This is a genomic window from Hymenobacter canadensis, from assembly GCF_027359925.1.
GTDB lineage: Bacteria > Bacteroidota > Bacteroidia > Cytophagales > Hymenobacteraceae > Hymenobacter > Hymenobacter canadensis.
This window is the reverse complement of record NZ_CP114767.1, coordinates 1550201-1780886: the sequence shown is the minus strand read 5'-3', so window position 1 is coordinate 1780886 and position 230686 is coordinate 1550201. Positions and strand designations below refer to the sequence as shown.

Below are 230686 nucleotides of genomic sequence, written 5' to 3'. Positions count from 1 at the left end.
ACCAGCCCCACCGCCGAGCCCCCGCCCAGCACCAGCCCCGAAGCCACACAGCACGCCCCCGACAGCGCCAGCGCCGTGGTGGCTACCCGGCTGGGCCCCAGCCGCCGGGCCAGCAGCCCCGCGCCCACGCAGGCCAGGCTGCCCCCGCCAATAATGCCGAACGAGAGCAGCGGCACCGGCAGCGCCGCCGCCGGGTGCCGCGCCTGAAACGCCGCCAGCACCACCGGCACAAACGCCCAGAACGCGTACAGCTCCCACATGTGCCCGAAGTAGCCCAGCGCCGCCGCCCGAAACTGCGGCTGCCGGAACCCCGCCAGAAATGCCGTGAGCCGGGGCCGCTGCCCGGGGCGGCGGAAAGGGCCATCGGGCACCAGCAGCAGCAGCGCCACCCCGCCCAGCACCGCCAGCGCCGAGGTAGCGCCCGTGACATAGTACCACGGCAAGTGCCCCGTAACGCTACGTAGCAAGTGCGGAAACGCCGTGCCCAGCACCAGCGCCCCCACCAGCCACCCCAGGGAGCGGCCCAGGCCTTCCTGGTAGTAGTCGGCGGCTATTTTCATGCCCACCGGGTAGATGCCGGCCAGGAAAAAGCCCGTCAGGAAGCGGCAGGCCAGCAGCCCTTCGGCCCCGAGGCCGCTCAGGTGCACGCCCAGGTTGGCGGTGGCCGCCGCCAGCGCACTCACAAAGAACACCCGCGAGGGTGAAAACCGGTCGGCGAGGGCCAGCAGCGCAAACAGCAGCGTGCCGCTGATAAAGCCCAACTGCACGGCGCTGGTGAGCGAGGCCACGAAGCCGGCCGGCAGCTGAAACCGCGCCGCCAGCTCGGGCGCCACGGCATTGCCGGCAAACCACAGCGAGGTGCAGCAGAACTGCGCCCCCACAATGGTGGGAAGAGTACGGGACATGGGAGCGAGAGAGTAGGTGGGAGAGCCGCGAAAGTACCCAAATCGGCCGGTTGGCCCCGCCGCCGCGTTTCTTATCCTACATCAAGGCCCCGTCGTTTCGGGCCGGGTACCTTTGGTGTGTAGAAGCAGTTCAGCATGAAGGGCTAAATAACCGCCCAAACGGTGTAGAGACGCGTATTCGCGTCTTGTCGTTGAACAACTGGAACCGCTCATCATTGAACGACCGGAACCGCTCGGTATGATACGGCTGGTATCGGCCAGCTCCGGAACGACTGAAACCGACCAGAACTAACAACATCAGCAACGACTAGACGCGAATACGCGTCTCTACATCGTGCATCAACTCTCGGTATGAACTCCCTGCAAGACCTTCACAACACCGCCCGCGGATTCCAGACCACCGCCAAAATGCCCGTGCTGTTCGTGGGCCACGGCTCGCCGATGAACGCGCTGGCCGATAACGCCTTCACCCGCACGCTGCACCAGCTGGGGCTTGATATCCGGAACCGGCAGCCGCCGCGGGCGGTGCTGGTGGTGTCGGCGCACTGGCTCACGCGCGGCACCTTCGTGGCCGTGAACGAGCGGCCCGAAACCATCCACGACTTCGGCGGCTTTCCGCAGGAGTTGTTTGCTATGCAGTACCCCGCGCCCGGCGCCCCCGACGTGGCCCAGGAGGTGCTGGCCGCCCTGCCCGATGCCCACCCCACCGACGAGTGGGGCCTCGACCACGGCACCTGGACGGTGCTGCACCACATGTTTCCGGAGGCCCACATTCCGGTGTTCCAGCTCAGCATCGACTATCACCAGCCCCTGACTTACCACGCCGAGCTGGCCCGGCAACTGCAGTTTCTGCGCCGCCGTGGCGTGCTGATTCTGGGCAGCGGTAACATCGTGCACAACCTGCGCCAGAGCATGCCCAAGCTCATGGCCGACGACCCCACGCCCTACGCCTGGGCCTCGGAGTTCGACGAGTGGGCCAAACGCAAAATCGACCAGCGCGACCTGCTGGCCCTGGCCCACTACCAGCAGGCCGGCGCCAGCGGCCCCCTCGCCGTGCCCACCCCCGACCACTACATCCCGCTGCTCTACAGCCTGGCCCTGGCCGAACCCGACGACGACATCCGCCACGCCTACGAAGCCGTGGAATACGGCGGCCTAAGCATGCGCACGTTTGTGGTGGGAGGGTAGTAGCGCGAACTTTGGGCTGAAAACAGAACGTCATGCCTCATCTGGCGTCCGCTTGCCGAAGCATCTCGCGTGCTGACGTTGCTTCACTAGCCCAGGGTTTAAACCCTGGGCTACGGAGCGGTTGACGTTGCAATGCTATTCACGCGTCAGCACGCGAGATGCTTCGGCAAGCGGACACCAGATGAGGCATGACGTTCTTTCGTTGGCGTTCTTCAGGCCCCAGGCAACGCCCGGGCTGCGGGCGGCGTCTGTCGGAGCACAGGTTTTCTACCTTGTCCTCCCTATGCGCCAACTCCTCCCGCTGCTGCTCAGCCTGACCGCCGCCACGGCCGCTACCGCCCAGACGCCCGCCGCCCCCTACCGCGCCGCCGAGCTCAAAGTCAACGACCTGGTGCATACCCGGCTGGATCTGCGCTTCGACTACGCCAAGCGTTACGCCTACGGGCAGGCCTGGGTGACGCTGAAGCCCCACGGCTACGCCACCGACTCTTTGCGACTCGATGCCAAGGGGATGGATATTAAGCAGGTGAGTTTGTTGCAGAACGGTGCCCCGCAGCCGCTGAAGTACGCCTACAACAAGCAGCAGCTCCTGATCTGGCTGGGGCGGGTGGTGCCGGCGGGGGAGGCCTATACCATCTACATTGAGTACACGGCTAAGCCCGACGAGCTGGGGGCCAAGGGCAGTGAGGCCATCGGCGACGCCAAGGGCCTGTACTTCATCAATCCCGACAGCGCCGTGGCGGGCAAGCCGGTGCAGATCTGGACCCAGGGCGAGACGGAATCCAACTCGGCCTGGTTTCCCACCATCGACAAGCCCAACCAGAAATCCACCTCCGAAATCAGCCTGACGGTACCCGCCAAGTACGTCACGCTCAGCAACGGCGCGCTCGTCAGCCAGCAGCCGGCCGGCGCGGGCTTGCGCCGCGACACCTGGAAGATGGACCAGCCGCACGCGCCCTACCTGTTCATGCTGGCCGTCGGCGACTTCCGCAAAACCACCGATACCTGGCGCGGCAAGGAAGTCAGCTACTACCTGGAGCCGCAGTACGCCGGGCAGGCCCGGGCCATTTTCGGCAAGACGCCGCGCATGCTGGAGTTCTTTTCCGAGCGGCTCGGGGTGGAGTATCCGTGGAACAAGTACGCCCAGGTGGTGGTGCGTGACTACGTGGCCGGGGCCATGGAAAACACCTCGGCCTCGCTGTTCGGCCCCCAGGCCCAGGGGTCGGCCCGCGAGCTGCTCGATTGGGAATATGCCGGTGTGGAGCGGGAAGTGGCCCACGAGCTGTTCCACCACTGGTTCGGCGACTACGTGACGGCCGAAAGCTGGAGCAACCTGACCGTTAATGAGAGCTTCGCCAACTTCTCGGAGGTGCTCTGGGCCGAGCACGAGTACGGCCCCGACGCCGGCGCGGCCCAGGCCTACCGCAGTCTGCGCACCTACCTCAGTGACCCCACCAACCATACCAAGTCCCTGGCCCGATACCAGTACGCCGACAAGGAGGACCTGTTCGATAACGTAAGCTACCAGAAGGGCGGCAGCATCCTGAACATGCTGCGCACCTACCTGGGCGAGGCGGTTTTCCTCAACGGCCTGAAAACCTACCTGACCCAGAACGCCTTCGGGACTGGGGAGCCGCACCAGCTGCGGCTGGCCCTGGAGCAGGCGTCGGGGCAGGATCTGAACTGGTTTTTCGACCAGTGGTACTACCGCGCCGGCCACCCCGTCGTCAGTATCGACTACGCCTACGACGCCGCCCGCCGGGAGCAAACCGTGACCATCAAGCAAACCCAGTCCGGCCCAACGTATCAGCTGCCGATGGCGGTGGATGTGTACGTGAATGGCAAACCCCTGCGTCATCAAGTAAGGATGACTCAGGCCACCGAAACCTTCCGCTTCCCGGCCGCCAGCAAGCCGGAGTTGGTGAATGTGGACGCCGACAAGGTGCTGCTCTGGCAGAAAACCGACAACAAGCCCCTTTCCGAGTACGCCGCCCAGCTCCGGCTCGCCCCGCGCTACCTCGACCGGCGCGAAGCCCTGGCTGCCGCCCAGATCCAGTTCAAAGCCCAGCCCACCGACGCGCTGGCCCGCCAGCTGCTGACGGCCGGCCTCACCGACAAGTCGCCGGTGCTGCGCCAGTTCGCCATCGAAGCCCTCGACCTGCAGAACGCCGCCCAGCGCAAAGCCGCCGCACCGGCCCTGGCCCGGCTGGCCGCCACCGATACTGTGGTGGTGGTGCGGGCCGCCGCCCTCACGGCCCTGGGCGCATTGAAGGACAAGGAGTACCTGCCGCTGTTCACGAAAGCCCTTGAAAACCCTTCGTACCGGGTGCAGGGCGCGGCCCTGGTGGGGCTGCTGCCATTGCGGCCGGAGCTGGCTTTGGCCCGCGCTGCCGCCTTCGAGGCCGACAACAAAGGCGCCCTTACCGTGGCGATGGTGCAGGTGTACGGCCAAGCCGGCAGCCCTGCCCAATGGTCCCTGATGCGCACCAAATACGACGCTGCCAACCCACCCAGCCGCTTCAGTCTGCTGGCCAGCGTCGGCAGCATGATGGGCCGCACCGATGATGCCACGGCCCTCACCGAAGGCATCACCCGCATCAAAGACCTGACGGTGCGCTACAAACCCTACGTCGATTCCGCCCGCCTCATCGGCCTGCTCCGCCAGATTCAGCAGCAGCAGGCCACGCGCCCCAACGCCGCCCTGGCCGCGCAGCAGGTAACCGCCGCCGTAGCCGAAATCGAAGCCGCGAAGTAGAGACGCGTATTCGCGTCTCGTCGTTGAACGACCGGCCCCGCGCCGCCACCCAAGCAGCGGCAAGCCGTAAATCGACCGATGTAGAGACGAGACATTTCGCGTCTCGTCGTTGCTGACGTTGTTAGGCTGCATACTTCCGGACCGTTCAACGGTGAGACGCGAAGTGTCGCGTCTCTACATCGTTTCGGAACCCTGAATATGCTTTACTGCTTCGGCGCCTTCCCACGGATATGTTTGTGCTCCGAAAAAGGGAAGATGTATTTTTTCTCCCGTTGGTTTCAAGCAGTAGAAATTATCGGCGCTGATGGATTATGCGTCCCAGCTTGGTTGGGCAAACAACCGATTGATACGAGGCTGTATTACCCAGATGCCCACGGGGAAAAACCACAATAGAAAGAACTCGCCTACGAATTCGCTGAAGCTGGCCGGACGCTGCAACTCCACACTTTTCAGGGTCTTTGCCACAAAGTAAAGGCCGTAGAAAATACCGGCCATGGAAAGCAAATGCAGTGGTAGCAGCACGAACGCAAAAGCCGGATTCATAGAGCCTTGGTTGGATACCCAGGCCAATACGGCTAGTATGGCGGCTATATACAGCGCCGGAGCCAGTAAACTAACCTTTAGAAGTTTGCTGGATACAGAAACATGGCTTGGCAGCAGCGACGGGAGTTTAGTGCCCAGAGCCCATAGCCAGCTAAAGATTCCCAAAGCAAACATGCCTGTCGATACAATAAAGCAGCCCAGAAAAAAGGGCAGCGAGACAGGTTTCAACAGCAGTCCTACATTACCGGCAAGAGCCACCAGCATGGGCAAGCCAAACGTAATAGTAAATAGCAGCCAGGGCTTCAGGCGGAGTAAAAATGACATACGGACACAGTGGAGATGGTGAGCCGAAGGTACTAGTTAGTGGTAGCTGCTGTACAACCCTACCCTCAAAAAAGCAGTACGCCTGACCTTCACCCAGCCGGTATACGGGCCCTGCCAACAGAAATGGCCCGACCTTTGGGAAACCGCCACCCGGCGCGCCTCCAACCGGTGGCTACCTGAAGTTGCGCTGCTGCGTATACTCAGCCAGGCCTGAGCTTGAAGTTTATGACGCAGGAACAATTACGCCTAGCCGCGGCCAACGCCGGGCGGGCCCCATGGAAGAAGTTCGGACCCTACCTCACCGAGCGCCAGTGGGGCACGGTGCGCGAAGACTACTCGGCCGAAGGCAACGCCTGGGACTACATCACCCACGACATGGCCCGCAGCAAGGCCTACCGCTGGGGCGAGGAAGGCATCGGCGGCATCTCCGACGACCGGCAGCTGCTGTGCTTTGCGGTGGCCCTCTGGAACGGCAAGGATGAGATGCTCAAGGAGCGCCTGTTCGGCCTCACCAACGGCCAGGGCAACCACGGCGAGGACGTGAAGGAGCAGTATTACTACCTCGACAGCACGCCCACGCACTCCTACATGCGGATGCTCTATAAGTATCCGCAGCGCAAGTTTCCGTATGGCAAGCTGATCCGTGAAAACGGCCGCCGCACTCGTCTGGAGCCCGAATATGAGCTGCTCGACACCGGTATCTTCGACCAGAGCCGCTACTTCGACGTGTACGTGGAGTACGCCAAGGCCGGCCCCGAAGACGTGCTCATCAAGCTCACGGTGCATAACCGCGGCCCCAAAAAGGCCAGCGTGCAGCTGCTGCCGCAGCTCTGGTTCCGCAACACCTGGAGCTGGGACGGCAAGTCCACCCGGCCCAGTATGCGCGAGTCGCAGCCCGGCGCGGTGCACGCCCAGCACCCCGAGCTGGGCCACTACCACCTCTACTGCGACCACCACGAAGGCGAGCTGCCGCCGTTGCTGTTCTGCGAAAACGACACCAACGGCGCCCGCCTCTACAATCTGCCCGCCGAAGGTCGCCACTTCAAGGATGGCATCAACGACTACGTGGTAGATGGCCGCGCCGAGGCCATCAACGACGAGCAGGCTGGCACCAAAGTGGCCGCTCAGTATCAGCTGACCGTGCCGGCCGGCGAGGCCCGCACCGTGCGCCTGCGCCTCAGCCAGCCTTGGCAGGACGCGCCTTTCCAGGACTTCGACCACCAGTTCTACCTGCGCCAGACCGAGGCCAACGAGTTCTACGACTGCCTCCAGGAAAACCTGCCCGCCGACCCCGATGTGCGCAACGTGCAGCGGCAGGCCTTTGCGGGCATGCTCTGGAGCAAGCAGTTCTACTACTACGACGTGAACCAGTGGCTGAAGGGCGACCCGGCCATGAGCAAGGCCCCGGCCAGCCGCCGCGCCGGCCGCAACAGCACCTGGCATCACCTCTACAACGCCGACATCATTTCGATGCCCGACAAGTGGGAGTATCCGTGGTACGCGGCCTGGGATTTGGCCTTCCACTGCATCCCGCTGGCCATGGTGGACGCCGAGTTTGCCAAGCAGCAGCTGCGCCTGTTCACCAAAGACCGGTACATGCACCCCAACGGCCAGCTGCCGGCCTACGAGTGGAACTTCTCCGACGTGAACCCGCCCGTGCACGCCTGGGCCACCTGGCGCGTGTACCAGATGGACAAAAAGCTCCACCATGGCCTCGGCGACACCGTGTTTCTGGAGGTGATGTTTCATAAGCTGGCCCTGAATTTCGCGTGGTGGGTGAACCGCAAGGACAAGAGCGAGCGGAACATCTTCGAGGGCGGCTTCCTGGGCCTCGACAACATCGGCGTGTTTGATAGGAGCGCGCCGCTGCCCACTGGCGGATTCATCGAGCAGAGCGACGGCACCAGTTGGATGGCCATGTTTGCCCTGAACATGATGCGCATGGCCATGGAGCTGGCCAAGTCCAACCGCGTGTACCAGGAAATGGCCGGCAAGTTCTTCGAGCACTTCCTCTACATCGCCGATGCCATGACCCGCGGCGGCGACGGCCAGTTCAACCTCTGGGACGAGGAGGACGGCTTCTACTACGACGTGCTGCACACCCCCGACGGCGTGCGCACCAAGCTGAAGGTGCGCTCCATTGTGGGGCTGATTCCGCTGTTTGCGGTGGAAGTGGTGGAGCAGGATATTCTGGATGCGCTGCCCGAGTTTACGGCCCGCGCCACCTGGCTGATCCGGCACCGGCCGCACCTGGCGCAGCTCGTCACGCGCTGGCAGGAGCCCGGCAAGGGCGCCCGCCACCTGCTGGGCCTGCTGCGCCGTCCGCGCCTCAAGAAGCTGCTCACCCGCATGCTCGACGAAACCGAGTTTCTGTCGGACTACGGCATCCGGGCCATGTCCAGGCACCACCTGGAGCACCCCTACGTCTACAGCACCCCCGAAACCGACTTCACGGTGCAGTACGTGCCCGGCGAGGCCGAAAGCAGCATGTTCGGAGGCAACAGCAACTGGCGCGGCCCCATCTGGCTGCCCATCAACTTCCTCATCATCGAGTCGTTGCAGCGCTACCACCACTACTACGGCGACAATTTCAGGATTGAGTACCCCACCGGCTCCGGCAAGCTGCTCAACCTGCAGCAGGTATCGGAGGCTCTGGCCGGCCGCCTCACCCGGCTGCTGCTCAAAGACGAAACCGGCCGCCGCCCCGCCTTCGGCGACAACGAGCTGCTGCAAACCGACCCGCACTTCAAGGACAACCTGCTCTTCCACGAGTACTTCCACGGCGACGCCGGCCACGGCCTCGGCGCCAGCCACCAAACCGGCTGGACCGGCCTGGTTGTGCGCCTGCTGCAGCTCAGCGGCCAGTAGGCTGCCGCTATTCCTGCCATAACATAGCGGCCCGGTTTCCGCTAAGCATCCCGGCACAAGTGCCGACTGCTTAGCGGAAACCGGGCCGCTGCATTCCTGGGGGATGAGGGCAGTACGCGCTGGCCGGCGCCGGGTGGCGGCTAGTTGCTGCGGTCGGTGAGGAGCGTGAGCTGGGCCGCCATTTCGGCCGGGCCCTGGTACACGAGGCGCCCACTGCGAAGGGAGCCGGTGTATACCTCTACGTCGGTGGAATTGTGGGGCAGAAATACCCGTACCGACTCGCGCCGGCCGGGCCGGATGAGTGTGATGCCGGTAGGCGCGTTGTTGGGGGAGGCTATTTCGTAGAAGCCGGCGTTAGTAAGTTGTTTATCAAGCATTTTGGGCGGGTGGGTTTCATGGCCCCAAATGCGTGGAATTGTTAGATAGTTTCATTCGGGTAAAAGAATTTTTATATAAATGGCGGTGCAGAATGTCCTGCCAGGGGGAAGCAATGTAGCCGTCGGGCGTTGCTGGCAGCAGAGAAATAGGCGGCTTGGCAGCTTACGTCGGGGGCAGCCGGCCGCGCTTCTACAAAGCATAACGGCCAGGCAATGTGCCCGGCCGTTATGCTTTGTGGGCCTGAATTGCCCGCTATTTTGCTTTATGGATCAGTTTCACTACGTCGGAGCTGCCGCTTTCTTTGGCATGAGCCAGCACGTCTTTGCCATCGTTGTCCCTGGCAGTGGGGTTGGCCCCGCTGGCAAGCAGAAAGGCTGTTACCTCCGCACTACCCTGATCTGCAGCAGCCATCAGGGCAGTTGCATTGAAAGAGTCTGGTTTGTCGATCTGGGCTTTATACTTCACCAGAATCTTAACCAGTTCCAGCTGGCCTTTGCCGGCGGCCAGAATCAGAAAGGTGGTTGGAAAGCCCGACACCATTACCACGGGCGCGTTGGCATCAGCCCCCGCGGCCAGCAGCGCCTGCAGGGCCTCCGGCTGGTTGTTGACGATGGTGGCGTATACCTTCTGAGTGGTCGTCTGGGCCTGAGCGAAAAATGTCAGGGACTGAAATAAGACAAAAAGCAGTACGAGTTTTTTCATGATGGAAGTACGTTTGAGTGGAGTGGGATCCGCCAAATGTAAGACTTCATTATCGGAATATCTCTATTTTTTGCGTGGAATTATCGTGCCCCGTTGCCGGAGGTTAGCGCCTCGGAAAACGGCAGGTTGTGGCGGAATCAGGCTTTGAGCCTGTAATAACGCTTTCAGAGTGACGTGTGGGCCCGGGCGTGAGTCAGGCGGAGTAGGATGGCAACTGGACGCAGGATAGTACAGTTTTTACTGAATTACTGAATTGGTCTGCTTGTTTCGGGCTATAGTGCAATTGTTTTTATTGGTCAGACTGCCGCCGGGGTGGAGTCGGGCTGGCGGCTCATCTGCCGGGCCATTGTGCTGGCCAGCACGATCTGCAGGGCGTGGTAGAGCATGAGCGGCAGCAGCAGCAGCCCCGTGGCGGCCAGGCCCGGAAACAGCAGGCTGGCCATCACGCTGCCATGCACCAATGACTTCTTGGAGCCGCAGAACAAAGCCGTAATCCGGTCTTCGCGTGAGAAGCCCAGCAGCCGGCTCAGCCCCCACACCAGCCCGAAGATGGCCCCGTACAGCCCCACCATGCCCAACGCCAGCAGCGCCACATCGGCGGGGGCGTAGCTGCGGAAGATGCCCTCGGCAAACGACTCGCAGAAGGCCGTAAACACGATCAGCAGAATCACAATCTGGTCGGAGACGCGCAATGCGCCTTTGTGGCGCTCGGCAAAGGCTCCGTAGCGGCGGTTGAGCAGCACCCCGGCCACCACCGGCAGTATCACCTGCCACACCAGAATCAGGGCCAGGTGCCAGAGGTGGCCGCCGTCGGCGCTGGTGTTCAGAAACAGGCTGGTCCAGAGCGGCGTGAGCACAATGCCCAGCAGACTGCTGATGCTGGCGTTGAAGATGGCCGCCGGCAGGTTGCCCCGCGCAATGCTCACCATCACGACGGACGTGGACACCGTGCTGGGCAGCGTGCACAGAAAAAAGATGCTTTGCCAGAGCTGCTCGCCCTTCAGACCTTCAAACAGCGGACGGGCCAGCAGCGCCAGCAGCGGAAACGCCAGAAACGTAATGCCCTGCACCACCACGTGCAGCCGCCAGTTGCGCAAGCCAGCTGTGAGCTTTTCGGCGCTCAGGCGCAGCCCATAGAAAAAGAAAATCAGGGCCACGCCGGCCGTAGTGATGATTTTCCAAGGAATGGGGCTGCTTTTGCTCCCGACTCCGGGCACCAGATACGCCAGCGCCACGGCCCCCATCAGCCCCAGCAGAAACCAGTCGAGCAGGCCGGCGCGGCGGAGCAGAGCCAGCAGGCGGTTTTCGGGGGGCGCGGTCAGCGCGGGAGAGAGAGGCGGAGGGGTGGGCTGAATCATGGGCAGAGCAAAAGAAAAGCGTCAGACTATTGTAGTCTGACGCTTGCCGGCAATACGCAGGGGCCGGGCCGGGGGTTAAGCCGCCACCGGTGCATCAGGCCGCCGTGGCCAGCTTGCGCTGCTTCTTACGGCCCTTTTTCAGCCGGTTCAGCCACATGATAGTACCCGTAATGGGGAATGTAACGCCCAGCAGACACACCACCAGACTCACGATTTTGGATGGCCAGCCGAAGATGGAGCCGGTATGCACCGGCTTGAACAAACCCCGCACGCGCTGGCCCAGGTTGCGCTGCTCGTAGGTCTGGCTTTTGAGTACGCGGCCGGAATACTGGTCGAGGTAGACCTCGTCGGTGGCGTTGTCATACAACGCATTCGGCCGCAGCGTGGCCACTTTGATGCTGCCGGTAGGGTCTTTCGGCAGCTGCAGCGAGTAGTATACGGCCATCGGGGCCAGCTTCTGCGCCTGGGCCAGCGCCGCATCAGCAGAGAAGCTCGGCGCGGTGGCCGACGTAGCCGGCTGCGCTGGCGTAGCAGTATCTGAAGCGGCGGGCGTCAGCGCGGCCAAGCCGGCCGGCACCACCGAGACGGGCGGCTCGGGGCGTTCCAGAGGCGAGTTCGTGACGGCGTAGATGCCTTTGTTGAACCACTCAAACGACCACGCCAGCCCCGTGAAAGCAAACACGAACAGCACCAGCGCCGAGTAGAAGCCCAGCACCACATGCAGGTCGTGGTTGAGGCGCTTCCAGCCGCCGCTCCACTTCACCTGCAGCCGCTGCTGCATGGCCTTGCGCGAAGCCGGCCACCACAGCACCAGCCCGGTCCCGATAATGACCAGAAACAGCAGCGTGCTCACGCCCACCACCAGCTTGCCGACGACCCCGCCCACCATGCCGCGGTGCAGCGCCATCATCGAGAAGAAAAAGGTTTCGCGGTAGTTCAACTCGCCCGTTACGGCGGCCGTGTAGGGATTCACGAACACCACCGGGCCCCGGCCGCCTTCGCCGCCGCCTTTGCCGGCGTTCGGGCCTTGGCCTTCCTTGCCGTTCTGGCCCTTGTCGGCTGCGCCTGTGCCGGGCTGGCCGCTCCGCTCAGCGCGGGCGGCCTCTGGCTTGCGTCCGTCGCCGGGGCCGCCGGGCGCTCCGGCAAGGCTGATTTCCACGGTGCGGGTGGGGTCGGCGTAGACTTTCAGGCCGGCAATCCTGGCGTCGGGCTTGTAGGCCCGCACGGCGGCCGTGAGTTGGGTTAGCGGCTGGCGCGGCGTGGCGGCGGGCACCACAAAGTAGCGCTCCGGGTGCCAGGCCTGCTCCAGTTCTTTCTCGAATACCAGCACGCCGCCCGTGAAGCACACCACAGCAATAATCAGCCCCGACGCGAGGCTGAGGTAAAGGTGAATGTTGCGGAAGAAGATTTTCATAAGACAAAAGTTGCGGCCGCCCACAGCGGCCAGATCGGGCAGAATTTCAGCAGGGAAAGCCCCGGGCAGAGGAAAACCCGGGCCGGCGCCAGTTGCTGCTGGTTCCGGCCGGGCTTTCGGCTTCACTCACCTTTTTTTAGATCGGAAGAATGACTTACAGCTGGTAGGCCAAAGTGGCGGCGAAGTTGCGCGGCGCAATGGGGTTCACGCTGTTGTCGTCGTGCAGGTTGTAGCTCAGCTCGTTGAGCAGGTTGGCGGCTTTCACGCGCACCGAAAACCGGTTGTAGGTATAGCCCAGCGAGGCATCAAACAGCAGATAGTCAGGCGAGCTGATGAGGCGGAAGGCATCGGCGGTGGCAAACGGCTTGCCGGTGGCGGGGTCGTAAAGGCGGGTGTTGCGGCCCGCCAGCCGGCCACCGACGTAGTAGGAAGTGACGCCCGCCGTGAGGCCGCGCAGGAAGCTGTTTTCGGCGAAGCTGCTGCCGAAGTTGTAGTACAAACTCAGGTTGGCAGTGTGGGCCGGGTTGTAGCGCAGGCGGCTGCCGTTTTCGTAAATGTTGCTTCTGGTGTAGGCCGTGTGGTTGTAGCTGTAGCCCGTGATGAACGTCCAGCCCATCAGCGGCTTGCTTTGCATGTCCACTTCCACGCCCTTGCTGGTCACTTCGCCCGCCAGCTCCCTGATGCTGGTGTTGAGGTTCGGCACCAGGGTGCCATTCGCCGCCGGCACCAAACCCAGGTAGGTTTGCGCCAGGTTGCTATTCACGATGCGGTAGGCCGTGACGTTGGCCGACAGCAGCCCGTGGAACAGGTCGTTTTTGATGCCCACTTCATACTGGTCGAAGGTGGAAGGCGCGAGGGCCGCGCCGCTAACATCCTGGCCGGTATTCGGCTGAAACGAGTTGGCGTAAGACGCGAATACCGAGGTGGTTTTGAGCGGCTGGTACACCACGCCCAGGCGCGGCGAGAAGGCGTCATCGAAGCGGCGGTTCTGCTGCGTCACCTTCAGCGTCTGGTCGGCGGCGGTTGGCGCGGCGTAGGTGTACACGTCGCTCGGCGTTTCCTGGTAGCTCCAGCGCACCCCGGCCAGCAGCTTTACCTTCTCGGAAATGCTGATCAGGTCCTGCACGTAGAAGCCGGCGCGGCGCGTGTTGGTGAGCGTGCGGGTGTTGCGGGCCAGCGCGTCGAAGCTATTCACGGCGTTGGCCGCCCGTGCCAGCGTCCGGCTGCGGTCCACTACGTTGATGGAGTCGTAGGCCTGCGCGGTGTAAGTCAGCGCGTTGGTGTTGTACTGGTCGGCATCGGCGCCGAGCAGCACGTTGTGCTCCAGGAAGCCGGTGCGCACCTCGCCCGTGAGGTCAAGCTGCGCGAGGTAGTAGTTTTCCGACGTTTCGCTGCGGCCCAAAGTGCGGCCCCAGTTGCCGTAGAGGCTGGGCTTGGGAGCGGCCGGCACGTAAGTGGGGCTGCCCACCGTGCCCCGGGCCGGGCGCGTGCCGTTGTTGATGTTGGTGGGGCGGTTGCCGGTGCGCTGCTCGCTGTCGTAGCGCTGGAATCCGCCTACGGCGCGCAGCTGCCACTTGTCGTTGAGGCGCGTGCTCAGCGTGGCCGTCGTGCTGGTTTGGGTGGTGGCATTCTCGGCCCCCGGCACGTTCAGAAACCGGGTCCGCGACTCCAGAATGTTGTAGTCGATGGCACCCACCCCAAAATCGGGCGTGCGGTTATCGCGCAGGTAGTCGCCTTCCAGCACCAGCGTGGTTTTCGGTGTCAGCTCAAACAGCAGCGACGGGTTCACATACACCCGTTCCGATTTCACTTCGTCGCGGAAGCTGTCGGCGTTTTCGTAGCTGCCATTCAGCCGGAAAGCGGCCTTCTGGCTGTTGCCGATGGCGCCGTACACGTCCACCATCGGCTTCCAGAACCCGAAGCTGCCCACCCGCAGCCCCACCGAGCCGCCGCGCTCAAACTGCGGCTTCTTGGTGACGAGGTTGAGCACGCCGCCCGCCGCCACGTTGCCGTACAGGATGGCCGCGCTGCCTTTCAGCACTTCCATCCGTTCCAGCGAGCTGGCTTCCGGCATCACGCCGTTATTGAACCGGACGCCGTTCTTGAAGGTGTTGTTGGAGCCGTAGGCGAAGCCCCGGCTGCCCAGCTCTTCCTGCGTGCCGCCGGTGGTGCTGGTCACGTACAGGCCGCTCACGTTCACCAGCGCGTCGCTCAGGCGCAGCACCTGCTGCTGATCCAGCACCTCGCGCTCCACCGTCACGGCGCTCTGCGGCAGGTCGAGGGCGGCCACGGGCAGCTTGCCCACGCGTAGCGCCCGTTGGTTCATCGACTTGGTGCCGGTCACGGTCACCTCCGACAGGTTCTGGTTGCTCACGGCCAGCGTGAAAGCCGGTAGCGTTACGGTTTCGCCGCTCGCCACGCTCACCACCACTTCCTGCGTAGCATATCCGATGCTGCTCACCACCAACTGGTAGGAGCCCGCCTGCGCGGCCAGCCGGAAGTGGCCGTCGGCGGTGGTGCTGGCGCCGTACGAAGTGCCTTTCAGCGCCACCGTCACGCCTTCCACGCCCTTCCCGTCGGCATCCGTCACGCGGCCCGCCACCCAGCCGCGCCGCGCCGGCTCGTCGGCGCCCGAGTTGGCAACCGGCCCCCCGGGAGGCGCAACAAACGCAGAAACAGGGAGGGCCGCCGTGAGGGGCAGGGCGGTCAGCAGCAAGGGTAGGAGTCGGGACATGAGAGGAGATGCTTTGCTTATTTAGATTGATTAAAAACAATGCAAAGCACGCCGCTATTTAGATAGATTCAAAATAGTTGTTTAGAAAAATTATAAATAGACAGATAAGCGCCTGACCGACACCCGCAACCTGCCACATGCAAAAGCGCCAGACCTGGACAGATTTGGCGCTTTTGCGTGTGGTGAAGTGGAGGTGCCGGAGCTAGATAGCCGCCGCCAACTGCTCCGGAACGGGCGTATCCAGCGCGAAGGCGTCGGCCAGCAGCTCGTAGGAGCGGAGCCGGTCGTCGTAGTCGTGGGTGATGGTCAAGGCCGACACCTCATCTACGCCGTAGCTGGCGGCCAGCGCCGTCAGGTCGGCCTTCACCTTGTCGGGCGTGCCGCTGATGATGCGCTGGTGGTGGTATGCCAGGCGCGCCCGCAGGTCGGCCGACAGGCTGGCTACATTCACTTTCTCCACGGCTTCGATTGGCGTGAACTGGCCGGTTTCCAGCTTCAGCATCTGCAGCGCCAGGTTGTCGGCCAGGGCCTGGGCGTGGCCGGCGGTGTCGGCGCAGGCCACAAACACGGCCACGTTGGCCTGTGGCTCCGCCAGCTCCGGCGACGGCCGGAACCGCTCACGGTACATCTGCACCATCTTCGGCCCGCCATTGGGGTTGATGAAGTGGGCGAAGGAAAACGCGGCCCCCACGTGCGCCGCAAACAGGCCACTTTGCCCGCTGCTGCTTAGCAGCCACAGCTCCGGCACCGTATCCACAAACGGCGCGGCTTTCACGCGGGCATGGATGGTGTCGGGCACGGTTTCGTCGCGCAGGTAGGCCCGCAGGTCCATGAGCTGCTCGGCGAAGTCTTCGTCGCGGAACTGGTTGTGGGGGTTGAGGGCGTGGGCCGTTATGCGGTCGGTGCCGGGCGCCCGCCCAATGCCCAGGTCGATGCGGCCGGGGTAGAGGGCCTCCAGCATGCGGAAGTTTTCGGCCACTTTCAGGGCCGAGTAGTGGGGCAGCATCACGCCGCCCGAGCCCAGCCGGATGCGGCTGGTTTCGGCGCCCAGGCGGGCCAGCAGCACCTCCGGCGATGATCCGGCCAAGGTGTTAGTGTTATGATGTTCGCTCACCCAGAAGCGGGTGAAGCCCAGCCGGTCGGTGAGGCGCGCCAGCTCTATGGAATGCTGCAGCGCCTCGCGCGGGGTGCGGCCCAGCGGCACCGGCGACTGGTCGAGCACGCTCAGACGAAGGGGTTGCGAAGCAGAGGAAGTCAGGTTCAAGGAATTCATAGCTGGTATAACACCAATCGGGGGCGGTTAGTTTACTGCCGCACCATTACCGTGTGGTACACGCCGCGCGCTATTCGGCGGCTTCCAGCGCGTCGAGGTCGGCGGCATTGAGCAGCGACAGATGGCGCGTGATTTTATCGGCAGGCCAGTGCCACCACGCCAGCGCCTGTAGCCGCGCTATGGTGGTTTCGTCGAAACGGTAACGCACCACCTGGGCCGGGTTGCCAGCCACCACAGCGTAGGCCGGCACGTCGCGCGTTACCACGGATTTGGCGGCCACTACGGCGCCGTTGCCGATTTGCACGCCGGGCATGATGGTGGCTTCGTAACCAATCCAGACGTCATGCCCCACCACGGTGTCGCCCTTGGAGGGGTATTTTTCCTGCACCGACTGGTCGGCCATCAGCGCTTCCCAGCCACCCCCGAAAATGGCAAACGGAAACGTGGAAACCGGCGTAGTTTCGTGGTTGCCGCCATTCATAATGAACTTCACGCCGGACGCCAGGGCGCAGAACCGGCCAATAATCAGCTGGTCGCCCAGAAAGTCAAAATGGTAGAGCACGTTGCGCTCAAAGTTGGCCGGGTCTTCTAGGTCATCATAATAGGTGTAGTCGCCGACGATGATGTTGGGGCGGGTAACCAGGTTTTTGAGGAACACCAGCTTGCGATGGTGCGGCAGCGGGTACAGCGTAGCGGGGTCGGGGCCGTGCATGGTGATTCAGTAAAGTAAGGTGCGCCGCAAAATAAGGCTTGCCGGCCGCCAACAGCATGCCTGATGCGGAACCAGGGGCGTTGGGTGCTACTTTCGCGGCATGGTAACTCCCGTGGCGCTCGGCCTGCTGTGTTTTTTTGCCTTTCTGGCCGGTTTCATTGATTCCATAGTGGGCGGTGGCGGCCTGATTCAGCTGCCGGCCATGTTGCTGCTGCTGAAGGGCACGCCGGTGCCCACTATTCTGGGCACGGGCAAAGTCTCATCGTTGATGGGCACGGCGGCGGCGCTGCGCAGCTATGCCGGCAAGGTGCCCATCCGGTGGCGGGCCGTGGGCACGGCGGCGGCCGTGGCGGGCGTGTTTTCGTTTCTGGGGGCGCGTGTGGTGAGCCAGCTGCCGCAGGAGCTGCTGCCGCCGCTGGTGCTGGGGCTGCTGGTGGCCATTGCCGTCTACACGTTTTGGCGCAAGGATTTCGGGAGCCTGCACGCCCCGCGGCTATCGGCGCAGCGCGAGCCGCTGTACGGGGCGCTGGTGGGCCTGATCATCGGCTTCTACGACGGCTTCTTCGGGCCGGGTACGGGCTCGTTCCTGCTGTTTGCCTTCGTGGGCCTGTTCGGCTACGATTTCATCACCTCCTCGGCGTCTGCCAAGCTGGTGAACGTGGCCACCAACCTGGCGGCGCTGCTGTACTTCGCCTACACCGGGCAGATCCTGTGGGCCGTAGCCCTCCCGATGGCGCTCTGCAATATGGTGGGTTCCACGCTGGGGGCGCACCTGGCGTTGCGCCACGGCACCGGCTTCGTGCGCGTCCTGTTTCTGGTGGTGGTGGGTAGCTTCATCGTGAAGCTGAGCCTGCAGGTGTTTGGGTGATTTTGGGTGATGGGGTGATGAGGTGACAGGTCGTCATTCCGAGCCTGCGAGGAATCTCGCGTGCTGACGTGGGCCTCACCCCCCGGCCCCCTCTCCCGTGGAGAGGGGGAGCCAGACGAGTTTTTTGATAATGTGGTTTTTGGGGATTACTACGCTGGCGAGATTCCTCGCGCTGCTCGGAATGACGTTCTTTCTTTACCTGTCACCTGTCACCTGTCACCTGTCACCTGTCACCTGTCACCTGTCACCAAAAATCACTCATTACCCGGCAGGCCGGGGGCGGGGGTGCCTTGGGCGCCCTGGGCATTCGGAACGCCCATTTTCTCTTCGCGCTTGCGTTGATACCGGTCGAACTGGGCGGGCGTCAGCACGTCCTTCAGGGCGCCCATCCGGGCCTGCCCGATGTCGTCGATGACGGTGGCCATCTTGCGCACGTTCTGGCGGTAAGTGAGGCGGGCGGTTTCCACGCCCCGCACGCTCACCAGGTTTATCTGGCGCACTTTCTCCACCTGCTGCGGATTCAGGCCCAGGGCTTTCTGCATGTTGGCCGTGAGCGAGGCAGCGCGGGCATCTACCTTGGTGGCATCGGGCTCGGCGGCGGGCAGCGGAGCGGCGGATGTGGCAGCGGAAGTGCGGGTCTTGGTCTTGGTGTCAGCGCCTGCCGTTTCCGACTTGGTTTTGACTTTGGTGGTGGTCTGGGCCAGTAGCAGACCGGGCGCGCTGAGCGCCAGCAGCGTGGCTAAAACAGATTTTTTCATGGAATGGCAAAGAAAATGGGAGCCGGCGGCCGTTGGCGGATGTGGTCATAAGGGCCGCCGCCCCAATTGATATGTAAAGATGATGCCAATTCAGAAAAGGCAGGGCTATAACGCCGGCTTTTCCCTTTTTGGTCGGCCCGGCTCCAGAATTTCGGCAAAGGTGCCTGGCCGGCAAACTTCCCACGGCTTCCGGTAGTATGTAAGCGGCAGGCTCACCTTCCGCAACCCTCTCTAGCCATGACCCCAACTACCCGAAACAACTGGCTGGCCGCCGCTGGCGCCGGTCTGGCGCTGGCCGCCGCCACGCTCTGGAGCAACCGCCGCGGCACCTACGACCTGCGGGGCCGTGTGGTGCTGGTAACCGGCGGCTCGCGCGGCCTGGGCCTTATTCTGGCCCGCCAGGCCGTGGCCGAAGGCGCCAAAGTAGCCATCTGCGCCCGCGACGCCGAGGAGCTGGAGCGGGCCCGCCAGGAGCTGGCCGCCGACGGTGCGCAGGTAATGGCCCTGGTGCGCGACCTGACCAACGCCGTGGAAGTCCGGACGCTGGTAGCCGAGGTGCAGCAGCAACTGGGGCCTATCGAAGTGCTGGTCAACAACGCTGGCATCATCACGGCCGGCCCCCTCGACCACATGGAGCTGCGCGAGTACGAGGAGTCGATGGACACCCACTTCTGGGCCCCGCTGCACGCCATGCAGGCCGTACTGCCCGATATGCGCCTCCGCGGCGAAGGCCGCATCGTGAACATTGCCTCGGTGGGCGGCAAGGTGGCCGTGCCGCACCTGGCGCCCTATAGTGCCAGCAAGTTTGCCCTGGTGGGCTTGTCAGAAGGCTTCCGGGCCGAGCTGCGCCAATATGGTATTCAGGTGACCACCGTCTGCCCCGGCCTGCTGCGTACGGGCAGTCCGCGCAATGCCATTGTGAAAGGGCAGCACCGCAAGGAATACGCCTGGTTCACCATTGCCGACTCGCTGCCGGCTCTCACCGTCGCGGCCGACTCGGCGGCCCGCCAGATCTGGAACGCCTGCCGCCGCGGCGACGCCGAAATCATCATCGGCCTGCCCGCCAAGCTGCTTTCGGCCTTCCACGGCCTGGCCCCCGGCACCACCGCCGACCTGCTGAGCTGGGTGAACCGGACGCTCCCGGCCCCTACCGGCGAGCAGGGCGATGCCCGCCGTTTCGGCCACGAAAGCGAGTCGGAACTGTCGCAGTCGTGGCTGACGGCCCTCACCCGCAAAGCCGAGAAGGACAACAACGAACTGCCCCACGCCTAAGGCAACGGCAGCAGAACGCTGGCCCATCATGACAAAAAAAGCGCCCGGCTGAACAGCCGGGCGCTTTTTTGCTTGAACGGTGGTACATATTGGGGTACGCGGCGGGCGAAAATTCTAGCGGCCGTACACCGACGTTATCGTGGTAGTCTTGCCCCCGGCGCCGGCTTCGGTCTGAACCAGCCGCAGAGTGGTAGCCGTCAACTCGGCAATGGAGTATGTGGTAGTAACTCCGGCGTGGGCCATTGCCAGCGATTGGCCGTTATCGGTGAAAGCCCAGGTGCCTTCCGTTTGCTGGGTGGTTTCGGCGTCGCGCTTCAGAGTGCCTTCATCCAGGATCAACTTGCCGGCGTCGCGGAACTGCGTGAGGTTGTCGAGCTTATCGGCCTTCAGCATCACCCGAAGGTCGGTGGTCAGCTCATTGGCGGTGCCCACCTGGCTGGTCAGTTTCCAGTCGCCGGTAGTAAGCAGGCTGGTTTTCTCTTCCACTGTTTGAGCGGCAGTGGCGGCAGATGCTGTAACAGCCTGGTTCGGCGTATTTACATTATCCAATTCTTTCTCACAGGAAGCCAGGCTTAGAACGGTGGCAGCGAGGCTCAGGAACAAGGTTACTTTCTTCATGAAATGGGTTTTGGGTGATTTTTGAGTTACTTCAACAACACGTCTTACTTCGGCATGGCCACTCCGGGCCGGTACTTCTTCACTAGGCGTCCAACTTCTCTTCTCAACGAATCACCCAGGTGGGTTTCGTTAGTGCAAATCTAACTAACTGTTTATCAAGTTAGTTCGTCATGTATAGGAAAAGGTCAATTTTTACCACTTTATATCAGAAGAGTACACTAGATGGCTGATTATCTTGATTTTGTGATTAATTATTCCCTGAAAAGTAAAAAAGGCCCCTAAATCTGATTCAGAGGCCTTTTAAATATACTGTATAGCACTATTCAGAAGCCGGTGGTGGTGGCTGGCACTTAGGGCAGTAGTAGGTAGCCCGCCCACCTACGTAGCTTTTTGCTATTTCAATTTTTGGATGACGCGGGCAGAAAATATGGTTATTCGTGCCTGGAGTGGCTGAGTCGTCCCATTCGCGGGCATGAATCAGGAACGAAGCCGGGAAATACCGGTACGTGGCTTCGTGCCGGATAGCCGTGCTGAGCACCAGCTGGATAGCCGCGTGTAGGGCCTCAAACTCGGTGGTGCTGAGCGTGTGTGCTCGACGCTCCGGATGTACACGCGCCTGGAACAGCACTTCGTCTACAATCCAATTTCCGAGGCCAGCCGTGATGCTCTGGTCCAGCAGCAGCGGCTTGATCATGGGCTTACGCGCGCCCAGGGCCTGCTGCAGCTGGGCAGCCGTAATATCCAGGGCATCGGGGCCCAGCTTCTTGGCTTTCTGGTACTGCGCCACGCCCTCTACCAGCCGGATACGGCCAAACTTACGCGCATCCACAAACGCAATGCGCAGGCCGTCGGCTAAGTGCAGGGCCAAGCGGGTAAAACGCGGGGCGTCCGGCTCGTCGCGGTAGGCGCCCACGTCGCCGGTCATGCCGAAGTGCAGTACCAGCACCCGGTCGTCATCGAGGTGTAGAAAGCAGTTTTTGCCCAGGCGGCTGGTATGCGTGATGGTGCGGCCGGTGAGGGCGCGGCGCAGGGTGTCTTCGTCGGTGGCCAGCACTTTGGCGTCTTTCACTTCCAGCGCCGTGATGGTCTGGGCCACCACCAGGTCGTCGAGGAAGCGGCGGTAGGTTTCTACCTCGGGTAATTCGGGCATAAGCAGCGCAAAAAAGGGAATGCAGCGCCCTGCCGGACGTGCCCGGGTATAACTGCCAAATGGCGGCCGTGGTTGCGGTGCCTGTGCCAGCACGGGTAAAACCGCTGCGCTACAGCGTGAGGCGTCCTTCCAGCACCACCACGCCCGTCCCGCTGATGCGTACTGCTTCAATATCAGTTGGGGGGCCCTGCACCAGCACCTGCACCGTGCCGGGGCGGCCCAGCCAGTGGCCCTGTTCGGCCAGAAACGCCGGCGAATCCAGCAGGCCGTAGTGCCAGAGGTAGGCCGCCATGCCGCCGGTAGCCGAGCCCGTAACGGGGTCTTCCAGCACATCGGGCGGGGTGCAGATATGGCGCGCAAACGTGCGGCCCGCCGGCGTGGCGCCTTCCAGGCAAAACAGGTGGGAGCTAAAAAAGCCGGTGGTCTGCCGGTAGGCCAGCAGCGCCTCGGGCTGGGCCAGGTGCGCCCGGCGCAGGGTGGCGGCGTCGCGCAGGGGCACCATCAGCTGCGGGGTGCCGGTGCTCACGGTTTGCACCACAGTTCCGGGCAGCAGGTCGGCGGGCGTGAGGCCGAACATGGGCAGCACCTCGGCGGCATCGTGCACCTGCCCGAAGACGGGGCGGCGCTGCGTCATGTGTACCAGGTGGGGGCGGCCGGGCTCGGCGGGCTCTACGGCCACCGCAATGGGCCCGTGCAGCAGCTCCAGCGTGAGGGGCGTGGCGTGCGTGGGGCGGGGCAGGCGGCCGGTGTGCAGCAGGGCCGTGAGCGTGGCAATGGTGGGGTGGCCGGCCAGCGGAATCTCCTCGGCCGGCGTGAAGTAGCGCACGGCAAAGTCGGCTGTGGCGGAGTGGCGCACGAAGGCGGTTTCGGGCTGGTTGAACTCCTGGGCCAGGCGCTGCATCTGGTCGGCGGTCAGGTTGTCGGCGTCGAGCACCACGGCGCAGGAGTTGCCGCCCAGCGCGGTTTCAGTGAAGGCATCCACCAGCAGAAAAGGATAAACGGGCATCGAAAGCGAAGAGAAGGAGAAAAGAAGCAGCCGGCACCGGCGGCCCTAAAGATAACGGCCGGCACCTGCACGCAGGAGCCGGCCGTTGCCGAAGAGAAACCAGAACGAAAATCTATGCTGACTACGACGGGTCGGAGAGCAGGGCTACCTGGCGGCCATTGGCGTCGAACACTCCCCCGGCGGCACTCACGAACAGGCGGCGCTGCTGCCCATCGACGATGATATAAGGATACGACACCGAATCGGAGCGGGTGAGGCGGCCCACCACCTGCGTGGTGCGGGCCTCCTGGTTGAGGCGTACGATGTTGAGGTGGCTGGTGAGGTAGTACAGCTCGGCAGGGTTGCTGCGGAACGTGATTCTGCCGATGGTGTTGCTGGGCTGGCTGATGCGGCTGGCCACCGTAGCTACTGGCGCCGGCGCCGGCCGGCTCATCACCATTGCAGGCGAGGCAGATGGCGCGGTGCTGCGGCTGCTGGCCACAATCTGCCGGCTGGCACGCTGCCAGCCCTCGTTGATGGACTGCAGGCGGGTGCTGCGGCCGGGGTGCGTGGGCGAGGCCTGCTCGTCGGACACCACGGCCATGCCGGCCTGCGCCTGCGCCAGGCTGGCGCCCATCTTGCGCAGCACAAACCCCGAAAACTCGTCGGCTTCCAGCTCATCGGCGGGGTTGGAGCCGCCGGCGCGCAGGGTGTGGCCGTTGAGGTGGTGGCCCATCTCGTGGGCCAAAATGCTGATGCCGGCCCAGTCGGTGCGGCCGGCCTGGTTCACGGCCGCCACAAACTGCGGGTTGTAGAGCAGGTAGCGCTGCCCGCCGTACACCACGGCCGCGGCGTTCTGCACCTGCGTGGTGGAGCGCAGCTGAAACCGGGGTTTGAGGCCCACGACGTCGGTGATTTCGCGCAGCACGTCGCGCTGGGCGGTGGCGGCCGACTGGGCCTCAGCCGGGCCGGCCAGAATAAGCCACCCGGCAAGCACCAGACCTGAGAAGCGGCGGAAAAAGCGTAGGTGATTCATGGAAAAGTTATTCTTGAGGTGAGTAGTGACTGGCAATTACCTTGCCGGAATCAGAAACGGGTATTTCAATGAATTTCGCTCACTGGTAGCAGGTTAGCTGACACAATTGTTATATTGGTTGTATGAAATATAGGGTATGGGTGCGGGAGGGATATTGCAAGCAGATACGAAAGACGGCTGATCGGCATGAAAAAAACACAATTAAACCAGAAGGGGTTCCTGCGAGCAGGATTGGGCGTACTGGGCGTGATGCTGGCCCTGGCGGGCCCCGCCCACGCCCAGGAGATGTGCCTGCTACAGCCGCTGTCGTGGGCGGAGCGGCTGCAGGAGGCGCCGCTGGTGGTGGAGGCGCGGGTGCAGGCCACGCGCAGCCTCGATACCGGCCCGCACATCATCACCCTCAACGAGCTGGAGGTATTTAAAGTATTCCGGGGCACGCTGCCGGCCGGTGCCCTCACGCTGCTGACTGAAGGCGGCACCGTGGGCCTACGCCGCGAAGAAGTTTCCAACGCACCCACGCTGGCCGTCGGCGAGCAGGCCATCTTCCTGCTGCAGCCCGACCCCACCCAGCTCGGCCGCTACCGCCTGGCGGCCGGCCCCCAGGGCCTGATCCGGCTGGACCTGGCCACGGCCACCGCCGCCGACCCGTTCCGGCGCTACACGTCCATCCCGGGGGAGCTGTACCCCACGCTCCAGGCCCAGACCGGGCAGGCCTACCGCGAAATCCAGCCCAACGAGGTGCTGCTGGCCCGGCTGCGGCGGGTGGCCCGGCCTGCGGCGCCCCCCGTCATTACCAGCTTCAGCCCCGCCACCGTCACGGCCGGCACCCGGGCGGTGCTGACCATCACCGGCTCGGGGTTTGGGGCCACGCAGGGCACCGGGACGGTGGGCTTCAGCAATGCCAACAACGGCGGGACGTCGTTTGTGTCGCCGCTGGCGGGGGAGTACCTGAGCTGGTCGGACACGGAAATACGGGTGCGGGTACCGGCCGCGACGGTGGGCGGCGCGGGCCCGGCCGGCACGGGCCGGCTGCTGATTACCAATGGCACCTCGGAAAGCAGCCTGAGCGGCACCAATCTGACGGTGGACTACTCCCTGGCCAATGTGGAATTCAGCGGCGCACCGGCTCCGGTGGCGCTGGTGAGCCGGGATGGCGCCGGCGGCTACACGCTCACCTACAACCAGAATTTCGCGGCCAATACCGCCGCCACGGCCTCCTTTGAGCGGGCCCTCATCACCTGGCGCAACGGTGTGGGCGCCAACCGCAAAATAGCGGCCGTCACCACCCCCATCAACTCCAACGTGGCCAACGACAATGTGAACGTGGTCAGCTTCGATGATGCCACCGAGCTGCCGGCCGGGGTGCTGGGCGTGGCCTACTCGTACTTTTCCGGCTGCTCCAACGGCGCAGGCGGCTTCAACTGGGTGCTAGCGGGCACCGACTTCATCTTCGACGGGGAGCGGAGCTGGCAGTACGGCCCGGCCGCGCCCACCGGCGGGCAGATTGATTTCGAAACCGTGTCGTTACACGAGCTGGGCCACGGCATTCAGCTGGGCCACATCATCCGGCCCGGCGCGGTGATGCACTTTGCCATTGCGGCCAACACCCAGAACCGGGTGCTCAACGCCACCAACGACGTGGCCGGCGGCAATGCCATCATCGACTTCAGCCTGAGCGCCCCGCGCTGCGGCAACCCCAGCTACGTGCGCCTGGCGGCCGTGCCTCTGCCCGTCACGCTGGTCAGCTTTGGGGCCGGGCGGGTGAGCGGGGGCGTGCAGCTACGCTGGCAGACGGCCACGGAAGTAAACAGCGCCTTCTTCGCGGTGGAAACCACCTTGGACCCGGCCGGCGAGTGGCAGGAGCTTACGCGGCAGCCCGCCGCCGGCAACTCCACCACTGCACGCCGCTACGAGTATCTGGACGGCCGGGCCGGGGCCGGGCTGCGCTACTACCGCCTGCGCCAGCAGGATGAGGACGGCACCGATCATTTCTCCTCCGTGGCAACGGTGGCCCCAGCTGCCGGCCGCGAGCTGGTGGCGTATCCGAACCCGTTCGGCGCGGAGTTGCAGGTGGCGCTGCCGGCCGCCGAAGCTGCCACCCTGCGCCTCTACGACCTGGCGGGCCACCTCGTGCTCACCCAGGCTGTGCCGGCCGGGCAAACCGCCGTGGAACTGTCGGCGCCGGCTGTGCGCCCGGGCGTGTATGTGCTGGAATGGAGCACGGCCGGCGGCCCGCCGGTCCGCACCCGGGTGGTGAAGCAGTAGCCCCCGTTCGTTTTTACAGCATAAAGCCGCCGGCCTGAAGTTCTTCGGGCCGGCGGCTTTGTGCTGTTTAAGGGGATGGTGCAGTAGCGCGAACTACACAGTTCGCGCTACTGCCTTACGCTGGCTGGCGCTGCGGCCGGATAGAGGCCTGGGGCCGCTCGCCGATCTGCTGGCGCCACATGGCGTAGTAGAGGCCGCGCTGCGTCAGTAGCTCCTCGTGGCGGCCGGCTTCGGCCACGTGGCCGCGCTCCAGCACGAAAATGCGGTCGGCGTGCAGGATGGTGCTCAGGCGGTGGGCAATGAGGATGGTGATATGCCGGCGCGAGCCCGACAGCTCACGCACCGTCTGGCTGATTTCCTCTTCGGTCAGGGAATCCAGAGCCGAAGTGGCCTCATCGAACACCAGCAGGGTGGGGCGGCGCAACAGGGCCCGGGCGATGCTGAGGCGCTGCTTTTCGCCGCCCGATACCTTCACGCCACCTTCGCCGATTACCGTATCCAGGCCCAGCGGGGCGCGGGCCAGCAGCGTGTCGGCGGCGGCCTGGTGCATGGCGTGCAGGCACTGCTCGTCGGTGGCATTGGGGGCCACGAAGCGCAGGTTTTCGCGGATGGTGCCCGCGAACAGCTGGGTGTCCTGGGTCACGAAGCCGATCTGCTCGCGCAGGGTATCCAAGTCCAGCTCGGGGCCGGGGATGCCGTTGTAGAGAATCCGGCCCTGTGCGGGCGGGTAGAGGCCCACCAGTAGCTTCACGAGCGTGGTTTTGCCCGAGCCCGAGGGCCCTACGAAGGCAATGGTTTCGCCCAGCTTGGTCTGGAAGCTGATGCCGTCGAGGGCGGGGGCGCTGGCCGTGAGGTGCTGGAAGTGCACGTCGTCGAAGGCCAGGGTTTCGATCTGCTCGATGGTTTTGGGGTGAGCCGGCTTGACTTCCTTGGGCGTGTCGAGAATCTGCTGGTAGTTGGCCAGCGAGGCCTCGGTTTCGCGGTAGATGTTGATGAGGGTGCCCATCTCCTGCAGCGGCCCGAAAATGGCGAAGGAGTAGAAGAAGAAGGTAATGAACTTGCCCGGCTGAATGACGCCCTGCACCACCAGAAACACCAGCATGAGCAGAATCACGTTGCGCATCAGGTTCACGAACGTGCCCTGCACAAACGACAGGGAACGGAGGTAGCGCACCTTTTTCAGCTCCAGCTTCAGGATTTTCTCGGTGGTGGCGTTCAGGCGCTGGGTTTCCTGCTGGGCCAGCCCCAGGCTCTTGATCAGCTCAATATTGCGCAAGCTTTCGGTGGTGGAACCGGCCAAAGCCGTGGTTTCGGCCACGATGGTTTTCTGAATCACCTTGATGCGCCGGCTCAGGAAAAAGCTCAGCGTCGCCAGCAGCGGAATGGTGAGAAAATACACCAGCGCGATGGGCCAGTACACGCTCAGGGCATACCACGTCACGAAAATGATACCCACCAACGAGATGAACAGGATGTTGATGAAGCTCTGAATGAGCTTTTCCACGTCGGTGCGCACCTTCTGGAGCTTGCCCAGCGTCTCGCCCGAGCGTTGGTCCTCGAACACCTGGTAGGGCAGCTCCAGCGAGTGGCGCAGGCCGTCGGAGTACAGCTCGGCGCCCAGCCGCTGGGTGATGACGTTGGTGTAGTAGTCCTGGAAGTTCTTGGCGATGCGCGACACCATGGCCACGCCCAGCGCCTTCAGAATGAGCAGGCCGGCGCCGCCCGTGACAAACACCCAAAACGTGGGTTTCTGGGCGGTTTTCAGGGCCGGCGACACGTAACGATCAATAATCTGCCCCAGAATGAAGGGGTCGAGCAGGGAGAATATCTGGTTGATGGCGGCCAGCAGCAAAGCCAGCGCCAGCAGGCCCCAATAGTGGCGCAGGTAGCGGTAGAGAAGATTCATGCGGATTGAGAGAGGGGAGAAAGGCTACAAGCGCCGCAACCGGCTAAATGTTCAGCCCGGGCAAAGGTCGCACAGATTCGCGTGGGGTTCCAGGGCTGAAGCCCTGGGCTAGGCAGCGGCCGGTTACGGCGGCCGGCCGCTCTGGTCCGGCGGCTCTTTCCGCCGTCGGGCCGGTCGTTGCGTGCTGATGTTGTTACGGCCTCGTTCAGCAGTCGTACCGGAGCAATTGGCTACGTGGCCTCGCCGGCGGTGCTGGCCACCAGGCGGGTGCTGCCGGGCACCATCACGGGCGGCGGCGAAGTATCGTGGTAGGACTGGGCCAGCAGGTGCGCCACTGCCGGGGCGCCCGGGCCCTGGTGCAGCGCCCGCAGCTGGGTTTTGAGCGCCGCCTCGTCGCGGCTGACGCCCCGCTCGTGCTGCTGCGCGTGCTCCTCCCACGATTCGGTCATGAAGTACTCCACCAGGCGGGTGGGCTCGGCCAGATCCACGTAGAGGCCCCAGCCGATGGCTCCCTCGCGCCGCCGGATATCGGCCAGCTGGTCCATGAGGTAGGTGAAGGTGGGGCGGTTTTCGGGCGCGACCTGGTAGGTGGTGGTGATGATGACCGGGCCGGCCGTGGGCGCGGGGGCCTCGGCCAGCAGCGGCTCGGGGCGGGGGCGGGCCGGCGTGTGGTCGAGGGTTTCGGGAGCGTTGTAGAGCGAGAAGCGCAGCCCCAGCAGGGTGCTGAGCGTGAGCCAGGTGGCCGCGCCGGCCAACGCCGCCGGCAGCCCCCAACGGCTGGCCACCGCCCCCCACACTACGCTGCCCAGCGCCATACCACCCTGAATGGTAAGCAAATACAGGCTGATGGTGCGGGCCTGCACCCAGCGCGGCACTACGGTTTGCACGCCCACGCTGAACGAGTTGAGCACCAGCATCCAGGCCAGCCCCACCAGCACCAGCAGTGCCATCAGCAGTGGCTTGCTGCCCGAGTAGGCCAGCCCCAACAGCCCCAGCGCAAAGGCGGCGGTGGCCAGCGTCACGCGCCAGTCGATGCTGAGGCGGCGGTTGAGGCGCGGCAGCAGCAGCGCCCCCAGCACTGCCCCAGCGCCCATGCACGAGAGCAGGATGGAGTAGAACGAAGTGGGCAGCTGCAGCTGCCGGATTACCACGGCCGGCATCAGGGCCAGCAGGGCGCTGGCCCCAAACGTGAAGCTCACGCCCCGCACCAAGATGTGCTGCACCGGCGGCGAAAAGCGGGCGTAGCGTACCCCGCCCCGGATGGCCGCCACCACCCGCTCGGTAGCCAGCGAAGAAGTAGTCTGCGGGGCCCGCTTCCAGCTGTACACCATATAGATGGTGGCCAGAAACGACAGCCCGTTCAGTAGAAACGCCGCCCCCGCCGAGAAATACCCAATCACCAGCCCGCCCAGCGCCGGCCCGAAGGCCCGGGCCAGATTGAAGCTGACGCTGTTGAGGGCAATGGCCTGGGGCAGCTCGGCGCGGGGCACCAGCTCGGGCGTCACGGTTTGCCAGACGGGGTTGTTGAGGGCGCCGCCCAGCCCCAGCAGAAACGTGAGCGTGAGCAGCAGCCACGGGTTGTTGAAGCCCAGCAGCGTGATGGCCGCCAGCAGCAGCGCCACCGTGGCCATCCAGGTCTGGGTGGTGAGCAGCATCTTGCGCCGGTCCACAAGGTCGGCGAGGGCGCCGGCGGGCAGACTCAGCAGGAACACGGGCAGCGCGGCGGCCGTCTGGAGCAGGGCCACCAGCACCGGCGAGGGCGTCAGCTCCGTCATCAAACCCACGGCGCCCACGTTCTGCATCCAGGTGCCGATGTTGGACACGAACGACGCAATCCAGAGCATCCGGAAAATAGGGATGCGCAGCGGCGTAAACGGCGAGGAGGCCGCAGGTAGAAGCGGTGGGGCAGAGGCAGGCATACGAACGTGAGCAGTAAACCAGCCTACTACGTAGTTGCCTCCGCCACGACTGTCGGCCCGGCGCCGGTGCCGCGCACGGTGCCCCCGGATTGCGGGTCCGTTCCGGGGCCGGCACCGCAGTCTGCCACAGCACTGGCGGGAAGCTGACCGGTGAAAAACATGATCTGAGGGCTTATTAAGCTTGTTTTTTTCGGGGCCGGCGGCTGGCTGGCCGGTGGTAGGAAGGCGGTGCTTTCTGGTTACTTTTGGATGTCTTTTCCGCAGCGGGCCTGTTCTTTTCCTGGCTGCTGCTCCGTGCGTATGCAAACTCCCAAAGCGCCAGTTATCGGCCAAACAGCTACTTCCGCCGCCGCTGTTACCCCCGTAGCGGGCGGGCGGCTGCAGGTGCAGCCGGGGCCTCTGGCGGTGGGCCTGGCCGGGAGCAGCAGCAGCTTCCCTATCGTGTGCCTGGGGGGCTCGGCGGGCTCGCTGGTGGCGCTGGAGCATTTTCTGCGGGCCGTGCAGCCCACCAGTGGCCTGGCCTACATCGTCGTCACGCACCAGATGCCCACGCAGGATAGCGAGCTGGCCCATGTGCTGCAGCACTTCACCTCGCTGCCCGTGCACGAGGTAACCGACGGGCTGAAAGTGCGCCCCAACCACGTGTACGTGATTCCGCCCGGCCGCGACATGTCGCTGCTGCACGGGTCGCTGCACCTGTTCGAGTTCACCCAGGCCCGCGGTCATCGGCTGCCCATCGACTACTTCCTGCAAAGCTTGGCCAAAGATGCCCGCGACCGGGCCGTGTGCATCATCCTCTCGGGCATGGGCGCCGATGGCAGCATCGGCCTGAAGATGGTGATGGAAAACTTTGGGATGGTGATGGTGCAGGACCCCCAGGAAGCCGAATTCGACAGCATGCCCCGCGCCGCCATTGCCACCGAATTCGTGGATTTTGTGCTGCCCGCCGCCGACATGCCGGCCCGGCTGCTGGAGTACGTGCGCCAGCCGCCACTGCGGCGGCCGCTACGCAGCTCCTCGTTTGAGACGCTGGGCGGCATGCCCGCCCACGCGCTGCAGAAGATCTTCATTCTGATTCGCAACCAGACCGGCCACGACTTCTCGTTCTACAAGCGCAATACGGTATTCCGCCGTATTGAGCGCCGCATGAACGGCCACCAGATCCGCGAGTTCACGCACTACGTGCGCTACCTGCAGCACAACCCCGAGGAAGTGGAACACCTGTTCAAGGAGCTGCTGATTGGCGTCACGAAGTTCTTCCGCGACCCGGAGGCCTTTGCCTCGCTCAAGCGCCAGCTGCTGCTCATGCTGCGGCAGCTGGCGCCGGGCACCACGGTGCGGGTGTGGGCCCCGGGCTGCTCTACCGGCGAAGAAGCCTACTCGCTGGCCATGACGCTGCTCGAGTGCTTCGAGGAAATCCCCGGCCACAGCCTGCGCCTGCAGCTCTTCGCCACCGATATCAGCACCGAAGGCGTTGAAACGGCCCGGGCCGGCGTCTATACCAGCAACATTGAGGCCGACGTAAGCCCGGAGCGGCTGCGGCGCTTCTTTATCCGGCTCGACGGCGCCTACCAAATCTGCAAGGAAGTGCGCGACTCGGTGGTGTTTGCCCTGCACAACCTCAACAAAGACGCCCCGTTCACCAAGCTGGACCTGCTCTGCTGCCGCAATCTGCTCATCTACCTGAGCGCGGAGCTGCAGAAAAACCTGCTTCCCATCTTCCATTACGCCCTCAACCCCAACGGGCTGCTGTTTCTGGGGCCCAGTGAAAACCTCACCGGCTTTCAGGACCTGTTTGCGCCGCTGGATGTGAAATGGAAGATTTCGCGCCGTTCCGAAGGCTCCGCCTCGCTGGTGCGGCTGGCCAATTTCCCGTTTACTTCCGGGCCGCAGGCCCCGGCGGCGCTGCCCGCTAATTCCCTTGCCATGATTCCTGCTACTCCCCGCCGCGACGGCATGTTTGCCAGCTTGGTGCAGCGCGCCATGCTCGGGGCCTTTGCGCCGCCGTCCGTGGTCGTCAATACCAAAGGCGACATTCTGTTTGTGCACGGGCGTACCGGCAAGTACCTGGAGCCGGCGCCCGGCCTGAGCGGCATGAACATCCTGGATATGGCCCGCGACGAGCTGCGTTTCGAAATCAGCGACGCCATGCACCGGGCCAGCCACGAGCAGCAGCCCGTGGTGAGCGAGGGCCTGCGGTTGCAGACCGAGGCCGGCTACCAGCTGCTGCGCCTGCGGGTGCAGTATCTGGCTGAGCCGGAGCTGCTGGCGGGCCTGCTGCTGGTATCGTTTGAGGATATGCCTACCCCGCGCCGGGTGCGCCACGGCAAGCCCACGACCGACGAAGCCACCCGCACCGACCTGGTGGCCGCTCTGGATAAAGAACTGCAGTACACCCGCCACCGCCTCCAGACCACCATCGAAGAAATGGAAAGCAGCCTGGAGGAGCTCAAAAGCACCAACGAGGAGCTGCAGAGCGCCAACGAGGAGCTGCAAAGCACCAACGAGGAGGCCATGACCAACAAGGAGGAAATGCAGAGCCTTAACGAGGAGCTCATGACCCTCAATATGCAGTATCTGAGCAAAACGGAGGAGCTGTCGTTGGCCGCCAACGACATGAAAAACCTGCTCGATGCCACGGAAATTGCCACCATTTTCCTCGACAACGACATGCTCATCAAGCGGTTTACGCCGCCGGTCAGCCGGATCATTGCCCTGATGCCGGCCGACGTGGGCCGCCCCATCACGCACTTTGCCAGCACCCTGCGCTCCGAAAACCTGGCCGCCACCGTGCAGCAGGTCCTCGACCGGCTGATCAGCACCGAGGCCACCATCCAGACCACCTCCGGCGACTGGTACGCTATGCGCATTCTGCCCTACCGCACCTTCGAAAACTACATCAGCGGCGCCGTCATCACCTTCACCGACGTGACGGCCATGAAGCAGCTGGAAGAGCGGGTGCAGGTCAGCCGCCGCCTGGCCGAAAGCATCGTGGAAACGGTGCGTGAGCCGCTGGTGGTGCTCGACGAGCAGCTCCGGATCCTGACCGTCAGCCAGGCGTTTGCCACCACGTTCGGGGTGGATGCCGCGGCCGCGAAGGGGCAGGAGCTGCGCCTGCTCAGCAATGGCGCGTGGCAGCAGCCCGCCCTGCACCAGCAGCTGGCCCGCCTCCTGGACGGCACGGCGGAGGGCTTCGATGACTTTGGCCTGGACGTGTCCTTTCCGGGGGCCGGCCGGCAATCGGTGCTGCTCTATGGCCGGCGTATTCTCAGCGAAGGGCAGCCCACCGGCCACGTGCTGCTGGGGCTGCAGTCGCGCCCCTAGCTCCGGCCCGGCAGCCGCGCCAGGGCCAGCCGATTACGGCTATCTTCGAACTGCCTTGCCTTGCGCGGGCAACCTGGCCTGCTGCCATGAACACCAACGACGACCACGACCTTCCGCCTCCCCAGACCGCGCAGCAGGCACTGCTGGCTCTGCGCGAGCGGGCCGAAAAGCGCCGCTACCTCGTTACGCAGGCCGTCACCGACAAAAGCCCCGACGACATGCAGCGACTGGTGCAGGAGCTGCAAACCCACCAGATAGAGCTGGAAATGCAGTACGAGGAGCTGCTGCTGGCCCAGGCCGAAGCAGAAAGCGCCCGCGCCGAGTTCGTCAACCTCTACGACTTTGCCCCCGTCGGCTACCTCACGCTGGATGCGCTCGGCTGCATCCGGCAGCTCAACCTGCGGGCGGCCCAGCAGCTGGGCAGCATCCGGCAGCGGCTGCTGGGGCGGCGGCTGGCGCTGTTTGTGGCCGAATCCGACCGGGCCGCCTGCGCCGATTTTCTGCAGCAGCTGGGCCAGTCGTCGGACCAGCGCCATACCTGCGAGCTGGACATGCGCCGGCAAGACGGCAGCCCGTGGTTTGGACTGCTCGAAGGCAGTCAGGTTTCCTTCACGGACCACGAGCCGCGCTACCATGTGGCCCTGCTCGACGTGACGGAGCGCCGCGCCACCCGCGACGCGCTGGCCGCGAGTGAGACCCGGTTCCGGCGCCTGTTCGAGCAGAGCGCCGACGCCGTGCTGCTCGTGCGCAACCTGCACATCGTCGACTGTAACCAGGCCGCCCTGCACATGGTGGGCGCCAGCACCAAGGAGCAGCTGCTGCGCCAACCCGTGACGTACCTGGTGCCCGAACTTCAGCCCGACGGCCAGCTGTCGGCCGACGTGCTGGAGCGCCACCACCAGACGCTGCGCCGCCAGGGAATAAGCCGTTTTGAGTGGTACCGCTACAGCCTGCAGGGGGAGGGCATGTGGCTGGAAACCACCCTCACCAATATCAACGTGAGCGGCGAACAGCTGATGCAGGTAGTCTGGCGCAACATCACGGAGCAGCGGGCGGCACGTGAGCAGCTGCGGGCCGAAAAGGAATACACCAAAAGCCTGCTCGACAACAGCCTGGACGCCGTGGTGGCCCTGGACTGCGAAGGCACCATCACGGCCTGGAACCGCGAAGCCGAGCGCTACTCCGGCCAGGCAGAGGCCCAGGTGCTGGGCTGCAACCTCTTCGTTTTGTTCCCGCAGTTTGGCGAAAGGGGGCGCGCTATGCTGCGGCAGGTGCTGGAAACCGGGGAGCGGGCGATGCAGGCCAACCTTCCGTACGCCCACCGCCCCGGCCACTACGATGCCTACATGGTGCCGCTGCGCGGGCCGGAGCACAGCACCATAACGGGGCTGCTGCTGGTAATCCGCGACATCACTGAGCGCAACCGCCTGCAGGAAGAAACCACGCGCCTGCAGCTCACCCGCCAGCAGGAGGTACTGTCGGCGATTCTGGCCACCCAGGAAGCCGAGCGCAAGCGCATTGCCGAGGCCCTGCACAACGGCGTGGGGCAGCTGCTCTACGCCACCAAGCTGCACCTGCTGCGCTCCACCGATGCCACCCGCGACAAAAGCCTGACCCTGCTCGAAGACGCCATCCGGATGACGCGCACCATCTCCTTCGAGCTGACGCCCGGGATTCTGGAAGACTTTGGGCTGGCCTATGCCCTGGGCGAGCTGGTGCGGCGCATCCCGGAGGCCAGTCTCAAGGCCTCGCTGCACGTTTCGGGGCTGGAGGTGCCGCTGCCCAAGCTGCTGGAAGTGGCCGTGTACCGCATGGTGCAGGAGCTGTTCAACAACATCATCCGGCACGCCGGCGCCCAGGAGGCCTTCATCCATGTGGTGCGCGAAGGCGACCAGCTGTCCATTTCGGTGGAAGACAACGGCCACGGCTTCAACCCCGAACCCCGGCCCGACGCGCTGCCCGGAATCGGGCTGCCCGGCATCCGGAGCCGGGTGGGGCTGCTCGGTGGCACCCTCCACATTGCCTCCCGCCCCGGCCAGGGCACCATCATCACCATCGAGCTGCCCGTGCGGTAGAAATGTGGTAGAACGTCATTCCGAGCGAAGGCGGAGCCGCAGCCGAGGAATCTCGCGTGCTGACATTGTAATGGTAATTACTACACTAGCGAGATTCCTCGACTACGCTCCGCTTCGCTCGGAATGACGTTCCTAAAGCCTCACGCCGATGCCGGGGCCGAAGAGGAAGAACAGGCGGCCGGTGCTTACGAGGTAGCCGCCGCCCAGGTAGAGCGGGAACGTGAGCTTGGCGTCGGAGCGGGTGGGGTAGACGGAGCCCAGCACCACGATGCCCAGGTCGCGGCCGGCGGTGCTGTTGGGGTTGAGGTTGAAGGCGTTCAGGGCCACGAAGCCGGCGCCCACCTTATAGGGCCGCAGCTTATTGATTTTGGTGGGGTGGTAGAAGCTGAACTGCGCCAGCGTAGCCAGGCTGATGCCGCTGAAGGCTGTATAGTTGTTGCTTTCGCCGCTTTTGGCGTTGAGCTGCTTGGTGAGCAGGCCGGCCGGAAAGCTGATGTCGATATCGAACTTCACGCGGCGCTGCAACACCAGCTCCAGCTTCTGCGAGAAGCCCGCCTCCTGGTACTGGGCCGGGTTGTGGCGCACCGTCACGATAATGGTGCTCCAGTCCTCGAGGGCGTAGGTTTTGCGCGCGCCCAGCAAACTGTTGAGGCTGATGTTGCCCACCTGGCACTGCTTGTCCTGGTAGAACGCAGCCCGCACCGAGTTGTCGTCGGGGCACACCACCACGTTCTCGACGGTGCGCAGCTCAATCAGCTCGCCCTTGGCGTTCTGGGTCCGGATGTCGAAAATCAGGTACTGCTTGCCAAACAGCTGCTTGTCGGAGTCGATGCCGCCGCTGTTGAAGCCAAACACCACGTCGCTCACGGTGCGGTCGTAGAGCACCGGCCCGTTGAGGCGCGTGACGGGCCGCGGCGCTTCGCCGAACGTCACGCTCACGAAGTCCAGCGGGTGGGGCCGCTGAAACTCGCGCACGGCCAGGCTCTGGCCCGTAGGCGTGCCGGCGTTGAAGATGGTGATGCGCTTTTTGTCGATGGTGACGGGCACCTGCACGCGGTACACCACGGCCGCGTCGGAGCGCACGCTGGAGTCGGAGGGAATCACCTGCACGTCCTCGAAGTGGAAGCGGGCCCGCGCCAATGACTCGCCCTCCAGGCGTACATCCACCGTTTCGCCGGGGTTCACGTTCAGGCTGCTGGTCCAGTCGCCGCCGCGGTGCCGCACGCTCACGGCCGTAATGTTGGTTTTGGGCGAGATATTGAGGTTGGTGATGTACTTGGCCTGGTCGTTTTCCTTGATGTAGAGGTAGCTGTCGGTCTGGCGGTGGGTGTTGTACACGCGCAGCCAGCACAGCACCCGGTCGTTGGTGAGGTACTGGCGCGTAAACAGCTCAGCCACCAGCGAGCCGCCGGCTTCCTCCTGCTCCTCAATGCGGTAGGTGCGCTTCAGATCAAAGGTGCGGCCGTTGTCGAGAATCAGCTCCACGCCCTTGCGCCTGGACACTTCGTCCAGGGTAATTTCCTTTTTATCGACGCTCAGAAAGCGCAGCCGTGAGGCCTTCACCGTGAATTCCTGCCGGATGGGCGGCAGCGCGTAGCTCACGCGGCGGTTGTTGTCGGTGAGGAAGGGCCGCTCGGTCTGGGGCTGCACCGTGAGCAGGCGCGTGCCGGTGGCGTTGGGCAGCACGTGCAGCCGCAGCCCGCCCTTTTCCTGCGTGATGCGGTAGTCGATGTCGCGGCCCTTGGTCCAGTCGGCGGTGGTGCGGATGTTCTTGAGGTTGTTGGAGCTCAGCTCGAACACCTTTTCCTCGCCCACAAACAGCTCCGGGTCGGCGGCCCGCAGTTCCAGCGTAGTGCGCGTCACGGGCAGCAAGTTCACGGTCTGGGTGAGCGCCGGGGCCCCCGCCGAGTCAGGGGCCTGCGAGAAGGTGAGGCGCAGAAACCGCGCCGCCGTCAGCTCCCGGAACCGCACCTTGGCGCGGTAGAACGGGCCGGCCGGCCCGGTGGCGGCCGTCAGTGAGTCGAGCAGCAGGAAATCGGCGGAGCGCACCAGCCGCAGCGGGCGGCGGCTTTGCGTGGCGGCGGGGTACACTTCCAGTTCGGCGGTTTCGTCTTCCTGGCGGTAGTAGAAATACAGGCTGGGCTCGTTCTGCACCAGCACCGTGTGGCGGCTGAGTAGGTAGCGGCTGGTGTCGGTGCGCAGGGCCAGGTCGCGCAGGAGCAGGCCGGGCTCATCGGCGCCGCTTTGCGCCACGGCCGCTACGAATGGGGTGAACAGCAGCAGCAACAGCAGCGCACAGCAGCGCAAGAGGCGAAATCCCGGAGAAAGGCGCACGGGTAGTCGGCGTAAAAAAGATGAGCAATCAGCGGGGCAGTTGGCAATGGCCGCCTGCCCGTAAGCCCGCAAAGGTAAGCCCCTGCGCCACGAACCGAACAGGAAAATTTGCCTGATTTCGGGGCGTAGCAGCTGGCGAGGCTGCTGCATCGGCAGGCCCTGATGTATGCGGAGCGCGGTGCTGACGTTGGCTGGCGCCGCCCTGCCCGAACAAATAGCGGCATCTGCAGTAAACCTAAAGCAGGCCCGGCGGCCCGGCCATTTTCTGCGCCGGCTGCTTTGGTCAATCATCTGTTTTTGTTTTTTCTATGGATCTGAACTACATCCGGCGCGGAGCCGGCCGGCCGCTGCTGCTGGTACACGGTATCGGGGGGAGCTGGCGCTCCTGGAACACCGTCATCGACGCCCTGGCCGCCGAGCGCGACGTTGTGGCCGTCGACCTGCCCGGCCACGGCGAAACGCCCGCGCTTGTCGGCGAAAACTCCATCCGCACCTTCGCCGACGCCCTCACGTCCTTCCTGACCCGCCACGGCCTGCTCGGGATTGATGCGGTGGGCAGTTCCATGGGGGCCCGCCTCGTGCTGGAACTGGCCCGGCGCGGCGGCGTAGTAGGGGCGGTGGTGTCGCTGGATCCCGGCGGCTTCTGGCAGGGCTGGGAAGTTCCGTTTTTCTATCACTCCGTGTCGGCTTCGGTGAAGCTGGTGAAGGCGCTGCAGCCCGTAATGCCGATGCTGGCCGGCTCGGCTGTGGGCCGCACCGTGCTGCTGCCCCAGTTTTCGGCCCGGCCCTGGGCCGTGGATGCCCGGCAGGCTCAGGAGGAGATGCGCACCTTCGCCAACACGCCCGTCTTCGAGGAGCTGCTCGATCAGCTGGCCCATGGCGAAAAGCAGCAGGCCGCCCCCAAAGGCAGTATTTCGGAGCCGCTGGTGATTGGCTGGGGCCGGCAGGACCGGGTGTGCTTGCCCAGCCAGGCCAAGCTGGCGCTGGCCAAGTTCCCGGATGCCCGCCTGTACTGGTTCGACAACTGCGGCCACTTTCCGCAGTGGGACCAGCCCGCCGAAACCATCAAACTCATTCTGGCCGCCACCAGCGGCCACGGCCTGCCCGAGGCTTTTGCTGCCGACCAGCGGCAGCTGCAGACCTCGCAGCCGAAAGTGCCTACCGCCGCCGTGGTAGGCAGTACTCTGGCGCTGCTGGCCGGCGGTGTATGGTTGCTGGCTTCGCGGCGCAAGTAGCCGCTTTGGGTGTTCATTGCTTCCGAAACAAATCAGGGCCGGCTTTCCGATGGGAGGCCGGCCCTGATTTGTTTCGGTTAATAGCACAGCCCGAAAAAGCAAAACACCCGCTCCGACGTGAGTCAGAGCGGGTGTTTTTGTAGTCCGTAGGGGAATCGAACCCCTGTTGGTAGAATGAAAATCTACTGTCCTAACCCCTAGACGAACGGACCATTTCAAACGGCGTTTTCCGTTTTGGTGATGCAAAGATAAGGCACTAAAAATGTATCCTGCAAGTCGCAGGCAATGATTTAGTGGGATTTTTGTTGGCGGCGGTCCCACCATACGTACCCGCCGAACAGCAGCAGGCTCACTGCGGAAACCCATAGCAGGCCGGTTTTCAGGCGGTTGCTTTCTTCGCCGAGGTAGGCCAGCAGCGCAATCAGGGGTACTACGCCGGCCACGGTGGCGGCCATAAATTTCCAGTAACCCATGCGCGCCACCCCCGCCACAAAGCTGATGGCGTCGTCGGAGAGGGCCGGGGAGAGGCGAGCAATGATGATGGCCCACACCCCGTAGCCGTGCACGATGCCGATGACCTTCTTCTCGGTGGAGCGGCCCAACAGGCGGCTCACAAACGACTCGCCGAGGGCGCGGCCCAGCCCGTAGCCCACCGTGGAGGCGGCCACAATGCCGGCCAGCGCCAGCAGCGAGCCCCACCACGGCCCGTACGCCAGGATGGCCACCAAAATCAGGGCTACCACGTTCACCACAAACAAAAACATCTGCACCACCATCAGCCCCACCAGCACCACCGGGCCCCAGTTGCCGAACTGGGCCATCCAATCGGCAATCTGCCGTTGCTCGCCGCTTTTCAGCACCCGAAAACCTTCCTGGGCGGCTTGCTGAAAGGCCGGCCAGAAAAAATAGGCGGCCACCAGGGCCACCATGAAACTCAACGAAAGATAGAGGGGCCAGTGGGTGCCGCGGCGCGGCGCAGAAGACTCGGGCATATGCAGGTAAGAGGCAGGTGGTCAGGCAGCTGAAGGCGGGTGGGCTGCGGGGTGCAGGCAGGAATAGTGGGGCAGAACAGGCGAGCCGGCACCCGGCCGCCGGATGCCTGTACGCAACTCAGGCGGCTATGGCCAGGACAACCCCGACCGCCCATGTGGGGTACTACAACGAGCAGGCCGCAGCAAAGGGTAGCGCCTGCCGGCCCGCAGCAGGGCTCTAAAACCGACAACCAGCAACTGACAACCAGCATGATCAAACATACCTACGACATGGGCCTAATCGGCAACTGTGCCTTTCTAGCCCTCATTCGCAAGGATACCTCGGTGGCCTGGATGTGCTGGCCCCGTTTCGACAGCAGCTTTGTATTCGGCGACCTGCTCGACGGCCAGAAAGGCGGCGAGTTCAGCGTGCGGCCCGCCGCGCCTGGCCAGTTCGAGTCGCACCAGTACTACGAGCAGAACACCAACGTGCTGTGCACCGAAATCGAGAGTGAAGACGGGCGCTACCGCGTCACGGACTTCGCGCCGCGCTTTCCGCAATATGAGCGCTACTACAAGCCCCTGATGCTGATCCGGAAGCTGGAGCCGCTGGCCGGCACGCCCCGCATCCGCGTGACCTGCAACCCGGTGGGCAACTACGGCGAAACCCGCCTCACCCGCCGCCGCAGCTCTAACCACATTGCCTACCTAGGCTTGGAAGAGGAAATCCGTCTCACTACCGACATCCCGCTCACCTACATCACCGACGGCGAGGACTTCGTGCTCAGCGAAACCCGCTACCTGGTGCTCACCTACGGCGCCCCGCTGGAAGCCGCCCTGGGGAGCACCGCCGAGCGGTTTCTGCGCGCCACCACCGACTACTGGCGCCAGTGGGTGAAAAGCACCACCATCAGCAACTTCCACCAGCAGGCCGTGATTCGGTCGGCGCTGGCCCTGAAGGTGCACCAGTACGAAGACACCGGCGCCATCATTGCGGCCAGCACCACCAGCCTGCCCGAGGCCCCCGGCAGCACCCGCAACTGGGACTACCGCTACTGCTGGATGCGCGACACGTTCTACACGCTCACGGCCTTCAATAACATCGGGCATTTCGAGGAGATGGAGCGGTACTTCCACTACATCGCCAATATCACCAGCAAGGCCACTGGCGACAAGTACCAGCCGCTCTACGGCATCAGTGGCGCTTCGGAGCTAACCGAGCACGAACTGCCACTGGCCGGCTACCTCGGCAACCAGCCCGTGCGCATCGGCAACGACGCCTTCACGCACATCCAGAACGACGTGTACGGCCAGATTCTGGTGGCGCTGCTGCCGCTCTACGTGGATGCCCGCTTCCTGAACCCCGAGCGCAACAGCCCCGAAAAACTGGTGTTTGACACGCTGCGCATGATCGAGAAGACCATGGACCAGCCCGACGCCGGCCTGTGGGAGTTTCGCCACATTGCGCAGTATCACTGCTACACTTACCTGTTCCATTGGGCCGGCAGCCACGCCGCCCGCAAGGTGGCCCAGGCGCTCCAGAACCCCGAAATGGAGGCCCTAGCCACGCGCCTCATGCACGCCGCTGAAGAGCGGATTGAGCAGTGCTTCAGCGAAGAGCACCAGGCCTACGCCAACGCCATCGGCTCGCCCCACCTCGATGCCAGCACCCTGCAGCTGATCATGATGGGCTACCTCGACCCCACCACCGAGCGCGCCCACCGCCATCTGCAGGCCCTGGAAAAGGAGCTGATGACGCCCGAGGGCCTGTTTTACCGCTACCGCCACCCCGACGACTTTGGCACGCCCGAAACCACGTTCCTAATCTGCTCCTTCTGGTACGTCGAGACGCTGGCCTGCGTCGGCCGCCTCGACGATGCCGTGCGCGAGTTCGAGAAGCTCATCACCTACACCAACCACCTGGGCCTGCTCTCGGAGGATGTAGATGCCAAAACCGGCTCGCAGTGGGGCAATTTCCCGCAGGCCTACAGCCACGTGGGCCTCGTGAATGCCGCCTACCGCATCTCCAAGAAGCTGGACCGCCCGACTTTCGTGTAGTTTCAGTTGTAACAAAAAGATAGAACGGCCAGCTTCTCGCTCAGAGAAGCTGGCCGTTCTATCTTTATTTCTACGTCTTCTAATCCGCGTCGGCGGCGCGCAGGTGCACGCGGTTGAGCTCGGCTTTGTGCTGGCGCCAGTCGGGCATGAACTGGTCCATAAAACCCCAGAAGCGGGCGTTGTGGTACCGCTCGTGCAGGTGGGTCAGCTCGTGCACCACCACGTATTCCAGGCAGGGTAGGGGGCGCTTGATCAGCTCCAAATTCAGCCAGACGCGGCGCGCCTGAATGTTGCAGGTGCCCCAGCGGGTTTTCATCTGCTTGATGCCCCAGCTGCTAGCCTGCGCCCCCACCACGGGTTGCCAGGTGGCCAGCAACGCCGGCAGCTGCTCGCGCAGGCGCTGCCTGTACCAGCCATCCAGGGCCTTGCGGCGCTGCTCCACGGTGCTGTCGGCCCGGATGTGCAACGTCAGGGTAGGGGGCTCGGCGTTGGGCAGCAGCACTACTTTCGGCGTGCCCTCCGCCTCGTGCACCTGCAGCACACACGCTTGTCCCTGGTATGGATGCAGCTCGCCCGAAACGTAGGTTAGGGCCGGCGCCACCTCGCGCGCTGCAAAACGCGCTTGGTGCTTCTCAATCCAGGCACGGCGGGCCACTACCAGCTCCCGGATAGTGGCCTCAGGCGTGCGTAGGGGCACGGCTACCCGCACCCGGCCATCGGGCATGTGCACGCTCAGGCGCAGCGTCCGGATATTCTTGCGCACGACTTCCACGGGCAAGTCGTCAATCAAGAGCTGGGGCATGAGGTGGAGTAGTGGTGGGGTGGCAAAGGTAGCTGTCATCCTGGGGAACTGTCATCCTGAGCGGAGCGAAGGATCCTATCACGTTGGAACGGTCGTCGTTCAGTGGTAATCCAGACGTGATAGGATCCTTCGCTCCGCTCAGGATGACAGTTCCCCAGGATGACAGGGCTTTCCCCCACCTACTTACAGTAGCTGCCGCAGTAGGTGGCGCACGTCGGGGGTGCCGGCTACGTGGTAGCGGGCCAGCGAGCGGGAGGCAGTGCCCACCTTCACGGTGTAGGCTTCGGGCGGCATGGCACGGAACGTGTCCTCGTCGGTGCGGTCGTCGCCGATGGCTAGCGCAAAATCGGGCTGGTAGGTGGCCAGCCAGCGGGCCGCTGCCGAGCCTTTGTGAATCCCGGCCGTCTTGATTTCGATGACTTTGTTGCCTTCCATCACCTGCAAATCCCCATTCGAAGTCATAAAGGTGAGGTGGTTGAGCAGGTCGCGGGCGCGCACGGCTCCCAGGTCGGCGTCGGCACGGCGGTAGTGCCATACCAGAGAGTACTCCTTATCCTCAATGAAGGAGCCGGCCGTGCGGGCCACGTAGAGCTCCAGAATCGAGCGGATTTCCGGTTTCCAAGCGTTGCTGAGCGTCTGGAACAGCTGCCACTCCTCACCGGCCGGCCGCAGCCATACGCCGTGCTCGGCAATGAAATCGATGGGCAGATGGCCCAGCCAGGCCTGCAGCGTGGCCCGGTCGCGGCCACTGATGACCACCACCCGGTTCTGCGGCACGTCGGCCAGGGCCTTGAGCAGCAGCAGCAGCTCCTGGTCGGGGCGGGCGCGCTGCGGGTCGGGGTGGAAGGGGGCCAGCGTGCCGTCGTAGTCGAGCAGCAGCAGGCGCGACGGGGCGGCGTGGTACTCGCTGAGCAGCCGGGCCGTGGCCGTGGGCGTGAGGGTTTCGGTGGCCAGCGTGTGCTGCTTGATTTTGGTGTAGGCCAGCCGGTCCATGAACAGCTGGGTCCAGGCAAACACGTTGTACTGGCGCACCAGGGCCTGCATGGCGCTCATGCGCTGGATCTGTTCTTCCTCCGGCATCACCAGCGCGTCGTGCATGGCCTCAGCCAGCTGGCCGGTGTCGGTGGGGTTGATGATGAGGGCATCGGACAGCTCCCGGGCCGCCCCGGCCCGCTCGCTCAGGATCAGCACACCGCGCTGGTTGGCTTTGCTGGCCACAAATTCCTTCGCCACCAGGTTCATGCCGTCGCGCATGGGCGTCACCAGCGCCACCTCGGCCAAGCGGTAGAAGGCAGCCAGCTCTTCCAGCGGGAAGGAGCGGTAGAAGTAGTGAATCGGGGTCCAAGAGATGGTGCGATACTGCGAGTTGATGCGTCCCACCAGCTCGTCGATTTCCTCTTTCAGGCTGGCGTATTGGGCCACCTGGTCGCGGGAGGGTACCACCACCATCAGCAGGCTGGCCTGCTCGCGCCACTCGGGGTAGCGCTGCAGCAGCAGCTCGAAGGCCCGCAGCCGCTGGGCAATGCCCTTGGAGTAGTCGAGGCGGTCGATGCTCAGAATCACGCGCACGTCGCGCAGGGCCTCGCGGTAGTTGGCCTCGTGCCGAACGGCCGTTTCCGAAGCCGCCGCCGTCACAAACCGCTCGTAGTCGATGCCCATCGGAAAGGCATCGACCAGTACGGTGCGGGTGCCGGTTTCAATCTGCCCGTTCTGCGACGACATGCCCAGCAGCTGCGATACGGCGCTCAGGAAGTGGCGCATATACCCAAAGGTGTGGAAGCCAATCAGGTCGGCGCCCAGCATGCCCTGCAGCAACTCCCGGCGCCACGGCAGCACCCGGATCAGCTCATACGACGGAAACGGAATGTGCAGGAAGAAGCCGATGGTGCAGTCGGGGCGAGCCTGGCGCAGCATGGCCGGCAGCAGCAGCAGCTGGTAGTCGTGGATCCAGATGGTATCGTCGGGGCCAGCCAGCTCCAGCACGGCGCGGCAGAATTTCTCGTTCACGGCCACGTAGGCTTCCCAGTGGCTTTGCTCGTAGGTGGCGTACTGCGTGAAGTAGTGGAAAGTAGGCCAGAGGGTGGAGTTGCTGAAGCCCTCGTAAAAGTCGCGGATTTCGGTTTCGGTGAGAAACACCGGCACCATACTGTTCTGGGCCAGCTGCTCGCACACGTAGGCTTCCTCGGCGGCGTCCTCCACATAAAGTCCCGGCCAACCCACCCACACGTTGTCATCCTGCTGATAAATGGAGCCGAGGCCGGTAGCCAGCCCGCCTTCGCTGGGCTGAAACGTAAGGCTTTCTGCAGTCCGCAGGATTTTCGTGGGCAGGCGGTTCGAGACAATAAGGGTACGGGACATGGGCCGTGTGGAATGGTGAACCCCTTAGCTTACGGCAGAAACCGGCGCTTAGCCATTAGTATTTCTGCGCAGTTTTCTTACCGCGCCGGGCATTACCGCGCATTCGGACCGGAGCCTACACGGTTTGCCAAACTGCTATAACATGCGGGCCACTTTCCGCGAAAGGCTGCCCGCCATCCAGCCCGAAAAAGCAAAACACCCGCTCCGACGTGAGTCAGAGCGGGTGTTTTTGTAGTCCGTAGGGGAATCGAACCCCTGTTGGTAGAATGAAAATCTACTGTCCTAACCCCTAGACGAACGGACCATTTCAAACGGCGTTTTCCGTTTTGGTGGTGCAAAGATAGGAACCGTCTGGCAGCAGACAAGACCAGCCTAATAAAATTTTTGTCTCAACAGGGAAAACAACTTGATTGTCAGAGGTAAATTTTTTCAAAATGCCGGCTTCGGCCCGCAGAAGGCGCCCGATTTGGCGAAGTACCCGTAGCCCGTTACCTTCGCTGCGCGTTTTCACCGGCCCCTCCCGGGCCGATACACTCCCCAATTCCCCATACAACTATGGCTAAAATCAAAGTTGCCATCAACGGTTTCGGCCGGATTGGCCGCCTGACGTTCAAAGCGCTGCTCGAGCGTGAGGATGTTGAAGTCGTGGCCATCAACGACCTCACCGATAACAAGACGCTGGCGCACCTGCTCAAATTTGACTCCGTACACGGCCGCTTCAACGGTACCGTGGCCTACGACGAGAATAGCCTGACCGTAAACGGCAAGCACATTGCTGCTCTGGCCGAGCGCGACCCCAAGCTGCTCCCGTGGGGCAAGATGGGCGTGGACGTGGTACTGGAAAGCACGGGCCGCTTCGTAGACGAAGCCGGCGCTGGCCAGCACCTCACCGCAGGTGCCAAGAAGGTGGTTATTTCGGCTCCCGCTACCGGCAACATCCCGACGGTGGTGCTGGGCGTGAACGAAGACATCCTGACCGGCGAGGAAACCATCCTCTCCAACGCTTCGTGCACCACCAACTGCCTGGCCCCGATGGCCAAGGTGCTGGATGATGCCTTCGGCATCGAGAAAGGCTACATCACTACGGTGCACGCCTACACCTCCGACCAGAACCTGCAGGACGCGCCGCACAAAGACCTGCGCCGCGCCCGCGCTGCTGCCTACAGCATCATCCCAACCAGCACCGGTGCTGCTAAGGCCGTGGGGCTGGTTCTGCCCCAGCTGAAGGGTAAGCTCGACGGAATTGCCATGCGCGTGCCTATTCCGGACGGTTCGACCACGGACCTGACCGTGATTCTGAAGCGCGAGGTGACCAAAGAGGAAATCAACGCGGCCATGAAGGCGGCGGCTGAAGGCCCGATGAAAGGCATCCTGGAGTACAGCACCGACCCGCTGGTGAGCATCGACATCGTGGGCAACCCGCACTCGTGCATCTTCGATTCGGAGCTGACCTCGGCCAATGGCTCGCTGGTGAAAGTGGTAGGCTGGTACGACAACGAAACCGGCTACTCCACCCGCACCGCCGACCTCATTCAGAAGCTGGGCGCGAAAATGAACAGCTAAACCTTCGGGTTCCTGCTGAGTAAGAAGGCAGCCGCCTGTCCGGGAAACCGGGCAGGCGGCTGTTTTTTGTGCTGTTCATCACTCTTCGATGTGCTCAGGACGTCAGATAATTGGACCGACTCGTAAAACGAGGCTCACGGCGTAAAATGGTCCGGCGCAAGCTCCGGATGACCGTATATTTGCTTCCCTGGTTCACTATTTCCTTCCGTTTGTGCGCATTTGTTTTATCCTGAACCCGACTTCCGGCACTAACCGCACCCAGGATGTGCCGGCCCTGCTCACGCGCTATGCCACGGCCGCGGGAGCTGAGTTCGAGATTCAGCCCACGGCCTATGCTGGCCACGCCGAGCAGCTGGCCCGGCAGGCGGCCGCGGCGGGGTGCCGGGTGGTGGTGGCCGTGGGCGGCGACGGCACCGTGAACGAAGTGGCCCGCGGCCTGCTGGGCACTTCGGCGGCGCTGGGCATTGTGCCGCGCGGCTCCGGCAACGGGCTGGCGCGCCACCTGCACATTCCGCTGGACTTGCCGGGGGCCGTGCGCCGCGCCTGCCAGCCCACCTTCCAGCGCATCGATGCCGGCGAAATCAACGGCCGACCCTTTTTCTGCACGGCCGGGCTGGGGTTTGATGCGCACGTGAGCAAGATGTTTGCGCGGGCCGGCACCCGGGGCCTGAGCACCTACGTGAAAGTGGCCCTGCGCGAGTACCGGCGCTACCGCCCCGTGCCGGTGCAGGTGACGCTGCAGGGCCAGAAGCTATTCGACACCCACTGCTACGTGCTGGCCTTCGCCAACGCGGCCCAGTACGGCAACAACGCCTACATCGCGCCCCGCGCCAACATTCAGGACGGCTTACTGGACGTGTGTTTGATCGACGGGCTGTCGTTGCCGCGGGCGGTGCGTGTGGGGCTGGGTTTGGCGCTGGGCACGCTGGCTACCTCGGGCGGGGCGGTGTACCATACCACGCAGCAGGTGCGGGTGCGGTCGGCCGCGCCGCTGGGCTTCCACGTGGATGGCGACTACGTGGAGGACGCCACCGACTTTGAGGTGGTGCTGCATCCGCTGGCGCTGGAAGTAGCCGTGTAGCGCCTCAGGCGGGGCCTGGCAGCGTCACCACAAACTCGGTGCCCTGGCCTTGCTCGGTTTCAAAGGTGAGGGTGCCGTTGTGGCCGTTGGTGATGATGTCGTAGCTGAGCGAGAGGCCCAGGCCGGTGCCTTCGCCGGTGGGCTTGGTGGTGAAAAACGGCTGGAACACCTTCTGGCGCACCGCTTCCGGAATTCCGTCGCCGTTGTCGTGCACGCAGATTTGCACGGCGCCGGTGGGCAGGCGCCGGGTGCACACGCGCACGGTAGGCTCGAAGCCCACGGGCTGGCGCTGCTGCCGCTTCTGCACGGCATAGAAGGCGTTGGTGAACAGGTTGAGCAGCACCCGGCCCAGATCCTGCCCCACGGCCTCTACCTGCCCGATGGCGGGGGCCAGCTCGGTCAGTAGCGAGGCGTTGAAGGTGCTGTCTTTGGCGCGCAGGCCGTGGTAGGCCAGGCGCAGATATTCATCGGCCAGGGTGTTGAGGTCGACGGGCTGGCGCTCGGTGCTTTGGGCGCGGGAGTGCTCCAGCATGCCCCGCACGATGCTGGCGGCCCGGTGGCCGTGGTGGTTGATTTTCTCCAGATTCTGGCGCAGATCCTGCAGCAGTAGCGGCTCCAGCGCGGAGTTGCGGGTGGGGCTGCGCTGCTCGGCCTCCAGCTCCTGCACCAGCTCGGCACTGACGTCGGCGAAGTTGGTGACGAAGTTGAGCGGGTTCTGAATTTCGTGGGCAATGCCGGCCGTCAGCTCGCCCAGCGAGGCCATTTTCTCGCTCTGAATCAGCTGGGCCTGGGCGTTTTTGAGCTCGGTGAGGGCCTGCTGCAGCTCCTCGGTCTGCTGCTGCAGCGTGGCGGTGCGCTCGGCTACCAGCCGCTCCAGCTCGGCGTTCTGGGCTTCCATCTGGCGGCGGACTTTCTCCTCTTCCTCGTGCTGCAGCCGCTCGGCTTCCAGGCGCTTTTTCTGGTTTTTGGCAATCACAACGAAGGTGATAAACCAGATAAGCGCGAAGCCCTGCGCCGATTCCAGCACATTGTTGTAAGTTTTGAACAGGCCCCCGTTGAGCAAGGTCAGCAGCTCGGCAATTGCTTGCAGCACCAACGGCGCCAGGGCCAATAGCAGGGTGCGAGCGGGACGGTAGTCGCGGACCCGAATCAGCACGGCTACCACCACCGCATACGCGAAGAGGAAATACAGCTCATCGCCCAGGTTGGCCTTCCAGCCCACCAGGTAGCTCAGCGCAAAAAATGCCACTCCCGGCACCCAGATCCAGCCCAGCAGGCGGTTCAGGTGCGGTACGCGCGTGGGCAGGTCGAGGAAGCGCCGCAACGCCCGCACAGCCAGCAGAGCCATCAATACGGTAACGATAAGGCTGGCATTCACGGCGTCAGACTGAATAGCAATGTTCACTAAACCAAGTAGAGTCGCCGCCATGGGCAGGAGTGCTAAATCGACAACGTTGCTCTCTTGTTTTTAGCTACATACCAGCCGGGGAGCGGCCGATGGCCAGCAGGCAGGTACGAAAGCCCACAGAAGAAATGCACTACATAAAGATGCAACTATAAATGGTTTTTACTATGATTGGTTTCGCGCTACCAAAACCAGCTCCCCCATGTCGGCCACAGGCTGGCGGGTGATGGTGCGGGCACATTCTGCTACATTTCGGCCATGAAAGCCGACAAGAACCGCCGGGAAGGCGTGGTGTACTCCACCAACCCCGATTTCGAATACCAGGACAACACCGAGCCCGCCGCCGCCACGCTGCCCCCGCAGCAGCAGAATCTGCGCGTGCAGCTCGATAAAAAAGCGCGCGGCGGCAAGCAGGTCACGCTCATCACCGGCTTCGTGGGGCAGGATGCCGACCTGCAGACGCTGGGCAAGCTGCTGAAAACCAAATGCGCCGTGGGCGGCAACGCCAAAGACGGCGAAATCATCATCCAGGGCGACTTCCGCGACAAGGTGATGGCCGTGCTGCTGGAGAAAGGCTATAAGGCCAAGAAGGCCGGCGGGTAGAAAGGAGCCGCGCGGTTCCCGCCTGCTTTAACCTAGAACGTCATGTTGAGCTTGTCGAAGCATTTCTACCGCTGGCTAACTTTTTTGATTAGTACTGCGGTAGAGATGCTTCGGCAAGCTCAGCATGACGTTCTGTTTTATAGGCTACTTGACCTCCCGGCTTACTGTTTCCAGCCGCCGCCCAGGGCGCGATACACGTTTACGGAGGCGTTGAGCTGCTGCATCTTGGTTTCGATCAGGTCGAACTTGGATTCCAGGGCGTCGCGCTGGGTGAAGAGGACTTCGGTGTAGTCGGCGCGGGCGGAGCGGAACAGGCTGTTGGAAATGCTGCTCGACTGGTCGAGGGCCTGCACGGCCTTAGCCTTTTCGTTGTAGCTCAGCTGCAGGTTATTGATGCTGGACAGCTGGTTGGCCACTTCCACGTAGGCGTTCAGGATGGTGCGCTCGTAGTGGTAGGCGGCCTGAATCTGCACCGCGTTGGCGTTGCCGTACACGGCTTTGATGCCGTTGCGGTTCACCAGCGGGGCCACCAAATCACCGGCCAACGAGTACAGCATACTCTCGGGCGTGGTGAACAGCAGACCGGACTTGAAGGCTCCGAAACCGGCCCCGCCGGTGATGCGCAGCGCCGGGTAGAAGTTGGCGCGCGCAATCTGAATGTCCAGCTTGGCGGCGGCCAGCTGCTGCTCGGCCTGCCGGATATCGGGGCGGTTTTGCAGCAGCTGGGCCGGCACGCCGGCCTGCACCGGGGCGGGCAGCAGCTCATTGAACGCCGCCGAGTTGCGGGCAATGGGCTGCGGGTAGCGGCCGGCCAGAAAGTTGAGGCGGTTCTCGGTTTCGGTGATGCGCTGCTGAATACCGTACTGCAGGCTGCGGGTGTTGTGCAGCTGGGCCTCGAAGCGCTGCACGGCCAGCTCGGTGGTGCGGGCCGACTCCTTCTGCAGCTTCACCAGCTCCAGGGCGTTGGTCTGCAGCCCGATGTTCTGGCGCACGATAGCCAGCTGGTTGTCCAGGGCCAGCAGCTCGTAGTAGGAGGTAGCAATTTCGCCGATCAGGTTCGTGACCGTGAAGTTGCGGCCTTCCACCGTGGCCAGGTAGCGCAGCGCGGCCGACTTGCGGGCGTTGCGCAGCTTGTGCCAGATGTCCACTTCCCAGCTGGCAAACGCCCCGATCTGGTAGTTAGGCAGCGGATTGGGGTTGCGGTGCTCGGGCCGGATGTTGATGGCTTCCTCGGTAGCCCCCTGCAGCGTGTTGCTACTGGCCCGCGCCGTTTCGGCCTTGGCGCCCAAACCCACGAAGGGCAGGTACTCGCCCTTGCGGATCTGGACCTCGTTGCGGGCAATCTGGATTTCCTGCAGCGAAATGTTCAGCTCCTGGTTGCGCTGCAGGGCCGTATCGATGAGGCCGATGAGGTTGGGGTCGGTGAAGAATTGCCGCCACTGGTTGCGGGCCGTGTTGATGCTGTCGGCGGTGGGGGTGGTGGCGTAACTGGTGGGTACCGGCCGGCCGGCGGCCTTGGTGGCCAGCTCGGGCGTTTTGCACGCGCCCACCGCCAGGGTCAGCAGGGCTGCGCCCAGGCCTTGATAGATGCGTTTCTTAAGCATGACTGTGGCTCGGAATTTCTTCATCAACTAAAATGTGCGGCTCAAACTCCGACAGCGGGTTTTCATTCTCATCCTGAATCAGCTTGCGGCCGGCGGACAGCGTACCAAAAATGTAGTACAGGCCGGGCACGAGAATCACCCCGAACACGGTGCCGAACAGCATGCCGCCCAGCGCCGCCGTACCAATGGTACGGTTGCCGATGGCGCCCGCGCCGTGGGCAATAACCAGCGGAATCAGGCCGGCAATGAAGGCGAAAGAGGTCATCAGAATCGGCCGGAAACGCACTTTGGCGCCTTCAATGGCCGCTTCGCGCACCGTCATGCCTTCCTCGTGCTTCTGCACCGCAAACTCCACAATCAGCACGGCGTTTTTGCCCAGCAGGCCCACCAGCATCACGAGGCCCACCTGGGCGTAGATGTTGTTGGCCAGGCCCATGGTTTTGATGAGCAGGAAGGAGCCGAAAATACCGGCCGGTAAGCTCAGAATCACGGACAGCGGCAGCAGGAAGCTCTCGTACTGCGCGGCCAGCACCAGGTACACGAACAGCAGCACGATCAGGAAGATGTAGATGGCCTCGTTGCCGCGGCCCACTTCGTCCTTCGACAGCCCGCCCCAGTCGATGTCGTAGCCGCGGGGCAGAGTTTTGGCGGCCACTTCCTGCACCGCCTTGATGGCCTCGCCCGAGCTGTAGCCCTGGGCCGCGTCGCCGCGGATGGAGGCCGTGGGGTACATGTTGTAGCGGTTGATTTCGTTGGCGCCCTGGCCCTTCACAATCTTCATGAAGGCCGACATTGGCACCATTTCGCCCTTGTCGTTCTTCACCCACATGTCCAGGATGTCCTTGGGCAGGCGGCGGTACTCCGGCGAGGCCTGCACGAATACCTTGAAGAAGCGCTGGTACTTAATGAAGCCCAGCTCGTAGGTCGAGCCCACCATAATGCTGAGCGTATTCATGGCGTTGCCGATGCTCACGCCCTTCTGCATGGCCAGCTGGTTGTCAATCTGCAGCTCGTACTGCGGGTAGTTGGCCGAGAAAAAGGTGAACAAGCCGGCCAGCTCCTTGCGCTTCTTGAGCTCGGTCATGAACTCCTCGTTCACTTTTTCCAAGGCCTTGTAGTCGCCGGTGGCGGTTTTATCGAGCAGCTGCAGCTGGAAGCCGCCCGCCGCGCCGTAGCCCGGTACGGCTGGCGGCTCGAAGAACTCGATGGTCGCGCCGGGAATTTCCTTGGCTTTCTCCTCGAGGGCCATAATCACGTCGTGCACCGATTCCTTGCGCTCGTTCCAGGGCTTGAGGCTGATGATGCAGGTACCGGCGTTGGAGCCGCGGCCTTCGGTCAGAATCTCGTAGCCGGCCAGCGTGGAAATGCTTTCGATGCCGGGTACTTTTTCGGCCAGCTGCTGCAGGCGCTGCGAGAGGTCGTTGGTGCGCTCCAGGGTGGAGCCGGGCGGCGTCTGGAGCACGGCGTAAATCATGCCCTGGTCTTCGGCCGGAATAAAGCCCGAGGGCAGGGTAGTGGAGATGCCGAAGATGCCCGCCCCGAACGCAATCAGAATCAGGAAGGTGAGCAAGCGGCGGTCCACCACCTTTTCCAGCAGGTTGGTGTAATGGCCGGTCAGGCGCTCGAAGCCGCGGTTAAACCAATCGATAAACCGATTGATGGGCGTTTTCTTGCGGGGCTGGCCGTGGTTGTTCTTCAGAATCATGGCGCAGAGCACCGGCGTCAGCGTCAGGGCCACCACGCCCGAAATGACGATGCTGGCGGCCATCGTAATCGAGAACTGGCGGTAGAAAATGCCCACCGGCCCGCTCATGAAGGCCACCGGTACGAACACGGCCGTCATCAGGATGGTAATGGCAATAATAGCCCCGCTGATTTCGCCGATTACCTCGCGCACCGCGCCGTAGGGCGAGAGGTGCTTCTCCTCCATCTTGGCGTGCACGGCTTCCACCACCACAATGGCGTCGTCCACCACAATCCCGATGGCCAGCACCAGCGCAAACAGGGTAATCATGTTGATGGTGAGCCCAAAGGCCTGCATGGCCATGAACGCGCCCACCAGCGACACCGGCACGGCAATAATCGGAATCAGCGTGCTGCGCCAGTCGCCCAGGAACAGGAACACCACCAGGGCCACCAGAATAAAGGCGTCGCGCAGGGTGTGAATCACGTTTTCGGTGGAGGCGTCGAGGAAGTTCGACACGTCGTAGCTGATCTTGTAGTCCATGCCGGGGGGCATGGTTTTCTTGAGCTCCTCCAGCTTGGTTTTCACGCTTTTAATCACGTCGATGGCGTTGGAACCATAGGTCTGCTTGAGCATGATGGCCGCCGAGGGGTAGCCGTCGAGGTTGGAGTAGATGTCGTAGAATTCCGAGCCCAGCTCCACGTTGGCCACGTCCTTGAGGCGCAGCGTTTCGCCGTTGGCGTTGGCCTTGATGATGACGTTCTTGTACTCCTCCACGTCGTTGAAGCGGCCCTTGTAGGTCAGCACGTACTCCAGCGCCGAGGCCTCCTTGCCGTCGGAGCGGCCAATGCGGCCCGGCGAGCCAATCACGCTCTGGTCGTTGAGGGCCTCCATCACGTCGTCCACCGACAGGTTGTAGGCCCGCATGCGGTCCGGCTTCAGCCACACGCGCATGGCGTACTGGCGGGAGCCCAGAATGCTGGCCCGGCCCACGCCATCAATGCGCTGGATTTCGGGCAGCATGTTCACCCCGGCAAAGTTGAAGAGGTACCGCATGTCGGTATTCTTGTCTTTGCTGTAGAGGTTGACGTACATGAGCATGTTGGGCACCACACGGTTTACCACCACACCTTCGCGCTGCACCAGCACCGGTAGGCGGTTGAGCACCTGCGCAATGCGGGTGTTCACGTTCACCACGGCCTGCTCGGGGTCAGTGCCCAGGTTGAACACAATCTGGATGTTGGCCTCCCCGGCCGATACGGCGTCGGAGGTCATGTACTTCATGCCGGGCACGCCGTTGATGGCCTGCTCCAGCGGAATCAGTACCGATTCGGTGAGCACCTTGGCGCTGGCGCCGGGGTAGGCCGTGCTCACCATCACCATCGGCGGCGAAATCTCGGGGAATTGGGACGTCGGCAACGTCTTGATTGCCAGAACACCCAGGAACATGATGACCACCGATATGACGATGGCAAACACGGGTCGGCGAATGAATTTACTGAACATGATAGTTACTGTTCGTTGCTGTTAGAAGGCCGTCATGCTGAGCTTGTCGAAGCATCTCTACCGCTTCGTTGCACGGTTCACCAGCCCAGGGTTTAAACCCTGGGCTATGGAGCGGAAATCGTACGATAAGAAGGAGTTAGTTTGGCGGTGGAAATGCTTCGACTGCGGCTGCGCACACTGGCTTTATGCGCCACATGCTCAGCATGACGTTCTTTTTCCGGGAAATGCCCGCCTTACTCCGAATACACTTTCAGGTGCGAAATCACCGTTTTCGGCTGCTCGTAAGTGAAGCGGATCTTGTCGCCTTCCTTCACCTTTCGGATGCCTTCGAGCATGATTTTGTCGGTGGCTTTCAGGCCGGCCGAGATGATGTAGAGGTCGGGCATTTCAGAGGCCACGGTTACCTCGGTCTGGTGCACTTTGTTCTGGGCATCCACCACGTACACGAACTTCTTTTCGAGCACCTCGAAGGTGGCTTTCTGCGGGATGATGACGGCGTTTTTGAGCGGCACGGTCATCAGCACCGAGCCGGTTTCGCCGTTGCGCAGCAGGCCGTCGGGGTTGGGGAAAGTGGCCCGGAAGGCAATGTTGCCGGTTTCGTTGTTGAAGTCGGCCTCAATGGTCTGCACCACGCCGGGGTACTTGAACACCTCGTTGTTGGCCATCATCAGCTTCACCTTCGTCTCGGCTTCGGTGCGGGTGTGGGCTTTGTAGGCCAGGTACTCGGCCTCGGGCACGTTGAAGTACACCCACATCTTGCTGTTGTCGGAGAGAGTGGTTAGCAGGTCGCCCTCATCTACGAGGCTGCCCAGCCGGGCCTGGAAGTGGTCCATCATGCCGCTGAACGGGGCCTTGATGGTGGTGAAATCGAGGTGGGTTTTGGCCAGCCCGACTTCGGCGTTGGCCTTGTCCAGCTTGGCCTGGGCCAGGGCCAGCTCGTTTTTCGACACCACGTTCTTGTCGGCCAGCAGCTTGGTATTCTGGTACTCGATGCCCACGTAGTTGGCCTCGGCCTTCGACTTCTGCAGCTCGGCCTTGTACACCATCGGCATGATCTGGAACATCAGCTGCCCTTCGCGCACGGCCTGGCCCTCATCCACGTAAATCTTCTGGAGGTAGCCCTTCTCCAGCGCCCGCACCTCAATGTGCTGGTAGGCGTGAATCTGCGACACGTACTCCTTGGTGATGGTCGTGTCTTTCTGGAGCGGGCTGGTGACCAGGAATTTCACCTGCTCCTCTTTTTCCTCGTGTTTCTCGGCGCAGCTCGTGCTGCCCACCGCTACGCCCACGCTCATGAGCGCCAGCAAAAAACTTCTTTTCATATGCGTATCACGTGCCATCCTGATTTGAATGGGACAAAGCAACCGCTGACTTCATGAAGGCCGTGTGAAGCCGAAAAAACGTTTAGCGCAGTTGTCGGACATGGCCGTGCACGCCAGTTGGGGCACAGACTAAAAATCAATACCGCAGGTAAACCGGGCAACAGAACGGTAGTAAAACCCCCGGCAGCAACGCAACTTGCAGCCGGCATTCCCGACCCTTGGCCCGGTGGGCCAACCCCATTCGTATTATCCCCTCCTCTGCATGAACCTACTCCGTATTTCCTTTCTGCCCGCCGCCCGCCGGGGCCTGCTGCTGGCGCTGCTGGCGTGGGGCGCCACGGCCCAGGCCGAAGACCTCCAGTCGCCGAACAAGCAGCTGACGCTGAGCGTGAACGTGCAGGCCGATGGCGTGCCCACCTACAGCCTCAGCTACAAAGGCCGGCCGGTGCTCAACACCAGTAAGCTGGGCCTGGAGCTGCAAAACGCGCCCGCCCTCACCAGCGGCTTCACCCAGACGGCCGCCACCCGCCGCACCGTGGATGAAAGCTGGAATCCGGTGTGGGGCGAGGTGAAAACCATCCGCAACCACTACAATGAGCTGGCCGTGACGCTCACTCAGCCCGCCACCAAGCGCGAAATGCGGGTGCGGTTCCGGCTGTTCGACGATGGCCTGGGCTTCCGCTACGAGTTTCCGCGCCAGCCCGAGCTGGCTTACTTCGTGGTAAAGGAAGAGAAAACCAAGTTTGCCCTCAACGGCGACCATAAAGCCTTCTGGCTGCCCGGCGACTACGACACCCAGGAGTACAGCACCGTCACCTCGAACCTGTCGCAGGTGCGCGGGCTGATGAAGGCTTCGACCACGCCCAATGCCTCCCAGACGCCGTTTTCGGCCACTGGTCTGCAGACGCCGCTCATGCTCAAGCGCCCCGACGGGCTCTACGTGAACATCCATGAGGCGGGCCTGATTGACTACTCGGCCATGCACTTGGAGCTGGACGATAAGACGTTTGTGCTGGAGTCGCACCTGACGCCCGACGCGCTGGGCAACAAGGGCTACCTGCAGACGCCCTGCCAGTCGCCGTGGCGCACGGTGCTCGTAAGCGACAAAGCGGCCGACATTTTGCAGTCCAAGCTGGTGCTCAACCTCAACGAGCCCACCAAGTTCAAGGACGTGTCCTGGATCAAGCCCGTGAAATACGTGGGCGTGTGGTGGGAGATGATTACGGGCAAAAGCTCGTGGTCGTACACCAACCAGGAAAACATCAAGCTCGACTCCATCGACTATAAAACCGTGAAGCCCAACGGCACCCACGGCGCCAACACCGCCCACGTGAAGGAGTACATCGACTTCGCCGCCCTGCACGGGTTTGATGCCGTGCTGGTGGAAGGATGGAACACCGGATGGGAAGACTGGTTCGGCAAGCACAAGGATTACGTGTTCGACTTCGTGACGCCGTATCCGGACTTCGATGTGAAAGAGCTGCACCGCTACGCCGAAAGCAAGGGCGTGAAGATGATGATGCACCACGAAACCTCGGGCTCGGTGCGCAACTACGAGCGGCACCTGGAGCAGGCCTTCCAGTTCATGAACGACAACGGCTACAACGCCGTGAAAACCGGCTACGTCGGCGACGTGCTGCCTTTGGGCGAGCACCACTACAGCCAGTGGCTGATCAACCACTACAACTACGTGCTGGAGCAGGCCGCCAAGCACAAAATCATGGTGAACGGCCACGAGGCTGTGCGCCCCACCGGCCTGAGCCGCACTTTCCCAAACCTCATCGGCAACGAGGCCGCGCGCGGCACCGAGTACGAGTCGTTCGGGGGTAACAACGCCGACCACACCACTATTCTACCCTTCACCCGCCTCATTGGCGGCCCGATGGACTACACGCCGGGCATCTTCGAAACGAAGGTCAGCAAGCTCAACCCCAGCAACACGTCGTTTGTGCACAGCACCCTGGCCCGGCAGCTGGCCCTCTACGTGACCATGTACAGCCCGCTGCAGATGGCCGCCGACCTGCCCGAGCACTACAACCAGCACCTCGACGCCTTCCAGTTCATCAAGGACGTGGCCGTGGACTGGGACGATACCAAAGTGCTGGAGGCCGAGCCCGGCGACTACATCACCTACGCCCGCAAAGCCAAAGGCAAAAGCAGCTGGTTTATCGGCAGTACCTGCGACGAACAGGGCCGCACCTCCAAAATCGACCTGAGCTTCCTGGATTCCGGCAAGAAGTACGTAGCCACCATCTACGCCGACGCCAAGGACGCGCACTACGAGAAAAACCCGCAAGCGTATACCATCCGTAAAGTCAACGTGACACGTAAGTCCAAGCTGGCGCAATACTGCGCGCCGGGCGGCGGCTACGCCATCAGCGTGGTGGAAGCCGGCAAGTAAGCGTAACTGCCAGAAAAAGCCCCGGCGGGGCGGCCTACCACGCAAGCGGGGAGGCTGCTCCGCCGGGGCTTTTGGTGTCTGGGGCGGCCGGTTTGCCGGCCAAGGAGCTACTTGGCAAAGCAGCACTTTCCCGTTGCCGTGTGAAGGTAGAAAGCGTAGCTTTACCGCAATTCCGGGAGCCCGGCCTTACTACTATTCATTGACTATTATGAACGCCAGGCGCGTTGCAGCGGCCCTTTTGTGGGTGGCGCTGCTCATGTGCGGCAGCTGCCGCTTCAGCCCCGAAGAAATTCCAGCTACTATCACTACCAAGGCTACGCCGCAGCACCGGCGTATACCTGGCACGCACATGCTGCTGGCTGCCCCCACGGGGTATGAGCTCGAGGCGCAGCAGCATCTGCTACGCCTCAATCCGCTGCAGTTTGTGCAGGTGCTTGAGATGCCTGGGGTAAAGTTTGCTGCGTATCTGGAGCAGCTGCAGAAAGAGCTGGCCGGCCAGCCTGATATTCCCACCACGGCCCTGCGCCGCCTCACTTACAACGGCCACCCGGCCGTGTTCCTGACTCAGCCCTACCGCCGCGGGCCCGGTCTGACGGCGGCTTTGCTGGCTTTCGGCGATAGTAGCCGCGTTACACTGCTTGTCGGCGTGTACCCTAAAATTCTGCCCGGTGCGGCTGCAGATTGTCAGCAAATGTTGCTCACCGCCCACTACGACCCGGCGGTGAAAGTGAAGGAGCAGGAGGTTTTGGGCTTTCGGGCCGACATGCTGGATACTGATTTTCGGCAACTAAGCCCCCAACTTGGGCGCTGGGCAGTATATGCCCCGCAGGGCCGCATAGGGGCCGATGGCGACACGGCGCACGCCACGCTGTTTCGGGTTACAACGCTGCCGCCTATTGCCGAGCGCACAACGGTCCAGGACATAGCCCTGTCCATCATCCGGGAATACCGCACCGTCGCCAGCGTGGATAACGTGCAAGAAATCAACGGCACCATCAACGGCCACTACGCCTACGAAAACGTGATAACCTTCAACTACGCGGGCAAGCAAGGCCGGGCCCTGGTGCTTCTGTTGAGCACACCCACCGGGATACTGGTATTCGACGGCCGGGCCTACGAACAGCCCGAAGTACGGCTGGAGCAGTTTATGCGCCTTGCAAAGGCCATTGAGCTGGCTCCCCCGTCGTCTTAGCAGCCTGAATAAGCAGTTTTAGCAACCAAGCTGGCTAAGTCGAGGCAATCAATTCTTGATTCCCAACTGCCGTAACGCCCGCTCCACGTCTTCCGGCGTATCGATGCCGATGGTTTCCAGGGTGGTTTCGGCGGTTTGGATACGGTAGCCGGCTTCCAGCCACCGCAACTGCTCCAGGCTCTCGGCCAGCTCCAGCGGCGAGGGCGGCAGCTGCGTGATTTCGCGCAGCACGTCGGGGCGGTAGGCGTAGAGGCCGATGTGGCGTAGGTAGCGGTGGTGCTGCAGCCACTGCTCGGGTGCGTGCTGGCGCTGGTAGGGCAGGGGGTGGCGGCTGAAATACAGCGCTTCGCCCTGGGCGTTGAGCACCACTTTGGGCAGGTGTGGGCTGAACAGCTCCTCGTCGCTCACCACGGGCTTCACCAGCGTGGCCAGCTGAGGCGGCGCGGGCACGGCAAACAGCTGCACCAGCGCGTCGATCTGGCTGGGGTGGATGAAGGGCTCGTCGCCTTGGATGTTGATGATGCAGTCGGCCTGCACGCCCAGCTGCTCGTAGGCGTCGCGTACCCGGTCGGTGCCGCTGGGATGGTCGGGATGGGTCAGCACGGCCTCGCCGCCGAAGCCCAGCACGTGCTCCAGAATGCGCTGGTCGTCGGTGGCCACCACCACCCGGCTCAGGCTGGATTGTTGGGCCTGGCGCACCACCCGCTCAATCATGGTCTGGCCGCCGAGGTCGACGAGGGGCTTGCCGGGCAGGCGGGTGGAGGCGAAGCGGGCGGGAATGATACCGATGGCAAGCATAAAAATGGGTTGTAACACCAGGCTTCTGTCTGGTGAATCGTGGAACAGGCCTCGTTGCGGAAGTCGGCAACAGCGCGCCCAGCAAAAACTGCGCGCTTCAATCTTCAAAACAAACAATAAAATGCGGCACTGATACCGCGAGGCTCGGCTACTGCGCCCGAATGCCTAACTTTCGGCAGAATTTATGCACAGCCCCGGTTTTTCGCCGTTTCCTGGCCGTAGCTGTTCTTGCCTGTTGTTTCTATGTTCCGATTCTCGTTGCTGTCCGCCGCGCTGGTTTTCTCTGGTTTCACTGCTTCCGCCGCCGGCTTTGTGGCGCCGCCCGACTCCATCGGGGTGGAATACCGGAGCGGCAAAATGCTCATCCGGCACCGCGTAGCGCCCGGCGAAACGCTCTATGGCCTGGCCCGCCGCTACCGCGTGCCTGTCGAGCAAATCGTGGAAGCCAATGACGGGCAGAAAGGCGCCCTCACCACCGGCCAGATTGTGCTGGTGCCACGCCAGCGCGTGGTGATGAATGCCTCCGACAACCCGCGCCCCGCCGCAGCTGGCACCGCCGCCCGCAGCCTGCCCACCGATGCCCGCGGCAACCGCGTATATAAGGTAGAAGCCGGCCAGACGCTGTTTGCCATTGCCCGCAAGTTCAACACCACGCCGCAGGCGCTGGCGGAGCTGAACGACTTCGCGCCCAACTACAACGTGCGCCAGGGCCAGACGCTTATTGTGGCGGCTGGCCCTGGCGCGCCCGCCCGCCGCGAAACGCCCGCCGCGCCTGCCACCCGCGAGTCGGCCGTAGCTACCGCACCCGCCCGCGAAACGCCGGCGCCAGTTGCTACGGCCCCTCGCCCGGAAACCGCCGCGCCCCGTCCCGCCGACTCAGCTAACTCAACTCCTAATCCTGTCAGCACTCCGAAGGAGAAGCCCGAGGAGCGCGCCCCTACTCGGGCCAGCGAAATCGTGCGCCGCGTGACGGAAAGCGGCTTGGCCACCAGCATCCCCAACAGCACCACCGACAAGTACCTGGCGCTGCATAAAACCGCCGCCGTGGGCACCATCATGCAGGTGCGCAATATCATGAACGGGCAGTCGGTGTATGTGCGCGTTATCGGCCCGCTGCCGGATACCGGCGAAAACAGCAACATCCTGGTGCGTCTCTCGCCCCGCGCCGTGCAGCGCCTAGCCACCCCCGACGCCCGCTTCCGCGTGGAAACCAGCTACGTGCCGTAGGCAGCACAAGCAGTAAATACTAACAGAACGTCATGCTGAGCTTGCTGAAGCATCTCTCCCGAGGGTAACTCAATGGTTACAACGAAGCGGGAGAGATGCTTCGGCAAGCTCAGCATGACGTTCTTCTTTGGTGCCCTACCTTCCAAACCATGAACCAAGCCCAGGTCCGCACGATCCTCGAAGAAAGCTACGCCCGCTACAACCAGCCGGCGTTTATCCAACACGACCCCATCCAGATTCCGCACCGCTTCACGCAGCGGCCGGACGTGGAAATCAGCGGGCTGTTTGCGGCGCTGCTGGCCTGGGGGCGGCGGCCCACCATCATCAGCAAAGTCACCGAGCTGCTGCAGCGCATGGACAACGCGCCCCACCAGTTCATCCTGCAGCATCAGGATGAGGACCTGAAGCGCCTGCTCGGCTTCTGCCACCGCACCTTCTGCGACACCGACCTGCTCTACTTCGTGCACTGGCTGCGCTGGTACTACGGCCAGCACGCGTCCTTGGAAGATGCCTTCCTGCACGGCAATACCCAGAAAGAACGGCTGGAGAACTTCCACAATCTGTTCTTCAGCCTCGACGACGCGCCACAGCGCACCCGCAAGCACGTGGCCACGCCGGCCCGCGGCTCGGCCTGCAAGCGCGTGAACATGTACCTGCGCTGGATGGTGCGCCAGGACAGTTACGGCGTGGACTTCGGCCTCTGGACCCGCCTGCCCATGGCCGACCTCGTCTGCCCCTGCGACGTGCACGTGGAGCGCGTGGCGCGCCGCCTGGGCCTACTGGAGCGCAAGCAAGTCGACTGGCTGGCCGCCGAAGACCTCACCGCCCACCTGCGCACCTTCGACCCGCTGGACCCCGTGAAGTACGATTTCGCCCTGTTCGGGCTGGGCGTGGAAGGGGAGATGTAAAACAGGGGCCAGTCTGTTACCGGGGGGCCTGCTCTGAACGCACAACGGCGGGCAACTCACCAAGGAGCCGCCCGCCGTTATGCGTTGGAGTTGTCTGCTAACCGCAGCGGAACTAGTTCGTGAACTTGAGATTCAGCGCTTCGGCTACCTGCTCGGCCGGAATGGCAAAGCCGATGCCCTCAATGCCGCGGCCGACCAGCTTGGCATTCACGATGCCCAGCAGCTGGCCGCTGCGGGCCACCAGAGCGCCGCCGCTGTTGCCACCGTTGATGCTGACGTCGGTTTGCAGGAAGGAACGGCCATCCACTTTGCGGCGGCCGCTGATGATGCCTTTCGTAACGGTCTGGCCAAGTTCCTTATCGGCAGGAGTGCCAATAGCAAACACATCCGACCCGATTTCGGCCAGGCTGCTGGTGGGGAGCTGGAAAGCAAGCAGGCCTTCGGCATCTACCTTCAGCAGCGCCAGATCCATTTCGGCATTCAGCCGCACGACCTTTGCCTTGGTGCTCATCCCGTCAGCCAACTGAATCTTCACTTCTTCCTGATCTTCCACCACATGCGCGTTGGTCACGATGTAGCCATCCGGCGACACAATGCAGCCGCTGCCGTGGCCATTGCTGGTTTCCACGATAACAACGCCGCGTGCCGCTTGGCTCAAGCCTTTGTCGGCAGCCATAGGAGCACCACGCCGCATGCTGATGGGGGCCAGCGAGGTGGCAGTTTCGGTCTTGCTATCAGCTGGTTTAGCCAGGGCCTGCGCAACCTTTGGGTTGGAGAAAAACGCGTAAAACGAGTTTTCAAACGCATCCTCGAAAGCCGCGCTGCCGCCCTGCTCAAACTTAACGCTGGAGCCAGTCGTTTTTTGCTCTACCACGGTCTGGCGGGTTTGATTGAGTAGTTTCCAAGTTACCTCAACCGTGCAATCTGTTTCGTAGCGTGCTGATTGGTAGGGCGACGAAGCGTTTACGTTGTACTTTATGTCGCGCATTTCGCCCTGTAGGGTGTAGCGGGAGTTGGCGCCGGTAGAAAAAATGCTCTTCGATTCACCATCGGGTACGGTGTAGCCAATATCCTTGAGGGCACCATTAACCGATGATTTCAGGTGCTCAGCATCGACATCAAGCGACTTGCCGAAGTAGAGGATTTCGGTGGGCTCTTTCCGCACGAAGTAATTGCCCATTTTGTCGCCGCCTTTCGTACGCACGTTCATCAGCGTGCACTGAACAGACTGGCTGCCGGCCACGGCCTTAGGCAGTTTCGTCATGGAAGTCTGTATTTCCTTCTTGTTGAGGCGGTTGTTGGCGCCAGTGGTGCGGTCAGTCAGCAGGCCCCCCAGGCCGCCTACCATAATTACCAGCCCCGGCAGGCCCGTGTACTTCATATCACCGTTGTCATCAGTCGACATTGACAAGCTGGTGGCAGCGCCATAGAAGAAGGGCAGGTAGTTCAAATACGCCAGGCCGGTGGATTTTTCCGGATAAAGCACCTCGGAATAGTCCTTATAGCCCTCGTGCTTCACCTTCACTTCTGAGCTGCGCTTGCGCGGCACCCGTACACTTACGGTATTCGACTGGCCCTCTACGGGCTTAGCCTCCACGGGCTTGTCGTTGATGTAGTACGTGCTGCCGCTTGGCGTGCCTGACAGGAGCACCGACTGCCGGGAGCCGGAGATGATGGTAGCGCAGCTGGGCAGCAGCAGCGAGCTGAGCAGTAAACCGCTGATAATCTGAGTAGACTTTTGTTTCATAAAGGCACCTATGTGAGAAAGAAGAGAAAACAGCAACAGGAATAGACACCTGCACGCACAAGCATTTCAGCAGCTGGCGTAAAGGCAGACGGCATTACAGAGAAAGGGGGTGGCGGCGAAGTATCGGCGGGCCAGGGATACGGGATACAGCTGAAGTCATGTAGCGGGGCTCATGCTTCCGAGTAGTATAGGCTAGCAGGATGGTCAGTGACACTGGTAGTAAATGGAAATAGAATAACGCGTCAAATTGACTTGTATAGGAAGGCGCTGCGTACAAAACGTGCAGCTTTCAAAAGTAGTGGGTTCAGAAGCTGGAAAAAAAGGTAGTCGCTTATTTTAATTCAATATTCGCTATTATAAAGATAATGTGGGAACCCAGGTGCTGAGGAGTATGCTGAAAACCTGAATCTTTCCGCCAGCAAATGCTGTTTACCTTTACATTCCATCCCGATTTCCAAGACTACCCGATTTGATTCTTCCTCAGAACTTCGAGCAGAAAATAGGCTTCGCGCAGCTGCGTGAAATGCTGGAAAGTATGTGCCTGAGTGCGCTCGGCCGCCAGTTTGTGGCCAAAATGGTGTTCCAGACCAAGCACGACCAGCTGCACAAGCTGCTGCTGCAGACCGACGAGTTCCGCTTCCTGCTCCATAGCGGCGCCGACTTCCCCAGCCAGCACTACCACGACGTGAACCCGCAGCTGGTGCGCGCCAGCCTGCCCGGCGCCTACCTCGACGTGGCCGCCTTCTTCGCCGTGAAGATGAGCCTGCGCACCATCCGGCAGGCGCTTACCTTCTTCACCCAGGCCGCCGAAGACCTGTACCCCACGCTGCGCCTGCTCGGCATTGGCGTGCAGGTCGACCGCAACCTGCTGGCCGCCCTCGACAAAGTGGTGGACGACGAAGGCCTTGTGCGCGACGACGCCTCGCCGCTGCTGCGCCAGCTGCGCCAGGAGCTGATTACGCGCCAGGGGTTGCTGCGCAAGCAGATTGCGGGCATCCTGCGCCACGCCAAAAACGAAGGCTGGATTCCCGGCGACGCCGAGCCCACCATCCGGGGCGGGCGGCTGGTGCTGCCCGTGGTGGCCGAGCACAAGCGCCGCGTGAAAGGCCTGATCCACGACGAGTCGGCCTCGGGCCAGACGGTGTACATCGAGCCGGAAGCCGTGTTCGAGCTCAACAACGACATCAAGGACCTCGAAAACGCCTACCAGCGCGAGCTGATCCGCATCCTGACGGCCCTCACCGACCAGCTCCGGCCCCACATTCCGGATCTGCGCAAGGCCTACCAATACCTGGGTTTGATCGACTTTATCCGGGCCAAGGCGCGCCTGGCGCTGCGCCTGGAGGCCACGCTGCCCATCCTGCACCCGCGCCCCCAGATGCTCTGGAAGCAGGTGCGCCATCCGCTGCTCTACCTCACCTTCCTAGGCCACGCCAAAGACGACCCGCGCGAGGTGGTGCCGCTGGATATCGAGCTGACGCCGGAACAGCGCATTCTGCTGATTTCGGGGCCGAATGCCGGTGGTAAGTCGGTGAGCATGAAGACGGTGGGATTGGTGCAGTACATGCTGCAGTGCGGCCTGCTGATTCCGGCCGGCGAAGGTTCGGAAGCCGGCATGTTCGATGATATATTCCTCGATATCGGCGACGAGCAGAGCCTGGAAAACGACCTTAGCACGTACTCGTCGCACCTGCTGAGTATGAAGCAGTTTGTGACGCTGGCCGGCAAGCGCAGTCTGGTGCTGATTGACGAATTTGGTACCGGCACCGAGCCGGCGCTGGGCGGCGCCATTGCCGAGGCCGTGCTGGAGCAGCTGAATCGGGCGCGCAGTTTCGGTGTCATCACCACCCACTACACCAACCTCAAGAACTACGCCGAGCGCACGCCCGGCATCGTGAACGGGGCCATGCGCTATGACCCCGAGCAGCTGCAACCGCTCTACCGCCTGGAAATCGGGAAGCCGGGCTCGTCGTTTGCCATCGAAATTGCCCGCAAAATCGGCCTGCCCAAGCAGCTGGTAGAGCGCGCCACCCAGCTCGTCGGCAAAGACAAGATCCGCTACGATCGGCTGCTGGAAGGCCTCGAAAAGGAAAAGTCGGACCTGGAGGCCCGCACCGCCGAAGCAGCCAAAGCCGAGCGCCGCCTGAAAAAAGCCGCCCAGGAATACCAGGACCTCAAGAAGTACCTCGACGACACCACGCTGGAGGTGTTGCGCAAAGCCAAGCAGGATGCCAAGCTGCTGCTCAAGGACACCAACCAGCAGATTGAGGCCACCATTCAGGAAATACGCCTCGGCCAGGCCGACAAGGACCGCACCAAGGAGGCCCGCGGCAAGCTTGACACGTTTGTGCGCGAGAAGCTGCAGATTGAGCCGCCCAAGCCCAAAGCCACCCGCGAGCTGGCCGAAGCCGGCACGCTGAAAGTCGGCGACAAAGTGGCGCTGATTGGGCAGGAAGGCTACGGCGAGCTGATGAGCGTAAAGGGTAAAACCGCCGAAGTGAGCTTCGGGGGCATGAAAACCATCGTCAAGATCACCCAGCTTGAAAAGCTGACGCGCTCCGAAATCCGGGAGCGGGAAAAGGAGGCCGTGCGCCGGGCCCCAGCCCAGTACGCCGGCTTCAGCACCACCGACAAGATGTCGAGCTTCAGCCCCACGCTGGATTTGCGCGGCGAGCGGGCCGAGGATGCCCTCACCAAAATCACGACCTATGTGGATGATGCCGTGATGCTGGGCGTGCCCGAAATCAAGATCCTGCACGGCCGCGGCAACGGCGTGTTGCGCCAGGTGGTGCGCGACTACCTGCACCGCACCCGCCAGGTGGCCAGCGTGGCCGACGAGCACGCCGACCGCGGCGGCGACGGCGCCACGGTGGCCGTGCTGAAGTAGGATCACGGATTAGCACGGATTGTCCACGGATTGCACGGATTTTGTGGACGGCTGAAATACAAAGGGTCTGGCGAAACGCGCGAGCGGCTTTGCCAGACCCTTTTTCGTGTGGGAGCCGCGGCCCGGGCAGGACGCGCGGGCCGCTCACCGGCTCTGAAACGATTGTGCTATATTCGGCAGGATTGATTTTTCGGCTACCGTCGCACCTGCTTTCTGTGCTGAGCACTATGCAAGATTCCCGTCGAATTTTCTGGCCGGCAATAGCCGGGGCGTTGCTGGCGCTAACGGGGCTGCTGGCGCAGTTCTACGTCACGTTCAGTAGCCGGCAGCTGCCGCCGCTGGAAACCGTCGTGCGCTTCTTCAGCTACTTCACCATCCTGACCAACACGCTCGTAGCCGGCTATTTTCTGGTGCGCAGCCTAGCACCGGGCTCCCGCTGGGGGCGCTGGGCGGCCCGGGCGGAGGTGGGTACGGCCCTCACGGTGTACATTCTGGTGGTGGGCGTGGTGTACCAGGCGGTGCTGCGCGGGCTGGTGCCGCTGGCCGGCTGGGGCATCCTCGTCGACAACATCCTCCACGGCCTCGTACCTTTGTACATGCTGGGCTTCTGGCTGCTGCTGATTGCCGGGCAGCCGGTGCGCTGGCGCACGTTGCCGTGCTGGCTGCTTTATCCGGCCGCTTACCTGGCGTACACGCTGCTGCGTGGGCCGTCCGCCGGCTTCTACCCGTATCCGTTCGTGGATGTGGCGGCGCTGGGCTACAGGCCGGTGCTGCGCAACTGCCTGCTGGTGCTGGTGGTCATGCTGGCTATTTCGGTGCTGCTGGCCGCGTTTTCCAACTGGCGGCACCGCCGCTCGTTGGCCTGATCATTAAAGCCGTTGGGCTTTTACCTTTTTACCCCTTTCTCATTTTGCATCCTCGCAACCCCCACGCCGACCGCTACGATTTCCCGCAGCTCATTGCCGCCAGCCCGGCGCTGGCCCCCTTTGTAGCGCGCAACCAGTACGGCGACGAAACCATCGACTTCGCCAATCCGGCTGCGGTGAAAGCTCTCAACCAGGCCCTGCTGAAGCAGTTCTATGGCGTTCAGCTCTGGGACATTCCGGCCGGCTACCTGTGCCCGCCCATCCCGGGCCGCGCCGACTACCTGCACCACGCCGCCGACCTGCTGGCGGCCCTGCACGGCGGCACCGTGCCGCGCGGCAAGCAGGTGCACGTGCTCGACATTGGCATCGGGGCTAACTGCGTGTACCCCATCGTCGGCACCCACGACTACGGCTGGCGCTTCGTTGGCTCCGACATTGATACGGTGGCCCTGAAATCGGCCAAGATGCTGGTGGCGGCTAATCAGTCCTTGTCCGGCCGGGTGGAAGTGCGCCAGCAGACCCACGCCAACTACATCTTCGACGGCATCGTGAAGATCCGGGAGGAGTTTGACCTGACAGTGTGCAATCCGCCGTTCCACGCTTCGGAAGAAGAGGCGCTGGCGGCCAATCAGCGCAAAACCCGCAACTTGGGCCAGCCGCGCACGGCCGAGCCGGTGCTCAACTTCGGCGGCCGCAACACGGAGCTCTGGTACACGGGCGGCGAAGAAGCCTTCGTGCGCAACCTGGTGGAGCAGAGCGTGCCGCTGGGGCCGCGGGTGCTGTGGTTCAGCACGCTCATCTCCAAAAAGGAAACCCTGCCCAGCATCTACCACTTCCTCAAAAAAGTGGGGGCTTTGGAAGTGAAAACCATCGACATGACCCACGGCCAAAAGGCCACCCGCTTCGTAGCCTGGACCTTCCAAACGCCCGAGCAGCAGCAGGCCTGGGCCGCGCGGCGCTGGAAATAAGGTGTTTCAGGACGCTGTAGAGACGCGTACTCGCGTCTCACCGTTGAACGACTGACACTGCGCTATCCGCTCCGGTAGATAAACAACATCAGCAACGACAAGACGCGAATACGCGTCTCTACACCCAAGATTCCACAACGAAAAAGGCCGTTCCCAGATGGAAACGGCCTTTTTCGTTGTATCGATTCTATCTGATTATTCCACAACCACGCGGCTCATCTGCGTGGCTTCGGGCGTCACGATCTGCACCATGTAGAGGCCGGCGGGCAGTTGCGAGGCGTCCACTGCAACATCCTGGCCGGAGAGGGCGCTGGTTTGGTTGAGCACCACGCGGCCGGTGGCATCACGCAGGGTGATGGTGGCGGTGCGGGCTTTGCCGGTGGCGAGGCGCACGGCAAACTGGCCGCGCGTCGGGTTGGGGTACACCTGCACGCTGCTTTGCTGCACGGTGGCGTTCTTGTTGCTCAGCACCAGGTTGCAGACCTGCACGCCACGGTTTTGCTCGGCAATGCGGGCCGCAAACTCCTGGTAGTACTGGTTCACGATGCGCGGCTCGTGCACGATGAGCGTGTTTTCGTCGTTCTCGGTGTTGGCCGAGAGGCTCCAGTTGTGCGAGCCCACAAATACCTGCGGGTCCGACTGCGAAGCGCCGGCATCAATGATGGCGTATTTGTGGTGCATGATGCCGCTGGTGTTCTTCACCATGCCGCGGGCCCCGATGGCCTGGCGGATGGTACGCAGCACGGCGCCCGAGCCCACGGAGCTGGTGTCGTTGTTGAGCACCTCGGTGCAGGCCGCAATGTTGCGAAGCTGCACCTGGTCGCGGATGGCGCGCCCGATGTCGATCTGCGTGTTGAGCATGGTGGCAATGTGCAGGTCGAAGTCGGCCGTGCGGATGGCGTCGATCAGGCGGCCGTTCACGTTGTCGGTCGGCGAGAACCACGATTCCACCAGCTTACCGCCGATGTTGAGGTAGTGCGGGGTGTTATCGGTTTTGCGCGAGCCGAACTTCACGGCACCCGCAGCGGCGCCGCTGCCGCCCCACATTTCCTCGAACTCCATCTTATACACCCGGGCCAGGGCTTGGTCCTGAATGACGATGGCGTTGTTGCGGTCGGTGGAAAGCTGCGCCTGGGTCCAGTTGGTAGAGCCGGTCCATACCCACGGCACGTTTGGGTTAGTATTTTCGGCATCAATAATCACAAACTTGTTGTGCATGATGCCTTGGATGGTGCCGGTGCCAGTCTGGGTACGGCCGATGCGGGCCACGCCGGTGTTCAGGCCCGGTACGCTCACGTTGGCATTGTCGTCTTCGTAAATCACGCGCACCCGTACGCCGCGGGCCTGGGCGGCATTCACCGCAGCCAGAATGGTGGGGCTGTTCCAGTTATAGATGGAAATATCAAGCGTGGCGGTAGCGCGGCCGATGTAGCGGGCCAGCGTATCGGCAATGGCGCCGCTGGGCAGGAACAGGGCGTTGTTGCCGGGCAGCGCCAGCGTGTTGTTCACCGTGCCGGTGAAGTAGCTGCGCATCTTGCCCGACGAGAGGGAAGCCGTAATCATGGGCACCACGCGCGACTCCGACAGGCCGGTGGCGTTTGTGGAGCTGGCTTTCACGAAGTATACCGTGGCCGGCTGCAGGCCCGCAATGGCCAGGCTGTGGCTGGTGGTGCTGGCGGCGCTGGTCACGGCCGTGAACGGGCCGGTGGCGCTGGTGGCGTACTCCAGCTTGGTGTTGCCGGCGTTCTGGGTGACAAAGTTCACCGTGAAGCTTGAAGTCGTGATGTTGGTTGGGAAGGGCGTATTCAACACGTTGGGCGTGTTGCCCTGGCGGAAATCCTCGTAGAGGCGCGGCAGCAGCTGGTAGCCAGCAGCCGTTGGGGTTGGCGCCGTGGTTGTGAACTGGCTCATGATGCCCACGGCATCAAACGTGCCGCTCGGTGAGGGCTTGCCGATGAGGCCGGCCGGGCCGGTGGAGGCGGCATTTACATACAGCACCGTGGCGGCGTTGTTGTTGATGCGGAACGTGGTGCTGCTGAACGACGTGATAGGAGAGCCGGTTGCGGTGTTGATGGACGTGGCCCCCGTGAGCTGTACCAGGCGGCCTTCGTACTGCTCGGCATAGGCGGCAGTGAAGCCACCGGCCGGAAACTGTACCGGCGCCGGCAGCGGCCGGTTGCCAGCCAGCACCGTCAGCGACGACACCGGGTCCAGTTCCAGCAAGCCGCGGAAGTCCTTGAGCGTGCCCGTCACGATGATGGAGTCGCCGGGCACGATGCCCGTGGTAAGCGTAGTCGAGTACACCCCGATGCCGGCCGTGCCGTCCTGGATGTAGCGAATAGCACCCAGCTCAGGCCCGTTCGTGACGATGCCACGCACTGTGACGGTAGCGCCCGATGTATTGAAGGCCGGTGCCTGGGCCCGGGCCGCGGCAATCGTAACGGCCGTCTGGGCCTGGGCAGGCCGGAAAGCAGCCATGCCACAGAGCAAGGCCAGCAGAGTAAATTTCTTCATGCAGGAAAAAAGAAAAGGAAACGCAGAATACTGAAACCAAAAGCGGCTGCAAATATCCTGATTTTCAGGCATAATACCACTTGCCGGGCCAGCCGCAACCTGCAAAATAAACGGCGGCCTTACTGCCGGCTGCTGCGCTTTTTGGTGTCCGTAATCATGGGCACGGCCGGGGCGGCCGAGGTGCCCACGGTGTTGGTGGCTGATACCCGCACGTAGTACACGGTGCCGGGCTCCAAGCCGGTAAGGTCGACGGTGTGCGAAGTGCCGGGGGTAGTAAGCTGCACTTTCTGGCCCAGGGCGTTGGTTTTGCCGTATTCCACGGTGGCAGTGCCGGCGTTGCGGGTGGAGAATTGAACCGTGAAGCCGGTGCGGCTGATGGCCGTTGGCACCGGTTCGCCCACGATAACCGGCAGGCCGCCGCCCACTACAAAATCGGTGGCGCGGCGCGGCAGCAGCTGGTAGCCGCCAGTGCCGGTGTTGGTGAACTGGCTGAGCATGCCCAGTAATTCGTATTCGCCGGCGGGTATGGTTTTGCCGACCAGCCCGGTTTCGCCGGTGGAGGCAATGTTGATGCGAATGGGGGTGGTTTTCTGGCCGTCGAGCAGGTAGTTGGTGTTGCCCTTCAGCGCTTCAGCGGGCGTGCCATCGGGGGCCGTGAGGCTGCTCAGGCCTTTGATGCGAATCAGGCGGCCTTCGTTGGCCTCCGTGAAGAGGGCCTCGGCTCCGGCGGCCGTGGTTTCGAGCATGGGCACGCGGCGGCCGCCGGCCAGCTTCTGCACCGTGGCCACGGGGTCCATTTCCAGCAGGCCGCTGTAGTTTTTGAGCGTGCCGGTGAGCAGGACACTGTCGCCGAGCTGCAGGGCGGCAAAGTTGGGGTTGTTCAGCGAAAAGGTGGCCAGGCCGGCCTGCTTGTCCTGCACAAAGCGCAGCTGCCCCAGCTCGGAGCCGTTGCTGACAATGCCGCGCACGGTGACTGTGGCACCCGGCCCCGCCAAACGCGCCGCCTGAATGGTGCTGAGCGCCCCCCCCGCCGATGGTGTACGGCTGGTTTGGGCTTGCAATGGCGGCAACGCACTGACCAAGAGAGCGGGAAGTAGCAGAATCTTCATGAGGGAGCGTAAGCGGTTGGTTGGCAGGAAGGAGAGCAGGAAGGGCAGGACCGCCAATCGGGATATCCGTACATGGAGGCTGCGGTAAAAATACAATGCCATTGGCAAAAGCTAGTGCCCGTTTTGCGCCTTTTTTACCGTTAATGAAACCTGGCTGGCCGGGGCTGTAATGGCCTAAATCATTTATTAGAAAGCGCTAATACAGCTGTCCTTCTAATAATGCCACGGCCCGAAGACTCCGAATGGTTACACAATGATAACCTTAGGATGCAATTTGGACTGGCCCCGCAGCACACGGGCGTGGCTTGGTTGCCTGATGTATGGCAACGTGTGAACAGGCAGGGAGCGGCATCCCGGAAAGCTAGTCTTTGGGCGCCTGCGCCGGATCAGTCGGCTCGCCGGCGCTGGCGGCACTGCGGCGGCGCGAGTCGGTGGCAATGAGCACCACCGGGCTCAGCGAGTTGCCGGCCATATTAGTAGACGACGCCCGGACGTGGTACGTGGTGCCTGGCCGCAGGCCCGTGAGCGTGATGACGTGCGTGGTGCTGATGGCCGCGTTGGTCACCACCGACTCCAGCTCGCCGGTGCGGCCGAAATCGATGCGGGTATCGCCGGGGTTGAGGGTGGTAAACTGCAGCTTCACGGTCTGGGGGCTGGTTTCGAGCGCCACCGGCACGCCCACTACTACGGGCTTGCCAAAGCCCACTTCCAGGTCGGCGTAGGAGCGGGGCAGCAGCTGGTAGAAGCCGCGGCCCCCGCCGGGCGCGTACTGGCCCATCAGGCCCATCACCGAAAACTCGCCGCTGGGCGCCGGGGCCCCTACCAGGCCCTGCACCCCGCCGGCGGTGGCCTGTACCCGCAGCACGGCGCCGTGCTGGCCACCCAGCAGGTAGCTGGTGCTGGCTGCCAGGGTGCGCGCGGCCACCCCGGCCATGGTAGTCAGAAACGGAATGCCGGTGATGCGCACCAGCCGGCCCTCAAAGGCTTCGTCGTAGACGCTGGCTAGGTCCTCGAAGGCCACCTCGTGCAGCGGCAGCGGGCGGTGCTGGGCCAGCCGCCGGGTCCGGGTGATGGTGGTCAGCTCCAGCAGGCCGTTGTAGTTGCGGAGCGTACCCTGCAGCTCCACACTGTCGCCGGGCTGCAGCGCCACAAAGGCCGGCGCGGTAGAGTAAGCGGCCAGCCCGGCGTTCTGATCGAGCAGGTAGCGCACGCCGCCCAGCTCAGGGCCGTTGGCTACCACGCCGCGCACAAGCAGTACCGTGCCCAGCGCAGCCCGCCGGGCCTGCCCCAGCCGCAGGAGCTGCGAGGTCTGGGCCTGGCTCGGCGCGAGATTCAGCAGGAAAAGAAAGAAGCAAAGAAACGGAGCGGGCAGGCGCGGGGACATGCAGGGAAGCAGGGGAGATGTCAAAATGGGATGCAAGGTGCGTCGCCGCCCGCAAAGCTGCAAATTCCTGAGTAGCTCGCCAATAGATTATATCAGTCTTACATAATATTTACCTCCGGGTGCAGCTCGATGCCGAACTTTTCCCGGACTGAGGCAATGATTTCGTAGGCTAGGTCGCGGATGTCCTGGCCCTGCGCGCCGCCGTGGTTGACGAGCACCAGCGCCTGCCGGTCGTGCACGCCGTGGGGGCCGCGGCGCAGGCCTTTCCAGCCGCACTGCTCGATCAGCCAGCCGGCCGGCACTTTCACGCCGCCGGGCACGGGGTAGCCGGGCAGCCCGTCGTAGCGGGCTTTCAGGTCGTCGAAGCGGGCCTGCGAGATTTCCGGGTTCTTGAAGAACGAGCCGGCGTTGCCGATCTGAGCCGGGTCGGGCAGCTTGCTGCGCCGGATGCTGCTCACGGCCTCGCTCACTTGGCGCGGGGTGGGCTCATCGGCCACGCCCATGTCCTGCAGCGTGGTCCGGATGTCGCCGTAGCGCACGTTGGGCTGGGCGCGGCGATGCAGGCGCAGCAGCACCCCCGTCACGATAAACTGGTTTTTGAGCGGGCCCTTGAACACACTCTCGCGGTAGCCGAAGCCGCACTCCTGGGCCGAAAACGTGCGTAGCTGGCCGGTAGCCGTTTCCAGCGCTTCCAGCTGCTCAAACGTGTCCTTCAGCTCGGCCCCATAGGCCCCGATGTTCTGCAGCGGCGCGGCTCCCACCGTGCCCGGAATTAACGACAGGTTTTCGAGGCCGCTCAAATCCTGGTCGAGGGCGTACTGCACGAGGCCGTGCCAGCTTTCGCCGGCCCCGGACCGCACCAGGGCGCTGTCGTCATTCTGCTGCACGATTTCCAGGCCGCGGATTTCGTTTTTGAGCACCACGCCGTCGAAATCCTGGGTGAAGAGCAGGTTGGAGCCGCCGCCCAGTACCAGCTTCTCGGCAGCCTGCACCTCGGGCATTGCCAGCAAAGCGCGCAACTCGTCCACCGTGCTAAAGCGGGCAAAAAGGCGCGCTTTTACGTCGAGGCCAAACGTGTTGTAGGGGCGAAGCGAAACCTGGTGTTCGAGGACGGGAGCTGAGTTCATGGCAATGCGAAGCGGGTGGTATCCAGGCAAAGGTAATGGGTTGTCTCTGGCTGATTCCTGCGCATACAAATGCCGCCCGGCTGCCCGTTGCTCCGGCGGAGTCATCGGGTAGCCGGGCGGCATGTCGTCGGGGCGGGTTGCTGATCAGGCGGAGGAGTGGGCGGTTGCGCGAAGCCGCTGAGGCGCATCCATTACCAGCGTCACGAGCAGGGCGTGGGGCAGCGTAACGATGGACGCTACCACCAGCGCCAGGCTAAACCAGGCCGGCGCATCGGGCAGGTGGCTGGCCAGCAGGCGGCCCAGGACCAGCAGCGCGGCGCAGCTGATTAGCAGCAGAGGCGCAGCGCGGCGCAGGAAAAACATGAGCTGCGGCAGCAGGGCCCGGCGGGCAACCGGTGGGCCACTCCCATAGCCTAACCATCCGGTCAGGCGCAGCACGTGCTGCAGGCTGTGCCAGAACACAAAGTACACCACCACCGACCAGCGTGGCGGCAGCAGCAGTAGTAGCAGCGCTAGTACCAGCAGCTCAGTCAGCTCGCGCCACAGCAGATCCCGGCGCCCGCCCACGGCATACCAGAGCCAGAGCAGTACGTGGCCGGCTGCCACCAGTATCCCCAAAGTGTTGGCTACCGCCCCAAATGTGGGCAGCGGCACAGGGGCCGCCCCGGTAAAGCGGAGCAAATCGTTGATGATGCTGGCCGTTTCGGTGGGCCACCAGACGGCAGGCACCGCAAAGAGCAGCATTCCGCGCAGCAGGCTGTGGCTCAGCCAACCCACTACGGGCACCTGAGTAGGCGCCGGCGCGTCGGCCGACCCCCAGTGCCACATGGTCAGCAGGAAAAACAACGCCACCGTGGCAGCGGGCCATTGCCACCAGAACAGGCCTGCCACGGCCGCCAGCCCCAGATAGCCAGCCAGAAACTGCACCCAGTAGCGCCAGGTGCGCAGGCTGTTGGCCGCCGGAGTGGTGGCGGGTACTACCAGCTGGTCGCAGGCGCCGTGGGCCACGCCCAGGCCTACCATGCCCACCGCCAGCGGCAGGCCCAGCACCAGCCCAACTTGGGCCGGAAACAGCCGCCCCAGCCCAATAAGAACCAGAACAGCAGCGTAGGAATAATAGCGCGGGGGCCAGCTGGTCGCCGCTGCACTGAAGGAGGCCATAAGGAGCGGGTAGAAAGGCAAACAGGCTGAGTTGTCCGGGTTCGGGCAACTCAGCCTGCCGGCCGGTGAATTCCAAAAAGCGGGATTTGCCGGAAAGGCCTGCCGGAGCTACACTACGGAAGCTGTGTTGGCCGGGGCCACCTTCACCGCCGACTCACTGCGGGCAATGCCGTATACCACCAGGCCGAAGCCGATTTTATTGATGGCATCGGCAATGTTATAGAGCAGGTCGAGGTCGTGAGGGCGGAGCAAGCCGGCACCATCGGGGCCGAGCCAGCCGCCGGGCATGGCCATGTAGCCGATGGGGTAGATGGCCCAGCCCACCAGCACGAACCAGGCCAGGGCCCGGACGCCTTTCTGCACGGCCACCGAGTTGGAGGCCGCCGCCAGCTGCGCCACTTCGCCCATCCAGGCCGAGTACAGGATGTACACGTAGCCCAGCGTAGAAAGGGAGCCCCACAGCACCGAGTGGCCCATGGAGCCATCGGTGAAGGCCTCGCCGATATAGCCGAAGACCAGCATAATGACGGCCGCCAGAATCAGCTTCCAGAGCAAGGACGCTTTGGCCCCGGCCGCCCGCACCAGCAGGTAGAACTCCACTACCATGAGCGGGACAGTGAGCGTCCAGTCGATGTAGCGTAGGGCAATGGGTGTTTCATTGGTCGAGACGTAGTAGTCGCGCATGTAGTAGTAATGCACGGCCGCAATGCCCGTAATCAGGCCTGAAATCAGCAGCGAGGTCTTCCATTTGTCGGCTACGGTACTCCGCTCAAACAGGAAAAAGACCGCCGCCGCCGCCATGGCCATGTACCCCGTGAAGAAGGTGAAAGCCACCGGGTCATCAACCGGGATACGCATGACGTCAAGTAACATGGTTCTCATGATGTGGGGGGTTAGGGTGAGTAAGAATTGTTCTATAATAATAACGATATATAGAGTAATGTTTAACTATTTGATTAATAAAGTTAAACAACTTCATTAATCTCATTTGTAAAGCTGAGTTGGAATGATGACGTAGGGGCTAAGCGGCGACGAATAGGATTAAAAAGAAGGCGGCGGGTTGTGGCACGAAAATTTTTCGCACCACAACCCGCCGCCCTTGGTTTGTCCCAATCTGTCTACCGCACCCGGTAGCCGTTGAGGGCATAGAACAACAAGTAGGCGTAGCAGAGGGCCGGCAACACAAACGCCACCCGGATGCCGCCGCCGTGCGTGGCCAGCAAGCCCATCAGCGGCGGAATGATGGCCCCGCCCACAATGGCCATAATCAGGTACGACGAGCCCTGCTTGGTGAACCTACCGAGGCCCGTAATGGCCAGCGGAAACACCACGGGCCAGATAATGGCGTTGCAGAGGCCGCACAGCACCACCAGCCACAGCGCGGTTTCGCCGGTGCTGAGGATGGAGAGCAGCACGAACAGCGTGCCAGCGGCGCACACGCCCGCCAGCAGCTTGCGGGCATCGAAGCGGGTGAGCAGCGGAATCCCGATGATGCGGCCCACCATCACCCCAAACCAATAAGACGACACCAGCACCGCACCCACGGCCTTGGTGAAGCCACTGCTGGTATCAATCGGGTCGGGGGTGTTGCCGAACAGGGCGGCGGCCCAGCCGGTGGCCACGCTCAGGCCGCGCACCAGCTCCTGCGTGAAGCCGCTAAGCTGGCTGATGTTCTGGCTTTCGCCGTAGCGGATGATAAACGAGCCAATGCCAACTTCCACGCCCACGTAGGTGAAAATGGCCACCACGCCCAGAGCCAGGTGGCGGAAATCGAGGGCGGAGCGGCGGCCGGTTTCGGCGGCGGCCTGCGCGGCGGCGGCTTCCTCATCGGCGGGCAGGCTCTCTACCTCGGGCAGGCGCACCAGGAAAAACAGCGCCGCCAGCACCGCCAGAAACACGGCCAGCCCCAGATACAGGGGCTTTACCAACGTGGCTTCCTGGGTGAGGCGCTGCTCCAGCGGCAGCTGCGCCAGCTGGGCCTTCAGCACGGCCGAGCCACCGAACAGAATCAACCCGCCAATGAGCGGCGAGATGGTGCCGCCCAGTCCGTTGGCCACGCCCACGATGCTTACCCGGCTGGCCGCCGTGCGCGCCGGCCCCAGCACCGATACGTAGGGGTTGGCCGCCACCTGCAGCAGCGTGATGCCGGCGCCCAGGAAGCTCAAGGCCAGCAGAAACAGGCCGAACGTGCGCGAATTGGCAGCCGGCACAAACAGCAGCGCTCCGCAGGCCATAATCAGCAGCCCCAGCACAATGCCGCGCTTGAAACCCATCCGCTCCAGCAGCTTGCCCGCCGGCAACGACATCAGGAAATACGCCCCAAAAAAGGCCGACTGCACGGCCGTGGACTGGAAGTCGGTGAGCTGGCACACGTCCTTAAGGTAGGGCATGAGCACGTCGTTGAAGTTGGTGACGGCCCCGAACAGGAAGAATAGGGTGGTCATCAGCACCATCGGGCCTGCGTAGGAGCGGGTGGTGCCGGTGGTGGCAAGCGGGGTGGAGGACGTAACGGGAGCAGCCATGCAGGGGCGGGGTAGAAGGAAAAAAAGCCGGCCCGGGGCCGGCTAAGCAATGCTACGGAGTTTTTGGCAGAAGTGCAGCGGGCGGAATCTACGCCAGCTTACTCGCACTCCTCCGCCGGCACCACCGGCCGCGTCAGGAACTGCCAGGTGAAGACGGCCCCGATGGCGCCCACGGTAGGCGCCACCAGGTACAGCCACAGATGCTCCAGATGCCCCGACACGAGCGCCGGCGCCAAGGAGCGGGCCGGGTTCATGGAGGCCCCGCAGATGGGGCCGGCAAACATGGCTTCCAGCAGCACCACCGCCCCAATGGCCAGCCCCGCAAACATGCCCTGTTCCTTGGAGCCGCAGGCCACGTTCAGAACCACGAGCATCAGGAAATAGGTGAGAATAAATTCCAGCACAAACGACTGCCCTTCGGAGCCGGCCGGCAGCGTGGCACCCAGCAGCGCATTGGCCGGAAACAGGTAGCGCAGCACCGCGCTGGCCAGCACGGCCCCGGTTAGCTGGCTGACTATGTAGGGCAGCACCTGCCGCCCCGAAAACCGGCCCGCAATGGTAAACGCCATCGTCACGGCCGGGTTGAAATGTGCGCCCGACACGTTGCCCAGTGCGTAAATCATGGCACTCACGATGAGCCCGAACGTCATGGCCACGCCCACGTGCGTGATGGCGCCGTGCGTTTCCTGGTTGATGATGATGGCGCCGGTGCCGCAGAATACAATGGCGAAGGTGCCCAGAACCTCAGAAACGTAGCGCTGCATATACCAGAATAAATAGGATAGCCCGGCATACGGCCGGCCCGTGCGCGCCCGATTGAGGCAGCCGCAGCAAACAAACGGATTTTCCGGCTTACAGCGGAAACTGCCGGCGCAGCTGCTGGTAGCCGGGGTGGTCGTCGAGGCTGGTGAGGCTCTCAAACATGCTGATAAAGGTGCGCACCAGCTCGGGGTCGGTGGTTTGCAGGGCCCGGGCCTCGGCCACTCTGTCCAGGTTGTACTGGCCCAGAAACACCACCAGCGCCCGAAACGGCTCCTTAGCCTCAGCATCGAAGCGCAGCAGCAGCTGCAAAGGCAGCACCGGCACCAAGTGATGGATGCCCAGGCCGGCCGCCCGCTGCTCGGGATGCTCCGACAGCGTCTGGAAGGCATCGTCGAGCTGGCGCAGGGTGGCTTGGTGCTGGTCGCGGTGCTCCTGCCAGTGCTCGGGGGCTACGGCTTCGGCTTCCGGATGAAACTGCTGCCACACGCCCTGCACGTAGTGGTGCAGGCGGCCGTGCTGGTCGGCGGTGGGCGGCAGGGCGTCGGGCGTTTCGTCGGCGGCGAGGGTGGCCAGGTAAAATTCGCGGGCGTCGCGGGCGCGGTCCAGCAGCAGGTCGTGAATCCGGTCGGTGAGGGCGCGCATTTCGCGCTGGTTGAGCTCAGGGCGGTGGTGGCGGGAGTAGAAGGTGCCAATGGCGGCCGAGTCGGTCATAATAGCCAGGTATTCGCTGCCGGCCGACTCTTCCAGAAACTCCGCCATACGCAGCATAATCGGCTGAAAGCCCTTGTACAGCTCCCGGGTGGCGTCGCTGATGGTCACGACGGCACTCTTGATCTGCTCTTCCACGGCGCTGCTGCGCTCTACCAGCTGCCGGGTTTCCTGAGCCAGCTGCTGCATTTGGGTAAGAGCCTGGTCGGTGTTGCGGGAGGCATCATCGGCCGCTTTCCAGCTCTGAAACGCCACAAACAACCCCAGAAACGATGCCACGCTGCCGATGATGGAATAATGCCCGTTCACGGCCTCGTAGGTGGTCAGCCCCAGCACGATCAAGGCCAGAAACAGCACCATGTAAAACAGGGAGCTTTTGTTGGGGTCGAAAAGAAAGGTAGAGCGGGACATAGGTATGAGAGTAATGCCAAGCTCCAGCTTGGCGCATCGTTGAACGGCTGTCGGGCGTCCAACGATACGCAATGTGGAAGCTTCGCGCTGCATCATGCTAGGTTGCCGGCCAACAATGCCGACCTTTGCACCTTCAACCCTCACGCAACACCCCGCATATGGCCCAGGCCCGCCGCTCCGCCCCGTTCTACATGACTGCCACCACCCAGTTCGGGCTGGAAGAGATTCTGGCCGAAGAGCTGTATCAACTCGGCGCCAAAATTGAAAAGGTGGGCCAGCGGGCCGTGGAGTTCGTCGGCGATATGCAGCTGTGCTACGAGGCCAACCTGTGGTGCCGCACGGCCGTGCGAATCCTGCGGCCCTTCGCCGGCTTCTACGCCCCCCACGAAAAGGGCCTCTACCGCGAAGTAGGCCGCATCGACTGGGCCGAATACATCCGGCTCGACCAGACCTTCGCCATCACGGCCGTCGTCAACAAGTCCACCTTCGAGCACTCGCTTTTCGTGGCCCAGCTCACCAAGGACGCCATCGTGGACCAGTTCCGCGACCGGACCGGTGAGCGCCCGAGTGTGGACGTGAAGAACCCCGACGTGCGCCTGCACCTGCACATGCTCGACAACGAGGTGGTGCTCAGCCTCGATTCCTCGGGCGAGTCCTTGCACAAGCGCGGCTACCGCCAGCAAACCAACGTGGCCCCGCTCAACGAGGCCCTGGCTGCCGGCATCCTGCTGCTGGCCGACTGGGACGGCAAAAAGACCCTCGTGGACCCCATGTGCGGTTCCGGCACGCTGCTTACCGAGGCGGCCCTCATCAGCCAGCGCATCGCGCCTGGCCTCTATCACCAGGGCAAGTTCGGGTTCGAAAACTGGGCTGATTTCGACAAGGTGCTCTGGGAATCGGTGCGCCTCGATGCCGAGCAGGCCCGCCTCGACGAGCCCCAGGCTATGCTCTACGGCTCCGACCTCTCGCCCGAGTTCATTGAGCTGGCCCGCGAAAACGTGGAAGCCGCCGGCCTCGAAGACTTCATTCGTTTCGCGGTGCGCGACGTGAAGGACGCCACCGCCCCCAAAGGTGAGCCCGGCCTCGTGGTGATGAACCCGCCTTACGGCGAGCGGATCGGGGAGGAAGCCGAGATGGACGCCCTCTACAAAACCATCGGCGACACGCTCAAAACTGGTTTCCAGGGCTACGACGCCTACATCTTCACCGGCAACCTGGAAGCCGCCAAGCGCGTGGGCCTGAAAACCTCGCGCCGCATTCCTTTATATAATGGTCCGATTGATTGCCGCCTGCTGAAGTACGAGTTGTACCAGGGCAGCCGCCGGACCCCCAATGTAGCATAGGCTTCAGCCTGTGCCGGATAGCGCCTGGTAGAATTTGCATTTTGTGTTTGTTCATCACTGCAGAGCCGGCTCATCAACGGCACAGGCTAAAGCCTATGCTACACATAGCAGCGCGGCCCCGGAACTGCGTACCTTTGCAGGCTAATTCCAAGTTTATGACCTCCTTCGCCGACCTCGGCCTCGCGCCCTACCTGTTGCAAGCCCTCGAAGAGCTGCAGTTCACCCAGCCTACGCCCGTGCAGGAGCAGGTGCTGCCCCTCACCCTCGACGGCCAGGATGTGGCCGGGCAGGCGCCCACCGGCTCCGGCAAAACTGCCGCCTACGGCCTCGGGCTGCTGCAGCAGGTTGACGTGAAAAACGACGCCGTGCAGATGCTGGTGCTGGTGCCCGCCCGCGAGCTGGCTCTGCAGGTGCGCGACGCCCTCAAGAAAATGGGTAAATACCTGCCCAACCTGCGCGTAGCGGCCTTCTACGGCGGCCACGCCTTCGGCGAGGAAAAAGCCTCCCTCACGCAGGCTCCGCACATTGTGGTGGCCACGCCCGGCCGTTTCCTCGACCACCTGGAGCGCCGTACCATCATCCCGAATCAGCTCAAAAGCCTCGTGCTCGATGAAGCCGATAAGCTACTGGAGCTGGGCTTCCAGGACGAGTTGGTGGAGATTGTGAAGCGCCTGCCGCGCCGCCGCCAGACGCTGCTGTTCTCGGCTACCATGTCGGACAAGGTGCTGGAGCTGATCCGCAAAAACCTCACCCGGCCCCGCGTCGTGAACCTGGGCGAGGATGATGACCAGCTACCCGAAAACCTCACCCTGATTGGCCACGTTGGCCCGATTGAGCTGAAGCCGGCGGCTTTGCTGCACATCCTGCGCCAGCCCGAAACCGGCCGCGCCCTTATCTTCTGCAACACCCGCGACCGTTGCATGGAGCTGGCCCGCTTCCTGCAGGGCCGCGAAGTGGCGGCCGAGGTGCTGCACGGCAAAATGCCCCAGCCCGAGCGCGACAAAGCCCTGCTGAAACTACGCAACGGCTCCAGCCAGGTGCTGGTAGCCACCGACGTAGCCGCCCGCGGCCTCGACGTAACCCTGCTCGACACCGTGGTGCAGTACGACGCCCCCGATAAGGCCGATGGCTTTCAGCACCGCGCCGGCCGCACGGCCCGCGCCGGGGCCGCTGGTACGGCCCACATCCTGGCCACGCCCAAGGAGCAGGACCACGTGAAAAAGTGGCCCATTGCGGAAACCATCAAGTGGAGCCAGATGGTAGCGCCCAAGCTGCCTGCCGCCGCCCCCAAAGCGCCTAAGCCCGAAAACGTGACCCTGCACGTCACGGCCGGTAAGAAAGACAAAGTCAGTGCCCACGACCTGGTTGGGGCCTTCGTGAACGTGGGTGGCGTGACCCGCGAGCAGGTCGGCCACATTGAGGTGTTCGACTACTACAGCTACGTGGCCGTGCCGCGCAGCCAGGCACAGGACGTGGTGCAGCGCCTGCTGGGTGCCAAAGTGAAAGGCAAGAAAGTCCGCGTAACCGAGGTGCGGTAGCATTTGAAGGTCTACCTGAACGTCATTCCGAGCGGAGCGAGGAATCTCGCGTGCTGACGTCTGAATAGCATTTCAACGTCAGCACGCGAGATTCCTCGCTCCGCTCGGAATGACGTTCTGTTTATCCTTAATACTGCCTCACCTTGCCCCGCCAGCTCCTTTTCATTTGCAGCCAGAACCGTTGGCGTAGCCTCACGGCGGAGCGGCTGTTTGACGGGCACCCAACCTACGACGCCCGCTCGGCCGGTACCGAGCCGGGGGCAAGGATGCGCGTCACGGCGGGGCACCTGGGCTGGGCTGATGCGGTGTTTGTGATGGAACGCAAGCATGCCGATATCCTGCGCCAGAAGTTTGGGCCAGAGTTGGCCGGTAAGCCGCTGGTGTTGCTGCGCATCCCCGACAAGTTTCAGTTCATGGACCACATCCTGCAGGACCTGCTGCGCGAGCGGCTGAAAGAGCACCTGCCAGAGCTGTAGCAGCATCCACAAGCGGTGTGTAGCCACTGGACAGTGTAGAGACGCGTATTCGCGTCTCGTCGTTGAACGACCGTAACCGCGCCAACTAACTAACGACGCGACGCGAATACGCGTCTCTACATCATACAACCAAACGACCTTCTGGTCGTTTATCCAGCCATGCCTTACCTGATTTTCGCGGCCATCGTGGCCGTTGTGTTCTTTCTGTTCTACCGCTACCTCACCGCCGACTCGCGCCGCAATAAGGCCGCGCTGGCCGCGGATTTTCCTGTCGAATGGGCCCGGATTCTTACCGAGCGAGTCGCCTTCTACGGCTCACTCACCCCGGTGGAAAAAGCCCGCTTTGAGAAGCGGATACAGGTTTTTCTGGCCCAGACACTCATCACCGGCATCCAGACCGACATCGATGATACCACCCGGGTGCTGGTGGCAGCCTCGGCCATTATTCCGGTGTTTGGCTTTCCCGACTGGGAGTATGGCAACCTGAGCGAGGTGCTGGTGGTGCCCGATGCCTGGCAGGAGCAGCAGGACCCGAACAAAGAAACCGCGCCGCTGGCCGGCACGCTGCTGGGCTCGGTGCGCAACTTCCAGACCTCGCACTACATGCACCTGTCCAAGGCCTCGCTGGAGCGCGGCTTCCAGGATTCGCTCGACAAGCAGAATGTGGGCATCCACGAGTTTGCCCACCTGCTGGATGAGGCCGACGGCGTGATTGACGGGGTGCCCGCCACAGTGTTTCCGGCGGCCCTGCGCCCGGAGTGGGAGGCGGTAATGGCGCGCGAAATTGCGGCCATCCGGGCCGGCAACTCCGAAATCAACGACTACGCCGGCACCAACGAAGCCGAGTTTTTTGCCGTCGTGACGGAGTACTTCTTTGAGAAGCCGGAGAAGTTGCAGGAGCACCATCCGGAGCTGTACGGCCTGCTGCTGCTGGCTTTCCGCCAGAACCCCAAGAGCCGGTTCCAGCGCTGGGCCACCGACCCGCGCGAGTGGCTCAAGCGCCTGCGCAGCCGCCGCAAGTTCGGCCGCAACGACCCGTGCCCGTGCGGCAGCGGTAAGAAGTACAAGGACTGCCATTTGGTACAGCACGAAGCGCAGGCCGCGTAACGGCGCTGGCCGTGGCGGAGTCGGCCCGCTGAGGCAGCGGCCCCAGCCTGAACGGGAGCGTTGTTCTATCTTCGTTCGTTTTCCTGCCTTTCCAGCTCCGATGAAACGCTACTTCCTGCCCACCCTCACGGCGGCGGCCCTGCTGACAGCCTGCGCGCCCATCGCCAAAACGCCCACGGCTACCACAACGCCCACCGTCGCGCCCGAACCGGCCACCCAGCCCGCCGTACCCCGCTGGGATGAGCGCGCCGAAACCTTCCTCACGGCCTATTCCACCGAGTATCAGCGCCTCTACACCCAGGCCACCGAGGCCGAGTGGCGCTCCAACACCCGCATCGTGCCCGGCGACACCAGCAACGCCGGCGCCACGGCCCGCGCCAACGAGCGGATGGCCGCTTTCACGGGCTCGGCGGCCAACATCAAGGAGCTGCGTGAGCTGCTCGACCACAAAGATCAGCTCACGGAGCTGCAGGTGAAGCAGCTGCAAACGGCCCTCTACAACGCCGCCAACTCGCCCCAGACTATTGCCGAGGTGGTAAAGCGTCGCATCCAGGCCGAAGCCGCCCAGACCGAGAAGCTCTACGGCTTCGACTACAAGTACGCCGGCAAGTCGGTGACGACCAACGACCTCGACGAGCTGCTGCGCAAGGAAAAGAACCCGCTCAAGCGCCAGCAGATCTGGGAAGCCAGCAAGGAAATCGGCCCCACGCTCAAGGACGGCCTGCTCAACCTGCGCGACCTGCGCAACCAGACAGTGCAGGCCCTCGGCTACCCCGACTACTTCACCTACCAGGCCTCCGACTATGGCCTGAGCCGCGAGGAAATGCTGACGCTGGTGCGCAAGCTCAACGACGAGCTGCGGCCGCTCTACCGCGAGCTGCACACCTACGCCCGCTACGAGCTGGCCAAAAAGTACGGCCAGAAACAGGTGCCCGACTACCTACCGGCCTCCTGGCTGCCCAACCGCTGGGGCCAGGACTGGAGCGCCATGGTCGACGTGAAAGGCCTCGACCTTGACCCGGTATTGGCTAAAAAAGGGGCGGAGTGGCAGGTGAAGCAGGCCGAGCGGTTCTACCAGAGTCTGGGCTTCCCGGCCCTGCCGCCGGTGTTCTACGAGAAATCCAGCCTCTATCCGCTGCCTAAAGGAGCCACCTACAAGAAGAACAACCACGCCTCGGCCTGGCACATGGACCTCAACCAGGACGTGCGCAGCCTGATGAGCGTGGAGGGCAACACCGAGTGGTACGAAACCACCCACCACGAGCTGGGCCACATCTACTACTACCTCACCTACACCAACCCCGACGTGCCGCCTCTGCTGCGCGGCGGCGCCAACCGCGCCTACCACGAGGCCATGGGCAGCCTGATGGGCCTTGCCGCCACCCAGAAGCCCTTCCTGGCCGGCCTGGGTTTGGTAGATGCCAAGTCGAAAACCGACCAGACCCAGACGCTGCTCAAGGAAGCCCTCAACTACGCCACCTTCATCCCGTTTGCCTCGGGCGTGATGAGCGAGTGGGAAAACAGCTTCTACGCCGACAAGCTGCCCGCCGACCAGCTCAACGCCAAGTGGTGGGAGCTGGCCAAAAAGTACCAGGGCATTGTCCCGCCCACCACGCGCGGCGAGCAGTACCTCGACCCGGCCACCAAAACCCACATCAACGACGACCCCGCGCAGTACTACGACTACGCCCTGAGCTACGTCATCCTGTTCCAGCTCCACGACCACATTGCCAAGAACATCCTCAAGCAGGACCCGCACGCCACCAACTACTACGGCAGCAAGGAAGTGGGCGCGTTCCTGGCCGACATCATGCGGCCCGGTGCCAGCAAAGACTGGCGCACCGTGCTGAAAGAGAAAACCGGCGAGGACCTTTCGGCCCGCGCCATGGTCGAATACTTTCAGCCCCTGATGGCCTACCTCAAGCAGCAGAACAAAGGCCGTAAATACACGATGTAGAGCCTGCCGCCGCAGTTTCCGCACAAAAAAGCAGCCCTGGGAAGGGCTGCTTTTTTGTGTAATCAGTGTAGTGCTAAGCTGCTAGCCGACAGCTACCTCTGCTATTCGCCGGTCCAGTACTTTGGTCACGCTTTTCAGGCGGCGCTGCACCAGGGCCAGCACTTCGTCGTCATCGAGGTCGATGCGGCCGTTGCGGGAAGTGATGTAACGGGCCAGAGCAGCGTTTTCGTCGAGGTTTTCGGCCAGTTCCTGCTGAGCAGCTTCCCAGGTATCAGGCTTCTGTGAGTCGAGGTACGCCAGCCGCAGCTCAATAGTGCGGCTCACCAGTCCAGCCAGCTCACTGAGCATGCTGGTTTCCACCGGCGACAAGCCGCGGGCCTCGCGCCCAATCACGGCCAGCATTCCGATACGGGAGCCGTCGGGCATGCGCAGGGCCGAGCCGGCGTAGAAATTCAGCCCCAGCGACTGGGCCACATTGGTACTGATCAGGTTGCAACTCTGGGCCGAATAGTCGCCCGTAACCACGGGCGCATCCAGCAGAATGGCCGCCGAGCACATGCTGTCGCCGCGTACCAGGCCCGGAACTCCCTCGGCGCCGGTCAGGGCCTTGAAGTGCACATAGTCGTCATCGACCAGCGAAATCAGCGAAATCGGGGTGTTGAACAGCTGCGCCGACCACGCCACATAGTCGTCAAAAACCGGCTCAGCTGTGGTATTAACAATCCGATAGTGATGCAGCGTGCGTATGCGTGCCGCCTCGTTCTCAGGAATCAGGGACTTAGGAAATTCTAGCGACATGCTGTGGATTAGTAATTGGCTTCACTGCCGGGCAGGTCAATCAGGATAAACTGCGCATCCTTGGAAGCGCGAATTTCCAGCACGTGCTCGTCGGTGGACCGCACCTGGTCGTTGGGGCCCAGGTCAACCCCGTTGATGTAAACCATCCCCTCCTTTACGTAAATAAACGTGTTGCGGATCGGGAAAGTCTTGAACGTAACAGTTTTGTCTTCGCGCAGGTTGCACCAATAAACTGTCGTGTTGGAATTCATAAACACTACATCCTCCAGCACCTTCTGGCCTGACACCAGCGGCACCAGCTCGTTTTTCGAGTCCAGGAAGTCTACATCCTTCTGCTCATAGCTGGGGGCGAGGCCTTTTTGGTTGGGCAGAAACCAGAGCTGGTAGATGTGGGCCTGATCAGCTTCGCCGTTTTTTTCGGAGTGGGCCAGGCCGGTGCCGGCCGTCATGCGCTGCACCTCGCCCTTCTTGATGGTGGCCTTGTTGCCCATCGTGTCCTCGTGGCACAGCTCGCCTTCCAGCACCAGCGTCACGATTTCCATCTCGGAGTGCGGGTGCTGCGGAAAGCCGGAGTTGCCCTGGATGGTATCATCATTAAAGACCCGCAGCGGGCCGAAATGCACGTTCTGCGGATCGTAGTAGTCGGCGAAGCTGAAGAGGAAGTAGCTGCTGAGCCACTGTACCGGGGCAGCGTGGTGGCGGTCGGTGGCGGGAATAACCTGAAGCATAGCGAGGCGGAAGTGAGTTGGAGTCTGCACTTACGCAGTGAAACCCTGCGAAGTTGATGTGGCCAGCTATAGCGCAGTCTTCCGCCCGTGCTGCCTGCCATCAGCGCGCGAAGGGAAAAGGGTTGTCCGTACTACCCTGACGGTGGCCCAGCCCGGAAATCAGCGGCCGACGATTATCACAGAAAAGCCCGTCCGGCGCTGGAGCCAGACGGGCTTTTCTGTGATAATGGCACGCGCTAGCGTTGGCGCTATACTTTTTTCATCGTGGATACCTGCTGCTGCAGATCCAGCACAATGCTGGCCAAACGGTTCAGCGACAGGTCGGCGATAGGGAAAGTGCTGCTGATATAGGCTTTGGCCTCCCAGATTTCCACCACGTCTTCCACATCGATTTCGTAGGGCGAGTACACTGGGTTGTCGGAGTGCAGGGCTAGCATGGCGCCTTCCTTGAGGCGGTTGAAGACGCGCTTAAACACGATGCCTTCCTTGCTGCTTACCACGATGCAGGGTGTGCCGTCCTTGAGGCTCATCCAGTCGTCGATGTAGCGGCCCACGATGACGGTGCCGCTGGCAATGGGCAGCATCGAGTCGCCGGCAATTTCGAAGGCCCGGTAGGTGCCGGTGCTGCCCAGCATGGGCAGGCGGAACTTGGGCAGCTCCTCCAGGTACTCCGGGTCGGCGTAGCCGTTGAGGTAGCCGGCGGCCGCTTTTTGCGGCACCAACTCGATATTTTCGTTCTGGTCTTTGTCGACAGTAAGGGCCAGGATGCGCAGGCTGCCGCCGGGACGGGTGGGCGTAGTGCCGGGCGTGCCCGCCGCTTCCAGCTGACGGACAGCCGCTTTGGCGTTCTTCTTCTTGCTAAAGTCGGTAGTGACCAGCTGATCGAGCGAGATGCCGAACAGCCGGGCCATGTTCACGAGCGTCGCCAGCTTGGGCTCGGCGCGGCCTTCCTCGTAAGCGCCCACCAAAGAGCGTTTGATACCCAGTTTTTCGGCCATCTGGGCCTGCGTCAGGGCCAGTTCGCGCCGCCAGAATTTGAGGTTCGTGTTAATCATGTCGCAGGGGAGCCGGGGGAAAGGCTTCAACGGTAAAAAATTACCGGCTCACGAAGATACGAACCCGTCTACGCGAATACTAATTCAATTAGCTGAAAGTTTTTAGTAATTTTTTAGGCCTGTCGTTGCGAGGACGAAGGACGAAGCAAGCCGTCCTTCGTCCTCGCAATGACAATATTGCTACTCGCCCTTCAGCTTCTTGAAATACATCAACGCCAGGCGCAGCCGGAAGTAGTCGTACTTCTCGCGCAGATGGTCGAACAGGTCGCGGAGCATGGGGCTGCCACCCAGCTGCGCCTGCGCCGTCTGGATTTCGGCCAGCGCCTCGGGCGTGAGGAAGTCGCTGACGCACAAATCCTGGCCGCTGGCGTAGCAGGTGGTCAGGTGGGTCTGGACGGTGGACACGGCCAGGCCGCGGCGCTCGGCAATGGCTTCTACGCTCAGGCCCATGCGGTGCAGCTGGAAGGAGGTTTCGGCGGTGCTGCCGGCTTCGGTGTTGGCTTCGCGCTTGCGGGCGGGGCGGGGTGCCCCCGGGTCGTCGGGGTCGAGGGCGGCCAGTGGCAGCGCGTCCTCATCCAGCTCAGCCAGGGCGGCGGGGTTGCCGCCGTTGGCCAGCACCTCCCGGATAAACGCCTCGCCGTAGGTGTCGAACTTCTTCATGCCGACGCCCGAAATGCCCAGCATGGCCACCCGGTTGATGGGGCGTTCCTGGGCCATTTCCTGCAGCGTGGCATCCGTGAAAATGACGTACGGCGGCACGCCCTGCTCGTCGGCGATGCGCTTGCGCAGGCCCCGCAGGGCCTCGAACAGCTGGGCTTCGCGGCTGGCCGGCGCGGCGGCGGCGGCAGCTTTGCGGCCCCGGGTGGGCTTCTCGGCTTTCTCGGAGGGCTGGAATTTCTTGAGCGCCAACGGCCGCTGGCCCTGCAGCACCTCGCGGCCCAGGTCCGTGATTTTCAGGGCGTAGCCTTCCTCGTAGGCAATGTAGAGCAGGCCGTCGTTCAGCATCTGGTGGATGTAGCTGTACCAGTCGAGGTAGGGTAGGTCGGAGCCGGCGCCGTAGGTCTTGATCTGGTCATAGCCGCCCGACAGCACGGCCTGGTTGCGCATGCCGCGCAGCACGTCAATCAGCAGGCCTATACCGGCCCGCTCGCGCATGCGCACCACCGCCGATAGCGCCTTCTGGGCAATGAGGCTGCCGTCGAAAGTGGTGGGCGGGTTGCGGCAGATGTCGCAGTTGCCGCAGTCGGTCGCCAGGGTTTCGCCGAAGTAGTTGAGCAGGATTTTGCGGCGGCAGCTGGCAGCCTCGGCAAACTGCTGCATGCGCTCCAGCTTGGTGAGGTTGAGCTGGGTGAGCTGCGGATTGTCCTTGGAGAGCATCTCGCGCAGCTGCATCACGTCGGCGAAGCTGTAGAACAGCACGGCCGTGGCCGGGGTGCCGTCGCGGCCGCTACGCCCGATTTCCTGGTAGTAGCCCTCGATGTTTTTGGGGATGTTGTAGTGAATCACCCAGCGCACGTTGCTCTTGTCGATGCCCATGCCGAAGGCAATGGTGGCCACAATCACCTGCAGATCGTCTTTCAGGAAGCCTTCCTGCACCGCGCTGCGCTGATTGGGTGTGAGGCCGGCGTGGTAGTAGCCGGCCTTGATGCCCTTGGCCTGAATCTTGGCCGTGAGGGTTTCGCACTGCTTGCGCGAGAGGCAATAGATGATGCCCGCCTCGCCGGGGTGGCGGCCCAGAAAGTCGAGGATGCCGCCCACGCGGTCCTGGCCGGGGCGCACAATGAGGTTGAGGTTGGGCCTATCGAAGCTGGAGAGGAACACCTGCGGGTCCTGCATGCGCAGCTGCAGCTGGATGTCGCGCTGGGTGAGGCGGTCGGCGGTGGCGGTGAGGGCAATGATGGGTACCTGCGGAAACTGCTCGCGCAGCACCCGCAACTGGGTGTACTCGGGCCGGAAGTCGTGGCCCCAGGAGCTGATGCAGTGGGCTTCGTCGATAGCGAACATGCTGATGCGCATGCGCTTGAGAAACTGCAGGAAGCCCTCAGAAAGCAGCTTCTCGGGCGAAACGTAGAGCAGCTTCATGTAGCCGTTGAGGCAGTCGCCGCAGATGGCGTTCTGCTCACTCTGGCCCACGCTGCTGTTGATGTAGGCCGCTGAAATACCGTTGGCTTTCAGGGCTTCCACCTGGTCTTTCATCAGCGCAATCAGCGGCGATACCACCACACAGACGCCTTCGCTGACCACGGCCGGAATCTGGAAACACACCGACTTGCCGCCGCCGGTGGGCATGAGCACCACCGTGTCGCGGCCGCCCAGAATGCTTTCGATAATGTCTTCCTGCATGGGCCGGAAGGTATCGTAGCCATAGTATTGCTTGAGGACCTTACGGGCAGATTCGAGCGTGGGGGCGAGGGGTTCGGCGGCAAATAACATGGGGTAAAGATAGGGCGAAACCGGGCGGGGTGAAAGCAGGAACGTAACCATAACCAGGCCGGCAAGGTGCCGGGTTCCGGCCAAATCCTGCACGGCCATCCGGGGCAACTGTGCGTACACCCTGGTACAGTTACCCGTGCAACTCTTCCTATTCCCACTTACTATGAGCCAGCCCACCATTTCCGCCATCGACAAACAACTGCTGCTGGATGCCCTCAACCGCTGCGTGGCGGCCTGCGAGCATTGCGCTACTTCCTGCCTGGGCGAAGAGCACGTGCAGCACATGGTCGGCTGCATCCGCCTCGACCGGGACTGCGCCGATATCTGTGCCCTCACGGCCCGCCTGGTGGCCCGCGGCTCGGAGCACGCCCGCCACATCATGAAGGAATGCATTGAGGTGTGCCAGCTCTGCCAGAACGAGTGCGGCAAGCACAACGACGACCATTGCCAGCAGTGCGCCGCCGCCTGCAAAGCCTGCGCCGACGCCTGCCGGGCGTATCTGGGGTAGCGTAACTGAACCGCCTGTCATCCTGAGCAAAGCGAAGGACCTTACCACGCCAGAACGACAATCGTAGTAACGACTCGTTCTCGCGTGGTAAGGTCCTTCGCTTTGCTCAGGATGACAGGCGGCTTACTCCTCCACGTCTACCAGCCGGTAGCGCACGGCGGATTTCTTGGGCTTGATGTCTATGTCGGCGTAGTGGGCATAGGCTTTGGTGAAGCAGGCGCCAAAGTAGAAAATCATGGCCGAGTAGAACACGAACAGCAGCACCAGCACAATGCTGGAGGCCGGACCGTAGATGGGGCCGAGATTGCGCGGCACCAGTAGGTAGCCCAGCACAAACTCGCCCAGGTCAATGAGGATGGCGGTGAGGGCCGCACCGCGCAGCACGGCACGCCAGGGTACCCGGGCGGCGCTTAGGTTGCGGAACGTAACGGCAAACCAGGCCGCCAGAATCAGCAGCGAGGTGAGCTGATTGAAGAATTGAAACAGGTAGTAGCCGAAGCTGGCGTCGAAGCCGCGGGCGTAGTCGCCGAGGAAGGCCAGCACCGCATCGGTCAGAAACGCCAGCAACGACAGGCCGCCGGTAGCCACCAGCACGCCCAGCGAGCGGCTGCGCTCCTTCAGGACCTTGCCCAGCCGGCCGCCGCTGCGGCGCGGCCGGATCTGCCAAAGCTGGTTGAGCGAGTTCTGGATGACGACAAACAGCGTGGTGGAGATGAACAGCAGGAAGCCGAAGCCCAGCCACGTCACGAGGCGGCTGCGCTCCACGTTGGTTACGTTCTGCAGAATCTGCTCGACCAGGCCGGCGGCGGCGGCGCCCAGCAGGTTGGAAAGCTTACCCAGCAGCATCACGCGCACCGCCGAGGCCGGATACAGGGAACTGAGGCCCTGAATCAGAATGATGAAGATGGGTGGCAGGGCAAACGTGGTGAAGAACGCCGTGGCGGCGCCCAGCCGCAGCGGGTCGTTGGCGGCCAGCTCGCGGGCCGCGCGGCGCAGCAGAATCAGGATATCGAGGAAGAGGCGGCGGCGGTTTGGGGCCGGCGCGTGTACTTTTGTCATCTGGCCTGCGTGCTGGTTCTGTGGCCGAAGGCCGATGGGCAACGTACGAAGGTAGCGCCCCATCCTGATTCCTATCCGTCTGATTTTTGTTTGCCTGTGCCTCTTTCCAAGCCGTCCGAATTGCCTGAGCCCATGGGCCGCCAGCCGGCAGAACCTGCCAGCTGGTGGCGCCGCCGCATCGTGGGGCCCGTGCTGAACGTGCTGCGGCAGGGACTCACGCCCGCCCAACTCTCGCTGACGGTGGCGCTGGGCGTGATTTTCGGGTTGGTGCCTACGCTGGGTGTCACCACGCTGATGTGCAGCGTGGCCGCCGTGCGCCTGCGCCTGAACGTGGCGGCGCTGCTGCTGGTGAGCCATTTGCTGAGCCCGCTGCAGCTGCTGCTCATCATTCCGGCTATGCACGCCGGGGCGGAGCTGCTGGGCGGCAGCACCGGCCCCGCGCTGACGCTGGCGCAGCTGCAGTACCTGTTCGGGCACGACTGGCTGGCGGCGCTGCGCCTGCTCTGGCACGCCATGCTGGGGGCCTTGATACTCTGGGCGCTGGCCTCAGTACCGGTGGGCCTGGTGCTGAACTTTGCCCTGCGCCCGGTGTTCCGCCGTCTGCTGGCGAAGCAGCAGGGGAATGCGTAGGTGATTCGGTAAGAAAACGTGTCATCCTGAGTGCAGCGAAGGACCTTATTACGCTGGAACGAGCTGTTGTTAGAAGCATCGTTCCAGCGTAACAAGGTCCTTCGCTGCACTCAGGATGACACGTTTTCTCTTAGTAACCTAGCCGCGCTTGTAGAACGGCTCCTGCAGGGCGAAATACTGGTTGAGGGGCTCGTCGCTGGCGGGGTTGAGCAGCATCATATCCACGAACTCGAAGCCCTGGAGGCGGCCTTCAATCACGGGGCCCAGCTCCTGCAGGAACTCGGGGTCCTGCTCGGGGCTGTCGGCTTGGAAGGCCAGCAGCAAGCGCGGCGGTACGTCGCTGCTTTCGATGCGCATTTCGGCCAGATAGGCCTGCTGCAGAAACTCCCGGTCGGCGCAGAACTCGCGCAGGGCGGCCAGCAACTCGGTGGGCTCCACGGTAGGCGGGCCCAGCTGCACGGGCACCTGGTCGCCTTCGGGGCCGGTGGGCGGGTTCACGAGGTCAGAAGCCAGCAGATCCTGGATTTCCTGGCTGGAAAGCAGCTTGCCGGCCGGCGAGAAGGGGTTGAGCACGCAGTTGGTGGCCTGCACCATCTGCAGCAGGTCGAGGCCGCGCACGTGGATGTACGACACCGACTCGGGCGTTACGCCACCCTCAAAAATGCGCTCAGCCGACGAAAACAGCGGAATGTTGCCGTCGTGCAGTACCTGCAGCTGAATTTCCATGCCGGGCTCAATCTGCACTTCGCCGCCGGGCTGGCCCTCCTGGGGCAGCGTCACGGCGTAGAGCTGCTCGTGCAGCAGGGCCTGGTAGAAGGCGGGCCGTAGGTTGGGCTCCTGCACGGCACGCATCAGCAGCTCTTCCAGAATGTTGGTCGGCTGGTACGGGAATTCCATCATCTGCTCGTCGCCAGCTTCCTCGGCGGGCAGCATGGGCATCATCGGCATCATGGGGGCCGCGGGGGCTTCTTCTACGGGCAGCGTGTAGTTGGAGCCTTTGTAGCGCGGGCCAGCCGGCGCGGCGGCAGAATTGGAGGAGGCGGGGGCAGCCGGCGAAGCAGACGGAGTGGAGGGGCTTTCCGGGGTTTCCGGCTTCTTTTTCAGAAAGTCAAACAGGGCCATATCAATACGGGAAATGAAAGTGCAATCTACTCAGAAGTGGTGAGGTGGGGAAATAGTGCGGCCCGGAGTTTTGGCTTTCCAGCCCGAAAATACCACCTCCAACGCGTAAAAGCCACTATATCACCGCTTCAGGGCCAGCTGCCTACTGACCGTCGGAGCCGTGGCAGGGCTGCAGCAGCTCCGATACTTCCCGCACCGTGTAGGGCTCGTTCTGGTTGCCCCAGCTGCGCTGCACGAAGTTGAGCAGGTTGGTGATCTGCGAGTCGGTCAGGTCTTCGTGGCCGGGCATCACTTGGTTGTAGTGGATGCCGTTCACCACCACGTCGCCCTTCATGCCGCGTCGGATCAGGCAGGGCAGGGCGGCGCGGTTGCGGGCCACGTAGTCGGAGGCGGCCACGGGCGGAATCAGGCGGCGCAGGCCCTCACCCTGCTCGCCGTGGCAGCTGGAGCAGTGGTTCTGGTAGAGCGTAGCGCCTTCGTTCTGGCGGTTGGAAAAGCAGCCGGCGGTGGCCGTCGCCAGCACCGTGCCGACAGCCACCACCGCACTCAGGCGCAGTAAAGGCAGCAGCGGCCTCATTTGGCGGCCGTCTGGCGGGTTTCGGCTTCCTCTTTCAGCAGAATAGGCAGGTCCTTGATCAGCTGATCCACCTGGCTTTTCTCCATGCCGTCGTACACGCCCCGGATGCGGCGTTTGGAGTCGATGAGGGCAAAGGTACCGCTGTGCGCGTAGCCGCCCTGCACGGTGGAGTCCTTCTGGGCGCCGGTCATGTAGGCCTTGGCCAGCGCAAATACGGTGTCGTGAGGAGCCGTGGCGAAGTGCCAGCGCGAGGCGTCCTTGATGCCCAGCCGCTCGGCATAGTCGCGCAGCACCGGAATGGAGTCGTGGGCCGGGTCGATGGTGTGGCTCAGGAACAGCACGTCGGGGTTGCCTTTAAACTGCTCGTACACGCGCAGCAGCTCGCTTTGCATTTTGGGGCAGATGCTGGGGCAGGTGGCAAAGAAGAAATCGGTGACGTAGACCTTGCCGGCAAACGTCTGGTTGGTGATGATCTGGCCCTCCTGGTTGGTCAGCCGGAACGCCGGCACCGGGTCGGGCAGCGTGTCGGAGGGCGAAGTTGGCTCGGAGTATTTGAGGCCTTGGATGGGCAGGCGCTCGGGTTGGGTGGCCGCCGTATCGGGCGAGGAGCAGGCGAGGGGCAGCAGGGCACCGGCCGCCAGCAGGCTGGCAGCGGCGGCGCGGCCAAGGGAAAGGCGCAGGTTCGAAAACAGCATTATCAATGCGAAAAGAAGTGCTTGTGGAGTATTCAGTAGTGGGTAGTTAGTAATGAGCTTAGGTTGTCTGGCGCGAGCTGCGCCAGCCGTTTCCTGGCAGAAAACTCCTGCTTGCTCGTTGTTTAACTACTCCCAGCTACTTACCCAGTACTAACCGGGCCGAGTCGAGGCTGGTTCGAAACAAACCGGCCACGGAATCCATGCGCTGCTGCTGGGCGGCGAAATAGGCCAGGCGCTGGGCCACGGCCACGGTATCGGCAGGCTTTTGGTAGCGGTGCATCCAGTCCATCATGGCGGCATCGGCGGCGAGCAGGGCGCGGCGGTGGCGGCCGGCGGCTACGGTATCAGGGCCGGGCGTTTTCTGGAGCTGCTGGCGCAGGGTGGTGAGCTGGTCCATCTGGGCCATCAGCTCGTCGTGTTTGGCCAGCACGGCCTTTTCGGCGGCTTCGGCCTGCTGCTCGTCGCTGTTCAGCGACAGGCAGGAAGAAAGGCAGGCCACCACGGGTAGTAGCCAGAATAAGCGGAGAGTTTTCACGCCGGCAAAGGTAGCGTGTAAGCCGCTGTCATTGCGAGTGAAACGAAGCACCCGCAGGACAGCGAAGCTAATCCTTCCTCTCCTTGCTCTAAACCCTCCTAAGCAGCAAGCCCTCCGGCACCAGGTTAGCAACCTACTGCCGGAGGGCTTATCTAGTAAGAAAGTGTCTGCCACGAGAGGAAGGATTGCTTCGTCCTGCGTCCTCGCAATGACAGCTGGGCTACACCCATTGCTGGCTTTCGCCGAAGTGCCAGAGCCAGACGCCCGCGGCCCACAAGCCCCAGATGATGAGGCCGAAAATGGCCAGCAGCCCCAGCAGCGCCACCAGCAGCAGGCCTTTGCCGCTGCCCTGGTGCTTGCCCTCTTGGTAGTGCGCGCGCAGCAGGCGCACATTTCGGTCGTTGGCTTTATAGGCGAAGTCGAAGATGGTGCCTAGGATGGGAATGGCGCCTACCAGCGTGTCGAGCAGCACGTTGAGCACCATCCGCACCACTACTGCGCCGCTGGCGCCGTGGCGCATCATGGTGAGGATGAGCACGCCCGATACGGCCAGCGACGGAATGCCGCCCACAATCGGGATAAAGCTCATGAGTGGGTCGAGGCCGAAACGCCACTTGGTGCCGGGCACGCTGAACTGGCTGTCGAGCAGATGCGAAATGCGTTCCACCCAGCGCAGGCGCTCATCCTGGTCGAAAGGGGTGGTGGCCGCAGGGCGGGCGGGAGAGTAGCGGGAGGAAGTCATAGGGAGAGGGAGTTTGGCGGTTAAACGCAACATGGGGCCGCGCGGGTTGTGCGGCCGCCGCCCAACCCTGCCGCCGGGTGGCCGTTGTGGTAGCAGGCACTGATTGCTCTACTTCACCTTACCTACGCTATGCAACACCGCACGCTGGGCCGCTCCGGCCTCACTGTTTCTGCCCTGGGCCTCGGCTGCATGGGCATGTCGGATTTCTACGGCCCGCTCAATGACGAGGAAAGCATCCGTACTCTGCACCGCGCCACCGAGCTGGGCGTCACGTTCTTCGACACGGCCGACATGTACGGGCCCTACAAAAACGAGGAGCTGGTAGGAAAAGCCCTCAAGGACCGCCGCCAGCAGGTGGTGATTGCCACCAAATTCGGCATCCTGCGCGACCCCGCAGACCCCAGCAAGCGCGGCATCAGCGGCCGGCCCGAGTATGTACGCCAGGCCTGCGACGACTCGCTGCGCCGCCTCGGCACCGACTACATCGACCTGTACTACCAGCACCGCGTAGATCCGGCAACGCCGATTGAGGAAACCATCGGGGCCATGGCTGAGCTGGTGAAGGCTGGCAAAGTGCGCCATCTGGGCATGAGCGAAGCCGCCCCCGACACGTTGCGCCGGGCCTGCGCCGTGCACCCCATTGCAGCCCTGCAGACCGAATACTCGCTCTGGAGCCGCGACCCCGAGGATGGCGTGCTGCAGGCCTGCCGCGAGCTGGGAATTGGGTTCGTGCCCTACTCGCCGCTGGGCCGTGGCTTCCTCACCGGCCAGATTCAGAAGTTTGAAGACCTAGCGGCCGACGACTACCGCCGCTTCACGCCGCGCTTTCAGGGCGAAAACTTCCAGAAAAACCTGGACCTCGTGGCGCGTATCAACGAAATGGCCACCCAGAAAGGCTGCACGCCCGGCCAGCTGGCCCTGGCTTGGGTGCTGGCGCAGGGCGATGATGTGGTGCCCATCCCCGGTACCAAGCGCGTATCGTACCTCGAAGAAAACCTGGGTGCGCTGGAGGTGCAGCTCAGCCCCGACGAGCTGACGCAGCTGGATACCATTGCCCCCCGCGGTGCCGCCGCCGGCCCCCGCTACCCCGAGCAGATGATGAAATCGGTGAATGGGTAACGGGCTGGTAAAATCAGAAGAACGTCATGCAGAGGCGCAGCCGAAGCATCTCGCCAGTGTGGTAGACTCGTTTACTACACTGGCGAGATGCTTCGGCTGCGCCTCTGCATGACGTTCTTGTTCTGCGTGTCAGCGCCGCATGGGCGGCAGCAGGTCAATCAGGCCGTCCTCGCTGACCACCACGGCCAGGCAGGCGTAGCGGCTGCTTTCCACGTAGCGCAGGGCCGAGTTATAGCGCGAACCGCGGGAGGAGTCGCCTTTTTCGGTGGCGAGGCCGTCGAGGATGGCCCCGATGGCGTGGCAGGTGCCATCGGGCGCCACGAACACGGCCCCATCGATGTTGGTGACCAGGCGCAGCACGGAGGGCGTCATCAGGCGCGGGGCCACCCGGAAGCACTGCCGCGTGAGGCGCACGGCCTCCTGGGCCGCGCCTTCCGAAATCACCAGAATAGTGCCGTTGGTTTGCTCGGTGGCGCGCTGCGTCAGCTCCCAGAGGTAGGCTACGGCATCGGTGTCGAGGTACGGGAAAATGCGGACGATAGCACGGGCGAAGTTCTCGGCATCAACGCGGCCCTGCGGCAGGCGCGGGGTGTTGGATACCACTTTCATCATCACCTGCTCGTTGTGGCTCAGCTCCCAGCTGTAGTGGCGCGTGAAATGCACCGTAAACAGGGGCTCGTAGGCTGGGTCTTCCGGCGACACCAGATAGCCCAAGCCGAACACGTCGGTGGCATCGGAAACCAGCGCCGTGTGGTCTTCGCTGAGCTCCAGGAGCTTGCGGATGCGGCGGTGGTCGCGCAGCGGGATGGGGCTTTCCAGCGTGAGCACGGGCACAATGGCCGGATGGTGGCGGCGGGCCACCAGCATAAGTCCCACGCCCTCGTCGCCCTCGTGGCGCAGGGCGGCCACGCCGTTGCAGGCGTCGTAGAGGCCGTGGGTGCCGGCGGCGGCGCGCAGCATAAAGCTGCGGCCGGCGGCGCGCAGCACCTCGTTGTAGTCGCGGTCCAGCACGGGCCGGTCGTCGTCGGTGTCCGACTCGCGGAGGGCGCGGCTGCAGTCGAGCAGGAATTCCTGCACGGCAGCGTGCACCAGCGAGGTAGGCCGGTTGCCGGGGCCCGGCACGGGCAGCATGTAGTAGGCCTGGTAGGCTTCGGCGGAAAGCTGCAGAATCACAACCACCTGGTAGCCGTAGAGGCTCACGGGCGGCGAGCAAAAGCTCAGGCGCTCCTCGCCGCGGCTGGCCGTCAGATCTTCCAGGGTTTGTACGGTGGCGCGGCGCAGCAGCTCATACCAGCGCAGCTTTTCGTACCGGTCATGGTCGGCGGGGTGCAGGTGGTAGACCACTTCGCGCGGGCCATCGGGCTCAAGGGCGACGGCGCGGGCCTTCACGCCGGCAAAGTCGGCGGGGGTGTAGCGCAGGGTGGCGGGTTCCACTACCACGGCCTGAGGCTCGTCGGTTTCCCGGGCCGAGGCCAGCCCCAGCAGGAATACTTCCGGTTTCAGCGTGCGGTCGAGCAGGTTGAAGATGCCTTCAGCAAACAGCTGGGCCGACACGCGGAAAAGACTTTGGTGGTCCCACATGGATGGGAGAGGAAGGCTGGGCGAGGGTGGCAAAGAGACGGGGGCAGGATAAGCAGATCGGGTAGATACGGGAAAAAGAGTTCCGAAGATAGCCTCCTGATCCGCAACTTGCCGCCAGCAGGGCAACTTCCGGGCCTACGCTTGGTTGTTGGAGCAGGATGCCCGCATTTTGCCTTGCAAAGCATGGTCGGAACGTGTATCTTGAAGAGTAGTTGCCACCGCCATGCTTGCCTACTTTATCTTATCCGGAATAGGGTTTCTCTGCGCCTTCTCGGTGCTGCCGCTGGTTACGGGCTACTGCGCCGTCAGCTACGGGCGCCCTTTCTGGCGGTGGTTTGCGCTGGGCTGGGTGCTGCCGATTGTATCCTTTTTTATCCTGGTGGCCCTGATTGCCCGCCGTCAGCTCAACCCCGGCGAGCGGCTGCTGGCCGAGGCCAAAACCATCCTGGCCGAAGCCGAAGCGAAAGCAGTTATCAATGAGTAAGCAGCACAGTATGCAATAGCGCGAACTGCAAAGTTCGCGCTACTATGCTGGCGGTACCGCGGCCAACGTCAGTTAGCCGATACGCATAGCAATGCTGCGGGCCACCCAGGCGCCGGTGCTGAAGCAGCCCTGCAGCAGATAGCCGCCAGTAGGCGCTTCCCAGTCCAGCATTTCGCCGGCCACGTAGGTGCCGGGGCGGCGGCGCAGCATCAGGCGCTCATCCACGTCGTCCCAGGCCACGCCGCCGGCCGTGCTGATGGCTTCATCGAGCGGGCGCAACGCGTGCACGGGCAACGGCACGGCGCGCAGCAATTGGGCCAGCGCCTCGGGCGTGGCAGTGGCCTCGGGTGGGGCGGTTTCGCGCAGCAGCGTCGGGATGGGGGTGTTGAGGCGCAGGGTCTGGCGCAGGAAGTCGGCGAGGGAGCGGCCGGCGCGGGGTTTTTGGAGCTTCTGCAGTAGCTGAGCGTCGGAGAGGTCGGGCTTGAGGTCGAGCAGCAGCGTAGCCGGGCTGCCCAGGGTTAGCGCCTCGCGGATGGCGGGCGTGAGGGCATACACGGGCGTGCCTTCCACGCCGTATTCGGTCAGCAGCAGCTCGCCCCGCGCCAGTTGGCCGCCGCAGCGCAGCGCAATGTTTTTGAGAGGCGTGCGGCCCACTTTCGCCCGGAAAAACTCCGACCACGCCACCTCGGCGCCGCAATTGGCCGGCGCAAACGGCACGCACTGCACCCCGGCGGCCTGCAGCGCAGGCACCCACTGGCCGTCGGAGCCGGTTTTCTGCCAGCTGGCGCCGCCCAGGGCCAGCACGGTGGCGTCGGGGCTGAGGGTGAAGGTTTCGTTGGTGGCCTCGTTGCGCAACTGCAGCCCGGTTTCGCCCGCGAAGCCCAGCCACCGGTGGCGCAAATGAAACGCTACGCCCAGCGCGCGCAACCGCGCCACCCAGGCCCGCAGCAGGTCAGCGGGTTTGTGCTGCTCCTGCGGAAACACCCTCCCGCTGCTACCTACAAACGTGGCAATGCCCAGGTCGGCGGCCCAGTGGCGCAGGTCGGTGGGGGAGAAATGGGCCAGCATCTGCTGGAAAACCGGGTGGCTGGCGCCGTAGCGCGCCCCGAAGCCAGCGGGCTCCTCCGAGTTAGTGAGGTTGAAGCCGCCGTGGCCGGCCACCAGAAACTTGCGCCCCACCGTGGCTTGTGCCTCATATACAGCCACCCGGCAGCCCGCCTCCGCCAGCCGCTGGGCCGCCAGCAGCCCCGCCGGGCCGCCTCCGATGATGGCAACGTGTTTCATTTTTTTGGTGGTGAGGGGATGGGGTGATGAGATGATGGGGAGAGAACGTCATTCCGAGCGGAGCGAGGAGTCTCGCGGGCTGATGTTGAAATGCTATTCAGACGTCAGCACGCGAGATTCCTCGCTGCACTCGGAATGACAGTTAGCCTCGGGCGAGATTCCTCGCTCTGCTCGGAATGACGGCCTGACATTTCACCTCATCACTTCACAACCCCATCACTTTAAAAACCAAAGGTAAGGCTGATTCGGCGCTGAGGGCTGTTTTGCCGTATAGAGCCGCATTGCCGGGCCGGGAACGGGTGTTCTGCGGGGGCCTGGCTTGCGTGTATGGGTTCCTATTCTATCCTCATCGGCCTCAGTGCGGCCGTCATCCTGTCCTACCTCTTCGACCTAATTGCGCGGGCCACCAAGGTGCCGTCGGTGCTGATGCTGCTGCTCACGGGTATTGCCCTGCGCCAGGCCGCCGACTACTTCGACTTCACGTTGAGCATTCCGCAGGTGGTGCTGGAAATATTTGGCATCATCGGCCTGATTATGATTGTGCTGGAGGGCGCCCTCGACCTGGAGCTGACCCGCGAAAAGGCGCCCCTGATCCGGCGCTCGTTTCTGGCGGCGGTGCTGATGCTGGTAGTGCAGTCGGTGGCTATTGCGCTGCTGCTGCAATGGTATCTGGGGGCGTCGTTTCAGACCTGCCTCATAAATGCCGTGCCGCTGGCCGTCATCAGCTCGGCCATTGCCATCCCCAGCGTGGCCAATCTGATGGGCGAAAAGCAGGAGTTCATCGTGTACGAAAGCACGTTTTCGGACATTCTGGGCATCATGCTGTTCAACTTCGCGCTGCAGGATAATTTCGCCCAGGGGATTTCCCTCGTCACGTTCTCGCGCGACGTGGTGGCGGTGCTCGTGGTAGCGGTGCTGAGCACGGCGGCCCTGGCGTTTCTGCTGGGCCGCATCCGGCTGCACGTCAAGTTTTTCCTGATTCTGGCGTTCCTGGTGCTGCTCTACAGCTTGGCCAAAAAGCTGCACCTGTCGTCGCTGGTGCTGGTGCTGGTGTTTGGGCTGGCCGTAAACAACGCCGGCCTGATTTTGCGCGGGCCGCGCCTGCAGCGCTGGCTGCACCCCGAGCAGCTGGCCGCCGAGCTGCATCCGCTCAAAAGCATCACCGCCGAATCGGCTTTCCTGATCCGGACGTTCTTTTTCCTGCTGTTCGGCTTCAGCATCACGCTCAGCACGCTCATCAGCGGCACGCTGCTGCTGCAGGGCCTGCTGATTGTGGCCGTGCTCACCGTTATCCGCTACCTGTACCTGCGCTTCGTCGCCAAATCCGACCTGATTCCGGAGCTGTTTATCGCGCCCAAAGGCCTCATCACGGTGCTGCTCTTCTACAGCATTCCGGCCCGCCACCACCTCGGCGAAGTGGGCGAAAGCCTGCTGTTTGTGGTGATTCTGCTGACCGGCGTGCTAATGATGATCGGGCTGCAGCTCACCAAAAAAGACCCGGAGATAGGCGAGTATTAGGAGGGTTAGTGGAGTGGTGGGTTGCTGGAGTGTAGAACGGAATGAAATATCTAGCGTGCTGACGTTGCTCCGTAGCCCAGGGTTTAAACCCTGGGCTACGGAGCGGTTACCGTTCAATTGTGTGGCAACGTCAGCATGCGAGATGCTTCGGCTGCGCCTCTGCATGACGTTCTGCCAACCCACCAACTCGCCGCCCTGGCTACTCCGTTTCCTTGAGCAGCTGGCGGCGGTAGCCGGCCAGAATGCTGGATTTCAGCAGGAAGCCCACGTAGTGCCCCTTATCCACGACGGGCAGGGCGGGCACGCCCAGCTGCTCCATGCAGCGCAGCGAATCCAGCAGCGAATCGTCGGAATTTACGACGGCGGCGGGGTCAGTCATCAGGTCGCGCACGCGGGTGGTGGTGTAGTGCACGTCGTCGAAGAGGGCGTCGCGCACAGTATCAAGCGTGACGACGCCCACCAGCACGCCCGCCTCATCAACCACTGGAAACAGGTTGCGGGTGGCGTGCCGGAACGTGTCTACCAGGGTGCCCAGCGTATCGTCGGGGTGCACGGGCACGAAGTCGGTCTGCACCAGATTGTGCAGATCGAGCTGCGAGAGCAAGCTTCTGTCGCGGTCCTGGTGCATATACACGCCCTTCTGCACCAGCTTGCGGGTGTACACGGAGTAGGGCTCGAAGTAGCGCGTAATCAGGTAGGAGGAGCTGGTGACCACCATCAGGGGCACAAACAGGGCGTAGCCGCCGGTGATTTCGGCAATCAGGAAGATGGCCGTGAGCGGGGCGTGCACCACGCCGGCCAGCACGCCGGCCATGCCCAGCACGATGAAATGCACTTCCGTGACGCTGGTCAGGCCGCTCAGGTTGATGAGGCGGGCAAACACAAAGCCCAGCAGCGCCCCCGCAAACAGCGACGAGCCGAACATGCCGCCATTGCCGCCGGCGCCCACCGTAATGGTTGTGGCAAACACCTTCAGCAGCATACTGGCCGCCGCCACGCCCAGCAGAATCCACACGTTTTCGTCGCGGTAAACGGCAAAGATGGAGCCGCCCACCAGGTCCTCGCCCTTGCCGGCCAGCAGCAGCTGCACGATGTTGTAGCCCTCGCCATAGAGCGGCGGAAACAGAAACACCAGCACGCCCAGCGCCAAACCGCCCACCGCCACCTTGCGGAACGTGCCCGGCCAGCGCTCAAAAAACTTGTCGGCCGCGAAGTACACCCGGATCATGTACACCGACAGCAGCGCCGTGCACAAGCCCAGCATCAGGTAAAACGGCACCGCATCCACGGGCCAGCTGGTGGTGATGAGCACGAAAGGCTGGCCTTCGAACAGGGCCTTGGATACCACCGTAGCAGTGGCCGTGGAAATCAGAAGCGGAATAAAGTAGGGTGCGGCCAACTCGCTGAGCACCACTTCTACGGCAAACAGCACACCCGCAATGGGCGAGTTGAAGATGGCCGCCACGCCCGCCGCCGCGCCGCAGCCCACCAACAGGCGCCGCTCGCGCCGGCCCACGCGCAACAGCCGCCCCAGGTTGGAGCCCTGCGCCGCGCCCGTCACCGAAATCGGGGCCTCCAGACCCGCCGACCCGCCAAACGAAACCGTGATAAAGGACGTGACGAACTGCGAATACAGCTTGCTGCGCGGCACAATGCTGCCCTGCCGGGCAATGTTGTAGATGATGGGCCCCAAACCGCGGCTCAGGTTGCCATCCAGGAAATAGCGCGTAAACAGCACCGACAGCGCAATGCCGATGATGGGGTAGAGGAACAGGGCAAACACCCGCTTCTCTTCCGGCACCCAGGCGTACAGCAATTCCTGCGAGCGGTGCACCGAGTTTTTGAGCAGCACCGCCGTGAGGCCGGCCATCAGGCCCACCAGTACGCTCACCAGGATCAGGTACACCCGGTCGTTGATATGACGCAACCGCCACAGCAACAAGGGGCTAAGAATCCGGTGAACAATATTCTTGGGCATTGCTACGCAGCAAAAGGAAACGCCTGCCCGCTACACAGCAGGCCCGACTAGTATCACAACGCAGGATAGCAAAAAAGCGGCGTCAGTGCCCCATAAAAAGGGAAAAAATACCGCCGCCAGTAGTTTTACGCCGCCGCTGGCCGGCACCGCTGCCCGAGTTCTTTTGCCTGGCTGCCGCCTACTGCGCCAAGTTGGGGGCCGGGTAGCCCGCCTGCTGCAGCATGTCCTTCACCTTTTGCATCAGTTGGCTTTTCTGCTGCAGGGTGCCGCTGCGGTATTCCTCGGCCGAGGTCCAGAAATACACGCGCAGGTCGGCGGTGGTGCCGGCCGCTTTTTCCAGGATGATGTAGGGCAGGCGCGGGGCCTCGGGTTGAATTTCGGGTTGCTGGCGCAGGAAGGCCAGTAGCTGCTCCTGCACCCGGGCGGGGCTGCTGGCGGCGCCGTAGTCAACGCTCACCAGGAAATCCTGGCGCAGGTTGCCGTCGCGGGTGAAGTTGATGAGCGGCTCCTTGAGCACCAGGGAGTTGGGCAGAAACACGTGCTTGCCGTCGAAGGAGCGGATGAGGGTGGTGCGCAGGTTGAGGGCCTCCACGTGGCCCACCTGGTCTTTGATCTGCACGGTGTCGTTGATGTGGAAGGGGCGGTTGAAGGCCAGAATCACGCCCGCCAGGAAGTTCTCTGCAATGTCCTTGAAGGCAAAGCCCACGATGAACGCCGACAGCCCAGCCCCAGCCAGCAGCCCGCTCACAATGCCCGAAAGTCCTACCACTTCCATGGCCAGCAGCAGGCCCAGCAGCATAAACACCCATTTGCTGATGCGGGTGAGGAAGTCGGCCAGCAGCGGGTCGTGGGAGCGGCGGCGCAGGCGGCTGCCCAGCAGGCTGCTCAGGCGGTTGGCAATGAAAATGGCCACCACCAGCAGCACCAGCGCCAGGGCCAGCTTGGGCAGCACGTACAAAAACTGCTGCCAATACGTGGACAGCACCCGGTTCAGATCATTCAGCATATACAGTCAGTCAGTAACTAAGTACCAAGGCACAAGTACTGAGTAATGAGACCATAATCAACACCTGATGATCAGGTGGCTGAAGTAAATCTTACTACTCTATACTTCTGACTCGGTACTTAAAATCAAGCGCCCCGCGGCACGGGCCGGCGGGGCGTTTGGGTGGTTCTACGCAAAAGAGGGCGGGGCAGGTTCGGCTAGCGGCTTGCCGGGCGGTTGAGCCAGCGCCAGAAAACCAGCCCGCCCAAGCCGTAGGCCACCACATCGAGCCAGTCGGCGGTGTAGGTGCGCGGGCGCAGTAGCGGCAGCAGCAGCTCAAAAAGGAAGGACGTAGCCAGCCAGGTGCTCACTACCCAGCTGCCGGGCAGCACGAAAGCCGGCTGCCGGAAGTACAGGCGCCGCATGATACTGAGCGCCACGGTGAGCAGCAGCGGCAGGGCCAGCATGTCGGCCAGGTGCGAGTTGAGGGCGGCGGGCAGCACCCGGATATGCCAGTGGCGGGCGAGCCGCGCAACCAGGTAGAGGGCGGCCAGCGCCAGAAACAGCGGGTGGCGCAGCTCCGGCGGCCACCACCTTAGCCCGCGAGCATTGCCACCAGCCATAGCAGAAACGAAACGATAGCGCCGAAAACCAGCTGCCCGCCCCGGACAATATGCTTGAAAAAGCGCAGCACCGGGCTGTCATCGGGCTTGAGCTCCAGGCGCATAAACGACGGCAGCGGCGTATCGGCCAGCTCCTGCCGCTTCTGCTCGCTGCGCATGCGGGGCGCGTCGAGGTGGAGGCCGCACCGCTCGCAGCGGTCGGTAGCCTGCTGCTGCCACGGGCTCCAGAACCCGCAATGCGGGCATTTCTTGGAGGCCATCAGCGGAGGTTGGTTCATGCCGGCAAAGGTAAGAATAGCGGCCGGGCCGGCAGTCGGAAACCCTCCGAAAGCCAGCCCGGCCGCTATACAACCGCCAATGGCGCGTTCAGTTGCAAAGCAACCGGCGTCTTACAGCTCCATAATGTCCTCGTTCCAGAGCGTGGGCTCGGCCTCGATGAACTCGCGCATCATCTCCACGCACTCTTCCGAGTCCAGAATCACAACTTCCACGCCGTGGCTTTCCAGAAAGGCCTTGGACTCGCCGAAGGTGCGGGCTTCGCCCACCACCACTTTCGGGATTTTGAACTGCACGATGGTGCCGGCGCACATGTAGCAGGGCATGAGCGTGGTATAAAGCACTGTGTCGCGGTAGGTGCGCTGGCGGCCGGCGTTGCGCAGGGCGTCCATTTCGCCGTGGGCAATGGGGTCCAGCTCCTGCACGCGCTTGTTGTGGCCGCGGCTCACGATGTCGTTGCCGCGGCGCAGCACCGAGCCAATCGGAATACCGCCTTCCTTGCGGCCCTGGCGCGCTTCGTCGATGGCGGCCTGCATGAATTCGTCTATTTCTGGCATGTAGCGTAAGCTTTAGCTTGCGCCGAAAGTAGGCGGCGCAGGCTGGGTGGAAAAATTACTTCTAGGAAACGGGCAGCGCCTTTTTCGGCGCTTGACGGCACAAGCTAAAGCTTATGCTACATTTTTATCGGGCGCAAATGCCTTTGTAGGGGCAATACTGGCACTTGTCGAGGTCGTCGGTTTTGCGGATGGGCTCCTGCGGGTCGAGGATGCGGCGGATGATGCGGCCGAGCAGCTCCTCACTACGGGGCAGGAAGTCCTGGCCGTCGGCGGTGATAAAGCCCATGTCGGCGGGCATGGGGCCGGCGGGCAGATTGCGCAAGGAGATGATGGCGGCGTCGGCGGCAGGGCGGCCGTTCTGGGCCAGCATGAAGCGGTAGAGCCACAGCTGCCGCACCTTATCGGCGGAGTAGGTGGCGTCGAGCACGAGGCGCTCGGCGGCCTCGGCGGCGGTTTGGTTGCGCTTCTGCAGCTTCAGCTCGTGGGCCAGCACGAGGCCGGTTTTATAGTCCACCACCCGCAGGCGGCCGTCGGGCAGCTGGTCTACCCGGTCGGCAAAGCCGACGAGGCGCACGGGCAGCTTCTCGCCATCAGGCAGCGGCACAAACACGGTGGCGTGCAGCTCTTCTTCCAGGCCCTGAATCTGCAGCGGCAGGCCATCTTTTTCGGTGAGCAAGCCTTCGAGGTAGCGGCGCACCAGCTGCGAAGCCACCTGGCCCAGCACGTGGTTGAGGCCTTCGTCGGCGCGGGCGTGGCGGTCTTTTTCCTCTTTGCGCAGCGCCTTCTGCACCATCATGGGGGCCAGCTGCATCAGGCCCGGAATGTCGGCGGCCGTGAGGGGCTGGCCGCTTTTCTGGAACGGTGTGAGCAGGTCTTCCAGTGCCTCGTGCACCACCGTGCCGAAGCCGTCGGCGCCGAGGGCTTCCTCCACTTCGTCGGCCTCGCGGAATCGGGCCACGCGGTTGAAGTAGAACTTCAGCGAGCAGGCTAAGTATTCGTTGAGGGCCGTGGGGGAGAGGCCTTTGTCGAGGAGCAGGCGCAGGGCCTGGAGCATGCCGGCGTCTTTGTCGAGGGTCAGGTCGCCGAGGGGCGGCGCGGGTGGGGCCTCACCCCCCCGGCCCCCCTCTCCTAGGGGAGAGGGGGGAGCCACGGCGGCGTGGGTGGTGGGTGTAGTTAGGCGGGTGAGCGGTGCAGTAGTAGCCGTTGCGGGCAGGCCATTGATTTGGCTAATCGTGTCTTCAATCTTGTGCAGCACAGCAGGAAGCTGGCTAAGTACCTGAGTGTTCGAGAATCTTAATAGGTGAAAGCCTCGCTCCCCCAACTCGTGGGTGCGCCCATGGTCATATTCGGCCTGTGCGGGCTGATCGTGGATTTCGCCATCTACTTCAACAGCCAACCAGTTTTCCAGACTGGCAAAATCCACAATGAACTGACCGATATGATGCTGGCGCCGAAACTTTGCACCATTAGCTAGTTTACGGCCGCGTAAGGCCTGCCAGAGAATATTCTCCGCCTCTGTCGGCGCTTTGCGCATATTTCGTCCGTACTCGCGAGTCTTCTGATATGCTTTCGGATCCGCGGTATTCCAATGCAGCGTGCCGTCATCATACTTCTCTGCCGACGACATCTGGAGCTCGTCAGGCTCCCCCTCTCCCTTAGGAGAGGGGGCCGGGGGGTGAGGCCCTTCGTTGGCGCCGGTCACCACCGCCACCACATCCTCCAGCACCATCTGGGGGCTTTGCGGCAGCAGGTCGTTCTGGAGCTGGAGCAGGAAGCGGCTTCGCTCGCCGGTGCGGGTGCCTTCGGCGCCGGGCAGTACGTGCACCAGGTCTACGCGGCGGGCGCGCTGCAGCAGGCGCCAGAAGTGGTAGGCGGTGGCGGCTTCCTGGTCGGCGTAGGTGGGCAGGCGGAACTCGGTCAGCACGTCGTACGGAAACAGCGACGTGTGGCGCTTGGGGGCCGGCAGCACGTTTTCGTTGCAGCTGAGCAGGATGATGTGGTCGAAGTCGAGGGCACGGGTTTCCAGCAGACCCATCACCTGCACGTCGGCAATCGGCTCGCCCGAGAACGGCAGGCGGGTGCGCGTCATCTGCTCGTAGAGAAAGCGCCGGAACGAGCGCACCGACAGCCGCTGCTCCCGGCAGTCGAACACCGAATCCAGGCGCTTCACCAGCGTGTAGAACAGGTACAGGTACTCGGCCTCAATGGCCGAATGCTGCTCCTGGTACACCTGTTTCAGCAGGTCAATGAGGGTGTAGCAGGCCGCAATGATGTCGTCGCAGGTGTCCCAGGTTTTGAACAGGGCCGCAATCAGCGCGTGCTCTTTGCCCAGCTCCAGAAGCTCGGTGGCGGGCAGCAGCACGGCGTTGCGCTTCACAATGGCCCGGCAGATGTGGTCGAGCAGGCCGTGGTACTCGGGGTTGGGCTGCTTGTCCAGCCACTGCTGGTAGCGGCGCAGAAACGGGTGGCCCAGCAGCTTGGTCACGGCCAGGTGATGGTAGCGCGGCACGCCATAGCCAGTTTCGCTGGAGCCCTCCCGAATGCCGGTCAGGTGTACCTCAAACAGCAGATCCACGAGGTTGAACAGGGGCGTGCTCTGGAAGCTGAGGCCCATGGTCACGTTGTAGTCGGGCACGGCGTCGGGCGGGAGGCCGTGCAGCACGGGCAGCAACAGGGTTTCGTCGGGCAGCACCACGGCCACCGTGCCGGTGGGGTGGGCCAGGCGGCCAGCGGCCAGCAGCTGTCCGGCCACCTTGCCCTGCATGCTGGCGTTGGCCACGCCCACAAAGCGCACGTGGCGCGGCAGCCCGCGCAGCAGCTCAGCCGGCCCGCCGAAATCGTCCAGCGGCAGCTCCCAGTTTTTGAGGTAGCGGCGCAGATGCTGGCCGGCGCGGTTGGGCGTGTCGGCGTCCATGTAGAAGGCGTCGCCGTCGAAGCGCACCTCCGCCAGGCCGGCTTTCAGCAGCTGCAGAATCAGGCGCTCCTCGGCCTTGGAGAGGAAGCCCAGCCCCAGAAACACGTGCCGCGGCAAAGCCTGGCCCGCGGCCAGCTGCTCGGCCACCCGCTCGGCGGCACGCCGATAGGCCAGGCCGGGGTAGGCCACGTGCTGGGACAGCATGCGCTGGCGCAGGCGGTAGTACACCTTGCTCAGGTCGTCCCAGAATCGGAAGTAGCCCGCCGTCATCGACTCCGGCTTGGGGGCCTCGCCCAAATCCCAGCGCTCCAGCGCCTTGGCCTGCGATAGGTACTCGAACACCTTATCAGCGGGGGCCAGGTTCTGGTCGAGGCTGGAGAAGTCTTCGAGCAGCAGCCCCGCCCAGCTCACAAACCGGTCGAAGTCCAGCTTGGGGTCAATGTCGCGCAGGATGTCGTAGAGCAGCAGCTGCAGCGTGATGGGCTCTTCCACCTGCACGCCGGCCAGCTCCACCATGTAGTCTTCCATGGCCGCCACGCGCGGGCTCCAGAGGGCCTCGCCGGCGTCGGTGGCCATAGCCAGCTCGTTTTTGAGGTACACCACGGCCCGCCGCGTAGGCACCACCACCACCAGATCCGACAGCTCCTCGGGGGCGTAGCGCGCGGTCAGGTCGCGGGCCATCTGACTCAGAAACGACTCAGTGGAAACGGAAGCAGGCGAAACGACAGGCGGCAGGAGCGAATTCATTGATAGTAAAGATACCTTGCAGGCGGCCAGCAAGGGCACATGCAAGCATGGAATTAATTGATTAACCTGCGGCAGCAACGATAATTATCCTCCAAGTGCCCTCATTTTCAGATGATCGTGAGGGTAACTAAAATGCTCCGGGCGGATGCTGCAGGAGTCGCAAACCTCATCAACTACTCAAGTATGAAAATCAAATACTTTCTCGTCTTACTCTTCCTTGGTTTCTGCGTCGACTTTGTGGGCGCGCTGTTCAAGATTCAGCATTGGGCCGGGGCCGACTTGCTGCTGATAAGCGGCATGGCCCTGAAAGCCTTGGGCGTGGTAGGCTTGCTGCTGAAGCTGCTCACGCACCCTAAACTTCGGGAGTTTCTGAACTGGTAGCGGGCGCGGGCCGTGCCCAAGGCGCTGATGAGCCTACGGAAGCTGCCAGGTAGGTAGTTGCTGTTTTAGAACTGTCATTCCGACGCAGGAGGAATCTGGGTAAACCGATAGTTGGTTCACCCAGATTCCTCCTGCGTCGGAATGACAGTTGCTAGTGGCCGGCCGCAGCTTCCGAAACCGGCGCAGGCGTAACCGGGGCCACGTAGTGGCGCAAAGAGCGGATTACCAGCAGCAAACTGATGAGCGTGAGCACCGAGCCCGTCAGGAAGGCCACGCCGGGGAAATGCACGGGCGCTTTGGGGCCGGTGAAATACGAAAACAGGTTGGTCATCAGCGGCGGGCCGACGATGGAGGTGAGGCTGACGAGGCTGGTGAGGGCACCCTGCAGCTCGCCCTGCTCGGAGGGCGGCACCTGCCCGGCCATGATGCTCTGCAGCGCCGGCATGGCAATACCGCCCAGGCAGTAGGGCACCAGGAAAGCAAACATCATCCAGGGCTGCCCGGCAAACGCAAACAGCGCAAAGCCCAGCGTGTACAGCCCCAGCCCAATAAGCACCGAGCGTTTGTTGCCGAGCCAGGGGTTGATGTAGCGAATCAGCACGCCCTGCACCAAACCCGTAAGCAGCCCGACGGCGCCCAGCGAGTTGCCTACCTGGTCTTCGTTCCAGTGAAACTGATACATCGTGAAGTACGACCAGGTGCTTTGGGTGGCATGCGCGGCAATGTAGATGGGCACCATGGCCACCACCAACCCCAGAATCACGGGGTACTTGCGCAGCTGCCGGAGCGAGCCGATGGGGTTGGCCCGCTTCCAGTCGAAGGGCCGGCGGTTTTCCTTGGCCAGCGACTCAGGCAGCACGAAGTAGCCATACAGCCAGTTGATGAGTGACAGCGCCGCGGCCGCCAGAAACGGCGCCTGGTGGCCGAACTGCGCCAGCTTGCCGCCCAACACCGGCCCGATGATGAAGCCCAGCCCAAACGCCGCCCCAATCATGCCGAAGTTCTGGGCCCGGTTTTCGGGCGTGCTGATATCGGCAATGTAGGCCGAGGCCGTGGAGAAGCTGGCCCCCGTGATGCCCGCAATAATGCGCCCCACAAACAGCCACGCCACCGACGGCGCAAAGGCCAGAAACAGGTAGTCGAGGCCGAAGCCGAACAGCGCAAACAGCAGCACCGGCCGCCGCCCGTACTGGTCGGAGAGGTTGCCGAGGATGGGCGAAAACAGGAACTGCATGCTGGCAAATGCAAACAGCAGCCACCCGCCGTACTGCGCCGCCTCCGACAAGGTGCCGCCCGTGAGGTGCGTAATCAGCTTGGGCAGCACCGGAATGATGATGCCAAACCCGATGACATCGAGCAGCAGCGTAAGGAAAATAAAGGCCAGGGCAGGCTTGCGGGCAGCAGACATAAGCAGAGAACAATAAGGCTGCGAAGGTAACCACGTGTAGCATAGGCTTCAGCCTGTGCCGCCACGGAGCTATCGATACAGAATCAGCCAGCCGATGGCGTTGCACTCCCGGCGGCTGGCTTGCCGCTTCCATCCGGCACAGGCTGAAGCCTATGCTACAATCAAAACACCACCACTTCCTCCGATCCGAAATAGTACAGCACGCACACCACTTCGCGGTAGCCCAGCTGCCGGAACAGCTGCGCGTACTGCTGCAGCGGCAGGCGGTGGGTAGGGCTGGGCGGCGGCACCTTGAAATCGAGCAGCGTCACGCGCACCTCGCCGCGGCCGGTGGCGCCGGGCAGGGTTTCAAACACCACCCGGTCGGGCTTGTAGTCGCGCCGCTTCACGCCGCCCACCAGGATTTCACGCTCCGTTTCCACGCTCACGTCGGCGCTGAAGTAGCGGGCCAGCTCGGGATGCTTAACCACCTGCTGCAGACGCTGCTCCAGCGCCGGCCGTTCGCGGGTACTGATGAAGCCTTCAGCCGCCAGCTGCCGGCCTACGCGCTCCACATCCTCGGCCAGCAACAGGCGGCGCAGGCCGTAGTGCAGCTTGCGGTTCCACTCACCCAGCTGCTCCTGCCGGTCGAAATCGAACACGGTGGTGGCGTGGCGGCGCAGACGCAGCCGCTCTTCCCAGGGCGCGGTTTCCAGGTTGGTGAGTGCGAAGTTGCGGGTAGTCGGCTGGTCGTTTTTCAGGTCAGCTTTGGCGGCAGAGCCCTGCGAAACCACGAACGACACCTGCTCCTCGGCCCATAGCTGCTGCTGCTTCAGGTAGCTGTGCAGCAGCTCAGCTACGTTTTTGGCGGGGCCTTCCGGGGCGGTGTCGTCGGTGGTTTTCTTGGGCGCCTCGGGGCGTTTGCTGAGGATGTAGAGCCGGTGCCGGGGCCGGGTGAGAGCCACGTAGAGCATGTTAAGGCCTTCGAGGAAGGTCTTTTCGCGCTCCTGCAGAAACTGCCCGGCCAGCGCCGTGCGGCTCAGGTTTTTGGTGAGCGGCACCACCGCCACGGCCGGCATGTCGGCCACCGGCTTGTCGTCCTCGTTGAGGCGGCCCCAGAGCAGCGTGCCCCGGTGCGGCTCCAGGCTCCAGTCGGCGAAGGGCACAATCACCACCCCGTAGGCCAAGCCCTTGGCCTTGTGCACCGTGGTGATGGTAATGGCGTCGCGGCCGGCGGGGGCGTTGATGCTGAGGTTGCTCTTGCGCTGCTCCCAATAGGTGAGGAAGTTGTTGAGGTTGTTGCCGTAGCGCAGGCTGTATTCCAGCGTGAGGTCCAGGAACCGGAACAGGTACTCGCTTTCCCCATTGCGGCCCAGCAGCCCAAATAGCCCAATCAGGCGCTCGGTCAGCTCATACAGGCCCAGGTTGCCGGTTTCCTGCTCCTGCAGGTCGTAGCCCAGCGTCCGGAATTCCTCGAAGAAATCCGCGGCCGATTCGGCATTCGCCAGCTTGGCCAAGTGGCGCACACGGGCCGGGGTGGGGGCCACGCGCCGCACCACCTTGTCTAGCAGCAGCAGCGCCTCGGCCCGCGCCAGCGTGTCGGCGGGCTGGTTGAGCACCCGGTAGATGGCCACCAGCAAATTCACCACTTCCGCAAACTCCAACGACAGCGAATCGGCCGAAATAATGTCGTAGCCACGCTCCTTCAGAAACTTGGCCACCAGCCGGCTGCCCCGCCGCGTGCGGCTCAGTACGGCCACGTCGCGCGGCCGGAATCCGTCGCGCAAGGCCTGCTGCACCAGCGCCAGGGTCAGGTAGAGCGTGCTTTCGTCGTAGTCGAGGGTGGCCTCCGGCAGATAGCCCGGCAGCGGCTCCACGCCGTAGGTGCCGTCGTGCGCGTGGTAGGGCCTGGCCGGCGCGTCGTTGCCGGTGAACAGAATTTCCACGTGGCCGGCCGCTGGGGCCTCACCCCCTAGCCCCCTCTCCCGTGGAGAGGGGGAACTAGCTTTAGACCTAGATTCTTCAGTTGATAAACTAGAATCTAGTCCCCCCTCTCCACGGGAGAGGGGGCTAGGGGGTGAGGCAATCGTTGGGCGGCCCGGCACCGTCTGCCGGAACCCCGGCTCGAACAAGTCCTGCACCAGCGCGAAATCGGGGTGCTGGGTGCGCAGGTGGCTGAAGAACTCGTTGTTGAAGGCCACAATTTCCGCGGCCGAGCGGTAGTTCACGTTCAGCGACTTCGGCTCCAGGCGGCCCTGCAGGCCCTGGTAGCGCTCCTGCAGCAGCCGCTGGGTTTCGGGCTCGGTGGCGCGGGCGGCCAGAGCAGCGGTGTCGCCCTGGTGCAGGCGCAGAATTTGCTCCATTTCGCCGCCCCGCCACCGGTAGATGGCCTGCTTGGCGTCGCCCACGGCCAGGTTCAGGTTGTCCTTGCCTACCGAGTTTTCCACCAGCGGCAGCAGGTTGTTCCACTGCAGCACCGACGTATCCTGAAACTCGTCGATCAGCAGGTGCGCGTACCGCTCGCCCAGCCGCTCGTACAGAAACGGCACCGGCTCCTTCAGCACAATGGCCGCAATACGGCGGTTGAATTCGCTGATGAGCACCACGTTCCGCTCGCGGCTCACCTGCTCCACTATCTTGTTCAGCTCGCTCAGCAGCGAGGCATGGAACAGGTAGGGCTGCATAGCCGTGAGCAGCAGATACTGCGGCAGCAGCACGTCGCGCAGCTTCTCAAACTGGTCGTAAGCGGTTTGCAGCACGGGCTTGGCGGCGTCCACGCGCTGGCGGTCGGCGGCGGTTTTTACCTTGCCGCTGTACCATTTGTCCTGGTCGAGGGTGGTACGCACGTAGGAGTTGGCTTCCTTGTCGGGCAGCAGGCGCTCCTCCCACTTGGTGGCGTACCCGAAGATGCCGCTACGGCCCTGGTACAGGTCGGCGTCCGTCACGCCGGCTTCGGCCAGCGCCTCGGTGGCCAGCGTGCCCACTTCCCGGAACAGGTTTTCGATGGTTTCGCGGCGCTGGCGCATGGTGTCGTGCAGGCGGCGGAAGTCCTGGAGCGTGAGCGTCTGGAGTTGCGCCACAGCCTCGTGCACGGTCTCGTTGAACAGAAACTGCCCGAAGCCGGCCAGCTCGTCGGGCAGGTTGTTCCAGCTCTTGCCTTCGTCGGCGCGGCTCAGGGCGTACTCGGTGAGAGTGCGGGCCAGCAGCTGCGAGTTCGGGTCGCGGTTCACCTTGTCGAGCAGGGCGGCCACGGCGGTTTGCAGCACGGCGTCGGTGTCCAGTTCCACCTCAAACGTGGCCGGCAGCTCCAGCTCCCGCGTGAAGGCCGTCACGATACGCTGCACAAACGAGTCGATGGTGCTCACCGCAAAATCGGCGTAGTGGTAGAGCACCAGCCGGAAGGTTTCGCGGGCCCGGCGGCGCACTTCCTCTTGGCGTTCCTCGGCGGTTTCGGTGCGGCGCGGCAGCAGCCCTTCGGCGGCCAGCTCCTCGGCTACTTCAGCCAATAGCGCATCCGTTTCGCCGGCTTTGGGGTAGGCAAACTTGCGCAGCGCCCCAATGATGCGCTGCTTCATCTCGCCGGCCGCGTCGTTGGTGAACGTAATGGCCAGCACCTGCTTGAAATAGGCCGGGTCCTCGCTGCCCAGCGCCAGCTTCAGGTACTCCTTGGTAAGCTGATACGTTTTGCCGGAGCCGGCAGAAGAAGAGTAGATGCGAAAGGTGGCGGGCATTGGGGGAAGGGGGGAAATACGAACTATCTATAAGTTTACTTGATAGTAGGGTGGAAAAGGAACCTATGCTTAGCTTGTGTGACAATGACCTACAGGACAAGAATTACGAACTAATTATGACAAGTGCGAAGTCTTGGAAATCGATTGAAAGTCATTACACAGATGGTGTGCGCTCTGGCAGAAAGCTTGAGCCGCTTCTAGAGCTCGTGCAGTTGATAAACGCATCCTCACTCTCTACAAGGCTCTATGCATTTACATCCGTGGATAAATTGATTATCAGTATTTATCCTGACATCAAGTTAGATAGAGAAGCATTGCACATAGTATTCGATTATTATAAGCAGAAATGGGAGTTTAAATACTTTGCCAAGTCCTACCAAAAACCGGAATTTGTGCGGTATTACCCTGCTGAGGCTGTCCTTGAAAAATTCGAACAATTTATCAGCATGATTCGCTGGTAATTTACCCCTACACCGCTCCCCAAAGCCGCTCCACCATCTCCGGCGTCACGCGCACCGGGCGCTTGGTTTGCGGGTCCAGCAGCACCCACTGCGTCTCGGCTTCGCAGAGTAGTTTGCCATCCTCGGCCCGCTCGATGCGCACGAAGCGCTGGCTCTGGGCGCCGCGCACCTCGCCAATCCAAGTGGTGCAGCGCAGCTGCTCGCCCAGCAGGGCCGGGTGGTGGTAGCGGATGCGGTGCTCCCGCACCACCCAGATAAAGGTGTGGCCGTCGGCGGGCGGGTAGGCCGTGTGCCAGTGCGCGGCGGCCGTGTCCTGCACCCAGCGCACATACTGCACGTTGTTGGCGTGGTCCAGGTCGTCGATGTCCTCGGGCTGGACGGTGAGCAGGTGCGAAAAGCGGAAAGCGGGCGTGGTCATGGCAGGCAGCGGGTTGGCCGCTGTAAAGGAACGCCGAAACCGGCGCTTCTGAAACTGCACCTGCCGGCAGCTATATACAAGTTCTTGGCTTGGGGTAAGCGAAACTCAAAACTTCCGCTATCTTTGACACAGTTTAAGAACGGTGGCTACCACAGGCCTGTTGAGTACTTTCGATGAGAAAGGGAAAGCAGCGTTTCGTACTGCTTTTCTTAAAGAACCATCCATCATCACAAGTACCATGCAGACAGGAACTGTAAAATTCTTCAACGAAACCAAAGGTTTCGGCTTCATCAAAGTTGACGGCACCGGCGAAGACATCTTCGTACACGTTACGGAGTGCATCGACGAGATTCGCGACAACGACAAAGTTCAATTCGAAATTGCTCAGGGCCGCAAAGGCCTGAATGCTGTAAAAGTGAAGCTGGCTTAGTCCGTTTCCTTTTCGGATACTTAGAAAAGCAGGTTCCCTCGGGGAGCCTGCTTTTTTTATGCGCTCGAGGCAGCGGGAGGGTCTATAAGAACGTCATGCAGAGGCCGGAGGCCGAAGCATCTCGCCAGTGTAGTAACTGTCATGCAGAGCGAAGCAAAGCATCTCGCGTGCTGACGCAGGAGTAGTACCACAACGTCAGCACGCGAGATGCTTCGCTCCGCTCTGCATGACGTTCTTGTTGGCATACCGTGCAATTGCTGATTATTATCCGTACCTTTGCAGCCGCATTTGAGAACGGCCACGTTCCGCGCAGCTTGAGAGCTGCCTTTAAAGAAACTTGTTGGGCCGGCTTTGTCTTCCGTCCGTTGCTTCCGTCACTTGTCGTTGTGTTGAGTGGGAGAAGAGCGTCGCTGAATCCGCTGTTTTCAGAGCTATTCACTCCACTCCATCAACACTGACATGGAAAACGAAACCGTTAAGACCAAGTTCAGCGAGCTGACCCTCTCTGAAGAAATGCAGCGTGCCATCACCGAAGTTGGCTACGAAGAAGCATCCCCCATCCAGGCCGCCGGTATTCCGGTCCTGCTCGCCGGCCGCGACGTAATCGGCCAGGCCCAGACCGGCACCGGTAAAACTGCCGCCTTCTCTATCCCCGCCATTGAGCGTGTCGATACCGACTCGCGCGAAGTGCAGTGCCTCGTGCTCTGCCCCACCCGCGAGCTGGCGGTGCAGGTTTCAGGCGAAATCCAGAAACTGGGCAAATACAAGCGTGGTCTGGCCGTTGTGCCCATCTACGGTGGCTCTTCCTACGACCGTCAGTTCCGCGCTCTGGAGCGTGGCGTGCAGATCGTAATCGGTACTCCCGGCCGCGTAATGGACCACATCGAGCGTGGCACGCTCAAGCTGGAGCATTGCAAAATGATCATCCTCGATGAGGCCGACGAAATGCTCGACATGGGCTTCCGCGACGACATCGAGACGGTGCTCAAGAAAATGCCTGAAGACCGCCAGACGGTGTTCTTCTCGGCTACCATGAGCAAGCCGATCATGGAGATGACCAAGCGCTACCAGAAGGATCCGCAGATCGTGAAGGTAAACCATCAGGAAATGACGGTTACCAACATCGAGCAGAGCTACTTTGAGGTGCGCGGTCCGCAGAAAAAAGACGTGCTGACCCGTCTGATCGACATGTACAACATCAAGTCGGGCATCGTCTTCGCCAACACGAAGCGCATGGTGGACGAGATTGTAGGCGACCTGCAGGCTAAAGGCTACTTCGCCGAAGGTCTGCACGGCGACATGGGCCAGCAGCAGCGCCAGAACACGCTCGATAAATTCCGCAAAGGCACCCTCGAAATCCTGGTAGCTACCGACGTAGCCGCCCGTGGCATCGACGTGGATAACGTGGAAGTAGTAGTCAACTACGACCTGCCTGCCGACGAGGAATACTACGTGCACCGCATCGGCCGCACCGGCCGCGCCGGCAAGCAGGGCAAAGCCTTCACCTTCGTGAGCGGCCGCGACATCTACAAGCTGCGCGACATCATGCGCTTCACCAAAGCCAACATCAAGCAGGAGCGCGTGCCGTCCTTCGAAGATGTGTCGGAGGTGAAAACCACCCTCATGCTCAACTCCATTAAGGAGGTGATTGTGAAGGGTAACCTCGACAAGTACATTGCCCGCGTGCAACGCCTCATCGATCAGGAGCAGGAAGAAGCCGTTACGTCGCTTGACGTAGCTGCCGCTTTGCTGAAGATGACGATGAAGGAAGACAAGCGCGCCCAGGAAAGCCTCGATGCCAGCCGTACGCAGGGCGCCGCCCGTGCCGGCTTCACCCGTCTGTTCGTGACGATGGGCAAGAAGGACCGTCTGCATCCCCGCGACATCGTGGACCTGATTGCCGAAAACACCAGCCTCACGGCCAGCAAAGTCGGTGACATTGCCCTCTACGACAAGTTCAGCTTCGTGGAAATCCCGAATGAGTTCGTGGAAGAAGTGGTGAGCCAGCTCGGCCGCAGCTCCATCCAGGGTCGTCCGGTGGCCTTCAACATTGCTACGCCGCGCCAGGAAGGTGATGCGCAGCAGGAAGGCGGTAACCGCGGTGGCTTCGGCGGCGGCAGCGAGCGTCCTCGTCGGGCCCCAGGTGGGTTCGGTGGTGGTGAGCGTCGCGAAGGTGGCAGCAGCTACGGCGGCGGCAATCGTCGCGAAGGTGGCAGCTCCTACGGCGGCAACCGCGGTGGCGGTAGCTACGGTGGTGGCGAGCGTCGGGAAGGCGGCAGCAGCTACGGCGGCAACCGCGGCGGCGGCTCCTACGGCGGTGGCAACCGCCGCGAGGGTGGCAGCAGCTACGGCGGCGGCTACAAAGGCAAGCGTGACGACAGCTAAATCGCTGATTTGCGCTGATTGAGGTGATTCCGCTGATTTTACGCGCGAATAACCAATGATCAAGACAAACAAAGAGCGCCGTTTCCGCGAGGAAATGGCGCTCTTTGTTTGTAGATACGTTGCGGCTCGAAACTACCTGCCATTAATAAATCGGAGCCGCCTCCCTATGGGAAGCGGCTCCGGTTTATTAACGGTTAGATGAGCACAAAATCAGTGAAATCACCTCAATCAGCGCAAATCAGCGATTATTTCTTAGCGGCGTCGCGCAGGTCGCGGATTTCGTCGTGGCCCTGCTTGATGCCGGCGGCCTGCTTCGTGATGATGGCTTTGAGGTCGGCCGGGATGTCCTGGATTTTCTGGGCTTTCTCGTAAGCAGCTTTGGCGTAGTCTTCGCCCCGCTCGCACTCAGCCAGAATGCTGTGGCGGTCTTTGCTGGTGATCAGGCCTTTCAGGTTGATGAAAGCGCGGTGGATGGTGCCGGTGATGGAAGACTCTTCTTCCGGATGCAGGTTGAGCTTGTGCATCTGGTCTTCCAGCTCGGTGATGTAGGAGGAGCGCTGGGCAGCGTATTTCTTGAAAGTTTCTTTCAGGTCGGCATCCTCTACGTCGGTCATGGCTTCGGCGTAGCCTTTCTGGCCATCCTTCAGCGTTTCGATCAGTTCGTTGAGGCCGGCTTGCATTACTTTAGCGTCCATGGGGAAGGTAGTTAGGTTGGGGGTGGTAAAACAGGGATGATTGCTGTCTTGTACTCCCAACCACGGCGCGGGGTTGCGTCGGACTACGCTTCCGGTGGTGCTGTCTGGCCCATTGCCTGGCCGGCGAGGTAGCCGGTCGTCCAGGCAGCTTGGAAGTTAAATCCGCCGGTAATGCCGTCTATATCAAGTACTTCGCCGGCAAAGTGTAGGCCGGGTACGCGGCGGCTTTCCATGGTTTTCATGTTGATTTCGCTGAGCAGCACGCCGCCGCAGGTCACGAATTCATCTTTGTAAGTGGTTTTGCCCCGCACCGTGAGGGCCGTGTTCAATAGGGCCTCAATGAGTCGGTTCTGAGGCTTGGCCGGTAGCTCGTTCCAGCGTACTTCGGGCTCTACGCCGGCTTGGTCGGTGAGGGTGCGCCAGAGCCGCTGGGGCAGCCCGAACAGCGGGTTGGAGGCCACTACCTTGCGGCCGTGCTGCTCGCGGTATTCGTGCAGGAAGGCGCGGAGTGTGGTTTCGGTGTGGGCCGGAATCCAGTTGATGAGGGCCGTGCTCTGGTAGCTTAGCTCGTGCAGGCGGCGCGCGCCCCAGGCCGAGAGCTTGAGCACGGCCGGGCCGCTGATGCCCCAGTGCGTGACGAGTACCGGGCCTTCGTATTCGAGTTTTTCACCCGCTACCCGCACCCTCGCCAGCGGCACGCTCACGCCCGGCAGTTCGCGCAGCGGCGAGGCCGGCACGTTGAAAGTGAACAGGCTGGGCACCGGCTCGGCAATGCCGTGGCCCAACTCGCGCAGCCAGTTATACTGCTCGGTTTTGGGGGCGCCGCCGGTTGCTATCAGCAGCCGGCCTACCCGCATTTCGCCGGCGTGGGCGCCCGTGAGGTGGAGGCTGAAGCCGCCTGTTGGCAGCACCTCAATCCGTTCGGGCGAGGTTTGGGTGAGGATGCGCACCCCGGCCTGCCGGGCTGCTTCCAGCAGGCACTGCGCAATGGTTTCCGAGGAGTCGGTGACGGGAAACATGCGGCCGTCGGGCTCCGTTTTGAGCTGCACACCGCGCCGTGCAAACCATTGAATGGTGGCCTGCGCGTCGAACTGCCGGAAGGGCTCCTTGAGCTGCTTGGCCCCGCGCGGGTAGTGCTGCACAAGCTGCGCGGGCGTGTCGGCGGCGTGGGTCACGTTGCAGCGCCCACCCCCCGAAATACGTACTTTGCTCAGCAGCTTGCCGGTTTTTTCCAGCAGATACACCGTCAGGTGCGGGTTGGCTTCGGCGCAGGCAATAGCCCCAAAAAAGCCCGCGGCACCACCGCCCAAAACTGCCACCATCGAATCAATTTCCTTCACGGTGCAAAGCTAATCACGGATTTAGCCGGATTTTTCGGATTGGTCGGATTTTGTGGACGGCGCTGACTGGTTCGCCGTTACGGCCACACAAGAGAGGCTTGCCAGTTGGCAAGCCTCTCTTGTTTTATATATCCTCCTTTGTAATCGTCTACAACTGTGACCGTCCACAACTGTAATCGTCCACAAAATCCGTGAAATCCGCGCCAATCCGTGATCAGCAGTAGGCCAGGGCGGCCAGCAGGTCGTCGTGCTGAAACTGGTAGCCGGTGGTTTCGCGCAGCAGCGTGCTGTCGATGGTTTTGCCGCTTTGGCCGGTTTCTTCTGCCTGAAAAGTGGGGGCCTGCAACCCCATTTGCACGGCGGCCGCGGTGTAGAACGTGCTGCGCGACGGGTGATGGCTGGCGCAGGCGTTGAAAGTATAGCCCCAGGCTTTTTCCCGGATAATGTGCTGCAGCAGCCCGATGCAGTCGTCAAGATGGATCAGGTTGACGGGGGCGCTGCCCTGTGGCAGGTCGTGGCGGCCTGCCAGAAAGCGGCCCGGCGGCCGGTCGGGGCCGAACAGGCCGCCCAGGCGGACCACCGTTGTCAGCCACTTGCCCCAGCGGGGCGTAAACTGCCCCTCGGCCCGCAGCAGATCCATCGGCGCATCCGGCGAAGAAACAGCGTCGGATTCGCGCATAATGCGATTTTCGTTGGGGTAGACGCCGGTGGAGCTGACGAACAGCACGTGCCGCACGCCGGCCGCCGCCACCGCCGAGCCTACCGGGCGCAGCAAGGCCGGATAGGCCCCGGCGGCGGCCGCCCGGGGCGGCACGTTCAGCACCAGCACATCCACGCCGGCCAGCAGCGCGTGCAGCGAGTCGGCATCAATCTGCGAGAACTCGGGGCCCAACTGCAGCAGGTACGGCCGGATGCCGGCGTCGCGCAGCGTCAGCATGTGGGTAGGGGTGGTGGTGGAGCCGTTTACGGCGTAGCCCTCAGCTACCAGTGCCTTTGCCAGCGGGAGCCCAAGCCAGCCGCAGCCGAGAACAGCAACAGTTGTGGGAGTGGGGCGCGGGGAGTAAGAAGAGTCAGTCATTCGGGGCAAAGGTGCGGAAATTTCCTGCGCACCACTGAGTGGTGGCACGCCAGAAGCCGGCCGGAGCCGGGCACCCGGGGCTATGTTAGGAGTTTTTTTGAACTTGCCCGCTGGTTGGCAGCAAAAACCGAATGGCTCCCTTAGTGAAAATTAATATTTTCTAATATTGGGCCGCCCAGGAGTTGTTTTGTCTGAGCCCGCCTGGCTATTTTTTCTTTTCCTCTTTCCACCCTTTCGCTCTATGTCAGCTCATCCCTACGCCCAACCCATGCTCCGCGACAACGCGCTCCAAGGCAAAACCATCGTTGTGACGGGCGGCGGCACCGGCCTGGGCCGCGCCATGACCACGTACTTTCTCCAGTTGGGAGCCAACGTCGTCATCAGCAGCCGCAAGCTGGACGTGCTGGAAAAAACGGCCGCCGAGCTGCGCGAGCAAACTAACAACGCCAACGTGCTGGCCGTGCAGTGCGACGTGCGCAAGTACGATGAAGTGGAGGCGCTGCTGCAGAAAACCATCAACACCTTTGGCGGGGTAGATGTACTGCTCAACAACGCGGCCGGCAACTTCATCAGCCCCACGGAGCGCCTGAGCCACAAGGCGTTCGATGTGATTGTGGACATTGTGCTGCGCGGCTCCTACAACTGCACGCTGGCGTTTGGTAAGCGCTGGATTGCGGATAAGAAGCCCGGCACCATCCTCAACATCGTCACTACCTACGCCTCGGTGGGCTCGGCCTACGTGGTGCCCTCCGCCGCCGCTAAAGCCGGCGTGCTGGCCATGACCCGCTCGCTGGCCGTGGAGTGGGCCAAGTACGGTATCCGCTCCAACGCCATTGCGCCCGGCCCGTTCCCGACGGAAGGCGCCTGGAGCCGCCTGTTCCCCGAGCCGCTGGCCAAAAAGCTCGACCCCGCCGCCTCGGTGCCCCTCAAGCGCGTCGGCGACCACCAGGAGCTGGCCAACCTGGCCGCCTACATGGTGTCGGATTTCTCGGCCTACATGAACGGCGAAGTGGTGACCTTGGACGGCGGCGAGTGGCTGAACGGCGCCGGCGAGTTCAATAAGCTCGAAGCCATTCCGGCCCCGATGTGGGATGAGATTGAAAAGGCGATGAGAAGGTAGTCATTGAACGTCATTCCGAGCACAGCGAGGAATCTCGTCAGTGTGGTAACCGTCATGCAGAGCGGAGCGAAGCATCTCGCCAGTGTGGTAAACAATAGCTACCACACTGGCGAGATGCTTCGCTCCGCTCTGCATGACGGGCTACTGTGAAGTTTTGCCACTGCAGTTTATCAACGCCTGTAGTTATGTATGTCTATCTTCTTACCAACAAGGCCAGGACAGTGCTGTATACCGGCGTAACCAATGATCTGGAACGCCGCCTGTATGAACACAGCCAAAATATGGGTGATGCCGGTAAGTTTACCAGCCGTTACCAGTGTAATCTGTTGGTGTATTTCGAAGTGTGCGCTGATGCGGTGCAGGCTATTGCGCGTGAAAAAGAAATCAAAGGCTGGAGCCGTGCCAAGAAGGAGGCACTGATTGCTGCATTGAACCCAATGTGGTCTGCCATTGATTTGCAGAGCTGGACAGGAGAGTAAGCCGGTAAGGCCGTCATGCAGAGCTGAGCGAAACATCTCGCCAGTGAGGTAGCCATTGTTTACCACACTGGCGAGATGCTTCGCTCAGCTCTGCATGACAGTTACCACACTGGCGAGATGCTTCGGCCTTCGGCCTCTGCATGACGGGCTTTTATAGCTTATATCCCGGAAAGCCTTTTGTGAATTCCGCCGCCGGAATGGATTGGTTGGCTACCACGTCGCTGAACTCGAACTTCTCGAACAGGCCCTTGTCGTCGTGGACCTGCACGACCAGGGGTAGCATCAGCTTCTGATCGACGCAGACGAGGGTGCGGCGGCCGTAGCTGTTGGGCACCTGCAGGGTGCGGCCGGCGGCTACTTTTTCGCCGGGGTCGAGGTTGTTGCGCTCCATCACGCGGTATTCGCCGCAGCCGAACTTGTCGGCGATACGCTCGGGGGTATCGCCGGTCACGGCTTTGTAGGTCACGTAGCGGAACTGCGGGAAATCGGCGCGCAGTATGTAGCAGGGGCGGCCGGCCACGGTGGTGTCGCCGGCGTAGCGGAAGCTGCGCTCGAAGCTGTGGTCGCGGCGCTGGCTGGAGCCTTTGATGAGGTCGGTGATGGTGCCGTAGCCGGCGTCCAGCACGCTGTGGTGCTGGTTTTTGCGCATCACCGCGCCGACAGGGTCCAGGCTCAGGGTCACGTAGGGGAAGCTGTTGGGGTACACCCAGGCGTCGCCGTCGTTCTGGCCCGTTACCCACAGCACCTCGATGCCTTTAGCGTTTTTGAGATACACCCGCAGCGGCCCGAATGTCATCTTCATGGCAGTGCGCGCTTGCTGGTATTTGCCGCCCGCCAGCCGTTCCTGGGCCCGCACGTTGCAGCGCAGGGTCTTCAGGTTTTCGATGGAAGTGGTAAGCCGGCTCAGCAGCTGCTCGGTGGTAATACGGTCGGCGGCAGGAGCCGGGGAGGTAACAGCAGTGGCCAGCGCCACGGCCGGCAATAGAGAAGCGGCCGAAAGCCGGATAAAACGCGTCATGAAGCAGGTAGGCAAAATCAAGTACAGGTGGCCGCTACGCACAAACCGGGCCGGAACAAATGGCAAGATAAGGATAGGCCCGTAACGCCGGGCAGGCCGGGCGAGTTGGGAAATGCCGCTTGCCCCGGCAACTTTTTTGGGCCGGAACCGGAATAACCAGTGCACCTTTTTCCTTCTGCACCTCCATACCATGCGCTTCACAGTTATCACGCCTACCCACAACCGTCGCCAGTTTCTGCCCGAGGCGGTGGCCAGCGTCCGGGCTTCCGTTTCGGCTCCCCTGGACTTTGAATTCGAGCACCTGATCTGCGAAAACGCCTCCACTGACGATACCGCCGTTTGGCTACGCGAGGCCGCCGGCTCCGGCGGCGCGCCGCTGCGCGTCGTCAGCCAAGCCACCAAGCTGCTGCCCGGCCCGGCCCGCAACCTGCTCATCCAGGACACGCCCGCCGATGGCTGGCTGGTGCCCCTCGACGACGACGACCTGCTGCTGCAGCGCTGCCTCCACAACTACGCCGACCTCGTGCAGCGCCACCCCGGCCAGGCCTGGTTTGTGGCCGATTTCCTGCGCGTAGACGAAGAAAAGCGCTATATGCCCGGCGAGGACTACTACGCCTGGAAGTTTGATACGCCCACCGACATGCTGCGCGCCATCTTCCGGGCCGAGCACTTCATCCAGGGCAACGTGTGCTACAGCCGGGCGCTGTTTGAGGAAGTGGGCGGCTACAGCGAGGAAATCACCATGGCCGAAGACCTGGACCTCTACGTGCGGTTTCTGCTGGCCGGTCACCTGCCGGTACTCTCGCCCCACATCAGCCACCTGCACCGCTTCCACACCAGCAACGTCAGCATCGGGGTGGACGCCGACAAGCACGCCAACGACCTGCGCGTGATTTACGACCAATACGCCGGGCAGCTGCAGGAACTGGGGATAGAACGGCCGTAGGCCTCCGGCCATTCAACTGCGGTGAATTGGACGTGGACCAATGTCCCCAAACACATTTAACGCACCTAAGGATAGAAATTCAACCTTATTTCCTTCCACAAGTGCTTGGCTGACAGCGTCTACTTCAGAACTCCATGCAGCAATTTCGAAATGAAAATTTTCTGACCACGCGCCCTTTTCAATAATGTCTTCCGCAACTTTTGCTGCTGCGAGATATACAGGTTCATCGGCAAACAACAAGTCATTGACAACTTCCCCATTTGAGTATTGTAAGGTGAATGTGGGAGGAAATTCCAGAGGAAATTTTCGAAGGAAAGCTCTGCCAAAAGCAATGGGAATGAACAGTACAAGCTGAGTGGCTAAAGCATCCGGTAAGTTGTCTGCAAGTAGGGTGGCATGTACACTGTCTTCCGTTGCGTCTTCCGGCACAAAGTAGGGCAATGAATTATAGATCAATTGGGACAATGCTGACTGCATAGGAGGTTGGATTATTTTACTTCCACGCCGCCTTTCAGCACCAACTTCACCTGCCGTAGGGCGGCCACGTCCTGCGTGGGGTCGCCCTGCACGACCACGAGGTCGGCGAGGAGGCCGGGCTGCAGGCGGCCGCGGTCGGGGAGCTGGAAGATGCGGGCGTTGCCGCTGGTGAAGCCGCGCAGCACTTCCAGCGGCGTGAAGCCGTATTCGCGCACCAGTAACTCGGCTTCGCGCACGTTGTCGCCGTGGGCGAATACGCCGACGTCGCCGCCGAAGGCCAGCAGTACGCCGCTTTGGCGGGCGGCCTTCATGCTCAGGCGCTTCTGTTGAATCCGGTCGGGCTCTGGGTCCTGGCCTTTGCGCCAGCCTTTGTACTGGGCGGTGGCGTCGCCGGCCGCTACGGTGGGGCAGAGGGCCACGCCGCGCTGCTTCATCAGCCGGAACACTTCCAGCGTGCCGCCGTCGCCGTGCTCGATGGTCTGGACGCTGGCCAGCGTGGCGCGGCGCATGCCTTCGGGCGTGCTGGCGTGGGCCACCACAGGGCGGCCAGCGCTGTTGGCGGTCTGCACAATCAGGTTCAGCTCTTCCTGCGAGAAGGTGGGGCGGCTGGGTTCGTCCTTGCCCCAGCGGTAGTCGGCGTACACCTTGATAACGTCGGCACCCTTGCCGATCTGCTCTCGGGTGGCGCGCACCACACCTTCGGGGCCGTCGGCTTCCTGGGCGCCCTGGGGCACTTCCACGTTGGCCGAAAGCTTGGGGCCGTAGGAGCCGGTAGCCACCAGCGCCCGGGTGGCCACCAGCACGCGCGGCCCCGGAATCAACCCCAGCTCAATGGCCTGTTTGACTCCCACATCGGCGTAGCCGGCGCCCTCCGAGCCCAAGTCGCGGGTGGTGGTGAAGCCGGCGGCCAGCGTGGTGCGGGCGTGGGCGGTAGCGCGAGCCACGCGCAGGGCCTCGGATTCCAGCAGCACTTGGTCGTTCCAGGGCGCTTCGTTGTAGGGGTGGAGCAGCAGGTGGCTGTGGCCTTCGATGAGGCCCGGCAGCAGCGTGAGGCCCGGCAGTTCCAGCGTGCGGGCGCCGGCCGGGGCGGTTAGCTGCGCGGCCGGCCCCACGGCTCGTATCCGGTCATTCTCCACCAAAACCGCCCAGCCGGGGTGTAGGGTTTCGCCATCGAAGACAGCAGCGGGGCGGAGCAGGAGCAAGGTGGTGGCCGCCGCGGCGGGAGGTGGCGGGAGTTGGGCGGGCACTGAGGAGGCAGGGAGCAGCAACGTGGCTGCAAGTAAGAGGGGGCGTAACACGGGCAGCAGAAGTGGGTAGGAAAGGCTAAAGCTACGGCTGCTTCCGCAACTGGTAGGATATGCCTACCTGCGTATCCCAGGTAAACAGCCGGCGGCCATCAAAGCGGAAGCTGACATCTTCTGCGGGGATATTGGGCAGCAGCAGTCGGGGGTGGAATACTGCCTCTAACCCAAAGCGGCGGGAGTTTGGAATGGCATAGGATAAGCCCGACCATAAGCCAAATCCCAATCGCACCTCATCAGCCCGCTCACGGGAGCCCACCACATACAGCCCAGCGCTGGGGCCCAGCGTGGCTTCCAGATGCTGACTGACTGCAATATGGCCGCCTACAAAACCATGCAACGAGTAAAGGAAGTTGTGATATACAGTAATAGTGCGTCCGACCTCGCCCGGCAAACCCAGAATGAACTCCTGATAATCCTGCCGGTTTCGGGCCGCCCTGAAACCTACGCCGCCCACCAGATGCCGCCCAATTGGGAACGTGGCCTGCAGACCTGCGGATAGCGCGCCGGTAAAGGACGCTTCACCTACCCGAGTGTATCCGCCCAACAACTGCAGCTTCTGCGCGAAACAGGAGAGCGGGGCAAGACCCAGGAAGCATAGTAGGAGTAAAGGTCTCAAAATCATACAACTCAGCGTAGTTGACTGGGTGGCAACATATTTTGCTCCGGCAGTAGCAGAGCCACCTTGGCTGCTATTTGCTGTCGTACATTTTGTCGAAGGCCTTTTTAGTAAGTAAGGTCAGGCGTCGTTGCGGTATGTTGAACACCGAAACGTAGTCGCTGCCCATCACATAGTGCTGCGGCGCAGGGAATGCTTCTGCATAAAGCAACAGCGAGCAGATGTCGGTAGGCGTGATATATGGATGCGCCGGCAAATGCGTGTGCATCCCGCCTTCTACCGTTGTGCCGTCTTCCGGCATCCGCATGGCCAGGTAGCTGTTGTGTAGGCGCTCCACTTTGGTGAGCTTACCGGCTGTGGAAAAGCTCATCAGCAGATCATTCCCAATCGGAAGAACTCCGCCTTCCTGCGGACCGGCAAGCACGTACGCCCGCGTACCGGCGGGCTGCTCCAGCAGGACCACATTAGGACGGGTATTCTTTGGAAACAGATACGGTTTGCCTGCAACCCGCCCGGATTCCAGCTCTTCCATCACCTGCAGACGCTGAGTGAATAGCATTTGTTCGCGGGCAGAGGCGGGCCGGGCCGCAAACCGGCGGCCGGTAGCGGGCTGAATGGCCGTGCGGGGGAAGCTGAAGCTATACCTTGCCGTAAACGATTCCTGATCTGCCGTCTGCTGGAAAAACACCGTGCGCACTGAATCCTCATCGGCGTAGGACAGATAGCCTATCATGCCGGTCATGTCGGGCTTCTGGGCCATCAGCAGGTCGGTGGCCACCCACGAAGCACGTTCGGATTCATACAGTGCCAGGCCTTCTTGCAGTATTTTCTGCTCCAGCGCCTGAAGTTTGGTGGATTGGGCAACAGCCGGGGCCTGCGACAACAGGGCCAGAACGCTGCCCAGAATAAAGGTGGATTTCATAAAGCTGATAATGGCCGTGAATAATGACGCCCGCCGGAAGGTATACATTCCGGCGGGCGTAACATTACGGGGTATTCAAAAAATCAAGCTTCAGCTTTCTCCTGCTTCTTCACTTTCGCCTTTTTCACCTTCTTTCCATCCGTCGGCGTGGCCGCGTCGGAGGCGCCGCCGACCAGCGTCATTTCCTTGACGAGGTGGCCGGCGCCGGCGAATTTATCCACCACGAACAGCATGTAGCGCACGTCGAGGGTGATGTTGCGCACCCGGTCGGGGTCGAACATGATGTCGGACATGGTGCCTTCCCAGTTGCGGTCGAAGTTGGTGCCGATCAGCTCGCCGCGGCCGTTGATGACGGGCGAGCCGGAGTTGCCGCCGGTGGTGTGGTTGGTGGCAATGAAGGCCACGGGCACGGTGCCTTTGTAGGCGTAGGGGCCGAAATCCTTGTTTTTGTACAGCTCGGCGAGGCGGGCTGGCACCTCAAAATCGGGGTTGGTGGGGTCGGCCTTTTCCATGATGCCGTCGAGGGTGGTGTAGAAGTCGTACTTCGTGCCATCGGCGGGGGCGTAGGGCTGCACCTGCCCGTAGGCCACGCGTAGGGTGGAGTTGGCGTCGGGGTAGAACTTGCGGGTGGTTTGCTGCTGGCGCAGGCCGGCTACGTAGGTGCGCTGCAACAGCGCAATCTGGTCGGTGGCGGCGGTGTAGGTGGGCAGAATTGCCGTGCGGTAGTTGCCGATGATGGCGGCGGCCAGCTGCGCGGCCGGGTCATCGAGCAGGGCGCGGGCGTTGCCTTCAGCTACCTCGTTGAGCACGGCCTGGGCGCTTTCGTTGCTGGTCAGGCGCGACTTACCGTAGAGCTGGGCCACGTAGGCGTTCCAGCCGCCTTTGGCAGCGTACTGCTGCTGCAGGGTTTTCACGTAGGCGGGCAGCAGCGCGGGCGGCGTGCCGTTGGCGTAGAGCGGCAGCAGGGCGGCGGCCACCTTCTGGTCGGTGGCCAGGGTGCTGTTTTTGAAGAAGTTGGTGGTGCCGCCGCGGGCTTTGTCAACGGCGGCGGCCAGCTCGGCGGCGGGTAATTTCTTGTCCACCATTTCGGCCAGCGGTAGCAGGCTGTTGGCGTAGGCCAGCAGCTCCACGCCCATGGCGGCTTCGGTCACGTAGTCGCGGGCCAGGGTGTAGTCGCGCACGGTGGCGTACTGCTGCTGCAGCTGCGGCAGCAGGGGCGCGTAGGCGGCGCGGCGGGCTTCGTCGCCGGCGCTGGCCCACTGCTGAAACTGGGCTTCCTGCTCCTGCTTCACGCGCACGGCGTCCAGCTTCTTGAGGCCGCGGTTTTCGCCGATCCACTTTTTCCAGTAGTTGGCAATGCCGGCGTACTTGGCGGCGTACTGAATGCGCACCTTGTCGGAGGCCTTCATGTCGGCGTCGAGCACGCGCAGGCGGGCGTCGCGCACCTTGATTTTGGCCGGATTCGAGACGGAATACACCTCATCGACGCCCCAGCTGGTGAGGTACTCGTTGGTGCGGCCGGGGAAGCCGAACACCAGCGTGAAGTCGCCGGGCTGCACGCCGGCCAGCGAGATGGGCAGGTGGTGGCGCGGCTTAAACGGCACGTTCTGCGCCGAATACGGCGCGGGCTTGTTGTCGGGGCCGGCGTAGATGCGGAAGATGCTGAAGTCGCCGGTGTGGCGGGGCCAGGCCCAGTTGTCGGTGTCGCCGCCGAACTTGCCGATGCTGCTCGGCGGGGCGCCCACCAGCCGAATGTCTTGGAACACCTCGGTCACGAACATGTAGTATTCGTTGCCGTTGTAGAACGGCCGGATAAAAGCCTGATAGTGCGTGCCCTGCACGGCGGCCAGGCTGATGCGCTGGATGTTGGTCTGCACCAGCTTTTCGCGGTCGGCCTCGGCAATGTTGCGGGTCGGCACGCCGGCCAGCACCTGCCCGGTCACGTCTTCCATCCGGATGATGAAGGTGGCCGTGAGGCCGGGGTTGGTGAGCTCCTGGCTGCGGTCCATGGCCCAGTAACCCTTGGTCAGGTAGTCGTTCTCCACCGACGAATGCTGCTGAATCTGGCCGTAGCCGCAGTGGTGGTTGGTGAGCAGCAGGCCCTCGTTGCTGATTATTTCGCCGGTGCAGCCGCCGCCGAACTGCACCACGGCGTCCTTGAGGCTGCCTTGGTTGATACTGTAAATCTGGTCGGCCGTGAGCTTGAGGCCCTTTTTCTGCATGTCGGCCTCGTTGAGCTGCTTGAGCAGCAGCGGCAGCCACATGCCTTCATCGGCGCGGGCCGGGGCCGCGAGCGTGAGCAGCAGCAGAGCCAGCAGCGCCTGGCGGAGGGTTGGAAGCATAGCTATGGGGTAGGAGAGGGTGGGGAAGGTGGGAGGCAAAAGTACGGCTCCGGCAGTTTGGATGCAGACCTTATTTCACCCGGCCCGGCGCAGTGTCCAGACACAAAAACGCCCGGCCAAAACTGGCCGGGCGCTGCAAACATGCAGAAATGGAAATCTGCGAAATCCATTTGATCTGCAAAATCTGTGATTTACGAGTGGCCCATTTCCGCTATGGCGGGGGCGTTTTCGGTGTTGGTGTTGGAGGCGGCGTAGGTGGGCTTGGCCGAAGCGGCCGGAATGTCGTCGGTTTCTTCGGCGGCGTGGGTTTTCTCCCACTCGCGGAAGCGCAGGATTTCGCCCTGGAACTTCTCAATAAACCAGCTGATGAGGGCCAGATCGTCGAGGAAGCCTACTACGGGAATGAAATCGGGCACCAGATCCACGGGGGAAAGGGTGTAGAGCAGCACGCCCAGCGCCGATACCACGGTGCTGGTTTCCACCTGGCGGTAATCACCGCTCACGTAGTTGCGCACCAGGCGCACCAGTGTGCGGCCCACGTCGAATACCTGTTTGAACTTGTTGTCGCCGCTTTCTTTGCTGGCGAGCTTGTTGGCTACTTCGTTGAGTACCAGCACCACCTTAAACGGGCGGCCCAGCAGCTTGCCGGCGCGGTTGAGGAATACGCTGAAAACGGCGTTTTTGGAAATCGAAAGTCCTTTTTCGAGAAGAGAAGACATAGGGCAAAAAGAATTGAAATGTAGTGCCTGTACGAAGCCACGCCAAAGTGAGTTATAGCCCGACCGGCGCAAACCCGAAAAAGCCGGAAAATACCTACGTTTGCCCCATGAACCCGTTCAGCACCCCGCCCGCCGCCACCGAGTACGCCCCGTTCTACCACACCTACGTCCGGCTGATACCCGGCGACCCGCTGGCGGCCCTGCGCGCCCAGCCGCAGGAGCTGCGCCGCCTGCTGGCCGGCCTCACCGAGGAGCAGGCGCTGCTGCGCTACGCCCCCGGCAAGTGGAGCATCAAGGAGTCGCTGGTGCACATGCTGGATACCGAGCGCATCTTCGCCTACCGCGCCCTGCGCATTGCGCGCGCCGACACTACCCCACTGCCCGGCTTCGACCAGGACGATTACGTGCCGGCCTCCGGCGCCGATGCCCGCCCGCTGGCCAGCATCCTGGCTGAGTATGATACGGTGCGGGCCGCGTCGTTGAGCTTGCTGGAGTCCGTGACGGCCGAAACGGTGGGCCGGCAGGGCACGGCCAGCGGCCAGCCGGTGAGCGTGCGGGCTATGGCCTACATTTTAGCGGGGCACGAAGCCCATCATCTGCATATATTGCAGGAACGCTACCTGCCGCAGTTGGCGGCATAGCCTGTTTTCGGGCAACACACCAGCCGTCGGCTGCGTTAATTCAAACAAGTTCTCACCCCTAATTTCTCTACCCATCATGGCTAAAGCCCAGGAACCCCGCAAGGAAAAGAAGAAAGAACCCGCCAAGACGACCAAAGAAAAGAAGGCCGCCAAAGACGAGAAAAAAGCGCTGAAATCCCGTCAGCAAGACTAGATTGCCAGGAGGTTCGTCTGCCACAGACGAACCTCTTTTTATTTTACGCTATTCCTGCCCCCTCCCAATGGCTCAGCGCATCGCCCTCATCACGCTGGTAGTAGCCGAATACGACGAAGCCATTGAATTTTACACTCAGAAGCTGGGTTTCCAGCTCCTGGAAGACACCCGCCTGAGCGACGAGAAACGCTGGGTGCGCGTGGCGCCGCCCGGCCCCGGCGGCGCCGAGCTGCTGCTGGCGCAGGCCGCTAATCCGGAGCAGATATACTGCATCGGCAGCCAGACCGGCGGCCGGGTGGCGCTATTCCTCTACACCGACGACCTGCAGCGCGACTATCGGCGGCTGGTAGCGCAACAGGTCCGGATTGTGCGCCCGCCGGTGCAGGAGCCCTACGGGTGGGTGCTGGTGTTCAGTGATTTGTACGGCAATCTGTGGGACTTGCTGGAGCCAGTATAATCTATCATTCCGAGCGGAGCGAGGAATCTGGATATTTCTGTCGTAACAAACTCAGATTCCTCGCTCCGCTCGGAATGACAGGTTACTACAGTGTGTAATACACCTCCTTTTCCTTGTCGTGGTGCTTGATGTAGCCGTGAAGCGTGAGCTTGATGAGGGTGCGGTAGGCGCGGCGGCGGCCCAGGTTCAGTAGCTTCATGTACTGGTTGAGCGTCAGGCGCGGGTTTTTCTGCAGGTAGTCGAGCACGGCCAGCTCTTCGCGGTTGAGAGGCATTTTCTCCAGGCGCGGCATGTCCGGCGGGTCGTGGCGCTGCAGCACTTTTTCGGTGAGCTGGCTGGTTTGCACGCTTTCGTCGCGCACGCGCACGTAGCTACGCCAGTCGCCGTCGGCTACTTGGGCGCGGTGCGGCTTGTGCGGGCTTTCGGCCACCGTTACCACCAGCACCGTCAGGCCATCGTGCTCCACTTCCTGAATCTGCAGGGCCAGCGCGGGCTCCACGTACTGCCGGGCCGCCTGGCGCAGCAGGTAGATTTCTTCCTCAGCGTCGCGCACGCCCACAATGCGGCCGTCGTCTTCCACGCCCACCAGCACCCGGCCGCCGTGCGTATTGGCCAGCGAAGCCAGCGTGCGCGAGATGCGCGACGGGTGCGTGGTTTTCTTCTTGAACTCCAACTGCTCGCCCTCGCCCTGCCGGATAAGTTGTTCTAGTTCGGTCATGGTGCTACACGCTTACGCCGGTTTCCTCTTCCGAAATCCGCCAAAGGCGCGCGGCATCGGTGCGGCTTTGTGAGCGGGCCGAGCAGCGACCGGGGCGGGTGTTTTTGAAGTAGCGCCCACTCACGCGGGCCACTTCCGGCGCCGCGGCCAGATAGAGGCTAGTGCGCGCGCCTTGTTCCGGCGAAATCATAAACGGCTTGGCTGGATACCATAGTGCCTTCATGCCCCAGGAACTGCCCGCGTGCACCAGGCCGGTATCCACCATGCCCGGATGCAGGCAATTGGCCGTGACGCCGGTCAGCTCCAGGCGGTGGGCCAGCTCGTTGGTGAACAGGATGTTGGCCAGTTTCGAGTCGGCGTAGGCCGTGAGCCAGCTGTAGTTGTTGGGGGCGTTGCGCGCTTCCTGCGAAAACTCAATCTCACCCAGCCAATGCGCCTCCGAAGCCACCGTCACGATGCGCCCGGCCCCGGTTTCCACCAGCAGCGGCAGCAGCAGGTTGGTGAGGGCAAAAACCGACAGGTGGTTGGTGGCCCAGCTCAGCTCGTGGCCTTCGGCCGTAACCGTGAGCGGGCCGGGCATAATGCCCGCGTTGTTGACGAGAATATCCAGCTGCGGATAGTCACGCTGAATCTCGGCGGCCAGGCGGCGCACGTTGCTCAGCAGCGACAGGTCGAACAAACGCACATCAAGGACAGCATCGGGCACGGCGGCCAGGATGGCGGCACGGGCCCGCTCGGCTTTGTCGGGGTTGCGGCCAACCAGGATGACGCGGGCGCCCTGCCGGGCCAGCTCGCGGGCCGTCACCAGCCCGATGCCCGAGGTAGCGCCCGTGACCAAAGCCGTTTTGTGCCGAAGTGGAAAGAGAGAAGAAACGGCCATGCGCAACGAAAACGGTGGATAGCGAAAAAGAAAAACAGCTACGGAATCTACTAACGAAAAAACACTCCCCGGAAGTTTGCCTGGCGTGCTGCCCATAGCCTGCCTGGTAGCAGCAGCGCGAACTACAAAGTTTGCGCTACTATACAACGAATCTGAATCTGGCAAAGCCGCCGGGTCCTGTGCGAATTCCCAGGTACCATTACGCCTACAGTACGGCGGCAGGAGCAAAGCCGTTTTCCCGTTGTCCTGCCCGGTAGCTGGCGCCGCAGCCGCAACTCATCCTACACAAAAAATGCCGCCCCCGTGCAGGGAGCGGCATTTATTTTGACGATGCGAGTTCTGCTTAGAACGGCAGGTCGTTGTCGTCGTCCGAGGCGATGGGCGCCGAAGAAGCGCGCAGGTTCGGGTTCTGGTTTTGTGCGGGAGCAGCGGCCCGGGGGGCAGCTTGCTGGTAGCTGCCACCACCCTGCGGAGCCGAAGCGCCACCGGCAGCCGACTCAATGCGCCAGGCTTCCAGGTTGGTGAAGTACAGCATCTGGCCGTTCTTGTTGAAGCCGCGGCCGCGCAGGTTGAAGGCAATCTTCACCTCGTCGCCCACTTTGAACGGGTCGATGAGGGCGGTTTTGTCCTGCACCAATTGGAACTTGATATGCTCAGGGTACTGGCCATCTACAACTTCCAGCACGAATTCGCGCTTGCGGAATTTCTCGCTCACCTGCTGTTCATCGAAGATTTCGTGCAGGCGGCCGGTAGCATCGTAAGCCATAAGGGTAATATTTTGGAGGGGTGAAAACAGTAGATCAAACGTACGAAAAAAAATGGGTTTCGGCTACCCGCCTTAGCACGCCCGGGGCGCAGCGCCCTACGTACCTTTGCCTTACGACCCCACATTTATTTTTGCCCGTCTGCCCATGAACATTCCCTTTGCCTTGGCCATCCATGGCGGAGCCGGCACTATTTCGCGCCAGCTCATGACGCCCGAAAAAGAACAGGCTTACCTGGCGGCCCTGCGCCAGAGCCTGGAGGCCGGCCACGCGGTGCTGCGCCAGGGCGGCCCCGCCCTCGATGCCGTGGAAGCTGCCGTGCGCAGCCTCGAAGACTGCCCGCTGTTCAATGCCGGCCGCGGTGCCGTGTTCACCCACGACGGCCACCACGAAATGGATGCCGCCATCATGGACGGGCGCAACCGCGCCGCGGGCGCCGTGGCCGGAGCCCGCGCCGTGCAGAACCCCATCCGGGCGGCCCGCCTCGTGATGGAGAAAACGGACCACGTGCTGCTGGCCTACCCTGGCGCCGATGAGCTGGCCCAGGAGCATGGCCTGCCGCTGCAGCCGGCCGAGTACTTTTTCACCCAGCACCGCTACGACCAGCTGCAGGAGGCGCTGCAGGAAGGCCGCATGCGCCTCGACCACTCGCAGGCCCAGCCCGCCGATAGCTCGCCGGCCACGCACGAAGACCCGAAAAAGAAAATGGGTACCGTGGGTGCCGTCGCCCTCGACCAGCACGGCAACCTGGCTGCCGCCACCAGCACCGGCGGCATGACCAACAAGCGCTACTCCCGCATCGGCGACTCGCCCATCATCGGCAGCGGCACCTTCGCCGACAACCGCACCTGCGCCATCAGCTGCACCGGGCACGGCGAGTTTTTTCTGCGCGCCGTGGTGGCGCACGATATCAGCTGCCTGATGGAGTACCGGGGGCTCAGTCTGGCCGAAGCCTGCCGCGTGGTCGTGCACGACAAGCTGGCGCCCGTGGGCGGGGAGGGAGGATTGGTAGCGGTGGATGCCGCCGGCAACCTGGCCCTGCCCTTCAACTCCGACGGCATGTACCGCGGCAGCGTGAGTGCCGCTTCCGACTACTACCTGGGCATTTACAAAGACTAGCCGAACGGCGGTTTTTCGCGCCTATATATATAAGGAGTAGGCCGCTCGTTTGCGGATAAAGCAGAATGCCCACCCAAACACTCGGTTTGGGTGGGCATTCTGCTTGTTGATCAGATGGTTAAATGCCGTTCGGGGCGGCTGCCGGGGCGTTGGCATCCCGGCCCGCCGTCAGCTGTACTGATTCGGCGGCCTGCTGGCGTAGCTTCAGGTCAGGGTAGAATTCGCGCTGCTCTACATCGTAGAGGTTACCCTTCACCAGCACGTGCAGCAGCATGCTCTCGATAGAAATGGCCTCGCCCTTTTTGGCAGCGGGCGCATTGTTATGCTCCAGCTTTTGCCCGTCCATGATGACGACCAGGTTCGAGCCGATGGCTTCCATCTGGTTGCCTTCGGTGATGAGCACGCCCGTGTCTTCGCCCAGCCCAATGCCAATTAGCTTGGGGTGCAGGGCCACGGCCTCGATGATGCGCCCGAACCGGCCGCGCTTCACGAAGTGCGAGTCAATCACCACGCTGTCAATCAACCCCAGGCCAGTGCCCATCTTCACGGCGCCTTTCATCAGGGCATCCGGCACGCTGCCACCTTTGATCATGGTTTTGGACATGGCCATGGCGCCGGCCGAGGTGCCGGCGATGATGAAGTTGGGCTGCTCATAGTAGCGCTGCCGCAGAATCTGTAGGAACTCCGAGCCGCCGAACATCTGGATGAGGCGCGACTGGTTGCCGCCGCTCATCATCACCACATCGGCTTGGCGCAGGCGCTCCAGGTACTCCGGCTGGCGGGCATCCTCGGGGGTGCGGATATCCATAATGTTCACGTTGTTGCAATTCAGCATCGTGAACGAGGAAATATAGATGCGGGCCACCTCTTCCGGAATCATGGAGGCGGTGGTAATCACCTCAATGCGCGGGTCTTCCTTGCCGGATTCCAGCACGACCCGTTTCAGAATGCCCAACTCGAAAAAGTTGAGGTAGTATTTCTTCTTGGTACGAGGGTTCGGGTAGGTGCCCTTGTCTTCGTTGCCGCCAATGGCAATGAGCTTACCGAGGGGTTTGGAGGTCATCAAAGCAAAAAATCAGCAAATGGAAAAACGAAATGTAGCATGCTGGCCCGCTGCAAGCAAGCTTCGGGCCAGAGGAATTAGTAGAGGCGGCACCGCGCAGAACGGCGCCGTCTCCTATTTCAACAGTACGTCGAACGTGCTGGTTGCGACGGAATGATAATTGGGCCGGGCCTCGGCGTAGAGCCGGCGGGCCCGCGCGGTACCGTCGGGCGTAGCCAGCAGCGCCTTGTAGAGCGGCACCAGAAACTTGCGCCGGCCTACCTGCGTCAGGAACTGGTGCAGCGCTTGGTCGGCAGGGGAGTAGCTGGCCGCAATGGTGTGCGGAAACCAGGCCGCCAGAATTTCGGCGTTGCCGGACTGTGTGAACCCGAAGGCCGCGTCCAGCTCGGCCAGCTGCTCCAACGAAAGCGGCGCCGACAGTTGGTGCAGGAAGTACACCCATTCGTGGCTGCTCCAGTTGGCGGTAGGCAGGCCGGCGGCCGGCGCGCCCTGCTGCCACCGGGCCTCAGCGGCCACCACCGCTTCGAACCGCTCCGATGCTACCGGCGGCGCCACGGCCGGAATGCCGGGCTGGTTCACCCAGGCATCCAGCTGCAGCTTAGCTTCCAGGCCGGGGTGCTGGTCGAGCAGTTCGCGGCGCAGGTACGCTATGAACGAGGCCGTGTCCATGCTCTGGAAACTGTGCCGCGCGAAGTACTCCTTAATAAAGGTGTCGAGAGCAGGCCGGCCTACCAGATGTTCGAGGGTTAGCAGGAGGTAGTCGCCCTTCTCGTAGGCAATTTCGTTGAGGCCTTCGTCGGGGTCGCGCCCGGCCAGGTTGAGGTGCAGGTGGGTGTCGGGGCTGGTGGCGCCGAGCTCCGCCACGGTGTGGAGCAGGGCCGAGTGGCCCAGCACCTGAAGCATATCAGCATAGGGGCGGCCGTAGAGCTGCTCCATAATGCGGCGCTCGAAGTATACCGTGAAGCCTTCGTTCAACCAGAAATCATTCCAGGTGGCGTTGGTCACGAGGTTGCCGCTCCAGGAATGGGCCAGCTCGTGAGCTACCAGGCTGGTCAGGCTCCGGTCGCCAGCCAGAATAGTCGGCGTTACAAATGTTAAACGTGGATTTTCCATGCCGCCGAACGGAAAGGAGGGAGGCAGCACCAGCAAATCGTACCGTTCCCAGCGGTAGGGGCCGTACAGATCCTCGGCGGTGGCTACCATTTTCTCCAGGTCCTCAAACTCTTTAGTGGCGGTTGGCAGCGTCACGGGCTCAGCGTAGATTCCGGTGCGGGCACTCAGCGGCGTGAACTGCAGGTCGCCGACGGCCAGGGCCATGAGGTAGGCCGGGATGGGCTGTTCCATCCGGAAGTGGTACTCGCCGGTGGCGCTGCGCTCCTGCGGGTTGGTAGCGCTCATCAGGGCCAGCATTTCCACCGGCGCCTGCACCCGCGCTTCGTAGGTGAAGCGGATACCCGGCGAGTCCTGGCACGGAATCCAGGTGCGGGCCAGGATGGCCTGCGACTGGGTGAACAGAAACGGGTGCTGGCGGCCGGCCGTCTGCCCGGGGCTCAGCCACTGCAGCGCCGCCGCGTCGGGCGTGGTCTGGTACCGGATGCTGACCTCCGTGGTGTCGGGCCGGATGCTGATGCGCAGGGGCTGGCCCAGCACGGCATCGGCAGGGCCCAGCTCAAACGGGGTAGCCTCACCGTCCGGGGCGCCCAGCCACACGGCCTCGATGTGCAGGTCGCGGGCGTCGAGCAGCAGCTCGGTGGCGCTGGCGTTGTGGAGCTGCCAGGTAGCAGTGCCGCGCAGCAGGCGGGCGTCGAAGTCCACAGCCAGACTCAGGTCGAGGTGCCGGACGCTGACCTCCAGCGGCCGGGCGTAGCTGTGAGGATCGGGGGTGAGGTGGGGGGCAGCAGTAGGTGCAGACATATAGCGAAGAACACGTGAGCCACCGCCGGGGGGCAGCAGCGGATAGGGGCCAAAGATAGCCAAAACAGTATGCCGCCAGTGGCGCGCGCCACTGGCGGCACAGTGCCGGACCATTGCCCAGCTTACTCCGGCTGCCCCAAAAAAAGCGGTGGCCCTGGCTGGTAGCAACAGGCGAATGTATTGGCAAAACGAGTAACTTGCCACATATAAGAGAAGCTGAACAAGGGGCAACTTATCGTTCCGGAATGCAGTTAAAAGCGCAGTTGGCCGGGGTGGGTACGTTGTTACCCGGCCCGCCAACAATTGTCCGTTCTCTTATCCTCTCTCCAACTGCATGAATTCACCGTTCCGTCCGGCTTTCTTTTCCACCCTGTTGTTCTGGCTCATGAGCCTCACGATGCTGGCCTCTGCCACCTCGTGCAGCCAGGAGCAAAAGGCCCAGATCAAGGAAGCCCTGCCTGGCACCCCGGCCAAAGCCGGTGGGCAGCAGCCTACTCTCGACAGCGTATATGTAGTACGCGCCATGAATGCCGAGCCTAAATTCAAGGACCAGGTGGAATGGGCCAAGAAGTTCTACCGCGAGCGGCAGTTCCGGTTGGGCTGGTTCCGCAACCACGAGCTGGTACCGCAGGCTAAAACTATGCTCGGCGTTATCAACAAGGCCGGCGACGAAGGGCTTGATCCTAAAGAGTACAAAACCAAGGACTTCGAGAAGCTGTTTGCCGATCTGGAGACCGTGCAGGGTGATTCCGTCAAGCGCAACGCGCTGGAAAAGGAGATTGACGTCGCTTTGTCCGGCACCTATTTCAACTGGGCTTCCGACTTCTACCGGGGCACTGTAGACCCGCGCGCAGTCAAGACCATCGACTGGCAGGTGAAGCGCAACAAGATCAAGCTGCACAAGGCCCTGATGACGATCCTGCAGGAGCGGGAAAGCACCTACCCCTACTATGAGTTCGAGCCGCTGCATCCGGAGTATGAGCAGCTGAAAAAGGTCTTGGCCGACTACCGCGCTTTGCAGCGGAACGGCGGTTGGCCAACGCTACCCGTTACCACCAAGCTCAAGCCTGGGCAGGCCACGCCGGCCGTTGCTACGCTGCGCCAGCGCCTGATGGGCACCAAGGCTGCCCCGATGGCTGCTCCCGTAGCGGCCGCTGCTACCGAGGGCACTCCGGCTCGCACAGTGGCCAACAATCCAGCAGCGGTGGCCCCTGTTGCCGCAGTGCCGGCCGAGAAATATGATGCCGAACTGGTGGAAGCTGTGAAAAATTTCCAGAGTCAGAACGGCCTCAATCCGGACGGAGTAGTGGGGGGCGAAACCCTGCGTTTGCTCAATGTACCCGTGTCCCAGCGCATCGACCAGATCATCGTGAACATGGAGCGCTGGCGCTGGATTCCGAAGAAGTTTGAGGCCGACTACCTGCTGGTAAACATCCCCGATTACAAGCTGCACGTTGTCGAAGCCAACAAGGAAGTATTCGACATGCGCGTGATTGTGGGCAAGGCGCTCAACGCTACGCCGGTCTTCTCCGACAAGATGGAATACGTGGTGCTGGCTCCCTACTGGAACGTGCCCTACAGCATCATCGATAAGGAGATGCGCCCCAAGCTGGCTGCCAATGCGCAGTCCTACCTCGACCGCCTCGATATGGAAGTGGTGAAGGGTTCGGGTGCCAAGGCTACCCCGGTTGACCCCAACAGCGTCAACTGGGCCAGCCTCACGCCGGCCACCTGGAAGTACACGTTGCGCCGCCGCCCAGGGCCTAAAAATGACCTCGGCGACGTGAAGTTTATCTTCCCGAATTCCAACGATGTTTACCTCCACGACACGCCCCACGACGAACTGTTCAGCCAGGCCAAGCGCGGCTTCAGCCACGGCTGCGTGCGGGTAGCCGAGCCCCTGAAGCTAGCCGAATACCTGCTCCGCAACAAGCCCGGCTGGGACATGACCAAGATCGAAGAGACGATTGCGGGCCGCAAGGAACTGTACGTAAACTTGCCAAAGCACGTGCCAGTGTATCTGGTCTACTTCACCTCGTGGGTAGATGAAGCCGGCAACGTGAACTTCCGCGACGACATCTATGGCCACGATAAATCCTTGGCCAAGGAGTACTTCAACTAGCCACCACCCGGCGCTTCCAAGTGCCGTTAATCAACAACGCAAAAGCCCTGCTTGCCTTCCCGGCAGGCAGGGCTTTTGCGTTGTTGGCGGGTTGCTGACCAGCCGAGCTATTGGCTTCATCCGGTCCTCCCTGCAAGGCAAACAAGGGGAATAGAACCTATCTGCATAGGGATGCAGTAAGCAAGGAAGACTATTTACAATTGTATTACATATGTAAACTAGGTGTTCGCTGTGTTTCATTTGTAATCAGAGTTAGGTCTAGTAAAAATCCATTTACAATTGTATTGGCAAATAGTGTTATGCTGCAAAGGACTCTAAAGGCTGTACATTTGTAACTGAACCCGTCAATGGTATGGTAGAGCGCATCAGGGAAATTCTGCAGTCAAATCAGCTAACCCCAACGCAGTTTGCGGACAGCATTGGCGTGGCCCGGCCCATTATCAGCCATATTCTGAGCGGGCGCAACAAGCCCAGCCTGGAAGTAGTGCAGAAGATCGTAGCAGCCTTTCCGCAGCTCTCGCTGGATTGGTTGCTCAGAGGAGCCGGCAGTATGCTGGCCGGCACCCCGGTAGCCGCTTCCGCTGCCGATGTCCGGAGCCCCGCTGCCGCTACCCTCTCACCTGAGCAGCCTTCTGGCCAGCCAGTTGCCCAAAAAGCCGCTAAAGCACCCCGCTACCAGCCGCAGCCCGCATCCGTGGGGGCAGAGTACCATCAGCGTGCTGAGAGTGCTCAGGGAGGGGCGCCGGCTTATCTGCCGTTGCACGCGGTGCCTGTTGCGCCTGTTGCTGTTGCTCCTCCTACTATTGCTGCGCCAGCTGCTGCGCCTCCTGTTGTGCCAGGCAGCCAATCCGGTATGGCAGCCGCCACCGTAGCTGCTACTGCACCCGAGCCGGTAGCGCCTGTGTTGGCCGTTGCACCAGTAACCGTTGAGGCTGTTGCTGCCACGGCATCCGTAGCAACGCCTGTTCAGGCGGTAGATGTGTCCTTGGCCAGTGCCTTCGCTGAGCCTGGCCGGGTGATCCGGCGGATCGTGATATTCTACCAGGATGGTACGTTTACCGACTATCAGCCGGAGCCCCGACTGTCCTGATAGCTAGCTAACGCTGCAGGAAGCTAAAATGCTTATTATTGAGGATTAACAGGCAGTTGGGGGTAGCTGAGTGCAATTTGTCAGTGACAATAACTGCCTGTTAATGGGAGTATTCTGAACGGTGTTTCAGGCCCTTGTATAGCCATTATTTCAGCTGGTGTTGAATGTTGTTTGTTATATAAAAACTTTGTAATTTGTTTGTATCTGTAATCGATCTACTTTGAATTTTAAAAACCATAATATCAGTTAATTATAGCGAAATGTTGAAGTGTTGGTTTTGATATAATAAGGTAGTGGGAGACATTGAATAGTTGAATTTTGTGTTCCCCGTGTTTAGACAGCTGGTTGAAGTTGATACATGCTAAATAACTTACCTGAGATAAAAGCTGGTAAAGTCATAGAATGAATATTGCTACGTCAGCTAACTGAATTAGAGATACTAACGAAGCTGCCAAAACTTTACAGGGTTTCTGACATCGGCTGCGTAGTTTCTATGAGCCGATACGAGGGTTGCCTGACGGCTGGTAGCGCCGTTCAGGAAATTGTGGAAGGAGGCTGTTTCTGCTACTCGCTGTGGCCTCTGCTTCTGGGTGAGTAACTGTTAGCCAACTGTTGTTTACTTATGTAATGGGCTGCGGGCGGGTTGGTATTGCGCTGCGCAACACGGTTTCTGCTTCGGGGTAGAAAAATGATGGGGCCTGAGCAAACACGAGGGGCCGACGAGTTGGGGATTTTCGGGTTGCTGCTTATCTTTGGGCTATGAAAAAATTCCGTCTGCTCTTCCTGCTTGCCGCCAGCGCGCCGTTGTTCCTGACTTCCTGCTCGCAAGCCCCCGATGCCGAGAAAGACCCCAACGCCGATGCGGAGTATAAGCGCAGCCACCGCGCCGAAGGCTACCGTGAAGCCCAGCGCAGCAACGTCAACTACTAATAGCTGCCTCCGGTACCGGCCGGCCGCCGGCCGCACTGCCTGACTATGGCCCCTGCCGGTCCGGCCCGCTGGTGCCAGCCTGATACAAAAACCGCAACGCCCCATCCGACCTAAGTCAGATGGGGCGTTGCGGTTTTTGGTGGTGGGAGAGCTAGACTACTGCGTATTGCGCCTGTGCAGGCACTGGCGGAGCCGGAAGCAGGTGCGGCAGAGCAATAGTGGCCAGCAGTTCGTCTTCGAGCAGCGCGGCCCAGGTGCGCAGGTACAGCACCACATCGTCGCGCTGGTTGTGGCGCAGGGCGTTGCGGCGCTCAAACGGAATGGCCCGGCGGATTGCGGGGTCGGAGAGGCGCTCCAGGTGCGCCAGGTCGGTGCGGGTGAAGCCTACGGCCAGCATTTCGTCGATGGTCTGGTCGATGGGCAGGCCACTGGTGGGGCAATAGTCGGTGAGCTGCCGCTCCCAGTCGCCGTAGCGCTGCATGGCTCGGGTGTGGATTTCGGCTTTGGTGAGCTGGGTAACCGTCTGGGCCAGGTGGCCGCAGTTGCAGCTGCCCATATGACCCCACTGGTAGGGGGCCTGAGTGGCCAGGCGGTGCGCCGTGTCGCGCAGGGCCTGAATGACGGCAAGGGTGCGTTGAGCCATAAGGACGAAAGGCTGAAGGGTACGGCAGTGGCAACAGCGCCACCATCTCTACAATCCGGTTGCCCCGGATTTTGTTTTGCGGCCGGCCAGCTGCTGCCCCAACAAAAAAAGGGTAGCCCCAACCACTGGTTGAGGCTACCCTTTTTTTGCGTTTACTCTGAAGCAGCGGTAGCAGCTTCCTGGGTCAGGCTACTGCGGGCGTCCGCCGCCGCTGCCGCCGCGGAAGCGCCGCTGGCCCGAGCCGGAGCCCTGGCTGCTGCCGGGCGTCCGCTCACCAGCGGGCCGCGACGAAGCCGCGGAGCTGCTGCGGTGGCCACCGCTGGCGCCGCGTTCCTGGCCGCCGCGGGGGGCGCCGCTCTGCTGGCCCTGGCGCGGCGCGCGGCCGCCACCCTGGCCTCCGCCACCACCTTCGCGGCCCGGGCGGGCTGGGCGGCCGGCGGGGCCTTTCGGGCGCTTGATGGGGGCACCGCCGTGCAACAGCACCGGCGCCACCGAGCGGGTGGTGTAAGGGTGATCCTCAATCAGGTCGATCTGCCGACGAATCAGCTTCTGGATATCCTGCAGGTAGGCGCGCTCCTCGTCTTCCACAAACGTGAAGGCCGTGCCGAAGGCCCCGGCGCGGCCCGTCCGGCCGATACGGTGCACGTAGGTTTCGGGCTCGTTGGGTACCTCGTAGTTGATAACGTGGGTCAGCTCATCGACGTCGATGCCGCGGGCGGCAATGTCGGTAGCGACCAGCACGCGGGTGGTGCCGGCCTTGAAGCTGCTGAGGGCCCGCTGGCGGTGGTTCTGGCTTTTGTTGCCATGGATGGCTTCGGCCGGAATGTTGGCCTTCTCCAAGGTCTTCACCACCTTATCGGCGCCGTGCTTGGTGCGCGTGAACACCAGCACCCGGCGGATTTCCTGGTTTTGCAGCACGTGCTCCAGCAGGGCCGGCTTGTCGTTCTTGTCTACCAGATACACGCCCTGCGTTACCGTGTCAGCAGTGCTCGAAACGGGCGTTACGGCCACTTTCACCGGGTTGGGGCGCAGGATGGTGGAGGCCAGCTCCTGAATCTGGCCGGGCATGGTGGCCGAGAAGAACAGCGTCTGGCGCGAGGCCGGCAGCTTGGGCAGAATGCGCTTGATGTCGTGGATGAAACCCATGTCGAGCATGCGGTCAGCTTCATCCAGCACAAATACTTCCACGTGGCGCAGATCCACGAAGCCCTGGTTCATAAGGTCGAGCAGGCGGCCGGGAGTGGCAATGAGCACTTCCACGCCGCGCTTGAGAATCTGCACCTGCGGGTGCTGGCCCACGCCACCGAAGATGACGGTAGAGCGCAGCTTGGGCAGATGGCGGCCATAGGCCTTGAAGCTTTCCCCGATCTGGATGGCCAGCTCGCGGGTAGGCGTGAGCACCAGGCAACGGATGCGGCCGGGCGCGTGGCGTTCTACCTGAGCCGTCTGGTGCAGAATCTGCAGAATCGGAACGGTGAAAGCGGCGGTTTTGCCGGTGCCGGTCTGGGCGACACCCAGCAGGTCGTGGCCTTCCAGCACTTGCGGAATGGCTTGCTGCTGAATAGGCGTGGGGGTAGTGTAGCCTTCCTCGTGCAGGGCACGCAGGATAGGCTCAATAAGGTTAAGGTCGTCGAAGATCATCAAACGGAAAAAGGAAAAACGGAGCCGCCAACGGAGGCGGCTAAACTATCGGATGTGCCGCTGAGGGGGCACGAGTCCGCAAAGGTCGGTGGTTTTACGGCGACTTTGTGGTAGTAGACGCTGCCGAAGCTGGCGCAACAGCTAAACAGGCCGCCAAAAAGCCGGATAAGTCAGCCCTGCCAACCTGGGCTTTATGGGCAGCAGGATAGCGCCAAGCCAGAAAATAGCGCTAATACAATGTTGTAAATAGTTGAGAGACAACAGGTAAAATAATTATTGATTTGGTGCCAAGGCCGGAGCTGGAGCCGGGACAGCGCCTCTACAACCCCGGCAGCCGTAAAAACCGTTTACTTTTCGGAAAATAAACCTGAATTCCTTTCCGAACATGCACGTAACCGACCGAAAAACCGCCTACGATGGCCACTTCAAACTTCGTCTGCTGACGGTGCAGGACGGCGACGAGCAGCTGAAGCGGGAGCGTTTCGAGCCGGGCCGGGCGGTGGCCGCGCTGGTCTGGGACACCAAAAAAGAGCAGTACGTGCTTACCCGGCAGTTCCGCATCGGGCCGGAAGCCGAAATGCTGGAGCTGGCCGCCGGCATGATCGACGGCGACGAGGCCCCGGAAACCGCCATCCGCCGCGAGCTGCACGAGGAACTGGGCTACGACGTAGACCAGCTGGCGCAGATTGCCCGCATCTATCCGTCGCCCGGCACGAGCGCCGAGGTCATCACGGTGTTTTTCGCCGAGGTCAGCCACCAGTCGGGGCAGGGCGGCGGACTGGCCGAGGAAAGCGAGAAGATAGAAGCGGTGTTCCTGAGTGCCGAGCAGCTGCAGCAGCAGCTGTTCGAGGACGCCAAGACGATTATTGCGGTGCAGTGGGCGCGCCTGCATCGGTAGCGGCTGCCGGCCGGTTTGTACAAATGGTTTGAAACAGAAAAGGGCCTTCCACGGAAGACCCTTTTCTGTTTGGATTACGCTGTAAGACGCAGGAAATAATCTGATAAACAGATTATTGGGTTTTTACCACGTACTCAAAAGTCTGCTTGGTTTTGATGTCGTTGATAACCAGGGTCAGGTCCTGCGGCGTCTCAGTTTTAACAAATGGAATGGCGCGCTTGCTTACGTACAGGTCGCGGTTCCAGAAGCGGCCCTGGCCTTCTGGCAGCGCGGGCACGTTGAATACCTCCTTGCCATCCTTGTCCTTGGCTACCACGCTCAGGTAGGCCGGGTCGGCGTTGGCCCCGCCGCGGCGGTACATCGTCACGACCAGCAAACCACCGGCGGGCAGCTGGCTGAAGCGGCGCTGGTAAGTGGTATCGGCCCAGCTTTTGAGCTTCTTCAGCTCGTCGATTTCGGTGAGCAGCTCGGCATAGGGGCGGTAGGCCACGCGGGTTACGCAGGCGTCTACCTCGGCGTCCTCGTCGGTGTTTTTCGTGACGTTGAGCACGTACTGGCACTCTTCGTCCTTCTTGGGGAACGTGTATTTCTTGCGGGGCTTGCCGGGCATATACTGGGCCGACGCCGCCAAGCTGCAAAGTAGGAGGAACGCGAGGAGGAGATGTTTCTTCATGAGGAGGAATAAGAAATAAGCCGGTAGTCAGGGTTGCGGCCACTCAAAGGTACGCACGGGAAAAGCCTATTGTACCAGGTTTCGTCTAAAAAGCAGCTAGGCCCGCCCAAGGCCCCCGCCAGGCCGCTCAGTGCCCGATCTGCAAGTGCTGAGCAAGGCCGCCGGGCCGCCTGCGGTGCGCGGGCCAGGCAAACTTGATCTAAGCATAATACCACCGTAATGCCCCGGTAATGGTGGTTGCCGACCTTTGAAGCGGGTTAAAACGGCTTTCCGATATGCACGCTCCCCTGACGTTTCCGGTGCTGCGCCGTGTAGTGCGCGCGCTGGCCTATCTGCTCTTCCAGCTGGCCCTGGTCGGGGCCTTTGTGCTGCGCTCCGTGGGGGCACTGCGGCTGCCATTTCGCTTTGGCAATGCCGATGAGGCCTCGCAGCCCGAGCGGGGCGGGGCCCGTACGCTGCCCAGCGCCCGCCTCCGGCCCCGTCCCGCCTTCCGATGAGTGGCAAGCCCGCCAAACGCCGCCGCGTAGAAGTGGCCGTCATCTCAGATGTGCACCTGGGCACCTACGGCTGCCACGCCACGGAGCTGCTGCGCTACCTGAAAAGCATCCGGCCACGGGTGCTGGTGCTCAACGGCGACATCATCGACATCTGGCAGTTCAGCAAAAACTACTGGCCCGCCGCCCACATGCGGGTGGTGCGCCACTTGGCTGGCCTGGCCGCCAAGGGCGTGCGCATTCACTACCTCACCGGCAACCACGACGAGCTGCTGCGTAAGTTTGCGGGTACCCGGCTGGGGGCGTTGCGCATCGAAAACAAGCTGGTGCTCGACCTGCCCCACGGCAAAACCTGGCTTTTTCACGGCGACGTGTTCGACGTGACCATGCGCCACTCACGCTGGCTGGCTCGCCTCGGAGCCCAGGGCTACGACCTGCTGATCCTGCTCAACCGCCTCGTGAACTGGGGCCTGCTCAAGCTGGGCCGGCCCCGCGTGGCGCTGTCGAAGGTGGTGAAGGACCGCGTGAAAAGCGCCGTGAGCCTGGTGAGCGACTTCGAGCAGACGGCCGCCGACATTGCCGCCGACCGGGGCTACCGCTACGTGGCCTGCGGCCACATTCACTGCCCCGAAATCAGGCCCGTAGCCACGGCTCAGGGCGAGGTGGTGTACCTCAACTCCGGCGACTGGGTGGAAAACCTCACCGCGCTGGAGTACACCCCTGAAGCTGGCTGGAGCCTCTACCGCTACGCCACCGACCCGCGGATGCAGCAGCCCGAGCCGGCCACGCCCGCCCCCGACGAGGCCGACACCGCCGCCGACACGCCCGTGGCCGCGCTGCTGGCGGGCCTGCTGCTCGAAATGAATATGAAGCAGCCTGCCGCCGGGAGCCAATGACCGGGCCGGGCTAAGAAACGCCGCTCGGCTGGCCGGCCAGCAGCGCATGAGTTAACGCATACTTTTTACCTGTTCCGTTTCTACTTGAATATCCTCTACGCCATTCAGGGCACCGGCAACGGCCACCTAAGCCGGGCCCTCGATATTGTGCCGCTGCTGCAGCAGCGGGCCAGCCGGGTTGATGTGCTGGTGAGCGGCCCGCCCGCCGACATTGAGCTGCCGTTTGCGGTGCGCTACCGCTGCCAGGGCATGGGCTTTGTTTTCGGAAAAAAGGGCGGGGTCAACTTCGTGAAGACCTTCTGGCAGATGAACTCGGCCGCCTTTCTGCGGGAGATTCGCCTGCTGCCCGTGGAAGCCTACGATTTGGTCATCAGTGACTTCGAGCCGGTATCGGCGTGGGCCTGCCGGCGGCAGGGGCTGCCCTGCGTGGCCCTGAGCCACCAGAGCGCCGTGCTGAGCCCCCACGCCCCGCAACCCACCAATGCCGACCTGGTGGGCCGCGCCGTGCTGCGCCATTACGCCCCCGCCACCCACCACTACGGCTTTCACTTTCAGGCCTACGAGCCGCACATTCACACGCCCGTTATCCGGCAGCAGGTGCGGGCGCTGCCTGCCCGCAACGAAGGCCACTACACGGTGTATCTGCCCGCTTTCGAGGAAGAAACGCTGGTGAAGCGGCTGCGCTACCTCAGCCGTTCGGTGCGCTGGGAGGTGTTCAGCAAGCACAGCCGGCAGGAGTCGGAGCACGGCAACGTGTGGGTGCGGCCCGTGAGCGGCGCCGCCTTCGTCGATAGCCTGGCCCGCAGTGCCGGGGTGCTGTGCGGGGCCGGCTTCGAGACGCCCGCCGAGGCGCTCTACCTGGGCAAGAAGCTGCTGGTGGTGCCCATGAAACACCAGTATGAGCAGGCCTGCAATGCCGCCGCGCTGGCGGCCATGGGCGTGCCGGTAGTGAAAAACCTCAAGGACCGCAGCCTCGACGTGCTGGATGAGTGGCTGCGCTTCGGCCAGCCCGTACCGGTCGACTACCCAGACGCCACGGGCGCCGTACTGGACCGGCTGCTGGCCGATGCCGGCGCGGGGTGGCCGGCCTCGGCCCCGGCACTGGTGGTGTAGGCCGCGTGTGCCGGCCTCTGTTTTGCTGCTGTATTGGTCGTGCCGGGGGAGAGGCGGCCTGCCCGCTACGGCTCACCTGCCGGGCTGCGGCGGCTGGGTGGGCCGTCTTTCTGATATTCATCTGTTGCGCGTTTTTATGCCCGATTTGTCTGCTCTGCCTGCCGCTTTCTTCCCGGCTACCACCCCGGCTCTGTTCACCCGCGCTGATTTCGGTGCCGACTTCCGATGGGGCGTTTCGGCGGCGGCCTACCAGACGGAGGGCGCCTGGAATCTGGACGGCAAAGGGCCCAGCATCTGGGACGATTTCGTGCGCCGCCGGGGCCGCATCAAGCGCGGCGAAACCGCCGAGGTAGCCACCGACTTCTACCACCGCTGGCCGCAGGATCTGGAGCTGATGAAACAAATGGGAATACATGATTTCCGCTTTTCCATCGCCTGGTCGCGGATTTTTCCGGAGGGTAGAGGCGGTATTAACCAAAAGGGAATAGACTTCTACGACCGGCTGATAGACGGCTGCCTGGCCCACGGCATCACGCCCTGGCCCACGCTCTACCACTGGGACCTGCCGGCCGCGCTGCAGCAGCTCGGCGGCTGGACCAACCGCTCGGTGGTGGGCTGGTTTACCGACTATGCCCAGCGCGTAGCGGCCCGCCTCGGCGACCGGGTGCAGCACTGGATGGTGCTCAACGAGCCCATGGTGTTCACCGGGGCCGGGCACCTGCTGGGCGTGCACGCGCCGGGCCGCCGCAGCCTGGGCGCATTTCTGGCCGCCACCCACCACGCCGCGCTGGCCCAGGCTGAGGGCGGCCGCGCCCTGCGGGCGGTGCTGCCCGCCACCGCCCAGATCGGCACCACGTTTTCCTGCTCCTACCTCACGCCCTGGCGGCCCGGCCACGCCCGCGACGCCCGCGCCACCGTCCGGGCCGATGCGCTGCTCAACCGCCTGTTCGTGGAACCCGCCCTGGGTTTGGGCTACCCCGTGGCCGACGTGCCGCTGCTAGGCTGGCTGGACCGCTACATGCGCCCCGGCGACGAGGCCCTGCTGCCCTTCGACTTCGACTTTCTGGGCGTGCAGAACTACACCCGGGAAGTAGTGCGCCACGCGCCCTACGTGCCGCTGCTGTGGGCCGCGCTGGTAGGAGCCGCCCGGCGCGGCGTGCCCCACACCGATATGGGCTGGGAAGTGTACCCGGAAAGCCTCTACCACATGCTCCGGCAGTTTGCGGCCTACCCCAACGCGCCCCGCCTGCTGGTGACGGAAAACGGCGCCGCCTTCCCCGACCAGCTCCGCGCCGGCCGCGTGGCCGACCCGGCCCGGCAGGCGTATCTGCAGGCCAGCATCGGGCAGGTGCTGCGCGCCCGGCAGGAAGGCGTGCCGGTGGAGGGGTACTTTGCCTGGTCGTTTACCGACAACTTCGAGTGGGCCGAGGGCTACGGGCCCCGCTTCGGGCTGGTGCACGTGGCCTACGAAACCCAGCGCCGCACCATCAAGGACTCGGGGCATTGGTACCGCCGTTTTCTGGCCGGGGAGGCCAGCCCGGCGGGGCCCGGGGCTCAGGCACTGCCGGCCTGCCAGGCGGGTATTGATGATTCCGTAACTAATTGGTAAAGTTGCCATAACGCCCCTCCGGTAGCTTTGGCGCATTCATTCACTTAGCCTGTTTAAGGATGCGTCAAACTTTACTTTCGGGAGCCACAGCCGGGCTGCTTTTCCTGGCGCTGGCCGGAACGGCCGCCGCCCAGACCACCCCCGCGCTGCGCTTCACCGCCGTAACGGCGGTAGCCAATGAAAACGCGGGTACGGTCAGCGTACCGGTGTCCGTCACCAACGCTGGCACGGCGGCCAGCACCGTGGAAGTGGCGCTGGTGCCCGGCCTGGGCACGGCCACGGCCGGCACGGATTTCACCTACGCCGCCCCCCAGACGCTGACCTTCCCGGCCGGCGCCACGGCCAACCAGACCCTGACCATTCCGCTCACTGATGATGTGCTGGCGGAAGGGGCCGAGTATTTCACGCTGCGCCTGCAGAACCCCGCCAATGCGACCCTGACGGCCGGTTTTACCGAGGTGCTGGTGTACATCAAGGACAACGACACGCAGGCGCCCCCGCGTGCCGGTAACCTGCGCCTGAATCTGCTGGGCAGCTACCAGAACGGGGTTGCTTTCACGACGGCCACCCCGCCAGTGCAAATCAACTCGGCTGAAATTGTGGCCCACGACCCGAGCACGCAGCGGCTGTACGTGGCTAACTCCATCGGCGGCAAGCTCGACATTCTCAATTTCGCCACGCCGGGCACCATTACCCCGCTGGCATCCATCAGCATGGCTCCCTACGGCGCCATCAATTCCGTGGCCGTGCGCAACGGTTTGGTAGCCTGCGCGGTGGAAGATGCCGTGCCGCAGAACGCCGGTAAAATCGTGTTCTTCGACCAAAACGGCAACTTTATTAAGCAGGTGACGGCGGGGGCTTTGCCCGACATGATAACCTTCTCGCCGGATGGCCGCTACCTGCTGACGGCCAACGAGGGCGAGCCTAACGCCACCTACTCCAACGACCCGCTCGGCTCGGTGACGGTGGTGGACGTGAGCGGCCCCATTGCCAACCTGACGCAAGCCAACGTGACGACTGTTGATTTCAGCAGCTTCAACGCCCAGGCAGCCGCCCTGCGCACGGCCGGCATCCGCATCTACGGCGGCCCGGCGGGTGGCCCGGCCAGCTCCGTAGCGCAGGATCTGGAGCCGGAGTACGTGACCATATCGGCGGATTCGCGCACGGCCTACATTGCCTTGCAGGAAAACAACGCCCTGGCCACGCTGGATCTGGCTACGCTGCAGTTTACCGCCCTGCGGCCCATCGGCTACCAGGACCACAGCCAGCCCGGCTTCAGCTTCGACGCCTCCGACCAATCGGCCGACGTGCTCCTGTCCAATTGGCCAGTACGCGGCATGCGCCAGCCCGACGCCATTGCTTCCTTCGAGCTGCCCGCCGCTTTGGGAGGGGGCCGCTACCTGCTGACCGCCAACGAGGGAGATGCCCGCGAATACTCCGGCACCGGTGGGCTTGTGGAGGCCGTGCGCCTCGGCAATGCCGCCTACCCGCTCGACCCTACGGCTTTCCCGCAGGCCGCGCTGCTGAAGAACAATAGCGTGCTGGGCCGCCTGAATGTGACCAACAAGCTGGGCGACACCGACGGCGACGGCGACTTCGACCAGATTTATGCGTTCGGGGGCCGCTCGTTCAGCATCCTCAACGCCACCACCGGGGCCCTCGTGCACGACAGCGGCGACCTGCTGGAGCGCCTCACCAGCACCGACCCCACGTTCGGCAACATCTTCAATGCCAGCAACGGCGCCAACGAATCGCCCACCCGGAAAAACCGCTCCGACGACAAAGGCCCCGAGCCCGAAGGCGCCGCCATCGGCGTGATTCGCGACACTACCTACGCCTTTATCAGCCTGGAGCGCCAGGGCGGCGTGCTGGTGATGAACGTAAACGACCCCGCCAACCCGCGTCTGGTTCAGTACATCAACAACCGCAGCCTGACCGCCGGCACCGGTGACCAGGGCCCCGAGGGGCTTGTATTCGTGTCGGCCGCCAATAGCCCGACCAGTTCGCCGCTGCTGATTCTGGCCAACGAAATCAGCAGCACCGTGGCCGTGTACCAGATTGGCCTGCGCGGTCCGCTGAGCACGGCCGCCGCCCGCACGGCCGCGCCGCTATACCTCTACCCAAACCCGAGCCAGGGCGGGCAGGTGCAGCTGAGCCGGCCGGTGAGCGGCATCCTCCACGACGTGCTGGGCCGCCCCGTCCGCACGCTGACCAAAGCCCTGCAGCTGGAAACCGCCGGCCTCGCGCCGGGCGTATACGTGCTGCGCGCCGAAGACGGGGCCAGCTCGAAGCTGGTGGTGCGCTAACAGCCGCTTCCGCCCCAAACGAAACGCCCCGGCCGGTTATGGTCGGGGCGTTTTGCGTTGAAGGCGGAGCTAACGACGAGACGCAATACTTTGCGTCTCGTCGTTAGCTCCGCTGGCTGGTATAGGTGGTGAATGAAGCCGGTCGGCGACGCTATTATACTTGTAACTCAAGTTGCCGACGATGAGGCTGCCCCTGACAAGAGTTCCGGTCCGGCGGCTTTTTCAGCCGTCGGGCCGGTCGTCGCAAGCGCAAATAGCCCGTCTCGTCAGTCGCTGCTACCTCGCTCACCCCGCAACCGGCCCGACGGCTGAAAGAGCCGCCGGACCGGGGCCTGATCCGCAACGTGGGTTTGTAGCCGATTCCTGTACAACCACCGGTCCGACGGCGCAGCCGTCGGACCGGTGGTCGTGCACAAAATCACCCTGACCAAATCCTGCAGCTAATACCGGCCACCTACGGGGCGCTGGTTGAGGCGGGCCATTTCGGCGGGGAAGCTGGGCAGCCGGCGCGGGGTTTCTTGGTGGAGGCCGGTGGTATCGGTGAGGGCGTGCAGGAAGGCCAGCAGGTCCTGCTTTTCCCGGGGGGTGAGGTGGAGTGGGTCGGGCGGCAGGGTTTGGTTGGGCACCGCGAGACCCCGGCCCGCGCCGCCGCCCTGGTTGTAGAACTCCACCACTTCGGCCAGGGTGCGGTAGGTACCCTGGTGCATGTAGGGAGCCGTGAGGGCGATGTTGCGCAGGGTGGGCGTTTTGAAGGCGTGCTCCTGCCAGCGGATACCGGTGGTCCCGGCCCGGCCCGGGTCGGCGTCGAGGCGGAGGCGGTTGGGGGCGGCCAGGGTGCCCAGGACCTCGTTTTCGGTGCGCTCGAAGCCGGGCGGTACGGTGCCGTTGAACAGCGGCAGAAAGTGACAGGTGGCGCATTTGGCCTTGCCCAGAAACACGTTGGCCCCACGTTGGGCCGCCGGGCTCAGCGCCGTGGCCTCCCCGCGCAGATACCGGTCGAAGGGCGAATTCAGGCGCACTAAGGAGCGCAGATAGGTGGCCAGGGCTGTTTTGAGCTGAGCTTCCTGCACCGGCGCGGCTGGCGCGGTATCGAAGGCCCGGGCAAAGGCCGCCCGGTAGGCAGGGCTGCGCGTCAGCAGCCGGGCGGCGGCGGCCATCGAGCCGTGCATTTCGGTGGGGTTGGCCAGCACGGCCGCGGCCTGGTCTTCCAGAAAGCTCACCCGCCCGTCGTGGAACTGGGTGCGCTGCAGGGCGGCGTTAAGCAGAGTGGGCGCGTTGCGGGCCACCGCCCCCTGCCCCCCGAAGGCCACGCTGCGGGCCTGCCCATCGGTGAAGGCGCGGGCGGGCTGGTGGCAGCTGGCGCAGCTGCGGCCCCCGTTGCCCGACAGCACGGGGTCGAAAAACAGCTGGCGGCCCAGCGCCACCTGGGCTGGGGTGGGCCGCTCGGTGGTGGAGGGAGCAAAGGCCGCCGGCTCAAAGACATCCGGCGCAAACAACGACGGCGCATCGGCCCGCAGGGCCCGGGTTTCGGGGAAGGCGGCAATGCCCAGCGCCTGCTGGGTGGCCCACAGCTGCTGGCTGAGCGGGTGGGCGTAGCGGGCCAGAAACGTGAGCCGGTCGAAGCGGGCCGCGTCGGGGTGGTGATGCAGGTAGCCGAGCGTGGCGCGAAAAAGGCTGTCGAGGCGGGTGGCAGTGGGGGCGGGCAGGCCAGCGCGGTAGGGCGCCACGGTGGCCTGCACGGTAGCCAGGGCGGCGGCGGCCTCGGCCACGGCCCCCGGCGAGGCCGGCGTATCGAAGCCAGGAATCCCCAGCGTCATCACCCGGAATACCTCCAGCCGGGCCGCATCGAACACGTGGCGGTCGGTGAGGGTGAGGCTGGTGGCGGCGTGGCGCAGGCCCAGCAGGCTGCTGCGCACCAGGGCCAGCTGCTCCAGCACCTCGGGCCGGCGGTCCGGGGCATACAGGGCGGGGTAGAAGTAGGTCTCCAACACCTGCAGGCCCTCGGGGGCTCGCACCCGCTGCTGCTGGTCGAACTCCTCCACCTCGCCCAGGGCCGGGCCGTTGAGGGCTTTGGCGGTGGAGGGGCTGTAGTATTCGGCCAGCAGCTCCACCCGTTTCCAGGCCAGCCGGGCCGCCAGAAACGCCTGCCGCTGCCGGGCGGCGGGCTGGCCCGTAGCCACCGCCCGGCGCAGGCCCGCCACAGCCGAGTCAAGGGCAGTGAGGTGCCGGCGGTATTGGCGAAGCACCTGCCCGGCGGGCGTCGGAGCCGGCTCCGAAGCGGCGGCCGGCGTGCTGGGCCGCTGGCAGCTCGCCCATACCAGGAGCAGGGCCGCGGCGAGTAGGATCAAAAGTTTGTTCATTGTAGATCAGCGAAATACCAAATGGTTAAACACTGTATTTCTCATTTGGGTTAATAAAAAAGCGCAGTTGCCGGGTCCTGCGCCGGCAGCAAAACGCGCTGCTCCCGGGACGGAAGCAGCGCGTGGTAAGCGTAATCGGATAGGCGTAGCGGCTAACGATAGTGGCCCTAATAATCGGGAGCTAACAATGGCAGAGCTTAGCGGGGCAGGCCGCTGAGAATAACTACCTGGCTGGCCTGGTCGTTGCCGTTGTTGGGCCGGGCGCCGCCGTCCTTGTATTTCTGGGCGCGCCAGGAATGGGGCTGGATGCACAGGGCAAACGTGTTGGGCTGGCCCAATACCTCCGATACATCGATCATCGCGCCGTACTCCCAGCTGCCTTTGGTGGAGGCGGCCGGCGTGTAGCTGGTGCCCGTCACGTTGTACTTGTCCTTGTCGGTTTCGGTGCGGCGGTGGTCCAGCTCCAGCACCTTTTTCAGCTCGCCGGTGGCAATGGCGTACTGGTAGATGTAGGCGTCGTGGGTTTCGGTGCCGTAGCCGTTCGAGTCTTCCTGCACATACACGTAGTTCTGGGTCACGCAGATGTTGTCGGGATTCTGGAAGTCCTTCGCCTTGCCGGCGCGGTCGTCGCCGTCGAGAACCAGCTCCAGAGTGCCCAGCAGCGGGTTTTGCTCGTTGAGTACGAGGCGGTAGGTGCGGCCCCACTTGGTGCGGCTCTGGTCGGCATTCACGCCCGTGAAGTCCTGGCCCGTCACGTTGAAGTATACCTCGCGGCCGTTGGCGCCGCTGCCTTTGCGGTAGTCGATGTCTTCGACCCGGCCGAACTTGAGGGCCTTCAGTGGGTCAACCTGGGCCTGCATCTGGGTGCCGGTGAGGCTCTTATAATCGGGGATGGCTACAAATTCCACGTCGTACCGCTGGCCCGTTGCCATGTCCTTTTCGCGCTGATTCAGGTCGCGGCGGCGCAGCATGTACTGCTGCCCGCCGTCGAGGTCGCCGAGGGCGTTGCTCAGGTACAGGGCCAGCTGGCCGCCGGTGGCGTCGGAGGCATCCTCGCCGATGAGCACCACGGTTTTGCCCGGATAGGCCGTTTTGGGCAGGGGCACGGCGTTTTCGGCGCTCCAGTAGCCCAGGCCCCGCACCCCTTTGGGCGTGCTCTGGGTGTTGTTGTCGGCGAAGGGCTGAATCAGGTGGGTCTGGGCATCCACGGCGCTTTCGCCGGCGCTCAGGAAGTAGGGGCCGAAACCGTGCTCCTCGGGCGTCACCATCGTACCCGAGCATAGGCGCCACCGGCCGCCGTCGGAGTTGAGCAGGTACTCGCCCCCGATGGGACGCAGGGTTTCGTCGAAGCGCACCCGGCCAATGGCCATGTTGTCCTCGTTGTTGACCAGCATAGTGAAGCCTTTGCCGTCGGGGTTGCGCAGCAGGCCCGCTCCGTCGGCCGAGCCCCCGAACATGAAGTCGGGCGTGGCGGCCAGCTTGTCGTCGGAGCTGATGAGCGAATACATCTTCACGCCCTCGAAGCCCGGCTGGGTTTTGGCCAGCACTGGCGTCACGGAGTAGTTATCGAGCTTGACGCCGATAGTCGAGGCCTCGTCGCTGTCGTCGGAGCAGGCGGCCAGCGCCGCGGAGAGGGCCAGCGCCGCCAGCAGGCGGGCCGAAAGGGTAGGAGTATGCATAGGGCAGGCAGGAAAATAAGCGGCGGCAGGGCGCCCTGGAAGGATGCCCAAAAGTATCCGGCCCGTGTTACGGTATGATTTTCTATATGTTATATAGTCGTTTCCAAATAGTTAACCTGGTGTGAAGCCACTGCCAGAGAAAGGCTGCGCGACCCTGTGCGGAGGGTATCGGGCGGGCCGCCGGCTGCGTATCTTGCGCCCCGCCCGGCAATCATCCGCGGGGCCGTGTTATATCGTTATCCGCCTGCCGTATGCTGCTCACCATTAGCACCACCCACCAGCCCGCCACCGACCTGGGCTACCTGCTGCACAAGAACCCCGCCCGCCTCCAGACGCTGGAGCTCACCGCCGGGCAGGCCCACATCTTCTACCCCGAAGCCACCTCGGAGCGCTGCACCGTGGCGTTGCTGCTCGAAATTGACCCCGTGGGGCTGGTGCGCAGCCAGAAGGGCGCCGCCGAGAACTTCGCGCTGGCCCAGTACGTGAACGACCGGCCCTACGTGGCGTCGTCGTTTCTGAGCACGGCTCTGGCCAAATCCTTCAACACGGCCATGAACGGCACCTGCCAGGACCGCCCCGGCCTGCCCGATGCGCTGCTGCCGCTGGAAGCCACCGTGGCCGTGGTGCCGGCCGCCAGCCCCGCGCAGCTGCACCGCCTGTTTGCGCCGCTGGGCTACGAAATCGAAACCGAGGCCCACCCGCTCGACCCAACCCGGCCGGAGTGGGGCGACAGCCACTACTACACGCTGCGGCTGCGCCACCCGGCCCTGCGCCTGCGCGATTTGCTCACCCACCTCTACGTGCTCGTGCCGGTCCTCGACAACAACAAGCACTACTACATCGGGCCGGCCGAGGCCGAAAAGCTGCTGCTGCGCGGCGGCGAGTGGCTGCCGCGCCACCCCGAGCGGGAGTTTATCACGCGCCGCTACCTGCGCTTCGCCGAGTACGTGAACCCCACGCTGGCGCGGCTGCTGGCCGTGGAGAAGGATGCCGGGGACGACGAGCCCGTTGCTGAATTGACCACTGACAGCCCGCAACCCGCAAATCCCGGCCAGAAGCTCCACGACCAGCGCCTGGACCGCGTGGCCGAGGTAATCCGGGAGCTGGGGTCGAAGCGCGTGCTGGACCTGGGCTGCGGCGAAGGCAAGCTGGTGCGCCGGCTGCTGTTGCAGCCCCAGGTGGAGCACGTGCTGGCTATGGATGTGAGCTGGCGGGAGCTGGAGCGGGCCGGGCAGCGGCTGCACCTCGCGGAGATGCCCCCGCGCCAGCGCGAGCGGCTGACGCTGGCCCAGGGGTCGGTGCTCTACCATGATGCCCGCCTGGCCGGCTACGACGCGGCGGCCGTGGTTGAAGTCATTGAGCACCTCGACGAAAACCGGCTGGCCGCCTTCGAGCAGGTGGTATTTGCCCGCGCCCGGCCCGGCAGCGTGCTCGTCACCACCCCCAACGCCGACTACAACCAGCGCTACGAAACCCTCGCGGCCGGCGACTTCCGCCACGCTGACCACCGCTTCGAGTGGACCCGGGCCGAGTTTGCCACCTGGGCCGACGGTGTGGCCGCGCGTCACGGTTACCGGGTGCGCCTGGAGCCGCTGGGCCCGGAAGCCGCCGAAGTGGGCGCGCCCTCGCAGCTGGCCGTGTTTGAGCGGTAAAGTCCGCCGAACCACCGTTTACCGTCTATTATCCTGCTTCGCTTTGATTAGCTATGTCCCAGAATACTACCTCCCTCAAACTCCCCGAACTCTCCCTCGTCCTGCTCATCGGTACCTCGGGGGCGGGCAAATCCACGTTTGCGCGGCGGCTGTTTCAGGCCACCGAAATTGTGTCGTCGGACCAGTGCCGGGCGCTGGTGGCGGATGATGAAAACGACCAGTCGGCCACGCCGGAGGCCTTTGCGCTGCTGCACTACCTGGTGGGCCTGCGCCTCAAGCGCGGCCTGCTGACGGTGGTGGACGCCACCAATGTGCAGCCCGAAGCCCGCAAAACCCTGATTCAGCTGGCCCGCGACTACCACGTGCTGCCCACCGCCGTCGTCCTCGACGTGCCCGACCGTCTGGCCGAGGACCGCAACCGCCAGCGCGCCGAGCGCCAGCACCTGGGCCGCCACGTCATCCCGAACCAGCGTCAGCAGCTGCGTCGCAGCCTGAAGTCGCTCAAGCAGGAAGGCTTCCGCCACGTGTACCATTTGCGCGGCCCCGAGGAAATTGACGCCGTGCAGGCGGTGCAGCGCGACCCGCTCTACAGCAACCGCAAGCAGGAAACCGGCCCCTTCGACATCATCGGCGACGTGCATGGCTGCTATCTGGAGCTGGTGCAGCTGCTCGCGGAGCTGGGCTATACTGTGGAGGAGGAACCCCGCCACGATGCGCGGGATTTGGGCATGCGCGTGTCGCGGATGGCCTCACCCCCTAACCCCCTCTCCCGTGGAGAGGGAGAACTGGCTGCTAGTTCTTCTACCTCTATAAATTTAGAGTCTAGTTCCCCCTCTCCACGGGAGAGGGGGTTAGGGGGGGAGGTCCCTCGTCGGGTCCTGTTCCTCGGCGACTTGGTGGACCGTGGCCCCGATTCGCCCAAAGTGCTGCGGCTGGTGATGAGCATGGTGCAAAGCGGGCTGGCGCTGTGCGTGCCCGGCAACCACGACATCAAGCTGCTGCGCTACCTGAATGGCAAGCAGGTCAACGAAAAGCACGGTTTTGCGGAAACGGTGCAGCAGCTAGCCTCGGAATCCGACACGTTTAAGGCGCAGGTGCGGCAGTTTCTGGATGGGCTGGTGAGCCACTACGTGCTCGATGGCGGCAAGCTGGTGGTGGCCCACGCGGGTATGCGCGAGGAAATGCAGGGCCGCGGCTCGGGCGCCGTGCGGGCCTTCGCGCTGTTCGGCGAAACTACCGGCGAAATCGATGAGTTTGGGCTGCCGGTGCGCTACAACTGGGCCGCCGAGTACCGTGGCCGGGCCACCGTGGTATACGGCCACACGCCCGTGCCCGACCCCGAGTGGCTCAACAACACCATCGACATTGATACCGGCTGCGTGTTCGGCGGCCGCCTCACCGCCCTGCGCTACCCCGAGCGGGAGCTGGTATCGGTGCCCGCCGCCGCGGTGTACTGTGAGCCGGTGCGGCCGCTTCGGGCCGAGTTGTCAGTTGCCAGTAATCAGTTGTCAGTTGTTGGTGAAGGATTCTCTGATACTCAGAACGGACTGACAACCGACAACCAGCAATTGACAACTCACCTCTCTGCCCAGCAAGCCCACGACGACCTGCTGGATTTGCAGGATGTGCTGGGCAAGCAGATCATCAAGACGCGGCTGTTGCCGTCGGTGACTATTCGGGAGGAAAATGCGGCGGCGGCGCTGGAGGTGATGAGTCGGTTTGCCCTAAACCCCAAGTGGCTGCTGTATCTGCCGCCCACCATGAGCCCCTCCGAAACCTCGGCGCTGCCGGATATGCTGGAGCACCCCGCCGAAGCTTTCGACTACTTCCGCCGCCAGGGCCTGGAGCGGGTGGTGTGCGAGGAAAAGCACATGGGCAGCCGCGTGGTGGTGGTTTTGGCCCGCTCCGAGGACGCCGCGCGCCGCCGCTTCGGGGTGGTGGGCGAGGGGCCGGGCAAGGTGTACACCCGCACCGGCCGCAACTTCTTCACCGATGCCGCGCTGGAAGCCGCCTTCCTCACCCGTTTGCAGGACGCCCTTACGGCCAGCAGCTTCTGGGAGCGGTTCAGCACCGACTGGGTCTGCCTCGATGCCGAGCTGCTACCGTGGTCGGCCAAGGCCCAGGAGCTGATCAAGAACCAGTACGCCGCCGTCGCCGCCGCTGCTACCGCCGCGTTGCCCGAAGCGGCGGCCATCCTCACCCAGGCCGCTGGCCGGGGCCTCGATGGGGTGGAGGCGCTGCTAGCCCGCACTACCGCCCGCCAGTCGGCCGCCCAGCACTACGCCGAAGCCTACCGCCGCTACTGCTGGCCCGTGGACAGCCTCGCCGATTTGCGCCTGGCCCCGTTCCACCTGCTCGCCACCGAGGGCCGCACCTACTTCGATAAAGACCATGCCTGGCACATGGAAACCCTGCGCGCCCTCTGCCTCGCCGACGAAGACCTGCTCCGCGCCACGCCCTACCGCGTGGTGCACCTGCGCGACATTGCCGACGTGGAAGCCGCCACCCAATGGTGGCTGGACCTCACCGCGGCCGGCGGCGAAGGCATGGTAGTGAAGCCCTACGACTTCATCCCCACCGGCCAGAAACAACTGGTGCAGCCCGCCCTCAAGTGCCGCGGCCGCGAGTACCTGCGCATCATCTACGGCCCCGACTACCTGCTGCCCGGCAACCTGGAACGCCTGCGCGAGCGAAACGTGAAGTCCAAGCGCAACCTCGCCCTGCGCGAATTTGCGCTGGGCGTGGAAGGTCTGGAACGGTTCGTGGCCGGCGCCCCCCTGCGCGAGGTGCACCAGTGCGTGTTCGGCGTGCTGGCCCTGGAAAGTGAAGCCGTGGACCCGCGGCTGTAGGGCGTATTTTAGTCGCGGTAAAAGCTCTTTTCCGTCATGCTGAGCGAAGCGGAGCGGAGTCGAAGCATCTCTACCGCTTCGTTGCGGTTGCGGTAGTAATCCAACGAAGCGGTAGAGATGCTTCGGCAAGCTCAGCATGACAATGCCTAAACAGGTAAGACCGGTCTCTCAACCATTTGCCGTACGGCGGACTACCGGCTTTTCTGCTTCTTCAGCCACTTCAGCGCCGCGGCTACTTTGGCGTCTTTGCTTAGGTCTGCGAAGTTGTCGCCGCCGGGGATGGGGACGTCGGGGGTGAGGCTGGTGTTGTAGATGACGTGGTTGCGGTCAGTTTCCTGCATGCCGGCGATGGTGAGGTAGCTGCTGCCGCTGATGCGGTAGCTTTCGTTGGCGGTGGTGGCCCCGTAGGTGGGCTCCCCGAACGAGCGGGTGGCGGGGCGGCCCCGCAGGCTGATGGCCACGATTTCGCCCGAGCTGGCGGTCATCCCGCTGAGCAGCACGGCCACGGGCTTATCGGTGCGGCGCATGGGGCAGCGGTTTGGCAGCGTCGTGACCTGCATCGAATCCAGGTAGAAATTGCCCTGGCGGAGGTACCACTGCTGGTCGGGTTTGCCGTCCTTGTCCACGAAGCCGCCCAGGTGGCCGTCGCCGATGAGGGGGGCGAGGCCGGCCAGCATGGGGGCCATGGCACCGCCGTCGTTCAGGCGCAGGTCGATGATCCAGGCCCGGGCCTGGTCGGGGTTGCTGCGGCACAGGGAATCCTGCACCACCAGGGCCGCCGCCTGCATGGCTTCGAGGCTGCCCCCGGCGTTGATGCCCGGCAGCTGCACGTAACCGATGCGGCCGGGCAGCATCCGGATAACCAGACCGGGCTTATGGGCCAGGGCCTGCTTCACGGCAGCGTTGGCGTAGGCGGGGCGGGCGGTATTGCGCCACTTGTATGTTTTGCCCTTGTAGGTCAGCCAGCCGTGGTCGTCCCGGAGCTGCTCGAACACATAGGGGTAAACCGGCAGCAGCTCCCGCACCGACTGCGCGCCCCGAGCTTTCTGCTGCACCGTCTGGCGCAGCTGGGTCCAGTTCACGGCGTTGCGCTCCAAGGAGTGCGTTTCCAGCAGCGTCAGGCTCTTATCGAGGAAGGCCTGCACGGAATCGGGGAGCGGGGCCGGGGTAGTTTGGGCGCGGGCCACGGAAGTAACCGCCGCGCATAAGGTCACGAGCAATAGTTTTTTCATGCCGGGAAGATGCGGATTCGGCCGGTAGGGTTGGCTGGGGCGACTTAATGGTTTGGTTTGTGTCGATTGTGCAATAATTCGAGGTATCTATCAATCCATTCTGTATCAAAGATGTGCGCTTTCAGCAGTGCTTGCGCCGTTACTTCCAACTCGGTGTAGACTGGCTCAAAGTCATATGCATCACTAGCCAATCTTTCGAATGGCCGAAGAGGGCTCATATCCATCAGCGCATTCAGGGCAGCGTATTGGATATGAGGATTCTTATCCTGTAACAGCCCTCGCAATGTGGTAACTACCAGCATCGGATACTGACGGATGTGGGCGTTTCTGCTTAATGCCCAAGTATATGCTTCTCGGCTACGCTCATCCGTAGAAGAAATAATGCACCTAATTAGCTCGTTTATTGAGTTTTCGCCCGTTACGCTCAAGGCCCAGATAGCTCGGTCAACTACCGGCCCATAGCCTGTACTTAGCAGCTGAATCAGTTGCGGCGTGAGCAGCTCCGCGTCTCTCCGCGTTTGGGCAGCGTACTTCTTGATCAGCATATCGAGGCTGAAAAACACTACTCCGGGCTCCGGGCTCCGAAGGTTTTCTACCGTCGTATCGTACAGCTCGGGCATTGCTTCCAGCGAAGAAAGCTCCCTCAAGATGGCTAACTGTTCTTCAGTATCGGTCGAACGTAAGTGCTTTAGTGCTTCTTCAGCTGTCATATAACTTTCTTATAGCGTTTATCGCCCGCCCATATTCTTGTCCCGCGCCCCCTTGAACTCCGAGCCTGCGCGCCACTGCGGAAACGTGGTTTCACCCGCCAGGCGCTGGCCCACGCGGAAGTAAAGCTGGGCGTCCTGGGCAATGCCGGTCAGGTCCCAGCTGGGGTCGAACTGGTCGGCGGGCTTGTGGTACATGGTGGAGGTGTAGTTCTGGCGCTGTTGGGCGATGGTAGCCTTGCCGCCGGTGCGGCTCTCGAAACCGCCGCTGGCGTAGAGCGAGGGCACGCCCACGTGGGCGAAGCTGAAGTGGTCGGAGCGGTAGAACATGCCGGTTTCGGGCGTCTGGTCGGGCAGCAGGTAGCGGTTTTGCTCCTTAGCGGCGGCGCGGGCGTAGTCTTCCAGCTCCGACTGCCCGTAGCCGATAACCGTCAGGTCCTTCATCGGGCCGTAGGGCCAGAGCATGTCCATGTTCAGGTCGGCCACGGTTTTGTTGAGCGGGAAGGGCGGGTGCTGGGCGTAGTAGGCCGAGCCCAGCAGCCCCTGCTCTTCGCCGGTTACGGCCAGAAACACGAGGCTGCGCTGGGGCTTCTGCTTGGCTTGCTGGAAGGCTTCGGCAATGCTCAGCAGGGCGGCCAAGCCGGTGCCGTCGTCCACGGTCCCGTTGTAGATGGAGTCGCCGGCAATGGCTTTACCGATGCCGAAATGGTCCCAGTGGGCCGAATAGAGGATGTACTCCTGGGGACGGGTGGTGCCGGGCAGAACGGCCAGCACGTTGCGCGAGGTCTGGTGGCGCAGCTTGTTCTGGATGCCGGTCGTGAGCGTGAGCCCGCCCAGCGGCCGGGGCCGGAAGCCGCGGGTATTGGCGGCGGCGTAGAGCTCGTCGTAGCTGAGGCCGGCGGTCTGGAACAGCTTTTTGGCCGCGTCCAGGGTCAGCCAACCTTCCAGGGCGCACTTGTCGGCGCCTTTGTTGGCGGTTTGGGCGCGCAGCTTGGGGCTGGTGGCTCCGCTCAGCACCACGCTCCAGGGGTAAGCGGCCGGCTGGGTATCGTGCACGATGAGCAGACCGGCGGCGCCGTGGCGGGCGGCTTCCTCGTATTTGTAGGTCCAGCGGCCGTAGTAGGTCATGGCCCGGCCCTTGAACAAAGTGGAGTCCTGGCCCGCGTTGCCGGGGTCATTGACGAGCACCACCACGGTTTTGCCCTTCACATCGAGGCCGGCGTAGTCGTCCCAGCCGTACTCGGGGGCCACCACGCCGTAGCCGGCAAACACCAACTCCGAGTTCGTAACGCTGACCTGCGCCTGTTCGCGCTGGGTGAAGGCCACGAAATCGGTCTTGTACTGCAGGCTCAGCGGCTGGCCTTTACCCTTGATTTGCAGGGTAGCGGAAGGCGTGCCCGTAATTTCCACCAGCGGTACTGGCTGGGAATACGTGCCGTTGGGACCCGGCTGCAGCCCGAGGCGCTTGAACTCATCGGCCAGATACTGGGTGCTGCGCTGCTCACCCGCCGTAAACGGCTTGCGCCCCAGCATCTCATCCGAGGAAACCGCCTGCAGGTACTTGCTGATGCTGGCCGCGCTGATGGCGTCAGCAGTATCCGGGGCAGCGGTGGCGGCCGTTTCGGTGGCGGCGGGCTTCGACTGGCAGCCGGCCAGAGCCAGGGTCAGCAGGAGGCCGGCCGGGAGCAGGCGGGCCGGGAAATGAGTGGAAGAGGGCATAGCGTGTGGAGCGGGGAGTTGGCGGACAACCGGATTGGTCGGAGGAAATGTAAGCGTAATTGAGGCTGCGGAGGCTACGGCGTACGAGAAATTCCGGCATAACCGCTTCGGGCCAGGAAGGCCGGGAAGTCGTGGGTGGTGAGCATCGTGGCCAGGGCCTGCTTTTTGTCGGCGGATTTGGTGTAGTAGGCTTGGCAGATCTTGTAGCCCACGTAGTAGCCCAGGTCGCAGGGTTTTTCGGTGGTTTCCTGCGCGCTGTTGGCCAGCCAGTTGTGGGTGTCAGTGCCGCGCATTTCCTGCCGGAAGGCGCGCCACAGCGCGGCCGCATGGGCGTTACCGTAGGCATGCAGCCGGGCGTTGTTGCCCAAAGTTCCGGTCACCAGTTCCGCCACAAAATCGGCCATACCTTCCCGGATAGCCGCGCTGAGTAGCATCCCATCGTTGCGCTGCTGCACGTTGTGCACCATTTCGTGGGTTATCAGGCTGGGCAGATCCGTGATGGGGCCGCAGCGGTTGCGCTGCACCAAGGTCAGCTCCGAGGTGTCCACGCCGGGGCCGTTGGCCGTCTGGTCGAGGCCGATAAGCAGGCCCGGCGGTTGGGCCGTGCTGCCCGCGAAACCGCCCACCAGAAAATAGATGTGGCTAAAACGGGCCGGCGGATAAAGCGCCTGCAACTGCCGGAAAGCCGATAGAATCTGCGGTTTCTGGGCGGCTACCGCCAGCGTGGTCTGGCGTATAGAAGTGTAGTAGCGCGGCCGTTGGGTGATGCGCCGGGCAAACTGCACCGGGTCGTTTTGGTATTTACGGGCGTAATAGTCGCGCAGGCCGGGCGAGGCCTTGGCAAAATACTGCTCCTGAAAAATCCGGTACGCCTGAGCCGTGTCGCGCAGGGCCGCCGGATACGCGGCCCAGAAGTTGTCGAGGTCCTGCGTAATCAGTTGTACCTGCTCTACCCGCGCCGGTCGGCTGGTGCAGCAGGTGGTCAGGAGCAGGCCGACGAATAATAAACGGCGCATAAAAAGGCTAGTGTATACGCTGCCGGAGGCTGACGCGGAATAAGGATAGGCCACGCCAGCTGCTTTCGGCGGACGATGGACAGCGCAACATCGAAAAAAACAGCCGGCCGCCCCAATATGGGCACTTGTTCCCTGATACCTTTAGGCCAGTCATTTTATTGCCTTTACCCGTGCACGCCCGCATCCAAACTGCCCTCACCCAGCTCGAAGCCACGCACCACATCCGCATTCTGTACGCCTGCGAGTCGGGCAGCCGGGCCTGGGGCTTTCCCTCGCCGGATTCCGACTACGACGTGCGCTTCATCTATAGCCATGCGGCCGACTGGTACCTGACCCTCGACGACGGCCCCGACACGCTCAACTTCCCCGTGGATGACGAGCTGGACCTGGCCGGCTGGGAGCTGCGCAAGACCCTGAAGCTGCTGCGCGGCTCCAACGCGGCCCTTTTCGAGTGGCTGCAGTCGCCGGTGGTGTACCGGGAGGCGGGCGGGTTTCGGGCGGTGCTGGAGTCGCTGCTGCCGGCCTGCTGGAACCCGCGGGCCGGCCTGCACCACTACGCGGGCCTGATGCGGCGCGGCGTACTGGACGATTTAACGGGCGAGGAAGTACGGCTGAAACGGCTGTTCTACGCCCTGCGCTCCACGCTAGCCGCCCGCTGGATACGGCAGCGCCCGGCCGAAGTGCCGCCGATGGAGTTTGCGGTGCTCCGGGCACTGCTGCCGCCGGAGCTAAACAGTGTCGTGGACGAGCTACTGGCCCGCAAAGCCACCGCCGACGAGAAAACCACGGTGCCGCGTCCGGTACTTCTGGTTGATTTCCTGCAGGCTGAGTACGAAGCCACGCTGGCCGCCCGCGAAACGCTGCCCGTAATGCGCCATCCTGAACCGACGCCGGCGCTGGATGCCGTATTTCGGACGTGGCTGGCTGTCGATGAACGATTGTAGAGACGCGACACTTCGCGTCTCCCGCCAGAACGACCGGCAACGGCCCCCTTTATCACAACATCAGCAACGACGAGACGCGAAGTGTCGCGTCTCTACAATCGTTCTACTATGACCATCCACGATCTGCGCCAGCGGGGCCTCATCCTGTTCGAGGCCTTGAGCGGCAGCCGCGCCTACGGCACCGACCTGCCCCACTCCGATGTGGACCTCAAGGGCGTGTTCATCCTGCCCGAAATCGAGTTCTACGGCCTCGACTACGTGCCCCAGGTAGCCAACGAAACCAACGACGAGGTGTACTACGAGCTGCGCCGCTTCGCGGAGCTGCTGCTCAAAAGCAACCCCACGGCCCTGGAGCTGCTGGCCTCGCCCGCGGACTGCGTGCGGTTCCGGCACCCGCTGTTCGAGGCGTTTCAGGTGGAGGATTTTCTTTCGCAGCTGTGCCGCCAGAGCTTTGCCGAGTACGCCGTGGCCCAGATTCGCAAAGCCAAAGGCCTCAACAAGAAAATCAACCACCCCGAGCCGCCCGCCCGCAAGTCGGTGCTGGATTTCTGCTACGTGACGGTGGGCGCGGGCGCGCAGCCCGTAGCCACCTGGCTGGACCGGCGCGGCATCCAGGCCAGCCAGTGCGGCCTGGCCAACGTGAACCACCTGACGGATTTGTACGCCCTGTTCGTGGACGAAACGCCGGACCGCCGCCACGGCTACCGGGGCCTGCTGCGCGACGCGGAAACTTCCCAGGATGTGCTGCTCTCGGCCGTGCCGAAAGGGGAGACGCCCGTGGCCTACCTAAGCTTCAACCGCAACGGCTACAGCACCTACTGCCGGGTGTTTCGGGAGTACCAGGAGTGGGAGCAGAAGCGCAACCCCGAGCGGTACCAGAACACCGTGCAGCACGGCAAAAACTACGATGCCAAGAACATGCTCCACGTGTTCCGGCTGCTGGGAATGGCCCTGGAAATTGCCACCACCGGCCGCCTGCACGTGCGCCGCCCCAACCGGGAGTTTCTGCTGCAAATCCGCCGCGGCGAGTTCGAATACGAGCAGTTGGTAGCCGAGGCCGAAGCCCTCGTAACCCGCGTAGAAGCCGCCTTTGCGGCCTCCGGTTTGCCCGAAACGCCCGACCGTGCCGCCGCTGAGCAGCTGCTGGTGCAGGTGCGGCGGGCGTGGTATGCGGCGCAGGTAGCGTAGAACGCCTGCCGTCCAGGCTCCTGCAAGAAGCTTACTGAAGCATCCTCGAAATTGAGTCTGGCAAACCAACCCCAATCGTTCGTTTCCTCATCTCCTTTTCGGAGAGGGGGCCGTGGGGTGAGGCGAACCGCCAGAACGAGGGTGTCAGACACACGAAAAAGCCCGCCGCGCAGCTTGGCTGCACGGCGGGCTTTTTCGGCGGGGCGTCCGGTTGGCCTAGAGCCGGCCGGTGCGCTTGCTGGAATACTTGGTTTTGCTGTGGCCGCTCTGGCCGAAGTGGAAAGTCCGCTTTTTGTGGCTTTTGCGGCCTTTGTAGCTTTTGTAGAAGGGGCGGTGCGTGAAGGTGCGGCCCTTCATCTTGGCGCGGGCGTAGGCCGTGGGCCGGGCGGCTTCGGAGGGCTCGGCGCCACTCACGAGCAACAGGGCAAAAAACAGCAGCAGGGTCCTGAACATAAGGCAAGCAGCATTGGTGTGGCTGTAAAACTGCGAGCTGCTGCGGAAAATTGCATTCGAAGTGTAAAAGGCTGCATATTCTTCTAATCGTGCCACTTAGCTCTTAAAATGATGCCAAAAAAGCACTATTGCCGAACGGAATTTCATCGGTTTCGACCCCAATAGTTGCTGCCGGCTACCGGCGCGGTGTGGAATGTGGGGCCGGGCGGCATCAGCAGGGAAACACTCTATCCGGCCCTGTTTATGTCCCTACCGTTACGCGCCCTGTTCTGCCTGCTGCTGTTTGCGCTGCCGCTGCCCCTGCCCGCCCAGCAGCGCCTAGCCACCGCCCGCCAGCGCAGCTACCTCACCAAAGTCTTCCGCCTCACCGACGCCCAGACCCGGCAGCTCTACGAAACCGACCTCGGCCGGGCCCGGCCCGAGTTCTTCACCCAGCCCGTCGACTCGTTTCCGACCGACAGCGCTGCCCTTGGCCGGCGCCGCCCGCTGCCGCCCGGCTACTACCTGGTGGCCCACACCGAAGGCGCCCAGCTGGTGTACTGGCTGCGTGCCGTCACGGACCGCCAGCTCACGCTGCTCGATAACCAGACCGACCTCACGCTGCTCGTGCGCGACTCGCTCGGGCGCCTGCTCGAAGATGCCCGCGTGAGTTTGCCCAAAGGCCAGGTGGTGCCGTTTGATGCCGCCACGCGCAGCTACCGCTTGCCCGGCAAAGCCGGCCGGGCGGGCCTGCTGGCCGTGGAGCACGCCGGGCGCACCACGTTTCATGCGCTGGAACAGACGTTTCCGAGTGGGGAGCGTCGGCGGCCGGTCTGGGGCTGGCGGCGGGTGGTGTATGGCTTTCCGCTGGGCTACCTCACCCGGCCGGTGCGCAGCCTGTATTTCCAGCTGCGAAATCCCTCGTACACCACCACCGGGCTGGTGGGTCTGCTGCGCTCGGTGTTCAGCGAAGACGTGCGCGACCAGCGCCAGAGCCGCCGCCAGGACCGGCACCAAGACGAATGGGTGAGCTACCTCGTGCTCAGCAAGCCCCTGTACCGCCCGACCAACGACACGCTGCGCCTCAAAGCCCGCATCCTGCGCCAGCGCGACGGCCAACCCTACAACCGCCCGCTGGAGCTGCGTCTTTATGGCCAGGGCCGGCCCAAGAGTCTGGCCGTGCTCAAGCCCGTGCGCCCTGGTTCTTATGAGTACACGCTGCCGCTGAGCGATACGCTGGGGTTGCCGATTGACCAGCCCATACGTGCGTATCTGGCGCAGCCGGGACCTAAAGGCGAGGAACTGGCCAGCGGCAGCTTCCGGCTGGAAGACTACGAGCTAAAAAACACCCGCTACACCCTGCGGGCCGCCGAAACGCCCCACCGCCGTGGCACGCCACAGGCCCTTTTTCTGCGCGGCCAGGATGCCAACGACCTCAACCTGCTGGACGCGCGGGTGCGCCTGAGCGTGACGCCGGCCGGGGTAGGAGCCTTCCTCGGCCGCCAGGTGTTTGTGCCCGACACGCTCTGGACCCGTGCCCAATCCCTCGATGCCACCGGCGAAACCCGCCTCAACCTGCCCGAAACCGCGCTGCCCGCCGCCAACCTCACGTACTCGGTGCAGGCCACCTTCCTCAACTCCGACAACGAGCGCCGCACCCAGGCCCAGGCCGTCAGCTACACCCTCGACCCCGGCGAGCTGCAACTGGAGCTGCGCCACGACTCGCTGCTGGCCCGCTACGCGGTGCGTGGCAGCAGCCAACCGGCCACGGCCACTCTCGAAACCGAGGCCCTCAACTACCTCCAGGTTCCCACGCTGCGCCGCGAAACTGTGGCGCTGCCCCTGGCCCGCCCGCTTGACGCCCGCGCCACCCGCTACCGCCTCTTCGACGCCACCGGCCACGAAACCCAGCTCACCCTCAGCGAAGACAACGCCGGCCTGCTGCTGCGCTCCGACCGCACCACCGACTCCATCCGGCTGGCCGTGGAAAACCCGCGCCGGCTGCCGTTCTGGTACTACCTCTACCGCGGCAACACGCTGGTGCAGCGCGGCTACGGGCCGGACTTGGCGCTGCAGATGGCCGCCACGGAGCCGGAGCCGTGGTACGTGTCGGTGCACTACTTCTGGGGCGGGCAGCTGCTGACGGCCGAGTACAACGTGCCGCTGCCCCAGCACCGCCTGCTGATCCAAGCCGAGCAGCCCGAGGTAGTGTATCCGGGCCAGCGGGTGCGGCTGCAGTACACCGTCACGGATGGCGGTGGGCGGCCCGTGCCCCGCGCCGACCTCACGGCCTACGCCCACACCAGTAAGTTTGAAGTGGACGAAGCCCCGGAAATCCCTGATTTCGAGCCGGCCGTGGCCGGGCGGCTGTCGTTGCGGCGGTTCCGGCTGGGGGCGGGCTTCGAGAACCAGGCGGAGCGGCCGGGGCAGCAGCCGCTAACCTGGGGCGCGTGGCGGCAGCGCCTCGGGCTGGACTCGTTGCGCTTCTACCAGTTTCTGTATCCGGAGTACGGCACGTTCCATGAGTACCAGCTTGCGCCGGGCGGCATCACCCAGATTGCGCCGTTCGTGGTGGACTCGGGGCGGGTGCAGCCGGCGGTGGCCGTGTAGGTGGATGGCGTGCCGGTGTACGTGGCCGGCGTCAACGGCGAGGAGCCGTTTGCACTGGTGGCCGACAGCGGCCAGCACACCGTGGCCATCCGCACGCCCAACCGCCTCGTGACCCTGCGCGGGGTGCGGCTGCGCCACCTGCACAAGCTCACGCTCAGCATCGACCCCAACCAACCCTGCCACGAGCTGACGGTGGAAAAGCGCGGCGCCCTCACCGAGGCCGAGCGCCAGCAGTTGCAGCGCTTTCTGCTGCTGATCGATAAGCGCGACTACGACGAGCAGGTGTTGCTGCGCCAGGGCAACCGCCTTCAGCCCCTCGGCGCGGGCCGCCCGGTGCCGGTGGCCGGCGCTTCCACGCGCCGCTTCAGCTACAGCAGCTACAACCGCTACGACCGCGCCGACTTCCACCTCGCCGGCCCCTTCCGCCCCGATTCGGTGCTGCTGCGCCGCTCCGACGGGCTGCGGCGTAAGTTCCTGCTGGAGCCCAACTACCGCTTCACTTTCGGGGTGGGGCTGCTGAAGATGCGCTGCGTGGCCGGCTCGGAATTTGGCCGCCTGGGCGAAGCCACCAGCTTCGGGCTGCTGCCGTTCCAGGATTTCGCCTACACCGAAGCCGACCTCCGGCCCCAGCCCGCCACCAGCTACTACCGCAGCAGCTACAGCCCCGAGCCGGAGCTACACAACCCCGTGACTACGCCCGCCGGGCAGGGGCGCCTAACCGTGCGCCTGCCGGTGCCAGCCGCCGCCAACGCGGCCCGGCGCCAGCCTGCCACGCTGCCGCCGGTGCTCTACACGCTGCTCACCCAGCCCGGAAACCCCAAATTCGTGCGGCTGGAGCACGGCCTGCCCCAGACCATCCACGCGCTGCCCACCGGCCTCTGCCGCCTGGCGCTGCTGCTGGCCGACAGCACCGTGCTGGCCCCGGCCCCGGAAGTCAGCGTGCAGCCCAACGGCGCCACCTACGTGCAGCTGGATTCCGCGGACTTGCTGCCAGCCGGCCCGGCCGCCCAAGCGCTGCGCCGCCGCTTCCGGCAGCTGGTGCAGGAGCGGCTGCCCCGCCCAAACGCCACCACTCAGCCCCGCGAGGAGCGCCGCGAGGTGCAGGTATCGGTGCCCGTGGTGCCGCAGCCAGGCTGGCGCGTGCAGCGCGGCCGCATCGAAGACAAACAAACCGGCGAGGGCCTGCCCGGCGTCACGGTGCTGCTCAAAGGCATCACCATCGGCACCAGCACCAACGCCGACGGCAGTTTCGAGCTGAGCGTGCCGCCGGACGGCGGCCTGCTGGTAATATCCTCCATCGGCTACACATCGGCTGAACACCGGCTGGATGGGCGCGACATACTGGTGGGCTTAACCACAGATTCCAGACAATTGAGTGAAGTAGTGGTGACAGGTTTCGGAGTGGAGCAGCGCCGCCGCAACCTATCGGCCTCGGTTTCTACCATCACCAGTGCCTCACTTTCGGGCCGTCTGGCGGGTGTTTCCATTAACGACCAGCCGGGCCGGGCGACGGGCGTGCAGATCCGTGGGATCAGCACGCTCAGTGGGAGTGGGGCGCCGTTGCTGATTGTGGACGGGCTGCCGTTTTCGGGCAACCAGGCGGATATCAACCCCGACGATATTGCAAGTATGAAGGTGCTGAAAGGGGCTGACGCGGCCGCTACGTTTGGCTCGCGCGCCGCCAACGGCGTCATCATCATCACCACCAAATCCGGCATCGGTGGCCGCAGGGCGCTGGGTTTCGACGCCGATCCGGCCACTGCCATCGGCCCCGACGGCCAGCCCACCGCCGGCCGCGACCCGCGCCTCTCGCTGCGCCGCCGCTTCTCGGATTCCGGCTGGTGGCGGCCCTCGCTCGTCACCGACGCCCAGGGCCGGGCTAGCACCGAAGTCATTGTGCCCGACGACATCACCGGCTGGGACACCTTCGTGCTGGCCTCCGACGACCACGCCCGCACCGGCAGTTTCACGGCCCTGATGCGCTCCTTCAAGGCCGTGCTGGGCGAACTGGCCGCGCCGCGCTTCCTCATCGAAGGCGACCGGGCACAGCTGCTCGGCAAAACCCTCAACTACCTCCCCGACACGGCCCAGGTCACGACCAGCTTCCGGGTGGGCGAGGGGCCGGCCCGCACCCAGCGCCACCAGGTAGCCACCGCCGCCCTCGACACGCTCACCCTCACGGCCCCCACCGGCGGCCCCGATTCGGTGGCGGTCAGCTTCCAGCTCACCCAGCCCAACGGCTACCAGGACGGTGAGCTGCGCTACCTGCCGGTGCTGCCGGCCGGCACCCGCGAGCGGGTGGGCACCTTCGCCGTGCTCACCGCCCTCGATACCACCCTCACGCTGCCCATCCACCCCGAGCTGGGGCCCGTGACGGTGCGCCTCGAAAGCGACCCGCTGCCCACGCTCCTCGACGAAATCCGGCACGTGCAGCGCTACGCCTACCTCTGCAACGAGCAGGCCGCCTCCAAGCTGAAAACCCTGCTGCTGGAGCAGCGCATCCGCGAGCAGCTCAAGCAGCCCTTCGAGGGGGAGAAGGACGTGAACCGCCTGATCCGGCACCTGCTGCGCGGCCGCCACCAGCCCGAGGGCCTGTGGGGCACCTGGCCCGGCGTAGCCGTCAGCCCCTGGGCCACGCTGCACGTGGTGGAAGCGCTGCTCGAAGCCACCCAGCAGGGCTACGCCGTAAAGCTCGACCGGGACGCGCTGCGCCAGTACCTGCTGCGGCAGCTGGATGTGGCCTTTGCCGATGCCGCGGCCCGCGCCGCTCTGGCCGCCACGCCCACCGGCCAGCGCTACGAGGCTCTGTATTTCAGCTCCGACGACGACCGGATCCGGCTGCTGCAGCTGCTGCACCGCCTCGGCGCCCAGCCCGATTTCCGCACCTACGTGCTGCGCCTGGAGCGCGAAACCCCGGCGGGCAAAAAGGTCCGCCAGCCCCTCGACCGATACCTGGCCCTGGCCAACCTGCGCCAGCAGCTGGGGCTGCCGTTTCAGCTGGACACGCTGCGCCGCTACCGCCTGCGCACCGAGCTGGGCGGCGTGTTCTATGCCGATACGCTGCGCGACGGCGCTTTTTACCGCTACCTGCTGCCCGACCGCACCGCCAATACGTTGCTGGCCTACCGCCTGCTGCGCGCCCGCGGCGGCCAGGAAGCCGAGCTGACCCGCATCCGGACCTACCTGCTGCCGCAGCGCCGCAGCGCCAGCCACTGGGGCAGCACCTACGAAGCCGCCCTGATCCTGGAAACCATAGCTCCCGACCTGCTGGTGGCTGGTTCTCAGGGTCTGATGGCCCGTGCGCAGCTCAGCGGAGCGCTCAGCCAGCAGGTAAGCAAATTTCCGTTCGACACCATCGTAGCGGCCGGGGCCGGGCCGCTGGTGCTGCGCAAGGAAGGCGGCCTGCCGGTGTACGCCACGGCGTATCAGTCGTTTTGGAATGCCACGCCGGCGGCGGTGGCCGCGCCGTTTGGGGTGCGTACCACGCTGGCCGGGCAGGAGGGCAGCCGCGTGCTGCTGAAGGCCGGCCAGCCCACCGAGCTCCTCGTGACCGTGGACGTGAAGGCCGAAGCCCGCTACGTGCTGCTGGAAGTGCCCATTCCGGCCGGCTGCTCTTACGGCGAAAAAGCGCCCGGCAACTCCTTCGAGGTGCACCGCGAATACCTGCGCCATCAGGTCGGCATCTTCATCGACGTGCTGCCCATTGGCCGCCACACGTTCCGGGTGGCGCTGCAGCCGCGCTACCGCGGCCGCTACACCCTCAACCCCGCCAAAGCCGAGCTGATGTACTTCCCCACCCGGTTCGGCCGCTCGGCCAGCAAGCAGGCCGTGGTGGAGTAGGGGCTGTTTGGCTGGTTTATAGAACGATGTAGAGACGCAATATTTTGCGTCTCGTCGTTGCTGATGTTGTTTAGGCTGCGCGGTTCCGGGTCGTTCAACGACAGACGCAAAATATTGCGTCTCTACATCGTTCGGCTGGCTCCGAAATGCTGCCCGTCGAAACTGCCCGCCGAAACCAATAACTTCCGGCCTGCTAACGCCGTTGCCTGGTTTCTCACGCACTATTCCCATGAAAAAAACGCTCTATACGCTGCTGCTGGCGGCTTCTTTGCTGCCGCTGGGCGCTGCGGCCCAGTCCATCACCCGCCTGAACCCTACCAACTGGTGGGTGGGCATGAAGCACAACACCGTGCAGGTGCTGGTGTACGGCCCCCAGGCCGGCACGCTCACCTACACCGTGAACTACCCCGGCGTGAAGCTGGTGAAAACCAACACCGTCGAAAACCCCAACTACGCCTTCCTCGACCTCATCATTGCGCCCACGGCCAAGCCCGGGCAGGTGGCGCTGGTGGGCAAGAAGGGCGCGAAAACCGTGACCCAGAACTGGGAGCTGAAGGCCCGCGATAACGCGGTGAAGGCCCAGGGCGTCACGCAGGCCGACTTCATCTACCTGGCCATGCCCGACCGGTTTGCCAACGGTGACCCCTCGAATGACAAGTTTGCCGATATGGCCGACCCCAGCTCCGACCGCGCCCAGCCCTTCCTGCGCCACGGCGGCGACCTGCAGGGGGCCGCGCAGCACCTCGATTACCTGAAGGAGCTGGGCGTGACGGCCGTGTGGTTTACGCCCGTCATCGAAAACAACCAGGGCCTCACTGACGAGGGCGGGGCCAAACGCTCGGCCTACCACGGCTACGGCTTCACCGACCACTATACCGTGGACAAGCGCCTGGGCGGCAACGCGGCCTACAAGGCCTTCGTGCAGAAAGCCCACGGTATGGGCCTGAAAGTGGTGCAGGACGCCGTGTACAACCACATCGGCAACAACCACTGGTTTATCCAGGATCTGCCCATGAAAAGCTGGCTGCACCAGTGGCCCACCTACACCAACACCAGCTACCGCCAGCAGCCCATCACCGACCCCCACGCCGCCCAGATTGACCGCAAGGTGACGCTCGACGGCTGGTTTGTGCCCTTCCTGCCCGACCTCAACCAGCAGAACCCCTACGTGGCCAACTTCCTGATCCAGCACGCCCTCTGGACGGTGGAGAACTTCGGGGTGGATGCCTGGCGCATCGATACCTACATGTACAACGACCAGCCCTTCATGAACCGCTGCAACGCGGCCCTGCTGCAGGAGTACCCCAAAATTCACATTTTCGGGGAGTCGTCGGTGACCAGCATTGTGGACCAGGCCTACTACGTGCGCAACAAGATTGATTTCCCGTTCAAATCCAACCAGCCCGGTGGCCTCGATTTCGTGCTGGAAAACGCCATGCTGGCCGGCCTGAAGGAAGTGGGCACGCCCGGCGCCACCGGCTGGGACAACGGCGCCCAGCGCGTGTACCAGGCTCTGGCCCAGGATGCCGTGTACCAGGACCCCACCAAACTCGTGACCTTCATCGACAACCACGACCACAACCGGTACCTCTCAGAGGTAGGCGAGGACGTGGCCAAGTACAAGATGGGCCTGACTTGGCTGCTGACTACCCGCGGCATACCGAGCATGTACTACGGCACGGAAATCCTGATGAAGAACTTCAAGGACCCTTCCGATGCTGAAGTGCGCCGCGACTTCCCCGGCGGCTTCCCCGGCGACCAGCAGAACAAGTTCACGGCCGCCGGCCGCACCGAGGCCGAAAACGACGCCTTCCGCTTCGTGAGCACCCTGGCCAACTACCGCCGCACGCACCCGGTGCTCAGCTCTGGCCAGCTGATGCAGTACCTGCCCGAAAACGGCCAGTACGTGTACTTCCGCTACTCCGACGCCGGTACCGTCATGGTGGCCAGCAACACCACCGACAAAGCCACCAGCCTATCCACCGCCCGCTTCTCCGAGCGCATGGCCGGCTTCACCAAAGCCCGCAACGTCCTCACCGGCGAAACCATTTCCGACCTCAAAACGCTGCAGCTGCCCGCCAAAACGGCGCTGGTGTTGGAGCTGATGAAGTAGGGTTTAGTTGTCAGTTGTCAGTTGCTGGTTGTCAGTTGTTAGTGCTGATTCAATGCAGCAGAATAAACCTGTTTTGACAATCAGCAGCTGCCAACGAGCAATTGCCAACCAATTACTGACAACTGACAACCAGCAACCAGCAACTCATATGACAGATGCCTCCGAAACCCAGCTCCGCGCCGCTTTGCTGGGGCTGGCGGTGGGCGATGCGCTGGGCGTGCCCGTGGAATTCCAGAGCCGCGCCGCTCGCCGCCTCGACCCCGTGGTGCACATGCGCGCCTACGGCACCCACCACCAGCCCGCCGGCACCTGGTCCGACGATGCCTCGCTCACGTTCTGCCTGGCCGAAGCCATTGCCGACGGCTACACCGTGGGCAAGTTGGCCGAAAACTGCTGCCGCTGGTACTACAAAAACTTCTGGACGCCTCACGGCCGCGTGTTCGACATCGGCATCACCACCCGTGAGGCCATCCAGCAACTCAAAGCCGATGACGACCTAATTATGGCTGGCGGCACCGACGAGTACAGCAACGGCAACGGCGCCCTGATGCGGATTCTACCGCTGGCCTTCTACCAAACAGCACTTCCGCTGAAAGAACGTTTCCAACTGCTCTTCGAAGCCTCTGCCGTCACGCACGGGCATATCCGCTCGGCAGTGGCGTGCTTTCTGTATCTGGAAATGGCCCGGCACCTGCGCGCCGGCTTCACGCCGGCCGAAGCCTACGCTCAGCTGTGCGCCGAAGCCCTAGTTCAATTACGGGAGCTGGCTGTTCCGCCCGGTGAAACCGCGCATTTCGAGCGGGTACTGAACGGTGGCCTCGCCGATTTACCAATATCGGCCATCAACAGCGGTGGCTACGTGATGCACACGTTGGAAGCCAGCTTCTGGTGCCTGCTCCGCCACGAAACCTACGCCGAAACCGTGCTGGCCGCCGTCAACCTCGGCGACGATACCGACACCACCGGAGCCGTAACCGGCGGCCTGGCTGGCCTGTATTACGGCGAGGCCGCCATTCCGCCCGAGTGGCTGCAGGTGCTGGCCCGCCGCCCCGATATTGAGGACCTCGCGCATCGCGTTGCCAAGCAAGGCAGCTAAAAAAGGTCCTCCGGATTTATCTGGAGGACCTTTTTTTGTTTTTACAGGACGTCTGTGTACCCGCAGTAGGGTGCAAGCTGATAGGTGAAGAGGAGGCTTATGGCTGCTGCCAAGTGCGCACGTAGCGGCTCTGGCGGTCGTAGCGTTGGGCCTGCTGGTCCACGTCGAAGGCGGTGTCGCGCACGTCGGTGCCGGTGCCGGCAATGTATTTCCAGTTGCCCCAGTTCGAGGCCGGGTCATAGTCGATGAGCTGGTGCTCAAACCAGGCAGCACCCCAGCGCCAGTCCTGGTGCAGGTCGTGGATGAGGTAGCTGGCTACGTTCTGGCGGCCGCGGTTGCTCATGAAGCCAGTGGCGGCCAGCTCGCGCATGTTGGCATCCACGAAGGGCTGGCCGGTGCGGCCCTGGGTCCAGCGCTCGAACACGGCGCGGTCGGGGTTGGTGGGCTTGGGTAGCTGGTCGCGCAGGCCGCGCCAGCGGAAGAAGTCGGCGCCGGCGCGCAGGGCCAGCAGCCGGAAGTAGTCGCGCCACAGCAGCTCCAGGCGCAGCTGCATGGCGCCTTTGCTGCGGGCGCCGTGCACGGCTTCGTAGTCGTCGATGGCGGCCCAGATCTGGCGGGCCGAAAGGCTGCCGTTGGCCAGCCACGGCGAAAACTTGGTGCTGAACGCCTCACCCAGCAGCTGGTTGCGGGTATCGTCGTAGCGGCCGATGAGGTGGCGCTCCACGGCGTAATCGTGGAGGCGGGCCAGGGCGGCGGTTTCGCCGCCGCCCAGCGCGGGCAGGGCCGAACGTCGGTCGCGGGGCCGGGCGGCGGGGGCGGGCTGCCCCAGTGCGGCCGCCAGCGCGGCGGCGGTAGGCAGCGCGGCCGGCGTGAAGCCGGCGGGCAGCGGCGGCAGCTGGGTGGGGGCGGGCTCCGCGGGCCGCACCGTCATCTTGGAGAAGACATCAAACCGGAACTTGCTGAACGAATAGGGCAGGTTGCGCACCGGAATGGGCAGGTCCTGGGGGCGCAGCAGCGTCAGGGTTTCAAAGAAGCGCAGGGGTATTTTGGGGCTCAGTGCGGCTTCCAGGGCATCTTCGGTTTCCCATTCCTCGGTGGTGTGCTCGGCGCTGGCCCAGATGGCCTCAGCGCCTACCTGCCGGGCCAGGGCGGGCAGCTCGTCCTCGGGCCGGCCCACCACAAAGTGAATGCCGCTGCCCAGGGCCGCGTAGCGCTGCTGCAGATCGGTGAGGGTTTCCAGCAAAAACGGCAGCCGGTGCGGGCCGGTGCGGGGCAGCTCCAGATACGGGTCGGGGCCCAGGGCCACGGGGTCGAAGCAGTAGACGGGCAGCAGGGTGGTGGCGTGGGGCGGCAGGGCCGTCAGCAAGGCGTTGTCGTGCAGGCGCAGGTCGTTGCGCAGCCAGTAAAGAACGGTCATCGGGCGAACAGGAGCTTGGTTGAGGGGCTAACAGGCAGCCCGGCAAATCTTCCCGATTTCCGGCCCCTTGTTCCCTGCGTTTTCTGGCGGGCGGCCCTGTTGGGGCTGAGAGAACGTCATGCAGAGACGCAGCCGAAGCATCTCGCGCGCTGACACAGGATTACCGATACAGAATTACCATGGCAACATCAGCACGCGAGATTCCTCGCAGGCTCGGAATGACGTTCGGGTTGCCGCGCGGCTGGCCGGAAAAAGCAAAAGGCCCTCCAGCTTGCGCTGAAGGGCCTTTGCGGTCCGGACGGGACTCGAACCCGCGACCTCCGCCGTGACAGGGCGGCATTCTAACCAACTGAACTACCGAACCAGTTCTCAATGCGGGGCAGACCGTGTGTCGTTTCCGTTTTGATGATACAAATATAGAAGGCCGGTTCTGACTGTGCAAACAAAAAACTGCCTTAGCAGCGTAGGGTAGGGGTTTTTTGGAAGGTATCGAACTGTGAATAAACCCACTAGGCCCGATAAAAAAATGTTTATTTTTTTATCGGGCCTAGTGCTATGGTGAGGTGAGAGGGCCAAACGGCGCAGCTTGGGGCTATTTCTTAAGTACGAGGTAGCCATAGGCCGGCAGCGAAACCTGGGCGTCCAGCGTCACGGAGCCTCCGGCCAGCGCATTGGTCCAAGTGGTGTTAGCCAGGTTGGCGGGCAGGGTGTACACCTGCGGGGAATTGCGGACGTTGGCTACCACAAACGCCTGCTCGGAGCCGGCCGTTTTGGTGAAGGCGCACACGTTGCGGGTGCTGAGCGGTGTGGGGGTGCCCACGCGCAGGGCGGCGCTGCCGGCGCGGGCGGCCAGCAGCTGCTGGTAGGCGCGCTTCACGTCGGGGTTGCGGCCCCAGCGCACTTTCACGCTGGTGAACGGGAACGGAATGGCCTGGCTCATGCCGGCTTCCTGCCCATTGTAGATCATGGGCACTCCTTTATATAACGCCGTCACCACAAAGGCCGACATGGCGCCTTCCTTGCCGCCGAACAAGGTGACGGGCGTGCCGTCGGAGCCGTTTACGTCGTGGTTGGTGATGTAGCGCACCACCTGCTGGGTGCCGGAGGCGCCATTATACTCGCTGTTGTTGAGGGCGTCGAAGTTGCTGACCGCGCTGGCGCCGTTCTTATACACCTGGTAGATGCCGCCGTACCAGCTGAAGCCGAAGTTGTAGTCGAAGCCGGAGCTGAAGTTGGCGGCGCGGGTGCCTTCGGCCAGCAGCAGCAGCTTGTGGCTCTTGATGTTGCGCAGCGTGTCGGTGGCCTGCTTCCAGAAGTCGTTGGGCTGGAAGTCGGCGTAGTCGAAGCGGAAGCCGTCCACGTTGGCCGTGTACACCCACGATTTCAGGGCTGAAATCATTTCCAGGCGCATGGCCGCGTTGCTGAAATCCAGCTGGGCCACGTCGTTGTAGGTGGTGCCGTTGTTGGATACGGGCGTGATGGCGCCGGCGGCGTTTTTCTGGTACCAGTCGGGGTGCTGCGTAATCCAGGGGTTGTCCCAGCTGGTGTGGTTGGCCACCCAGTCGAGCATCACGGCCATGTTGCGCTGGTGCGCCCCGTCTACCAACGCCCGCAGGTCGGCCAGGGAGCCGAATTCGGCGTTTACCGCGCGGTAGTCCTTCACGGCGTAGGGCGAGTTTACCGACTTGCTGTCGGTGCCAATCGGGTAAATCGGCATCAGGTACAGCACGTTCACGCCCAAATCCCGGATGGAATCAAGCCGGGCCGTGACGCCGGCGAAGTTGCCGGTCTGGCTGAAGGCGCGCATGTTCACCTGGTACATCACTGCGTCCTGGCGGTTGGGCACGCCCGCGAAGGGCGTGCCGTACTGCGGAATTGGCGGCGGGCCTGGGTTGGTCGGGGGTGTTGGGGGCGCAGGCGTGGGGTCGTCGGAGCCCGACGATTTGCAGGCCCCCAGCAGCCCGGCGGCCAGTACAAGGGCCAGGCCGGTGCGGTAGGTATTGGTAAACAGTGACATAGAGCAATGGGAAAGTGGTGGGAATTTTGGGTGGGAAACTTATTGAAACGTCATGCTGAGCGTAGCCGGAGGCGAAGCATCTCTACCGCTTCGCTACAATGCTATTGATTAGTCAGAGGTAGAGATGCTTCGACTACGCTCCGCTTCGCTCACCATGACGGCCAAAAAACGCGTGCTACTGAATCGGCCGGAGACTGATGGCCGCGCCGCCGCCGGCCGCCAGCTGCAGCCGGAGCGTGGATTTGCTGTTGACTTTCTGCTTGCGAATCTGGTAGGCTTCAGGGTTTTTGTCCCAGCTGGCTCCTTTAGCGTCGGCGTAGATAGTAGCCTCGTACTGCCGGCCGGGCGTCAGGAAATCGAGTTTTACGGTTTGCTGGCGCGGGTTTTCGTCGGTGATGCTGCCCACAAACCAGTCCTCGCGGCCCTTGGCTTTGCGGGCGGTGGTGATGTACTCGCCGGGCTCGGCGGCCAGGATGCGGGTGTCGTCCCAGTCCACGGCCACATCCTTGATAAACTGGAAGGCGTCGAGGTGCTGCTCGTAGGCTTCGGGCAGGTCGGCGGCCATTTGCACGGGACTGTAGAGCGTCACGTAGAGGGCCAGCTGCTTGGCCAGGGTGGTGTGCACCTGCCGGCCCTTGTTTTGGGCGGGGTTCCAGCTTTCCAGCTTGATGCGGAAAATGCCGGGCGTGTAGTCCATGGGGCCGCCCATGAGGCGGGTGAAAGGCAGAATGGTTTCGTGCTCGGGCGGGTTGCCGCTGCTCCAGGCGTTGAACTCGTTGCCGCGGGCCGCTTCCGAAGCCAGCCAGTTGGGGTAGGTGCGGTGCAGGCCGGTGGGCCGCACGGCCTCGTGCATGTCCACCATCAGCTCGTTCTGGCCCAGCAAAGCGGCGGTGTGGTTGTAGTGATTCACCATCCACTGGCCATCGTGGTGCTCGCCGCGCGGGATGATGCGGCCCACGTAGCCGGTTTTCACGGCCGCGTAGTTATGCTCCTTCATGAAGCGGTAGGCTTCCTGCTGGCGCCGCTCGTAGTTGGTGACGGAGCCCGAGGTTTCGTGGTGCATCATCAGCTGCACGCCCTTGGCGGCGGCGTACTGCTGCAGCTCCGTCACGTTGAAATCGGGGTAGGGCGTCACGAAGTCGAACACCTCCTCTTTCCAGTTGCCGGCCCAATCTTCCCAGCCCACGTTCCAGCCTTCCACCAGCACGCTCTGCAGGCCGTGCTGGGCCGCGAAGTCAATGTAGCGCTTCACGTTGGTGGTGTTGGCGCCGTGGCGGCCGTTGGGCTTGAGGCGGTTCCAGTCGGTGCCGGCCAGCTTGAGGTTGCTGGTGTCGGCGTAGTTCCAGCTGGCCTTGTTCACGTGCATCTCCCACCACACGCCCACAAATTTCTGGGGCTTGATCCAGTCAGTGGTCGGAAACTTGGTAGGCTCGTTCAGGTTCAGAATCAGCTTGCTGACTAGCACCTCGGGGGCTTTGTCCGACACCACGATGGTGCGCCAGGGCGTGTGCTCGGGGGCCTGCAGGTAGGCCGCCGCGCCGGTGGCGGCGGGCACCAGGTGGCTGCGCAGGCCGTAGGTGGCGGGGTCCACGTCCAGCATCATGGCCGGGTAGTTCACCAGGGCCGCCTCGTGGATGTTCACGTACAGCCCGTCGTCCGATTTCAGCATCAGGGGCGTCTGCACGCGGTGGGGGGCGGCTTTCTGCTGGATGGCCTCGATGGGGGTGGTGTCCACCTCACTCAGGCGGGAGGTGGTGTAGGCGTACTCGTTGGAGTCGTAGTCGCCCGGAATCCAGAAGGCCTTGTGGTTGGCGGGCAGGTTGAACTCGGTGAGCTCCTGCTGCACCGTGAAGTAGCTCAGGCCGGGCTGCCGGGGTACCTCATAGCGGAAGCCCACGCCGTCGGCAAATACCCGGAACACCACGTCGAGGCGGCGGCCGGGCTGCTGGGGCTGGCGCAGATGCACCGTGAGCTGGCGGTAGTGGTTGCGGATGGTTTTGACCTCGCCCCACACTGGGTTCCAGGTTTCATCCACGTCCTTGGTTTCGGAGCCGGTGATTTCCAGCGGCCCGTCAAAGCCCGGCCCGTCGGCCAGCGCCAGGCCCAGCCGGGAGGTAGTGACGACGGGTTTCGCGCCGAACTGCACGGCGTAGGTGGGCTGGCCGGCGGCGTTGCGGGCCACCTGCAGGCGCACGTTGTCGAGCTGCACGGTAAGCGGGGCGGTGGCCTGCGCCGCCGCCGGACCCGCCGGCAACAGCAGCAGCCAGAAATACTGACGCATGGGAATTGGATAGAGAAGGGGAGCGGAGCGTGTCGGCTGGACCAACTGTCAGCCCAGAACACCACAAAGCACGCCCGCCGTGCGCGCGCCCGAAACTTATCAAGTCCGCGTCAAGAAAATATAATCAGGTATTGATGTTAAATAATTGATTTACAGGTTTTTAATATGGAAATCGTTGGTGAAAATATAGACGGGATATTGCCTGCAAAAGTTGTTAAAATGAGGGCGTAGCCAGCCCTAGCCGTGTCATCCTGAGCGGAGCGAAGGACCTTACTACACCAGACCGAATCGTTGTAACGTGATAAGGTCCTTCGCTCCGCTCAGGATGACAGGAGGTTATTGCCGCCCCAATCACACCGCCTCAATGGCCATGATCCGGGCCTCGAATTCCTCGTTCGGGACTGTCGAGCGGTTCTTCACCCGGGTTTTGTAGGTGTAGATGGTGTTGATGGAATAGCCCAGCATCCGGCTGATTTGCTCGCTGTCCTGAATGCCTAGGCGGATGAGGGCGAAGATGCGTAGCTCGGTGCTTAGCAGCTGGTCATCGGGGAGCTGGAACTGGTCTTCGGGCCGGAACAGGGCGTTGAACTGCGGGATGAACTGCGGGAACAGCCGCAGAAACACCGCGTCGAAGCCGCGCAACAGTTCCTGGCGCTGCTGCCGGATATTGAGGCCACTCACCAGCCGCTGCACGGCCCCGTACTGCTTGCTGCCGAGCTGCGTATCGAGCGCCTTTTTCAGCGTTTCCAGCCGGTCGAGCAGCTGCGAGTTGTTATGGAAGTAGTAGCCGATGTACTCCTGCTTGATCTGGCTGGCCTCGTGCAGGCCCGTGTTCAGGCGGCCCAGCTCCTGGTTGCGCTCCTGCAGCGCCTGGTTGGTGGCCGAAATCAGACGGCCGGCCCGCTGCAGCTTGCGCAGCTGCCGCCAGATCACCCCGATAAACGCCACCACAAACAGCGCCAGCAGCGTTACGGCCCCGGCGTACAGCCGCAGCGAACGGCGCTGCTGCTCAATAATGCTGATCTTCTGCCCCTCGATGACGGAGGAAATGTGGCTGATTTCCAGCTGCCGCTGCCGGGCCTTGTAGAACGTGGCCTGCGCCCGCGCCTCCTTGATAAAGGCGTAGGCGTTTTCCAGGTCGCCGCGCCGGTAGCAGTACTCCGAGAGCTGGAAGATGGCCACGGTTTCCTTGGTGGCCGATTTCACGTCGGCCGCCGCCGACACCAGCAGCAGCGCGAAGGCCTGGTCTTCCTGCCCCAGTAGCGTATGAATGTAGGCCGTGGTGCTGGCACTCACGGCCAGTTGGTGCTGCGTGAGCTGCGGCAGCCGCTGGATCTGCCGGTACAGGGCCAGGCCCTGGCGCAGCTGCCCGCTTTTGGCGGTCTTGAACTGCTGCACGGCCAGCTGCTCGTAGGAGCCGGGCCGGCTGTAGCGCAGCGCCGAATCGGCGTAGGCCAGGGCCCGGGCGTGGTAGGCGGGGCGGTACACTTGGTCCTGGTTGAAGTCGCCCAGGTCGCTGTAGGCGCGGGCCTGCAGGAAGTAGAAATCCTGCCGATCGGCCCGGCTCAGGTAGACCGGCCGGATGCGGCTCAGTTCCTCGAAGGTTTCCTTGAACATGCCTGACGAGAGCAGGATAAACGCCAGCTTCAGCCGGGCCAGCTCCGTTTTCTCGGGGCTATTGAGCTGCCGGGCCAGCTGCGTGAGTTGCTGGCTGTACACAAACGCTGAGTCGTACTGAAACGCCTTGTACTCCTCGTAAATGCGCAAGCCCAGCCCGAAACGGGCTTCCGGGTTGGCTGGGCTGGCCCGAAAGGCGGCCGTAAGCACGGCAATGCGCTGCTGCCGCTGCTGGTCGTAGGTGGTTTTGTGGGCCAGGGCCGTTTGCAGGTTGCGCAGCAGGGGAGTGGGCGCCGCCGGCTGCGCCCGGCCCATCAGGCTCTGGAAAGTAAAAGCGAAGACGAGCAGCAGAATTCTCACCCGACAAAGATGCACCGCCGCGCCCCAGCAAGGCTACCGCTCGGTTGAATAAAGCAGATGCTTGCTCAACTCACAGGGCCGGAAAAAGCAAAAGGCCCTTCAGATTACTCTGAAGGGCCTTTGCGGTCCGGACGGGACTCGAACCCGCGACCTCCGCCGTGACAGGGCGGCATTCTAACCAACTGAACTACCGAACCAGTTCATCATTGCGGGCAGACCGTGTGTCCTTCCGTTTTGATGATGCAAAAGTAAGGTGCCGGTCCGGACCGTGCAACCCCGCGTTCAAAAAAGATTCAAAAAAACTGCCGCTACCCTTGTTTTGTGCTGGCAGTCAGGGGAAAATGTTTTTGCAAAAATCAGCGGGTGGGGGCAGTGCGCGGTATCCGGCCCTTCGCTTACCTTTGCTTTCTTCTCTCACTCCGCAACCCTGACGCATTCTGCCGTGGCAATGCTCCTCGATTTTGAACAACCAATTGCCGTACTCGAAGGCAAGCTCCGTGAAATGCAACAGCTGGCGCTCGATAGCCAGGTGGACGTTTCGGACGCCGTAGCGGCCCTCGAAGCCAAAATCAAGACCCTTAAAAAGGAAACCTACGCCAACCTGACCCGCTGGCAGCGCGTGCAGCTCTCGCGCCACCCCGACCGGCCCTACACCCTCGACTATATTGAGGGCATGACCGAGAAGTTTGTGGAGCTGCACGGCGACCGGACCGTGGCTGACGACAAGGCTATGGTGGGCGGTTTCGCCGAAATCGACGGCCGCTCGGTGATGTTCATCGGGCAGCAGAAGGGGCGCAACACCAAGCAGCGGCAGTTCCGCAACTTCGGCATGCCCAACCCCGAGGGCTACCGCAAGGCCCTGCGCCTGATGAAGCTGGCCGAGAAGTTCGGCAAGCCTATCGTGACGCTCATCGACACGCCGGGCGCCTTTCCGGGCCTGGAGGCCGAGGAGCGGGGGCAGGGCGAGGCCATTGCCCGCAACCTCAAGGAAATGTTCCTGCTGAAGGTGCCCGTCATTTGCATCATCATCGGCGAAGGCGCCTCGGGCGGTGCCTTGGGCATTGCCATCGGCGACCGGGTGCTGATGCTGGAAAATACTTGGTACTCAGTGATTTCACCAGAATCGTGCAGCAGCATCCTGTGGCGCAGCTGGGACTATAAGGAGCAGGCGGCCGAGGCCCTCAAGCTCACGGCCACCGACATGCTGGGCAATAAGCTCGTGGACGGCATCGTGAAGGAGCCCCTGGGCGGCGCCCACACCGACACGACCACCATGATCAAAACCCTGAAGAAAACTATCCTCAAAACCCTCGACGAGCTGGAAGCCCTGCCCACCGAGGAACGCATCAGCCAGCGCATCGACAAGTTTGCGGCTATGGGCGTGGTGCTGGAATAAAGGAGTTTGCAGCAAAAATCCCTGTCATCCTGAGCGGAGCGAAGGACCTGATAATACCTGAACGAGTCGTGACCACGCTCATTGTTCAGGTGGCATCAGGTCCTTCGCTCCGCTCAGGATGACATTTTTTTATTCCTTTACCCTCCCAATCTAATTCACCTAACCTAATTCCCATGACCGTTCACACCCTCGATACCGGCCTGTTTAAACTCGATGGCGGCGCCATGTTTGGCGTGGTGCCCAAAAGCATGTGGCAGAAGCTGGTGCCCGCCGACGCCAACAACATGTGCACCTGGGCCATGCGCTGCCTGCTGGTGGAAGACAACGGCCGGCTGCTGCTGATCGACAACGGCATCGGCGAGAAGCAGGACGAGAAGTTCCGGGGCCACTTCTACCTGCACGGTGACGATACGCTGGAGAAGTCCCTGCGCCGGCTGGGCTACACGTCGGCCGATATTACGGACGTATTCCTGACGCACCTGCACTTCGACCACTGCGGCGGCTCGGTGGTACGCACGGCCGCCGGCCAGCTGGAGCTGGCCTTCCCGAACGCCACCTATTGGAGCAACCAGAGCCACTGGGACTGGGCCGTGACGCCCAACCCGCGTGAAAAAGCCAGTTTTCTGCGGGAAAACATTCTGCCCATCCAGGAGAGCGGCCACCTGCGCTTTATTGATTCGGCCGCCGGAGTGCCGGCGGAGCTACGCGCGGTGCAGGATATCATCTTCGCCGACGGCCACACCGAGAAGATGATGGTGCCGCTACTCGACTACAAAGGCCGTAAGCTCGCCTTCATGGCCGACCTGCTGCCCAGCGCCGCCCACATTCCACTGCCCTACGTAATGGGCTACGACGTGCGCCCGCTGCAGACCCTGACCGAAAAGGAGCAGGTGCTGCGTCGCGCCGCCGACGAAAACTGGGTGCTGGTGCTGGAGCACGATGCCGCCCACGAGTGCTGCACCGTGCAGCACACCGAAAAGGGCGTGCGCCTGGCCGAGACGTTCCGCTTGTCGGAGCTGTAAGGTCGTTTTTCGCCTTTTGGCAGTGGTTTTTCGTTGTGAGTTGACACTAGTACCACCGGCACCGTGACGCTGACCGAGAAGCCAACAAGCACCAGCCAACCTTCAGCAACGAACCCTGGCCTGGCCCTGGCCCTGTCGGGGGGCGGGGCGCGGGGGCTGGCCCACTTGGGTGTGCTGGCCGCCCTCGACGAGCTGGGGCTGCCGGTGGCGGCGCTGGCTGGCGTGTCGTCGGGGGCCATTGTGGGGGCGTTTTACGCGGCCGGGTTTGCGCCCCGCCAGATTCTGGAGCTGTTTATGGGCATAAGCATCACGCGGCTCACCCGGCCGGCTTTCAGCCGCTACGGTTTGCTGCAGCTAGGGGCGGTGGAGGCGCTTTTTGCCCGGCATCTGGGGGCCGACTGCACCTTTGAGAGCCTGCGCCTGCCCCTGACGCTGGTGGCCACCGACCTGACCGCCGGGGCCTCGGTGTACTTTGCGCAGGGCCCCCTGATTCCGCCGCTGCTGGCCTCGTCGGCGGTGCCGGTGCTGTACCGGCCCGTGGAGTACCAGGGCCTGCAGCTGGTGGATGGGGGCCTGCTCAACAACCTGCCCGTGGACGCGCTGCTGGGCCGGGGCTGGCCGGTGGTGGCCGTCAACTGCATCCCGACCAATACGGGCGGCCGCGTCACGAGCTTCCGGGGCTTGGTGGAACGCACCCTCAACCTGGTTATCGGGGCCAACAGCACGCTCAGCAAGCAGCAGTGCCAGCTGCTGCTGGAGCCGCCGGAGCTGCGGGCCTACCGCCCGCTGGACTACCGGCGCGGGCAGGAGCTGTTCGATATCGGCTACCACTACACGCTGGCGCAGGCCTCGGCGCTGCGGGCGCTGCTGGCCGCGCCGGCCAGCCCGCTAAAGCCGGAGTAAGCGGCTTACCTTACATTTTCCTAGTTTTGCCTTCCGGCAGCTCCGGCATTCCGCCGCTGCCACTTTATTTCCGCTTCTTTCTGCATGGCCGCTCGCAAAACCTCTACGTTCTGGTACTACGTTTCCAAAGCCATTTTTGCGGTGGCCGGCTGGCGGCTGGGTCCGCGGGCATCCACCACCATTAAGAAGAGCATGATGATTGCCGCGCCCCATACCAGCAACTGGGACTTTATTTTTGCGCGGGCCGCGTTCTTTCTGATGGACGTGGACGTGAGGCTCACTATCAAAAAAGAGTGGACTACTATTCCGGTGCTGGGGGCGCTGGTGCGGGCGCTGGGCGGCCTGGCCGTAGACCGCAGCCGCAACAACAGCCTCGTGGATGGCATGGTGCAGTTGTTTCAGGAGCGCGACGAGCTGGTGATTCTCATCACGCCGGAAGGCACCCGCTCGTACCAGCCTAAGTGGCGCAGGGGCTTCTACCACGCCGCCCTCCAGGCAGGGGTGCCTATTCAGCTGGGCTACCTCGATTACAAAAACAAAGAAGCGGGCGTCGGCCCCGCCTTCTGGCCCACCGGCGACTACGAAAAAGACCTGGAGGAAATCAAGGATTTTTACCGCACCAAGCAGGGCCGTTTCCCCGAGAAGGGCGTACGATAAGTGAGTAGTGAGTAGGGCGTGGCCCTGCTGTTGCCTTCCTAAACCATTTGTTCAGGCCAAGATCATGGAAAAGCTGCAGACGTTGCTCTGGATAGTGCTTGGGCTGGGCGTGTTTATCTGGCGGATGGTGCAGAAAGCCCGGGCCACTACTACCCGTGAGCAACAGCAGCGCCCACCCCGCACGCGCCAGGCGCCCCCGTTGCCGGCGGCCTCGTTTGAGGAGTTGCTGAAGCAGATGCAGGCCGGCAACCGCACCACTACTGCCGCCCCGGCGGCGGCCGAGCCGACGACGCCGGCTGGCCGGCCCCTGCCGCGCGAAAAGGCAACTCCGGCCCGCAGCCTGGAACAACGGGCCACGGCCGCGGCCTCGCTGGAAACCAGCACGGAAGCCCGCTCGCTGGAGGTGCCGCTGCATGAGGCGCGCCGGGCGGCCAGCCAGCCCCGCGCCAGCCGCCGCCCCAATGAGCCCGCCGACTATTGGGCCCGCCAGCAGGCCCGCGCCCAGGAGCCGGCCCGCGCTACTGTCACGGATCTGCTGCGCAATCCCGCCGACCTGCGAGCTGCTTTCATGCTAAGCGAAATTCTGCAGCGCAGGTTCTGATTGTATCGGTTAAGTGGTGAGGCGAAAGTAATGCGGCTGGGCATAAAGTTATATCTTGTTGAATGCGAGCTACTACTGATTTGACTAGCCCAGAAGTGCTGACGTTGGAACAGGCAGCCGCCCATGGCCCGCACTACCGCATGCGCCGCCGGGCGCAGGCCGTGCTGGGCCACAGCCGAGGCCAGAGCATCAGCCGTTTGGCGGCCTTATTTGCTGTGGACGCCGATACGGTCAGCCGCTGGCTGCGACGCTGGCGAGCCCAGGGCGTGAGCGGCCTGCGCGAAGGGGCCCGCTCGGGCCGGCCACCCCACCTGGATGCGGCCGCCCAAAAAAACTAGCGGCTGATCTGGGCCACCTGGTGCCGCAGTCGCTGGGCCGGCACAGCCCCCTGCCCGTACCAGCCCTGAGCCGGAGCCGCCTCTGCTACTGGGCCCGTCGCCTGGGCTTCTGCTACAAACGCCTGCGTCAGAGCCTGCGGGCCCGGCGCGATGCCCTGCTGTTCGGCTTTTTCCAGCAGGAGTTGGCCCTGCTGCATCAGGTCGAGGCCAGCGGCGGGGTGGCCGTCGTCTACGTGGATGAGTGCCGCTTTTCGCGCCAGGCACCCGTCTCACATGCCTGGCAGCGGCGCGGGCAGCCGGCGCACGGCGTGCCGGCCGAACGCGGCCCCACCGGTGGCTACTCGCTGCTGGGCTTCTGGCAGGCGCGCGACCCGGCCCAGGCCTTCACTGGCGTGCTCTATGCCGGCGCGTTCACAGCCGACTTGTTTGTGGCCGCTGTCGAGCAGTTCAGCTTCACGCTTGAGCGGCCCACGATCCTCGTGCTCGACAACGCCAGCATCCACCGGGCCGCCAGCGTGCAGGCGCGGCTGCGCGCGTGGGCCCGGCGCGGGCTGCGTCTACAGTTTCTGCCCGCCTACTCGCCCGAACTCAACCAGATCGAACGGCTTTGGCACCGCTGCAAGCACTACTGGCTCAGGCCCCATGACTACGACAGTGAAGCGCACTTGTACGAACGTCTCACCCAACTAATTCACGGAATTGGCATACAATACCGCATTACTTTCACATGACCACTTAACTATTTTTAATTGAGTGTCTTATGCATCCGCTTGGCTGCTTATGGCGCATGTCATATAGCTTAACGACAACAGCTTCAGCCAGCCAGTGAAGGGCGCTGGGCGGCTACGTATGGCTGCCAGCTTGCAGGAATAGCCGAAACGTGGTGCCGTGGTCTTCCTTGCTCTCCACTTCGATGTGGCCCCCGGGGCCCTGCACCAGGCGGTTGACCAGAAACAGCCCAACGCCGGTGCCGTCGCCAGCCTGGGGATGGAAGCGGCGGAACAGCTGGAATAGCTCTGTCCCGTGGCGCTCAATGTTGATGCCCAGGCCGTTGTCCTGCACTTCCAGCACCGGCTGCCCGGCGGCGGCATAGGCACGTAGCTGGATGTGGGGCCGCCGGCCGGGGTGGCGGTATTTCAGTGCGTTGCCCAGGAGATTGAGCAAAATGGTACGCAGATTGACGCGAACATACTGCAGCTGCGACAGCCCGGAAAAATTGGTATTGATGTGCGCGTGGGTGGCCAGAATCTGTGGGCGTAGCGCCTGCATAACGTCCGTGGCAAGCTCGGCCAGATCTATCGGCTCGCTTGGGGGCTGGCTGGCCGGTCGCTGCTCCTGCACCACGGCCGCCAGATCGTTGATGGTAGTGGAGAGGCTTTGCAGCGACTCTTCAAACAGACGCATGATGGTGGCCGTATCCGGTTCCTGCACCAGCATGGTGCACCGCAGTTCCTCAAACAGCCCCTGCAGGTTGTTGACGGGCTGCTTGAGGTCGTGGCTGGCGGCGTACACGAAGTTGTCCAGATCCTGGTTGCTGCGGGCCAGCTGCTGGTTGCGGGCCGTCACCTGGTCGTTGGCGGCCATCAGCTCGGTGTTTTTGTTGTGCAGGGCCTGCCGCGTGTGGGTCAGCTCCGCCAACGAGTCGCGCAGCTGGCGGTTGATGGTCTGCATTTCGGCATGGTAGCGGTTCTGGTACTGCCGCCACTCGTTTTTTTCAATGGCGTGGCGCACGGTCCGGTCCAGCAGGTCGTGGTCGAACTGCCCTTTCACTAGGTAGTCGAGGGCACCGGTGCGGAGGGCGCGCACGGCCAATTGCTCATTCCCGCCACCAGTAATCATCACCACACACAGCGTATCGAGTGGTGTTTCCTGCTGCATCTGCGCAAGCATGCTCAGCCCGTCGGTATCGGGTAGGTTGTAGTCGAGCAGCACGCAGTCGGGGTGCAGCTCGCGAAACCGGGCCAGACCCTGCTCACCATCCGAGGCTTCGTGAATGTCGAGACGCTCCTGGCCTTCCTGCGGGCGTAGCAGACGGCGGTAGAGGAGGCGGTCCTCGGCATTGTCGTCGATGATCAGCAGTGTCTTCACGCAGGTACCCTAGTTAAGCGCCGGAAGCTCCGTGTTTTCCAGCCAGTATTTGACGATGAGCTGTACTTTTTCCTCTAGCCGGGGGTAGTTCACCGGCTTGGTCATGTAGCTGTTGGCCCCAAGGCGGTAGCATTCCTCGATATCCTTGCTGTTGGAAGACGTGGTGAAAATGATGACCGGGATGCTGGCCAGCTGCGGGTCCTGCTTCAGGGTGTCGAGCACGGTGCGGCCGTCGGTGCCGGGCATGTTCAGGTCGAGCAGCACGATGGCGGGCAGGGTGAGGGGCCACTCCGGGCGCTTGCCGTAGCCCTGCAGGTACTCGAGGGCCTGGTCGCCGTCTTCGCAGCGCAGCACAGGGTGCTGCAGCGAGTGTTTGCGGAAGGCCCGGCCGAGGGCCATAAAATCTTCGGCGCTGTCTTCAACGACGAGTACGGGTTTGAGGGTGGACATCAGACGGGATCAGCCTTAGGAATGGTAAAATAGAAGGTGGCACCTTCCCCGAGCTCCGATTCGACCCACAGGGTGCCACCGTGCTTTTCAATCATCTTTTTCACGATGGCCAGACCGGCCCCGGTGCCACCGCCGTATTTTTCCTGGCTGTGCAGCCTCTTAAAAATCCGGAAGATGGCCTCGTGGTGGCGGGGCGCAATGCCGATGCCGTTGTCGCGAACGTAGATGGTGTGATAAGCCGCCGGGTCGATATGGATTTTGGGAAGAGGGGAATCAGGTTGGAGAAAGCCTACCTCTACGTGTTTTTCCGGCCGGTCGTTGTAGCGCATGGCGTTGGTGAGCAAATTAGCCAACACTTCGCGCAGGCGCACCACGTCGCCCAGCACGGTGGGCAGCGGCTCGGGCATCCGCACGTGGGTGCCGGTTTGCTCCAGGCGCGGGGCCAGCAGCTCCAGCACGTCGGCCAGCGCCTCGTTCAGGTCCACGGGCTTACGGGCCAGCTCCAGACGGCCCACGCGCGAAATCTGCAGCAGCGACTCAATCAGGGCTTCCATGCGCTGGCTCAGGCGCACCAGGGTCTGCAGCTTGTGTACGCCGTCCTCGTCGAGCTTGTCGGCGTAGTCTTCCAGCAAAAACAACGAGTAGTTGTGAATGCCGCGCAGGGGCTCCTTCAGGTCGTGCGAGGCCACGTAGGCGAACGAGTCGAGCTCGTCGTTGCTGCGCTCGAGGTCTTCGTTGAGCGAGGCCAGCGCCCGCGCCTTGCTCACGGCTTCGTTGAACATCTTCAGCCGCAGGTCGGCGATGTAGAGGCGGATTTCGTGGGCCGCCTCCAGCTCCATGGGCAGCCAGGGCAGGGCCGAGTTTTCCACGGTTTCCTTCCAGGCCTCGAACGACTGGCGGGGCGATAGGAACACTTCACCATCGACGATGGCCGGCACTTTGTCGTCGCGCCCGGCCCAAGTCACGGTCTGAATCACCTCGGGCCGAAACCAGATGATGTAGTCGCCGGGCCCCTCGGCCAGCCGAATGGCGAGCAGACCGCTGGCCGTGGCCCGCAGGACCAAGCCGGCCGGGTTGAGGCGCGAGTAGGAATCGGTGTGGAATTCATCACCCTTCATGTGCTCGTCGAGCCACGCCATCAGCCCGGCAATCTGCTCGGTTGTGGGCGTGTTGCCGACGGTGAATATCTCGCCTTCGATGCAGACGGCCACCCCGCCGGTCTGGAACACGTCGCGCAGGGTGGGCGAGAAGCGGTGCAGGCCATCCACAAAGTTGGGCTGGGTGCTCACCAGCTCGAACAGACGCGTCTGGGTTTGGGTGATGTGCTGGCGATAGGCCAGCTCGTCGTATTGCTGCTTGGTTTTGAGCAGGGCCGACATGGTTTTGCCCAGGAACTGGCACAGGTCGCGCAGTTCGTAGCTCACAAGGCGCGGCGTCTGGTGGTGGCAGGTTATCATGCCCCACAGCTGGCCGTCCTCAATGAGGGAGATGGTCATGGTGGCCGCCGAGCCCAGGTTGTGCAGGTACTGCAGGTGAATGGGCGACACGCTGCGCAGCACAGAGTACGTCATGTCGGGCGGGCGGGGGGCGCCGGGGCGCACGGCGGGCACCAGGGGCACGGGCGTGTAGCGGGCATCGGCAACGAAGCGCAGCCAGTTTTTGAGGTACATGGCCCGGGCCTGTTTCGGAATGTCGGTGGCCGGGTAGTGCATGCCCAGCCAGGGGGCCAGGTCTTCGTGCACGGCCTCGGCCACCACCTCGCCGCTGTCGTCGGGGGCGAAGCGGTACACGGCCACACGGTCGAAGCCGGTGAGGGTGCGCACCTGCTCCACGGCCACCTGGCACATTTCCAAGGTGGTAGTGGCGCTCAGCAGGCGGCCCAAGGTCAGGTTGAGCGAGGGCAGGTCGAAGGCGCTGACGGTGTTGCCGGCCACGGGCTCGCCCTCCACCCACAGCAGGCCGTCGTAGCGGTGCAGTACCAGCTTGTAGTACGGGCGGTTCCGCACCCGTTCGAGGCGCACGCCCAGCAGGCGGCTCTGCTCGGTGACGGTAGGCCAGAGGCGCTCGACCTCCAGCAGCTGCTCGGGCTCCATGAGCTGGCCCAGGCCGCCGCCGAGCAGGTCTTCGGGCGAGTGCCCCAGCAGGCTTTTGGTGTTGGCGCTGGCCTGCACCACCAACCTGGTCTGCTCATCGAGACACAGCAAAAAGCCGTAGGGCTGAATCAGGCCGGGAATGTGGATGGGCTCCCGGTCGCAGTTGTTGAGCGTGATGGGTTGGCCGAGCAGGGTTTCGTCGGTCAGGGTTACTCCTGAGTGAGCCATGCGGCAAGGGTTTGGAACGTGAGAATGGCCGAAGTCACCATGGCATTAGCGTCTTCGGTGGCCGCGGCGGCTTCCAGCAGCTGCGTAAACTGCTTCCAGAGTGGGCCCGTGCGTTCGGCCCGGCCGGCAAAAAAGGTGCGGCCTTCGATGCCGGCGGCGGCCAGCTGGCGGGCAATTACCTGCCCGCCCAGCGTCGAGCCTTCCAGCACGTACATCGCGCCCAGCAGCTGGGCGCGGGTTTCGAGCGGTGGCATGGCCGGGCATAGTGGCGGCGTGCCGGGGTAGCCCAGCCGGGTCAGGTCTGCCAGAATCAGGTGGCCGCGGTAGCGTTGCTCGAGTTGCCACTCGGGGCCAAAGTCGGTGGCCTGCTGCTGCATCCGGGCCTCATAGGGCGCAACAATGCCGTACATGCGGGCCAGAAACTGCGCCGTGTCGGAAGCCGTGATGGTGCCAGCGGTCAGCGCCTGGTTGAACGGATTCTGTTCGACGGTATCGTGGTAGGGGCGGGTTTCGGTGCGCAGCCGGGACAAAATCCCTGGCGCTTGCAAAGCAGGCGGCATACAGCAAGTCGGAATTTAAACACTAAAACTACGGCAAAGCTGCCCGAGGTGCCGCGCTCTGCCGAAAAAATGCGGCCCGGCAAGCCCGGGCGTCCGGCCCGCTGCCAGCAGAAGCCAAAGCAGAACTGCGCGGCAAGGCTTAGTCCTGCGTCAGGGCGTAGCTCACCAGGTTGGCGCCCATTTTCAGCGCGGCCTCGTGGGTGGCGGGGGTGTCTTCGGGATAGGTGCCCAGGTCTTCCCAGCCGTTGCCCAAGTCGCACTCAAAGCTGTAGAAGCACACCAGCCGGCCCTTGTAGAGCAGGCCGAAACCCTGGGGCCGCTTGCCGTCGTGCTCGTGTACTTTGGGCAAGCCTCTGGGAAACTGGAACTTCTGGTGGTAGATGGGGTGGGAGAAGGGCAGCTCCACGAACTCCAGCTCCGGAAATACCTTTTTCATCTCGGGCCGAATGAACTTGTCGAGGCCGTAGTTGTCGTCGATGTGCAGGAAGCCGCCGCCCATCAGGTAGCGGCGCAGGTTTTTGGCCTCAGCATCGGAAAACAGCACGTTGCCGTGGCCGGTCATGTGCACGAACGGGTAGCTGAGCAGCTCCGGCGAGTCCAGCTCCACGGTAGCCTCGTCGGGGGCCATGTTGGTGCTGAGCGTCTGGTTGCAGAAGCGGATGAGGTTGGGCAGACTGGTTTTGTTGGCGTACCAGTCGCCGCCGCCACCGTAGTGCAGCTTGGCAATGCGGAAGCTGGGAGCCGCGGCGGGCGGCGCAGCGGCCGTGAGCAGCAGCAGAAACGTAACGGCCAGGCAGAGGGTCTTCAGCATATGCGGACGAGAAAAATGGAGGCAGCGGTGTGCAGAGAGAAACGCAGAAGAGAGCGGCAGGCGTTCAACTTAGCGGTTTTCGGCCAACTCCCGCGCCACGTGCACCGTGTGCACAGCGGTCAACGCGGCCGTTTCGGTGCGCAGGCGGGAGGCGCCCAGCGTCACGGGCCGGATACCGCGGGCAAAGGCGGCGGCAATTTCCTGGGGCGTGAAGTCGCCTTCGGGCCCGATGAGCACGCAGCAGCCGGCCCCGGCCGCCGCCACGCGGGCCAGTGGCGTCCGGTCGCCTTCCTCGAGGTGGCCGATGAAGCTGGTGGCGCCGTCGATGGTGGGCAGGAAATCGGCGAAGTCCGTCAGCTCATCCAGCTGCGGCAGCCACGCCTGGCCCGACTGCTTGAGGGCGCTGACGGCTATTTTGTGCAGGCGCTCCAGCTTCAGCTCGCGCCGCTCGGAGCGGGCGCAGCGCAGAAACGTGAGCCGGTCGACGCCGATTTCCACCGCTTTTTCCACCAGCCATTCCATCCGGTCGAGGTTTTTGGTGGGCGCCACGGCCACGTGCACGAAATAGGGGCGGCGCGGCACCTGCGCTTCGTGGGTGATGCGCAGCTGGCAGCGCTTCGGGTTGGCGTCGGCCACTTCAGCCTGAAACACGCCGCCGCGGCCATCTACCAGCACCACGGGGTCGGGGGCGCTCAGGCGCAGCACCCGCACGGCGTGCTTGCTTTCGTCTTCGGGAAGCGTGTAGGTGAGGCCGGAGAGGTCGGGAGCGAAGAAAGTGTGCGGCATGGGGCAAAGGTAAACCGGAAAAGCACGCGCCGCCGGCCCGGCGGCGCCAAGCTCAACATAACGCCCGGCCGCCGGGCGCGTATGCCTAAGGGGGCTGGCCATGGGCCACCCGCTATGCTACACTTTCCACTTTGCCCACCCTCACTATGTCGGTTAAACTCAAGAAACTCTCCCAGCAAACCATCGTCATCACCGGCGCTTCGTCCGGTATCGGCCTCGTGACGGCCCGCATGGCCGCCAAAGCCGGCGCCCGCCTGATTCTGGCGGCCCGCAGCGAAGACGCCCTGCGTCAGCTCACCAGCGAAATCCGGCAGGCCGGCGGCCACGCCGATTACGTGGTGGCCGACGTGAGCAAGCCCGAAGACGTGCAGCGCCTGGCCCGGGAGGCCGCCAGCCGCTACGGCGGCTACGATACTTGGATCAATAACGCCGGCGTGAGCATCTACGGTAAGCTGGAGCAGGTGCCGGTAGAAGACATGCGCCGCCTGTTCGACGTGAACTTCTGGGGCCTGGTAAATGGCTCGCTGGAAGCCGCCAAGCACATGAAAGGCAAGGGCGGCGCCATCATCAACGTGGGCAGCATTCTATCGGAAGTCACGGCCATCCTGCAGACCATCTACTCGGCCAGCAAGCACGCCGTGAAGGGCTTCACCGACGGCCTGCGCATGGAGCTGGAAATGGATGAATCCCCGATTTCGGTGACCCTGATTCAGCCCGCGGCCATCGATACGCCTTACCCGCTGCACGCCAAAAACTACATGGAGCGCGAAGCCCAGCACGCGCCGCCTGCCTACGCCCCCGAAACCGTGGCCCGCGCCATCCTGTACGCGGCCGAAAACCCTGAGCGCGACGTGGTGGTGGGCGGCGGCGGCCGGGCCTTCATCGGTCTGAACCGCTGGACGCCCGCTTTGCTCGACCAGTTCATGGAGAAATCCTTCGCCAAGCAGGAGCAGGCCGACTACGCCCGGCGCCCGCTGCAGCAGAACGGCCTCGACCGCCCCATGGGCCAGCTGGAGGAGCGCGGCAACTACCCCGGCAGCACCCGCGAAACCAGCTACTACACCGAGGCCGTCACGCGCGGCAACACTGGCCTGAAAGCGGCCCTGCTGGTGGGAGCCGGCGTGGCGGCCGCAGCCTGGCTGAGCGGCAAGTCCAGCCAAAACAAGTAACTGACACCTGGCAATGCAAATGGCCCCGCTGACGTACGTCAGCGGGGCCGTTTGCTGCGTAATGGATACGCTACTGCTGTTGCAAAAATCGGTCGATATCCGGGAGGGATATTTCGTCGGGCATGCTCATGTATGGGTCGTTGAGGCGGTAGCCCTGCTGCCATAGTTGCCGGGCGCTCTGCATGTGCGCCAGCGCCCCGGCCTGGTGCTGCTGCCGCAGTATAAGCGCAGTGTAGTAGTCGGTTTCGGCCAGCTTACCATTGACGGCGCGCTGCAGCTTGAAATCGGCAAGAGCTCCGGCGTAGTCGTGCAGCCGTAGCTTCGTGACGCCCCGATGCAAATAGTCGTAGAGGCCCACCCGGTCCTGGGTTTTATTGTCGGCGATGCAGGCGTCGAAGGTGGTGAGGGCGGCGCGCAGGTCACCCAACTCGCGCTGGCACAGCGCCGCCAGGATGCGCAGGTCGTAGTTGCCGTCGCCGGACTGGCTAGGTTGGTTATGGGTGAGTTGCTGCAACCGAGTAATGTCGGCCAGCGCGCCGCGGTAGTCGCGCAGAAACTTGAAGCGGCACCAGCCCCGGTCGGCCAGGTAGCGGTCCGGCTGCAGCCGCACGGCTTCGTCGATCAGCTTTTTCCACGTCAGAAAGTCGCCCCGTTTGAGAAACGGCACCGACTTCTCGTGGTAGGCTTCGGCAAACGTCGGGCATAGAGCTATTACCCGGTCGAAGTACACCTGCGACTGAATGGAGCCCTGCGGAAGCTCAAGCGCCTGCAGGTAAAGCTCACACGCTGCCCGCTCCGGCGAGCCAGCCTGGTAGATCAGGCAGTTGGGCTGGGCGGCCACCGGGCGAAACAGCAGGCTCAGCAGCAGCACTATTGCGTAGCGTATCATAGAAGAACATCCTGAATAGAACCCTCGCGCACGATAAACGTGCAATAGAAATAGCTGTCCTGGGTTTCGCCATCAATGCGGCCCGGCTGCCAGCTTTGCAGGTCGCGGCAGGCGCGCAGCACCCACGCCACCAGAGGCGGCGCAAACGCTTGTGGCTGGTACGCAGAATCCAGCTCCTGTACCCGAAAACGGTCGGTTTCCCCACGGAAGTTCACCACGAAACGCACCGTAAGGTAGCCGCTGCCGCTGGTGCCGGCCGGCGGCGTGTGCAGAGCCGCCAGCAGCTGCCGGCGCAGCTCAGGGCGCCCGCCGCTGTAGGTGGTGTTGAAGTTATAATACTGGTAAATGCGGCCGGATGGCCGCAGCGTAAAGTCTGCGCGGTCCTGGGCAGGGTCAAACAGGATATCACCCACCTGGTAGCGCTGGTTGTAAAACAGCGGGATATCTGCTTTTGCCCAGGTTCCTGTAAACTGGGCCCGCGCCTGCTGCGCGCCCAGTAGCAGGCCCGCCGCCAGCATGAACTTGTAGTAAAACCGCATCGGATAAATCTAACAATAGGAACGGTAGAATACAGCTGAGCAGCCCGGAGAACTTCCTCCGGGCTGCCCATGCCGCTCACGCTGGTCTAGCCCAGCACCTCGTTCAGCAAACCCGCTAGCCGTACGCCAGCCTGCTGGATGCGCTGCTTCATCATTTCGGAGTGCGCCGGGTAATAGTTGTAATCTACGTCGCCGTTGGCCGGGGCGCTGCGGTACACCTGCTCACTGGCCTGGTACGACTCCCAGAACCAGCTTTCCGGCGACGATGACTGCCACTCGCGCACCTGCTGCCGCCGGATGGGCCCGTCGTAGCGGGTGGCCATTTCCGTGTAGCTCAGGCCCTGGTAGTCGATCAGACCGCTGTCCCAGAGGCTGTGCATGTTGGTGTCCTTGCCGCGGTATTTCACCTTGATGTCGTTGCCGCCCTTGTCCTCGGCGTGGCCGGCGTGCAGAGGCTGGTGGGCGTCGCCCACGAGGTGCACCACAAACTTGAGGGCGGCGAGCTTCTCGGCCTGTGTCTTGCTGGAATCGGTCAGCTCCCGAAGCTTGGCCTGCAGCATATTGTAGGCGTTGGGGCCGGACTGGCCCTTCAGGTCCTGCAGGTACTGCGTCTCGTTCAGGCCCGAGGGCGAGTTGACGTAGTGCCAGGGGGCGGTGTCCTTGAACTCCGGGTAATTACGGATTTCGTCGGGCCAAGTGCTCACCAGAGCCAGCGTTTCGGTGCCCAGCAGGCGCTGCACTTCGCGGCGGGCCTTGCGGGTGAGGTGGTTTTCGGCAATCTGGCCCACAGCGCGGTGGCCGTCAACACCCCAGGCCCACAAGCTCAGCGGCGACAGAAATAACAGAAACAGCGGCAGCAAACGCTTGCGCATAATCAGAAAGAGAAGGTGGAAGGGTCGGAAAAGCAGGGCAAATTACTGGCATTTCGAGGATTTGTGGCAATCCTGCCCGCAAACTTGTATCGGGCTGGTTACTTGTCATGGTTCCTCACAACTTCTTCGGCTGTGTTTGCTATTCGATAAATGAAAAGAGCCCCGCCGGCAATGCCGACGGGGCTCTTTTATAATTGTATTATGCCCTAAACGCTGGCTTCTACTGTCGTTTTAGGAGCACCGGCCAGAATTTCGTCGTTGGCGAAATCGGCGTACTTCCGGAAGTTAGCCACGAACTTGTGGGCCAGGTCGGCGGCCGTTTTGTCGTAGGCCTCCTGGTCGGCCCAGGTGGCGCGTGGGTCCAGGATTTCGGTGGGCACGCCCGGCACCGAGGCCGGCACTTCTACGCCGAAGATGGGGTGCTTTTTGAACTCCACGTCGTTCAGCTCGCCGTTGAGGGCGGCCGTAATCATGGCGCGGGTGTAGCCCAGCTTCATGCGCGAGCCGACGCCGTAGCTGCCGCCGCTCCAGCCGGTGTTCACCAGCCACACGTTTACTTCGTTTTCGTCCATTTTCTTGCCCAGCATCTCGGCGTACTTCGTCGGGTGCAGCGGCAGGAATACGGCGCCAAAGCAGGCCGAAAACGTGGTCTGCGGCTCCGTGATGCCCATTTCCGTGCCGGCCACCTTGGCCGTGTAGCCGCTCATGAAGTGGTACATGGCGTGGCTCTTATCGAGCTTGCTAATGGGAGGCAGCACCCCGAAGGCGTCGGCCGTCAGGAAGAAGATGTTCTTGGGCGCCTCGGCCACCGAAGGCTCAATGGCGTTCGGAATAAAATTGATCGGGTAGGCCGTGCGGGTGTTTTCGGTTACGCTCTTGTTGGCGTAGTCCACGGTGGTGGTGCCGGGCACAAAGCGCGTGTTCTCCACGATGGAGCCGGTTCTGATGGCGTTCCAGATTTCGGGCTCCTTCTCGGCGCTCAGGTCGATGACCTTGGCGTAGCAGCCGCCCTCAAAGTTGAAAATGCCGGCGTCCGGCGTCCAGCCGTGCTCGTCGTCGCCGATCAGGCCGCGGTTGGGGTCGGCGGAAAGCGTCGTTTTGCCGGTACCCGAGAGGCCGAAGAAGATGGCCGTGTCGCCGTCTTTGCCCACGTTAGCCGAGCAGTGCATCGGCAGCGTGGCGCGCTCGTGGGGCAGCAGGTAGTTAAGCACCCCGAAGATTCCTTTCTTCATCTCGCCGGCGTAGCCCGTGCCGCCAATCAGAATCATCTTCTTGGAGAAGTTCAGAATAGCGAAGTTCTTCTGGCGCGTGCCGTCTACGGCTGGGTCAGCCTCGAAGCCAGGGGCGCAGATGATGCTGAAGTCGGGCGTCCAGCTGGTATCAGCACCCTCGGCGGGGCGCAGGAACATATTGTAGCAGAACAGGTTGTGCCAGGCCAGCTCATTCACCACGCGCAGCTTGAGCTGGTAGTCGGGGTTGGCGCCGGCGTAGGCGTCGCGCACGTAAAGCTCTTTGTCGGCCAGGTACTGCACCATTTTCTGGTGCAGTTGCTCAAACTTGTCTTCGGCGAAGGGAATGTTGATGTCGCCCCACCAGACGCTGTCGGCGGTGCCGGCGTCTTTCACCACGAAACGGTCTTTGGGGGAGCGGCCGGTGAAGGTGCCGGTGTCGGCCATCAGGGCGCCGGTGTCGGTGAGCACGCCTTCGTGGCGGCGCAGGGCCTCCTGCGTGAGCTGCTCAGGCGTGAGGTTCAGGTGCACCTGCGCGGCCTGCGTGATGCCCAGCGGAGCCAGGCGGGTAGTAGCGGCGGAATCTAGCATAACAGAAGCCGGAAACTGGGTTGGGTGGGAAAATGAGGGAATTAAGACAAAAATAGGCAAAACGACGGGCCGGCAACGTTGCCGGAAGAAATTTTGCGAAAATTCGCTGAAGGGGTGGTGCTGGGTGAAGCCGCAAACCGGGCAAATTCGGGGCGTTATTCGGGGGTTGGGAAACTTTTGTAGCTTTACCAACCTCCGTGCGGTTGCAGCCGGCGGCTTTTTCTTCCTTTCTACCACTTCATTTCTATTTCATGCAAACGACCTCCGCTGTGCGGGAGCAGCCCCAGATGGCCGCTTCCACCGGCCATCCGAAGGGCCTTTATGTGCTCTTTGCCACCGAGATGTGGGAGCGGTTCAGCTACTACGGTATGCGCGCCCTGCTGTCTTTGTACATGCTCAAGGCGCTCCTTATGAACAAGGAGATGTCGTCATTGATTTACGGCAACTACACCTCGCTCGTGTACCTGACGCCGTTGTTGGGAGGCTACATGGCCGACCGGTACTGGGGCAACCGCCGTTCCATTCTGGTGGGTGGTTTGCTGATGGCCGCCGGGCAGTTTGCCTTGTTCTTCTCGGCCTCGATGTACGGCGCTGGCCAAACCGAAGTGCCTTCCGCCCAATTGCTGCTGTTCTTTGTCGGTCTGGGCTGCCTGATTTTCGGCAACGGCTTCTTCAAGCCCAATATCTCTTCGATGGTGGGGTCCTTGTACCCAAAGGGCGACTCCCGTATCGACGCGGCCTATACCATCTTCTATATGGGCATCAACCTGGGCGCTTTTTTCTCGCCTCTGGTGTGCGGCACGCTCGGCGACACCGGCAATCCGGCCGACTTCAAGTGGGGTTTCCTGGCCGCCGGTATCGGCATGCTGGTTGGCAGCCTCACGTTTGAGATGCTGAAAAACAAGTACGTAGTAACGGCTGAAGGCGCTCCGCTGGGCGCCAAGCCCGAGCGCACCGTGGAGCATTCCCCGGTAGTGCCCGTGCAAACCGACGGCCCGGTTCGTTCCGAGACGATTGCCCAGCCTACCAAGAGCTTCGCCAGCAAGCTGCCCATGCTCATCGGCCTGTTTGCGGTAGTGTACGCGGCTATTGCCTGGCTGATGGACCGCGACTGGATTGGCGCGTTGGTATTCTCGGCCATGATTGTAGCCCCGGTTACCATCCTGACCGACCCCACGCTCACGGCCCGCGAGAAGCAGAAAATCTACGTTATTTTCATCCTGAGCTTCTTCGTAATCTTCTTCTGGGGCACGTTCGAGCAAGCCGGCGCCTCGCTGACTTTCTTCGCCGACGAGCAAACGGACCGTACCCTGGGCTCCTCCGTGGTGCCGGCGTCGTATTTCCAGTCGGCCAATGCGCTGTTCATCATTGTGTTTGCTCCGATTTTCGCGGTGCTCTGGACCTGGATGGGCAAGCGCGGCACCGAGCCTTCGTCGCCGCTGAAAATGTCTATCAGCCTGATGCTGATGGCGGTAGGCTACCTCATCATTGCGTTCGGCGTGAAGGGCGTAGACGCTAATACCAAAGTGAGCATGTTCTGGCTGATCACCATGTATCTGGTGCACACCTTTGCCGAACTGTGCTTGTCGCCGATTGGTCTGGCGCTGGTGAACAAGCTGGCTCCCGCGCGTTTCGCCTCGCTGCTGATGGCGGTGTGGTTTCTGGCCACAGCTGCCGGCAACAAGCTGGCGGGCGTGCTGTCGGGGCTGTATCCTCCCGGCCCCGGCGAGTTTGCCAAAGCGTCCAAGGAAGGCATCAACCTGCCCAACATTCTGAACGGCACCTCTCAGGCCACCGCCGATGTAACGGCCAAACTGGCGGAACTGGAACTGGCCTCTAACTGGCCCTCGTTCCTGGGCTTCCAGATCACCAGCCTCTACGACTTCTTCATGATCTTCGTGGGGCTGTCGGCAGTTGCCTCACTCATTCTGTTCGTGCTGTATAAGCGCCTCAATACAATGATGGCTGAGCCGGTAACGACGGCGTAATCTGAGTCGTCTGCAATAAAAAAGCCCTGTCAGACTTTTCTGGCAGGGCTTTTTTATGGTTTATAATGTGCAGTGATTCAGTTTGCCCTGTCTGATATCAAATCCTTGAAGGACCTCTCACGTCGATAATGATGTCAGACCGTGTACATACTTGGTTGGTAGTAGGAGCAAGCTTGGTGCTACTGTATGGTGGGCTAAGCTTGCTCAATACGCAGGTGAGCCTCAAATATGAAGTCGGTGATGATCCTTGCCTATCCGTAGTATCGGGCCGCAACCTCTGTGCTGACTACGGGCAAATGAAGTGGCTGTGCTATGCTGCATTCGGGGCCTTATTGGTGCTCATCAGCTTCAGCAACCAGTTGATTCGCAAGAAATAACCTTACATGCGGCACACGAAAAAGCCCCGCCGGACCAGAGTCCAGCGGGGCTTTTTTTGTCTAAGCGGTTGGCTTAGCGGATGATGCTTACATCATGCCGCCCATGCCGCCCATGCCGGCACCACCGCCACCGTGGCTGTGGTCTTTCTCAGCTTCGGGCTCGTCCGAAATCACGCACTCGGTGGTCAGGAGCAGGCCGGCAATAGAAGCGGCATTCTCCAGCGCCAGGCGCGTTACTTTGGTCGGGTCGAGGATACCGGCGGCCATCAGGTTTTCGTAGCGGTCCTCGCGGGCGTTGTAGCCGTAGTCGCCTTTGCCTTCGCGCACCTTCTGCACTACCACCGAGCCTTCGCCACCGGCGTTCTGCACGATCGTACGCAGGGGAGCCTCCAGGGCCGTGCGGATGATGTTCACACCGGTACGCTCGTCACCGTTGTGGGTATCCACAGCGTCCAGCGCATCCAGCGCACGCACCAAGGCCACACCGCCGCCGGGTACCACGCCTTCCTCAACGGCGGCGCGGGTGGCGTGCAGGGCATCGTCAACCCGGTCTTTCTTCTCTTTCATCTCCACCTCAGTGCTGGCACCGATGTAGAGGATGGCCACGCCACCCGACAGCTTGGCCAGGCGCTCCTGCAGCTTCTCCTTGTCGTAGTCCGACGTGGTGGTGCTGATCTGGGCTTTGATTTCGTTGATGCGGGCGGTGATGGTTTCCTTCTCACCCTTACCATTGACGATGGTCGTGTTGTCCTTGTCAATGATAACTTTCTCGGCCGTACCGAGGTACTCCAGCGTAGCGCTGTCGAGCTTGTAGCCGCGCTCTTCCGAAATAACCGTACCGCCCGTCAGGACAGCAATGTCTTCCAGCATGGCCTTACGACGGTCGCCGAAGCCAGGAGCTTTTACGGCTGCAATTTTCAGCGAGCCACGCAGCTTGTTTACTACCAGCGTCGCCAGAGCTTCGCCGTCTACGTCTTCGGAGATGATAACGAGCGGCTTACCGCTTTGTACCACCTGCTCCAGTACGGGTAGCAGCTCCTTCATGGTGCTCACCTTCTTGTCGTAGATGAGGATGTACGGGTTGTCGAACTCGGCCTCCATCTTCTCCGGGTTGGTCACGAAGTAAGGGGAGAGGTAGCCGCGGTCGAACTGCATGCCTTCCACCGTTTTCACTTCGGTTTCGGTGCCACGCGCTTCTTCCACGGTAATCACGCCTTCCTTTCCCACTTTGTCCATAGCATCGGCAATCATTTTGCCGATTTCCATGTCGTTGTTGGCCGAAATAGCGCCTACCTGGGCAATTTCCGACGAGTTTTCAATCTTCTTGGACTGCGCCTTCAGGTTGGCAACTACAGCAATTACTGCCTTGTCGATGCCGCGCTTCAGGTCCATTGGGTTGGCACCAGCAGCTACGTTCTTCGAACCGGCGGCGTAGATGGCCTGAGCCAGTACGGTGGCGGTGGTAGTGCCGTCGCCGGCCTGGTCAGCCGTTTTGCTGGCTACTTCCTTCACCAACTGGGCGCCCATGTTTTCCACCGGGTCGCTCAGCTCAATTTCCTTGGCTACCGTCACACCATCTTTGGTGATGCTCGGGGCGCCGAATTTCTTGTCGATAACCACGTTGCGGCCTTTTGGGCCGAGGGTTACTTTCACGGCGTTAGCCAGTTTGTCTACGCCGCGTTTCAGCTTGTCGCGGCCGTCGGTATCGAATTGGATGTTCTTAGCCATCAGTTATTCGGGTATGGGGAATTCAGAAAGAGAGAAAGGGGCGGCTTAGAGTACGGCAAAAATGTCCGACTCCTTCATGATGAGGTAGTCCTCGCCATCTACCGTAATTTCGGTGCCAGCATATTTGCCGTAGAGCACCTGGTCACCTGCCTTTACCTGGGGCTTGATGGTGGTGCCGTTGTCGGCAACCTTGCCTTCGCCCACGGCTACTACTTCGCCACGCTGGGGTTTCTCCTTGGCCGTGTCGGGGATGATGATGCCCGATTTGGTTTTTTCCTCGGCAGCGGCCGGCGCGACAATCACGCGGTCAGCCAGCGGTTTGATGCTAAGCGACATATTGTACGTTTTGGTTGAAAGGTTTACTTGAAACAAGGTGGTGCCGAGTGTTCCGCACTTCCCGTGCCAGCCCGCCAAACCTGACAGAATGAACGCCGGAATGGCCTTAAATCGGTCAGCTTGCTACCACGGACTGCCAAAGCTGACAGAAAATTCGGCCCAGCAACTGTCTGAAACGGCAGTTGCCGGGCCGAAGGTAGCAGAAGGAATGCCTGACGAAAGTGCAGCATTCGGGCCGTAGCAGGAAGTAGCTAGAAGCAGCGCTGAGCGTGTTGCCCGCCAACCAGCCAGGCGGAGCAGGTGAACGAAGCGCTGCTTCGTGGTACTGGCAGATACCAAAAACGGCGGCTTCCCGTGAGGGAAGCCACCGTTTGGTAAAGAGGAAGGCCGAAACCTGCTACTGGGCCGGGGCCGGAGCGGGTGCCTGCGTAGGAGCCGGAGCGGCAGCGCCACCAGGGGCCGGAGCGCCGGGCACAGCCGGAGCCGTAGCGGCGGGCAGACGGGTTTCGAGGGCTTTCTGCTGGTTGATGCTACGGCCGGGGCCGGCATCGGTGGTGCCGTTGAGCACGTGGGTGCCCAGCGTGAGCACCATCAGGGCAATGGCAAAACCCCAGGTGAGCTTCTCCAGCAGGTCGCCGGTGCGCTTCACGCCCATAAGGTTGGCCGCGCCGCCCGCGCCGAACTGGCTGGAAAGCCCGCCGCCTTTAGGGTTTTGGGCCAGCACCACCAGGGCAAGCAGGAAACACACGAAAAGGATTACAATAATGAGCGCAGTGTACATCTACTCCGGAGTTTGCAGTTGGTGAATTTGGTCGGTAAAGTACGCGCTTTTTTCCGGCTGGCGCACCATTAGCCGTTCATATATTTCAATGGCTTTGTCGATTTTGCCCTGTTTGACCATAATTTTGGCCAGGCTTTCGGAGGCCAGCTGCGGCACCACGCTGGTGCTGCGCACCGATAAATCGTCCTGCCCCTCGGCCGGGGCGGGCCGTTTCGCCGCCGACTTCAGCCGCGGCTGATTCTGCAAAAACTGGTCGATGAGGGCCAGGGAGGAGCGGGCCGGGCGGCGCCTGGGCTGGTGCGCCGCGGCGTGAGCCTGCAGCAGGGCATCAGGGGCAAAAAACTCGTCGATGGGCAGGCCGGTGGTCAGCTCGCCGTCCTGCATCTGCAGGGCGTAGCCGAGGCGGCTGCCGCCGCCCAGCAAGGCGTAGGCCAGCGCCGCATCGGAGTGAAAAGCAGGCACTACCGGCTTGGCTACGGGGGGCAGCAGGGGCAGGTCGTCGTCGGAATCGGCGCCGGTGAGCTGGTAGGAGGACGGCGCCGGCAGGGCTTCCGGCGCCGCCAGCCCAAACTCGAATCGGGAAATCCCGGCTTCTGCCGGCGGCCGGATGGGCGGCGCCACCGGGGGCAGCAACTCTTCCACTGCCAAAACAGGCGCTATTGGAGCCTCCGGAGTGGTGGCATCCGGCGCTTCATCCGCGTCCGCAGACAGTGCATTTTCAGCAACCGTGGTAGTAGTAGCCTCTTCATTCGGAGAAGCGGCTACGTCCTCAGTCTCCACGGAAACGGAGGGCGTAGCAACGACTTCAGCCGCAGGGGCTTCCGTTTCGGCTGGCGCTTCGGTTTCCGGAGAACTTTGCGCTGCGGGTTCTGGCGCAGTTTCAGCGGGCACTACGGCCTCCAGCGAAGCTGCCGCGTCCGCGCTGGCAGGGGCTTCGGGTGTGGCCAGCGGCACTTCCGCTTCCGCCGGAATGGCTGCTGCGGGCGTAGCGGTGGGAGCGGGGGCTTCTTCTACCAGCGTGGCGCTGCTGCCGTCGGCCAGGGCGTCTTCCGGCGTATTTTCCAGCGGCAGTACGTCTTCGGGCTCCAGCGTCTGCAGAAAAGCAGCTGTGTTTCCCACGGACTGAACGGTGGCTGACTGCGGCGCGGCAGTCGTGCCCACCAGATGCTGCGCCGCGGGGGCCGCCAAGCGCTCCTGCACCGGCTGCTCCAATAGCTGGCGCAGCAGTTGGCGGTCGGCGGCGTAGGTTGCCGCCCGGCGCAGGCGCTGGCTGGCCAGCATGCTGCCCCGGTCGTGGTCTGCTTTGGCCAGCAGCAAGTGGGCCGTCTGGCAGTACGGGAAAGCCGCGGCCAACTGCTCCAGCTCCCGGATTTCTGCCTCCGAAATCCCGCCTACGTGGTCCAGAATGTGTAACAGCGACGCGCGGGTCATCTAGTTGAAAGAGTTAAATGGCTGAATTGTGGCGTAGTTGAACGCATTCGGCCGAAGCGAGAAAAGCGGACCGGCAGGTATGCCAGCACCGTGTGGGGCCGCAACAATACAGCAATTTACCCAGTTGCCCATGCTGCCGCCCGGGCCGCTACCAGTTCGCCACCGACTTGTTGAAGGTATCGGTGATGATGTTCTGGGTGATGCGGCGCGTGGCGGTGGGGTCGTTGTTGATGCGCGTAATGTCCTGGTCGGCCGGAAAGTCGCCGTTGCTCTGGAACGTCTGCTCGAAGTCCTGCTTGGGGTCTTTGGTGTTGGCGTACTTCACGCGCACCTGAATGGTGAGGCGGTTGACGCCGGCCTGGTCGATGCCATTCTGGTTTTGGATGGCGGCCGGGGCGTAGTCGTAGGCCGTGATGGCGCCCTCAAACTGCAGGTCGCCGTCGCGCGGCACCAGCTTAAGCGTGGTGTTGCGCTGGAAGTAGTCCTTGAAGTCCTCGGTGAAGCGCTGGGCCAGGAAAGACGGGCCGTTGCTGGAGTTGTTCTGGAAGGTGCTGATGGAAATGGTTTTCACCTCCGGGTCGATGTTGGTGCCCGAAAACGAGTAAACCGAGCAGCCACTCAGGAAGAAGCTACAAGCTATAAGCGGCAAGCTGCAAGCCAGCCACAACATATATGACTTGTAGTTAAGAGCTTGCGGCTTGCGGCTTACAGCTTGCCGCTCCAGACTACGCGTTTTCCAGATCATACTGCTTGAGTTTGCGGTAGAGAGTGCGCTCCGAGATGCCCAGGTCGTGGGCGGCGTATTTGCGCTTGTTGTGGTGCTTTTTCAGGGCTTTGAGAATCATTTCCTTCTCCTTGGCTTCCAGCGAGAGGGTTTCTTCCTCCGTTTCGTGCGGAATGTCCTCTACCCGCTGCACCTCGTCCTCGTAGTCGGTGGCGTCATCAAGCTGACCGGGGGTGAGGATGTACTCAGTGGCGCCGCCATCGGGTGAGGGCTGCCGCAGGGGGCGGGCGCCGCCGTCGTAGGGGGCGGCGTTGAGGTTGGTGAACAGGTGGCTGTTCTGGCGCAGCAATTCCTGCGAGTCCTGCGGGCGCTGGCCGGCGGCCATTTCCAGCACCAGCTTCTTGAGGTCGGTCATGTCGCGGCGCATGTCGAAGAGCACCTTGTAGAGCAGGTCGCGCTCCGAGTAGCCGCTGCCGGCCGCGTCGGGGCCGGCGGCGTGCAATAGCATGGGCAGCTGGCTGGCCTGCTCGGCGGGCAGGTACTGGCGCAGGCGGCGCATATCAATCTCGCGGTCCGTCTCCAGCACCGACAGCTGCTCGGCCACGTTCTTGAGCTGGCGGATGTTGCCGGGGAAGCGAAACCGCTGCAATTCCTGCACCGCCTCGGGCGTTAGCGTAATCGGCTTGACGCGGTAACGGTCAGAAAAATCAGTAGTAAACTTTCTGAACAATAAGTAGATATCATCGCCCCGCTCACGCAATGGTGGAACCGTAATCGGCACCGTATTCAGGCGATAGTAGAGGTCTTCGCGGAAGCGGCCTTCACGCACGGCGTCGAGCAGATTCACGTTGGTGGCGGCCACTACCCGCACATCGGTCTTCTGCACCTTGCTGCTGCCTACCCGGATAAACTCGCCGTTTTCGAGCACGCGCAGCAGCCGGGCCTGGGTGCCGAGCGGCATCTCGCCAATCTCATCGAGGAAAATAGTGCCGCCGTTGGTCACCTCAAAGTAGCCTTTGCGGGCTTCTTGGGCGCCGGTAAACGAGCCCTTTTCGTGCCCAAACAGCTCCGAGTCGATGGTCCCTTCTGGGATGGCGCCGCAGTTGATGGCAATGAACTGCCCGTGCTTGCGCGGCGACAGGGCATGGATAATCTTGGAAAACGACTCTTTACCGGAGCCGCTTTCGCCCGTTATCAGCACCGTCATGTCGGTGGGCGCTACCTGCGTGGCCACCTGAATGGCGTAGTTCAGCGACGGCGCATTGCCGATGATGCCGAACCGTTGTTTGATGCTTTGTATTTCGGAAGGTGTCAAGTCGGGAGGGTTTTCGTAGGGTAGACGAAAAGCTAGGGTAGTTTATTTCTAATCGGACGAAAGAAAATCCGTCATCGTGCGCTTGCGAAGGATCCTATCACGCGTGAACAGGAATCGTTCTACAAGAAGTCAGAAATGTTCGGCTGGTATGCAGTCCTGATAAGATCCTTCGCAAGCTCAGGATGACAGACATGTCTAGTCTACCGAATCCCCCAAGAGCGATCCGCCGGTGCCGGTGTGCACGAATACGTTCACGTAGTCACCTTTCTGGTAGTGCTTTTTGGGGAATATGACGACCTGGTTCTGGCTGTTGCGGCCGCTGAGGTGCTCGTCGCTGCGCTTGGAGAAATTCTCGACCAGCACCCGGTGCATTTTGCCAACGGCCTTCTGGTTGCGGGCGGCGCTGCTTTTCTGCTGCAAATCAATGATTTCCTGCAGACGGCGCTTTTTCACGTCCAGCGGCACATCGTCCTGGAGCTTGCGGGCGGCCAGCGTGCCGGGGCGCTCCGAGTAGAAGAACATGAAGGCCATGTCGTACTGCACCCAGTCGATGAGGCTGAGCGTGTCCTGGTGCTCTTCCTCGGTTTCCGAGCAGAATCCCGCAATCATGTCGGTGCTGATGGCGCAGTCGTCGCCGAGGATGCGGCGGATGGCCTGCACGCGTTCCTCGTACCAGGGCCGGTCGTAGGTGCGGTTCATCAAAGCCAGCACGCGCGAGTTGCCGCTCTGGGCCGGCAGATGGATGTATTTGCAGATGTTGTCGTAGCGCGCCATAGTGTGCAGCACTTCATCCGTAATGTCCTTGGGGTGCGAGGTGGAGAAGCGCACCCGCAGCTCCGGGCTCACTAGGGCCACGCGCTCCAGCAGCTGCGCAAAGTTGACGTGCTCCTGGCCGTCTTCGCTGGCCCACTTATAGGAGTCCACGTTCTGACCGAGCAGGGTAACTTCCTTGTAGCCAGCAGCTACCAAATCATGGGCCTCGCGCACGATGCTGTGGGCGTCGCGGCTCCGCTCGCGGCCGCGGGTGAAGGGCACCACGCAGAACGAGCACATGTTGTCGCAGCCGCGCATGATGCTGATGAAGGCCGTGATGCCGTTGGAGTTCAGGCGTACCGGCGTGATGTCAGCGTAGGTTTCCTCGCGGCTCAGCAGCACGTTCACGGCTTTCTGGCCGCCGTCTACCTGCTGAATAAGCTGGGGCAGGTCGCGGTAGGCGTCGGGGCCCACTACCAGGTCCACCAGCTTTTCCTCTTCCAGAAACTTACTTTTCAGGCGCTCGGCCATGCAGCCCAGTACGCCCACCAGCATCCCGGGCCGGCGCTTTTTGTAGCTGTTGATCTGGGAGAGGCGCATGCGCACGGTCTGCTCGGCCTTCTCGCGGATGGAGCAGGTGTTGAGCAGCACGAGGTCGGCGCTGGCCAGGTCGTCGGTGGTATCGAAACCCTGCTCAAACAGGATGCTGGACACGATTTCCGAGTCCGAAAAGTTCATCTGGCAGCCGTAGCTCTCGATGTAGAGCTTGCGGCCCTGGCCGGTGCGGGTGGCCGCACTCACGCGCACCTCGCCGGAGGGCTCGTGGGCATGGGTGGTGGCATCCACGGCGGGCGTGGGCAGGGTAGGCGTGTCGAGAAAGTCGAGCGTAATCAGCGGTTGGGACATGGAAAAAGGCCTCGGCGGCGTCAGCTTCACGGTTCAGTGGAGGCCAAAGGTAGGCTTTTTGGGGCTAAAATGACAGAATGGCAGGAGCTGGATTAGTGGGTTTGTGGCGTGGTGAATTGGGGGAGTGATAGAACGTCATGCTGAGCTTGCCGAAGTATCTCGCGTGCTGACAGCTGAATAGTATCACAACATCAGCACGCGAGATGCTTCGGCAAGCTCAGCATGACGTTCTTTTAGCCTTCTCACCCTATCACCTCATCACCCCAGATCCAGATACGCCAGCACCTCGCGTACGTCCTGCACGGTGTGAAACGCCAGGCCAGCCAGCTGCTCTGGCTCCACGTGCTCGAAAATCCAGTTGGCGTGATAGGGGACGTGCACGGCGCGCAGGCCCAGCCGCGCTACAGGCAGGATGTCGGATTTCAGGGAGTTGCCGATCATCACAAATTTGTCGGCGGAGGCGCTATAGCGGGTTAGCAGGCGCTGGTAGGTGGCTTCGTTTTTCTCGCTGACCACCTCCACGTGGTCGAACAGGTCGCCGAGGCCGGAGCGGGCAATCTTGCTTTCCTGGTCGAACAGGTCGCCTTTGGTGAGCACCAGCAGGCGGTGGCCGCGCTGGCGCAGCTCCGTTACCACCTCCACCACGCCGGGCAGGGGCTCGATGGGGTAGCGCAGCAGGTCCTTGCCCATGTCGAGAATTTCCTGAATATCGGAGCCGCGCACGTTGCCGTTGGTGAGCTGGATGGCGGTTTCAATCATAGAGAGCATAAACGACTTGGCGCCGTAGCCGAACAGCTGCATGTTGCGGCGCTGCACGTCGTTGAGGTGCCGGCTGATGTGCGCGGCGTCGCCGCAGTGGGCCATAATTTCGAACAGTCGGGCTTCCACCTGGTCGAAGTGGGGCTGGTTGGGCCAGAGCGTGTCGTCGGCGTCGAAGGCAATGAGCAAGGGAGCGGCCATGGGCGAGAAAGGGCTTTCAACCCGCGCCACCGGCCCGGAGAGCCAGCAAAGTTACCGAACTTGCCGGCCATGAAACAGCTGATCAACCAGGCCACTTGGAACCGCCGCGAGCATTTTGCCTTCTTCTCCCAGTTTGAGGAGCCGTTTTTTGGACTGGTAGCCCCCGTGAACTGCACCGGCGCCCAGGCGGAGGCCAAGCGGCTGGGCGTGTCGTTTTTCCTGTACTACCTGCACCACGCCGCGCAGGCGGCTAATGCCGTGCCCGAGTTCCGCACCCGCATCGAAGACGGGCAGGTGTACCAGTATGAGGCGGTGCACGTTTCGGCCACCCTCGGCCGCCCCGACCACACGTTTTCCTTCTCCTTCATCGAACAGAACCCCGACCTGGCCACGTTTATAGCCTCAGCCCAGGCGGAAATAGCCGCCGTGCAGGCTAGCACCGGCTTGCGCCTGAGCGGCACCACCGCCCGCGCAGACGTGCTGCATTGCTCGGCCATTCCGTGGGTGCGCTTCAGCGGCCTCACCCACGCCCGCAGCTTCTCGCACCCCGACAGCTGCCCCAAAATCTCCTTCGGCCAGCTCTATGAGGAAAACGGTGCCACCTACATGTCGGTCTCGGTGAACGTGCACCACGCCCTGGCCGACGGCTACCACGTCGGGCTGTTCCTGCAGGAGTTCGAGCGGCGGTTGGGTGGGTTGGTGGGGTAGTGGATTGGTGGATTGAACGTCATGCTGAGCTTGTCGAAGCATCTCTACCGCTTCGTTCTGGCGAGTCGCCTCACCCCCCCCGGCCCCCTCTCCTTCAGAGAGGGGGAGCCTGACGATTGGGGTTAGTTTGGCGGGCGAGATGCTTCGCTTCGCTCAGCATGACGTTCAATCCACCAGCCCACCAACCCGCTACTCCGCTACCACCGCGCCCAGCACGTCCAGGATGGCGCGGGCTTTGAGCAGGCACTCCGCGTACTCGCGCTCCGGGTCGGAGTCGTAGGTGATGGCTGAGCCGACCTGGAAGCTGAGGTAGCCGGTGTCGGGACGGTATTGCAGGCTGCGGATGACGACGTTGAACTCGAACGCGCCGTCGGGCCAGGCGTAGCCGATGCTGCCGCTGTAGAGACCGCGCCGGGCGGTTTCGTAGTGCTCGATGAGCTGCATGGCCCGGATTTTCGGCGCGCCGGTCATCGAACCCATCGGGAAGGTGGCGCGCAGCACGTCTGGGAGGTCCACGCCTGGGCGCAGTTCGGCGGTAACCGTCGAAATCATCTGCCAGACGTGCCGGAACGGGTAGAGGCCGAACAGCTCGGGCACCTGCACGGTGCCGGTTTCCGCCACGCGGGCCAGGTCGTTGCGCACCAGGTCCACGATCATCAGGTTTTCGGCGCGCTCTTTTTCGTCGTGGAGCAGCGTAAGGCGCTGCTGCTCGTCTTCGGCGGGCGTGTTGCCGCGCCGGATGGTGCCTTTGATGGGCTGGGAGACGATAACCGGCGCGGAGTGGGCCAGAAACCGCTCGGGCGAGGCGCACAGCAGAAAGTGGTTTTCGTGCCGGAAGAAACCCGCAAACGGTGCCGGCGAGGCCGCGTTGAGGCGCAAAAACACATCCACCGGGTCCAGCTGCACGCCTTCGGCGTAGAACTCTTGGCACAGGTTCAGCTCATACACTTCACCGTTGAGAATGTCTTCGCGCACGGCTTCCACGGCCCGCAGGTAGTCGGTCTTGGGCATGCGGGGCGTGAAAGCGGGCACGGCGGGCGCAGGCCAATTCGGTAGCTCCGTAACCAGAATAGCTTCCAGCACGCCGTGCGTGTGGCCGTGCAGTTCCAGTGTATCCGGCCGCCAGATCAGCCAGGTTTGCGGGTAGAAGAAGTGCAGCGGCGGCCAGCTGAGGCCTGATGGATTGTTGCTGTGCAGGTCTTCGATTTCGTTTTTGAGGTCGTAGGTGAGGAATCCCAGGCGCGGGGCGCCATCCTGGGGGCGCGGCAGCCATTGGCGCAGCTCGTCCAGGGTGCGGGGCGCATCGGGCGCGGCGGGCGCTACGCCCAGCAGCTGGTCGAAGGGGCCTTCGGGGTAGGCCTGGCCGTTGGGCTCGAAGTAGGCACAGTGCGGAAACTGCGCGGCCCAGCGCAGGGCGCGGGCCCGGAAATCAGCTGGAAGCTCAGTAAGGGGAATAGACAGCACGACGCAAAGATACAGGGCCGGCGGCGTGGGTGTGCGCGTCCCCGGGAACAGCGGGCGGGCGGGCCGATACTGCGCGGTGCCGGCTGGCCGCTGCGCGCCCTCCGGTCGGAGACCGGGGCGGTGGGCCGGCCGCCGGTCTTGCCGACTACGTCGGCGTAGACCGGGGCCAGCTTTTCGGGGCCAGGGACCTGGCCCGGTCCTTCGGAAAGCGTTATTCCAGCTCCTTCAGCGCCAGCTTGGCCTTGGTGTCGGTGCTGTTCTTGTACTCATGCTTCGGGTAGCTCAGGGCCTTGCGGAAATACACGCGGGCCGTGTTGCGCTGGCCTTCCAGCTGATACAGGTAGCCGAGCTGTAGCGCCGCCTGGGGCGCGAAGTAGTAGGGCGCGTTGCCGGCCAGCGCAATGGTGCGGGCGTAGAGCAGCCGCGCCGAGTCGGGGCGGCCGAGCAGGTGCCAGGCGCGGGCCCGGCGGTAGGGGTCTTCCAGCCGGTCGCGCAGAGGCGTGGCGGCGGTACTGCGGAACCCGGCCAGCGTGGCCAGGGCCTCGCGGTAGTAGCCGCCGTCAATCTGCAGGCGGGCCCGGGTGAGCAGCGGGTTGAGCGGCAGCCGGCCCTCCACAAAGCGCTGGGCGTAGGTGTCTTCCTCCACCACGGTGCGGCCGCCCGCGTCAATCTGCCGGCGGTAGCGCTCCGCGGCCGGCGCATCGCCGCTCAGCCAGGCGGCCAGGTAGAGCTTGAACCAAGCGTCTTTGCGGTAGTGCTGGCCTTTGTACTGCTGCAGAAACAGCTCGTTTTCTCGGCGGGAAGCGGCATACTCGCCCTGGTAGAGCAGCAGGTCGGCGGCCATGTGGCGCAGGTAGGGCAGGGCTACGTAGCCCGCGCCGGTGGGGCGGGCGCGGTAGGCGGCCAGCGCGGCCTCGGTGTGGTGCTGCTTTTTATGCAGGCTGACGAGCAGGTAGGCGTAGAGCAGGTTGTCGGGTTGCTGCTGGTGCAGCTGGTGGATGAGCTGCAGGCCTTCGTCGGGCTTCTTATAGTAGGTTTCCTCCACCAACGCCAGCAGAATCCGGGCTTCGGGCTGGAAGTCGTTGGGCTGGCGGGCGGCGGCGCGCAGGTTGCTCAGGCCGCCTTCCACGCTGCCGGGCAGCCCCAGTAGCTTCAGAAACCAGCGGTAGCCTTCCGGCAGCGAGCCAATAAAGAACTGCATCAGCCCCAGCGTTTTGCGGGCCGGCAGGTAGGCAGGGTAGCGCTGCACCACGGCCGCCATCTGCTGGTAGGCCTGCCGCAAGCTCCAGGCGCCCTGCACCTCGTGCCCGAACACCACCTGCGCCGCCGCCTGGTGCAGCCGGATTTCGGCGCGGGCATATTCGGGCAGCGCGCCACGCTCCAACGTTTTTTCCAGCTGCGCGAGGCGCTTGTTCTGGCCCGCCACGGTGGCCTCGTACAGGCCGGCATCCTGCGTGACGAGCAGCTCCGTAATGGCCGCCGCATCCAGCACCAGCAGCGTGCCGGCCGAAGCATCCTTCAGCTGGGCCCGGGCGGCGGCGGGGCGCATTTTCAGCACCTCGGCGTAGGCGCGGGCCTGTACCGCCGTGAGGCTGCTGGTTTCGGGTGGGCGCGCTGTCTCCCGCTGTGGTGTGCTGAGGGCTGCGCGGAGGGGCGCGAAGGCCAGCGCCAACAGCCAGAACAGCCTCAGCGAATCTGTGCGTGCCCCTCGGAGAACCTCAGCGAGAAAAACCATCGTCATTCAGGCAAAAGAAAAAGGAACGACACAAGGCCGTTCCTTTCGCATTTTTCAACTAAAAAGCGCTTACGCCCGGGCTTCCACGTCGGCCAGAACCCGGCCGCAGTGCTCGCACACGATGATTTTCTTGTGGGCGATAATGTCGGCCTGGCGCTGCGGGGGCACCGTGTTGAAGCAGCCGCCGCAGGCGTCGCGCTTCACCGTCACCACGGCCAGGCCGTTGCGCACGTTGCCGCGGATGCGGGTGTAGGCGGTGTAGAGACGCTCCTCGATGGGCTGCTTGGCGCCTTCGCGCTCATCCAGCAGCTTTTTCTCGTCGGCTTCGCTTTCGCCTACGATGACGTTCAGCTCGCCTTTCTTGTTCTCAAGGTCTTTCTTGCGCTCTTCCAGCTTCTGCTTGGTGCCACCAATCTCCACATTCTTCATGTCGATCTGGTACTGGGCCTCCTTGATTTTCTTTTCAGAAATCTGGATTTCCAGCTTCTGCAACTCGATTTCCTTGGCAATAGCCTCGTACTCGCGGTTGTTGCGCACGTTCTGCTGCTGGTCTTCGTAGCGCTTGATCAGGCCGTCGGCATCTTTGGCGGCCTGCTTGCGCTGTTTGATCTGGTCGTTGAGGCCGGAGATTTCCTCGTCGAACTTGCTTACGCGTACCTCGTAGCCGGCAATTTCGTCTTCCAGGTCGCGTACTTCTTCGGGCAAATCGCCGCGCACGCGCCGGATTTCGTCGAGCTGCGAGTCAATGCGTTGCAGGTTGAGCAGGGCTTCCAGCTTGCTGGCAACGGGGGCATCGGCCGGGGCAGTGGCGACGGTCTTAGCAGTCATATCGGACGGGGTTGGTGTAGGTCTCGGCAATGAAGAGCGCAAAAGTACTTCCAAACTTGGCGGTAAGCAAATCCCGGAAGATTTCGCCGGTGAATTGTTCGCTCTCAAAGTGTCCTACGTCGCAGAGCAGCAGTTGGCCTTCCGCTAGGAAATATTCGTGGTATTTCAGGTCGCCGGTGACGTAGGCGTCGGCGCCGGCGGCGCGGGCCTTGCCAATCAGGAAGCTGCCCGCCCCGCCACAGATGGCCACTTTCTTGATAGTCTTGTCGAAGTCGGTGTGCTTCACAATGGGCACGCCGAGGGCGTCTTTGAGGCGCTGCCGGAACGCCTGCGGGCTCAGGGCCTCGGGTAGCTCGCCCACCATGCCGGCGCCCACTTCCTGGTTTTCGTTTTCCAGCTGAATGATTTCGTAGGCCACTTCCTCGTAGGGGTGGGCCTTGCGCAAGGCCTGCAGGGCGGCCCGCTGCAGGTGCAGCGGCAGCAGCACCTCCACGCGCTGCTCGGGCCCGGTGTGGGGCTGTCCCGGCTTACCCTCAAACGGGTTGGTGCCCAGACCGGGCGTGAACGTAAACGTGCCATCGGTGCGGAAGCTGCACGCCGAGTAGTCGCCGATCTGGCCGGCGCCGGCGGCATACAGGGCGGCCAGCACGGCCTCGGTGTGGGTGGCGGGCACGTAGGTGACCAGCTTGGCCAGCAGGCCGGTTTTGGGCTCGAGGATGCGCACGTTCTGCAGGCCCAGCTTGTCGGCCAGCTTGCGGTTGACGCCGTGGCGTACGTTGTCGAGGTTGGTGTGGGCGGCGTAGAGCGCCACGTCGTGCCGGATGGCTTTGAGCAGCGTCTGCTCCACTTCGTTGGCTCCGGTGAGGCGCTTGAGGGGCTTGAAAATCAGCGGGTGATGGGCCACCACCACGTTGCAGCCCCGCCGGATGGCCTCGTCCACCACAGCCGGCGTGCAGTCCAGCGCAATCAGCACGCCGGTGATTTCCTGCTGCGGGTTGCCGCACTGCAGGCCGGCGTTGTCGTAGGATTCCTGGTAGGCGAGGGGCGCCGCGGCTTCCAGCGCACGGGTCAGATCCTGAACGGTTGGCATGAGAGTCAATTAAAAATTGAGAATTAAAAATTAAAAATGCTGTTACCAGAACTTCCCGGTCCGACGCCGGAGGCGTCCGACTGGTTGCCGTGTCAACGACGACGTTACAACGTCAGCATGCGGCAACCGGTCGGACGCCTCCGGCGTCGGACCGGAGTAACGCCCGTGCGCCGCAAGTTGCGCCGCTGGCTCCAATTCATCGTTTTTACCGCTCCATTTTTACTTCAAGCAACACATCTGCATAGCGCGCCACATGCTCGGCCAGCTCGCGGCGCTTGTACTGCATCAGGTAGCGCGGATGGTCCAGCACAATAATCTTATCAAAGAGCGCCAGCTCCTGGTTCAGCTTTTCGAACAGCAGTCCGTTGCGGCGGCCCAGGCAGACGGCGGCGTGCCGGGCCAGTCCCAGCTCGGTTATCTGCCGCCGCAGCGCCACCCGGATTTCGGGCTCCAGGGCCCGCTGCAGGGCCGGCGAGTCGTAGTAGTTGTAGTTTTTGCCGTCGCGCAGCAGCACCAGCGGATAGAGGGAGCCCAAGTAGAAGTGGCGGTAGAATTCGGCCGGCCCGCCCAGCTCGGCTATTACCTGGTACACAAACTGGCTGCTGAGCTCGGGGTGACGTGGCTGGTCGTTGGGGATGTGGCAGTGCTCAGAGAGGGCGGCCGGATCGGTGAAGGCCACGCCGGTGCGGCCCGCCCCAAACCGGCCGGGGTTGATGCCCAGCAGCGCCACCCGCGGCTGGTTATCGGTGTAGAATTTCTGCGCAAACTGGGTGAGCAGCGCCGCCACGGCCGGCTCCTGATAGGGGTTGTAGGCCTGCACTCCGTCAGGCAGGGCAGGGGCCGGCGGAAACGTGGTAAGCAGGTGCAGCAGGCGGCGGGCGAAGGTATCGGGCATGGCCTGTAGAGACGCGTATTCGCGTCTTTTCGTTGCTGACGTTGTTTGCCACGCTGGCGAGATTCCTCGCGCTGCCTGGAATGACAGCTGACGTTCGGAATGACAGCAAAAACAACGTCAGCAACGACGAGACGCAAAATATTGCGTCTCTACGGCACACAAGGCCCTGCTGCGCTACCTTTGCCGCCTATGCCCCCGTTCCTGACGCTGTTGCTGCTGCCCTTCAGCTGGCTCTATGCCAGCGTGATGGCCGTGCGCAACTGGCTGTATGACACGGGGCGCAAGTCGTCCGGCAGTGCCTGGCCGGGGCCGGTGCTGAGCGTGGGCAACCTGCGGGTGGGCGGCACCGGCAAAACGCCGCACGTGGCTTGGCTGGTGCGTGAACTGCTTAGCCAGGGCCAGCAGCCGGCCATCCTGAGCCGCGGCTACGGCCGCCGTACCCACGGCTTCCGCCTCGGCAGTGTCCAGGAAACCGCCGAAACCTTCGGCGACGAGCCGCTACAGCATTACCAGGATTTTGGCGGCGCTGTGCCGGTGGCCGTCTGTGAAGACCGCCTGACCGGCCTCAACAAGCTGTTTGCCCTGCCCCAGGTGGGGGCGGTGGTGCTCGACGACGCCTACCAGCACCGCCGCGTGCAGCCCGATTTCAGCGTGCTGCTCACCGAGCAGCATCGGCCTTTTTACGACGACTACGTGCTGCCCGCCGGCCGCCTGCGCGAAAGCCGCGCCGGGGCCCGCCGCGCCAATGTGGTGATTGTGACTAAGTGCGACGCCAACCTGAACGATGCCCGGCAGCAGGAAATTACGCGCCGCATCCGGTGCTACGCCCGGCCCGAGGTGCCGGTGCTGTTTTCCACTTACGCCTACGCCGCGCCGGTGCCGCTGGCCGGCAGCGCGGCCCCGCCGGCCCCGGGCGGGCCGGAAATCGTGCTCCTGACGGGCATTGCCCAGCCCGGGCCGCTGCTGGAGTACCTCACGGCGGCGGGTTTCCGGGTGGTGCATCACGCGGCCTTCGCTGACCACCACAGCTTCACGGCCGCGGAAATTGCGGCGGTGGCCGCGCATTGCGGGCCCGGACGTTGTATTTTTACCACGCAGAAAGACGCCACCCGGCTGCTGGCGCCCGCGCTGCATACGGAAATAGCCCGCCTGCCCGTTTTCTACATTCCTATCACCGTGGAGTTTCTGGCCGATGGCGCTGCCCGCCTGCGCCAGCTGCTGTCACCCTTCATTCAGCCCCAAGCTGTTGTCTGACTCGCTATTGTCTTCGTTGCGTATGAATATCCGGCTACTGGTGCTGCTCGTGGTGTTACTGGCCGGGGCGGCCACTGGGCGGGCCCAGGTGCTCGACGACTCCACCAAAGTGCTCTACAGCGCCCGCACTACCCGCGTGCTGCGCGAGGCCGACCTGCTGCGCGACCAGACCGAAGGCCGCATCATTGACACCACGCTCACCAACTTCCCCTCGGCCCGCAACTGGTACCACGACAGCACCTTCCACCAGGACCTGGGGCACGTGGGCACGGCCGCCCGGCCGCTGCTCTGGCGTCCGAATATGGAGCTGGGCGCCCGTCTCGGCCGCAACTCCTTCGACCGCTACGCCCGCGACCCGGCCACCATTCCTTACTACGATTCCAAGTCGCCGTACACGTTCTTCCGCTTCATTCAGGGCGGCAACGGCGAGCAGGTGTTTGAGCTGTCGTACACGCGCAGCATCAGCAAAAAAGCCAGCGTGGGCCTCGCCTACGAGCGGATTGCGTCGAATAAGCTCTACACCACTGACGCCCGGCCAGGGTCACTGGTAGAGCACAGTAACTTTCTGTTTTTTGCCCGCTTCGAAAGCACCGACGAACGCTACCACGCGCTTTTCAACTACAATAATGTACGCCACCGTGCGGTCGAACAGGGTGGTATCCGGCAGAACGGTCCCACTATTTCAGTAGCCCAGCGTGATACTGCGCTCAGCCAGCTCTTCGATTATGGAGCCGAGCGCCCCTGGTTGTTTACAGCGCTTAGTAATGAACAACGCGACGGGCTGCGGCTGGCGCACTCCTACCGGCTGGTGGGCCGTGGCCTCACGGCGTTCCACGTCATCGACTGGCGCCGCCAGGCGAACCGCTTTCAGGATACTAAGCTGGAATTGGTACAGGGAACCAACCAGCCGAGCTACTACCCGCGGGCGTTGCTGAGCACCATCGGTACCGACGACCGGGCGGAGACGCAGCGCCTGGAAAACACGTTTGGCGTGCTGGGCCGCAGCTCCACCGTGCAATACCGGCTGTATGCCCGGCACCGCAGCCTCTCGCTGGCCACGCGCCATCTGGTGGGCGTGCCCAGCATCGGTGATACGGGCCAGCTGCGGCCGGCCGCGGCCGACGGCAACACCTACAGCCAGGTGTTTGCGGGCGGCACGGCCGACTTCAACTACAAAATCTTCGCCATCGAAACGGCCGGGGAGGTGTTTGCCCTCGACGTGGAAAACCCCGACCGCAACCAGGAATACTGGCTGCGCGGCGCGGCGCGGCTGGGCCCGCTCACCGGCGAGCTGCTGAGCTCCAGCTATTCGCCCACGCTTTCGCAGGAGCAGTTCGACGGCAACCACTACCGCTGGACCAACAGCTTCGACAACACCAAGGTCAACCAGCTCACCGCCCGCCTCGACCAGACCCTGGGCCGGCACCGCCTGGAGGCCTCGGGCGCCATCATCAACATCACCTCACTGGTGTACTACGGGGCCTATGGCGAGCCGGCGCAGCTCAGCGAAGACCGCCGCCTGCTGACGCTTTCGGCGCGGCACCGCTTCAACGTAGGCAATATCTATTTCGACAACCAGGCCCACGGCACCCAGGGCGGCGACCAGGAAGGCCTGCGGATTCCGGCCCTCGTCACCAACAGCAAAATCTACTACCAGGGCTACCTGTTCAAGAAGGCGCTGTTCGGGCAGATCGGGGCTGAGGTGTACTACCAGTCCACTTGGAAGCCCTACGACTACAGCCCCAGCACCCAGCAGTTTATCGTGCAGAACTACTTCACGGCCGGCAACTTTGCCGTGGCCGACGTGTTTCTGAGCGGCGATATCAAAACGGTGGCGGTGTTTCTGAAGGTGGCCTACGTCAACCAGGGCCTGCTGCGCAACGGCTACTTCACCACGCCTTACTACACCGGGCTGCCCCGCCGCTTCGAGTTCGGGCTGCGGTGGCAGTTCTTTGATTGATGTTACATGGTTGAATGGCGAAATGGTTGAATGGCTGGCCGTTTATCAATTCAGCCATTCAACCGTTTAATAATTCAGCCATTCAACCATCCGACAATGGAACCTGCAGAAAGAGAAAAAACCATCCTCAAGCTCAAGCTCAACACCGATCCGCGGTGGGTGGATATTGCCAGCAAAAACATCGAGGATATTCTGGTCGACCACGCCTGGTGCGAGCAGAAAGCCGCCAGCACGGGCATCAGCATGATCATCCACTACCCCGAGAAAACCCGCCTCGTGGATGAGCTGACCGACCTGGTGGCCGAGGAGTGGAGCCATTTCGAGCGGGTGCTACTGGAGCTGCGCAAGCGCGGCTACGCCCTGGGCCGCCCGCGCCGCGACGAGTACGTGGTGCAGCTGCTGGCGCACGTGCGCAAAGGCGGCGCCCGCGAGCGCCAGCTCATGGACCAGCTGCTGGTGTCGGCCCTGATTGAGGCGCGCAGCTGCGAGCGGTTCAAGCTGCTCTGGAAGCACATTCCGGACCCCGAGTTGAGCAAGTTCTACTATGAGCTGATGGTGTCCGAAGCGGGCCACTTCGTGAGCTACGTGGAGCTGGCCAAGGAGTACTGCGACCCGAAGCTGGTAGAGGAGCGCCTGCAGGAGCTGCTGAAGATCGAAGGCGAAATCGTGACCAACCTGCCCGTGCGCGACGACCGGATGCACTAGACTACCGGCCGGGCCTTAGTTTGTGGGCTAAGAAATGGCTGGTATATTAGGCCTGATTTGTGTTGTTTTCGCTGAGATGAAAAAACTATTACTGCTTGCTTTGTGGGTGTTGCCTGGCTTCTGCTTGGCACAAGCGGCGGCCCCGGCGGCCACCATCAATTTTTGCGGCGTGAACATAGTGGTGCCCGCCGGCTGCACACCGGAAAGCAGCTATTCCGTGCGCTGCGAACGGTACCAGCTCAACTGGTTCTATCTGAACCACGGCCAGCTGCTGCCCGTGGTGGAGACGATGGTGAAAGTGGAGAAAAAGAAGCATAAACCAGCAGAGCAGCAGGCTTTTGATTGTTTCATCCTCGATATGCCGGCCAAAGGCTACCGCCTCAGCTACGCCATCGAAGGCGGGGAGGCCTACCAGCTCATCTTCTACGGCACGGCCAAAGGCCAGCCCGTAGTAGTGCAGCTGACCACAGACATAGACCCCGAAAAAACCGCCGACCTGCCCGAAATAGCCCAGCGCATGGTGCGGCTGAGCAAGTAGGTTTCACCAAGAATAGAGTCATAAGAAAGCCCCGAACAGATTGCTGTTCGGGGCTTTCTTATGGTTTAGTAGCCGGCCAACTCAGGTCTTTTGCTTCTTCTTTTTAGCGGCTGGGAACAGCACGTTGTTGAGGATAAGGCGGTAGCCGGGCGAGTTGGGGTGCAGCGACAGGTCGGTCGGCTCTTCCTCTACCAGGTGCTGGTAATCTTCGGGGTCGTGGCCGCCATAGAAGGTCCAAGTGCCTTTGCCCAGCGTGCCGTGCATGTAGCGGATTTCGCCCGAGGCCTTGTTGTCGCCCATCACTACCACGTCGGGTTTCACCAGTTGCTTGCGGAAAGCCGTGGTCTGGCCCATAAAGCCCTTGATGGTCTTCTCGTGGTCCTGGGTGAGCATGGTGGGTACCGGGTCGTACTTGGCCGAGAATGTGAAGAGCTGGAAGTAGTCGTTGTCTTCGTAGACGCCGCGCTCCTGGGGCTGCATGTCGATGTTGCTGTACTCGTACTGGTATGGGTCGCGCACGAGCTGGAAGTTCTGGAAGGCCAGCGTACGGTTGAAGTTGAGCTTGCTCTGCGCGGCGGGGTCGGCGCCGTCGCCGTCGTACATGTTTTCCACCATGTCCACGCCCAGGCCGGCCAGGGCAATATCGTAGGTGTCGGTGGCCGAGCACATGGCAAACTGGAAGCCGCCGCCGGCAATAAACTCCTGCATCTTCACCACCACCGCGCCCTTCATCTGGCTGACTTTGGCGAAGCCGTGCCGCTTGGCCGTAGCTTCTGAGTCGCGCTGCTGCTGCTGATACCAGGGCCGGTTGCGGTACTGGGCGAAGAACTTGCCGTACTCGCCCGTAAAATCCTCGTGGTGCAGGTGCAGCCAGTCGTACTTGGGCAGCTTGCCGTCGAGCACGTCGTCGTCGTAGATCTGGTCGTAGGGGATTTCGGCGTAGCCCAGCACCAGCGTCACGGCGTCGTCCCAGGGCTGCTTGCCTTTGGGGGTGTACACCGCAATTTTGGGCACCTTCTCCAGCTTCATGATGTCCATGTTGGCGTTGGGGTCGGCTATTTCGGAGAGGATGCCGTTGTACTGGGCGCCGGAAATCACCTGGTACGTGACGCCGCGCACGGCCAGTTCGTTTTCCACGCCGGGCGCCACCTCGCAGGCAAACGAGCCGCCGCGGTAGTTGAGCAGCCAGTCGACCTCAATCTGCTTGCCGAGCAGCCAGTAGGCAATGCCGTAGGCCTTGAGGTGCTCTTTCTGGGTGTTGTCCATCGGGATGAGCACCTGGTTGGCCCAGGCCGCGCCCGGCCCGGCCAGCAGGCACACCAGCACCAGCAGCGTGGCCCAGAATCGTTGTTTGCTGTGTATCATAGCCAAAGAAAATAAAGCCGTCCGGCCGCGTTCAACCACCGCTCAAGGTACTCAACATTGGCGGTACCCGCGCAAAATCGCGGCCACCCACCCGGCAACGGGCGCGCCAGCCAGAACGGGGCCGCCGCGGTTCCGGTTCCGCGCCGGGCGGCCGGTTTTTGCGT

At 63.0% G+C, this 230686-nt stretch carries 179 protein-coding genes, 4 tRNA genes and 1 pseudogene (1 of these 184 only partly in view); 71 read left to right on the top strand and 113 right to left on the bottom strand.

Features of this window, described 5'->3' with window-relative positions:
* Nucleotides 1-905, bottom strand: the 5' portion of a protein-coding gene (locus O3303_RS07675; protein ID WP_269561477.1) for an MFS transporter. It extends 262 nt beyond the left edge of the window; only the first 905 of its 1167 coding nucleotides appear in the window; its start codon is at nt 903-905; the stop codon falls past the left edge of the window.
* Between the two features lie 351 nt (nt 906-1256).
* Here O3303_RS07675 and ygiD point away from each other — a divergent pair, with 351 nt between their 5' ends.
* Together ygiD and O3303_RS07665 are read left to right on the top strand one after the other, a co-directional pair.
* Nucleotides 1257-2093, top strand: coding sequence for a 4,5-DOPA-extradiol-dioxygenase (gene ygiD / locus O3303_RS07670; RefSeq protein ID WP_269561476.1), 837 nt, complete (start codon nt 1257-1259; stop codon nt 2091-2093).
* Nucleotides 2094-2376: 283 nt separating this feature from the next.
* Nucleotides 2377-4848: a M1 family metallopeptidase gene (locus tag O3303_RS07665; protein WP_269561475.1), complete on the top strand. Its 2472-nt coding sequence runs from the start codon at nt 2377-2379 to the stop codon at nt 4846-4848.
* A gap of 309 nt (nt 4849-5157) precedes the next feature.
* Here O3303_RS07665 and O3303_RS07660 read toward each other — a convergent pair whose 3' ends face one another.
* Nucleotides 5158-5715: a hypothetical protein gene (locus O3303_RS07660; RefSeq protein WP_269561474.1), complete on the bottom strand. Its 558-nt coding sequence runs from the start codon at nt 5713-5715 to the stop codon at nt 5158-5160.
* Between the two features lie 225 nt (nt 5716-5940).
* Here O3303_RS07660 and O3303_RS07655 point away from each other — a divergent pair, with 225 nt between their 5' ends.
* Entirely contained in the window at nt 5941-8583 is a 2643-nt protein-coding gene (locus O3303_RS07655; protein ID WP_269561473.1) for an MGH1-like glycoside hydrolase domain-containing protein, read from the top strand.
* A 140-nt stretch (nt 8584-8723) separates the two neighbouring features.
* Here O3303_RS07655 and O3303_RS07650 read toward each other — a convergent pair whose 3' ends face one another.
* The 7 genes from O3303_RS07650 to O3303_RS07620 all read right to left on the bottom strand — a co-directional run bounded on the left by O3303_RS07650 (nt 8724) and on the right by O3303_RS07620 (nt 17154).
* Nucleotides 8724-8960: a hypothetical protein gene (locus tag O3303_RS07650; protein WP_269561472.1), complete on the bottom strand. Its 237-nt coding sequence runs from the start codon at nt 8958-8960 to the stop codon at nt 8724-8726.
* A 253-nt stretch (nt 8961-9213) separates the two neighbouring features.
* A complete protein-coding gene (locus O3303_RS07645) occupies nt 9214-9663 on the bottom strand; it encodes an ankyrin repeat domain-containing protein (protein ID WP_269561470.1) in 450 nt (149 codons plus the stop codon).
* Between the two features lie 296 nt (nt 9664-9959).
* Nucleotides 9960-11021, bottom strand: coding sequence for a bile acid:sodium symporter family protein (locus O3303_RS07640; protein ID WP_269561469.1), 1062 nt, complete (start codon nt 11019-11021; stop codon nt 9960-9962).
* A gap of 94 nt (nt 11022-11115) precedes the next feature.
* The gene (locus tag O3303_RS07635) at nt 11116-12435 is read right to left on the bottom strand and encodes a PepSY-associated TM helix domain-containing protein (protein ID WP_269561468.1); all 1320 of its coding nucleotides are present in this window, start codon (nt 12433-12435) and stop codon (nt 11116-11118) included.
* Between the two features lie 154 nt (nt 12436-12589).
* Nucleotides 12590-15169 carry a TonB-dependent receptor gene (locus O3303_RS07630; protein WP_269561467.1) on the bottom strand — a complete coding sequence of 860 codons (2580 nt, stop codon included), beginning with the start codon at nt 15167-15169 and terminating at the stop codon, nt 12590-12592.
* Nucleotides 15170-15371: 202 nt separating this feature from the next.
* Nucleotides 15372-16442 (bottom strand): LLM class flavin-dependent oxidoreductase, encoded by a 1071-nt coding sequence (locus O3303_RS07625; RefSeq protein WP_269561466.1) that lies wholly within the window; start codon nt 16440-16442, stop codon nt 15372-15374.
* A 70-nt stretch (nt 16443-16512) separates the two neighbouring features.
* Complete coding sequence (locus O3303_RS07620) at nt 16513-17154, bottom strand: CatB-related O-acetyltransferase (RefSeq protein ID WP_269561465.1); 642 nt, start codon at nt 17152-17154, stop codon at nt 16513-16515.
* A gap of 100 nt (nt 17155-17254) precedes the next feature.
* Here O3303_RS07620 and O3303_RS07615 point away from each other — a divergent pair, with 100 nt between their 5' ends.
* The gene (locus tag O3303_RS07615; RefSeq protein WP_269561464.1) at nt 17255-18022 is read left to right on the top strand and encodes a sulfite exporter TauE/SafE family protein; all 768 of its coding nucleotides are present in this window, start codon (nt 17255-17257) and stop codon (nt 18020-18022) included.
* Between the two features lie 254 nt (nt 18023-18276).
* Here the strand turns inward: O3303_RS07615 and O3303_RS07610 are convergent, their stop codons facing one another.
* Nucleotides 18277-18780 (bottom strand): DUF4890 domain-containing protein, encoded by a 504-nt coding sequence (locus O3303_RS07610; RefSeq protein ID WP_269561463.1) that lies wholly within the window; start codon nt 18778-18780, stop codon nt 18277-18279.
* A 237-nt stretch (nt 18781-19017) separates the two neighbouring features.
* Between O3303_RS07610 and O3303_RS07605 the strand changes: the two genes are divergently transcribed.
* Nucleotides 19018-20052, top strand: a complete 1035-nt coding sequence (locus O3303_RS07605; RefSeq protein WP_269561462.1) for an SDR family NAD(P)-dependent oxidoreductase — start codon at nt 19018-19020, stop codon at nt 20050-20052.
* A gap of 114 nt (nt 20053-20166) precedes the next feature.
* Here the strand turns inward: O3303_RS07605 and O3303_RS07600 are convergent, their stop codons facing one another.
* The 4 genes from O3303_RS07600 to O3303_RS07585 form a co-directional block, all read right to left on the bottom strand.
* Nucleotides 20167-20670: a lipocalin family protein gene (locus tag O3303_RS07600; protein WP_269561461.1), complete on the bottom strand. Its 504-nt coding sequence runs from the start codon at nt 20668-20670 to the stop codon at nt 20167-20169.
* A 319-nt stretch (nt 20671-20989) separates the two neighbouring features.
* Nucleotides 20990-21820, bottom strand: coding sequence for a DNA-formamidopyrimidine glycosylase (gene mutM, locus O3303_RS07595; protein WP_269561460.1), 831 nt, complete (start codon nt 21818-21820; stop codon nt 20990-20992).
* 109 nt (nt 21821-21929) lie between these two features.
* On the bottom strand, nt 21930-22826 hold the full coding sequence (locus O3303_RS07590; RefSeq protein ID WP_269561459.1) for a PhzF family phenazine biosynthesis protein: 897 nt from the start codon (nt 22824-22826) through the stop codon (nt 21930-21932).
* A gap of 121 nt (nt 22827-22947) precedes the next feature.
* The gene (locus O3303_RS07585) at nt 22948-23841 is read right to left on the bottom strand and encodes a M48 family metalloprotease (protein WP_269561458.1); all 894 of its coding nucleotides are present in this window, start codon (nt 23839-23841) and stop codon (nt 22948-22950) included.
* Between the two features lie 186 nt (nt 23842-24027).
* Here O3303_RS07585 and O3303_RS07580 point away from each other — a divergent pair, with 186 nt between their 5' ends.
* Nucleotides 24028-26106, top strand: a complete 2079-nt coding sequence (locus tag O3303_RS07580) for a T9SS type A sorting domain-containing protein (RefSeq protein WP_269561457.1) — start codon at nt 24028-24030, stop codon at nt 26104-26106.
* Nucleotides 26107-26221: 115 nt separating this feature from the next.
* On the opposite strand, the gene O3303_RS07575 is transcribed toward O3303_RS07580, so the two are convergent.
* Nucleotides 26222-28012 carry an ABC transporter ATP-binding protein gene (locus O3303_RS07575; RefSeq protein WP_269561456.1) on the bottom strand — a complete coding sequence of 597 codons (1791 nt, stop codon included), beginning with the start codon at nt 28010-28012 and terminating at the stop codon, nt 26222-26224.
* A 230-nt stretch (nt 28013-28242) separates the two neighbouring features.
* A complete protein-coding gene (locus tag O3303_RS07570; protein WP_269561455.1) occupies nt 28243-29931 on the bottom strand; it encodes an MFS transporter in 1689 nt (562 codons plus the stop codon).
* Between the two features lie 300 nt (nt 29932-30231).
* On the opposite strand from O3303_RS07570, the gene O3303_RS07565 reads away from it, so the two are divergent.
* On the top strand, nt 30232-33255 hold the full coding sequence (locus tag O3303_RS07565) for a CheR family methyltransferase (protein ID WP_269561454.1): 3024 nt from the start codon (nt 30232-30234) through the stop codon (nt 33253-33255).
* A gap of 86 nt (nt 33256-33341) precedes the next feature.
* Nucleotides 33342-35330, top strand: coding sequence for a PAS domain-containing sensor histidine kinase (locus tag O3303_RS07560; protein WP_269561453.1), 1989 nt, complete (start codon nt 33342-33344; stop codon nt 35328-35330).
* A 132-nt stretch (nt 35331-35462) separates the two neighbouring features.
* Here O3303_RS07560 and O3303_RS07555 read toward each other — a convergent pair whose 3' ends face one another.
* Nucleotides 35463-37664 (bottom strand): hypothetical protein, encoded by a 2202-nt coding sequence (locus O3303_RS07555; protein WP_269561452.1) that lies wholly within the window; start codon nt 37662-37664, stop codon nt 35463-35465.
* A 308-nt stretch (nt 37665-37972) separates the two neighbouring features.
* On the opposite strand from O3303_RS07555, the gene O3303_RS07550 reads away from it, so the two are divergent.
* A complete protein-coding gene (locus tag O3303_RS07550) occupies nt 37973-38899 on the top strand; it encodes an alpha/beta fold hydrolase (RefSeq protein ID WP_269561451.1) in 927 nt (308 codons plus the stop codon).
* A gap of 140 nt (nt 38900-39039) precedes the next feature.
* Here the strand turns inward: O3303_RS07550 and O3303_RS07545 are convergent.
* Both O3303_RS07545 and O3303_RS07540 read right to left on the bottom strand, forming a co-directional pair.
* A tRNA-Glu gene (locus O3303_RS07545) sits at nt 39040-39111 on the bottom strand.
* A 78-nt stretch (nt 39112-39189) separates the two neighbouring features.
* Entirely contained in the window at nt 39190-39891 is a 702-nt protein-coding gene (locus O3303_RS07540; protein ID WP_269561450.1) for a TVP38/TMEM64 family protein, read from the bottom strand.
* A gap of 249 nt (nt 39892-40140) precedes the next feature.
* Between O3303_RS07540 and O3303_RS07535 the strand changes: the two genes are divergently transcribed.
* Entirely contained in the window at nt 40141-41928 is a 1788-nt protein-coding gene (locus O3303_RS07535) for a glycoside hydrolase family 15 protein (RefSeq protein WP_269561449.1), read from the top strand.
* Nucleotides 41929-42007: 79 nt separating this feature from the next.
* Here O3303_RS07535 and O3303_RS07530 read toward each other — a convergent pair whose 3' ends face one another.
* The 3 genes from O3303_RS07530 to O3303_RS07520 form a co-directional block, all read right to left on the bottom strand.
* Nucleotides 42008-42730 carry a M48 family metallopeptidase gene (locus O3303_RS07530; protein WP_269561448.1) on the bottom strand — a complete coding sequence of 241 codons (723 nt, stop codon included), beginning with the start codon at nt 42728-42730 and terminating at the stop codon, nt 42008-42010.
* A 183-nt stretch (nt 42731-42913) separates the two neighbouring features.
* Entirely contained in the window at nt 42914-45088 is a 2175-nt protein-coding gene (locus O3303_RS07525) for a bifunctional alpha,alpha-trehalose-phosphate synthase (UDP-forming)/trehalose-phosphatase (protein ID WP_269561447.1), read from the bottom strand.
* A 232-nt stretch (nt 45089-45320) separates the two neighbouring features.
* Nucleotides 45321-45392, bottom strand: a tRNA-Glu gene (locus tag O3303_RS07520).
* 251 nt (nt 45393-45643) lie between these two features.
* Here O3303_RS07520 and gap point away from each other — a divergent pair.
* Together gap and O3303_RS07510 are read left to right on the top strand one after the other, a co-directional pair.
* Entirely contained in the window at nt 45644-46651 is a 1008-nt protein-coding gene (gene gap / locus O3303_RS07515; RefSeq protein WP_269561446.1) for a type I glyceraldehyde-3-phosphate dehydrogenase, read from the top strand.
* Between the two features lie 211 nt (nt 46652-46862).
* A complete protein-coding gene (locus O3303_RS07510) occupies nt 46863-47732 on the top strand; it encodes a diacylglycerol/lipid kinase family protein (protein ID WP_269561445.1) in 870 nt (289 codons plus the stop codon).
* A gap of 4 nt (nt 47733-47736) precedes the next feature.
* Here O3303_RS07510 and O3303_RS07505 read toward each other — a convergent pair whose 3' ends face one another.
* A complete protein-coding gene (locus O3303_RS07505; RefSeq protein ID WP_269561444.1) occupies nt 47737-49137 on the bottom strand; it encodes a sensor histidine kinase in 1401 nt (466 codons plus the stop codon).
* A 258-nt stretch (nt 49138-49395) separates the two neighbouring features.
* Here O3303_RS07505 and O3303_RS07500 point away from each other — a divergent pair, with 258 nt between their 5' ends.
* Nucleotides 49396-49740 carry a translation initiation factor gene (locus O3303_RS07500; protein ID WP_269561443.1) on the top strand — a complete coding sequence of 115 codons (345 nt, stop codon included), beginning with the start codon at nt 49396-49398 and terminating at the stop codon, nt 49738-49740.
* A 161-nt stretch (nt 49741-49901) separates the two neighbouring features.
* Here O3303_RS07500 and O3303_RS07495 read toward each other — a convergent pair whose 3' ends face one another.
* From O3303_RS07495 to O3303_RS07485, 3 genes are all read right to left on the bottom strand, one after another.
* A complete protein-coding gene (locus O3303_RS07495) occupies nt 49902-51344 on the bottom strand; it encodes a TolC family protein (protein ID WP_269561442.1) in 1443 nt (480 codons plus the stop codon).
* Nucleotides 51337-54534, bottom strand: coding sequence for an efflux RND transporter permease subunit (locus tag O3303_RS07490; protein WP_269561441.1), 3198 nt, complete (start codon nt 54532-54534; stop codon nt 51337-51339). Before O3303_RS07490 ends, O3303_RS07495 begins: the two co-directional genes overlap by 8 nt.
* Nucleotides 54535-54767: 233 nt before the next feature.
* A complete protein-coding gene (locus O3303_RS07485) occupies nt 54768-55856 on the bottom strand; it encodes an efflux RND transporter periplasmic adaptor subunit (protein WP_269561440.1) in 1089 nt (362 codons plus the stop codon).
* A 262-nt stretch (nt 55857-56118) separates the two neighbouring features.
* Between O3303_RS07485 and O3303_RS07480 the strand changes: the two genes are divergently transcribed.
* Complete coding sequence (locus O3303_RS07480; RefSeq protein WP_269561439.1) at nt 56119-58257, top strand: glycoside hydrolase family 97 protein; 2139 nt, start codon at nt 56119-56121, stop codon at nt 58255-58257.
* 208 nt (nt 58258-58465) lie between these two features.
* Nucleotides 58466-59449, top strand: a complete 984-nt coding sequence (locus tag O3303_RS07475) for a hypothetical protein (protein ID WP_269561438.1) — start codon at nt 58466-58468, stop codon at nt 59447-59449.
* 48 nt (nt 59450-59497) lie between these two features.
* On the opposite strand, the gene kdsB is transcribed toward O3303_RS07475, so the two are convergent.
* Entirely contained in the window at nt 59498-60247 is a 750-nt protein-coding gene (gene kdsB, locus O3303_RS07470) for a 3-deoxy-manno-octulosonate cytidylyltransferase (protein WP_269561437.1), read from the bottom strand.
* 243 nt (nt 60248-60490) lie between these two features.
* Between kdsB and O3303_RS07465 the strand changes: the two genes are divergently transcribed.
* Nucleotides 60491-61474 carry a LysM peptidoglycan-binding domain-containing protein gene (locus O3303_RS07465; RefSeq protein ID WP_269561436.1) on the top strand — a complete coding sequence of 328 codons (984 nt, stop codon included), beginning with the start codon at nt 60491-60493 and terminating at the stop codon, nt 61472-61474.
* 149 nt (nt 61475-61623) lie between these two features.
* The gene (locus O3303_RS07460; RefSeq protein WP_269561435.1) at nt 61624-62382 is read left to right on the top strand and encodes a TIGR02757 family protein; all 759 of its coding nucleotides are present in this window, start codon (nt 61624-61626) and stop codon (nt 62380-62382) included.
* Nucleotides 62383-62494: 112 nt separating this feature from the next.
* Here the strand turns inward: O3303_RS07460 and O3303_RS07455 are convergent, their stop codons facing one another.
* Complete coding sequence (locus tag O3303_RS07455; protein ID WP_269561434.1) at nt 62495-64129, bottom strand: S1C family serine protease; 1635 nt, start codon at nt 64127-64129, stop codon at nt 62495-62497.
* Nucleotides 64130-64598: 469 nt separating this feature from the next.
* Between O3303_RS07455 and O3303_RS07450 the strand changes: the two genes are divergently transcribed.
* The 3 genes from O3303_RS07450 (at nt 64599) to rlmF (ending at nt 68850) form a co-directional block, all read left to right on the top strand.
* Nucleotides 64599-67016 (top strand): endonuclease MutS2, encoded by a 2418-nt coding sequence (locus tag O3303_RS07450; RefSeq protein ID WP_269561433.1) that lies wholly within the window; start codon nt 64599-64601, stop codon nt 67014-67016.
* Between the two features lie 227 nt (nt 67017-67243).
* Nucleotides 67244-67882: a Pr6Pr family membrane protein gene (locus O3303_RS07445; protein ID WP_269561432.1), complete on the top strand. Its 639-nt coding sequence runs from the start codon at nt 67244-67246 to the stop codon at nt 67880-67882.
* Nucleotides 67883-67926: 44 nt separating this feature from the next.
* The gene (gene rlmF / locus O3303_RS07440; protein WP_269561431.1) at nt 67927-68850 is read left to right on the top strand and encodes a 23S rRNA (adenine(1618)-N(6))-methyltransferase RlmF; all 924 of its coding nucleotides are present in this window, start codon (nt 67927-67929) and stop codon (nt 68848-68850) included.
* A 195-nt stretch (nt 68851-69045) separates the two neighbouring features.
* Here rlmF and O3303_RS07435 read toward each other — a convergent pair whose 3' ends face one another.
* The 9 genes from O3303_RS07435 to O3303_RS07395 all read right to left on the bottom strand — a co-directional run bounded on the left by O3303_RS07435 (nt 69046) and on the right by O3303_RS07395 (nt 80548).
* A complete protein-coding gene (locus O3303_RS07435) occupies nt 69046-71364 on the bottom strand; it encodes a phospholipase D-like domain-containing protein (RefSeq protein WP_269561430.1) in 2319 nt (772 codons plus the stop codon).
* 119 nt (nt 71365-71483) lie between these two features.
* A complete protein-coding gene (locus O3303_RS07430) occupies nt 71484-72473 on the bottom strand; it encodes a fibronectin type III domain-containing protein (protein ID WP_269561429.1) in 990 nt (329 codons plus the stop codon).
* A gap of 361 nt (nt 72474-72834) precedes the next feature.
* Nucleotides 72835-73857: a hypothetical protein gene (locus tag O3303_RS07425; protein ID WP_269561428.1), complete on the bottom strand. Its 1023-nt coding sequence runs from the start codon at nt 73855-73857 to the stop codon at nt 72835-72837.
* A gap of 98 nt (nt 73858-73955) precedes the next feature.
* Nucleotides 73956-74984 (bottom strand): UDP-N-acetylmuramate dehydrogenase, encoded by a 1029-nt coding sequence (murB, locus tag O3303_RS07420; RefSeq protein ID WP_269561427.1) that lies wholly within the window; start codon nt 74982-74984, stop codon nt 73956-73958.
* 144 nt (nt 74985-75128) lie between these two features.
* Nucleotides 75129-76145: a Brp/Blh family beta-carotene 15,15'-dioxygenase gene (locus tag O3303_RS07415; RefSeq protein ID WP_269561426.1), complete on the bottom strand. Its 1017-nt coding sequence runs from the start codon at nt 76143-76145 to the stop codon at nt 75129-75131.
* Nucleotides 76146-76253: 108 nt separating this feature from the next.
* Nucleotides 76254-77003 carry a bacteriorhodopsin gene (locus tag O3303_RS07410; protein WP_269561425.1) on the bottom strand — a complete coding sequence of 250 codons (750 nt, stop codon included), beginning with the start codon at nt 77001-77003 and terminating at the stop codon, nt 76254-76256.
* Nucleotides 77004-77263: 260 nt separating this feature from the next.
* A complete protein-coding gene (locus O3303_RS07405; protein ID WP_269561424.1) occupies nt 77264-78667 on the bottom strand; it encodes a sugar MFS transporter in 1404 nt (467 codons plus the stop codon).
* A gap of 98 nt (nt 78668-78765) precedes the next feature.
* Nucleotides 78766-79431, bottom strand: a complete 666-nt coding sequence (locus tag O3303_RS07400; protein WP_269561423.1) for an aquaporin — start codon at nt 79429-79431, stop codon at nt 78766-78768.
* Nucleotides 79432-79519: 88 nt separating this feature from the next.
* Nucleotides 79520-80548 carry a hypothetical protein gene (locus tag O3303_RS07395; RefSeq protein WP_269561422.1) on the bottom strand — a complete coding sequence of 343 codons (1029 nt, stop codon included), beginning with the start codon at nt 80546-80548 and terminating at the stop codon, nt 79520-79522.
* A gap of 158 nt (nt 80549-80706) precedes the next feature.
* Between O3303_RS07395 and O3303_RS07390 the strand changes: the two genes are divergently transcribed.
* From O3303_RS07390 to O3303_RS07370, 5 genes are all read left to right on the top strand, one after another.
* Nucleotides 80707-81891: a THUMP domain-containing class I SAM-dependent RNA methyltransferase gene (locus O3303_RS07390; RefSeq protein ID WP_269561421.1), complete on the top strand. Its 1185-nt coding sequence runs from the start codon at nt 80707-80709 to the stop codon at nt 81889-81891.
* Nucleotides 81892-82046: 155 nt separating this feature from the next.
* Nucleotides 82047-83429 carry a DEAD/DEAH box helicase gene (locus O3303_RS07385; protein WP_269561420.1) on the top strand — a complete coding sequence of 461 codons (1383 nt, stop codon included), beginning with the start codon at nt 82047-82049 and terminating at the stop codon, nt 83427-83429.
* A gap of 143 nt (nt 83430-83572) precedes the next feature.
* Nucleotides 83573-83905 (top strand): low molecular weight protein tyrosine phosphatase family protein, encoded by a 333-nt coding sequence (locus O3303_RS07380; protein ID WP_269561419.1) that lies wholly within the window; start codon nt 83573-83575, stop codon nt 83903-83905.
* Nucleotides 83906-84064: 159 nt separating this feature from the next.
* A complete protein-coding gene (locus tag O3303_RS07375) occupies nt 84065-85012 on the top strand; it encodes a zinc-dependent peptidase (RefSeq protein ID WP_269561418.1) in 948 nt (315 codons plus the stop codon).
* A 100-nt stretch (nt 85013-85112) separates the two neighbouring features.
* Nucleotides 85113-86969 carry a M2 family metallopeptidase gene (locus O3303_RS07370; RefSeq protein ID WP_269561417.1) on the top strand — a complete coding sequence of 619 codons (1857 nt, stop codon included), beginning with the start codon at nt 85113-85115 and terminating at the stop codon, nt 86967-86969.
* Nucleotides 86970-87050: 81 nt separating this feature from the next.
* On the opposite strand, the gene O3303_RS07365 is transcribed toward O3303_RS07370, so the two are convergent.
* The 4 genes from O3303_RS07365 to recQ all read right to left on the bottom strand — a co-directional run bounded on the left by O3303_RS07365 (nt 87051) and on the right by recQ (nt 91983).
* Entirely contained in the window at nt 87051-87767 is a 717-nt protein-coding gene (locus O3303_RS07365) for a hypothetical protein (RefSeq protein WP_269561416.1), read from the bottom strand.
* A gap of 8 nt (nt 87768-87775) precedes the next feature.
* A complete protein-coding gene (locus tag O3303_RS07360) occupies nt 87776-88495 on the bottom strand; it encodes a pirin family protein (RefSeq protein ID WP_269561415.1) in 720 nt (239 codons plus the stop codon).
* 248 nt (nt 88496-88743) lie between these two features.
* Nucleotides 88744-89550, bottom strand: coding sequence for an XRE family transcriptional regulator (locus O3303_RS07355; RefSeq protein WP_269561414.1), 807 nt, complete (start codon nt 89548-89550; stop codon nt 88744-88746).
* A gap of 180 nt (nt 89551-89730) precedes the next feature.
* Complete coding sequence (gene recQ, locus O3303_RS07350; protein WP_269561413.1) at nt 89731-91983, bottom strand: DNA helicase RecQ; 2253 nt, start codon at nt 91981-91983, stop codon at nt 89731-89733.
* A gap of 163 nt (nt 91984-92146) precedes the next feature.
* On the opposite strand from recQ, the gene O3303_RS07345 reads away from it, so the two are divergent.
* Nucleotides 92147-92491 carry a four-helix bundle copper-binding protein gene (locus tag O3303_RS07345; RefSeq protein WP_269561412.1) on the top strand — a complete coding sequence of 115 codons (345 nt, stop codon included), beginning with the start codon at nt 92147-92149 and terminating at the stop codon, nt 92489-92491.
* 123 nt (nt 92492-92614) lie between these two features.
* Here O3303_RS07345 and O3303_RS07340 read toward each other — a convergent pair whose 3' ends face one another.
* Entirely contained in the window at nt 92615-93550 is a 936-nt protein-coding gene (locus tag O3303_RS07340) for a YihY/virulence factor BrkB family protein (RefSeq protein ID WP_269561411.1), read from the bottom strand.
* Nucleotides 93551-93646: 96 nt separating this feature from the next.
* Between O3303_RS07340 and O3303_RS07335 the strand changes: the two genes are divergently transcribed.
* Complete coding sequence (locus tag O3303_RS07335; protein ID WP_269561410.1) at nt 93647-94180, top strand: DUF2062 domain-containing protein; 534 nt, start codon at nt 93647-93649, stop codon at nt 94178-94180.
* Nucleotides 94181-94318: 138 nt separating this feature from the next.
* On the opposite strand, the gene O3303_RS07330 is transcribed toward O3303_RS07335, so the two are convergent.
* The 5 genes from O3303_RS07330 to O3303_RS07310 all read right to left on the bottom strand — a co-directional run bounded on the left by O3303_RS07330 (nt 94319) and on the right by O3303_RS07310 (nt 97851).
* The gene (locus O3303_RS07330) at nt 94319-95302 is read right to left on the bottom strand and encodes an enhanced serine sensitivity protein SseB C-terminal domain-containing protein (RefSeq protein ID WP_269561409.1); all 984 of its coding nucleotides are present in this window, start codon (nt 95300-95302) and stop codon (nt 94319-94321) included.
* 142 nt (nt 95303-95444) lie between these two features.
* The gene (locus O3303_RS07325; RefSeq protein ID WP_269561408.1) at nt 95445-95879 is read right to left on the bottom strand and encodes a c-type cytochrome; all 435 of its coding nucleotides are present in this window, start codon (nt 95877-95879) and stop codon (nt 95445-95447) included.
* Entirely contained in the window at nt 95876-96574 is a 699-nt protein-coding gene (locus O3303_RS07320) for an SCO family protein (RefSeq protein WP_269561407.1), read from the bottom strand. Before O3303_RS07320 ends, O3303_RS07325 begins: the two co-directional genes overlap by 4 nt.
* A gap of 136 nt (nt 96575-96710) precedes the next feature.
* A complete protein-coding gene (locus O3303_RS07315) occupies nt 96711-97109 on the bottom strand; it encodes a hypothetical protein (protein ID WP_269561406.1) in 399 nt (132 codons plus the stop codon).
* Nucleotides 97110-97329: 220 nt separating this feature from the next.
* Complete coding sequence (locus tag O3303_RS07310; protein WP_269561405.1) at nt 97330-97851, bottom strand: DUF4112 domain-containing protein; 522 nt, start codon at nt 97849-97851, stop codon at nt 97330-97332.
* 129 nt (nt 97852-97980) lie between these two features.
* Between O3303_RS07310 and O3303_RS07305 the strand changes: the two genes are divergently transcribed.
* Nucleotides 97981-98970 carry an aldo/keto reductase gene (locus O3303_RS07305; RefSeq protein WP_269561404.1) on the top strand — a complete coding sequence of 330 codons (990 nt, stop codon included), beginning with the start codon at nt 97981-97983 and terminating at the stop codon, nt 98968-98970.
* Between the two features lie 129 nt (nt 98971-99099).
* Here O3303_RS07305 and O3303_RS07300 read toward each other — a convergent pair whose 3' ends face one another.
* A complete protein-coding gene (locus tag O3303_RS07300) occupies nt 99100-100551 on the bottom strand; it encodes a diadenylate cyclase (RefSeq protein WP_269561403.1) in 1452 nt (483 codons plus the stop codon).
* Nucleotides 100552-100774: 223 nt separating this feature from the next.
* Between O3303_RS07300 and O3303_RS07295 the strand changes: the two genes are divergently transcribed.
* The gene (locus O3303_RS07295; RefSeq protein ID WP_269561402.1) at nt 100775-101035 is read left to right on the top strand and encodes a hypothetical protein; all 261 of its coding nucleotides are present in this window, start codon (nt 100775-100777) and stop codon (nt 101033-101035) included.
* 72 nt (nt 101036-101107) lie between these two features.
* Here O3303_RS07295 and O3303_RS07290 read toward each other — a convergent pair whose 3' ends face one another.
* On the bottom strand, nt 101108-102319 hold the full coding sequence (locus tag O3303_RS07290) for a BaiN/RdsA family NAD(P)/FAD-dependent oxidoreductase (RefSeq protein ID WP_269561401.1): 1212 nt from the start codon (nt 102317-102319) through the stop codon (nt 101108-101110).
* Between the two features lie 327 nt (nt 102320-102646).
* Here O3303_RS07290 and O3303_RS07285 point away from each other — a divergent pair, with 327 nt between their 5' ends.
* The gene (locus O3303_RS07285) at nt 102647-103837 is read left to right on the top strand and encodes a cation:proton antiporter domain-containing protein (protein ID WP_269561400.1); all 1191 of its coding nucleotides are present in this window, start codon (nt 102647-102649) and stop codon (nt 103835-103837) included.
* Between the two features lie 199 nt (nt 103838-104036).
* Here O3303_RS07285 and O3303_RS07280 read toward each other — a convergent pair whose 3' ends face one another.
* From O3303_RS07280 to O3303_RS07255, 6 genes are all read right to left on the bottom strand, one after another.
* Nucleotides 104037-105815 carry a chloride channel protein gene (locus O3303_RS07280; RefSeq protein ID WP_269561399.1) on the bottom strand — a complete coding sequence of 593 codons (1779 nt, stop codon included), beginning with the start codon at nt 105813-105815 and terminating at the stop codon, nt 104037-104039.
* Between the two features lie 178 nt (nt 105816-105993).
* A complete protein-coding gene (locus tag O3303_RS07275; RefSeq protein ID WP_269561398.1) occupies nt 105994-106821 on the bottom strand; it encodes a mechanosensitive ion channel family protein in 828 nt (275 codons plus the stop codon).
* Between the two features lie 197 nt (nt 106822-107018).
* Nucleotides 107019-107423 carry a hypothetical protein gene (locus O3303_RS07270; RefSeq protein ID WP_269561397.1) on the bottom strand — a complete coding sequence of 135 codons (405 nt, stop codon included), beginning with the start codon at nt 107421-107423 and terminating at the stop codon, nt 107019-107021.
* The gene (locus O3303_RS07265) at nt 107396-107701 is read right to left on the bottom strand and encodes a hypothetical protein (protein WP_269561396.1); all 306 of its coding nucleotides are present in this window, start codon (nt 107699-107701) and stop codon (nt 107396-107398) included. The genes O3303_RS07270 and O3303_RS07265 overlap by 28 nt, the downstream gene beginning before the upstream one ends.
* A gap of 111 nt (nt 107702-107812) precedes the next feature.
* Complete coding sequence (locus tag O3303_RS07260; protein WP_044018957.1) at nt 107813-108247, bottom strand: nucleoside deaminase; 435 nt, start codon at nt 108245-108247, stop codon at nt 107813-107815.
* Nucleotides 108248-108380: 133 nt separating this feature from the next.
* Entirely contained in the window at nt 108381-111917 is a 3537-nt protein-coding gene (locus O3303_RS07255) for a PD-(D/E)XK nuclease family protein (RefSeq protein ID WP_269561395.1), read from the bottom strand.
* Between the two features lie 183 nt (nt 111918-112100).
* On the opposite strand from O3303_RS07255, the gene O3303_RS07250 reads away from it, so the two are divergent.
* A complete protein-coding gene (locus O3303_RS07250) occupies nt 112101-112298 on the top strand; it encodes a GldL-related protein (RefSeq protein ID WP_269561394.1) in 198 nt (65 codons plus the stop codon).
* Between the two features lie 151 nt (nt 112299-112449).
* Here O3303_RS07250 and O3303_RS07245 read toward each other — a convergent pair whose 3' ends face one another.
* On the bottom strand, nt 112450-113706 hold the full coding sequence (locus O3303_RS07245; protein WP_269561393.1) for a TCR/Tet family MFS transporter: 1257 nt from the start codon (nt 113704-113706) through the stop codon (nt 112450-112452).
* A gap of 161 nt (nt 113707-113867) precedes the next feature.
* On the bottom strand, nt 113868-117416 hold the full coding sequence (locus tag O3303_RS07240) for a UvrD-helicase domain-containing protein (RefSeq protein ID WP_269561392.1): 3549 nt from the start codon (nt 117414-117416) through the stop codon (nt 113868-113870).
* Between the two features lie 50 nt (nt 117417-117466).
* On the opposite strand from O3303_RS07240, the gene O3303_RS07235 reads away from it, so the two are divergent.
* A complete protein-coding gene (locus tag O3303_RS07235; RefSeq protein ID WP_269561391.1) occupies nt 117467-117877 on the top strand; it encodes a hypothetical protein in 411 nt (136 codons plus the stop codon).
* 7 nt (nt 117878-117884) lie between these two features.
* Here O3303_RS07235 and O3303_RS07230 read toward each other — a convergent pair whose 3' ends face one another.
* Entirely contained in the window at nt 117885-118295 is a 411-nt protein-coding gene (locus O3303_RS07230; RefSeq protein ID WP_269561390.1) for an acyl-CoA thioesterase, read from the bottom strand.
* A gap of 238 nt (nt 118296-118533) precedes the next feature.
* On the opposite strand from O3303_RS07230, the gene O3303_RS07225 reads away from it, so the two are divergent.
* Together O3303_RS07225 and O3303_RS07220 are read left to right on the top strand one after the other, a co-directional pair.
* Nucleotides 118534-118725 (top strand): cold-shock protein, encoded by a 192-nt coding sequence (locus tag O3303_RS07225; RefSeq protein ID WP_044017446.1) that lies wholly within the window; start codon nt 118534-118536, stop codon nt 118723-118725.
* Between the two features lie 459 nt (nt 118726-119184).
* A complete protein-coding gene (locus O3303_RS07220; protein ID WP_269561389.1) occupies nt 119185-121110 on the top strand; it encodes a DEAD/DEAH box helicase in 1926 nt (641 codons plus the stop codon).
* 245 nt (nt 121111-121355) lie between these two features.
* Here O3303_RS07220 and O3303_RS07215 read toward each other — a convergent pair whose 3' ends face one another.
* The 3 genes from O3303_RS07215 to O3303_RS07205 all read right to left on the bottom strand — a co-directional run bounded on the left by O3303_RS07215 (nt 121356) and on the right by O3303_RS07205 (nt 124223).
* Entirely contained in the window at nt 121356-121805 is a 450-nt protein-coding gene (locus tag O3303_RS07215) for a PA2169 family four-helix-bundle protein (RefSeq protein WP_269561388.1), read from the bottom strand.
* Between the two features lie 83 nt (nt 121806-121888).
* Complete coding sequence (locus O3303_RS07210) at nt 121889-123127, bottom strand: BaiN/RdsA family NAD(P)/FAD-dependent oxidoreductase (protein WP_434086416.1); 1239 nt, start codon at nt 123125-123127, stop codon at nt 121889-121891.
* A 232-nt stretch (nt 123128-123359) separates the two neighbouring features.
* Entirely contained in the window at nt 123360-124223 is an 864-nt protein-coding gene (locus tag O3303_RS07205; protein ID WP_269561387.1) for a Rossmann-fold NAD(P)-binding domain-containing protein, read from the bottom strand.
* 241 nt (nt 124224-124464) lie between these two features.
* Here O3303_RS07205 and O3303_RS07200 point away from each other — a divergent pair, with 241 nt between their 5' ends.
* Together O3303_RS07200 and O3303_RS07195 are read left to right on the top strand one after the other, a co-directional pair.
* Entirely contained in the window at nt 124465-125343 is an 879-nt protein-coding gene (locus O3303_RS07200; protein ID WP_269561386.1) for an SDR family oxidoreductase, read from the top strand.
* A gap of 185 nt (nt 125344-125528) precedes the next feature.
* Nucleotides 125529-125822 (top strand): GIY-YIG nuclease family protein, encoded by a 294-nt coding sequence (locus O3303_RS07195; RefSeq protein WP_269561385.1) that lies wholly within the window; start codon nt 125529-125531, stop codon nt 125820-125822.
* A gap of 151 nt (nt 125823-125973) precedes the next feature.
* Here the strand turns inward: O3303_RS07195 and O3303_RS07190 are convergent, their stop codons facing one another.
* The gene (locus O3303_RS07190; RefSeq protein WP_269561384.1) at nt 125974-126840 is read right to left on the bottom strand and encodes a LysM peptidoglycan-binding domain-containing protein; all 867 of its coding nucleotides are present in this window, start codon (nt 126838-126840) and stop codon (nt 125974-125976) included.
* Nucleotides 126841-127030: 190 nt separating this feature from the next.
* Between O3303_RS07190 and O3303_RS07185 the strand changes: the two genes are divergently transcribed.
* Nucleotides 127031-127786 (top strand): glycosyltransferase family 2 protein, encoded by a 756-nt coding sequence (locus O3303_RS07185; RefSeq protein WP_269561383.1) that lies wholly within the window; start codon nt 127031-127033, stop codon nt 127784-127786.
* Between the two features lie 12 nt (nt 127787-127798).
* On the opposite strand, the gene O3303_RS07180 is transcribed toward O3303_RS07185, so the two are convergent.
* From O3303_RS07180 to O3303_RS22105, 6 genes and pseudogenes are all read right to left on the bottom strand, one after another.
* A complete protein-coding gene (locus O3303_RS07180; RefSeq protein ID WP_269561382.1) occupies nt 127799-128263 on the bottom strand; it encodes a hypothetical protein in 465 nt (154 codons plus the stop codon).
* A gap of 11 nt (nt 128264-128274) precedes the next feature.
* Nucleotides 128275-129531: a metal-dependent hydrolase family protein gene (locus O3303_RS07175; protein WP_269561381.1), complete on the bottom strand. Its 1257-nt coding sequence runs from the start codon at nt 129529-129531 to the stop codon at nt 128275-128277.
* Between the two features lie 61 nt (nt 129532-129592).
* Nucleotides 129593-130189: a hypothetical protein gene (locus O3303_RS07170; protein ID WP_269561380.1), complete on the bottom strand. Its 597-nt coding sequence runs from the start codon at nt 130187-130189 to the stop codon at nt 129593-129595.
* A 67-nt stretch (nt 130190-130256) separates the two neighbouring features.
* Nucleotides 130257-131105 (bottom strand): hypothetical protein, encoded by an 849-nt coding sequence (locus O3303_RS07165; protein ID WP_269561379.1) that lies wholly within the window; start codon nt 131103-131105, stop codon nt 130257-130259.
* A gap of 83 nt (nt 131106-131188) precedes the next feature.
* Nucleotides 131189-133447, bottom strand: a complete 2259-nt coding sequence (locus O3303_RS07160) for a S46 family peptidase (protein WP_269561378.1) — start codon at nt 133445-133447, stop codon at nt 131189-131191.
* Nucleotides 133448-133812: 365 nt separating this feature from the next.
* A pseudogene (locus O3303_RS22105) lies at nt 133813-133911 on the bottom strand (YkvA family protein); the annotation flags it as partial.
* 362 nt (nt 133912-134273) lie between these two features.
* On the opposite strand from O3303_RS22105, the gene O3303_RS07150 reads away from it, so the two are divergent.
* A complete protein-coding gene (locus O3303_RS07150) occupies nt 134274-134807 on the top strand; it encodes a DinB family protein (protein ID WP_269561376.1) in 534 nt (177 codons plus the stop codon).
* Nucleotides 134808-135067: 260 nt separating this feature from the next.
* Complete coding sequence (locus tag O3303_RS07145; protein WP_269561375.1) at nt 135068-135457, top strand: VOC family protein; 390 nt, start codon at nt 135068-135070, stop codon at nt 135455-135457.
* Between the two features lie 85 nt (nt 135458-135542).
* On the opposite strand, the gene O3303_RS07140 is transcribed toward O3303_RS07145, so the two are convergent.
* The 3 genes from O3303_RS07140 to O3303_RS07130 all read right to left on the bottom strand — a co-directional run bounded on the left by O3303_RS07140 (nt 135543) and on the right by O3303_RS07130 (nt 137821).
* Nucleotides 135543-136175: an AlbA family DNA-binding domain-containing protein gene (locus O3303_RS07140; protein WP_269561374.1), complete on the bottom strand. Its 633-nt coding sequence runs from the start codon at nt 136173-136175 to the stop codon at nt 135543-135545.
* Nucleotides 136176-136179: 4 nt separating this feature from the next.
* A complete protein-coding gene (locus O3303_RS07135; RefSeq protein ID WP_269561373.1) occupies nt 136180-137055 on the bottom strand; it encodes an SDR family oxidoreductase in 876 nt (291 codons plus the stop codon).
* A gap of 343 nt (nt 137056-137398) precedes the next feature.
* Nucleotides 137399-137821: a DUF3127 domain-containing protein gene (locus tag O3303_RS07130; RefSeq protein ID WP_269561372.1), complete on the bottom strand. Its 423-nt coding sequence runs from the start codon at nt 137819-137821 to the stop codon at nt 137399-137401.
* 145 nt (nt 137822-137966) lie between these two features.
* Between O3303_RS07130 and O3303_RS07125 the strand changes: the two genes are divergently transcribed.
* Nucleotides 137967-138938, top strand: coding sequence for an isoaspartyl peptidase/L-asparaginase family protein (locus O3303_RS07125; protein ID WP_269561371.1), 972 nt, complete (start codon nt 137967-137969; stop codon nt 138936-138938).
* A gap of 118 nt (nt 138939-139056) precedes the next feature.
* On the opposite strand, the gene O3303_RS07120 is transcribed toward O3303_RS07125, so the two are convergent.
* Entirely contained in the window at nt 139057-140001 is a 945-nt protein-coding gene (locus tag O3303_RS07120; RefSeq protein ID WP_269561370.1) for a cyanophycinase, read from the bottom strand.
* A gap of 114 nt (nt 140002-140115) precedes the next feature.
* Nucleotides 140116-141915, bottom strand: a complete 1800-nt coding sequence (locus O3303_RS07115; protein WP_269561369.1) for a M1 family metallopeptidase — start codon at nt 141913-141915, stop codon at nt 140116-140118.
* Between the two features lie 334 nt (nt 141916-142249).
* On the opposite strand from O3303_RS07115, the gene O3303_RS07110 reads away from it, so the two are divergent.
* From O3303_RS07110 to O3303_RS07105, 3 genes are all read left to right on the top strand, one after another.
* A complete protein-coding gene (locus O3303_RS07110) occupies nt 142250-144037 on the top strand; it encodes a L,D-transpeptidase family protein (RefSeq protein WP_269561368.1) in 1788 nt (595 codons plus the stop codon).
* A 352-nt stretch (nt 144038-144389) separates the two neighbouring features.
* Nucleotides 144390-145127: a helix-turn-helix domain-containing protein gene (locus O3303_RS21945; RefSeq protein ID WP_350356613.1), complete on the top strand. Its 738-nt coding sequence runs from the start codon at nt 144390-144392 to the stop codon at nt 145125-145127.
* Between the two features lie 759 nt (nt 145128-145886).
* The gene (locus O3303_RS07105) at nt 145887-146057 is read left to right on the top strand and encodes a hypothetical protein (protein ID WP_269561367.1); all 171 of its coding nucleotides are present in this window, start codon (nt 145887-145889) and stop codon (nt 146055-146057) included.
* A gap of 151 nt (nt 146058-146208) precedes the next feature.
* Here O3303_RS07105 and O3303_RS07100 read toward each other — a convergent pair whose 3' ends face one another.
* The gene (locus O3303_RS07100; RefSeq protein ID WP_269561366.1) at nt 146209-146700 is read right to left on the bottom strand and encodes a hypothetical protein; all 492 of its coding nucleotides are present in this window, start codon (nt 146698-146700) and stop codon (nt 146209-146211) included.
* 189 nt (nt 146701-146889) lie between these two features.
* Entirely contained in the window at nt 146890-148341 is a 1452-nt protein-coding gene (locus O3303_RS07095; protein WP_269561886.1) for a DEAD/DEAH box helicase, read from the bottom strand.
* Nucleotides 148342-148726: 385 nt separating this feature from the next.
* Between O3303_RS07095 and O3303_RS07090 the strand changes: the two genes are divergently transcribed.
* On the top strand, nt 148727-149239 hold the full coding sequence (locus O3303_RS07090) for an NUDIX domain-containing protein (protein WP_269561365.1): 513 nt from the start codon (nt 148727-148729) through the stop codon (nt 149237-149239).
* A 112-nt stretch (nt 149240-149351) separates the two neighbouring features.
* On the opposite strand, the gene O3303_RS07085 is transcribed toward O3303_RS07090, so the two are convergent.
* Complete coding sequence (locus O3303_RS07085) at nt 149352-149912, bottom strand: hypothetical protein (RefSeq protein ID WP_269561364.1); 561 nt, start codon at nt 149910-149912, stop codon at nt 149352-149354.
* 275 nt (nt 149913-150187) lie between these two features.
* Here O3303_RS07085 and O3303_RS07080 point away from each other — a divergent pair, with 275 nt between their 5' ends.
* The 5 genes from O3303_RS07080 (at nt 150188) to O3303_RS07060 (ending at nt 156330) form a co-directional block, all read left to right on the top strand.
* Nucleotides 150188-150409, top strand: a complete 222-nt coding sequence (locus O3303_RS07080; protein ID WP_269561363.1) for a hypothetical protein — start codon at nt 150188-150190, stop codon at nt 150407-150409.
* Nucleotides 150406-151302 (top strand): UDP-2,3-diacylglucosamine diphosphatase, encoded by an 897-nt coding sequence (locus O3303_RS07075; protein WP_269561362.1) that lies wholly within the window; start codon nt 150406-150408, stop codon nt 151300-151302. The genes O3303_RS07080 and O3303_RS07075 overlap by 4 nt, the downstream gene beginning before the upstream one ends.
* Before the next feature lie 84 nt (nt 151303-151386).
* Complete coding sequence (locus O3303_RS07070) at nt 151387-152415, top strand: glycosyltransferase family protein (RefSeq protein WP_269561361.1); 1029 nt, start codon at nt 151387-151389, stop codon at nt 152413-152415.
* Between the two features lie 136 nt (nt 152416-152551).
* Complete coding sequence (locus O3303_RS07065) at nt 152552-154024, top strand: GH1 family beta-glucosidase (RefSeq protein ID WP_269561360.1); 1473 nt, start codon at nt 152552-152554, stop codon at nt 154022-154024.
* A gap of 59 nt (nt 154025-154083) precedes the next feature.
* On the top strand, nt 154084-156330 hold the full coding sequence (locus O3303_RS07060; RefSeq protein WP_269561359.1) for a choice-of-anchor I family protein: 2247 nt from the start codon (nt 154084-154086) through the stop codon (nt 156328-156330).
* A gap of 440 nt (nt 156331-156770) precedes the next feature.
* Here the strand turns inward: O3303_RS07060 and O3303_RS07055 are convergent, their stop codons facing one another.
* Together O3303_RS07055 and O3303_RS07050 are read right to left on the bottom strand one after the other, a co-directional pair.
* Entirely contained in the window at nt 156771-158690 is a 1920-nt protein-coding gene (locus tag O3303_RS07055) for a cytochrome c peroxidase (RefSeq protein WP_269561358.1), read from the bottom strand.
* 197 nt (nt 158691-158887) lie between these two features.
* Complete coding sequence (locus tag O3303_RS07050; RefSeq protein WP_269561357.1) at nt 158888-160369, bottom strand: PhoX family protein; 1482 nt, start codon at nt 160367-160369, stop codon at nt 158888-158890.
* A 251-nt stretch (nt 160370-160620) separates the two neighbouring features.
* Here O3303_RS07050 and O3303_RS07045 point away from each other — a divergent pair, with 251 nt between their 5' ends.
* A complete protein-coding gene (locus O3303_RS07045) occupies nt 160621-162021 on the top strand; it encodes a 3' terminal RNA ribose 2'-O-methyltransferase Hen1 (RefSeq protein ID WP_269561356.1) in 1401 nt (466 codons plus the stop codon).
* 53 nt (nt 162022-162074) lie between these two features.
* Nucleotides 162075-164870, top strand: coding sequence for a polynucleotide kinase-phosphatase (locus tag O3303_RS07040; RefSeq protein ID WP_269561355.1), 2796 nt, complete (start codon nt 162075-162077; stop codon nt 164868-164870).
* 191 nt (nt 164871-165061) lie between these two features.
* Here the strand turns inward: O3303_RS07040 and O3303_RS07035 are convergent, their stop codons facing one another.
* From O3303_RS07035 to O3303_RS07020, 4 genes are all read right to left on the bottom strand, one after another.
* A complete protein-coding gene (locus O3303_RS07035; protein ID WP_269561354.1) occupies nt 165062-166102 on the bottom strand; it encodes a S41 family peptidase in 1041 nt (346 codons plus the stop codon).
* 44 nt (nt 166103-166146) lie between these two features.
* Nucleotides 166147-166812 (bottom strand): HEAT repeat domain-containing protein, encoded by a 666-nt coding sequence (locus O3303_RS07030; RefSeq protein ID WP_269561353.1) that lies wholly within the window; start codon nt 166810-166812, stop codon nt 166147-166149.
* A gap of 18 nt (nt 166813-166830) precedes the next feature.
* The gene (locus tag O3303_RS07025) at nt 166831-168528 is read right to left on the bottom strand and encodes a M28 family metallopeptidase (RefSeq protein ID WP_269561352.1); all 1698 of its coding nucleotides are present in this window, start codon (nt 168526-168528) and stop codon (nt 166831-166833) included.
* A 74-nt stretch (nt 168529-168602) separates the two neighbouring features.
* A complete protein-coding gene (locus O3303_RS07020) occupies nt 168603-169544 on the bottom strand; it encodes a gliding motility protein GldB-related protein (RefSeq protein WP_269561351.1) in 942 nt (313 codons plus the stop codon).
* 170 nt (nt 169545-169714) lie between these two features.
* Here O3303_RS07020 and O3303_RS07015 point away from each other — a divergent pair, with 170 nt between their 5' ends.
* Both O3303_RS07015 and O3303_RS07010 read left to right on the top strand, forming a co-directional pair.
* Nucleotides 169715-170488 (top strand): nucleotidyltransferase domain-containing protein, encoded by a 774-nt coding sequence (locus O3303_RS07015; protein ID WP_269561350.1) that lies wholly within the window; start codon nt 169715-169717, stop codon nt 170486-170488.
* A 108-nt stretch (nt 170489-170596) separates the two neighbouring features.
* On the top strand, nt 170597-171676 hold the full coding sequence (locus tag O3303_RS07010; RefSeq protein WP_269561349.1) for a DNA polymerase beta superfamily protein: 1080 nt from the start codon (nt 170597-170599) through the stop codon (nt 171674-171676).
* Nucleotides 171677-171892: 216 nt separating this feature from the next.
* On the opposite strand, the gene O3303_RS07005 is transcribed toward O3303_RS07010, so the two are convergent.
* Nucleotides 171893-172129 carry a hypothetical protein gene (locus O3303_RS07005; protein ID WP_269561348.1) on the bottom strand — a complete coding sequence of 79 codons (237 nt, stop codon included), beginning with the start codon at nt 172127-172129 and terminating at the stop codon, nt 171893-171895.
* A 243-nt stretch (nt 172130-172372) separates the two neighbouring features.
* Here O3303_RS07005 and O3303_RS07000 point away from each other — a divergent pair, with 243 nt between their 5' ends.
* The 4 genes from O3303_RS07000 to O3303_RS06985 all read left to right on the top strand — a co-directional run bounded on the left by O3303_RS07000 (nt 172373) and on the right by O3303_RS06985 (nt 181767).
* On the top strand, nt 172373-174718 hold the full coding sequence (locus tag O3303_RS07000; protein WP_269561347.1) for a hypothetical protein: 2346 nt from the start codon (nt 172373-172375) through the stop codon (nt 174716-174718).
* The gene (locus O3303_RS06995; RefSeq protein WP_269561346.1) at nt 174719-178558 is read left to right on the top strand and encodes a carboxypeptidase-like regulatory domain-containing protein; all 3840 of its coding nucleotides are present in this window, start codon (nt 174719-174721) and stop codon (nt 178556-178558) included.
* A 229-nt stretch (nt 178559-178787) separates the two neighbouring features.
* On the top strand, nt 178788-180671 hold the full coding sequence (locus tag O3303_RS06990) for a glycoside hydrolase family 13 protein (protein ID WP_269561345.1): 1884 nt from the start codon (nt 178788-178790) through the stop codon (nt 180669-180671).
* Between the two features lie 148 nt (nt 180672-180819).
* On the top strand, nt 180820-181767 hold the full coding sequence (locus tag O3303_RS06985; RefSeq protein WP_269561344.1) for an ADP-ribosylglycohydrolase family protein: 948 nt from the start codon (nt 180820-180822) through the stop codon (nt 181765-181767).
* A 97-nt stretch (nt 181768-181864) separates the two neighbouring features.
* Here the strand turns inward: O3303_RS06985 and O3303_RS06980 are convergent, their stop codons facing one another.
* From O3303_RS06980 to O3303_RS06955, 6 genes are all read right to left on the bottom strand, one after another.
* Nucleotides 181865-183184, bottom strand: coding sequence for a DASH family cryptochrome (locus O3303_RS06980; protein WP_269561343.1), 1320 nt, complete (start codon nt 183182-183184; stop codon nt 181865-181867).
* Between the two features lie 290 nt (nt 183185-183474).
* Nucleotides 183475-183548: transfer RNA gene (locus tag O3303_RS06975), tRNA-Asp, on the bottom strand.
* Nucleotides 183549-183776: 228 nt separating this feature from the next.
* Nucleotides 183777-185201: an alpha-amylase family glycosyl hydrolase gene (locus O3303_RS06970; protein WP_269561342.1), complete on the bottom strand. Its 1425-nt coding sequence runs from the start codon at nt 185199-185201 to the stop codon at nt 183777-183779.
* Nucleotides 185202-185376: 175 nt separating this feature from the next.
* Complete coding sequence (locus tag O3303_RS06965) at nt 185377-187482, bottom strand: glycoside hydrolase family 97 protein (protein WP_269561341.1); 2106 nt, start codon at nt 187480-187482, stop codon at nt 185377-185379.
* 351 nt (nt 187483-187833) lie between these two features.
* A complete protein-coding gene (susR, locus tag O3303_RS06960; protein ID WP_269561340.1) occupies nt 187834-189459 on the bottom strand; it encodes a SusR family glycan utilization regulator in 1626 nt (541 codons plus the stop codon).
* A gap of 123 nt (nt 189460-189582) precedes the next feature.
* Nucleotides 189583-189656, bottom strand: a tRNA-Asp gene (locus tag O3303_RS06955).
* A gap of 251 nt (nt 189657-189907) precedes the next feature.
* Here O3303_RS06955 and O3303_RS06950 point away from each other — a divergent pair.
* From O3303_RS06950 to O3303_RS06920, 7 genes are all read left to right on the top strand, one after another.
* Nucleotides 189908-190855 carry an acetyl-CoA carboxylase carboxyltransferase subunit alpha gene (locus O3303_RS06950; RefSeq protein ID WP_269561339.1) on the top strand — a complete coding sequence of 316 codons (948 nt, stop codon included), beginning with the start codon at nt 189908-189910 and terminating at the stop codon, nt 190853-190855.
* 173 nt (nt 190856-191028) lie between these two features.
* Nucleotides 191029-191877: an MBL fold metallo-hydrolase gene (locus O3303_RS06945; protein ID WP_269561338.1), complete on the top strand. Its 849-nt coding sequence runs from the start codon at nt 191029-191031 to the stop codon at nt 191875-191877.
* Between the two features lie 63 nt (nt 191878-191940).
* Nucleotides 191941-192780 carry a patatin-like phospholipase family protein gene (locus O3303_RS06940; protein ID WP_269561337.1) on the top strand — a complete coding sequence of 280 codons (840 nt, stop codon included), beginning with the start codon at nt 191941-191943 and terminating at the stop codon, nt 192778-192780.
* An 84-nt stretch (nt 192781-192864) separates the two neighbouring features.
* Nucleotides 192865-193437 carry a 1-acyl-sn-glycerol-3-phosphate acyltransferase gene (locus O3303_RS06935; RefSeq protein ID WP_269561336.1) on the top strand — a complete coding sequence of 191 codons (573 nt, stop codon included), beginning with the start codon at nt 192865-192867 and terminating at the stop codon, nt 193435-193437.
* Between the two features lie 64 nt (nt 193438-193501).
* Nucleotides 193502-194038 carry a hypothetical protein gene (locus O3303_RS06930; protein WP_269561335.1) on the top strand — a complete coding sequence of 179 codons (537 nt, stop codon included), beginning with the start codon at nt 193502-193504 and terminating at the stop codon, nt 194036-194038.
* Nucleotides 194039-194118: 80 nt separating this feature from the next.
* A complete protein-coding gene (locus O3303_RS06925; RefSeq protein ID WP_269560833.1) occupies nt 194119-194376 on the top strand; it encodes a helix-turn-helix domain-containing protein in 258 nt (85 codons plus the stop codon).
* 20 nt (nt 194377-194396) lie between these two features.
* Nucleotides 194397-195107 (top strand): IS630 family transposase, encoded by a 711-nt coding sequence (locus O3303_RS06920; RefSeq protein ID WP_269560834.1) that lies wholly within the window; start codon nt 194397-194399, stop codon nt 195105-195107.
* A 112-nt stretch (nt 195108-195219) separates the two neighbouring features.
* On the opposite strand, the gene O3303_RS06915 is transcribed toward O3303_RS06920, so the two are convergent.
* The 6 genes from O3303_RS06915 to O3303_RS06890 form a co-directional block, all read right to left on the bottom strand.
* Nucleotides 195220-196464 carry a sensor histidine kinase gene (locus O3303_RS06915; RefSeq protein WP_269561334.1) on the bottom strand — a complete coding sequence of 415 codons (1245 nt, stop codon included), beginning with the start codon at nt 196462-196464 and terminating at the stop codon, nt 195220-195222.
* Nucleotides 196465-196473: 9 nt separating this feature from the next.
* Nucleotides 196474-196914: a response regulator gene (locus O3303_RS06910; protein WP_269561333.1), complete on the bottom strand. Its 441-nt coding sequence runs from the start codon at nt 196912-196914 to the stop codon at nt 196474-196476.
* On the bottom strand, nt 196914-199235 hold the full coding sequence (locus O3303_RS06905) for an ATP-binding protein (protein WP_269561332.1): 2322 nt from the start codon (nt 199233-199235) through the stop codon (nt 196914-196916). Before O3303_RS06905 ends, O3303_RS06910 begins: the two co-directional genes overlap by 1 nt.
* A complete protein-coding gene (locus tag O3303_RS06900) occupies nt 199217-199795 on the bottom strand; it encodes a biliverdin-producing heme oxygenase (protein ID WP_269561331.1) in 579 nt (192 codons plus the stop codon). Before O3303_RS06900 ends, O3303_RS06905 begins: the two co-directional genes overlap by 19 nt.
* Nucleotides 199796-199934: 139 nt before the next feature.
* Complete coding sequence (locus O3303_RS06895; RefSeq protein WP_269561330.1) at nt 199935-200606, bottom strand: DUF4159 domain-containing protein; 672 nt, start codon at nt 200604-200606, stop codon at nt 199935-199937.
* Nucleotides 200607-200675: 69 nt separating this feature from the next.
* Complete coding sequence (locus tag O3303_RS06890; protein ID WP_269561329.1) at nt 200676-201392, bottom strand: 16S rRNA (uracil(1498)-N(3))-methyltransferase; 717 nt, start codon at nt 201390-201392, stop codon at nt 200676-200678.
* Nucleotides 201393-201538: 146 nt separating this feature from the next.
* Between O3303_RS06890 and O3303_RS06885 the strand changes: the two genes are divergently transcribed.
* Nucleotides 201539-202561: an SDR family oxidoreductase gene (locus O3303_RS06885; protein ID WP_269561328.1), complete on the top strand. Its 1023-nt coding sequence runs from the start codon at nt 201539-201541 to the stop codon at nt 202559-202561.
* A 70-nt stretch (nt 202562-202631) separates the two neighbouring features.
* On the opposite strand, the gene O3303_RS06880 is transcribed toward O3303_RS06885, so the two are convergent.
* The 4 genes from O3303_RS06880 to pckA form a co-directional block, all read right to left on the bottom strand.
* Nucleotides 202632-203450, bottom strand: coding sequence for a hypothetical protein (locus tag O3303_RS06880; RefSeq protein ID WP_269561327.1), 819 nt, complete (start codon nt 203448-203450; stop codon nt 202632-202634).
* A complete protein-coding gene (locus O3303_RS06875) occupies nt 203447-203989 on the bottom strand; it encodes a hypothetical protein (protein ID WP_269561326.1) in 543 nt (180 codons plus the stop codon). Before O3303_RS06875 ends, O3303_RS06880 begins: the two co-directional genes overlap by 4 nt.
* 86 nt (nt 203990-204075) lie before the next feature.
* Complete coding sequence (locus tag O3303_RS06870; RefSeq protein ID WP_269561325.1) at nt 204076-204861, bottom strand: S1/P1 nuclease; 786 nt, start codon at nt 204859-204861, stop codon at nt 204076-204078.
* 206 nt (nt 204862-205067) lie between these two features.
* Nucleotides 205068-206681, bottom strand: coding sequence for a phosphoenolpyruvate carboxykinase (ATP) (gene pckA, locus O3303_RS06865; protein WP_269561324.1), 1614 nt, complete (start codon nt 206679-206681; stop codon nt 205068-205070).
* 251 nt (nt 206682-206932) lie between these two features.
* Between pckA and O3303_RS06860 the strand changes: the two genes are divergently transcribed.
* Nucleotides 206933-208669 (top strand): peptide MFS transporter, encoded by a 1737-nt coding sequence (locus O3303_RS06860; RefSeq protein WP_269561323.1) that lies wholly within the window; start codon nt 206933-206935, stop codon nt 208667-208669.
* Between the two features lie 464 nt (nt 208670-209133).
* On the opposite strand, the gene groL is transcribed toward O3303_RS06860, so the two are convergent.
* The 8 genes from groL to O3303_RS06820 all read right to left on the bottom strand — a co-directional run bounded on the left by groL (nt 209134) and on the right by O3303_RS06820 (nt 217980).
* Nucleotides 209134-210774 (bottom strand): chaperonin GroEL, encoded by a 1641-nt coding sequence (gene groL, locus O3303_RS06855; protein ID WP_269561322.1) that lies wholly within the window; start codon nt 210772-210774, stop codon nt 209134-209136.
* A 45-nt stretch (nt 210775-210819) separates the two neighbouring features.
* Nucleotides 210820-211110, bottom strand: a complete 291-nt coding sequence (gene groES, locus O3303_RS06850; RefSeq protein WP_185889738.1) for a co-chaperone GroES — start codon at nt 211108-211110, stop codon at nt 210820-210822.
* A gap of 397 nt (nt 211111-211507) precedes the next feature.
* Nucleotides 211508-211891, bottom strand: coding sequence for a preprotein translocase subunit SecG (secG, locus tag O3303_RS06845; RefSeq protein WP_269561321.1), 384 nt, complete (start codon nt 211889-211891; stop codon nt 211508-211510).
* The gene (locus O3303_RS06840) at nt 211892-213322 is read right to left on the bottom strand and encodes a DUF8458 domain-containing protein (RefSeq protein ID WP_269561320.1); all 1431 of its coding nucleotides are present in this window, start codon (nt 213320-213322) and stop codon (nt 211892-211894) included.
* A 148-nt stretch (nt 213323-213470) separates the two neighbouring features.
* Nucleotides 213471-213992, bottom strand: coding sequence for an LptE family protein (locus tag O3303_RS06835; RefSeq protein WP_269561319.1), 522 nt, complete (start codon nt 213990-213992; stop codon nt 213471-213473).
* Between the two features lie 55 nt (nt 213993-214047).
* The gene (locus tag O3303_RS06830) at nt 214048-215361 is read right to left on the bottom strand and encodes a sigma-54 interaction domain-containing protein (protein WP_269561318.1); all 1314 of its coding nucleotides are present in this window, start codon (nt 215359-215361) and stop codon (nt 214048-214050) included.
* 195 nt (nt 215362-215556) lie between these two features.
* Nucleotides 215557-217020, bottom strand: a complete 1464-nt coding sequence (miaB, locus tag O3303_RS06825; protein ID WP_269561317.1) for a tRNA (N6-isopentenyl adenosine(37)-C2)-methylthiotransferase MiaB — start codon at nt 217018-217020, stop codon at nt 215557-215559.
* A gap of 258 nt (nt 217021-217278) precedes the next feature.
* Entirely contained in the window at nt 217279-217980 is a 702-nt protein-coding gene (locus tag O3303_RS06820; RefSeq protein ID WP_269561316.1) for an HAD family hydrolase, read from the bottom strand.
* A gap of 69 nt (nt 217981-218049) precedes the next feature.
* Here O3303_RS06820 and O3303_RS06815 point away from each other — a divergent pair, with 69 nt between their 5' ends.
* The gene (locus tag O3303_RS06815; protein WP_269561315.1) at nt 218050-218688 is read left to right on the top strand and encodes a chloramphenicol acetyltransferase; all 639 of its coding nucleotides are present in this window, start codon (nt 218050-218052) and stop codon (nt 218686-218688) included.
* Nucleotides 218689-218877: 189 nt separating this feature from the next.
* On the opposite strand, the gene O3303_RS06810 is transcribed toward O3303_RS06815, so the two are convergent.
* The 5 genes from O3303_RS06810 to O3303_RS06790 all read right to left on the bottom strand — a co-directional run bounded on the left by O3303_RS06810 (nt 218878) and on the right by O3303_RS06790 (nt 224700).
* A complete protein-coding gene (locus tag O3303_RS06810) occupies nt 218878-220152 on the bottom strand; it encodes an anthranilate synthase component I family protein (protein ID WP_269561314.1) in 1275 nt (424 codons plus the stop codon).
* A gap of 211 nt (nt 220153-220363) precedes the next feature.
* Nucleotides 220364-221887 carry a tetratricopeptide repeat protein gene (locus O3303_RS06805; protein ID WP_269561313.1) on the bottom strand — a complete coding sequence of 508 codons (1524 nt, stop codon included), beginning with the start codon at nt 221885-221887 and terminating at the stop codon, nt 220364-220366.
* Nucleotides 221888-221956: 69 nt separating this feature from the next.
* Nucleotides 221957-222715 carry a zinc ribbon domain-containing protein gene (locus tag O3303_RS06800; protein WP_044017505.1) on the bottom strand — a complete coding sequence of 253 codons (759 nt, stop codon included), beginning with the start codon at nt 222713-222715 and terminating at the stop codon, nt 221957-221959.
* Complete coding sequence (locus O3303_RS06795) at nt 222705-223805, bottom strand: Nif3-like dinuclear metal center hexameric protein (protein ID WP_269561312.1); 1101 nt, start codon at nt 223803-223805, stop codon at nt 222705-222707. The genes O3303_RS06800 and O3303_RS06795 overlap by 11 nt, the downstream gene beginning before the upstream one ends.
* Nucleotides 223806-224010: 205 nt before the next feature.
* Nucleotides 224011-224700, bottom strand: coding sequence for a uracil-DNA glycosylase family protein (locus tag O3303_RS06790; RefSeq protein WP_269561311.1), 690 nt, complete (start codon nt 224698-224700; stop codon nt 224011-224013).
* Nucleotides 224701-224889: 189 nt separating this feature from the next.
* On the opposite strand from O3303_RS06790, the gene lpxK reads away from it, so the two are divergent.
* From lpxK to O3303_RS06770, 4 genes are all read left to right on the top strand, one after another.
* On the top strand, nt 224890-225954 hold the full coding sequence (gene lpxK / locus O3303_RS06785; protein WP_269561310.1) for a tetraacyldisaccharide 4'-kinase: 1065 nt from the start codon (nt 224890-224892) through the stop codon (nt 225952-225954).
* Nucleotides 225955-225976: 22 nt separating this feature from the next.
* The gene (locus O3303_RS06780; protein WP_269561309.1) at nt 225977-227914 is read left to right on the top strand and encodes a putative porin; all 1938 of its coding nucleotides are present in this window, start codon (nt 225977-225979) and stop codon (nt 227912-227914) included.
* 96 nt (nt 227915-228010) lie between these two features.
* Nucleotides 228011-228619 (top strand): MiaE family protein, encoded by a 609-nt coding sequence (locus O3303_RS06775; RefSeq protein WP_269561308.1) that lies wholly within the window; start codon nt 228011-228013, stop codon nt 228617-228619.
* Nucleotides 228620-228695: 76 nt separating this feature from the next.
* Nucleotides 228696-229157 carry a hypothetical protein gene (locus O3303_RS06770; RefSeq protein WP_269561307.1) on the top strand — a complete coding sequence of 154 codons (462 nt, stop codon included), beginning with the start codon at nt 228696-228698 and terminating at the stop codon, nt 229155-229157.
* Nucleotides 229158-229238: 81 nt separating this feature from the next.
* On the opposite strand, the gene O3303_RS06765 is transcribed toward O3303_RS06770, so the two are convergent.
* Nucleotides 229239-230522, bottom strand: coding sequence for an asparagine synthetase B (locus O3303_RS06765; RefSeq protein ID WP_269561306.1), 1284 nt, complete (start codon nt 230520-230522; stop codon nt 229239-229241).
* Nucleotides 230523-230686: the final 164 nt, after the last annotated feature.

What these genes read in the sequence shown, in the direction of transcription:
- ygiD (WP_269561476.1), top strand. Translation starts at nt 1,257, where the DNA reads ATGAACTCCCTGCAAGACCTTCACAACACCGCCCGCGGATTCCAGACC.
- O3303_RS07665 (WP_269561475.1), top strand. Translation starts at nt 2,377, where the DNA reads ATGCGCCAACTCCTCCCGCTGCTGCTCAGCCTGACCGCCGCCACGGCC.
- O3303_RS07660 (WP_269561474.1), bottom strand. Translation starts at nt 5,715, where the DNA reads ATGTCATTTTTACTCCGCCTGAAGCCCTGGCTGCTATTTACTATTACG.
- O3303_RS07655 (WP_269561473.1), top strand. Translation starts at nt 5,941, where the DNA reads ATGACGCAGGAACAATTACGCCTAGCCGCGGCCAACGCCGGGCGGGCC.
- O3303_RS07650 (WP_269561472.1), bottom strand. Translation starts at nt 8,960, where the DNA reads ATGCTTGATAAACAACTTACTAACGCCGGCTTCTACGAAATAGCCTCC.
- O3303_RS07645 (WP_269561470.1), bottom strand. Translation starts at nt 9,663, where the DNA reads ATGAAAAAACTCGTACTGCTTTTTGTCTTATTTCAGTCCCTGACATTT.
- O3303_RS07640 (WP_269561469.1), bottom strand. Translation starts at nt 11,021, where the DNA reads ATGATTCAGCCCACCCCTCCGCCTCTCTCTCCCGCGCTGACCGCGCCC.
- O3303_RS07635 (WP_269561468.1), bottom strand. Translation starts at nt 12,435, where the DNA reads ATGAAAATCTTCTTCCGCAACATTCACCTTTACCTCAGCCTCGCGTCG.
- O3303_RS07630 (WP_269561467.1), bottom strand. Translation starts at nt 15,169, where the DNA reads ATGTCCCGACTCCTACCCTTGCTGCTGACCGCCCTGCCCCTCACGGCG.
- O3303_RS07625 (WP_269561466.1), bottom strand. Translation starts at nt 16,442, where the DNA reads ATGAATTCCTTGAACCTGACTTCCTCTGCTTCGCAACCCCTTCGTCTG.
- O3303_RS07620 (WP_269561465.1), bottom strand. Translation starts at nt 17,154, where the DNA reads ATGCACGGCCCCGACCCCGCTACGCTGTACCCGCTGCCGCACCATCGC.
- O3303_RS07615 (WP_269561464.1), top strand. Translation starts at nt 17,255, where the DNA reads ATGGTAACTCCCGTGGCGCTCGGCCTGCTGTGTTTTTTTGCCTTTCTG.
- O3303_RS07610 (WP_269561463.1), bottom strand. Translation starts at nt 18,780, where the DNA reads ATGAAAAAATCTGTTTTAGCCACGCTGCTGGCGCTCAGCGCGCCCGGT.
- O3303_RS07605 (WP_269561462.1), top strand. Translation starts at nt 19,018, where the DNA reads ATGACCCCAACTACCCGAAACAACTGGCTGGCCGCCGCTGGCGCCGGT.
- O3303_RS07600 (WP_269561461.1), bottom strand. Translation starts at nt 20,670, where the DNA reads ATGAAGAAAGTAACCTTGTTCCTGAGCCTCGCTGCCACCGTTCTAAGC.
- mutM (WP_269561460.1), bottom strand. Translation starts at nt 21,820, where the DNA reads ATGCCCGAATTACCCGAGGTAGAAACCTACCGCCGCTTCCTCGACGAC.
- O3303_RS07590 (WP_269561459.1), bottom strand. Translation starts at nt 22,826, where the DNA reads ATGCCCGTTTATCCTTTTCTGCTGGTGGATGCCTTCACTGAAACCGCG.
- O3303_RS07585 (WP_269561458.1), bottom strand. Translation starts at nt 23,841, where the DNA reads ATGAATCACCTACGCTTTTTCCGCCGCTTCTCAGGTCTGGTGCTTGCC.
- O3303_RS07580 (WP_269561457.1), top strand. Translation starts at nt 24,028, where the DNA reads ATGAAAAAAACACAATTAAACCAGAAGGGGTTCCTGCGAGCAGGATTG.
- O3303_RS07575 (WP_269561456.1), bottom strand. Translation starts at nt 28,012, where the DNA reads ATGAATCTTCTCTACCGCTACCTGCGCCACTATTGGGGCCTGCTGGCG.
- O3303_RS07570 (WP_269561455.1), bottom strand. Translation starts at nt 29,931, where the DNA reads ATGCCTGCCTCTGCCCCACCGCTTCTACCTGCGGCCTCCTCGCCGTTT.
- O3303_RS07565 (WP_269561454.1), top strand. Translation starts at nt 30,232, where the DNA reads ATGCAAACTCCCAAAGCGCCAGTTATCGGCCAAACAGCTACTTCCGCC.
- O3303_RS07560 (WP_269561453.1), top strand. Translation starts at nt 33,342, where the DNA reads ATGAACACCAACGACGACCACGACCTTCCGCCTCCCCAGACCGCGCAG.
- O3303_RS07550 (WP_269561451.1), top strand. Translation starts at nt 37,973, where the DNA reads ATGGATCTGAACTACATCCGGCGCGGAGCCGGCCGGCCGCTGCTGCTG.
- O3303_RS07540 (WP_269561450.1), bottom strand. Translation starts at nt 39,891, where the DNA reads ATGCCCGAGTCTTCTGCGCCGCGCCGCGGCACCCACTGGCCCCTCTAT.
- O3303_RS07535 (WP_269561449.1), top strand. Translation starts at nt 40,141, where the DNA reads ATGATCAAACATACCTACGACATGGGCCTAATCGGCAACTGTGCCTTT.
- O3303_RS07530 (WP_269561448.1), bottom strand. Translation starts at nt 42,730, where the DNA reads ATGCCCCAGCTCTTGATTGACGACTTGCCCGTGGAAGTCGTGCGCAAG.
- O3303_RS07525 (WP_269561447.1), bottom strand. Translation starts at nt 45,088, where the DNA reads ATGTCCCGTACCCTTATTGTCTCGAACCGCCTGCCCACGAAAATCCTG.
- gap (WP_269561446.1), top strand. Translation starts at nt 45,644, where the DNA reads ATGGCTAAAATCAAAGTTGCCATCAACGGTTTCGGCCGGATTGGCCGC.
- O3303_RS07500 (WP_269561443.1), top strand. Translation starts at nt 49,396, where the DNA reads ATGAAAGCCGACAAGAACCGCCGGGAAGGCGTGGTGTACTCCACCAAC.
- O3303_RS07495 (WP_269561442.1), bottom strand. Translation starts at nt 51,344, where the DNA reads ATGCTTAAGAAACGCATCTATCAAGGCCTGGGCGCAGCCCTGCTGACC.
- O3303_RS07490 (WP_269561441.1), bottom strand. Translation starts at nt 54,534, where the DNA reads ATGTTCAGTAAATTCATTCGCCGACCCGTGTTTGCCATCGTCATATCG.
- O3303_RS07485 (WP_269561440.1), bottom strand. Translation starts at nt 55,856, where the DNA reads ATGAAAAGAAGTTTTTTGCTGGCGCTCATGAGCGTGGGCGTAGCGGTG.
- O3303_RS07480 (WP_269561439.1), top strand. Translation starts at nt 56,119, where the DNA reads ATGAACCTACTCCGTATTTCCTTTCTGCCCGCCGCCCGCCGGGGCCTG.
- O3303_RS07475 (WP_269561438.1), top strand. Translation starts at nt 58,466, where the DNA reads ATGAACGCCAGGCGCGTTGCAGCGGCCCTTTTGTGGGTGGCGCTGCTC.
- kdsB (WP_269561437.1), bottom strand. Translation starts at nt 60,247, where the DNA reads ATGCTTGCCATCGGTATCATTCCCGCCCGCTTCGCCTCCACCCGCCTG.
- O3303_RS07465 (WP_269561436.1), top strand. Translation starts at nt 60,491, where the DNA reads ATGTTCCGATTCTCGTTGCTGTCCGCCGCGCTGGTTTTCTCTGGTTTC.
- O3303_RS07460 (WP_269561435.1), top strand. Translation starts at nt 61,624, where the DNA reads ATGAACCAAGCCCAGGTCCGCACGATCCTCGAAGAAAGCTACGCCCGC.
- O3303_RS07455 (WP_269561434.1), bottom strand. Translation starts at nt 64,129, where the DNA reads ATGAAACAAAAGTCTACTCAGATTATCAGCGGTTTACTGCTCAGCTCG.
- O3303_RS07445 (WP_269561432.1), top strand. Translation starts at nt 67,244, where the DNA reads ATGCAAGATTCCCGTCGAATTTTCTGGCCGGCAATAGCCGGGGCGTTG.
- O3303_RS07435 (WP_269561430.1), bottom strand. Translation starts at nt 71,364, where the DNA reads ATGAAGAAATTTACTCTGCTGGCCTTGCTCTGTGGCATGGCTGCTTTC.
- O3303_RS07430 (WP_269561429.1), bottom strand. Translation starts at nt 72,473, where the DNA reads ATGAAGATTCTGCTACTTCCCGCTCTCTTGGTCAGTGCGTTGCCGCCA.
- O3303_RS07425 (WP_269561428.1), bottom strand. Translation starts at nt 73,857, where the DNA reads ATGTCCCCGCGCCTGCCCGCTCCGTTTCTTTGCTTCTTTCTTTTCCTG.
- murB (WP_269561427.1), bottom strand. Translation starts at nt 74,984, where the DNA reads ATGAACTCAGCTCCCGTCCTCGAACACCAGGTTTCGCTTCGCCCCTAC.
- O3303_RS07415 (WP_269561426.1), bottom strand. Translation starts at nt 76,145, where the DNA reads ATGGCCTCCTTCAGTGCAGCGGCGACCAGCTGGCCCCCGCGCTATTAT.
- O3303_RS07410 (WP_269561425.1), bottom strand. Translation starts at nt 77,003, where the DNA reads ATGCGTATCCCGGTTGATGACCCGGTGGCTTTCACCTTCTTCACGGGG.
- O3303_RS07405 (WP_269561424.1), bottom strand. Translation starts at nt 78,667, where the DNA reads ATGGCTGCTCCCGTTACGTCCTCCACCCCGCTTGCCACCACCGGCACC.
- O3303_RS07400 (WP_269561423.1), bottom strand. Translation starts at nt 79,431, where the DNA reads ATGCAGCGCTACGTTTCTGAGGTTCTGGGCACCTTCGCCATTGTATTC.
- O3303_RS07395 (WP_269561422.1), bottom strand. Translation starts at nt 80,548, where the DNA reads ATGTCCCGCTCTACCTTTCTTTTCGACCCCAACAAAAGCTCCCTGTTT.
- O3303_RS07390 (WP_269561421.1), top strand. Translation starts at nt 80,707, where the DNA reads ATGGCCCAGGCCCGCCGCTCCGCCCCGTTCTACATGACTGCCACCACC.
- O3303_RS07385 (WP_269561420.1), top strand. Translation starts at nt 82,047, where the DNA reads ATGACCTCCTTCGCCGACCTCGGCCTCGCGCCCTACCTGTTGCAAGCC.
- O3303_RS07375 (WP_269561418.1), top strand. Translation starts at nt 84,065, where the DNA reads ATGCCTTACCTGATTTTCGCGGCCATCGTGGCCGTTGTGTTCTTTCTG.
- O3303_RS07370 (WP_269561417.1), top strand. Translation starts at nt 85,113, where the DNA reads ATGAAACGCTACTTCCTGCCCACCCTCACGGCGGCGGCCCTGCTGACA.
- O3303_RS07365 (WP_269561416.1), bottom strand. Translation starts at nt 87,767, where the DNA reads ATGTCGCTAGAATTTCCTAAGTCCCTGATTCCTGAGAACGAGGCGGCA.
- O3303_RS07360 (WP_269561415.1), bottom strand. Translation starts at nt 88,495, where the DNA reads ATGCTTCAGGTTATTCCCGCCACCGACCGCCACCACGCTGCCCCGGTA.
- O3303_RS07355 (WP_269561414.1), bottom strand. Translation starts at nt 89,550, where the DNA reads ATGATTAACACGAACCTCAAATTCTGGCGGCGCGAACTGGCCCTGACG.
- recQ (WP_269561413.1), bottom strand. Translation starts at nt 91,983, where the DNA reads ATGTTATTTGCCGCCGAACCCCTCGCCCCCACGCTCGAATCTGCCCGT.
- O3303_RS07345 (WP_269561412.1), top strand. Translation starts at nt 92,147, where the DNA reads ATGAGCCAGCCCACCATTTCCGCCATCGACAAACAACTGCTGCTGGAT.
- O3303_RS07340 (WP_269561411.1), bottom strand. Translation starts at nt 93,550, where the DNA reads ATGACAAAAGTACACGCGCCGGCCCCAAACCGCCGCCGCCTCTTCCTC.
- O3303_RS07330 (WP_269561409.1), bottom strand. Translation starts at nt 95,302, where the DNA reads ATGGCCCTGTTTGACTTTCTGAAAAAGAAGCCGGAAACCCCGGAAAGC.
- O3303_RS07325 (WP_269561408.1), bottom strand. Translation starts at nt 95,879, where the DNA reads ATGAGGCCGCTGCTGCCTTTACTGCGCCTGAGTGCGGTGGTGGCTGTC.
- O3303_RS07320 (WP_269561407.1), bottom strand. Translation starts at nt 96,574, where the DNA reads ATGCTGTTTTCGAACCTGCGCCTTTCCCTTGGCCGCGCCGCCGCTGCC.
- O3303_RS07310 (WP_269561405.1), bottom strand. Translation starts at nt 97,851, where the DNA reads ATGACTTCCTCCCGCTACTCTCCCGCCCGCCCTGCGGCCACCACCCCT.
- O3303_RS07305 (WP_269561404.1), top strand. Translation starts at nt 97,981, where the DNA reads ATGCAACACCGCACGCTGGGCCGCTCCGGCCTCACTGTTTCTGCCCTG.
- O3303_RS07300 (WP_269561403.1), bottom strand. Translation starts at nt 100,551, where the DNA reads ATGTGGGACCACCAAAGTCTTTTCCGCGTGTCGGCCCAGCTGTTTGCT.
- O3303_RS07295 (WP_269561402.1), top strand. Translation starts at nt 100,775, where the DNA reads ATGCTTGCCTACTTTATCTTATCCGGAATAGGGTTTCTCTGCGCCTTC.
- O3303_RS07290 (WP_269561401.1), bottom strand. Translation starts at nt 102,319, where the DNA reads ATGAAACACGTTGCCATCATCGGAGGCGGCCCGGCGGGGCTGCTGGCG.
- O3303_RS07285 (WP_269561400.1), top strand. Translation starts at nt 102,647, where the DNA reads ATGGGTTCCTATTCTATCCTCATCGGCCTCAGTGCGGCCGTCATCCTG.
- O3303_RS07280 (WP_269561399.1), bottom strand. Translation starts at nt 105,815, where the DNA reads ATGCCCAAGAATATTGTTCACCGGATTCTTAGCCCCTTGTTGCTGTGG.
- O3303_RS07275 (WP_269561398.1), bottom strand. Translation starts at nt 106,821, where the DNA reads ATGCTGAATGATCTGAACCGGGTGCTGTCCACGTATTGGCAGCAGTTT.
- O3303_RS07270 (WP_269561397.1), bottom strand. Translation starts at nt 107,423, where the DNA reads ATGGCTGGTGGCAATGCTCGCGGGCTAAGGTGGTGGCCGCCGGAGCTG.
- O3303_RS07265 (WP_269561396.1), bottom strand. Translation starts at nt 107,701, where the DNA reads ATGAACCAACCTCCGCTGATGGCCTCCAAGAAATGCCCGCATTGCGGG.
- O3303_RS07255 (WP_269561395.1), bottom strand. Translation starts at nt 111,917, where the DNA reads ATGAATTCGCTCCTGCCGCCTGTCGTTTCGCCTGCTTCCGTTTCCACT.
- O3303_RS07250 (WP_269561394.1), top strand. Translation starts at nt 112,101, where the DNA reads ATGAAAATCAAATACTTTCTCGTCTTACTCTTCCTTGGTTTCTGCGTC.
- O3303_RS07245 (WP_269561393.1), bottom strand. Translation starts at nt 113,706, where the DNA reads ATGTCTGCTGCCCGCAAGCCTGCCCTGGCCTTTATTTTCCTTACGCTG.
- O3303_RS07240 (WP_269561392.1), bottom strand. Translation starts at nt 117,416, where the DNA reads ATGCCCGCCACCTTTCGCATCTACTCTTCTTCTGCCGGCTCCGGCAAA.
- O3303_RS07230 (WP_269561390.1), bottom strand. Translation starts at nt 118,295, where the DNA reads ATGACCACGCCCGCTTTCCGCTTTTCGCACCTGCTCACCGTCCAGCCC.
- O3303_RS07225 (WP_044017446.1), top strand. Translation starts at nt 118,534, where the DNA reads ATGCAGACAGGAACTGTAAAATTCTTCAACGAAACCAAAGGTTTCGGC.
- O3303_RS07220 (WP_269561389.1), top strand. Translation starts at nt 119,185, where the DNA reads ATGGAAAACGAAACCGTTAAGACCAAGTTCAGCGAGCTGACCCTCTCT.
- O3303_RS07215 (WP_269561388.1), bottom strand. Translation starts at nt 121,805, where the DNA reads ATGGACGCTAAAGTAATGCAAGCCGGCCTCAACGAACTGATCGAAACG.
- O3303_RS07210 (WP_434086416.1), bottom strand. Translation starts at nt 123,127, where the DNA reads ATGGTGGCAGTTTTGGGCGGTGGTGCCGCGGGCTTTTTTGGGGCTATT.
- O3303_RS07205 (WP_269561387.1), bottom strand. Translation starts at nt 124,223, where the DNA reads ATGACTGACTCTTCTTACTCCCCGCGCCCCACTCCCACAACTGTTGCT.
- O3303_RS07200 (WP_269561386.1), top strand. Translation starts at nt 124,465, where the DNA reads ATGTCAGCTCATCCCTACGCCCAACCCATGCTCCGCGACAACGCGCTC.
- O3303_RS07195 (WP_269561385.1), top strand. Translation starts at nt 125,529, where the DNA reads ATGTATGTCTATCTTCTTACCAACAAGGCCAGGACAGTGCTGTATACC.
- O3303_RS07190 (WP_269561384.1), bottom strand. Translation starts at nt 126,840, where the DNA reads ATGACGCGTTTTATCCGGCTTTCGGCCGCTTCTCTATTGCCGGCCGTG.
- O3303_RS07185 (WP_269561383.1), top strand. Translation starts at nt 127,031, where the DNA reads ATGCGCTTCACAGTTATCACGCCTACCCACAACCGTCGCCAGTTTCTG.
- O3303_RS07180 (WP_269561382.1), bottom strand. Translation starts at nt 128,263, where the DNA reads ATGCAGTCAGCATTGTCCCAATTGATCTATAATTCATTGCCCTACTTT.
- O3303_RS07170 (WP_269561380.1), bottom strand. Translation starts at nt 130,189, where the DNA reads ATGATTTTGAGACCTTTACTCCTACTATGCTTCCTGGGTCTTGCCCCG.
- O3303_RS07165 (WP_269561379.1), bottom strand. Translation starts at nt 131,105, where the DNA reads ATGAAATCCACCTTTATTCTGGGCAGCGTTCTGGCCCTGTTGTCGCAG.
- O3303_RS07160 (WP_269561378.1), bottom strand. Translation starts at nt 133,447, where the DNA reads ATGCTTCCAACCCTCCGCCAGGCGCTGCTGGCTCTGCTGCTGCTCACG.
- O3303_RS07150 (WP_269561376.1), top strand. Translation starts at nt 134,274, where the DNA reads ATGAACCCGTTCAGCACCCCGCCCGCCGCCACCGAGTACGCCCCGTTC.
- O3303_RS07145 (WP_269561375.1), top strand. Translation starts at nt 135,068, where the DNA reads ATGGCTCAGCGCATCGCCCTCATCACGCTGGTAGTAGCCGAATACGAC.
- O3303_RS07140 (WP_269561374.1), bottom strand. Translation starts at nt 136,175, where the DNA reads ATGACCGAACTAGAACAACTTATCCGGCAGGGCGAGGGCGAGCAGTTG.
- O3303_RS07135 (WP_269561373.1), bottom strand. Translation starts at nt 137,055, where the DNA reads ATGGCCGTTTCTTCTCTCTTTCCACTTCGGCACAAAACGGCTTTGGTC.
- O3303_RS07130 (WP_269561372.1), bottom strand. Translation starts at nt 137,821, where the DNA reads ATGGCTTACGATGCTACCGGCCGCCTGCACGAAATCTTCGATGAACAG.
- O3303_RS07125 (WP_269561371.1), top strand. Translation starts at nt 137,967, where the DNA reads ATGAACATTCCCTTTGCCTTGGCCATCCATGGCGGAGCCGGCACTATT.
- O3303_RS07120 (WP_269561370.1), bottom strand. Translation starts at nt 140,001, where the DNA reads ATGACCTCCAAACCCCTCGGTAAGCTCATTGCCATTGGCGGCAACGAA.
- O3303_RS07115 (WP_269561369.1), bottom strand. Translation starts at nt 141,915, where the DNA reads ATGTCTGCACCTACTGCTGCCCCCCACCTCACCCCCGATCCTCACAGC.
- O3303_RS07110 (WP_269561368.1), top strand. Translation starts at nt 142,250, where the DNA reads ATGAATTCACCGTTCCGTCCGGCTTTCTTTTCCACCCTGTTGTTCTGG.
- O3303_RS21945 (WP_350356613.1), top strand. Translation starts at nt 144,390, where the DNA reads ATGGTAGAGCGCATCAGGGAAATTCTGCAGTCAAATCAGCTAACCCCA.
- O3303_RS07105 (WP_269561367.1), top strand. Translation starts at nt 145,887, where the DNA reads ATGAAAAAATTCCGTCTGCTCTTCCTGCTTGCCGCCAGCGCGCCGTTG.
- O3303_RS07100 (WP_269561366.1), bottom strand. Translation starts at nt 146,700, where the DNA reads ATGGCTCAACGCACCCTTGCCGTCATTCAGGCCCTGCGCGACACGGCG.
- O3303_RS07095 (WP_269561886.1), bottom strand. Translation starts at nt 148,341, where the DNA reads ATGATCTTCGACGACCTTAACCTTATTGAGCCTATCCTGCGTGCCCTG.
- O3303_RS07090 (WP_269561365.1), top strand. Translation starts at nt 148,727, where the DNA reads ATGCACGTAACCGACCGAAAAACCGCCTACGATGGCCACTTCAAACTT.
- O3303_RS07085 (WP_269561364.1), bottom strand. Translation starts at nt 149,912, where the DNA reads ATGAAGAAACATCTCCTCCTCGCGTTCCTCCTACTTTGCAGCTTGGCG.
- O3303_RS07080 (WP_269561363.1), top strand. Translation starts at nt 150,188, where the DNA reads ATGCACGCTCCCCTGACGTTTCCGGTGCTGCGCCGTGTAGTGCGCGCG.
- O3303_RS07075 (WP_269561362.1), top strand. Translation starts at nt 150,406, where the DNA reads ATGAGTGGCAAGCCCGCCAAACGCCGCCGCGTAGAAGTGGCCGTCATC.
- O3303_RS07065 (WP_269561360.1), top strand. Translation starts at nt 152,552, where the DNA reads ATGCCCGATTTGTCTGCTCTGCCTGCCGCTTTCTTCCCGGCTACCACC.
- O3303_RS07060 (WP_269561359.1), top strand. Translation starts at nt 154,084, where the DNA reads ATGCGTCAAACTTTACTTTCGGGAGCCACAGCCGGGCTGCTTTTCCTG.
- O3303_RS07055 (WP_269561358.1), bottom strand. Translation starts at nt 158,690, where the DNA reads ATGAACAAACTTTTGATCCTACTCGCCGCGGCCCTGCTCCTGGTATGG.
- O3303_RS07050 (WP_269561357.1), bottom strand. Translation starts at nt 160,369, where the DNA reads ATGCATACTCCTACCCTTTCGGCCCGCCTGCTGGCGGCGCTGGCCCTC.
- O3303_RS07045 (WP_269561356.1), top strand. Translation starts at nt 160,621, where the DNA reads ATGCTGCTCACCATTAGCACCACCCACCAGCCCGCCACCGACCTGGGC.
- O3303_RS07040 (WP_269561355.1), top strand. Translation starts at nt 162,075, where the DNA reads ATGTCCCAGAATACTACCTCCCTCAAACTCCCCGAACTCTCCCTCGTC.
- O3303_RS07035 (WP_269561354.1), bottom strand. Translation starts at nt 166,102, where the DNA reads ATGAAAAAACTATTGCTCGTGACCTTATGCGCGGCGGTTACTTCCGTG.
- O3303_RS07030 (WP_269561353.1), bottom strand. Translation starts at nt 166,812, where the DNA reads ATGACAGCTGAAGAAGCACTAAAGCACTTACGTTCGACCGATACTGAA.
- O3303_RS07025 (WP_269561352.1), bottom strand. Translation starts at nt 168,528, where the DNA reads ATGCCCTCTTCCACTCATTTCCCGGCCCGCCTGCTCCCGGCCGGCCTC.
- O3303_RS07020 (WP_269561351.1), bottom strand. Translation starts at nt 169,544, where the DNA reads ATGCGCCGTTTATTATTCGTCGGCCTGCTCCTGACCACCTGCTGCACC.
- O3303_RS07010 (WP_269561349.1), top strand. Translation starts at nt 170,597, where the DNA reads ATGACCATCCACGATCTGCGCCAGCGGGGCCTCATCCTGTTCGAGGCC.
- O3303_RS07005 (WP_269561348.1), bottom strand. Translation starts at nt 172,129, where the DNA reads ATGTTCAGGACCCTGCTGCTGTTTTTTGCCCTGTTGCTCGTGAGTGGC.
- O3303_RS07000 (WP_269561347.1), top strand. Translation starts at nt 172,373, where the DNA reads ATGTCCCTACCGTTACGCGCCCTGTTCTGCCTGCTGCTGTTTGCGCTG.
- O3303_RS06990 (WP_269561345.1), top strand. Translation starts at nt 178,788, where the DNA reads ATGAAAAAAACGCTCTATACGCTGCTGCTGGCGGCTTCTTTGCTGCCG.
- O3303_RS06985 (WP_269561344.1), top strand. Translation starts at nt 180,820, where the DNA reads ATGACAGATGCCTCCGAAACCCAGCTCCGCGCCGCTTTGCTGGGGCTG.
- O3303_RS06980 (WP_269561343.1), bottom strand. Translation starts at nt 183,184, where the DNA reads ATGACCGTTCTTTACTGGCTGCGCAACGACCTGCGCCTGCACGACAAC.
- O3303_RS06970 (WP_269561342.1), bottom strand. Translation starts at nt 185,201, where the DNA reads ATGTCACTGTTTACCAATACCTACCGCACCGGCCTGGCCCTTGTACTG.
- O3303_RS06965 (WP_269561341.1), bottom strand. Translation starts at nt 187,482, where the DNA reads ATGCGTCAGTATTTCTGGCTGCTGCTGTTGCCGGCGGGTCCGGCGGCG.
- O3303_RS06950 (WP_269561339.1), top strand. Translation starts at nt 189,908, where the DNA reads ATGCTCCTCGATTTTGAACAACCAATTGCCGTACTCGAAGGCAAGCTC.
- O3303_RS06945 (WP_269561338.1), top strand. Translation starts at nt 191,029, where the DNA reads ATGACCGTTCACACCCTCGATACCGGCCTGTTTAAACTCGATGGCGGC.
- O3303_RS06935 (WP_269561336.1), top strand. Translation starts at nt 192,865, where the DNA reads ATGGCCGCTCGCAAAACCTCTACGTTCTGGTACTACGTTTCCAAAGCC.
- O3303_RS06930 (WP_269561335.1), top strand. Translation starts at nt 193,502, where the DNA reads ATGGAAAAGCTGCAGACGTTGCTCTGGATAGTGCTTGGGCTGGGCGTG.
- O3303_RS06910 (WP_269561333.1), bottom strand. Translation starts at nt 196,914, where the DNA reads ATGTCCACCCTCAAACCCGTACTCGTCGTTGAAGACAGCGCCGAAGAT.
- O3303_RS06905 (WP_269561332.1), bottom strand. Translation starts at nt 199,235, where the DNA reads ATGGCTCACTCAGGAGTAACCCTGACCGACGAAACCCTGCTCGGCCAA.
- O3303_RS06900 (WP_269561331.1), bottom strand. Translation starts at nt 199,795, where the DNA reads ATGCCGCCTGCTTTGCAAGCGCCAGGGATTTTGTCCCGGCTGCGCACC.
- O3303_RS06895 (WP_269561330.1), bottom strand. Translation starts at nt 200,606, where the DNA reads ATGCTGAAGACCCTCTGCCTGGCCGTTACGTTTCTGCTGCTGCTCACG.
- O3303_RS06890 (WP_269561329.1), bottom strand. Translation starts at nt 201,392, where the DNA reads ATGCCGCACACTTTCTTCGCTCCCGACCTCTCCGGCCTCACCTACACG.
- O3303_RS06885 (WP_269561328.1), top strand. Translation starts at nt 201,539, where the DNA reads ATGTCGGTTAAACTCAAGAAACTCTCCCAGCAAACCATCGTCATCACC.
- O3303_RS06880 (WP_269561327.1), bottom strand. Translation starts at nt 203,450, where the DNA reads ATGATACGCTACGCAATAGTGCTGCTGCTGAGCCTGCTGTTTCGCCCG.
- O3303_RS06875 (WP_269561326.1), bottom strand. Translation starts at nt 203,989, where the DNA reads ATGCGGTTTTACTACAAGTTCATGCTGGCGGCGGGCCTGCTACTGGGC.
- O3303_RS06870 (WP_269561325.1), bottom strand. Translation starts at nt 204,861, where the DNA reads ATGCGCAAGCGTTTGCTGCCGCTGTTTCTGTTATTTCTGTCGCCGCTG.
- pckA (WP_269561324.1), bottom strand. Translation starts at nt 206,681, where the DNA reads ATGCTAGATTCCGCCGCTACTACCCGCCTGGCTCCGCTGGGCATCACG.
- O3303_RS06860 (WP_269561323.1), top strand. Translation starts at nt 206,933, where the DNA reads ATGCAAACGACCTCCGCTGTGCGGGAGCAGCCCCAGATGGCCGCTTCC.
- groL (WP_269561322.1), bottom strand. Translation starts at nt 210,774, where the DNA reads ATGGCTAAGAACATCCAATTCGATACCGACGGCCGCGACAAGCTGAAA.
- groES (WP_185889738.1), bottom strand. Translation starts at nt 211,110, where the DNA reads ATGTCGCTTAGCATCAAACCGCTGGCTGACCGCGTGATTGTCGCGCCG.
- secG (WP_269561321.1), bottom strand. Translation starts at nt 211,891, where the DNA reads ATGTACACTGCGCTCATTATTGTAATCCTTTTCGTGTGTTTCCTGCTT.
- O3303_RS06840 (WP_269561320.1), bottom strand. Translation starts at nt 213,322, where the DNA reads ATGACCCGCGCGTCGCTGTTACACATTCTGGACCACGTAGGCGGGATT.
- O3303_RS06835 (WP_269561319.1), bottom strand. Translation starts at nt 213,992, where the DNA reads ATGTTGTGGCTGGCTTGCAGCTTGCCGCTTATAGCTTGTAGCTTCTTC.
- miaB (WP_269561317.1), bottom strand. Translation starts at nt 217,020, where the DNA reads ATGTCCCAACCGCTGATTACGCTCGACTTTCTCGACACGCCTACCCTG.
- O3303_RS06820 (WP_269561316.1), bottom strand. Translation starts at nt 217,980, where the DNA reads ATGGCCGCTCCCTTGCTCATTGCCTTCGACGCCGACGACACGCTCTGG.
- O3303_RS06815 (WP_269561315.1), top strand. Translation starts at nt 218,050, where the DNA reads ATGAAACAGCTGATCAACCAGGCCACTTGGAACCGCCGCGAGCATTTT.
- O3303_RS06805 (WP_269561313.1), bottom strand. Translation starts at nt 221,887, where the DNA reads ATGGTTTTTCTCGCTGAGGTTCTCCGAGGGGCACGCACAGATTCGCTG.
- O3303_RS06800 (WP_044017505.1), bottom strand. Translation starts at nt 222,715, where the DNA reads ATGACTGCTAAGACCGTCGCCACTGCCCCGGCCGATGCCCCCGTTGCC.
- O3303_RS06795 (WP_269561312.1), bottom strand. Translation starts at nt 223,805, where the DNA reads ATGCCAACCGTTCAGGATCTGACCCGTGCGCTGGAAGCCGCGGCGCCC.
- O3303_RS06790 (WP_269561311.1), bottom strand. Translation starts at nt 224,700, where the DNA reads ATGCCCGATACCTTCGCCCGCCGCCTGCTGCACCTGCTTACCACGTTT.
- lpxK (WP_269561310.1), top strand. Translation starts at nt 224,890, where the DNA reads ATGCCCCCGTTCCTGACGCTGTTGCTGCTGCCCTTCAGCTGGCTCTAT.
- O3303_RS06780 (WP_269561309.1), top strand. Translation starts at nt 225,977, where the DNA reads ATGAATATCCGGCTACTGGTGCTGCTCGTGGTGTTACTGGCCGGGGCG.
- O3303_RS06775 (WP_269561308.1), top strand. Translation starts at nt 228,011, where the DNA reads ATGGAACCTGCAGAAAGAGAAAAAACCATCCTCAAGCTCAAGCTCAAC.
- O3303_RS06770 (WP_269561307.1), top strand. Translation starts at nt 228,696, where the DNA reads ATGAAAAAACTATTACTGCTTGCTTTGTGGGTGTTGCCTGGCTTCTGC.
- O3303_RS06765 (WP_269561306.1), bottom strand. Translation starts at nt 230,522, where the DNA reads ATGATACACAGCAAACAACGATTCTGGGCCACGCTGCTGGTGCTGGTG.